Source organism: Ruegeria sp. HKCCD6426 (assembly GCF_057221115.1).
This window is the reverse complement of record NZ_JBWVBF010000002.1, coordinates 677,951-853,694: the sequence shown is the minus strand read 5'-3', so window position 1 is coordinate 853,694 and position 175,744 is coordinate 677,951. Positions and strand designations below refer to the sequence as shown.

Below are 175,744 nucleotides of genomic sequence, written 5' to 3'. Positions count from 1 at the left end.
CCAACTCAACATGCAAGTCATACAACGGCGTGCGCTTCGGTGAACTCATATCGGCTACCTTTTCATTTTGGATGGTCAAAGGAATGAGCGTCAGTTTGAAGGATGCCGAGCATATTGCAATGGGCCCGTGACCCAGCACCCGCGCAGCGGTGAGGAATTCCTGGTTTTCGCAGCTCGACGGCGGTCATCGGCACTCACAAAATTGTCCCGGATCGGCTTGTATACGGATGCATGCATCAGAATAATTCCTATAGGAAACATTTTTCCGTTACGCAACATCTATGGGCCGGCCACTTGTTCTGACAGCATCGCACTACATGATGCTTTGCACACCACTTCGTGGTAGCAACCGATATTGCCTTTTCAAATCTGTATTTTGCCTGAACGTTTATCCGTCCGATCCGGATAACTTACCCACAGCATGATCCAACGCGCGCAATCCTGCGACCAGATCGGCCTCGGCAGTATCCTCGGCGAAGTCATGGCTGATTCCACCGATTGAAGGCACAAACAACATTGCCACCGGCATTAACCGAGAGACGTTGGTCGCATCATGCAGCGCCCCAGATGGCATCAGCCGCCATTTGCCAGGGGCGACCATTTCTGCCCCGACTTCCAACGCGTGACGCAAGGTGGAGTCCATCGAAACCGGCTCTAATCCCAACATCCTTCCAAAGTGCAGCTCTATGTCAATTTGCTCGGCCACTTCCCGTGCTGTAGTGCGGATGATGTCTTCCATACGCTCAAGACGCCCGGCATCGCCGTCGCGCCATTGCATCGAGAACCGAACCCGACCCGGCACGATGGACGACGCGTTTGGATGCAAGTCGACCCGGCCTATTGTCCATACGGTCTGCGGCGTGACGACATTCCGAAACCTGTCATTAATCTTTGTATTGAATAGCGACATGGCCTGAAGCGCGTCGCGACGAAGGTGCATAGGCGTCGTGCCCGCATGGTTTTGCTGGCCGTCAAATTCAATGACCATATCCCGGATGCCCACGATATCTGTCACGACACCAAGTTGTTCACCTTGCACATCCAGCGAAGGGCCCTGTTCGATGTGCATTTCGACAAATCCACTGAACTGGGCAGGATCGACAAAACCTTGTGCCAAGTCTGCCATGGATGACCGCGCGGTGGCAAAGCTGACGCCTGTGGCATCCGTCAACACGTCTGCCTTCTCCAGGGGCAAACCGCCGGACCAGACGGCCGATCCGGTTGTGACTCCAAACCGGCCTTCTTCGTCCTGGAAACTCACGACCGAGATTGGGCGGTCGCTGGAACGGGCGACCTCAAGCGCGGCAATGACCCCCAGCGCACCGTCCAGCCACCCGCCCTCGGGCTGGCTGTCTGAATGGGAGCCCATCAGAAGAGACGGCCCCGGTGCCAAGCCAAACAGGTTGCCCACGGGATCGAAATGCGGTTGCAGACCGGCCTCTGCCATCTGTTCGGCCAACCAGTGGCGCGACGCGATATCAGCGGCGGAATATGCCGGGCGTACTACGCCTTTTCCTACACCCGAAGCCCCGAACGTGCGCAGCTTGTGCAGGTCAGCCAGAAATCGGTTTTCGTCAATGGCCATTGCATCCCTCATCCCTGATGTTTCGGCTGACCATAGCGTAACGACGCCAGCCGCATACAGTCCTGAAATCAGATTTTTGTGCGACGGCGGCGAAACACCTCTGGCCCAAGCCAGGAACCTGCCCTAAGACTTCGACGCAAGAGGGATCATCATGTCGCATATCACACTGGTGCGTCACGGGCAGGCCAACACGGCCGCGCGGGACGAAGCAAACTATGACAAGCTCAGCGAACTGGGGCATCAGCAGGCGCGCTGGCTGGGCGCCCACCTGCGGGACACGCGCGCCCACCATCCGCGAGTCTATTGCGGTACGCTGACGCGGCACCTGGAAACTGCGGCGAGCATGGGCCTGTCCGATCCGGTCTGTGACGCCCGCCTGAACGAGATCGAGTATTTCACTCTGGCGGAGCTGTTTCAGCAGCAACACGGGGTCGAGATCCCTACAGATCGCGAAGGGTTTGTCGAGCATCTTCCCAGAACCTTTGCCACCTGGGCCGACGGCAAAATAAAGGACACGCCCGAGACTTTTGAGCAATTCGAATCCCGCGTCTCTGACGCGTTACACGACATCGGAACCGAAGGCGGGCCAGCGATCATCGTCACGTCTGGCGGGTTGATCTCGATGGTTGTGCGGCAGGCAATGGGGCTGGACATCCCTTCGATGGCGCGCGTGGCCCTTGCCATCATGAACACGTCGATGCATCGTCTGCACCCGATTGGCACACAGCTGAGTCCGGTTCTGTTCAATGCCGTTCCGCATCTTGAAACCCCTGACCGGCACTTCGCTCAGACCCACTTGTAACCATTCGGAGGCCTCCTGATGCAGCTATATTATGCCCCCCGCACGATTTCGGTCGCTGTTGCGATTGCGTTAGAAGAGGCCGGGCTGGATTACGAGGCGATCCGCCTGGACTTTGCCGAGGGTGAACAGACAAAACCGGCCTATAAACAGATCAATCCAAAAGGTCGGGTCCCGGCGCTGGTAGTAGATGGCGGCATATTGACCGAGACTGGTGCACTGTTGGACTACATCGCAGCAGTTGCTCCGCAAGCCGGGCTTATCCCGGATGATCCGGTCATGGCGGCCCGAATGCGCGAGGTGATGTACTATCTGGCCTCCACCATGCATGTGAATCATGCCCATAAGCTGCGGGGGCATCGCTGGGCTGATAAGAAAACCAGCTGGAAGGATATGTCTGGCAAGGTCCCTCAGACGATGACGGCGTGCTGCGAATACATCATTTCGAATGGCTTGCGTGGTCCGCTTGTGCTGGGCGAGACGTTCTCGCTGGCAGACGCCTATCTCTACGTTGTCTGCAGCTGGTTGGAAGGTGACGGCGTCGATGTCTCGGCCTTTCCAAAAATTCTTGCCTTTCGCGAGGCGATGGAGGCACGCGTCTCGGTTCAGTCGGTCCGTACCGCTGGAATGCTCTGACAAAAGGAAATTCGATGACACATCTCTGGGTCCGGGCAGAACAGCGCCCGAACGAGGAACGGGTCGGCCTGACCCCCAAAGGCGCCGCCGCCCTGATCGAAGCCGGCATTCAAGTGACTGTCGAGGAAAGTTCTGTCCGCGCAATCCCGATCGACGGCTACAGGGATGCAGGCTGCGAAATCGCACCCGAAAACGCGTGGCCGAACGCCCCGGCTGAAGCAATCATCTTCGGGTTAAAGGAACTACCTGAAGACGGAACACCGCTGTCCCACCGCCACATTATGTTTGGACATGCTTACAAAGGGCAACACTCGGGCCGCGCTTTGCTGGAACGTTTCCAGGCCGGAGGCGGCACGCTTTACGATCTGGAATATCTCGTGGATGAGGATGGACGTAGGGTCGCCGCCTTTGGGTATTGGGCGGGTTATGCCGGTGCTGCTGTGACGCTCAAGACATGGGCGGCACAGCAACGCGGCGAAGAATGTCCTCCGGTCGGCGTGTATCCGAGCCAGAATGCACTGAATGCGGAACTGCTGTCAGAACTGGACGACACCGGGGTTGAGCGGCCTCGTGCCATAGTCATAGGCGCATTGGGCCGCGTGGGCACAGGTGCTGCCGATCTGTGCGAAGCGATGGGTATCAATGTTACCAAATGGGATATGGCCGAAACCGCCAGCGGCGGCCCTTTTCCAGAAATCCTGGACCACGACCTGTTCCTGAACTGCATCTTCGCGCGCCCTGGTACCCCGGTTTTTGTCCCACATGAGGCGCTGACTGCGCCCCGCGCGCTGACCGCCATCGGCGATGTCGCCTGCGATCCGGACAGCGACTACAATCCGGTTCCAGTCTACGATCGGGCCACGACCTGGAACCATCCTGCCTTGCGCGTTGCAACCGATCCCGTGATGGATGTGATGGCCATCGACAATCTGCCCTCGATGCTGCCTGTGGAAAGCTCCGAGGATTATGCCGCGCAGCTTTTGCCTTCGCTGCAAACACTCACGGATATCGAACACGGCGTGTGGGGACGTGCGCGGAACGAGTTTCGCAAACATGTTTAGGCAAGGTCACCCATGGAACATCTGATTGGAGGTGCGGCTGCCGTCCTGGGAACCGTCTGCTGGTTGCCGCAGACCCTGAAGACCTGGCGCAGCCGCGAAACCAAGGACCTGTCTTTACCGGCAAATCTGCTGATCCTGACGACACTTACCTTGTGGCTGGTCTATGGGCTGATGATCGCAGCGTGGCCGCTGATCCTTGGAAATGTGATATCGATCCTTCTCGTCGGCGCGATCGTGACTGCAAAACTGAAATTCGGCTGAAGAGCTGGAAAGGAGCAAACGAATGACCATCCATTGGTGCGGAACCGGCTTGTCAGCCATCCCCGGCTTACGCCGGCTTATTGAAAAAGGCCACAAGGTCACCGTTTGGAACCGGACTGTCGAAAAGGCCAAAGCCGAGATCGGCGACCTGACCGACGACATACACGCCTTCGACATCGACGCCCTGGGTGCGGTTCTGGCAAAAGGCGACGTGATCGTTTCGATGTTGCCGGGCGATTGGCACGTGCCGTTGGCTGAACTTGCCATTTCCAAAGAGGCGAATTTCGTTTCGTCTTCATACATCGCGCCAGAGATGCGCGCGCTGGATGACAAGGCCCGCGAAGCTGGCGTGGTGCTGGTCAATGAGGTTGGGTTGGACCCGGGCATTGATCACCTGATGGCCCACGCGTTGATCGACGATTATCGCGCCTCGGACGCATTCGACGCGCAAAACCACCTGAGTTTCATCTCGTACTGCGGGGGCATCCCCAAGCATCCCAATCCGTTCCGCTATAAATTCAGCTGGTCACCGTTGGGCGTACTTAAAGCCCTACGGTCACCGTCGAAGTCCATTCGCGATTATGCTCCGCTGGATGTCGCGCGCCCCTGGGATGCGATCAGCAGTTATGTCGCTCCGTTGCCGGCACCCGAAAGTTTCGAGGTCTATCCAAATCGCGACTCACTGCCCTTCATGCAGCAATACCACTTTGAGCAGCATTGGCCGGTAAAGGAATTCGTCCGGGGGACTCTGCGCCTGAACGGTTGGGCAGACGCATGGTCAGATGTGTTCCGTGAAATCGAAACATTATCCGGCCCCGACGGCGACGCCCGACTGAAAGAGATGTCGGATCAGTTCTGGGACGAGAACGCCTATGACGAGGGCGAGCCCGACCGCGTAGTTCTATGCGTGGGCCTGAAAGCCGAGAAAGAAGGCGTAGAGGTTTGGCACAAAACCTATGTCATGGATGCCTGGGGCGACGCGCGCGGCACCGCCATGGCCCGTCTGGTTTCGATTCCGGTTTCATTGGCGGTTGAGGCGGTCCTGAATCGCGCCATCCCGGCAGGCGTTCACGCAGCACCCAGCGATCCGAAACTGGTGCAGGGCTGGATGGCTGAGATCGACAAGCTGGCGCAGCATTTGCAGATCGTCGATCATACCAACTAAATTAAGTGAAACCGCTCTGTTTGTGAACAAAGCGGCCTCACTTGTTCAAGGTCGCGTATGCCAGATCGATAAGGTTTCGGCGTAACTCCGGGGTAAAGAAAACTTCGTTCGCCATCCTTTTGTCCTCTGGATCGACATCCATTTGAAAGTTGTAGAATTCGCCATCAGCGAAGCAATCGAACACGCGGTCGGTCACTATGATCTCATGAGGGTTCTCTATGGGGTCTCCGACGTCAGCACCACGAACAGCTACAAGATAGTTCGATGCTGCGGTCACAGCACCGTTACGCTCTTCCTGCAAAAAATATTCTAAAGCAGTCTCATAACCATAGCGCTCCCGGTAAAACTCTTTCGCCTTTGGATACAGCTTTTCGGTCTCAGAAACCGCATCTTCACAACTCAATTCCGAGTAATTTTTCCGACGCTCTGGAAACAACGCGGGGCACGCCGGCCCCAGAATCCGACAATTCCAAAGGAACACTCGCTTGGTTTCGTGATCATCCAAATCAGATACCACTCTGTCACGCAACTCTATAGCTTGGTTCACAAATGCCGCGTGCGTTTTCGGGAATCGCTTATCGTTCCGAACCAACTTCAAGGCTTCTTGAAAATGCAACTCCTTAACAACTTCCTCGGGGGTAACTGACTGGGCGGCAATTTCATCGACGGCCTCATACAATTTTAGTGCGAACAATTGTTTGTACTTCGATCGCTTATTTCTCCAAGTGTTTGGCGGACGCTGAAAAGCTTCCACACTCACTTGCATCATGCCAGCTTCATCGCCCGCCTGTTGAAGAACTTTTGCCTTCCAAGACCAAGGCACAAAACTATCAGGCGTCTCTGCGATCGCCAAATCAGCTTCTTCCAGCGCGGCATCCCAATCCTGTTGCATCATATGGATGCGCATCTTGTTGCGGTACATCAATGAACGTCTCTCTGGTGTCCACGCCATCCATGTCAGCAAAGTATCGCAGGCCGACACTGCTTGCTGTGGTGTCTTCACTCCCAAACTGCAGGAAACAACCAGATCTTGATTTTTCTTGCCAAGGAAAACGGCAGGCGCAATCGCCACAACCGCAAGCACAGCCAGCACGCGAACAATTGAAGCACGACGTTTCCCAGCTGTTTCAGAAGAGTGAGCGTTCACCAAATCAACCTAAAGTAATTTCAGGCCAACCTAGCCACAAGCAATCAGGTAAGTCCAGAGTGCTGCGGCGAACAGAAAAGCCACCCTGCTATCGCGGGATGGCTTTCCAATTCATGCAGTTGCGTATTAAGCTGGCACCGAACCTTAGATATACTGCGCGATGATAGCTTCGACGTCAGTGCGATTGATGCCAAGCTCGGACAATTCATGGTCCGATAAACGGTTCAATTCCTGAGCAGCGCACACGATATCCTGACTGATCGCGCGCATGCGCATCGCCCGGTCAAACAACAGCAATGCACTGCTTGTGACGTCTTTTTCGTTCGTGGATATTGTATCGAACATAGTATTAACCTCGCTATCTAACCACAATGAAAGCTCCGCTTGTAGGTGTCAGGCCTGCTGTCGCAAAGGTTGATTGTGATACACACTGTGAAAGGCGCGGCGATGGATTTGGTCGCGCGGGACGCCGATGTCCTCCAACTGCCGGTCAGTCAACCTGTTCAGCCTTTGGACCGTCTGCGAGTAGATCCTGCGGCGAAAATGTTCGACTTTCTTCTCGGCGTAACCAGAGAGCAGGCCCGCAAAAAAGCCGTTCTGGGTATTGGTTGTTTGTACGAGTTCCATGTCATTCTCCCTTTTGTCCGATTTCAGTTGCGTTCTGATATCTGATAAAGGAGCTCCCCATTAACGAATGAGGGACGACATATTAAGATTGATTTATGGTTTTAGTCAGAAATGCAAAGTCACGGAATTGCGGCTATTAAACCAATGGTAGTCGCAGAACACGAGACGGTGGGCACAGGCGTTCGGACGGATTAATCCAACGCCTGAGCAAAGATCACATCAGATCGTTTTCGACATCCTCAGCGGATATGCCCAACGCATCCAAGCCATTCTCAAGATGGTCCGACATATGCGGTGTACCGATCAGATAGTCGGCGCACGGGGTTGAAGCCTCGGACCTGGCGGTGGCGATCGCCTCGGCCAGGTCTTCGGCGAAAAAGCTTTCGCGGCCGATCCACATGACTGCCACCAATTCGGCCTGCTCGTCTTCGCTCATCCGGTCGACAAAGGCGCGCAATTCGCCCTCGGCCCGGTTCAGTTCGCGCCCCATCATGGCGACCTGTGCGATTTTTCTTGCCGAGATTTCCAGCATCTGTCCCAACTCCTGTGTTCGCGGTTCAGATTAAACACAAACACCGTTGGCGACGCCCGTCTTTGATCTTACGCAAGAAATATATGTCAGCGACGCGCGCGTGAAATTGCTTTTTTGGGGACCGGAGCGGTGCGAAACGGTCGAAAAGTTGCCTTTTTGAACCACAGCTTAACCGCCTGATAGTGGATCAATAGTACTGCGCGACGCGCACCGAATGGGCGCCGAAGCAGAGACCACAGGATCGTTCGATTGGTCATCCGCTGGCGCGACCCGGTCAGGGTCGCGATTAAACCGCCCCGCTCGCGGCCATAGTCGATCCACACGCCAACACGCTCTGGGCGGTAATCAAACCGGAACGTGTAGGTGCCCTCGATTTTCTGAAACGGTGAGACATGCAGCAACTTGTCGGCGACAATGCGATCCGTTGGTTCGATCCTGGACATATCCGGCTTGTGGCACAGGTAGCTGTGTCTTGTGCCATAGGTGTTCGTTACTTCGGCCACAACGGCGTAAAGCTGGTCCTGTCCATCAAAGCAAAACCAGAAACTGACCGGATTGAAGACATGTCCCAAAACCCTGGGTTGGGTCAGCAACATCAATCGAACTGGCTGCGGAAACGCGAGGGCATCGAAGCGCTCACGCAACCAAACGGCGCCGCGGCCCAGTTTCGGTTTGCCCCCGTGGTCAATGTCGCGCCAATTGGTCAGGTTTGCGCGGTTGACTGAAAACAGCGTCGGAGTATCCGGCCGTGTCTCGGGGTTTAGAAGAATATAGTCGATGGAATAGCGAAAAGCGTTTTCTACTGAGCCCTTGCGCCCGTGGTACGTATGAGCAGCAATATGATCTACCTCAGTCATTAAACTGCTACTCCCTATCCGCGAGCATACTGTTCATTCACATTCGTTTCCGCATCTTGTTACCTCTCATAATACGGAATCCAGTAGTGTCCGGATCAAAAAACACCGGTCAAAGTGATCCGGCTTGGGTGTCGCCGCGTATTGTTGTTATGTTTACCGAGATCGACACAGTGACTCTGGACGACCCTGCGCCGCTTTCCGGCACGGACAAACCCCGGATCGCAAGGAAACGCATCAAGGGTAAACCGGTGAACGGAGCAAAAAACAGTTGCGGCACCAAAACTGAGTGGGTGAACCACATCAAGCGCATCCGAGATGCGCAAGATCAATCGGCGTTTGCCGAGCTGTTCCAGCACTTCGCACCTCGAATCAAGGCATTCTTGATGAAATCAGGGTCCGACGCAGCACTGGCTGAGGAATGTGCGCAAGAGGTCATGGCGACCTTATGGCACAAAGCACACCTGTTTGACCCTTCGCGCGCGACGGTGGCCACATGGGTGTTCACGATAGCGCGAAACAAGCGTATTGACGTTCTGCGCAAGCAACGCCGCCCCGAACCCGAGGATTTGAGCTGGGGTCCGGAGGCCGAGCCGGATCAGGAAGACGTTGTCGCCTTGCGACAAGAAACCACGCAGCTGCGCAGCGCCTTAAAGGCGTTGCCCGATGCCCAAAGACAACTGATCGAAAAAGCCTATTTCGGGGATCTGAGTCATCGGGAGATTGCGTCTCAAACCGGATTGCCGCTGGGCACGATCAAGTCACGAATAAGATTGGCGCTGGATCGCTTGCGCCACGCGATGAACTGAGATGATAACGATGGAACACAGCATCAGACATCACCTGACGGACGACCTGCTGATGGCCTATGCCGCCGGCAACCTGCCCGAGGCGTTCGACCTGATTGTCGCAACACATATATCCTTGTGCGACCAATGCCGCGCGCAGGCCGAGAGCTTTGATGCCGTGGGCGGGCAGGTTCTTGAGGAACAAGTGGACACGGCGCGCATGGGTCCGGAATCGCTTGCCGCTACCATGGCTCTGATCGCACAGGGCGCTCCGTCAGCGAAATCGCCACGAACTTCCTGTCCTGTACTACCTGGACCGCTGCAGGATTATGTCGGCGGAGACGTGAATGCGATCCGATGGAAACCCGTTGGCATGGGCGTCAAACAGGCCATCCTGCCCACCACGCGCGAGGCGACAGCCCGGTTGCTGTTCATCCCGGCTGGTGCCGCCGTCCCGGATCACGGACATAACGGCATCGAACTGACAATGGTGTTGCAGGGTGCCTTCTCGGATGAGGTTGACCATTTCGCACGCGGTGATGTCGAAATAGCCGATGAAGATCTGGAACATACCCCTATTGCCGATATGACCGAGGATTGCATTTGTCTGGCCGTGACCGACGCGCCGCTGAAATTCACCAAGCTGATGCCGCGATTGTTCCAACCATTTCTACGTATCTGAGTTGGGATCATGTCGTCGGAAACAAACCGTATACTTGGCACACGGAGATCGGCAATGATCAGAAGTTTTATGCTTGGATTTTCCCTGCTGACCGCAAGTACCATGGCCACGGCACAGATGACGGCTGACGTGAAATTCCAACCCGGCAATTTCGGAACGATGGTCAATGGCGCGATCACCGGTGACGAATACTTCGACTATAAGCTGGGTGCGAAAGCCGGTCAGGAGATGTTTGCCGAGCTGCAGGTCAGCGATACCAACGGCAATGGCGTGATCTATTTCAACATCCTGCCGCCTGACAGTGATGGCACCGCGATCTACGTCGGTTCGATCAACGGCAACACAGCGCGTATTGATCTGCCCGAGGACGGAGACTACACGATCCGCGTCTATCTGATGGGTAATGACCGTGATACTGGCAAGACAGTCGGATATTATCTGGACCTGTCGATCCAGTAGGCCTCAGCCTTCGGTCTTGCCCAAAGGGACGACATTGGAATGATCGTCCGGAGCAAGTTCTTCAAAATCGAAATTATCCAGCCGCTGCGCCCTGCGGCCAGCCTTTTCTGCGCTGATTTTGATTTCCGAAATATCCTTGGCCGCCTGCCCGAAATGGCGGTCCAGGTTTCCGACGCGATCCCCAAGGCGTTCGACATCCTTATGCAACAATCCCAATTCCTTGCGGATTGCCCCTGCTTGTTCCCGCATCCGCGCATCTTTGAGAATCGCCCGCATCGTGTTCAACGTCGCCATGCAGGTGGTCGGCGAAACGATCCAGACACGTTTCGAGAAACTCTCTTGCACCAGCTCCGGGAATTTTGCGTGCAGCTCAGCATAAACCGCCTCGGACGGAAGAAACATCAGCGCACCATCGGCGGTTTCGCCGTCCAGGATGTACTTTTCTGAAATATCCGTGATGTGTTTTCGCACGGTGCTGCGGAACATCTGTACGGCCGCTTTCAGTTCCATATCGTTGGTCGATCCGATCAGGGCCTCATAGGCCTCGAGTGGGAATTTGCTATCAATTACGATCGGACCAGGAGGGTTGGGCAGATTGATCAGACAATCCGCGCGACGCCCATTCGACAACGTCGCCTGCAATTGAAAGCTGTCCGACGGCAGCGCCTTGGAAACGATATCATTCAGCTGAATCTCACCGAATGCACCCCGCGTCTGCTTGTTCGACAGGATATCCTGCAACGACAACACATCACCCGACAGTTTGGTGATATTGTCTTGCGCCTTGTCGATGGCGGCCAGTCGTTCCTGCAATTGGGTCAGCGAGGTCGCGGTTTGTTTCGAAGAGCCGTGCAGCGATTCCTTCATCCGTTCCTGCATCTCAGCCAGCGCCCGTGCGGACTTCATCGCATTGTCTGCCAGCCGGTCATTCATTTGCTGCTGAACCGATGACAGACGCGATTCCACGGTCTGAATCACTTGCACCTGCGCGTTGGCCTGCGTGTCCGAGACATGCTGCAACCCGCCGCGCAGCTGTTCCTGCCCTTGCCCCAACTGCTGCACATGCTGACCCAGATTGGACATCTGCCGCGCCAGCGGTTCAGCCATCCGGGCCGACCGATTGGCCGCACGCAATGACAGAAACAGCAAGACCAGGATCAGCAGGATTACCCCGCCCCCGATTAGGACCAGGGGGTCATTCAGAGTGTACTGTGTGCCTGCAATCTCGATCATCTTGCCTCGGGTGTTCTTGTTTTATTCTTCATAACCCCGTCGCGCCGCGGGATCAACTGCGCCCGAACAAACGTTCGATATCGCTCAGCTTCAGCTCGACATAGGTAGGCCGTCCATGGTTGCACTGGCCGGAATGGGGAGTTGCCTCCATCTCGCGCAACAGGGCGTTCATTTCTTCAGCGCGCATCCGGCGACCCGACCGGATCGAACCATGGCAGGCAACCCGGCTGAGGATTGCCTCGATCTGGGCTTGTACTGTCTGACTTTCGCCCTGATCGGTCAGTTCATCCAGAATATCCAGGATCATCGCGCGGGCATCGACCTCACCCAATATCGCCGGAGTCTCCCGCACGGCCACGGCACCGCCGCCGAATGCTTCGATGGTCAGACCAAGGCGAGACAGCTCCTCTGAAATTTGCATAAGGCGCGCGCAGTCGCCGTCAGACAGTTCAACGATCTCTGGGATCAATAGGGACTGCGCGGCGACACCAGTCTCGGCCATCTGGCGTTTGAGTTTTTCATAGACCAGACGCTCATGCGCGGCGTGCTGATCGACGATCACCATCCCATCGGCAGTTTGGGCGATGATATAGTTCTCATGCACTTGCCCGCGTGCAGCCCCCAGCGGAAGATCCTGCGGCTCGGGCACGTCGGGGGTAGGCGCGGTGACCGGCACCGGTTCGACAATCCGACCGCTGTAATCCTGTGACAATTCGGAAAAGCCCGGCGCCTGCGCCTGATAGGCTGCTTGGCGCGCTGTCGCAGAGGGGCGATCCATCTGATAAACCCGCGCCGGGCCGGTCGTTGCCGGTTCAGGACGCATCGCGCCCAAGGTGGCGTTGGCTACCGTCGAGGACGCCCGATGCCCTGCCTCGGCCAACACATGACGTAGGCTCGATACGATCAGTCCGCGCGCCACGCCCGGATCACGGAACCGCACCTCGGACTTTGCCGGGTGTACGTTCACATCCACCAGCGTCGGATCACAGTCAATGAACAGGGCTGCGGCCGGATGTCGGTCGCGGCTGAGAAAATCAAAATAGGCCGCCCGCAATGCCCCTGTCAGCATTTTGTCACGTACAGGTCGCCCATTGACGAACAAGTGTTGGGCCACCGCAGCGCCCCGCGAATAGGTCGGCAAGGCGGCGTAACCATACAGCCTGATCCCCTCGCGCGTGGCATCAATCTGCAAGGCGTTTTCGGCAAACTCACGCCCGAGGACACGGGCCAGACGGGCGTGCAGCGCATCAAACAGATCACCATTCTCGCGGTCAGCACGAAAAGTCACCCGCCCATCGCCGCCGCCCGAGACATCGCGGAGGGTGAAAGTAACCGCCGGCTCCGCCATGGCCAACCGCTTAACGGTGTCCGATATCGCCTGCGCCTCGGCACGGTCTGTGCGCATGAATTTGAGCCGCGCAGGCGTCGCAAAGAACAAGTCGCGCAGTTCCACCACCGTGCCAGCGCGCAGCGCCGCTGGTTTCACGGGTTGAACCTTGCCGCCAGCTACGTGGATTGAAGCGGCTTCCTCCCCCGGCACACGACTGGTGATAGTTAACCGCCCCACAGCCCCCAGAGACGGCAATGCTTCGCCTCGAAACCCGAAGGTGTGGATATTCAGAAGGTCGGAGCCGTCGATTTTCGAAGTGGCGTGGCGCGATAAGGCCAGGGCCAGATCGTCCCGGGCAATGCCACAGCCGTCATCGGTGACGCGTATGAGCGTCTTTCCCCCGTCAGAAATATCGATGGCGATCCGCGTAGCGCCTGCGTCAACGGCATTTTCAACCAGTTCCTTGACGGCGGATGCCGGGCGTTCCACAACTTCGCCCGCTGCAATCCGATTGATTGCAGCGTCGTCCAGTTGTCGGATAGCCGGGCGTTCTTGGCTGATATTGCGGTGTGTGTGCGCCATACCGCTAGACCTAGCACAGAACGGCGCGATTCTACCACCGGTTTGAAACGAGTTCTAATGGTCTAAACCAGGCGTCGTCCGGTCCGTCGTACAATATCGCCAAGCAGCGTGTCTTTGAGCACGAGGGACCGGACGGTCCGTGGTGAGTGGTTGTTAATTGATTAACATTTGAAGCAGCATTAGCACATAATCGTAAACAAAATTATGATTATGTCTACGTTGTTTCCAAATAAGCAAGGATTAGCCGATTCCCAATGGTACGGACTGCGGGATAACGCCAAGTCAGGTGGCGACCGGCGCGCCACCGCGGGTTCGGCATGGACCAAACATCGCGCACACCGCGAGAATCAAACCGGACATCGTCGCAATCATGCCTGCCGCACTGACCGCATCGGCCCCGCCCAGCCACAGAGGGCCGTACCCGGCCAGCACGTAGCCGGAAACTGCTGAAAGTATTGCGAACACTACGCTCCAGGCAATCTGCGCTTCAAGCCGATTGGTCATCATGCGTGCAGCGGCAGGTGGACAGATGAACATAGCAATCACAATGATCGAGCCCACCGCATCAAAAGCTGCAACCGCGGCAATAGCGGCGGTAATCACCAACGCCATGCCCAAAACACCTGTGCGAATTCCGATCGTACGAGCAAAACCTTCGTCAAAAGTCGAAATTTTGAGTGGTCGCCAAAATAGCCAGGTGAACAGGGTCACCCCGGCCAAGGTCAAGGCAATACGCGGTAGCTCGTTTGGCAGACCAGCCAGAGCCTGCGGATCCAGAAGCGAGGACCACCCTGTCGCGTCCAACCAGATCAGACTCTCTAGATTGCCATAGAGCGCATGCTCCACGTCAAGATGCACAGTCGAAGTATCGGTCTGCTCAAGCAGCAATACGCCCGCCGCGAACATTGCGGTAAAGACCACGCCCATTGCGGCACCCGGCTCGATCTGCCCAAGGCGTCGGATTGCTTCGATCAGCACGACAGCGACGACGGCGGCCCCGGCCGCACCCAGCATCATCGGCCAGGTGGAAATAGCTCCGGTCAGCAGGAAAGCCACCACGATGCCGGGCAGTACCACGTGGCTGATCGCATCGCCGATCAGAGCCTGTTTGCGCAGCACCAGAAAGTTACCGGGCAAAGCGCAGGCAATGGCTGCGAACGTTCCGATCAACAGAGGTGTCAGCGACAGCGGAACGAATTCTTCACCACTCATGTCGGAACTCCTTGAGGTCCACCGATCCGGCGGTCAATCTCGGCGATCTGGTCGCGGGTCAGAACGGTCTCGATATCGCGCAAACCGTCATAAAGCGCGGCAGTAGCCTCATGTGCCAGATCGGCGCGTACGACTTCCCAACGCCTTTCATCGCGCAGCGCTTTGGCGGCGCGTGCCTTGCCTGCCTCGGTCGCCACCCCGTCCGCGCGCACCATATCTGCGCGGCGCAATAGTCGCAGTGTCAGCGGTTCATAGATCTTTTGCCCCTGCGCGAGCGCCAGTAGCCCCTGCCGGATGTGAACTCTGCGCTGGAACTTCAGATGGTGCAGCAGGGCAGCCAAGACGCCCCGTACAGGTGCAAGAAAAATGGAAATCGCGAAGAAGGCAAAACTCACCAGAACGATAATTGGGCCAGTCGGAAGGTTCGGAGCCGAAGCCGAAAGGGACGCGCCAAGAAAGCCCGCCAGTCCGCCGGCCAAACCAGCCAGCAGAACGACACGGTCTGATCGATCCGACCAGAACCGGGCTGTAACAGGTGGAATGATCAGCAGAGCGACAATCAGGATCAGACCAACAATCTTCAGCCCCACTACGGTCACGGCCATGACCAATCCCATCATTGCAAGGTCGACCCGATGCACCGGCAATCCTCTTGCAGCAGCATATTCAGTATCAAAGGCAACCATTATCATCGGTCGACGCAGAATCATGACCAACAGCAAGGTTGCCGCCCCGCCGATGGCAATAATCATCGCGTCGGCCCAAAGCATCCCAGCGGTCGAACCCAACAGAAACCCTTCAAGCCCCGCCTGACGTCCGACACCCATAGTCTGGATAATCGTCAGCAGGACGATGCCCAGCCCGAAGAACACGGACAGTACAGCTCCGATAGCGGCGTCCTCGGCCAATCGAGTGTGACGGGTCAGCCAATTCATGCACAGCAATCCGATCCAGGCGGACACGGCCGACCCAGCCAGAAGACCAATCAGATTGCGCCCGTCGCCGCCAAAGGCGACCAGCACCATAAACGCAAGGCAAACACCCGGCAGCGTCGCGTGGCTGATGGCATCGCTGACCAAAGCGCGCTTGCGCAGAAACAGGAACGTCCCCGTCACGCCGGCGGACACACCTAATAAGGTCGCACCAATAGCGACCAGCGTGGCGTTATAGCCAAGCTGTAAAGTCAGAGCTTCCCAAAGCATGAGTTACCCCAGCGCGCGCGAAATCTGGTCGATCTGCGCCGTAGCCAAACGTCCGCCATACGCGGATTGCAGAGTTTCAGCGGTGAAAGCTTCCGAAACCGGACCTTCTGCCACTTTACGGGTGTTGATGAGAAAGACATGGTCGAAATAGTCCGTCACAGTGGCCAGGTCGTGATGGACAACGACGACTGTTTTACCGGCCTGTTTCAACGACTTCAGAACCGCGATGATTGCCTTTTCTGTGGCCGCATCGACCCCCGCGAACGGTTCATCCAACAAATACAGATCAGCATCCTGAGCCAAGGCGCGAGCCAAAAAGACCCTCTGTTGCTGACCACCCGAAAGCTGACCGATCTGGCGATCCGCAAAATCGCGCATCCCAACCCGGTGCAGGCAGTCCATCGTGCGAGAGATATGACGAGCACGAATACGCCCCAACAGACCGAGTTCGCGCGAAAGCCCCATCATCACCACGTCCAGCACACGCGTCGGGAAATCCCAATCCACGCTGGAGCGCTGAGGGACATATGCGATCCGTGCACGCTGTTGCTCTAACGGTTTGCCGTAGACTGTCACTTGCCCGGAAAGCGGCTTCAAGATACCCAGCGCCGCCTTGAGCAGCGTCGATTTACCTGCCCCGTTCGGCCCGATGATCGCCGTCATCGCTCCGGGCTGAGCGGTCATGTCCACAGAAAACACTGCCGGTTTTTGCCCGTAGGACACTGTCAGTCCGCGAATAGCCAGCGGGCTGCTCTCAATCCCCTTGTCTTCAACCGGGGATCCCTGAACGGACGCAAGCTCGAGTGTCATTTAAAACCCCGCAGACAATTTGCTGTTCATGCCGCGCGGCGGGGCATCCGCCCCCAAAGCCCGCGCAATCACGGTGATGTTGTGATCCAGCATCCCGATATAGGTGCCTTCGTAAGTGCCTGGCTCGCCCATGGCATCTGAATACAACTCACCACCCACGCTGACATCGTGCCCTTTGGCCGCAGCGCCTTCGATCAAAGCGCGCATGGATCGGTCTGATACCGAGCTTTCAACAAATACAGCGGTCAGTTGACGATCTACCAACGTGTCGACCAAATCTCCGACCCGGTTTAATCCCGCTTCGGACTGGGTCGAGATACCCTGAATCCCCAGCACCTCGTATCCGTATTCCTCACCGAAATAACCAAATGCGTCATGCGCGGTCACGAGTACGCGGTTATTTTCCGGCACTCCGGAAAGAACCTTTTTGCCATACGAGTCCAACTGGTCAATCTGGGCCAGAAACGTCTTGGCATTGTCCTCAAAATCATCGGCGGCCTCGGGCCGGGCTTCGATCAGAGCCTCTTGCACCTGAACCACAACGTCGCGCCAAAGAACCGGGCTCATCCACAGATGGGGATCAAACTTGTCTGCATAGTCGTCATGAGCACGCAGTTTGGACTTGTCCACACCGTCCGCCACTGCGACGACATTCCGCTTGCGGCTGAGGTCATGAAAGAAATCCTCCATCTGCGCTTCCAGATAAAGCCCATGCCACAAGATCACGTCAGCGCGGGTCATCGCCACAATATCACTGCGTGTCTGTCGGTAAGCGTGCGGGTCGACGCCGGGCCCCATCAGGCCCTTAACCTCGACCTGATCGCCTCCGATCTGACGTGCTGCATCGGCGATCATGCCCGTTGTGGCAACCACTTTCAATGGTTCTTGCGCCCAAACGGCGCAAGGCAATGCTGCGGCGAATGCCAACACGGCAAGAAAGCTGCGGCGAATCATCTCTGACCTCATTTCGGTGTCCTCTTGAGAATGAATATGCGAACCATTCGCAACTAAGTCAACGCAATTGAGAATTATTCGCAAGAAAATGTTATTTTTGTCCATTTGGTCAAAAAATATCACACTACAACCTCCAGACATCTTCCATTTGGTCGCGTCCCATGCGACTTTGGCGCAAATCTCCCAAAGGACGCGATGATGGAAACGCAGAGCACAGAAAGCCCCGTGCGCACCGCGCATCTGCCGCAAGTGACCGAACCCCGGAACCCCGGCATGGAACTTGATCTGGACTGGGTGCGGGCCGTACAGGCAAATACCTCGGCGATCGAACGACGCGCCGCGACCCTGCCCGGTCGCCGGTCGGTAAAAAAGGACTATCAGGCCGCATGGTTGCTGAAGGCGATCACGATGATCGACCTGACCACCTTGTCCGGCGACGATACGGTAGGTCGCGTACGCCGCCTGTGCGCCAAGGCCCGGCAGCCCGTTGCGCCTTCGGTTCTGCAAGCGCTGGATATGCCGCCCATCACAACTGGCGCCGTTTGCGTTTATCACGACATGATCGAAACCGCTGTGAACGCGCTGCAGGGTACCGGTATTCCAGTTGCCGCGGTCTCCACGGGCTTCCCCGCCGGTCTTTCCCCCTTTCATCTGCGCGTAGCGGAGATCGAAGAAAGCGTGAAGGCCGGTGCCGAAGAGATCGACATTGTGATCTCTCGCCGCCATGTGCTCTCGGGTGACTGGCAGGCCCTTTATGACGAGATGAAAGCCTTCCGCGTAGCCTGTGGCGATGCACATGTGAAAGCTATCCTTGCCACGGGCGAATTGGGCAGCTTGCGCAACGTCGCGCGCGCTTCACTGGTTTGCATGATGGCCGGGGCGGATTTCATCAAAACCTCGACTGGCAAGGAAAGCGTCAACGCAACCCTGCCCGTTTCGCTGGTGATGATCCGGGCGATCCGCGACTACTATGACCGCACCGGATATCGGGTCGGGTACAAACCTGCGGGTGGCATTTCAAAGGCCAAAGATGCGTTGGTATACCTGTCGCTCATCAAGGACGAGCTGGGCGACCGCTGGCTGGAACCTGACCTGTTTCGCTTTGGCGCATCATCCCTGCTGGGCGATATCGAACGGCAATTGGAACACTTCGTCACCGGGTCCTACTCGGCTGGCTACCGTCACTCCATGGGCTGAGGACAAGAACAATGACAGTCAAAGAGATTTTCGAAACCATGGATTACGGCCCAGCCCCCGAAAGCGCCGCCGAAGCGTTGGCCTGGCTGGTCGATCAGGGCGACAAGTTCGGCCATTACATCGAAGGTGCCTTCACCAAACCAGGCAAAGGCTTCGACAGCCGTAACCCGGCGACCGGCGAGGTTCTGGCCAAGCTGACACAGGCAAAACAGGCCGATGTGGATTCCGCCGTTGCGGCCGCCCGCAAGGCGCAGCCGAAATGGGAAAAGTTGGGCGGCGCAGGCCGTGCCCGGTACCTCTACGCCATCGCGCGCCTGTTGCAGAAGCATTCACGCCTGTTTGCCGTGCTGGAAAGCCTCGACAACGGTAAACCGATCCGTGAATCGCGTGATATCGACATCCCGCTGGTGCAACGCCACTTCTACTACCACGCCGGTATGGCGCAGCTGATGGAAAGTGAATTGCCCGATGCCGAGGCTCTGGGTGTTTGTGGACAAATCGTTCCGTGGAATTTCCCGCTCCTGATGCTGGCGTGGAAAATCGCGCCCGCGATTGCCATGGGCAACACTGTCGTCCTGAAACCGGCCGAATACACCTCTCTCACCGCTCTGCTGTTCGCGGATATCTGCACGCAGGCCGGGCTGCCAAAAGGCGTGGTCAACATCGTCACCGGCGACGGCGCGGTCGGCGAGATGATCGTGGCCTCGGACGTGGACAAGATCGCCTTTACCGGCTCGACCGTTGTGGGTCGGCGTATCCGCGAGGCGACGGCTGGTTCGGGAAAAGAACTGACATTGGAGCTGGGTGGCAAGTCGGCCTACATCGTATTTGACGACGCCGATATCGACAGCGCTATCGAAGGTCTGGTCGACGCAATCTGGTTCAATCAGGGACAGGTCTGCTGTGCTGGCTCGCGCTTGCTCGTGCAGGAGGGTATCGCCGACCGCTTCCATGACAAGCTGCGTGCGCGCATGGACAAGCTGCGCGTCGGTGATCCGCTGGACAAGTGCATCGACGTGGGCGCCGTTGTCGACCCGGTCCAATTGCAAACCATCAAAGGTATGGTCGAAAGTAACACCGTTGGTCACGTGCATCAGGCAGCTTGCGAGCTGCCCGCGAATGGCTGCTACTACCCCCCGACACTGATCTCGGGCCTCGAAACGTCTGATCCGCTGATGCAGGAAGAGATCTTTGGCCCGGTTCTGGTCTCGTCGACCTTCCGTACCCCGGAAGAAGCGGTCGAACTTGCCAACAACACCCGCTACGGGCTGGCCGCGACGGTCTGGACAGAGAATGTGAACCTCGCGCTGGATATCGCGCCCAAACTGGTCGCGGGTGTGGTCTGGGTGAACGCTACCAACCTGTTCGACGCTGCTGCCGGATTTGGCGGTGTGCGTGACAGCGGCTTTGGCCGTGAAGGTGGTTGGGAAGGTCTGTCGGCCTATACCAAACCCAAGGGCAAGGCCAAGCCGTTGGCGCAGGTCGAAGCCATCGTTGGCGAAGGCGCTCCGGTCGATCCGATTGACCGCACCGCCAAGATGTATATCGGCGGTAAGCAGGCGCGGCCTGACAGCGGGTATTCGAAACCGATTTGGGGCAAATCCGGCCTTCTGGGTCATGTGGGACTTGCCAACCGCAAAGACGTCCGCAATGCGGTTGAGGCCGCGGCTGGCGCGAAAGGCTGGTCCAAGACCACCGGCCATCTGCGCGCGCAAATCCTGTATTACATCGGCGAGAACCTCTCGGCCCGAGCCGATGAGTTCGCAGCCCGCATCGATGCCATGACCGGCAGGAAAGACGGCGCGAAAGAAGTCGAAGCCTCGATCCAGCGCCTGTTCACAGCTGCCGCCTGGGCCGACAAGTATGACGGTCAGGTGCACGGTGTGCCGATCCGAGGCGTGGCAATTGCGATGAAAGAACCGGTTGGCGTGATCGGAGCACTCTGCGCAGATGAAGCGCCGTTGTTGGGTCTCGTCTCGGCCATGGCACCCGCGATCGCGATGGGTAACCGAGTGGTTCTGGCCGCGAGCGAACCCTATCCGCTGGCAGCAACCGATTTCTACCAGATCCTTGAAACCTCGGACGTGCCTGCCGGTGTGGTCAACATCCTGACCGGCAGTCATGCGGAGCTGGCGAAGCCGCTGGCCTCGCACCTGAACGTAGATGCGGTCTGGTCGTTCTCGTCCACCGACCTGTCAGCCGAGATCGAGGTCGTTTCTGCCGGGAACCTGAAACGGACCTGGGTCAATAACGCGACGGCATTCGATTGGAGCATGGACCATTCGCGCCGCTTCCTTCAGGCTGCAACCGAAATCAAGAACATCTGGGTGCCCTACGGCGAGTAGGGCTCCCTTTTAAGGGAGGCCTACATGGACTTTTCAGGAAAGACCGTAATCGTCATCGGCGGCACCAGCGGTATCAACCGGGGCATTGCCGAAGCCTTCGCAGCCTCGGGTGCCAAACTGGCGGTGGCGAGCCGGTCTCAAGAAAAGGTCGATAATACTGTTGCAGCGTTGATGACGGCCGGTGCGGCAGATGCCATCGGCGCAGCCTTTGACGTGCGCGACCCCGAGGCAGTGACCGCAGGCCTGAAAGAGTTCCACGAAGCGTTCGGAGATTTCGACGTTCTGGTTTCCGGCGCGGCGGGCAACTTCCCAGCGCTGGCGGCCGAGATGTCGGTCAACGCGTTCAAGACCGTGATCGATATCGATCTGATGGGCACGATCCACGTGATGAAAGGTGCGTACCCTTACCTAAAACGCCCCGGAGCCAGCATCATCAACATTTCAGCCCCGCAGTCCTATCTGCCTTACGAAGGTCAGTCCCATGTCTGCGCTGCGAAGGCAGGGGTCGATCAAATTACGCGCACCCTGTCGATGGAATGGGGGGTCGAAGGCATCCGTGTAAACTCGGTCGTTCCCGGTTTCATAGAAGGTACCGAAGGCGCAAAACGGCTGGCTCCTACCCCGGATGCAGGGGAGCAGTTGCGCAAGGATGTCCCGCTGGGGCGCTGGGGGCAGCCGCAAGACGTTGCCAATGCGTGCCTGTTTCTAAGTTCGGACATGGCAAGCTATATAAGCGGGACGGTTCTGGCCGTAGACGGCGCGTTGTATCAGCGTGGATCAGGGAAGTTTGGTCAGATGATGGGGCAAATGCTGCGCGCACAGGCAAAGGCCTGAACATCCGCGTCGACACCGCGCGAACTCGTTCGTATGTCGGTCGACAGGTCTTCTTCTGCAAACAGCCCACTCCAGCCCCACATGGAGGACCCAAGTTGAACCTAACGCGAGGGCGGTCATATATTGATTGGCCCAATCGTTGATCAGTGAAATCGGGGCGATGCTTCTGTGACTGCCTATTTCCTGCCGCAGCCTTCGTTCAACAGGGTTTTGGCTCCGTGGCCTGCATTTGACAACCGCAACACGAGCAAAGGATTTTGCGCCAATCGTTACGCTGTCGTGTCCCAAAGCAAGTTTCAATTCTGGTTCTGTAGTTCGAAAATATTCCGACCAAAACCTGCAACCCAAGTTCTTTTCCGCGAGAAGTGAGAACCCGGAATTAAAATGTAATACAGATTGCCTGAGAGCAGCGAACCAGCCGGATCAGTAGCTTGGTTGTGTACCCGGTGCGCGTTTGAATACGCACCTTACGTAAACGGCCAAACCGACGAGAAGTGACGACAACATACCTACGGTTACGTAGAGAACAGCTGCGCCTAACAGGGATTGACCAAGTATCAATGCGGTAACAAAGGTCATCAGGCCAGCAATCGTCCCTAATCCCATTACCACAACCAACATGACACCCATCTCCGTCCTAAGCCGTGCCGGAGGGTCTGGCGATACGAGGTAGCCTCGCAGCTGTACCCTTCCAAGGCAGTTTCCTCATCATTTCTGGCTAAAGTGTGGCCAAGATGTGTTGAATATTGCTTAAGCGAATTTTCAGGGGTCTCAGTTGACAGTGGAACAAAGCGCGATTCACCAACTGAATTGCTCCAACCGCACGTGGATCGTGGATATTCTGCCGGACTGCACTGCCTCATAAGTATAATAGCGTCTCTGATAGGACTCTTGACTGTAAAGTGGCGTCACTTTGCACCGACTCCATCGTAAATTGAATCCGTGATCTGGAATACAGCGATTTTGGGCGGTGTTTTGCCTATTTATTGGTCACTATCATGATCGCGCGTTAAACGAGTACCGAACTTGCGGCGTGTTTGGCGCAGGTTGTCAAAAAACCTGTTGGATGGACGCGAGGCTTCTACGATGGCTTGATCCCGGTCTGCGATATCCTCCGCAGTCAGAATTGGCGCTGCTGCCAGCGGCTTAGAGTGATCCGGATCATAACCAAAACGGTCAAAGTCGATGTGATATAGTTCGGTTATGAGGCGAATTTCGACCTGAGTCGGCTCGACTTTTGCAGTGGAAACCCGCCGATAATCACCACGCTTGTTCACATGAGCCAAAAATCGCGGGCCAGCTTTTTGACCCGTCACATGATCGAACCAAGGGATTAGCGCGTCCAGGCCGTGCTCCAGATAGAATATCTCGGCCTCCGGCGGGACAATCTCATCCATGGGCCGCAAGTGATTGTCGTAGGCGTAAGGAGGCAGGTCCATGAGTGTTTCAAGCCAGGCCCCAAAAGTTGTATCGGCAGATATCTTACGCTCAACTTCCATCTGGAAATGGTAGGCGCTGACGACCCGAGACACTGGGTGGCGTACAATCGCAAAAGACTGGTCGAAAAAATGTTCCGGAAACAGGCGGTCCAATGCAGACAAATTGATATGCTGCGGTGACGTTTTCGACCAACGCTCTTTTTCGTCGATCATGTAGAAGCGCGGATCCGAAAATGCGAGACCACCAAATCGATTGGTAACGTAATCGGCCACTGCAGAGCCACCACATTTGGGAACGTGCGCGTAGTAGATAAGCTGAGTTCCGGCTCGGAAAAATGGCATGGTTCAACCTTTGACAACTAATACTAACTTTACACATTCCCAAGTATAGCGAGAATATCTGCGTGTTAATCCATCCTGCGTTATCCGTCTACGGAGATGTGCAAGAAGCGGAATGTTGGTCCCAATATCGCAACTGATTTGCACCAAACGCGGCTATTGTTCAGGTTGCGGTGCCTATTGCGAGTTTCCAAAATCGAAGCGCGTGCTGCCGTTTTCTTGCATGGCCCTGGCGATTTCTTCCGCCAGAAGGGCAGTCAACTCCTCGCGCCTGGATGCATCCACGTGAGAGTAATCCGGCAAGTCGATAGCTTCTACCCCTGAGATATCCTCAAAATGCAGGCTGATCGCGGGCAAGTCTGCGACCATTGGGTCCCAGAATTCTTTGCGGGGGAAAGCTTCGTAGCCGATCTCGCGTACAGGGCCAGATGATGGCATTCGCAACAGCACAACTTCGCCCCCCCGTTTGTTGATCCTATCTATTAGCTCTCCAAGTTCATCATAGTAACCTTGCCAAACCTCGTCCGATATGGACTGGAGAGCTATGTCCTCGCCCTGCTTTCGAGCCGAAGCTACGACACTTTCCCGAAGGCGATCGACATCTGAATAGGCAAAGTTTATATATTGCTGCCGCTCACGATCCGTAACGACGTGATCTGGCATTTCCATAGGCCGACCGAACCGAAACAGGTTTCGGGCCATTCTCGCAAAGGAATAGTGCACATCTCTGAACGCCGAGAATGAGGCGACAGTATCCTTGAGCCGCGTTTCAACCTCGCGGGCCCAATTCCATTGTCGATTGTAAAAAGTCGTAAACTCGGTTTGTTCGTCACGCCCCAAGCCGGGAACCAGCCAATGCGGCAATAGTGACAGGATCACCAGGCCGCTGAAATTCTCATCATTGGCCAGTTCTTCGAGCGTGGCAAAAGGCGCGGTACCAGCATACGATAAATTGTAAATCTCTGCGCCAGGCAAAGCTTCGCGCAGGACGTCATGAGACATGTTCGACTGCATACGCGACGCCCCTAACAAAGCTACGGCCTGATGAGATGGATCCTTCGACAGCTGATCACGAACCAACGACCAGCGCGACACTGTGTTATCGAAACTGGGAACCGCACCCAAACTGCGGATCCAAATTTCGACGACAGCAATAACTCCAACACCCAGAAGAATTGACATGAACAAGGTGCGAATCGGGAGCCAGCGCTTAGAACTGGAAATAGATGAATGTGTCATATGCTCCTCCCCCCGTCAGACCAATCATCGCCACCATGAATCCACCAGCCAGTACCCGGCACCAGTTTGGCATCGCCCTGACCATATCTTCGAACCGGCGCCCTCGCATGGTCCAGTGAACGGCGACCAGGGAAAAGAAGCAAACTAATACCAGAATTTTGTCTGTCGAGGACAGGATCAAGTCAGTTTGGGGCGGCATCAGGAAACTGGCAAACATATCCTGAACTTGATGAAAATCGCGGGACCGGAATATAATCACAAGCAAGGTCAATATCGAGAGCGTGAGCGCCGAAATACACATTGTCGCCAGACGCGTACTCCAAATCTTCCAGGTTCCAACCACGCGTTGTAATGCAATTTCCGTGACCAGCACTACACCGTTCAGAAACCCCCAAAGGATGAAGGTAACGCCCGCCCCATGCCACAATCCGATAACCGTCATGGTCAAAAGCTGAGCCCACAGTTTGTACACGAAACTGGCCTTCTTTCCACGGATCGAGGCATAAAGGTAATCGCGAAACCAACTGGACATCGAGATATGCCAGCGTTGCCAAAAATCCTGCATGCCAAGCGCGGAAAGCGGCGCGCGAAAATTCTCTGGCAGGCTGAACCCCATCATCATGGCCAAGCCAATTGCAATAAGAGAATAGCCAGCGAAATCACAGAAGATTTGTACATCAAAGGCAACCGCGCCGAGAAGAACAGTCTCGCTTGGCAGAGTGCCTGATTGTGCAAAGACTCGGTCAACCACCGGAGCCATCAAGCCGTCCGCGATGGCAACCTTCTCGAACAACCCTATCAACACAAGGGTCGCGCCCCAGCCAAACCGTTCCAATGTGACAACGGGTGGCTTGAGTAATTGCGGCAGAAAAAACCGGGCGCGAACGATCGGACCGGCCACAAGCTGCGGGAAAAACGTGACAAACAACGCAAAATCCAGAAAAGAACGCGTCGGTTTGGTGCGGCCGCGATAGAGATCAATCGTGTAGCTGAGGGTCTGGAACGTGTAGAATGAAATCCCGACCGGTAATAAAATTGTCCAGGGTGCCGGTTCGTATGTAATGCCCACCAATCCAACGAGGTTGACAAATCCGTCCAGCAAAAAACTTCCGTATTTGAAATAGCTTAGCACACCCAGATTACCGATCAGGCTGATAATTAGCCAAAACCGCTTTTGTTTGACCGAAATGGCCTTGGCGATCCGATAGCCGCTGACAAAGTCCAGAATCGTAGAAAGCAGAATCAGCAGTAAATAAGGCGCGCTCCAGGCGGCATAAAACAGATAGCTCATCAACAGCAGGATCAGCTTCTTACTTCGCCAGCTGAAATTCAGAAAATAGACAGAGAAGAGAACAATCGCAAAACAAGCAAACAGGTAACTGTTGAAAACCATATCAGATCGTACCCTCAGGCAAGATCTGCGGGTACTCGATAGGCGTGATGGGTATTATGATCTGCATTGGTTCTTACAAAACTGGGTCCTTGTGCCTGACCTGAATTTTTCCAAACGGGTCAAAGAAGTTATTTGTCACAGTAGAGAATCGAAATATGTGATCGTGGCCTTCAGGCCCGCATCCAATTCGACCTCCGGCTTCCACCCCAGAATTTCGTTTGCGCGTTTTATGATCGGCCGCCTCTGTGTCGGATCATCGGGCGGCAGGGACAAATAGGTCAGTTTTGACTTTGACCCGGTAAGTTCAAGAATGGTTTCAGCGAGTTGCGTCATGGAAATCTCAACCGGATTACCAAGATTTATTGGCCCCGTGACGTCATCGCCGGTTTCCATCAAGCGGCATAGCCCATCGACAAGGTCAGTTACAAAGCAAAAACACCGGGTCTGGCGGCCGTCACCATAGATGGTGATTTCCTCACCTTTAAGTGCCTGGACAATGAAATTCGAAACGACCCTTCCGTCGTCAGGATGCATGTGCGGCCCATAAGTATTGAAAATACGAGCGATTTTGATTCGGACCTGATGTTGCCGGTGATAATCAAAGAACAATGTTTCGGCACAGCGCTTGCCTTCGTCATAGCATCCGCGCAACCCGATCGGGTTAACATTGCCCCTGTATTCCTCGGGTTGAGGATGCACCAAAGGGTCGCCGTAAATTTCAGAGGTCGACGCCTGCAGGACTTTGGAATTGGTCCGCTTGGCCAGTCCCAGAATATTCATGGCACCGTTAACCGTCGTTTTGATGGTTTGCACAGGATCATTCTGGTAGTGGATCGGGCTGGCCGGGCAGGCCATGTTGTAAATTTTGTCCACCTCGAGATACAGCGGGAATGACACGTCGTGACGAACAAGCTCGAACCGGGGATTGTCCATCAAAGGGGTTATGTGCCGCCTGCGACCGGTCGAGAAATTGTCGACGCAGATGACCTCGTCGCCGCCATCAAGAATTCTGCGGCAAAGATGCGACCCCAGAAATCCGGCGCCGCCAGTTATCAAAACTCGTTGAGGTGATATTTTTTCCTGAAATTTCTGAGGCACGATGATAAAACTTCGTTTCTAACTACATACAGGTCGACTTATTCGAAAAAATCATCTTTGCCTGAGCAAGGCGAGCGATTTCTGCGCCTGCCTTCGAATACGTCTAGCTACTGAGACAAAGCGATATACTATCATCAATTGTTTCCGTTCAGGCAATCTTTGAGGCGCATTCGACGAAAAGAAGTGCTATTCAGGCAAAACTAGGCGATTTTCTCTTAAGGAGTCTAGCACCCTTGCTTTGTTCAGGTGGCGGGTGGAAGGGTTAGGATATTGGTAAAAGTGATCAGGATTTAACGAATATGACCGTTTCCGATAAGCAGACAGCAGTGATTATTGGCGGAGGGCCGGCTGGCCTGACAAATGCATTTGAGTTGCAGCGCATCGGTTCAAACTGCAAGCCGATCGTTCTGGAAGGCGCTGCTCTGGTTGGGGGAATTGCCCGTACGGAAAGCTACAATGGCTTCCGCTTCGACATCGGTGGGCACAGATTCTTCACCAAGATTCGCGAGATTGAGGACATATGGCATCAGATCTGCGGCAAGGAATTCATTACCGTTCCACGTCAAAGTCGCATCTTCTATCAGGGCAAGTTTTACGATTACCCCCTGAAACTGACCAATGCGCTTTATAATCTGGGGCTCTACGAATCCTTCCGCGTCATGGCCAGCTTTGCCAAGTGGCGCTTGTTTCCGAGCAAGCAGGAAGACACGTTCGACCAATGGGTGACCAACCGGTTCGGTGGGCGCTTATACCATCACTTTTTTCGTTCCTACACGGAAAAGGTCTGGGGGGTGCCCTGCTCGGAGATTCGCGCGGACTGGGCCGCCCAGCGCATCAAGGACCTGTCATTGACCAAGGTCGTATGGAACGCAATTTCCGGTGCCAACGATTCGTCCAGCCTGATCGAAGAGTTTCAATATCCCCGCCTTGGCCCTGGTCAGATGTGGGAGCTTATGGCCGAGCACATTGAAAACCTGGGCGGCGAAGTGCGCATGCAATCCTACGTAAAACGGGTCATTCGCGATGGCATGCGAGTGACGGGCGTCGAAGTCGAAGCCCTTGATCCCGAAACAGGTAAAACGCGCACTTATACCCAGGAGGGCAACACTTTCTTCAACTCGATGGCGTTGCGCGATCTCATCCGTACGATGGACCCACCGCCCCCTGCAGAGGTTGTTGAGGCGGCAAACCGGCTGAAATACCGCGACTTCATGATCGTCACCCTCGTGCTGGATCATTCGGACCCATTCCCTGACAACTGGATTTATGTTCACGAACCAGAAGTTCGCGTCGGGCGCATTCAGAATTTCCGGGCTTGGTCGCAAGACATGATGGCCGACAAGTCCAAAGCGTCGATCGGAATGGAGTATTTCCTCAACGATGATGAGGAAATGTGGCGTATGGACGACAAAGACCTCATTGCTATGGCCGCTCGAGAATTGGAGCGCGTGGGCTTGGCGCCCGCGACGACCGTCATTGACGGCGCGATAATCCGGCAGCCTAAGGCCTATCCGGTTTACGATGCGGAATACATGGAAGCATTGGAAGTCGTGCGCATCTGGTTGCAGCAACTCGAGAACTTTGAAACCGCAGGCCGCAACGGTCTGCACCGTTACAACAATCAGGACCATTCCATGCTGTCGGCAATGTATGCGGCGCGCAACATGATGGGGGCCGATTACGACGTATGGAACGTCAATGTTGAGCGGTCCTATCACGAAGAATTTCAAACCAAACCATACGAACGGGGTGAGAAAGCCAGCGCCGCCTAATGGTGGACGGGAATGTTGCCCAGTGTTTGATCACCGGGAATAACGATATGAGTATTAAAACATCAGGACCTTTTCGATACGGCGGTTTATGGCTGCTGGCGGCTCTCGCTATGGGCATTTCCGTCTATGCGTTGAATGGCGGGCTGCTGTTTTACTTTGATACTGCGGGTTATCTCACTCAGGGTCTTTCTGCCCTTGAGGGAATGAAGCTTTTGCCAACCTCGGCAGAAGAGGTTCAAGCTGGAGCCCAAGGCGGCGGCGTCCCTGAGACCGGGCAGACTGTGAATGGATCACGGTCTCTGTTTTATGGGCTGGTTGTCGCAACATTGACCAGTTTCGCCCGGCTGGATCTGATCCTGTTGTTGGACGCATTGGTCGTTTTTCTTGCGGTCTGGCTTGTGTCGCGGGTGGCGCAACGGGCCGACCAGGCCATGCTGTCCCCGTTCGCCATCGCAGGAGCCGCCCTGTTCTTTGCTTCTTTCGGCGCACTGCCTTTTTATCTGGCTTATGTGATGCCGGACATTCTGGCTCCGGTTCTTATTCTGATCCTCGCGCTTCTTTCGGGTTATGCGAACCGGATGCGTTGGTGGGAAATCACGCTGGCATTGATGTTGGGTATTGCAGCAGTGCTGTCGCATCCCTCGCATCTTGCAATGGCAGTGTTGAGCTTACCTTTGGTCGCGCTTGTGGCTATGAGTGTTCAGCGTCCCGGCTTTTGGATTGCACCGGTACTTGTTGGGTTGATGATCGCTGGCGGTGTGGGCGAACGGATGTTCTTTCGCATGCAAGTGACCGAGCGCACCGGATCAGAGGTCTCATACAATCCCTATCTTACCGCACGTCTGATCCAGGATGGGCCGGGATACGCCTATCTTGAAGAATATTGTCCCGACCCGACGATAGCGACTTGCGCCCTTTATGACGCGTTACAAATGTCGGACGATCCAATGCGTTTGACCGCAACGCACATCATCTTCGAAAAAACGGCTGAACTTGGGTCACTCAGGCACCTGGACGAGTTGACTCAAAAATCCATCGGCGATGCCCAATACCAGTTTTTCATGGACGTTTTCTTCGACAGACCGCTTCACACCATTGGCGCACTGCTCAAAAACACGATGGCACAGGCCACTCTGTTCAGCATTCAGCAAACAATCCCTAACGACAACGCACGTACCAGTGTCCTGAGCGATCCAGAAATACCTGCCGGCACATTCACGGACGGGCGCCTAAGGCGTGATCAGGGGTGGAACTCTCCGCTTCATGTTATTCAGTCAGGCCTTTACGCCGTTTCCCTAGTCGCGATTTTCGTGCTTCTGATCAAACCTTCGCCAATCTCCGGGCGAATGAAGGCGCTGGCAGCAATGGTGTTGCTTGGCATTCTGGTTAACGCATTCGTCTGTGGTGGCCTGTCACAACCTGCGGCACGCTACGGGGCGCGCGTTATCTGGCTGTTACCAGTGCTGGCGGTAATTTTATTGGGATTTGCACGAGCGGACTACTTCAAAGAAACGGTTGGGGGCGGCCAGCATGGGTGACGTAAAGATTAGTGTAATTATGCCAGCCTACAAAGCAGTGCATCTGTTGCCGCGTGTACTGCCGCCTCTTTTGGGCATGCGTGACCGCGGCGAAGTGGCCGAAGTAATTGTCGTCGATGATGCATCCCCCGATAACACCGCGGTTATGGCCCGCCAGATGGGGGCCGACGTCTACGTGATGAGCCAAAATGGCGGGCCGGGGGCCGCTCGGAACTTTGCTGCGACCAAGGCCGCCGGAGACGTATTGTGGTTTGTCGATTCAGACGTGATTGCAAAAGACAATGGCGCGCGGCGCTTACAGGACATCTTTGGGGCCGGCGACGTTGCAGCAGCGTTTGGATCTTATGATGATAGTCCCGAAGGTCCGTGGTTTTCGCGCTACAAGAACCTGATGCACCGCTTCTATCATCAAAGCGCCCGACGTCAGGCGCGCACCTGGTGGGCGGGATGCGGCGCCATCTCGGCGAACATGTTCAAGCGCGTTGGTGGTTTCGATGTGGACACTTACCGCATCCCTTCGATCGAAGATATCGAGCTCGGCTATCGCATTCACGCAGCCGGGGGTGATATCGTCGTTGATCCCGGATTGCAGGGCAAACACCTCAAGATCTGGTCCGTCCGAAACTCCGTCCACACGGATATCTTTTGCCGGGCCTTGCCTTGGGCGCGCCTTATTATCAACCGCGAAGGCTTGAGCGATGACCTGAACACTGGATGGATGGAGAGAATTCGCGCCGGGTTGGCAGGGCTTGCGGCGATTTCTCTGATTGCAACAGTCGTTCAACCTGCGTCGTGGCCGCTGCTGGCATTCCTGCTATTGCTGATTTTTGCAACAAACGCCGCACTCTTTCAGTTCATGTGGAAAGCGGGTGGCCTGATATTTGCCATCAAGGCGCTGCTTTATCACCAGTTTTACTATCTATACTCGGCCTGCGCCTTCGTTTGGTGCCTGTTCGAGTACCATATCCTTGGTCGAAGGAACCGTTTGCATGTGCCATGAGTTTCTCAGGATCACCTTCAGTGACGGAGGTCCGCAATGGCGCGGTTTCTGATCACCGGTGGCGCCGGGTTCATCGGCATGCATCTGACGCGCGCTCTTTTGGAACAAGGGCACGAGTTGCATATCCTTGACAACCTATCGACCGGACGAAGGGCAAACCTGGCGCCTGGCGTGCAGTTTCACGAGAGCGACATCAATTGCCCCGAACTTTTGCGGCAACTTATGCGCAAAATGGATGGAGTGTTTCATCTTGCGGCCGTTTCTTCGGTTCAGGCTTATGTCAGCAACTGGATCGAATCTGCACAAGTCAATTTGGGCGGCACGCTGGCCGTTTTTGCTGCCGCTGCCCAAGAAAATGTACCGGTTGTCTATGCCAGTTCCGCTGCCATCTATGGCGCGGCCAAAGACCTGCCGATCAATGAGGCTACCCAACCCCGGCCAATCTCGGGATATGGGGCCGACAAGCTGTCAGGTGAATACCACGCGCGCGCCATGGCAGAGGCCATTGACCTCAGATCCGTTGGGCTGCGGTTTTTCAATGTTTATGGACCCGGTCAGTCTCGTGCCTCGGCTTATACAGGTGTGATCACCGTCTTTTTGGACCGCTGGCTGCGCGGTGACAGCGTAGTGATTTTCGGCGACGGCACTCAGACACGGGATTTTGTGTATGTCGAGGATGTGGTGCGCGCCTTGATGCTGGCCATGAAACGCGCGCAGGCCGGAACATGCGACGTTTTCAACATCTGTTCGGGCAGCGCTGTTTCAGTGAATGATCTGGCCGATAGCATTGGCCGCATCACCGGGACCCCTCTGTCCTACGAATACGCCCCAATCCGCCCTGGCGAAATCCATTCGTCATGTGGCTGCCCCCGAAAAGCCGAGCGTGAAATGAATTTTCGCGCGGAAACGAAATTTGAAACAGGCCTTGCCCAGTTGATCGACTGGTTCAGGCTTCAGGATCGCGCAGTTGCCGAATGAATTAGCAAGGCAGGAGCTGAAACAAGAAATGACCAAGAGTGTTGTACAAAACGACAACAAAGATGCATCGAAGGCTGCCAGCCGATCCAAAGCTGAGCGGGCCAAGGCACCTCAGTCCTTAAGCGTCGTTATCCCTGCCTATAACGAAGAAAAGGCCGTTCGCGCGACGGTGGACGATGTTCGCAATCATCTGGACCCGCTCGACATTGATTATGAAATCATCGTTGTGGATGACGGATCAGAGGACAATACCCGCGCCGAGGCCGAGGCAACAGGCGTGATTGTCGAATGCAATCAGGTCAATTCCGGGTATGGAGCCTCCCTGAAACGAGGCGTTCGCAAGGCACAATACGAATACGTAGCGATTCTGGATGCCGACGGAACCTACCCCGCGCGCTACCTTCCGGAAATGCTGGAGTTGTGTCGCGACCAGGACATGGTAGTGGGCGACCGGGGCGCGGCAATGAAGAACGTGCCTCTGTTGCGCAGGCCGGCGAAAAAGTTTCTGTTTGCATTCGCGTCGTTTTTGGCGGAGCGCAAGATCAATGACCTGAATTCGGGATTGCGGGTATTTCGACGCTCGGAACTGGTCCCGTTCCTGCCGTTGCTACCGCAGAATTTCTCGTTCACGACCACGATCACGCTGTGCATGACATCGAACGGCAAGCGAATGATTTACACGCCCATCGAGTATGGAAAACGGGTGGGGAAATCAAAGATCCGGCCGATCGACTTCATCAATTTCATTATCCTGATCCTGCGCATCTCGACGCTGTTCAACCCGCTGCGTGTGTTTATCCCATTGGGATTGGCCTTAATGGCGCTGGGTCTCGTTAAACTGATCTATGACATCTATATCGGAAACCTGTCGGAAACTGCAGTGTTTGCATTTCTGGCAGCGATCATGGTCTGGTCGCTAGGATTGATCGCCGATATGATTTCGAGACTGCACCTGAGGCCCTGAGATGGTGCAGGACCATCATAACCCGCGCATAAGCCGCAAATGGATGATCCGGGCTGCGGGATCAGCCCTGTTGTTGATCATTCTGTTTTGGCTACTGCCTTGGGATGCAGTCATAGCTGGGTTCAAATCCACACCTCCGACAGTCTTTGCTTCGGTCTTCGTGGCATTCTTGCTGGCCCATCTAGGCGCTGCGCTGAAATGGCGTCTGCTTTTGGGGCGGGACATGCCAGCAGGCGCTGCAATTCGTGCTCATTTTGCCGGGCTTGCAGCCAATTTGTGCTTACCGGGCGCAATCGGAGGAGACGCCGTGCGCGCAGGCCTCGCCCAAGCAACTTTGAAAGATGGACCCCGAGTGGTTGCAGTCGCGCTCGTGGATCGCGTGATCGACATGCTGGCGCTTTTGACCTTGTCGGCTATCGGGATCATTCTGGCCCGTGGCGCAGGTACGAATTTTGCGATCATCCTGCAAACACTGGCGTTTCTGGTGATAGCCGTCGCCGGTTTTTTGGCCTTACCCAGGCTTTTGCCCATCCTTTGGAACGCGATCCCGGCACTTCCAGGGCGCGGATTTGCCGAGAGGCTGGGCAACAGTTTCCGACTGTTGGCTGGACGCCCCACCCTGTTGGCCAGCGTCTTCCTGGCGTCATGCGCAGTGCAGTTGGTTCTGGTTTCAATCGCCTGGTGGCTAGCCGTTGCTGCAGGCGCCGGGGTGGCATTTGGCCCATGGTTATTCGCCTGGCCACTGGCAAAGCTCGTAGCGGTTCTTCCGGTATCCCTGAACGGTCTTGGTTTGCGCGAAGCAACATTGGCAAGCTTCCTGCTTCCTTTCGGGGCAAACGCCGCTGCAGTCGTTGCGGCGGGTCTCATGTGGCAAGCGGTTTTGTTTACAGCCGGCGCGTGTGGCGCATTGGTTTTGGCAATGACGGGGAAGGGTCTGTCCTTCAACGGAAAAAAGGATGTGGTGAGTGGTGAGTAACAAGACCAAAAACAAGACGGCATACACAATTCTGGGCGGTGGGCCGGCTGGCATCATGACCGCGCATCTGCTGGCGCGCGACACGGATGCGGATGTTTCGTTGATTGATCGCGCGCCGCGGCTTGGCGGTAATGCGGGGTCATTTCAGGTCGAAGGCATCACGACTGATTTTGGTTCGCACCGGTTTCACCCGGCAGCCGATCCCGAGATTTTGGCCGAGGTCAAAGGGTTGCTCGGGGACGAGCTGCTACTCAGGCCGCGCCATGGGCGTATCCGACTGGGCGGACGATGGATTCATTTCCCGCTGAAGCTTGGCAACGCCCTGATATCGTTGCCCGTGCCTTTCGCGGCATCTCTTATTCGGGACATGATCACCGGCCCGCTTCGCCCCGCTCACAATGGAACGGCAACGTTTTCCAGCGTTCTTCTTAAGGGGCTGGGCCCGACCATTTCGAAGAATTTCTACTTTCCATATGTACGCAAACTATGGGGACTTGACCCGGATCATCTGGCGGTCACTTTGGCAGAGCGCCGAGTGTCCGGATCGTCTGTGACAAAAATCCTGATGAAGATGGCGCGCATGCTGCCGGGGCTGCGCAGTGAAACTACGGGGCGGTTTTATTATCCCCTCAAAGGTTTCGGTCAGATTTGCAGCTCGATGGAGGACAGCGCGCGCCAGCACGGAGCCAATATCCGGTTAGAAAACAGCATCGAACGGATCGAGCGCAACGGAATGAACGTCACGGCCGTGATCACCAAAGATAAGGACGGTGCCGAAACACGCCACGAAAGTGACCAGATCCTGTCGACCATCCCTCTGACGGCGCTTCTGGGCGCCATGGATCCGCCGCCGCCGCCCGAGGTAATCGAGGCTGCAAAGGCCGTTCGGTATCGCGGCATGATCCTGATCTACATGGTTCTGGAGACCGGCCAGTTCACGGAATACGACGCACATTATTTCCCAGAACTGTCCATCCCGATCAGCCGCATGTCGGAAACCAAGAACTACAACAATGTCACAACACCCGAGGGTCGGACCGTGCTTTGCGCAGAACTTCCCTGCGATCCAGGCGAAGAGTGGTGGGACATGTCCGATGACGATCTGGGCAAAGCTTTTTGTACCTGGTTGGAACACGTCGATTTGCCCGTGAAAATTCCGGTCAGATCGGTCGTGACCCGCCGTTTGTCCCACGCCTATCCCGTCTATGACATCGATTACTCGGACCGATTTGAGGCTGTCGACAACTGGCTGGAATCGCTGGATGGCCTGGTCAATTACGGGCGTCAGGGGCTATTTGCGCATGACAATACTCACCATGCTTTCGCAATGTCATTCGGGGTTGCCGATTGCCTGTCTTCCACAGGTGATTTCGACCGCGAAAAGTGGACGCAATACCGCGAAAAGTTCTCTCACCACGTTGTAGAGGATTAGGCATGTGACCGGGCCCGTTGTTGATATCCTCATGTATCACTCGATTTCCGACGCTGGTGGACCAACGTCGATCGCGCCCGACATTTTTGCGGCGCAAATGAAGATATTGGCAGCTTCAGACGTGGCTCTGATTACCTTGGACGACTTGGCGAGCAGGAAAGACCTGCCCGCGCGATCCTGCATCGTTACATTTGATGACGGGTTCATGGATTTCGCCAGAACAGCCTGGCCAATCATGGCGCCGCTCGGCATCCCGGCCATGGTCTATTTGCCTTCGGGCTGTATGGGCAGCATTGAAAACTGGCGCGGCGCGAACACCCCCGCTCGCCAGTTGATGAGCTGGGATGTGGTTCGAAACCTTGCTGCAGAAGGCGTTCAGTTTGGTAGCCATACGGTAACTCACCCTGACCTTGTGGTGATGGACGACGCTGTACTGACATCGGAACTGACGCGGTCACGAGAGGCCATCGAGCAGGAAACCGGACAATCCGTTCGACACTTTGCTCCGCCTTACGGCCGCTCCAGCCGTCGGGTCCGCGCGATAATCGCCCGCCATTATTCAACTTCGGTCGAAACAAAGTTGGAGCAGGCAAACGTGGATAGCGACCTGTACAGTCTGCCCCGACTGGAGATGTACTATTACCGCAACCCTGAGCGTCTGCGAACACATCTTAAGGGAAAAGGACGCCCCTATCTGAATTTGCGCCGGGGCTTGCGCGCCGCCCGGGATCTCAGCTCCAAACCGTGGGAGCGATCCCAATGAAACGCTCACTGACCTTGGCCCTAAATGTCCATCCGGAACGCGACCGATGCTGGGTTTTGAAGCAGTGGCAAGTGCAGTCGCTGCATTGGCCGACCATCACATTTGAAACCCTTCCCGGAAGGATTAATTCGGGTGATGGGGCGCGGCATCAAAAGGAGGGCGCATGGCGGATATCATCCTGACGCCCGAGCAGATGCGCGGTGTGCATGCGTATTTAGGTGGCGATACGACGCCGCTGGATAGCTTGTTACGCAATCCCAAAGCTGGTCAGGTCGTAAAATTACCGGTCACGCCAGAAACTGTTTTCAATCTTGAAGGCATTTGGCAGCTTCTTGCGGAAAAAGGGTTGAAACCTGAACTGCTGCCCTCTGAGGGCCTGGACGCGCGCGAAGCGGAATTCGTCAATGAGTTCCGCCAATCATTTCTGAATTCCACGCCACGTGTCGAAAATAAACCATCTTCAGCACTACAAGATGGCTTATCCCTGTTGCGACATGGAACGATGGCTTTCTTCGGGTTCGGACCGGGGCCAACACTTGATATCGGGCCACTGCCTTCCGTCGTCCTTATCGGCGCCTGTGGCGGAGAACATGCTGGTGACGCGGCCACTTTGGGCGGCATACTCTTGGGTCTCAACCAAGATTTCGGCACAACGCGCGCCACAATACTGAGCACCCGACCGAAACACACCAAACGCATGGCTGACAGTCTTGAAACTCCGGTTGAAGTGACCGTCGCTCCTTACGGACATCGGGAAATTCGGGACGAAATCTCTCGCACCGACGGGTTGGTTTTGGCTGGGGGGCAATTAAAAGACGTGCCCCGAACGCTGGCGATGCATCTCAAGGCGGCACGCTTGGCAACTGTTCAGGGAAAGCCATTCATAGGTCGCGACGTAGATGTTGGATCATACAAGCGCAGGCTTTCACGTTGGATGGCACGTCAGATCGCGTTACACGCTTCTGTTTTCTCGGTGCGCACAAACCAATCGGCAAAGGCGCCGGTGCTTAGTGGCATTAACGTGAGCATCAGAGACGAATCTGCCTTCGAATATCTCGGTAGCCGGCCAGCGGAACTCGGCAAACTAGCAGCATCCGAGCAGCAGTTTGTTGACCGAATGTTGGCCGGTACCGAAGGGCGACATCTGGTTGGCATAAACATTCACCCCGTTCGACAACAATGGGCCGAGCTGGCGCAAGACGTTTTCCGGAAAACAGAAGATCGATTTATTGAAGAATGCAGCCAAGCGATGATCCGGCTGGCCCAGTCCAGTGCCCAACCCATCACGTTTGTCTTTTTCTCAGTGAACCTGGTTCCATCTGGAGCATCAGATCTGGAAGCCGCCTATCGGTTACATCGACACGTTGGCGCGGAAGCCGACCTGCGGGTTTTGGAAGCCCCTCTGAATGTAGACGGCATACTGTATTTGATGCGCCGCCTAAACGCGGTTGTCGCAATGCGCTTCCATGGATGCCTTATGGGGTTGTCGCAGAAAATCCCAACGTTTGGGATTGAATTCTGTCCCGCACAAAATGGAAAATTGGAGCAGTTGTTTGCTAGCCTGGACCAAGGCGCGCGCGTACTCAGTATGGATGAGGTGCAGGCGGAATGGCTTGTAGACAATCTCAACTACGTTCTTTTACCCGAACAACAAAGCGCAGCATGGAAAGACATAAACCGAAGCGCTTGAGATTTACCCCGCACTCAAATCACATGTGAAATCAAATAGTCTCCCGGTCATCAATTGGGGCCAGTGTTGCCCCTCATTTCATCAAAAGACGGGGCGGCCCAGATACCAGGTCAAAACCGTTCCGTCCGGCAATGTGATTGTCACAGGATTGTCGCTGTCACTGGCCGCCATTTCAAAATGGGCCTCTTGCCATTCCGAGTTTGACTCCAGCCGCAATGGCGTCGGACTTTGCCCCGCAAGTGTCACGTCAACTTCGGCAACGTCGGCGGATTTGACACGCAGGCGAAGCGGAAGAATCTGGCCCGCCCGCAACTTCCCGCGCGCGAAAAGTCGAACAGTGCCGTCTGCCTGCAAAGCTTGTTCATACGCGGGGACACGTTTCCAGCGATCCGTTTTGGTAACGTACAGGTAAGTTCCAGCGCCTAGCCCCATGATCAAGCCCAATGGCAACAGCCATTTCAACGAAAACATCCCACGCCACACAACGCGCAACGCGCCAGGGTTTGTTTCATTGATCGCACCGGTCACGCGGCGGGCGTACACCATGACGCCAAAAAAGCACAAACCGGTCACCATGACGCCGAACAGGAACCACAGCACCCGGGTCAAAGTACCGCCCCAGGTCCCGTAATGCAGGGTGTCGGCCGCTTCGCGGATACGGGTCAATCCGCTTAAATCTTCCGCACGGTATGAACCGAGAATCGAAAAATCTGTGGGGTCAAGTGTCACTGTATCGACCTGGTCCACAAGCCAGGCACTGCCTTGCCCCCGAACGATCAGGCTTTGGTCGGGAAAGGCTGGCAGTTCGATGCCCTCAGGCACAAGCCCGGGGATTTCGCCCTTTGCGATCGTGACAGCTCTTTGCAAATCCGCGCCAGTGAAACCGTCCGGCAATGGCTGACTGCGGACCGCTGGCTCGGCGGGTTTGGGATAGGAGTAAGACGTCAATCCCAGCACGCCCAAGAAAAAATACAGGCCGGTTGCGGCCGTCAACACCAGAAATGGCAGCGACCAAAGCGCTACCAAACGGTGCATCCCGCCCCAAAATGCGCGCGCGTTGAGGTCGCGAGACGGAAGTCGGAGAAATCCGCGCCAGAACCGGCGGTAGCTGACCAGGCCTGTGATGATCAACACGATTAATATTGGCGCGCTTATGGTAACAAGCAGAGTTCCGATCCAATGCTGGGTCAGCAAGCTGTCGTGAAAAATCCGCAAGATTTCCTTGAAGCTAAGCGTGCCGGTCAGCCCCGTGATCGCTCCGGTTTGAGGGTCTGTCCAAACCTCGGCAAGCTCTCCCCACGGCGTCAGCAGAGTTGTGTAATCCGCCACAAAACCGGATTCTCCGCGCTCGATACGCACAAAGCGCGCTTCCGGCCATTCGGCTCGAATATTGTCGTAGATAGCTGCAACCGGAAGTGGGCCACGGGGGCCTTCTGCCTGACGATTGCCGTCAAATACGGCTTCAAGCTCCGGAGTTAATGTCAAAAGGGTGCCGGATAAGAACAGGAAGCCCAGATAGAGCGCTATGTTGAGCCCGCACCACGTGTGCAACCAGAACACAAAATTACGGATGGACTTTTTCGACTTCATCAAAATTCACGGCAACACAGCTTGGAGCGAAACCAAGTATAAGAAGATCCAAGCCGAAATCCATGCATACCAGCCACCTTGAATGCACAAAATCGCAATTCCTTGGTCTACGGGACTAGCGGATCTCTCAACTCGCGCGGCCGACCTGAGGTTTCGAATAAGCCAGCCGAATGATATCCGCGGCAAGGACTTTTCTTCGTGCAAGGGCCATCGCCAAAAAGAAAGACAGCCCTGCAAAACCGGCACTGGGTTCCATTCCGCTGATGATCCATAGTACGACAGCTACCAATGCTGCGGTAAGGGGCATCAGACATGGCAAAATAATGTAAAGCGGCCCAACGCGACGATTAATGGCAACTTGCGTCAGGCATGCACTGGTTAGATTGGCGGCGAAAAAACTCAGGGCCGCGCCTACAGCCCCCAAATGGGGGATGATCAGAATACCCGTAACAACCAGCGCCACTGCTCCGGACAATTCAGCGCGCAGTAGGTAGTTCTGCTCATTCTTTGCGATCAACGACCAACGGGCATGGCCACTCAGCAATCGCAACGGAAACACCCAAGCCAGACAGATCAGAGCAGGAGTCGCAGTTTCATATGCACCTCCGAATACCAAGACCATGATCTGGCGCCCGAACAGAGTCAGAACCAGTGCCACAAAAATTCCGCCCCAAGCGATGACATGCACAGACGCGCGCATCACCCGGTCCCACAAGGCCAAATCAGTGTGCAAGCTGCGTGTGATCGCAGGATAAAGGTTGAAGTGATAGATGAACCCTAGCGCAAGCAGTGAAATGACCAGTCGCTGGGCCGCTCCCAACCACGCGGACTGTGTCGGGTCGGCCAGAACCGCAAGCATCATCATCGGAGCATAAAGCATGAAAGCCCAGAGCATGTTTGAAAGCCCGACTGCTGCTCCTTCCCGCAGGAATCGCAGGGCATCGCGCATTGGCCATCCACCCCGAAAGGGCAACCGCAAATGATATTGCGCACCGACATAGTAGATCGACACCAGCAGTAGTGTGGCGCATTCTATCCACCCCACTGTCACCAGAGAACTGCCCGGTCGCACCAGTAGAATAACCCCTAAGGTAAATCCCAGCGAACGGATCGGGCGAGCCAGCGCCGCAAGAGTCATATGCTCGAGCCCTTGCAGCAGCCACTCCTGTTTCAGTGGAGCAAAAACCAGGCTGGCTATGTAGACCCACAAAAGGGCCTTTCCGGCAGGGGTCAAATTAGCAAATTGCGACAGCAGCATCGCGACCGGCAGGACGAAAAGCACCATGATGAAACGTGCGGCTGCCACCTGGCTGGCAATCTTCTGCGCATCGCCCGGACGCGTCGCCAACGCTTTGACACCAATTGTTCCCGCACCGCATTCAATGACGATCATCGCAAATGCTGCAACCGAAATGGCCAGTTCGATCATTCCGTAGGCTGCGGGCTCCATCTGCCGCGCCAGATAGGCAAAAGTGATGAACCCCAACAGCATGCTTAGGGCCTGGCCTCCGGCCAGAGAAAACAGATCGCGCAGGAACTTTGGGCCCGATTGCGAAAAGAAACGGGCGAGCCTGGCTTTGACCCGGTTTTCGCCAGCGTCAGAGGTCATTGGATCTTAAAACGACGATACCCCCGCCGGAAAGCGTGCCAGGGAAGAATGCAGCCTTGGTGAATCCATCCTGTATTCCATCCAGGATATCTGCATGGCGCCGTTTCGTAACAGCTGGAAAGGTATAGACAATCCAGGTTTCGCGGTCCGGGTTATACACCGACCGGAACTCGGTCAGATTGTCGGCCCCATCCCATTGTGGGGCATAGTAATCCCTATATGGCAAAACGGTTAAGCCAAGGGCGATCACGCTCGCATCCGCACTGCGGTTTTTTTCGACAAAATCTCTGGCGCCGGTGAAATCCTGTTTCGGGTAAATGTAGTTTTTGGGCAGAAGCACAAGGGTTGAAAGTATTCCCAGAATGGCCAAACCCTGCCCCAGTCGCAGGCCTTCAAGACCAAGACGTTTGCTGATCCAATCCCCTATTCCGGTCGCGCCATAGATCAGAAAAAGACAGATCAGTCCAAGATCACTCAGGAAATACCGCGGCCAGACCCGGAAGGACAGTGCGACCAACAGGGCGATGGTCAGCGCGACATGCAACAACAAAACCAACGGCAGAACTGGCGTAGAGCGGTACATTCGAAACATAGCCACGCCAATGACAAGCGCCGCTACCGGCATCACCGGACCAAGAATTGGGCCGAGGCCGCGTATGATTTCAGTCAGGGTCCATAGAGGGTTTTTCCACTGCGCTATGGATTGCTGGCGCACCACATCCTCGGGCCCGGACTGAACTGCCGAAAACGTCGTGATCATCGCCTCATACATCGGCAGATAGAGCAGCGCCGTGACTCCGATACCCAATGCGGCACCGGTCAGCGGCATTATGATCGAACCCTTGGGATTAATCTGGCCACGCATTCGGGACAAAACCAGACACAGAGCCCAAGACAGACCGATCGCCGCGTAGAAGAACGCAGCTGACAAATGCGTGTACATCGCGAAGGCGAACGTCAGACCAAAACCCAGCCAGACCCGCCATGTTGGTCTGCGCATGCCGTCTACGACCAGAACCAATGCGACAAGCCCTATAAACAACAATCCGGTATAGCCGCGTGCATTCTGGGAAAACCAGACATGGTGATAGGATACCGCCATAAGTGCTGCAGCCATTAGCGCTTCGTGTCTGGATGCCACACGGCGGCCCAGCAGCCAAAGGGCCCACAGGCTGGCAACTCCCAATAGTACAGCAGGAAGGCGCAAGGCCCAGGCGCTTTCACCAAAAAGGGAAACAGCACCCTTGCTCTGGAGACTGAAGAAAACATGATTGTTCAGGCTATCGTACGTCGTCAAAAGCTCGCCCAGCGGCAGCCTGACATAAGCCGTCAAAGTGTTGATCTCGTCGTACCACAGCGACTCGTTCAGGCTGACCACACGCAAGATCAGGCCGAGTAGCAAGATCACGCCAAGCGTCAGGAATTCCGCGCGCGTGACCGGGGGAACAGGTGGATGATCGAACGAGACTGATCTGCGCATATCACCGAATTATCTTAAACTATCCTGAACCGGACTAGCGGAAATCCAGTTGCAAGGCCAGAAAATCCAAATACCGCCGGGCACTTGCGATCAGTTTGTTGGAAGTCGTGGGATTGTTTCCAGCTACTCGAATTCCAAAGATCGGACTAATCTGAAGATGTATTGATAGATTCTGTTACCGAGAGAGTGGCTTATGTTCAAACTGTTCAAGTGCGTTTCTTTCTTGCTGGCTCTTGGTGGCATGGCCTCGGCTCAAAATGCGACAATCAAGATCCACAATGACGTGCGCTTTCAGACCATGAACGGTTGGGAGGTATTGGCGCGCGGCTGGGAATACGCAAAGAGCTTGGATCGTTTCGACGGCAGTTGGTACCAGGACACACAGCTTCATGACCGTATCTTGGACGCTTTGGTCGAGGACGCCGGAATTAACCGTGTGCGGATCGAAATCCGGTCCGGCATGGAAAATCCGATAGACTACTGGTCGCAGTTCGAGCGTGGAGAAATTGGATACCGCGCGATGAAAGCCCATTTCTATCATAAAATTAACGATAATTCAGACCCCTTCGTGGCCAGTCCCGAAGGGTTTCATTTCTCGTTTCTCGACTTTCAAATGCAAAACGTTGTCCTCCCTCTGCAAGAACGCCTGCGTGCTCGCGGCGAGGATCTTTATGTCAATCTGTGCGTCGTCGATTTCCGATCCGACAGCGAAAGTTTGAGTAATTTTAGCCTGGCGCATAACCCCGAGGAGTATGCCGAACTGGTCAGCCAGGCTGTGTTCCATCTACAGGACCGCTATGGAATGGTGCCGGACGCGCTTGAGGTCATTCTTGAACCGGAAAACACCAATGGCTGGCGCGGCAGGCAGATCGGGCGGGCCGGCGCAGCAGCAGCAGATCGTCTGCAACCTCACAGCATAGCTCCTGAACTGATATTGCCGTCTGTGGTGAACGCTTCAAATGCAGTTCGCTATTTCCAATCCGCCTTGAGTATTCCCCGCGTTGCGCCGCGCACCGCAGCGCTGTCCTATCATCGCTATGCGGGGCGGCGTCCTAAAATCTTGGGTGAAATCCGCAACACGGCCCTGGCTAACGGAGTTCGGGTCGAGATGCTGGAATATACAAACGGGCAAGTCGACGATCTGATACAGGACCTGACCGTCGCACAAGCCAGCGCCTGGCAGCTCTATTCGATCATTGCTCGGTATCCGCCGGATTCCCCTGACCCTGCCAACAGCGTTCTGTTGTACGGAACGCCTGAAGACGGTCAAGTGGGGCTATCCCATCAGGGGCGCGAATTGGCTCAGTATTTCCGGTATGTGCGACGCGGGGCGCAGCGGATCGGGGCAGTTACGGACAACGCGGACTATCTTGGTCTGGCATTCGAAAACCCCGAAGACGGGCTTTACCCGGGGACCGTTCTGGTCATTCGCACCAAACGCGCCGGACAGATTGAACTCTGGAATCTGCCTGCCGGACGCTACGGTGTCACCTACACGGACAAGAGCGTGATATCTGGCGATCTGCCTCCATTGACCATTGGAACGGATCCGGTGTCGTTGGACGCTCCGGGTCAGGCCGTTGTTTCGATCTTTCCACTTCCCTCAGAATAACGGGCTCAAGGGGCGTCCAGTGCCACGGCTTTATAGCTTTGGTTTTCGTACAGAACCGCCCTGTCCCAAGGCGTGTCTTTGTAAAGAACAGCATGGGTGGCCCCCATGCTTCGCGCGGCGGTTGTCCAGTCCGTGTTGGCCCTATGCGCTGCGCGCATTTCCCTGAGCGCACCAAACCCCTGCTTGCTGAATGGGCCATAAAGCGCCTCAATACGGCGGCGCCAGTCCGCGAGACCGGCGTCATTGAAGGGGATGGCCGTAAAAGTAACGATGACGCCACGATCCGACAGCAACCCAAATCTCTCGTGATCCGGTGGAACGGCCCAGATAGAGCCTTCGGCACTGACAACCCCCGCCTGACGGGCAATATCCGCTTCTGCGTCGGTGTGGTCGGACCAGGTGTAAATCGATCCCGCCAGAGGACCCAACGCCGGATGCCCGCGCGCCCAATAGGCCAGTACCGGCAGACCGACACCGACAATCACAGCCAGCGTCACGCCTATGCGACGTGAAGGTAGGAGGATAAGCGCAATGAGAACAAAAGCCACCGCGCCGCGCAGCGACTGCACAAGAATCCCGTAACGCCAGGCCAACGCCACGCTCAGGCCAATGCAAAAGCCTAGCCCCAGCCAGACGATGACCCCTGACCATTGGTCGGCAAACAGGTGACGCACGAGCTGCGTTGCAACTATGGCAACCATAACAACCACAATCGCGTAGGATTGTCCGTCGGCGCTGGCCAACAACAGCATTAAGGCGCACGCCAATGCCAGAACCCGATCCTTGCCGTAAAGGTCACCAACCAGCTTTCCGAACAACAAAAATCCAACCCATTTCACAACCATAAGCATACGAAACACCTGAGCGGTTGCCCAAATTCGGCTGTGTTGAACATCCGTAAACCACAGACTGGCTGCGCAGGCAGTCAGAACAATCACACAGATCAGCCCAAGCAACAGGGTGGAACTTTGCGGCAATGTCCCTTGTTTTGCGAACCAAAACAAAAACAGTCCCGTCGTCAGAACAAACAATCCGGCCTCGATCCACGAGCGGCGATAAAACTCAAATGCCAGGTAATGATGGGGCGCGCGAAAACCGATCAGAATGTCGAAAAACTCGGTATCGGAAAGAGGCGCGTCTGCGTGCCCGCCGGCAGGCCAGGCCCAGAACGCCCACATAAGGACACCAAATACCAGCCCGGCACCTACTATCGGAGTCAATGCCTGCAGCCGAGACCGATGCCCGGGGTATACAAGTTTGGTTCCAGCCACGGCAGCAAAAGCGATCGCGGCGATCTCGGTTCCGATCAATGGGTGCATCAAGGCAGCTGCCGCAAAAGCAACGACCGCCAACCACGGGCGTTCAAGGAGCATCAGGACCAGCCCGCCCAGCGCCAGGGCGATCGCCACATTGGCAGGTTGAAAACTGTCAAATCTCAGATAGCCGGCCAGCCCTAGGGAAAAACTGCCATTTGCAATGGCCAGCGCTGCCGCCAACAAGCTGCCCGTCACGCTTGCCTGAACGATAAGGCGCGCGCCCAGATAGGTCACGCCTCCCAGCAGGAACGCAAACAAACACATCACCGAATGGATGATAAACGGCATCGGCAGAAACGTGTGCAAGAAGGCCAAAGTGCGTGCGTAGTAAATGCGCGGGCCAAAACCGGCGGCATGATCGGTATAGAAATCGCCTGCCATGGAAGACGGGTCCAAAAGCCGCGCAACGATTGGCAATTGTTCGACCTGGTTGCCATGACCAAACAAGGCGCCGATCATGGGCAGTAGCGACATCAGTATCAGAATAAGCACGATCTGGGCAGGGCCTGGATCAGAATATGAATGTTTTTCGGTCATCGAACCCATTAATACACGTCCCTACAAATTGGATGCCGGGGGCAAATAACTCTTAGCCCAGCTTGCCGAACCGACCCAGAAGTCCTGAAATAATGCGAAAAATTTCAAGACAATCCAGGATTCTGCACGTTTTTGTTTCTCAAAATCCACTATTTGACCCTATTCTTGGTGCTAGGTGCCATTGTCGTCTATGTTGCCGGATAATTCAGCGAGCCAATCAACGAGCAAGCCAATTGATATGAAGACCATTTCACTGGTGTCTCCCGCCTACAATGAGGAAGACAATGTTCAGCGTTGCTATGAAGTGGTCCGCGAGCTGTTCGAAAACGAACTGCCCGGATACAAGCGCGAACACATCTTTGTCGACAACGCCTCGAACGATCGCACGGTCGAGATTTTACGCGAACTTGCGGACAAGGACTCTGCTGTCAAAGTCGTCGTCAACGCGCGCAACTTTGGCGTTTTCAGGTCCGTCTTCAACGGGTTGAAGTATACCACAGGCGATGCCGTTCTGGTCATGCTGCCGGTTGATCTTCAGGACCCGCCGGAATTGATACCTGAATTCGTCAATTTGTGGGAGCAAGGGTACGAGGTTGTGGCGGGCGCACGCACGGTGCGCGAAGAAAGCTTTACCATGCGGTCGCTACGCAAAGCCTTTTACTGGATCGTCAACAAGCTGTCGGATTTTGAGATCACTCAGAATGTAGGTGAATTTCAGCTACTTGATCGCAAGGTCATGGATGCGCTCATGGCGCATGAGGATCAGTATCCTTATATCCGCGGGATGATCGCGTCATTGGGGTTCAAGCGCATCATCGTTCCCTACGTGTGGAAGGAACGCAAACGCGGGCTGTCCAAACACAATTTTCCGATGCTGATTGATCAGGCCCTGAATGGGATTTTCTCGTTCACACGTGCGCCTATGCGTTTTTGCACGATTGTCGGTCTGTTCATTTCAGTTTTCTGTATCGGTTTTGCGTTGCTGAACGTTCTGTTGTTTTTGCTGAACCCGGAAATGGCACCGCGCGGTGTGACCACGATCATCACGGCCCTGTTCTTTTTGTCTGGCATTCAGATGTTCTTTATCGGCATGCTCGGCGAATACGTGACTTCAATCCATAACCAGGTTCGACGCGGTCCAATCGTTGTGGAGCGCGAGCGAATAAACATTGATGAAGAGCCCGGATAGCGCACTACGCTTTTGTAAACGGGAAGCGCCCTGTAAGCGCCTTGCCGATCAGCAGAAAGGAAAGAACCGCTGCGACCGGGGCCAGAATTGCCTGCGCAACGTAGGGTGACAGGTTGGCTTTCAACGCGAATTCAAGACAAAACGCATTGAATGCGTAGATCAACACATAACAAAATACGTACCCAGGCAAACGGCGCAGTCCGGTGTCTGAGTCAAAGAACACTAATCTGGCATGGGTAAAAAAATTCCAAAGCACTCCCAAGAAGAACGCTAGCGCCAGCGCTGGCTGGGGTGGAATTTTCAGATAAACAAGGGCAACATATATCAGGTAGCCAACAAGCGTGTTGAGCATTCCCACCAACACAAAGTCGACAAATCTCCGCCTGTCGGAGCGCATCAGCCCCCCCCTTCAAGGTTATCTGGGTCCTTGGCAAGCAGCTCTCGCTGTATGCAATCACGCAGGCCGTCCTCCAGCGAATATCGAGGCGTCCAGCCGATGCTGTTTAACCTTCTGGTATCCGCGCAAATAATTGGTGGGTCCGTGTCTGGACGTGATCGCGCGCCCAAATCGATCAGATCCGGCCGCCCCAATAGTTCGGCGGCGCCCATTATCAAATCACAGACAAGGGATGCGGATCCGCTGCCGATGTTCACTGGACCAATTAATTCGCTGGTCAATACCGCCGCCAGCGCATCCCCCAAGTCGGGCGTATAGAGGAAATCGCGCCGTTGCAGGCCATCTGTGCAAGCCACGCGCTCTCCGTTCAGGATACCCTGCGTGATATCGCTCAGAAGCCGACCCGGTGCTTCCCCGGGACCGTAGCAAAAGAAAATTCGGCCCCAGCATAAGGACAATCCAAGTTCAGCCTGCGCTTTGATCAAAAGCTCCCCTGTCATTGCCTTGGCCCGTCCATAAAGGCTGCTGGGGCCAATAGGGCTATATTCGCTGAGAACACCCATGGGGCTCAGGGCGTCTTGTGACCAACTGTATTCCGCGCAGCTGCCGGCACACAATGCGCGTTCTCCACCAGCGGACGAGAACTCACGCAAAAGGTTAATCGTAGCCGCTGCCCAATCCAGGTTTTCTGGCGCAAACCAACGATTGCGTGGGTCATCTAGCCAAGCCAGATGCAAAAGATGCGAGGCTTGCGCCGCTTGAATGGCGTCGCGCCGAGATTGGTCATCCAGCAGATCAGCAACGATATCACACTGCGCGCTTCGACCAACAGTGACGACTTCAAATCCCCTGACCTTTAGCGCACGACAGGCATGGGGCCCGATCAGGCCACCTGAACCAGTCACGAGAATCCGCAGGCTCATGGGGTGAAAATTTCCAGAGATGGAATGGGGACGACAAATTGTGTTCCCTTCCGCGCCAGTTCTATCAATTGCCCGGCGATTTCATCGCGAAGGTTCCATGGCAGGATCAATACGAAATCCGGTCGCTCCTGAAAAAGCCGTTCAACCGGGCTGACGGGGATATGCGACCCCGGAAGCAGCTTGTTTTGCTTGGCGGGATTGCGGTCCACGCAATAGGCAATGTCTTCAGCAGTGAGGCCGCAGTAATTCAACAGGGTGTTGCCTTTGGCTGCAGCGCCATAGGCAGCGACACTGCGATTACCCTCCTTGGCCGCGCGCAGAAAAGACAAAAGCCCCTGCCGAACGGATCGAACCTGAGCATCAAACCCTTCATATCCCCTGGCACTATTCAGGCCGACCTGATGTTCGCGCTTGCGCATATTCTCAACATTTTGCCGCTCCGGGCGGCTTGACTCGGTGCGGCAAACAAACAGCCGGAGAGAACCGCCGTGGGTCGGCATCGCCTCGACGTCGAACACCCGCAAGCCTGCAGACGCAAAGACCGTCTCCAGTGTGCCAAGCGACAGATAGGTATAGTGTTCGTGATAAATCGTATCGAACTGAACCTTTTCGATAAGATTCAGAAGGTGAGGAAATTCCACCGTCCAAACTGCGTCCCCGTCCAGCAGAGTTGCGATACCGGAGACGAAGTCGTTGATATCCGGCACATGTGCCAGCACATTTGCTGAAACGATCAGGGACGGCCTCAGACCCTCGGACAGCATTGAACGGGCCAGCGCGTTGTCGAAATAGGCAATGCGCGTTGGCACCCCTTTTTCGATAGCGGCATTGGCGACACCTGCCGCAGGTTCGACCCCAAGAACGGGAATGTCACGCTCGACAAAATACTGCAAAAGATACCCGTCATTCGATGCGATCTCGATTACCAGATCATCGTTGCCCAGCTTCAATCGAGCCGAGATCAAGTCGACATAGGCACGGCAATGTGCCAGCCAGCTTTCAGAGAAACTAGAGAAATACGCGTAGTCTGCGGAAAAAATCGTATCAGCAGGAACTGCATCTTCGACCTGCACCAGAAAGCATTTGTCACACACCCGCGCGTGCAGCTCATATTCCGGACAAGGAACGTCCGCGCAATCTAAGGGCACATAGGAATTGGCCAGCGGCGACATGCCCAAATCAACCAAGGTTCTGGTCAGAGGCGCAGCGCAGTGACGGCATGTCGGTGTGTCTTGCATTACGAATTCGAACCTTTGCTTTCATACTCAGCAATCTGAGCCAGACAAAGATCCCTTGCATCTTCGCCTCGTGCCCAGGCAGCATACCAGTTTGCAACCATCTCTATCGTATCATCGAAGCTCAGCTTGGGGGCCCACCCGATCTTACGGGCGCGATTACTGTTCAGCCTTAGCGTCGTCGCTTCGTGCGGTGCATCGTCCGGTGCATCGATCTCGATCCGCCCCTGTCCCAGTGCTCCGACAAGCGCTTGCGCAACTTCGATCACCGGGCGCTCATCCGCCATGTCCGGCCCGAAATTCCACCCGCTGTCGACCCCATCCGTTCCATTGCAAAGTTTCTGTGCCAGCATCAGGTATCCCCGCAAAGGCTCCAGCACGTGTTGCCAGGGTCTCAGGGCTTTCGGTGAGCGGATTTCGACGTGACCTTCGGCCCCGAGGCAACCGCGAATGATATCAGGTACAAGGCGATCATCCGACCAATCTCCCCCGCCGATCACATTGCCTGCGCGCGCTGAGGCAATACGGCAATGGTGGCCGCCTGGCGCATAAGGCGCAAAGAAACTGTGTCGCAACGCATTCGTGGCCAGCTCGGTGCACCCCTTGGACCCGGAATAGGGATCAAGCCCGCCCATGGGATCTGTTTCGGAAAAACTACGCCCGTCTTCCGCGTTTTCGTAACATTTGTCCGAGCTTACAACGACGCAGGCCTGCACCGATTGCGTCAACGCAATCGCCTCGAGCAGGTGCACGGTTCCCATAACATTTGTGGCGAACGTTCCCGCAGGGTCGTGATACGACCGACGCACCAGCGATTGCGCTGCCAGATGCAGGACGATTTCCGGCCTAGTGTCGCGCACCAGATCGATCAGAGCCTGCCGATCGCGAATATCCACATGATGATGGTCAACTTCTGTCTGCGTGCTCAGGTCCCACAGGTTCGGAGAACTGTCCGGTGCCAGACCAATACCCGTTACTTTCGCCCCCATCTGAGTGAGCCAAAGCGTAAGCCATGCACCTTTGAACCCGGTGTTCCCGGTAACAAGGACGCGCTGACCTTCCCAGAAGTTGTGGCTTACATCTTTTGGGCTCATCATTTGTCCCAGGTCTTCCAGGGTGCCCGACCGGAGGCCCAGAGCTCTTCAAGCTCTTCCCGTTCGCGGATCGTGTCCATCGGCTGCCAGAATCCGGGATGGGCGTAAGATCGTAGGTGATCGTCGGCTGCGAGGCGTTGCAAAGGCCCCTGCTCCCAAATTGTCTTATCATCCTCCAGATAGGCTTCGACTTCAGGAGACAGAACAAAAAAACCGCCATTGATCAGGCCACCATCTCCCAGAGGTTTTTCCGAGAAATCCACTACCCTGTCCTGTTGCGTGACCAATTGGCCGAAACGACGCGGCGGCGGTACAGCCGTCACGGTGGCGCGACGGCCATGGGATTTGTGGTACTCAACCAACGAGGTGACATCGACATCACCGACCCCGTCTCCATAGGTCAGACAAAATGCTTCTTCGTTTCTCAGATGCGGCATGACTCGACGCAGGCGTCCCCCGGTCATGCTGTTCGCACCGGTATCAATCATCGTCACGCGCCAGGGTTCGGACGCACAATGGCTCAGCTCAACTTCACCTGTTGCCAGGTCAACAGATACGTCGGACATGTGCAACACGTAATTCGCGAAATATTCTTTGATTACATAGCCTTTGTAACCCAGGCAGACAATGAAATCGGTGATGCCATGCGCGGCGTAAATCTTCATGATATGCCATAAGATCGGCCGCCCGCCGATCTCGACCATAGGCTTGGGAATGCGCACGGTTTCTTCGGCAAGGCGCGTGCCAAGACCACCGGCAAGAATGACGCATTTCATGAATAACCTTCCTCAATCTCTAAAACCGGGAAAACAATCCGGCAGCACAATGTCGAAACATTAACCCAAGGTGTGAGTTGGGGAAACGGTGAGATGCTTTGACCACAGCATTGATGCTGCATTTTTGACAATCACAACGCAGCGGCAAATTTGTCGCCATTTCATAAATTCAGTCCGTAAACGCATTCTCGCTTTTAACCCGGATTACTTCCAAGCTCTCCGGGGCTCGCATTGCTCATGTGTTTTCTTGGCTAAGGCCCCACGACCTCACGTCGGAAATCCCGCGCAAACATTGTCCGAGTGAACCTGCCCAAACCAGTTGGGTGTTCGCCAAACGTGTCCAGTCGTGCAAGCAGAACAGACTTGACGCGCGGGTCGACCCGAGTCGCAAAATCGCGCGGTCTGGTAAATCGAAACGTCTCCAGAGAAACGCTGAAATCTCCGTCCCGCCATGCCTCGATATCATACCATGTTGTCCAAACCGGTGCATCCTCTAGACTGTCCGCAAAGGGTGTGCTGAGCATGATGGAACGATAGTAAGCGATGATGCTGGTCAATTGCGCATGCGCTTTGTAGTCATCCGGCGGGAGCAGTTCCTTAATGGCTTGTTCCAGGAACTCCAGTGCTTCATCCACGATGATAAAACGACCGATCATCGCGTATTTCGACAGAAGATTGCCACCCAGATCTCCGGATATCAGTGCGTCATAATTCTCATCCGCCCAGGCAACGCAGTCCTCGCGCGTCTCAAACAGCTCAGCCTGGTTTTCCTCAAGATAGTCCGCAATAGCTTTCTGAAACCTCGCAGGGGCCTGCAACAGGTTTTCCTGCATTTTCCGAACGACCAGATAGGGCCGAATGCCCTGGTCACGACTGAAATGAAACGCCTCTTCGAAATTTCCCTCGTAATAAAAGATTGTCAGCAGCAGATGAAATACCCGAGTGTCGAGATAATCCTGGAACGAAAAGCTTTCGCTTTCGACGACCATCTCCTCGGTTTCAACCACCGTATTGCCGGTATAGCGACCGAGACATCGGGCCACGACCCGGTGCCGGGTCTTGAACCCAAATTTCTCTCGCGAGTCCGGGTTCGACAGCGGTGCCCCGTGCAACAACATCAATTGATGCGCAGCAACCCTGCTGACACCGGTTTCTATCAACTGATCGACCGCATCCATAAAGCTGGCCTTGGTTTCCCCTGGCATGCACAGGATCAGTTCCCCGTAAGACTGCATGCCTTTGGCGTGCAGTTCCTGCTGGATCTCGGCATAGGTCTCCAGCTTGATGTTGTCCCGCTGGATATTCTTCAGGACCGTTGGATTCAGCGACTGTACGGATGACGTCATCGGCAGTCGTCCGCGTGCTTTATTCATAACCTTGATAATGCGGTCGCCGCGGTTCTTTCCCGTTGTGGTACGGATATATTTCGGCCAGTCAAACCGATCCATCAACGCGCCCAGGTAATCGGCGACCTCCTCGTCCTGCAGGTACATCCCGAAATTGTCGTCGGCAAAACACAGCGGGCTAGAACGGTCGATACGGCTGACCACGTAATCCAGATCCGCTTTGGTCCGCTCAAAGGAATGGCGAAACACTTTGGAATTGGATTTCACGGCTGAATTGCAGAAGGCGCAGGTAAACGGGCACCCGCGTGCCAACTGCATCAGCGCGAACAGCCCGGTGTTGAAGAACTTGTCCATGTAACCCGCCAAATAGGGTGACGGGATTTCATCCAGATCCCGAATGCGCGGCACTTCCCCTCCGCGTATCACCGCGTCAGAACTGCGATCCACCCAAAGGGCGCCGTCAATAGGTTCCGAACAGGTAGTCTCGATGGAACAGTCGCTGTCGACATAACGCTGTAAGGCATTGAGGAAGGCGCGTTCTCCTTCATAGGTCGGACCGCGCACGTGGATATCAATCTGCGGCATTGTCCGGATCCAGTTATCCTGCTCTTCCTCTGTCAGAGGAAAGTTTGGACCTCCCATCAAAGTCAAAGTTTCAGGCGAGCGGTCTTTAACATAGACGCCAAATTCTTCGGCCAGACGATGGTTCCATGAATAGCTGGAGAAGCCGACAACTTCTGGAATCCCTCTGTCCAGTGCCGCCTTGAACTCCATGGGGTCTCGGAAAATCTCGATTTCAATTGGGGTCGGAGATTTGACATACGCCTGCGCGTAGGTCGCTAGGTTACCGACACCCAGCGGATAGGTGTCGGAAGTTTCAGTAACCAGATTGTGGCCGAGATCGGCCAAGAAAATTCGCATTAGCATTCCTCCCGAAGGGCGGAAGCAACGAACAACTCTTACTATTGATTATGTCTTCTTTTTGGGTTCCTTACGAGTTGGCCGCAGCCTCGGTAAATTGCTCAACTTCGCTATCCTCTTTGGTGTTAATTTGCGTCTTTGGGTCAATGACAATTATTTCACCGTCGATCTCACATGCCACGCGTTTAAGCATAGGCAGGGATTGGCAGGCGGACTTACCAGATTTTGCGTCAAAGGGCAGATTGTGCCACGGGCACACGACGGTATCGCCTTCCACCCAACCGTTAGCCAGGTCGCCGCCCTGATGTGGGCACCGCCGAGTCAGCGCGACCACGTTGCCCTCGGACAGGTGTGCGACGCAAATTGCGGGCGAGACACCACGCACAGTACCGGGCGGTACGTCTTTTAATGCGACCTCGAACCCTCGGTCGGTTTTGGTACCAATCATTTCTGCCGGATTCGGTTCCGGATCACCGGGCGCCAGAGAAGGGATCAGCTTATTCCGCGCACGTAGTGCAAGGCTGGTCACATAACTGGGCTGCAGTTTTGCAGGCCATTCCGCCAGCGGGCGCAAGGTCGCCGATCCGCTCCAACCTGAATAGACATAGTTGTGGTGGTGCAGTTGCGGAAACACCGGGCGGTCCACCGACAGACGGCAGGATATGGCAAAGCGTGTTTCATCCGTGCGGTTCAGTTCCGAGCCATGCACGTGATCGGTATGAAACATCACTACGTCGCCGGGATGCAGGTCGAACGTCATGGTCTTGTGCAGCTTTTCGCCGTCGGAAATGTTCCCCGAGCGCACATAATTGTATTCACCCACATAGTCATCCGGGTACACAGTCAGCCCGTTGCCGGGACGAATGCGCCCCATCGCAAACCACAGATTTATGCCGTTCGATGGGCAATCCAGCCAGCTGTCGCGGTGTGGTCCATGTGCAGCGATTTTCCCCTGCCCGTAAGACTCAGCGAACTTGTTGAACTCTTTCTTGTAGCCTTGGGCGATATCAAAGGGGATGTGGAAGCGAACGTTTGGTGCCCTCTCGTAAAAGAACGTGTCAACGTCCGGAAAAGCGCCCTTCATGAACCGATCCAAAAAATCATGGGTCAAAGGCTCAATTTCAGCATAAACAGCATCAGTCACTTTGGGGATGTCGGTCGCCGATACCCACTCGTGAATACGATGATAACCATCGCGTTCCGCCCGTTCTGCAGCCTCTTTCCCAACCGCTGCCGATATGCCCCGGATCGTGGCCTGATGCCACATATCGTAAAGATCGAAGGCTTGCAGGGCCTGACGAAAAACGTAGACCTCACCATCCAGAATATTTCGTTCCAGACCGGACCGGTTCTGCCCGTCCCCCTGATCAAAACGCAGGTCGTGGTATCCCATAATTTTCCACCTCTTAAATCGATACACACCAGGCAGCCTCAATAAATGCTGACCGGCAAGGGAATCCTGAATTCTGTTTTTATCCTATCACGCTATAATTTGATGTGGCGCACATTCCGCGGATAATACCGCAGAGATCACCTACAATCCTAGTAGTTTTAAGCGCCAAATACTCCGCATTCACAATTTTGTTGCTGACAGGGAAACAATTCCCGCCGAGGATTACTGGGCGATAGCAATGAGTTTCTGAACAAATTATGGTTTGTCGCTAATAGCATTGCGTTTAAAGTTTAAAGATTTCGGCTTTGAAACACAGGACAACACATGACTCAGATTGGTGAAATCAGTCCTGAGAACACGGCACAAAAGACAGCTTATGGTCAACTTGGTCGTGAAAACCTTGTTTCCCTGATCCTTGTCTGCGAGGGCAATATCTCGCACGACGAACAGGGTCTGATGCAGATGTCCCGGTTTGCCAAATCCCGCTTCGACTATCATGAGTTACTTGTCATCGTCGCCGATCCGCCGCCGGAATGGGATAGCCGGCTGCGCCAGATCGGCCAGGACGTCGAACATTTGCGCGTCCTGAGTGTCGACCGTCAAAGTGATTACGAAGACATGGTTGTACAGGCGATGCATCAAGCAATCGGCGACTACATCATGTGCATGGCGCCGGATTCTGCGTCTGAAAGTGAGCTCGACCAGTTGATCGAGAATATTGCCGGGGGGCAGTATGATATCGTAAAGGCCGTATTTGATCCCTCGCTTGTCCGACGTAGAGATCGGGCCATGGCCAGCGTTTTGAGCTCAGCCATGCGGCTGATGACCGGGCAGCAGATGGAAGCATTTCAGGCGCGTGCTTTTGTACTGACGCGCACCGCCATGTCCCGCCTGGAACAGATGGGCGGTATTCTGAAGTTCTTCCGCATCCTCGACCTGTCCGCGCATCTCTCGCAGAAACGTATTTTTGTCAGCCGCCGCCCTCGCCGTCCATTCATGTCAGGATTTGTAGACAAGGCGCGCCTAAGTGCCGAGCTGGTCTCTTTGTCCTCCGAGCGGCTCGTCCGCAGTTTTGCGCTGTTATGCCTGTGTCTTTCTTTTCTCAGCTTGCTGGCAACAGTTGGGGCCGTTGTGACACGGCTTGTGCTGCAGGATGTTGCACCGGGCTGGGCATCGCTTGCCGTCCTGTTTTCTGCACTGTTTGCTGCCAATTTCGGAGTTCTTGCCGCAATCTGCCTGGGCTTGCTGCAGCTGCTGCGTCAGGGACGAAGAGATCGCGATACGGTTTTAGTTTCCGAAATCAGCGGCGGTGATCTGTATCACGCGGGCGCCGAACTCAACGTTGAAGGGGCGGATGAGGACAAATGACAAACGCATTGATCGGGCACACTGGTTTTGTCGGCTCAACTCTGTGGGGCACCGGTTCTTATGACATTGGGTTCAATTCCAAGAATTTCCACGACATGGCGGGGCAGGAATTTGACACCGTAACCTGCGCCGGCATTCAGGCCGTTAAGTGGTGGGCCAATCAAAACCCGGATGCCGACTGGGCCGGAATTGCGCCCCTGCTTCAAGTTTTAGAGTCGGTCAAAACTCGCCGCCTAATATTGATTTCAACCGTGGATGTTTACAAATCCCCGGTTGGCGTCGACGAAACCAGCCCAACGCCTGTCAAAGGCTTGCATGCCTACGGGTTGCATAGGTTGCGCGTAGAAAACACGCTGAAAACACATTTCGAAGACTGCCGCGTTCTACGGCTGCCCGGGCTTTACGGAATCGGGTTGAAGAAAAACCTGATCTTCGACGCCCTCACTGGTGGGGACTTGTCCGGCTTCGATGCTCGGTCGCAATTTCAGTTCTACCATTTGAATCGCCTCAAGACCGATATTGATCGGATCTGCCAAACTGATCTTTCGCTGGTAAATCTGGCCACAGAACCGGTTTCCGTAAGGGACATAGTGCAAAACCTGACCGGGCAGACACACGTGGTTGAGCTTCCCGCTCCGCCAGTTCGGTACGACATGCAAACCCGCCACGGCGACGTATGGGGCCAGGGTGGATCTTATCTTGAAACCGCATCAAACTGCCTGAAAGACATAGGCAGTTTCGCAGATCAATGGCGCAGAGATCATCCATGAAGCTGGCGGTTTCGAACATTGGATGGGCTGCGGACCACGACGCAGAGATTGCCCAGCACCTGATCGAAGCCGGGGCCGAGGCATTGGAGGTGGCACCTGGTAGATTGTTCGCCAATGTCGCGACTGCGACCGCAGAGGACGCGATTGCTGTGCGCCGAAACTGGGCCGCGCAACACTTGCCCGTTGTTTCCATGCAAGCGTTACTATTCGGGCAACCCGAACTGCGTATGTTTGGCCAGCCGGATCAGGTGAAAGCGTTTGAAGATTACCTGACTCACGTCATGACACTGGCTGAGGCCTTGGGTTGTGGCCCTCTGGTCTTTGGCTCCCCCGGCAACCGAAAACGCGGCAATCTGGATCTGATCGCTGCCTATAGCGCGGCTGTCCCGATCTTTCGCCGGATCGGCGACATAGCCCAGACAACAGGAACGTGTTTCTGCCTTGAGGCCAACGCGACAGGTTATGGTTGCGACTTTCTGACTCGTCTGGATGAAGCGGCCGCCATGGTGCGGCAAGTCGATCACCCTGGCGTGGGCATGGTTCTGGATACCGGCAACATGATGATGGCTGAAGAAGACCCTTCTGCACTCAAATCAGCGCTGCCATTCATACGCCACGTCCATTTCAGCGCCCCACATTTGAGGCCGATCATACACCATTCCGACTTCATCCAAGCTGTCTTCGACACTTTGAACAACGCCGGCTACAAAGGGTACGTCACGCTTGAGATGCGTGCAGATGAAACACTTGAGCCCTTGTTTGAAAGCCTGAGGTTCCTGCGTCGTCTCCTGGATGGGGTAGACGCATGAACGACCATCCCGAAAAGGCCGATGTCGTAATAATCGGTGGCGGGTTTTATGGCACTTGTCTTGCCTTATTTTATCGTTCGGTCGCCGATCATGTGGTGGTTCTGGAGGAACGCAGCGGGCTGCTTGAACGCGCGTCATATGTCAACCAGGCCCGGATACATAGCGGATTTCACTATCCGCGAAACTTCAAAACAGCACGGCGCTCCTTGTCCTTGTATCCGCGATTCATTTCGGATTTCCCGGATGCCGTCGTAGGGGATTTCTCAATGCTGTACGGCGTTGCGCGCTATGGCTCGCGCATCACGCCGCAGCGCTTTGAAAAGATGTTCGCGGACCTCGGGGCGCCCATAGAGGCGGCAAGCCCGGCAGAAATGGCGCTTTTCAACCAGGTCGAAGTTGCCAAGATCTGGCGTTGCAACGAATATGCTTTTGACGCCAATGCGCTTCGCAAAGATTTGCAACAGCGCCTGAACCGGGCTGGCGTAACCGTCAGGACCAATGCGAAAGTTGTCGCTGTCCATCCCGGGCAAGAACCCGACCCGATCAGAGTTGCCGTCGAAGGGCACGGCGAAGTCTCTGCACCAATCGTGATCGACGCCACATATGGCCTCCTGGCCGGTGAAAGCGATCTTGGGAAACGGCTGGGCTTTAAATACGAGATCGCCGAGGTCGCACTGATTGATCCGCCAACGGCCCTGTCTGGGTACGGCATCACGATGATGGATGGCCCGTTTTTTTCAACCATGCCCTTTCCGGCCGAGAACACCTATTCGCTGACCCACGTCCGATATACACCGCATCGTGCCTGGCTGGCCGGGCAGCCCAAATCCACCGACAAGCTTCAAAGCCATTGGCTGCATATGCTTCGCGACGCCAGCCGGTACGTGCCGGCACTGTCGGATGCGCATTGGCAAAAGTCCTTGTACGAAACAAAGACGGTACTGTTGCGCAACGAGCGCGATGACGGCCGGCCAATCCTTCTGGAACGGGATGCGCGCCACTCGGGCTTGATGGTGGTCATGGGGGGCAAGATCGACAATATCTATGACCTTTTCGAGCGGCTCCAAAGCGATGGAGGTCTTGCGGCGACAGCCGACACAAGGTTTATCGACAAGGGATGCGCCGCATGATCCGATTGTCGGAATTTGGCCAGATGATCCGATTCTTCATAACCGCCTGCGGCGGGTTAGTATTGGATCTGGCAGTGGCAAGCGCTCTGATCATCGTGTGGGGGATTCGCGATCCTGTGGCAGCTCTTGTCGGCCTCGGGTTCGGGATGGTCTTCAACTACTTCGTTCATACGTTCTGGACCTTTCGCGATCAAAACCAACGCGCCTCCTTTGGTCATTTCATACGATTTGCTATCGGAGTCGCAGTGGTGCTTGTGGTACGCGTTACCGTTCTTTGGTGGTTGGAAACACAAGGATTGCAGGCATACCTGCACCCAACGGTGCGATTGGGAATCGCGGCCGGTCTTTCCTTTGCGCTCAGTTATCTGATTTGCAGCAGGTTGATCTTCAGAAACCGGCCTTCTGATACTGGCACAGGGGGAGTATTCTGATGAATTGGAAAGCCCAGATCGCCGTTACCGTTCTAGCCCTGCTCGTATTGGTACCGGTGCTGGCATCGGTACCCACATTATTTCCGCCTGACCCCAACCTGCCAAATGTCGCGGCCATACTTGGCTATAATATTGGACTGGTATGGGTGCTTGTATTTCTTTGGGCTGCGTCAACCATTCTCGCGTCAAGTCTGATCAGTACGCCATCAGGCATCCTACCCGTCACCCCCGCTCGCCCAGCCGCCATCTCAGCATTGCAGCGTTGGACCGAGCGGTTGGTGGTGACACTGCCTCCGCTGCTTCTCAACTGGCCTTCAGCAATCGCTCGCTTCGGCCCTCATGTAGAGGATTCCTATTTTCTCGCACCCCTGTACCGCATGTTTTGCGGGCAGGTGCCGTATCAGGATTTTGAGTTTCTTTACGGCCCTTTGATGATTGCCCCTGCATATTTTCTTATGGGGGCCGAGTACTCGCCTCTGACTTATTACGGGCTTTATACAGGCCTGCAGGCCTTGCTGTTGCTCATCATCATGGCCCTGCTGCAGCGCCTGATCCCACAAACCGGAAAACGCTGGCTGGTCTTCTTTCTGCTCTTGCCGTTCTGGATGGACGTGCTGCTGGGGCTCAACTGGATTGCCTGGCGATACCTGGCTGCTTTGCTCGCGATCGTATTTCTTGCCCGTAACCCACGGGACACGAAAACACTCGTATTGGTGGCGGTCATATTAGGGCTAGGCGCCGGGTATTCGCATGAATATGCGATCGCCGGGCTGGTATCCGCAATTGCGATCATTGCCCTTGATGGCTGGATGTCCCCCCGTTCTATGCTGCTCAGAATGGCTACGGTGACCCCTGTGGCTCTGGCAAGCTGGTTTGGTGTTTCTCTATGGGCTTTGGGTGGCGACATTTCCGCTTACCTTGAACTGACGGCTCAGGTGATGTCCCGCGCCAGCCAGAATGGGCTTGGGCAATTCGCCTTTTACTGGAGCCTGCACACACTGGCATTGTTCGCCGTATTGGCAGCGGCGTGTGTAGCGACAGGATCGGGGCTCAGGGACATACCTAGAAAAGCGGCACAGGAAGGCGACTTGTTACTGCTTGGTTCTGGGGTCTTTGCTGTGGTCACACTGAAGATCGCAACGCAAAGAGCCGACTTTCTGCATATGGCTGTGCCGTTTGTCCCCCTGATATTGGTCTGGCTTGCCGCCCGTCCTGCATCCTTGTTTTTGATCACACCAGCACTTCGGCGATTTGGATTCGCGATGATCATTTTAGCGGCCTTCGCGCAAACAGTCAGTCACATACCTTTGGGCCGCTGGATCATCCCAAGCAACTTGCGGGGATTGTATCACGAGATCACCAACCGCGCCCAAGTCGGTACAATCGTGGCACGGGGGCCGACAACCCAGAGCTTGCGCAGCCATGCGCGCCCCGACCGGGTAGCACTGGCCGCACGGCTTGCCTCTTCTGACATCGCAACCAGACCCGTAATCCTTTATGGGAAAATCTGGACCATGGCACCCGAAATTGGCATCTGTCCCGTCGGGTTTTCCTTTTACGATGTTCTGTACTCTGATGCCCTCAATCCCTTGGCTGCGACGGCCGAAATGAACGGTTTGATTGTGGTTATCAACGTCGATGATTACGCTGACCTGCAAGACGGTTGGCAAGCCGAAATGCCATCAGACGACAAATGGCGGCGCGTGGTCAGCTGGATCAGCGGCAACACAGCACAGCAGACAGCGCTGGAAAACGGTATTGAGTATCGGATGTGGAAACAGGCATTGGGTGAAATTTTGTTGAAGGACTTCGTTGTCCTGGAAGAGCTCGATACCTTCATTTTGATGGAGCGCGGATCATGACCGACGCCTTGCTGTTTTCCGTCATAATGCCCGCCTACAATGAAGAGGACGTCATCGAAACGACGATCCGTGATCTGTGCCAACATCTGAACGATACAGAGTTCCGCTACGAACTGATCGTTGTTGACGATGCCAGCCAGGACGGCACGGCAGAGATTTTGAAGAAGCTTGTTTGGGAATTTCCCAACCTGCGCGCGGTGCATAACTCCGGCCCCAACGGATATGGGTTTGCGATCCGAAAAGGAATTGAAGTCTACAACGGTGACGCATTGGTTGTCGTCACTTCGGATGGTGCAGATTCCCCCGCTGATGTCGCGGCGTATTTCACATGTATTGCAGACGGAGCCGACTGCGCCTTTGGCGCACGGTTCGGCCCGGGCAGCACTGTGACCGGTTATCCACCCATAAAACGCGTGATCAATCGCGTCGCGAATACTGTAATCGGCTGGCTGGTAAGGGCTAAATACCGAGACTTTACAAACGGCTTCAAATGTTACCGGCGTGCCGTTGTCGATGATATGCAACCCCTGGTCGCCGGGCAGTTCAATATAACCATCGAGATGTCCCTAAAAGCAGTTCTGGGGGGCTGGCAATATGCGGTCGTACCAAACGATTGGCGCCAGAGAGACGGAGGTGAGTCCAGTTTCAGCATCCTGAAATTGATCCGACCATATGGGGCTACTTTGTTTTACTGTCTTCTTCGCAATTATCTTATGTCTGTCCGCAGGTGAGCATCATGGACCCTCTTCGCATTGCCATGGTGACCACTTTCTACCCGCCATTCAATTTTGGCGGGGATGGGATTTACGTTCAACGCCTGGCGCGGGCGTTGGCACTGCGCGGTCATCATGTCGAAGTGATCCACGATACGGATGCTTACAAACAATTGTCTGGACATACGCCAGAGCTGCCAGAAGATGATGGCATAATTGTTCATCGACTGGGTTCGCGGTTTCCATTGTTGGGGTCGCTGGCCGTGCAGCAGACCGGGCTACCCCTGTCGCACAAGCGCGAACTGGAGGAGCTGCTGACAGACCGGTTCGACGTCATTCACTTTCACAACATTTCCCTGATTGGCGGACCTGGAATCTGGAAAATCGGAACGGGCGTCAAATTGCACACAGCTCATGAACATTGGATGGTATGCCCATCGCACATACTGTGGCGCGACAATCGTGAGATCTGCGACGAACGCCGGTGTCTGCGGTGCGTCCTGCGGCACGGGCGCCCTCCGCAGCTGTGGCGCGCGACGAATCTGGTCTCGAATGCGGCCCGGAATGTGGATGCGTTTTTGATGCTCAGCCAGTCCTGCCTGGACAATCATCGCCGGTTCGGTTTCACCGCCCCGGCACAGGTCATACCCTCGTTTCTGCCAGACGCACCCGACCTGCCTGACCTGCCCTCGATCCATTCACGCCCATTTTTCTTTTTCGCCGGACGGCTCGAAGTGATCAAAGGTTTGCAGGATGTCATCCCCGCGTTCGATGATAGCCTGCCGGCAGATTTGCTGATTGCCGGCGACGGCGACTACGCAGACGAATTGCGGCGCCTTGCTAAAGGTCGGCCCAACGTGCATTTTCTAGGCCGCCTGCCCCCCGACGATCTGCGCCGCTATTACCGTGATGCACTGGCTGCAATCACGCCATCGCGCTGCTATGAGGTCTTCCCACTGGTCGTTTTGGAGGCATTCCGGGACGGTACTCCCATAATAGCCCGAGATCTGGGCCCGTATCCCGAGATCGTAAATGCCACGGGAGGAGGGGTTCTGTTCCAATCCACGGAAGACCTCAGGACTCAACTTGAGGAATTTGTAGAAAGCCCCGAGAAGTCGGCCACGCTTGGCAAAAATGCCCAAGCGGGGTTTGAAAAAAACTGGCGCGAGGATGTCGTATTGGCATCGTATTTCGAAATCATACATCGTCTTCGAAGCAATCAGATGTAGATTCCAGAAAACCTCTTGGGATGAGAAAGCAAGGAAGAATATGACGCCAAAAAAATGCTTGAACTCCAAGTGAAATCCAGCTGCGCTTGCCCGATACGCTTGTTCAGAAAACAAGCCAAATACTGGTTATCATCTCCCTATTGTTGACAAATTTTTCGGACATATTCCCCATACACCCGAGTCGAACAAAATCGGCTTTTGAAAAGAGAGCGAGGGCATCGTGAGGGCCATATTCTGTGGCAATGAAGCATTGCTGTTGCAGTGCGCCCAAATCTTCCTGGACCAGGGCGGCGAAATCGTCGGTGTTGTTACCCGGGACTTAAAGGTCGTGAATTGGGTCCGGGAACGCGGTTTGCCGGTATTGGGTAACCCTCAGGATCAGATAGCCGACAATATTGAATGTGATTACCTTTTCAGCATAGCCAATACCGAAATTTTGCCTGCGAACCTGACCGAAAGACCCAAATATTCGGCAATCAATTTACATGACGGACCGTTGCCTGCTCGGGCAGGACTGAATGTGCCTGTATGGTCGATCTACGAAGGCCAACCGCGCCACGCGATCACCTGGCACAAAATGAGCTCGAGCCTGACGGCTGAACGGGCATTTCTGATCCGCGAATTCGATATCACACCAGATGAAACCGCGTTCAGCCTGAATGCCCGGTGCTACGAAACCGCACTTGAGACATTCCCGGAATTGTTGTCACAACTGAAGGAACAGAGCGAACCTTCGATCATACTGGCCGGAGCAGGACAGCTCTATTCCAGAAAAACACGGCCCACAAACGAAGGTCTGCTCGATTTTCGGAAACCGGCGGCCGACCTGATGCGGGTGATACGGGCGCTTGACCATGGCTCTTACAAGAACCCGATCGCCTTACCCAAGATTTGGACCGGGCAGCAAATATTGGCCATACAGGGTGCTGAAATCACTGGTGCCGCCAGCGGCGTTCCGGGGCAGGTCGCGGCCGCCGGTGAAGGCACGCTGACCGTCTCATCCATGGATGGTGATCTCCTTCTGCGCGAGGTTCAGGACCTGACCGGACAGCGCTTTGACAGCATCGAAATTGGTCAAGTTTTGCCGCCCCCGATCAAAGCCGACGAAAATACCACGTCAGATGTTGTCGAAGCCGAGCGGCGTTGGGCCAAGGAACTTCTGGCAGCGCGCGCCGCTGTGCCTCCGTATCCGCGTCACACGGCCCGCGCGGAAACGACGGTTGCGCAAGACGCGCTGACAGCTGACCTTCTGGCAAGCAAAACTGATCTCACCGCTGAACAATTGGCAGCAGGCTGGATAGCATGGAATACTGGTCTGAGCGGTTTGGACAGCGCGTCGCTGACACTTTGCATTGAACCTTCATCGCGTTTTCAGTCGCCCTATCGCCCGCTGCACCTGCGAGTTGATCCAAAGAACAGTCCAGCAAAAGTTCTGGGCGACATGCGTACCGTTTGGAACGACACTCTCCGCACCTCACCCATGGCCGCAGACCTTCCGCTTCGGATGGGCGCCCAGCGCAGCACTGCATTGCAGGCCCTGTCGGTTGTTTTGGATCTGCGAACCAACACCCCAATCAATTCAACCGAACCCGTCGACCTGGCCCTGTACCCGCCGCATGGGAGTCAATCCGCGAAGCTCGTGGCTCGCCCAGGTCTGTTCTCACCCGATGTGCTGGCTGCAATCGCGCGAGATTTCAGTCAGTTCCTGCATGCGTTCCTGACTTCGCAAGAAAGGGCATTGGATAGTTTGCCTTTGGGCTTTGTAACGCGAGCCAACCGACAGGGAGAAAACATCAATGGCCCTGCCTGCGTTCACGAAGCGTTTTGCCAGCAGGCCGAGGCAAATCCGGACGCAATCGCTCTCGAGGTCCAGGACCGCCGGTTAAGCTACAAAGAGCTTGAGCAGGAAGCCAACGCTCTGGCCGCTGTACTGGTCGCTCGCGGTGCGCGGCAAGGTAAAATCATCGGTCTGTGCCTTGAACGTAGCGCAGATCTGGTTATCGCCATGCTGGCTATTCTCAAAACCGGCGCTGCGTACCTACCCCTTGATCCGTCTTATCCCGAAGACCGGATCGCTTATATGGTTGAAGACAGCGAAGCGGCATTGATTGTCACCAGCCCTTCGGCGGCTGCGCGACTTGCGCTGGATTCTGAACGATCAGTCTTGGCATCCGAGCGGGACTATGCGTCTGCACCTCTGCATGTCGGGGTGCGTGCTGACGACCTGGTGAACCTGATCTATACCTCCGGGTCTACCGGGCGCCCCAAAGGCGTGATGATTCCGCATCGCACGGTAATGAATTTCATGGCCGGCATGGATGAAATGGTTCCCCTGTCTCCCGGTGCACGTTTGTTTGGCGTGACCTCCGTTTCCTTCGATATATCGGTGCTCGAGATTTTCTGGATTCTGTCGCGCGGCGCAACGCTGGTATTGCAATGCGATGGCGCCAGCGAGACAGTCTTGCCAGACTTTTCGCTGTTCTACTTCGCCTCCGAGGCATCCGGCACCGGACACCACGCCTATCGCTTACTGTTTGAGGGAGCCAAGTTCGCCGACAAGAACGGCTTCAAGGCGATCTGGACTCCGGAACGACATTTTCACGCCTTTGGCGGGCTTTACCCCAACCCGGCGATTGCCGCTGCCACATTGGCGGGAATAACCGAAAACGTCGAATTGCGGGCCGGTTCAGCCGTATTGCCCCTGCACCACCCAGTTCAGGTAGCCGAAGACTGGGCGTTGGTCGATAACCTGTCCAACGGTCGAGCAGGTGTCGCGCTGGCCTCCGGTTGGCAACCGAATGATTTCATCCTCAACCCCAGTTCTTTTGCCAACCGAAAGGACGAAATGGTCAAGGGGATCGATACTTTACGTTCGCTCTGGAAGGGTGAAACGCTGAGTTTTCCTGGACATGACGGCGGGGACGTCGAGCTGGAAATCCACCCCCGCCCGGTTCGCGGCGAAATCCCTCTGTGGCTGACAGCTGCGGGCAATCCCCAAACTTTTGCCGAGGCCGCCAAAGCCGGATGCGGAGTGTTGACGCATCTTCTGGGACAAAGCTTCGAGGAGGTTGCAGAGAAAATCCGCGCCTATCGCGTCGCCTGGCGTGCTGCGGGCCATCCGGGAAACGGCCACGTTGTTTTGATGTTGCACACCTTTGTCTCGAAAGATGAGGACAATGTGCGCGAGCTGGCCCGGAAACCGATGAAGCAATATCTGCGTTCATCCGTAGACCTTTTGAAGAAAGCCTCGTGGACGTCCCCTCTGTTGGCGGAACGATCTCGGGACTCGGGCATGAACCCGCAAGAGATGTTCGAGAAGGAAGAGCTCAGCGAAGACGAATTGGACGCCCTGCTGGACCATGCTTTCGAACGTTATTACCGAAGTTCCGGCCTGTTTGGCACACCGGATTCTGCCGGGGAAATGGTGCGTCAGCTGGCACAGGTCGGTGTCGATGAAATCGCCTGCCTGATCGACTTTGGCATCGACACAGATGTCGTCCTGAAGAACCTGCCGCACATCAAAGCCTTGATGACGAAGCTCGAGGAAGAAGGTGGCGTTGACCGAAAGGCAACCGTCGCCGAAGAGATCACAGCCGGTAAAATCACACATCTGCAATGCACGCCGCCAATGGCCTCGCTTCTGGCGGCAGACGATCCGGGACGCGCCGCGCTGCGGCAGCTGGATGTGATGATGGTGGGAGGCGAAGCCTTCCCACCCGATTTGGCCCGCAGCATCAGGGACGCCATGGCCCCGGACGGTGTGCTTTTGAACATGTATGGGCCGACCGAGACTACAATCTGGTCTTCTGTGGCCCGGCTGGACGATCCGGGACCTGTGATCCCGCTCGGCGATCCCATTACCAATACAACGCTGACCATTCGATCAGCCCAAGGTCGGGAGCTGCCTGATCTGGTCGAAGGTGAGTTGTGGATCGGCGGTGGCGGCGTTGCCGAAGGCTACTGGAAGCGGCCCAACCTGACCGCTGAGCGCTTTACAGAAACCGGCGACGGGCGGTTTTACCGAACCGGTGATCTGGTACGGCGCTCCGCGTCCGGGCAGTTGGAATTCCTTGGTCGGATGGACCATCAAGTGAAGATCCGCGGTTACCGGATGGAATTGGGCGAGATTGAAACTGCGCTGGGTTCCCTTGCGGGCATAAGGCAGGCCGTGGTCAACGCCGTCGAATTCGGACCCGGCGACGCGCGCCTGATCGGCTATGTAACGCCCTCAGGGCCGCAGCCGGATACTGCCGGGTTGCTGACCGAACTGGCCAGGAACCTGCCCGAGTTTATGTTGCCGTCCCAGATCGTTGCCCTTGAGGCCATGCCGCTGACGCCGAACGGCAAAATCGACCGCAAGGCGCTGCCGAAACCCATGACCGGTCTGGTGGAAGAAGGCGCCGCAGCCGCTACAGACTTCGAGGCCGGTATTGCCGCCATCTGGGCCGAGGCTCTGGACGTGTCCAATGTGCCGGTGAATGTGAACTTCTTCGATCTGGGCGGGCATTCCCTTTTGGTCGTGCAGCTGCGGCGACGTCTGAAGAACAAGCTGGGGCTCGACGTCGCAGTGACCGACATCTTCAGATTCCCGACAGTGCGCAGGCTGGCCGAGCATCTGGGGAAATCCGAAAGCGTTGCAGCCAATCAACCCAGCCGGGCCGCCAGCCGAGGGGCGGCGCGCGCGCAGGCAAGGCTTGCACGCACGAAACAACGTTGAAACAGTAGGCGACATCCGGGGATGGAGCGCGTGAGTAACGAGAATACAGGTAGTTTCGACAATCGCATTGCGATCATTGGCCGTGCTGGTCGTTTTTCCGGCGCGCCCGATATCCGCGCTTTTTGGAAAATGCTGTCCGAGGGACGTTCGGGTGCAACATATCTGTCAGATGCAGATCTTCTGGCACAAGGTGTCAGCCGCAAACGTCTGGCCGATCCAAATTACGTAAAAGTCGCACATATTCTGCCCGATATGGAGATGTTCGATGCGGGATTTTTCGGCTTCTCCCCGCGCGAAGCCGCCATTCTTGACCCGCAACACCGTCACTTCCTGCAATGTGGCTGGGAAGCACTGGAAGATGCCGGCTGGATACCCGAAAAATTTGATGGTCGCATTGGGGTCTATGCAGGATCGGGCATGCAAAGCTATTTGCCCTTAAATTTGCTCAGCAACCCTGACCTGGTCGAAGAGATCGGCATGTTTTTGTTGCGCCATACCGGCAACGACAAAGACTTTTTGACCACGCGTCTTTCGTATCTGTTGAATTTGACTGGACCGTCCGTCGCCGTTCAAACGGCCTGCTCGACGTCGCTAGTTGCCGTGCATCTGGCGGCCAGCGCATTGTTGAACATGGAATGCGACATGGCCTTGGCGGGCGGCGTGACGATCGAGTTACCACATCGCGTTGGGTATGGATTTTCACAGGGCGAGATTCTTTCCCCTGACGGTATCTGCCGCGCCTTCGACGAAGAAAGCCAGGGTACAGTTTTCGGCTCGGGCGCTGCGGTATTGACACTGCGGCGCTATGCCGATGCCGTGAAAGACGGAGATGACATCAAGGCAGTCATTCTTGGAACTGCGATCAACAATGACGGGATCAGCAAGGCCAGCTATTTGGCGCCCTCTGTCGATGGTCAGGCAGAAGCCGCCGCCGAAGCACTGGCAGTGGCCGGGCTTGAGGCGAGCGATATCGATTATATCGAAACCCACGGCACTGGCACGCCAATCGGTGACCCCATCGAGCTGAGTGCGCTGCAAGAGGTCTATGGCGCCGCAGATATCGGCGGGATTGGCATAGGCTCAGTCAAGACCAATATCGGGCACACCGACACGGCAGCGGGCGCGGCAAGTCTGATAAAGGTTGTCGAAAGCCTGACCCATGAACGCCTGCCGGCCAGTCTGAATTTCAAGACCCCCAACAGCCGGTTCAATTTCTCGCGCAGCCCGTTTCAAGTCCAGGCGCGCGGGCGTGATTGGTCAAGAACGCCCCGCATTCGCCGCGCGGCTGTCAACTCACTGGGCGTGGGCGGCACAAATGCCCATGTGATCGTCGAGGAAGCCCCACATGTGCCCCCGGCGGCGGAAGATAACCAATGGCGTCTCTTCCCGATTTCGGCCCGCAACGACACGGCGCTGGGCAACCTGCGCGGCAAATGGGACGATTTCCTATCTGAATCTGCACCCGCCAGCGCCGACGTTTCAAAGACGCTGCGCGAAGGTCGCCGTGAATTTCCGGAACGGTTCGTTGCGGCCGCGCGCAACCCGAAGCACTTGCAAACGCTGATCAAGGCGAAATCTCACCCCCTGATCGCACAAGGCCGGGCAGAGTCCGACACGGATACGTCGCCTGAAATCGTGTTTCTTTTCCCTGGCGGCGGCGCACAATACCCAGGCGCAGGCAGCGAGATGCGTCGTGACGCTCCGGTCTTCGACGCTGCGGTCAAAGACTGTTTCAGCGCGCTACCAGAATCCGCTCCAGCGGACCTGGAAGAGATGATGTTTGCCCGCGATCTCTCAGACCGCGAGGCGACCGATAAGTTATCTCATTCGGACTATGCCATTCCGGCACTGTTCATCCTGGAATACGCATATTCGCAACTTTGGCAAAGCTGGGGTGTCGAACCTGACCTGATCTTTGCCCACAGTGTCGGCGAATACACGGGTGCCGTCGTGGCTGGGGTGATGTCCCTGGCCGACGCACTGAAAATTGTCACCTTGCGCGGGCAAGTCATGGAGGCCGCTCCCGAAGGCGCGATGACAACCGTGCCGTTCAATGAAGCCGAGACTCAGGAGCTGATCCAAAGGACCGGGTCTGAACTGGATATTGCAGCGTTGAACCTGCCGGACAGTACGGTTGTTTCCGGCCCGCTCGGGGCGGTTGAAACGCTTGAGGCAGAGCTTTCGAACCAAGGGCATGACGTGCGCCGCATTCACATCGCGGTAGCAGCGCACTCGCGACAACTGGACCAACAGCTTGACCGTTTTCGCGCCGGGTTCGAGGGAATGACCTTTGCACCGGCACGGATCCCGATCATATCGTCCTTACGAGGGGCTACTGCTCAAGGGGACGATCTGGCCTCGCCCGAATACTGGGTCCGCCATCTGCGGCACACGGTTCGGTTCACCGGCGCTACCAGACAGGCGCTCGATGCGCCCGGCCGTATCGTGATCGAGGTTGGCCCCGGACAAAGTCTGGGACCGCTGGTTGGTGCGATGGAATTACCGCATCCGCCACAAGCCATGTTGTATTCCGCCCCATCAGTTCGCGAGCCGCGCGACGAGATTGGCGTGATGCTAACGGCCTTTGGTGCGCTGTGGGCGAATGGATGTAACATCGATTGGAACAAAGCCCTGCCCGCGGGCGGGCGCCGAATTTCACTGCCAACCTATGCATTTGACAAGACTCGGCACTGGATCGAACCGGGGCAAGGCAAGGAGAAAGAAGAAGATCTTGATCCGCTAACCCTGCCACGCATTACCCCGATTGAGAATTGGTTCGAGACAATACACTGGCCCGAGATGGCCTTGGCTTCGCATAACCCGACATCGTTGGCGGCCGAACCCTGGTTGGTTTTGGCAGGTTCCGACACCCTGTCCAATGCTGTCCTGGATTCACTGACTAAGAACAACGCTGACGTAACTGTTGTCACCAAAGGCACCAGATTTGAAGAAACAGCAGCTGGCTATTGCCTGAGGCCCGAAGATACGGACGATTTTGAAGCCCTGTTCCAAAAGATCGGGAACAGCCTGCCCCCACGCATCCTGTCCCTTTGGCCGCTGTCGGAAGATGGCGATTCCGCCTTTGACAGCACCTACCTTTTGGCCCGTTTGATCCAACAGGCAGATTGTGGGCCGAACCGGCTTGTACTGGCCACACGAGGCGCCATCGGGCCTGGTTCCGTCAATCCCGAATTCGCTACGTTGACCGGGATCATACGCTCGGCCCCACGCGAGATACCCGGGCTTGAGGCCACGCAGGTCGATCTCGACCCCGAGCAAAATGCAATAGCCGGCGCGGGCAATGCCCTGGGCGCAGCCCGGCAGCTTTTCGACGAAATGCTCCAGCCAAGCGCGGAGGATAACGTTGCCTGGCGCAATGGGAACCGCCATGTGAACAAGCGAATTGCCGATCATTCGAAGACCGGCGCTCAGCCAACCCGTATTCAGGTTGGTGGCACATGGCTGATTACCGGTGGAACCGGCGGCATCGGGCGCCAATTGGGACGATGGCTTGGCGAAACCTATCATGCCAAGGTTGGGTTATTGTCCCGCTCTGGCCACGAAGACGAAGCCCTTGCCTCTCGTATCAGGGAAGCTGGCGGTGACGTCATGTTCCTGAAAGCGGATGTCACGGACAAAAATGCAATGTCCGCTGCGCTGACATATCTGCGAAGCAGCTTCGGCAAGATCAGCGGGGTGATCCACGCGGCGGGGCAGCTGGATGACGGGCCGATATCCCTGAAAACGCTGGATGACGTCCGCGCGGTCATGGCGCCAAAACTAAAAGGTGCTCAAATCCTGGACCAATTGCTTCCAGAAGGCGAGTTGGATGCTTTTGCAGTCATATCATCAAGTTCCGTGGAAACAGGACCCGCAGGCCAGGTGGCTTATGTCGCGGCCAACGCCGGACTGGAAGCATTGGCTAAAAACCGGAACGATGGTTTGTCGATTGCGTGGGGCGCATGGCGTGACAGCGGAATGGCGGCGCGAGTCTTTGGTCATGGGCAACACAAACCGGGACCAGAGGATCATCCTCTTCTAGGACGTCGGCGTGACGAGGCAGACGGCGAAGTCATCTTCGAACGGCTCATGCACCCTCAGGAAGATTGGGAGATATCCGGTCACGTCGTGGCGGGCCTTCCGGTTCTGCCAGGGACGGCCTATATCGAACTGGTTCAAGTCGCGGCACGCGAAGTCCTGAAATCTTTGACGTTTGAGATTTCTGCGTTGTCGTTCAATCAACCCATGGGATTTGCCGAAGACCTGCCGCGGTTGATGCACATTTCGCTGATGCCACAAAAAGATGGTTATGAGCTTAAAATCAGCAGCCGATTGGGGGCGGGCGATTCTCTGGTGGATCACGTGCAAGTGCAAATCCAGGCAATACGCAAAATGGATAAGCAAATACCACGCGATCTGGTCTCTTTGCCCCCAATGGACCTCATCGCTCCAAACGAGCAGGTCAAGCAGGATGAACTGATAGACTTTGGCCCGCGCTGGAACACATCCGGCCCCGCCCGCCGCTCTGGCAATTGGTGCGAAGGTCAGTTCACGCTGCCGGAGGAATACATATCTGACCTGAGTAACCATCCCCTGCATCCCGGCCTGCTGGACATGGCGGCCACTGTCGGCCTGAACATTCTGGACAGAGATCAAGCCGCACCACTTTATGCGCCAATGTCCGTCTCCCGAATTCGAGTGTTTGGCCCGCTCAGCCGGGAAATAACGGCGCAATCTGTCAAAGTGGCCGAAACCAAAGGGCAGTTCGCAGCCTTCGACGTGGTTATTCGCGACGCGTCTGGAACCGTGGTCATGATCCTGGAACATCTGGCGCTGCGGGCCCTATCACGTGAGGCGCTGGCAACTGCCCCTGAACCGGCCCGATTGGGCGACCAGTTGCTTGCCACCGGCATAAGGGACACCGAGGCAGATGCCTTGTTCAACCTCATCTTTTCCCATCCCAGTCGACATCAGATTATCTCGCCTGTCTCCCTGGATCTCGTGAAACTTGCGCTTGTCGAGGCACGGCCCAAACCAAAAGCACGGCCAGAGCGAGGCCAGAGCGCCGCGCCTCAGATGGGCCCGCACAGCGCGCGGATCGCGGGCATTTGGGAAGACATTCTGGGTGTTGATAACATACAGCCTGAAGACGACTTTTTTGAGCTTGGAGGGCATTCGCTGAACGCCGTACGTTTGTTCACGCGTGTCCGGCAGGAATTTGACGTCGGCCTGCCTCTGGCCACGTTGTTCGAAGCCCCGACATTGGGTGCGTTGACTGAACTCGTTCTTAGGACAGCAGGTCTGACCGAGGGTTCACCGACACAGCCCGTGGCGACCCGGTGGAGCCCGTTGGTTCAAATCACTAAAGGCGACGAAGACACGCAACCACTGTTCTGTATCCACGGTGCGGGTGGAAATGTCCTGAACTTCCGCCCTCTCGCCGGTTTCCTGGACCCGTCCATTCCGTTTTCCGGGCTGCGCGCATTGGGGTCAGACGGCGGCCTCAGCGTGGATATGACGATCGAAGATATGGCCGCTCGATACATCGAAGCCGTTCAAAAATCGTATGCACACGGACCTTACCGGCTAGCCGGGTATTCGGGCGGTGGTGTTGTCGCGTTCGAAATGGTCCGGCAGTTGCGTGCAGTGGGTGAAGAAGTGGATGAGCTGATCTTTTTCGATACGATCGCGCCACATATGTCGCAACGACCATTGAGCTTGGGACAAAAACTCTGGGCAGCGCGCAAATGGGATCTCGACTACGCGCTGGATTGGATCAACAGGCGCAAAACGGGACGTGAAGGCCGGGAAAAGCTGGTCCAAATCAAAGAGCTTTTGGCCGAAGGCAAACCATTGCCCGACGAGTTGATCGGCCCGCGAATGACCGATTCATTCGTGCAAGCACAGAACCGCTATGATACGCCTCTGCTTGATGTGGACATAACATTGTTCAAGGCTCGCCGGGCCAGTGCTCTGTTTATTGCAGCAGGTAAGGATCTGGGTTGGGGTCGGTACACCAACGGACGGGTTGATATACGAGAGTTTGACTGCGATCACTTCACGATGATGGCAGAACCGACCATCGCTGTGATTGGTTCCGAACTTAACCAAAAGCTGCTTTCAGCGGATGAAGACCGGTCGGATGACGAAGAACATGCCGCGTGATCCGAAACACGGTTAACTTTTCTGATCATCCAGAAAGTCCGAAACTTCAAAGCTCAGCCCCTGTTCCATGAGATTGGTATGTGTGCCATCAGGAAAGGTCACAAGACGTTTTGGTTCCGACAGCGCATTGAACAATGCTTCGGCCCAGGATTGCGGAACGTCTGCGTCTTTCGTTCCATGGGCTACCAATACCGGAATGGAAATCTGACTGGCGTGTTTGATTACATCGTGGCGTTCTTTCCACATAAGCAAACACATCGGTACACCACGCAAACGCGTTTCCTGAAACCGGCACATTTTGTCATAACCTGCCTCGATGATTAAACCGGCGGCTGGGCGTTGGCTGGCCAGCGCCATGGCAGGGCTGACGCCCAGACTGTAACCATGGATAAAGCGTTGCTCAGGCGGGATTACCCTGTCTGTCAGTTCTTCGAGCTGATCGTACAGCGCCAATGCATCGGAATTGAATGCCAGCTCCGCGGGTGTTCCCGGGGCGTCTCCAGACCCGCGGTATTCCAGCATCACGATCCCGACGCCTTGGTCCATCAAAGGTTGCAGGCGCTGCAGGGAAGGGATCACACCACTGAAATTTCCATAAAAACTTATCAAAACCGGTGCATTCGGAGTGATCTCAGAAACAAACGCACGCAGTTCGGTTCCGTCCGTCGCTTGGAAAAAGACGCGGGTAATCCCGGCTATGTTTTCGGCTCGTGCCGGGTCAGAGGAGAAACGGTAAATCTTGTAGGTAGACCAATACCAGACACCGGAAAAAACAATAAAGGCGAGTAATAGAGTGAACCCAAAGAGGATCATCAGGATATGGGATACGCTCATGGCGGCTTTCTCATCGCGTTTTGCTGTCGTTCACGGCATGATAAAGGAATAAAATACACCCTGAGAGCTCATCGTGAGTCAGGCGTGTTGTGATGTCTTCATTGCGATCATCTCGATCCAGGTCACGGCGCCGCTTGTCGTATTCCGATTCAATAGAATGTCGAAACCAGCCTGTTCCAGCAAGTGCCAGTGATTATGTGAAAACGAATGCTCGACACCATGGTTATAGCTTTGGGTGGTATTTTCCAGATCGTGGGCCGGGTCTATCGGCTCAACAAGCGCAACTGCAGTACCGGGCTGCGTCGCCAGCAACGCATATATGGAAGCCAGATCAGTTTGGGTGAAATACTCCAGCACGCCTCCGTAAAACAGCACCAACATACCAGGCTCCATATGCTGTTTAAGCCATACCTGGGCATCTGCACATGTGAATTTCAGGTTGGGATTGTCCGCGAAGGCATTCTTGTTGCGCTCGATTATGTCGTCGTTGATGTCGATTCCGCTAAAACGTTCGATCAAGGGCATCTGCGCCCCGCAGAATTGCAACACCTTGCCATCCCCACACCCTATTTCAATCAAGTGCTGAAATGGATGGGAAACTGCAAACTCCTGTAAATCGTCGAAGAAACCCTTGTGAGTTGTTTGGAACCAGGTCTCGAACCGGTCAGAGTACTTGTCGTAGTATTGTGTACCGATGCCTTGTTTCCACATGCTGGCGAATGCCGACTGCAATGCAGCTTCGTCGCCGCCCTTCGAGGAACGCTCGACCCGCGCCCAGGCAATCAACTGACGGGCTCGACTTCCATGCTCGCTCTCCAGTCGCGCTACCCAAGGCAGGCAGAACTCCAGAATTGTACCGGCGTAGATGCGCAAACGTTTTCGCAACCCGTTCACCATGCGTCCCCTTGTTTTTGCCGGGCCAGGCAACACGTCACCTTCCCGGGTAGGTCGACAAACCCGAGCTCGCACGGTGGCAAATGTGGAAACTGTATCCCGACGGGCCATCCATCGACCAGATCGAGCACAATGGACTTCGGAGCAAGCGACATCCCCTCACCCGTCAGTTTCATTCTGGCTTCCTTTGCCGTCCAATACGCGAAAAACCGTTCTTGCCAGGCAGTGCCGGTCAGCCCATCCAGAATTGCGCATTCCTGATCAGTAAAGCACTCGCGGGCAATTTCGGGGCTTGAGAGTTTTCGGTCATTGAATTCCAGATCAACGCCGACCGGTCCATGATTTGATATTGCAAAAACCGCCCGGTTACGGCTGTGGCTCACGTTGAATTCGGGCCCGAAGTCCAATGCCGGTTTGCCATTTCCGACCTCTGAAAACTGCAGGTCCGTCGGATTGTGTCCCGTGAACTCCGCCAACACGTGCCGCAGAAAGCCCCTGCACCGGATGAACCGATCCCGATCACGCGGAAATACAAAGCGATTGGCGCGGTTCAACTCTGCTTCAGTCAGGTACCCGCTTGCCGTGCCCAACGAAATCGTGGTGTCATCGCCAATTGCAGCAGTCCAAATTTGCACGCCGGTCAAAACGTCAGAATTTTCACCCGGCGCCAACACAGCTAGCCCTCTGCGCCATGAGAACTGCCCCGAATATGGGCTTCCATGTGCTGAACAAGGTTCTCGGCCTCTTCTCCTTTGACCATGCCAAGATGAGAGCCAGTGACAAACGTTCTGATGAAATTCCCTTCATTCAGGAAGTTGGCCCACCCCAGCATAGGATCCATCTCAAAGGCCAACCGTTCTTTCAAACATACAGGCTCGACGAAAATTACACTGGCTTGCCCCTGATAAGGACCGCCGCGGTAGCTTCGAGCCGCTTCCATCCATCCCCGCTCGACTTCGCGCATACGGGCGAGGTCAGGTTGATCCGGGAACATGCGCGTCAGCAGTTTGCGACCGGCACCGTGACGCCAGCGGGCGTGCAGCCGTTCTTGGAAATAGCTCAGGCCTCGGGCTCGCATCAGTTCAACCTCGTTTTGAACCCATTGCCATGCGCCCAACTTGATCGGAGACTGGAAATCAACTGCAAACCGCGGCGCATAGGTGTCCAGCACGAACAACCGCTTGACCTCTTCTCCCATGGCTTCAAGTTGCCGGGCCATCTCGAACGCAGTTAAGGCACCACCCGAGTACCCGGCCAACAGATAAGGGCCTTTCGGCTGGTGACCGCGCAGGTGGCGAATATTGTCCTTGGCCATCGCCTCGATAGTCCGGTGCATGTGGTGGCCGAGAATGCCCCGGGTCTGCAACCCGATCACCGCGCGATACTGCCCGACAACAGAGCCGAACTCGACAAGGTTGTTGACGTTTCCACCAACTCCGCCCACCACAAACAGTGGTTGTCCACCACCCGCAGGACCCGGATGAATCACGGTGCTTGGGTCCCAATCGCCTGCCGGGTCAAAGGTCGTGGGGCTGTCCTGCGTTTCCAGCAGCTCGGCCAAATCACGAACTGTCGGATTCTGGAACAAAGTTGAGATCGGCAAATCAACCCCGAACTCGTCACGAATACGTGCAAAAAGACGCACGGCCAGCAGCGAGTGTCCGCCCAACTCGAAGAAGTCATCCTCGACCGCCACGTTCCGGCTGCCCAGAACTTCGCACCATAAGCCAAGCAAGGTCGTTTCTTCCGGGCTTTCAGGGCGAAGGCGATCGCAGGTTTTGCGTTGCAAATCGGGTTCGGGCAGTTTGGCTCGGTCAACTTTTCCGTTGTGGTTTAGTGGCAGTGTTTCCATTTCCACAATATGCGCGGGACGCGCGTATTCGGGCAGCTGCGTGCGCATGAATGAGTCGAGCTCGCGTCGTGTCAATGTACCGCTTTTCGGGACGAAATAGGCGACGATGACTTTGTCGCTCTGCCGGTTCGGAACGCGGGTCACAACGACCGATTGTTGAATGCCAGGGTGCTTTGCCAACACCGACTCGACCTCGTCCAATTCAACCCGGAATCCCCGGATTTTTACCTGACTGTCGATACGGCCAAAGAACCGGAAAACGCCTTCGGAGTCACATTCGACCAGATCTCCGGACCGATAGAGTGTTTGACGGTCGTCCCAAGGCGCCGGCACAAATTTTTCCGATGTCAGTTCCGGACGGTTCCAGTAGCCAAGCGCCAACCCGCGGCCACCGATATACAACTCACCTTTCTGCCCCGGCTGACAGCGTTGCAGATCTTCATCCAGTGCAAAAAGATCCGTCCCCTTGATAGCGGCACCAATTGGGATGGATTGCCCCTCTTTAATATCGTCGTCTGTAATGAGATGGGCACTGACGACATTGCTTTCAGTTGGGCCGTACCCGTTAATGACACGCAAATCCGGACACAGCGCACGTACTTTCGCGACATGCGCCGGCGACACCACGTCGCCTCCGACGATCAACTGATCCACCTTGGCAAAACAGTCGGGCTTCAGATCTGCCACGGCATGGAACAGCCCGGACGTCAGCCACAGAGTGTTCACGTTGTGGCTTTCAACTGCCTTGGTCAGATCTGAAATAGACAGTCGCCCGTCAGGTGGTATCACCACGGTTCCCCCATTTAGGAGGGGCGCGAAGAAATCGATAATCGAAGTATCAAACGCGAACGCCGAGGAATGTAGCGTCACGGTCCGCGGGCCAAGATCCAACCAATCCGCATCGCATAGCATCCGGATGACCGACCGATGTGGAACAACGACCCCCTTGGGTTTGCCCGTCGTCCCGGACGTAAACATCACGTATGCAATGCTCTCTTCGGTGATTTCAGCACAGGGCGGCGTGGAATTTTCCAACGGGAACGCATTGGTCGGCAAAATCCTGAGCCCTGTATCCTCAAGATCAGAGCAATTACCTAGCAGGACGGAAATGCCAGTGTCTTTCGCCATGAATTTCAGACGATCAGCCGGTAGAGACACGTCAAAAGGCACGTACCCAGCGCCGGCCTTGAGTACGGCCAACACCGCGACCGGCAACAACACAGACCGATGAGATGTGATCCCAACCAAATCGCCTGGCATTACACCCTGATCAATCAACCAGTTGGCCAAGGCATTAGACCGCTGATCCAGTTCCGCGTATGTCAGCGTGTTGCCCTGAAAGGACACAGCCGTATTGGTGGAATATGAGGAAACGGCTGCTTCAAACCCATCGACAATACCCTTTTCGAAACGTGCACCCGATGCCCCTGAATCGTCAGGACCGGACTCTTTCAGGGTTTGCTTCGGCGCCTTTCGCCCCAGATCTCTCAATAGACCGTCAGGATGGTTGACGATGTCGTCCAGCATTGCGGAAAACCCGCGCATATGCCGCTTTATCGTCTCGGGTTCGAAAAGATCGCGGTTGTAGCTCCACTCCGTCGCCACGTTATCCGCATCGTCAATCACGTTTAGATAAAGCTCGAAGTTCTCATAAGCGCGGGGGTTGGATACAAACTTACCGGCCTCTGATCCTATCGAAACCTCACTCAGATCGATCCCGTTATCGATATTGAATACGACAGAGATCAGTCCCGGGCGCGACGCATCCCGTTTAAATTTCAGGGCCCGTGTCAGAGCGCCATAGGTGTAATGCTGGTGTTCCGATCCGTTCAACAGGCCATCGCGAACCTGCCCAATATAGTCATTAAAGCGCATTGCCTTTCGGGGCTGAGTACGGACGGACAGCAGATTAACACAGTGACCAACCAGACCGTCCATTCCTCGGGCCGCCTGACCAGAGGACGGCACACCGATCACCAAGTCTTCGCAATCGGAAATCCGCGCCATATAGGCTTTGAACGCCGCCAGCATAAGCGTCACGAAACTGGCATTGTGTTTACCCGCCACTTTGCGCAACCCAGCCACCAATTGAGGGTCCAATATCTCGTCAATTCGAGCACCCCTGACGCTGCGAACAGCCGGGCGCGGATGGTCCAGCGGCAAATCCAGAACTGGCGCTTCACCTTCGAATTGGCCCAGCCAGTAAGCCTCGGCCTTTTTGGCGTCTTCCGAACGCGCCCATTCCACTTCGGCGCGCGCATAGTCGATAATACTTCGCGGCGCATCGAGCACAGGTACGTCGCCCGAGGCGATCTTACGGTAAAGCAAGGAAATATCCCGCATTATCACATCGATAGACCAGCCGTCGCAGATTATGTGGTGCGCTGTGATCACCAGATGGTGCAGCGCAACACCGCCCTGTCGGCCAAGATCTACAATGTCCGTGCGTAGGAAAGGTCCCTTCTCCAGATCAAAAGGCGTTTCCACGTGGGTCGTCAGCAGCGCCTTTAGTCGCCCGGCGCGGGTTACGTCATCCAGCGAAGCAAGATCGATAATTCCGATTTCATGCGCCATTTCCGGATGGATGCACATGGTCATCCCATCGTTGGAGAATGTCGCGCGCAGGGCATCATGGCGTGCATAACACTGCTGAATAGCCTCAACCAAAGCCTCGCGGTTCAGTTCACCACGGATTTCAAGTGTTACGCTTTCATTATAGGCTGCAGCCACTTCGGGCGTAACGACAAGTGCGGCGAATATCTCGCGCTGCGCTTCGAGAGCCGGAACATGTAGCGGCTCGAGCGGTGCTGCCATATCGCGCGCAATCCGTTCTTCGCCGCCAGGCAAGCTTAGCCGCGGCGGCACGGCCGAAATCTGAGCATCATACGGATCGCGGTCCTCACGACCACCCAGCATGCCGTCTGCTCGCATTTCAAGGGCGCTGTCTTTAATCGCCTCGATGACATGGTCCATGTCCTCGTCATCATGGGCCGCGGTCATGTAGGACGGGAACCCTTCCAGCAGGAAGACACCGCGATCCCTCAGGTGTGATCCTATTAGGCTGCCAAACTGCGCATCCTTGTCGATGCGCAAGTACATGAGTGACCCGCAATTGGGCATCTCGAACGGCATGTCGTTTTCTTCAAACCAGCGATCCACCGTTCCAGCGACTTTGTCCCCTTTAACGTTGACTGTTTTCCAGAAGAAGTCCGGCTGAGACTTGAAGAACCGCAGCATTTCGCAGGTCGCGGCCATAACCAGCGGGTGGCGTACGAATGTTCCGGCAAAGAACGTCACCGGCGCTTCGGGGAAACTGTCATCCCCATAGGACCACTGGCCGCCGTCAAAGGTATCCATGTAGCGCGCCTTGCCCGCGACAACACCAACCGGCATGCCGCCGCCAATGACCTTTCCGTAGGTCACAAGATCGGCTTCGATATTGTAATAGCCCTGTGCGCCGCGCGGGCCAAAACGGAACCCGGTCACGACCTCGTCAAAAATGAACAATGCGCCATTGCGCTCGGTAATCCGGCGAACTTCACGTATAAACTCATGCGGTCGGAATTCGGGCCGCCGGCTTTGCACCGGCTCGACCATGACAGCCGCCAAACTGGCCGCGTTTTTGCGGATGTAATCAAGCGCCTGCGGAGAACCATAAGGCAGAACGACAACGTTTTTAACCGCGTCGCGCGGAACGCCAGGTGCCATCGGAATACTGCGTGGGCCGTCCTTACCATCAATGCCACGCACGAGAACTTCGTCGAAATTGCCGTGGTAGTCGCGAGCGAACATGACGATCTTATCCCGCCCGGTGACAGTCCGTGCCAGTCGCATGGCTGCATAGACGGCCTCGGAGCCGGTACAGACAAAACTGACACGGTCATTACCAGTCACCTCGCAGAACAGCTCGGCGGCTTCCATCGCCAGCGCGCTCTGCGGTCCAACTTCGAATCCGTCATCGATTTGTGTGTGAAGGGCCTTAATGACTCCATCGGGTGAATGCCCCAGAAAACCGGGGCCAAACCCGTTGAGGATATCGATATATTCATTGCCATCGGCATCCAAAAGACGCGAGCCTTTGGATTTCACAGTGACGATCTGATAGACGAGGTCCTTCCACAACCGATTGAAACCCGAAGCTGTACGGGGATCGGCGTGGGTTCGGCGGTGTTTCTCGGTCAACGCCTTAGAGCGTGGTGTCTTGGCATTGAAACGCGCCACCAAACGATCAATATGCGCTTTCTGACGGGCGGTCAGCACATCATCCTTGCTGACAATCTGGGTCATCGGCGCCGAGACCGGCATAGTCTCACTGGTGTTTGCGGACGTCGGTTCGGGGAATTCAATAGCCTGATCCGAAGGCCCCGCGCCGCCGACATCCCCGTGTGCCTTTATGTGATCGGCTAACGCGGCCACAGTTGGGAACCCGTCAATAAGTTCACGCAATGTGACAGATATTCCGAACAGATCGCTCAGCTCCCGCGTCGCCTGAGTCAGCAACAACGAATCAAAGCCAAGCTCCATGAAGCCCGCGTCTGAAAGGATCTCGTCAGGCTCCAACCCAGACAGATCCGCCATCAAGTTCTGCAGGGCGCTTAGTGCATCAAAGTCACCCGTGGGCGCGTCCGGTTCAGGTGAAACCTCTGCCACATCACTCGCTTCGAATGAGACATCCGCGGGTTCGATCCAGAACTGTTTCCTGATGAATGGATAGGTGGGCATCCCGTGCTGTCGAGGCGCGTTTGTATCAGCACCAATCCCTGTCCAGTCGAGCGGGTAACCACACGCCCACAAGCCGCCAAAAGCTGCATGCATAGCTCGGTAAGAATCTGCGTCTTCGGATTGTGCATGTGGCAGCGACGCCAGCGAAGGGGATGCTTTTGCCCGATCCGGATTCTGCGCGGCCAATACCGATAAAGTCTGCCCCGGACCGGATTCCACAAAGATGTATTTCTCTTCGGCCCACAGCATCTGCATGGCGTCAAAAAACCGAACCGGCTTACGCATGTGCATCGCCCAGTAATTCGGGTCTGTTGCTTCGGCCTCTGTCATCCAATCGCCGGTGACGGTCGACAGGATCGGCGTTGACGGCGCGCCAAGTGTCAGTTTCTCAAGTTCCTGCCTGAACGGTGCCAGCGCAGGGTCCATCATGGGAGAATGGAAAGCGTGACTTGTGTGCAGCTCGGAGGTCGCAAAACCGGCCTCTTCCAATACCGGAATGATTGCCGCGATCGCGTCATCCGATCCGGCCAGTACACAGGCCTTCGCCCCGTTGACGGCGGCCAGATCGACGCCGTCACCCAAATGGTCCTGAAGCTCCGCTTCGGACGCGCGCACCGACAGCATCTTGCCGCGCGGCAGGTCCGCCATCAGACGACCGCGCAGGACGATCAACCCCAAAGCGTCCTCCAACCGGAAGACACCTGCCAATGTCGCGGCGACGAATTCACCAATGGAGTGGCCAACCATAACGTCCGGTCGAACACCGCGGCTTTCCCACAGTTTCGCCAGCGCATAGCTGGTCGCGAAAATAGCAGGCTGAGCGAAGTCCGTACTCTTCAGCTTTTCGCGTGCATCCGCCACCTGATCGCCGGTCGCATGAATAACAGCACGCAAATCGAGTCCCATTTCGCGCTCAAGCTGATCCATGCACACGTCGTAGGCGTTACGGAAAACAGGCTCGTGTTTGTACAGATCGCGAGCCATACCCACATGCTGGGCCCCTTGCCCGGCAAACATGAACGCCAGCTGATCGCGCGTTCCTGCCTTCTGTCCGGCACCTGAAAACTCCAGTGCGGACTGGGCCAGCCCGGTCATATCCCGGCCTGTCAGAACCGCACGAGCCTGATAGGCATGCCGATGGTCGCGCAATGTGGCAGACACGGAGTCTGGGTTGGCGTCGGGATGCAATTCGGCCCACTGCCCCAACTCTTTTACGGCCTTGGTCAATGCTTCGGGGCTGGAGGCGGAAACCGGGAACAGACGCAGCTTTTGATCAGCCGGTTTGTCAGCGGGTGCTGCCTGCGGTCCTTCGCCCAGGACCAAATGTACGTTCGTGCCACCTACGCCAAAAGCTGACACCCCGGCATAGCGCGGCTTCTCACCTGCGGGCCAGTCCGTCAATTCCGTGGCAGGCCGGAAGGGCGAGTTGTCAAAGTCGATGCGTGGGTTAGGTGCCGTGTAGTTTAGCAATGGCGGAATCTGCCCGTGCTTCAGACACAGTGCGGTTTTGATAAGCCCTGTTACGCCTGCCGCCGCATCCAAATGCCCGACATTTGTTTTGACCGAACCGACGGCGCAATACCCTTGGGTCTCTGTGTCGCCGAAGGCTTCGCACAACGCGGTGAACTCGATCGGATCACCCAATGGGGTCGCCGTTCCGTGGGCCTCGACGTAACCGATATCCTGGGGCTCGACCTTCGCTGCTGCTTGCGCAAGACGAATTGCCTCGGACTGTGCCGTGACAGAGGGTGCTGCATAGCCCGCTTTGTGCGAACCATCGTTGTTGATGCCATGCCCTCGGATCACGGCAATGATATTGTCACCATCAGCTTCGGCGTCTTCCAACCGTCGCAACACAACCAATCCGGCTCCATCGCCAAACACTGTACCCGTCGCCTGAGCATCGAAGGTACGGCAATGCCCATCCGCCGAGGCCATCCCATCCGGCAAGTACATATACGGTCGTTTCGTTGGAAAGGTCACCGCCACGCCACCGGCCAGCACCATGTCAGAGCGTCCCATGCGCAGGCTGTCGCAAGCTTGGGCAACGGCAAGTAGAGAGGTGGAGCACGCGGATTGCACATTGACCGCAGGGCCTGTCAGGCCCAGCTTGTACGCCACACGTGTCGCAAGGAAGTCCTTGTCGTTTCCAAACAGCTCGGAGAAGTTCTTGAGCGGATAGCTGGCCGCAAACTGCCGGGACGCCCCCGGAGCGGACAGCACGTTGTTCAGAAGATACGAATTCTGGGACGAGCCCGCGAAAACTCCGATCCGCCCATTGAAACGGGCCGGGTCATGACCCGCGTTGTCCAATGCCGTTTGCGCCAGCTCCAGCAAAATCCGATGTTGCGGGTCCAGAGCTTTGGCATCGTGCGGTGGGATTCCAAAGTGGCGGGCATCGAAAAGATCCGCGCCCTCGATGATACCGCGAGCTGGCACATAGGTGCCATCAGGGTCGGCGGAACCGGGGTCATCCTCAAGCTCTTCCGGGCTGAAATGAGTAATCAGTTCCTCGCCGGCAACCAATTTCTGCCAGAGCGTTTCGACATCCGCTGCGCCCGGAAAACGGCCTGCCATACCAACGATGGCGATCAGGCCTGATCCAACTTGCCCAACCATCTCGGGAATTCGGACCGCCTTGCTGTGTCCGCTGTCGTCCAGCCAACTCGACAGGGCGTTAACGCTGGCTTGGTCAAACAGGGCTGTAATCGGAAAACGCCGATTCAACGCCGTCTCGAGCTGGTTATGCAGCCGGGTCAGATGCAGGGACGAGGCGCCCAGATCGAAAAAGTTCGCCTGCCGGTCAAGCTCCTCGTAATCCAGGATATCCTGCAAGAAGCCCGCTATCAGATCAGCAATGCCTCTCTCGATTTTATGCGCTTTAGGCGCTTTACCCACGGCCTGTGATTTCAAACCATTTAGTAACGCCCTGCGATCCACCTTGCCGTTCTGATTTAGCGGCAGCTGATCGACGACCTCAAGGCGCGACGGGCAGGCGTAGATCGGCAGTTTTTCCTGTAGCCGGGTCTTAATGGCCTGGGCATCAAACGCGACACCGTCCTGCACGACGCAGAAACCGATCAGTGTCTTGTCGGCTTCGTCAGCGCCGGGCTGGGCGACTACAGCTGCCCGAGCAACAGACGGATGGGCCTCCAGCGCGATCTCAACCTCATCCAGTTCGACCCGGAACCCCCGGATTTTGACCTGGCTGTCGATGCGACCGAAGAACCGGAAGACGCCGTTGACGTCTTCCTCGACAAGATCACCGGACCGATAGAGAATTTGAGTGTCGTCCCAGGGTGCCGGCACAAATTTTTCCGCCGTAAGATCCGGGCGGTTCCAATACCCATGCGCCAATCCGCGACCGCCGATATACAATTCGCCTTTCTGACCGGGCATACATAGCTGCTGATCATCATCCAGAACAAAAAGGTCGGTACCTCTTAGGGCAGATCCGATTGGAAGGGCCTGACCTTTATTCAAATCCTCATCCGTGATGAGGTGGGTCGTCACCAACACGCTGCCTTCGGTTGGGCCATACCCGTTGATGACACGCAGCCCCGGACACAGCGCGCGCACTTTTGCGACATGCGACGGTGAAACCACATCGCCGCCAACCAGCAACTGATCCACATTGGCGAAGCAATCGGATTGCAGATCGGCCACGGCGTGAAACAGCCCGGACGTTAACCACAGGGTATTCACATCGTGGCATTTGATCGCTTCGGCCAGATCGGAAATGGAAAGACGCTCGCCCCTCGGGATAACCACAGTACCTCCGTTGAGAAGAGGCGCGAAAAAATCAATGATGGATGAGTCGAACGCAAATGCCGATGATTGCAGCGTCACGATCTGCGGACCCGCATCCAACCAATTCGATTCACATACCAAGCGTATGACTGCCCGGTGAGGGACAACCACCCCCTTTGGTGTGCCAGTTGTCCCGGACGTATACATCACATAGGCGATGCTCTCTTCGGTGATTTCCGCAAGTGGCGGTGTGGAACTCTCCTTCGGAAACGCATCGGTCGGCAGAATCCTGAGTTCAGAGCCTTCAAGGTCGGGGCAATCTCCCAACAGAATGGAAATGCCGGTGTTTTCCGCTATGAATTTTACACGCTCTGCAGGTAGCGCCATATCGATGGGTACGTACCCTGCCCCAGCTTTGAGCACCCCCAAAATCGCCACCGGCAACATCAAACACCGATGCGACGTGATGCCTACCAAATCGCCAGGCATTACACCCTGATCAATCAACCAACTGGCCAAGGCGTCAGAACGCATGTCCAGTGCCGCATAGTCCAAAACTTCGTCACCGAAACGTACCGCGATTTGGGGGCCCATTTCGCGAGAGATTTTTTTGAACCGCAAAACGATGTCTTCAGGCGTCGACCCTGCATCGCCCTTGCAAGTCGGAAGCACAGTTTGATCGTCGACAATTTTATTGAGGATATGCTTATTCATTTGAACACAAAATCATACCTAGACAACTCGGAACTCGTCACTACCAGCTTTTGGATTTCCTCTGTTCCCATCTGAGTTCAGCATACAACGCGCCTCAGAAAAGGGTAGAATCCCGGCACCACCTGTTCAGGAATCCTACCGCGGCTCTCTTGGAAACCGTAGGGAAAATCTCACATATCATGTTTATTGCGGATTACACTTAAGTATCAGATCGATAATAGCAACACTGACTCGGAATATCGGTCAATTGTTTCCCCTTCGCCCCACCCCTCGTTCACCCCTGAAGCGATACTAAAGGAATAAGAACCGGCTGGCAGTTTTCGACGATTACCGGATACCGCAGTTATCACCAAATTTGGAGAACGCGGTCAGCTTGGGCACCCTGACAAATGAATGCTCCAAGCCGCCTTTTTTAAGCTTTGGTAACATGGTCCCCGGAAAGGTCTCTGCGGGCAATGGCATTGCGTGTGTCGATGATGGGCAATCCCATTGCTACCAACGCGTCGTAATCCACGTCATCATGATCAGTCGAAATCAAGATCGCGTCGAAATCTTCCGCTCGGATGTTCTCAAATTCGAGCGATTTCCACCCCAAGAATTCCGGATATTCCCGCATTTTCGGAATGGCTGGCACATGGGGATCATGAAACGCGACCTGAGATCCAGCTTGATTCAGCAAAGACATCAAACGCACCGACGGGCTTTCGCGCATGTCCGAGACATTCTTCTTATACGCGATACCAATGATCAAAACCCTTGCCCGAGACAACCCAATTCCCAGTTTGCGATCCAGCGTTTCACGCAATCGGGCCACAACATAGTTCGGCATGTTCGAGTTTATCTCGCCCGCCAATTCGATAAATCGCGTCGATAATTCGTATTCGCGTGCTTTCCATGTCAGGTAGAACGGATCAATCGGGATGCAGTGCCCCCCCAATCCTGGACCCGGGAAAAATGGCATAAAGCCGAAAGGTTTGGTCGCCGCGCCGTCGATCACCTCCCATACGTCGATACCCATCGCGTCGAAGATCACTTTCAATTCGTTGACCAGTGCAATGTTCACCGCCCGAAAGATGTTCTCGGTAATTTTGACCGCTTCCGCTGTTTGTGTTGTCGAAACGGGAACCACTGCATCGACGACATTTTCGTAGAACAGCTTGACCAGTTTTCCTGCCTCTTCACCATCCCCGGCAACAATCTTCGGGATTGTGGCAGTGCGGTAATTCTGGTTGCCGGGATCTTCACGCTCGGGCGAGAAACCGACAAAGATGTCCTGCCCCGGGACGTGACCGGATTTCTCAAGGATCGGCGTCAGAACTTCGGCCGTCGTCCCCGGGTATGTCGTCGATTCCAGAACAACCAAAGTACCTGCACTGATGTATTTTGCGATCTGTTCCGTTGTTGCTGTGACATAGGAAAGGTCCGGATCACGATATTCCGTCAAGGGCGTTGGAACGCAGATGACGATCACATCCATATTGCTAAGGCGTGCGAAATCCGCCGTCCACGCGACCGTGCCAGCGGTCAACAGAGACGCGAGATCTTCGCTGGCCACGGCTTCGATGTAACTTTCTGACACGTTCAGAGCGTCGATTTTTGCCGGATCAATGTCGAAACCTGTAACAGGCATACCCCGTTTGGCCGCTGTCACGGCCAGGGGAAGTCCGACATATCCAAGCCCAATGATGCCGACATGGGCGCTTTGGTTTTCCAGCTTCTCCCAAAGGCCCCGGAAACTATCATGCTTCAAAAGATTCTTCCCCATTTTGTCCCCGGGACAAATCATTCCGGGCAAAGGTGTTGGTCAACAGATACTCGCGAAGCGCAGCTGTAAACTGAGGTTGGGCCACTTGCGATACTGGTGCGTTTTGATGCTGCCCAAGTGTCGCGAGTGTTCGGTCCATCACATCTGCCAGCTGCGTCTCGTCTTCGGCAACAAACACACCTGGGCGGTCCCCCAGATGCTTTGCTGTCGTAAACTGATGATCGTTGCGCGTCTCGCGCAGATGCCCCCGACGCGGCATGACCACAATTGGCTTGCCTTTGCTGAGCGCCGTCAGGATCGATCCCATGCCGGCATGCGAAACGATTAGGTCGGCCTTCGAGAATTTTTCCTCATAGTCCTGAGGTGATATCTTTCCCACAGCTTCAAAGTGTTGCGGAGGATGGTCAGCAATGCCCCGATCGGTGATCTGGCCGAATACCTCTGGCGCGCCGCCGTTCCGAGCACACCAGTCATCCATTGCCTTGATCAGCCTTTCGAAGGGCTCGTGCGATCCGATCGTCAAGAAAATCACAGCACCGATCCCAGATAAAAAGGCCCCTCGGGGCGTGCGAGATGTTCCCACTGTGTCAGCCAGAGATCTACATGTTTGCCGATTTTCTGACCGGAAAGGGACAACTCTTCTGCATTCGCCATGCTATCAATCCAGACGGTGCGCGCGCCCAGAAGTCGCCCGATCCGCAATGCAAAATACCCCGGTGCGGCACCTGTGCTGACCACGACATCCGGGCGATAACGAACAAGCAAGAACACGATTTGTGATAGCTGCCTGAAAAGCCGGAGCTTCTGCCAGCGGTTCGCCTCGATCACCGTTGCAAAATCTGGCGGCGTATCCCCGGCTTGCACGGCTTCTCGGCGAAGGACCACCTCGGACCCGGGATCCGTGGTCACATAAGTAACCTGCATACCGCTCCAGGCGGGGCGCAACCGCATGAGCTGCACCCAGTGCCCCCCGGCCGACGAAATTGCCATAACATGCGGCATCTTACTCATTCACTTCTCCGCAACGCGGTCTCTAAACCGACAAACCAACGGCCTGCTTCAGCATCCAGAACATACGCAAAAACCTAAGCCGAAATAACGTGATCACTGTAGCCAAATGCTCGTTCGCGCCCCGAAGACGCGACGAACGTAAAACCTTTGGGGTATGCGCAACGGCACTGGCAGGCATCAGGCAAGCACGTGCGAACCACCGTGCGCGACCAAGCAGGCCGGGCCAGCTTTGCTGAGACAAAACAAAGCTTTCACGGGTCAGGCGTTGCCACTTGCCGCGCAGTGACGGCCAATCAGCGCGACTGGGATGAGAGACCGCCAAATCATCGGCATAAATCAGGCTGAAGCCTTTTTCCCGCGCCCTTATGCACCAGTCATTGTCCTCTGACATTCCGGATCGAAATGGACCGACGGCTTCGAATACCTCCCGTCGGGTGACCAGATTGGCAGTGACCGAGAACCCTTTTTCTTCGACATACGATTTACAGTTGAAGGCAAAAACCGTCTCAAACCCTTCTGCTCCCGTTCGCGGCGGAGGGGTTTCGTCAAAGACATCCACGCGTCCGCCGACAAGGTCGGCTTTCGGGGCAACCCGGCGCGCAATGGCGACCCAATCTTCGGCAACAACGCAGTCTGCATCAAGAAACAGCAAAAGAGGCGCAGAGGTTTCAGCAACTCCGCGATTGCGCGCTGTCGCCGCGCCTTTTTCGGCCTCAACAACAAAACGAACGTCCGGGAATTGAGTTTCAACTTGTTGCAGCGGCTGGTCCGAGCCGTTGTCGACGACGACAACCTCAACGTTACGCAGATCGTTTGCCAGTAAGGACTCCAGACACCGGGTCAAACGCGCCACGTCGTTGTAATGCGGTATGATGACCGCCAGATCTATTTCGGCCCAATCAGTATCCATATGGGCTTTCGCTATAATGACATTTGTTCAAAATAACGCCCATTACATTGGTCAATTCCGCCAAATGGCGTTCCGTCACATCTACCTGCTTAACCGTTGTTTTCCCCGCTTCAACCAGCAGCAAGGCGCAATCCACATTTTTCAAAAAGGCGAAATTGTCGTCACTTACCAAAAGCGGCGGCATATCGAACAGCATAATGTCCGGTTTATAGGTCTTCTCGATTTCATCCAGAACCTTGGTCGTAAGCTGGGACTGCAGAACTTCCGCCGAGTTTCCGACAGGCCCGTCATTGATCCCGATGGCCACATTATCACCGATGCGCAGCCCATGTTCGGCAAAGTTCACTTTACCCTCAAAGACGGACTTCATGTTGTGATCGACCTGTAACCCGAGGTGTTTGCCCAGGCTGGTACGACGTAAATCGCAGTCCAGAACCATGGTCCGCAAATCCTGCTGCCGCCCAAAGCTGAAAATCAGGTTGGCCGCAGTCGTGGACTTTCCGCACCCACTGTGAGGAGACACAAGCGCCACCCGCTTCCAACCATGGTTTTGGGCCTGTTGCAAAATGCGTGTACGCAACATGTCGTAGGGCCCCGCATCCTTTCCGCCGGAATACGAAACCATTCTGTTTTTGCGCAAAATCCTGGGGTTGAGATCTGCTTCCGCCAACAGATCCCAGGCCGACTCGCTGTTCTCAAGCAAAGCTGCGACAGGCTTATTGGCCGATTGCGGAACCTCTTCCTTGCCGGTGACGGGGGCCTGATTTTCCTGGCGCTGTATCCGGGCCTTCTCAATGGCGGCTTGTAGCTTTTCCATCTATCCGTCCTTTCGCACCAATACCCAAATTACACCCATCACGCGAAACCCATCTTTTCGATGAACGGAAGGAACATTTCGTCAAGCGGTTGATAATAAACATGAACTGCATAGACCAATGCTGATACCACGATTACTACTGCCGTAAACCAGGCCATCCCGCGTATCCGTGCGCGAACGCGATCCGCTGCCGTCACGATGTTGGGGATGGTCGCTAAAGGTGTTACATTCAGGCGGGTTACCAAATCCTGCGGACGGTGAATGGACTGATCGACGATCATCAACAGGACAACCATGGCAAACCCGGTCATTATGCCCATAAGTGTTCCACCAGCCGCAATGATCAGCCGGTTGGGCTTGCTGGGGTAATCCGGTATCGAAGGTGGCTCGATCACGACCACACGCTGCCCCTGATTGCCTGCGATGATCTCTTTACTGGCTGCAGCGTCGGCAAGCTTGGCCCGCACATCGGAATACTGAGCCTGAATATTGTCCCGTTCCAGCGTCAATTCTTCCAGTTTGATCGCGTTAATGGGAGTTTGCTCAATTGTTGTAGTCACGGTTGCAAGCTGAATCTGGGCATCCGACTTTTGACGCTCGATGTCGGCGACGCGCGCATCAATGTCAGCCAACTGGGAGTCCAGCAGCGGGTTTCCGGTCGTACCGGGTTTCGTCTGCGGAGTCGGCTGTAGCCGAACCACTTGTTCCAGCTGCCTGATCTTGGCTTCCAGAACTTTCACCTGGGGATGTTCGCTGGAATACAGCGCCATGGCGTCGTTAAGCTGAGACCGCAAGAGTCGTAGCTGTTGCTGCTCGGGTGTCAGATTTGGCCCGGCGGGTGTCCCGGCGACTTGCCCCGTAGATTCAAATATCTGGATCAAGCGCACGCGCTGATCTAACAGCACTGACTGATCGCGATCGTATTGCGCCAGCCGATCCTGCAGATTGCGCTGTTGATTCAGCCTTGTATCAAGGCTTTCCGGCAGGGCTTCCAGATTGTTGCTTTTGAAGTCCAGTATACGCGCATTCTGATCCGCCAGCTTTTGACGCAGATCTGCTTCAAGACGCTCGTAGAACTGAAGCTTTTGTGCGGCGTTTTGAATGCCTTCGTCGGCCCCGATCTGCGCAAGGATTTCCAGATATTCCTCAAGCACCCATGCCGCGTGCTCCGGGTCGCGAGCTTCGAAGCTTATGTCCAGGAATGTTGCTTCGCCCCGACGCGCCCGGCTCCAAAGTGTTGTATGGCTGCGCATCCAGTCTTCGATTTCATCCGGGCTTTTTACGTCCTGATCAGGCATCGGACGAACGACATCGGCAATCGTCAGCAGATTGGCCCGAGTCATCAGCTTGCCCTGCGCAATCTGTAGTTGCGCCAGTTCTGGCGCCAACTGCGCAGACGGATCGTCAATTTTAGGACGTTCCACTGCAAGGCGGGCAGCCGATACGTAGGACGGCGGCAAGGTCTGAGCTAGTGTGATCGCCACAGCGGAAATCAGTACCGCCACAATCAGAAAAATCGGCAGCCGCCGCAAAAACAGAGATAAATAGTACCGCACGTCCAACACTTGTCTCAGAACCTCTTACTCAGTAATTTCGGTAACACCCAAATGTGGCATTAACCTGTCCTGCCCTCCGGCATCACGCGATCGCTCGAGTGAAGAAACAGCAGGTCGCTGTTGTCTTTGCCTTGCTCCAACGACAGCCCGCCAAAAAAGACACCGTCCTTGAGAACGGATTTGACTACTCTCAGCGACACGACCTTGGCCTCATCGCTCCAGGCATACATCATCGCGAACTCGCAGAGCTGATTTACAAGCCGGGGCACACCCTGCGTTGCCTGATAGATGGCCTTGCACGCACCAGAAGTGAACTCTTTGCCAGTGCCGCCAGCCGCGACAAGGCGATGCGAGATGTATCCAATCACCGTTTTCTCATCCATACGATCCAGATGGAAGCTGGCGGCGACACGCTGAGCCAGCTGGCGCATGGACGGTGACAAGACCATATCCCTGAGTTCGGGCTGACCCACCAGAATCAATTGAATGAGCTCATCTTTGTTGCTGTTAATATTGGTTAGCATCCGCAGTTCTTCCAGCCCCTCGGCAGAAAGATTCTGTGCCTCGTCAATGATAAGAACGACGCGCCGTCCGGCTGCGTATTCGCTGATCATGAACTCCTGAAAGCGCTGAAACATCGCTACATAGCTTTCTTCGGCATCGAACGGCAAAGAAAGCGCATTCAGCACCCATTGCAACAACTCTCCACGCCCACCTTGGGCGTTGGAAATCAGGCCGATCGTTACCTGTTCGTCATCCACTCGCGAAAGAAGTTTCTGCACCAATGTCGTTTTTCCGGCGCCGATTTCCCCGGTCACAAGCGTGATCGGCGACCGCGACATAATTCCGAACTCCAGAACCGAAAACGCTCGTTTGTGCTGCGCGGACCAATACAGAAAGCTCGGATCCGGAACCAGCGTAAAGGGCCGCTCATTCAGTCCGAAAAACCTTGTATACAACTCATCGGAACTCATCTTGTGATGTCGACTTTCTCCGAACACAACCAAACCTACAGAAAAACATAGCATGAATGTCTAACAAGCATAACCAAAGACCCGCTGGAACCGTGCCCTAGATCAGCTTTCTGGCTGATTCAGTTTATTGATGCAAATTGTCAGGCGGTTGATGCTCGATTTCCGTTCAATACCTAGGCATTGACTGAAATATAGTCAGAAATGGAAACAATACCAGAGCGGGCATTTTTTCAACTCAAGATTCACCGAGCGAGTGGAAACCCTGCCAAAAAGAGATTTCAGTTGAAGCCAGGTTTCGCCTTTGCGGTTTCACCTGAGAATTTTGCACGCATTTAGACAACATGCGCGTCAAAGATCGTCGACCGATGGCTCACGGCCCTGAGTCCACGTCGCTCATGCCACAGCTGGCGCGGCCCTCTGCAACAAGATTTGAGAAGGCCCGCAACTTTCTGGCACCCAATTCTTCCACGCGTGAGCCAGCAAGCTCACATCACCCGCTTGAGGTCAAATTGCTGGGCGCCTTCTTTCACGATCCCTCACCAATGAGCCAGAGTCGTTAATTTTCTGTTGCCAAGTGCCGTTAAACCAATTGCGTGGACAGAATGGACTCAACCTCGGCCTCACTCGGAGATCTTGGGGAAAATCTGAAGGTTAAACAGCGGACATGGCACGACAGATATCGGCGAAAAGTATCCAAGGATGCGATCACGATAGATTCAGCCCTTACTTCGAAACGGGCCCTGAGTCCCCTCCCGGCGCATCAATGATCAGCGCCGAACACAATTACATTCAGCCGAGAAACAATCTCGACTTGAAGACACCTGCATTTTGCGGTAACAATACCTTATTTATCAGCTGCTTAATGAGGTTCCGGAAATTTTTTTTAGAAATGGGTGAAAATTATGGCGACATTCTTGCGGAAAAGCGGACAATACAAAGCAAGATCAGTTTGGTACTTTTTTGAGAGTGATCGTTTGTCGATCAAGTAACGAGTAAAGCCTGAGCGTGCTGTGTGCTCAAGTGCTTGGAGTAAAGTTGGTAATGGCAACACATATGCAAAACTTCGACGCTGCCAAGGATATTGCCTCTCATCGGCATGTTCGCGCGAAGCAGGTCCGCCCACGCACATCCGCGCGATTCTATCGAGACTACCTCAAGCGAGCGCTGGATATCGCATTCATCCTTCTGACAATTCCGATCGCGGTTCCGTTGATCGCCGTTCTGGCGCTGATCGCGTCGCGTGACGGGGCTGCGCCGTTCTACAGGCAGTCCAGAGTCGGCCGTAACGGCGTCACCTTCACCATGTTCAAAATCCGTACAATGGTTAACGACGCCGATGATCGGCTGGAGCGTTACCTGGCAGATAACCCTTCTGCCAGCGTGGAGTGGGATAGCACGCAGAAACTGAAGGACGATCCGCGCATTACGTCCATTGGACACTTCATGCGCCGGTCTTCGCTGGATGAGTTGCCCCAGCTGTGGAACGTTCTGCGAGGAGATATGTCGCTGATTGGCCCGCGCCCGATGATGGTCAGCCAAAAGGCTCTGTATCCCGATCGCGCATATTACGAGATGCGTCCTGGCATAACCGGCCTGTGGCAAGTTTCAGATCGAAATGAAACGACTTTTGCCGACAGAGCAAACTTTGACACGCGCTACTGCGAAACGTTGTCCTTCAAGAATGACCTGCTGATACTGTTCAAAACCGTTGGTGCTGTCTTGCGATGCACCGGGCACTGACCGGGCAAGTCGCCCGTCATGTCGCCTCTGAAAAGAAAGCCAGCCAGTCTGGATGCCGACAAAGGGAGGGTCGGCGAAACACGCAAGGACGACGTAGCACGCTAAACAACGAGCCGTATTTTTGCCTCATGTCTCGTCTAGACTACGAAAATATTCTTCACATAGCCCAACTTAGGGTTAAGCTTACAAAACCTTCAACACCCGGGGGAGACGTTATGAAAAAACTCCTTTGCAGCCTTGTCATCACTATGTTGATGGCCACAGGCCTGATGACATCTGACGCTTCTGCGCAAGGATACCGGATCAAGCCCGGCGACATTTTGCAGATCGAAGTTCTCGAGGATGCCAGCCTCAACCGCCAAGCCTTGGTATTGCCTGATGGGTCGATCAACCTTCCGATTGTCGGATCCATTCCAGCTGCCGGGGCTTCCGTCGGCGAACTGCGTGGCACTCTGACCAGTCGTCTGGCGCCAAACTTTGCAGCACCGCCAACGGTATTCGTTTCCGTAGGCGCTCTGGCGACGCCAACTTTGCAAACGGGCATTGTGAACGGTCGGGACATTTTCATTACTGGTGAAGTCACCATTCCCGGCAAGATTCTCGTATCCAGCAACGCAACAATTCTGCAGGCCATTGCCGAAGCAGGCGGTTTGACCCGGTTTGCAGCAGGGAAACGCATCCAACTGCGTCGTGGAAGCAACGTCTATAACTACAATTACTATACCAATACCGGTAATGTTGCACTTCAGGCAGGTGACGTTATCGTGATCCCGCAACGTAAACTCTTCGAATAACCATTGCCCAAGAGCAGGGGGCCAAGGTGAACAAAAAACAGTATCTGACTGCGGTGCTGGCAGCAACGACTGCACTTGCATCGGCAACTACAGCAACAGGCCAGTCAGCTCCAGGTACACAGTCAGCCCCCGGTGGGCTGACTTTGACGTATGGGATTAGCTCGGCACTACGCGCAAATGACAACTTCGGTCTGGACACGACCCCCCCGGGGGACACGATCATACTGGATACCACTCTGTCTTTCGGGCTTTTGAAAGAAACGCAGATCGACACTCTGCAATTGGATCTGTCCGGCATTCTTCGACTGGGTGAAGTTCCCGGCCGCACAGAAACCGTCGAATTCGACGATCCGAATGCTTTCCTTGCTTATACCCGTGACGTCGGGAACAGCCGCTTCTCCGGCGATCTCCGCGTTCGTCAGGTTGACCTGAACTTCGACGACCCACTTCGCGAACTGGACCAAATCAACTCGCAAAGCTTGATCATCGACGACGGTACACGCACGACCAGCACCGCAAATATCTTGTATGAAACGGGTATCAACGATCCTTTCGGCTTTGGTTTCGACCTGCAGTATTTTGATGAACAGTACAAAGACACCACCGATCCTGGTCTGTTCGACAACAATACGTTCCGCTCAAATATCTTTGCGACTTTTGTCTTTTCTCCGGTTACCAACGGTCGGCTGGGCTATGTGTACCTAGACTACGATGGTGACCAGTCCATTCAGGAAGAGCGCGAAGAAAACACAGTTATCTTTGACCTGACCCATGAGATTGACGCGGCCACCAGCTTGGCGGCTTTCCTTGGGTACAAGGAAGTCAATGAAACTGAAGCAATTTTGCCTGCGCGAAGGGAAGATGGGGCGGTTTATGGGGCAACACTCACCCGGTTTCTGAATAACGGGTCTGCCGCGATCGGTTTCGATTCTGATTTGGCAATCACAGGCCGCCGGACAAATGCGGTTGTTTCGCGCTCAATGCTCCTTCCCCGCGGTTCACTTGACGTGTCCCTGGGTGCGTCAAAAGGGGCGACAGGGGACGTCGATCCTATTTACTCGCTTGCTTACACTTACGCCCTCCCCAGGCACGTGTTTAATGCTTCGCTATCACGAGACTTCCGGAACGACTCGCAAGGTGATGATATCCGCGTGACCAGAGCGTCATTAGGGTATTTGGCAACTATCAACTCGATTTCGTTCCTCGACTTCACGGTTGCCTACGCCGCGGTAGACAATGCTGGACCGCCAACACAAGCGGTGACAAATACTGACAACACCACGTTCCGCGCCGCCTATACGCGGTCTCTGACCGAGGATTGGAGCATTTCAGCTGGCTACGAGTACAGACATCGCTTCGAAGAAGGTGTCGGCACCGCCCAGTCCAACGAAATCTTCGTGACCCTGGACCGGCTTTTCGTCGTTCAGCGCTGACGCGGGGTATTGATCACAGGTCGGCGGGAGTTTGGGGCTCGCCCAGGGTCAACACACAATTATGATCGCCTAAAAAATGGCGATCATATAGAGTATAGACGACTGAAGGAGCGGTTTATCGTTTTTTGGTTATAGAGTAGCGCGACTTTCTGGAATTCCGCGACATGTTCAAATCCGCTCTGTTGATACTGTCCGGAAACGCGTTCGGCTCTGCGATGACTTTCGCGCGCAACCTTTTGGTCGCTCGGCTCGTCAGCGTTGAAGACTACGGTATTGCAGCTACTTTCGCGATCAGCATGGCCATTGTCGAGCTTGCATCCAATCTAGGGCTCCAGCAGCTGATCATTCAGGACAAAGACGGCAACGACGAGGACTTGCAGGCAGGCCTACAGGGCTTTCAAGCCCTGCGAGCCGTTATTTCCGCCGCGTTGCTATTCGTTCTCGCTCATCCCATTGCGCAATTTCTCGGTATTCCTGAAGTTGCGTGGGCTTATCAAGTTCTGGCACTCATTCCCCTGCTGAATGGCTTCACTCATTTCGATATTTACAGGTTGCAGCGCCGTCAGATCTTCAAGCCACTGGTACTAAGCACGTCGCTTCCAGCCTTTCTGTCTGTTTTGATTGTGTGGCCTTTGTTTAAGCAACTCGGCGACTATCGCGTGATGCTGTATGCTGTGCTTTTGCAGGGTGTAACTACGGTTGCTCTTTCGCATTTGATGGCCGAACGCCGCTACAAGCTTCGACTTGAAGGGCAAAGAATTCGCCATGCCCTAAATTTTGGGTGGCCATTGCTGATCAACAACGTCCTTCTCGTTCTTGTATTTGAAGGTGAGAAAGTGGTCGTCGGTCGAGAGATGGGGATGGCGGATCTGGCTATCTTTGCGATGGGCTTCACTCTGACAATTACGCCCACTCTGATCCTGGCGAAAAGTACGCAGAGCTTTTTCCTACCTCAACTGTCTGCTGTAAAAAGTGAAGATGACAAATTTGGCCACTTGGCTTATGCGACCATGCAGGCCAGCCTTATGAACGGTCTGCTGCCTGCAGGCATCATTCTGGTATTGGGGGCGGTCTTTGTCACATTTGTCTTGGGCGACAAGTACACCCCGTTGATCCCTTACCTCGTCCCGCTCGCGATCCTGCAAGCCGTACGCGTTTTCAAAACCGGAAGCGCCACAGTTGCCCTGGCCAAAGGGCGGACGACCAACGCCATGTTTGCCAATGCATTCCGGGCGCTATCCTTGCCTCTGTCCTGGTACGCGGCTATTCAGGGCGCCGATCTGTTGGTGATCATTGTAATCGCCACAACCGGAGAGGTGCTGGGCTTCACGACGTCGCTGATTTTGGTGCGCAACCGGCTTGATTTACCTCTGCGGCCAATGGCGGTACCTATTTGCGCTGCTTTCCTGCTACTGGCAGCGACGCCAGTGTTGGAAGCAACTCTCAGCGGATTCTCTTTGTTCTGGACATTTGCGGGCGCCAGTATTTTGCTGGTCTGTTGCTGGGCAACCATGAAGGACTTGCGGAACTATGTCGCACGACGAGTGTTTACCCAATACTCCGAATGATCAGATGATCGTCCGCCTCGCCTGAGGAAACGCGCGCACCCCAGTTTTATGACGGGCATTTGGATTCAGGATCATGCCAGCGTAAAGATGTTTTTCTCAGATAACGACCGCACGGGTATCGAGGGAAATCTCACATCCAATCCGCGCAAACGCGGCAACAATATGCAGCAGTGGCATTACTCTGACGGCTGGGATCGGCGGCCGGATCTGACAGGGAATCTGGTGTAGTGAAGCCTGCGCTTTTGGCCATCTGCCCCTGCAGCGTCAGAATTATCCTCCTTCGGCTGATAGCTAAGGAACCATCCACCAGTCCCGAGCAGGAAGCAAAACAGCACGAATGGGACTTTCCAGAAATGGACCATCCAACCCGCCATAAATAGGCCAAACATCGTAACCAGCCAACCCATCCGGTATTGACGTATGCGTACGTCGGTGAAAGGGCGCCGGATTACCGAAATTACCATGGCCAAAAAGGATCCCAGAAGGAAAACGCCCGCTGGCAATCCGCTCACCATCGCGTAATAAATCCAGAACATGTCAACGCTGTCCGTCATCCAGGCAGGACGCACCCAGTCATTGAAACCAATTCCGAAGATGGGATTGGCAAAGGCGTTTTGCATTCCATATTGAAGGATCAGGATGCGCCCATAGCCGGTCTGAGCGTTTAGTGCGAAGTAACTGATGAATACTTCGACCGGGGTCCGGTTCGAGAGGATGTCGATTGCGATGTACATTATGGTAACCAGTGCGGCCAACCACCACCAACGGTTCTTATGGCGTTTCAGGACAACGTCCCAGCCAATGAGACACATTTGAGCTGTCATCGCCGCCAGCGGTCCTGAGGACAACGAAAAGAAGGCGGTGCCGCTGACCAACGCCGTTCTCCAGATGCGTCCCCAAACACTGGTGCCGTATGAGACGACATAATAGGTCATACCGATCAGAGCGCCGCCATAAACGCCAAAGTGTATTGGATGTTCGAACGGGCCTTGGACACGATCAAATCCCAAACGTTGTTCATGATCGACATCTGGAAATGCCTGGCCGACGTAGCTCCACAGTCGCAGCAGAACATTCTCGGAAGTCAGAGCTTCGATAAGGGCAAAGGGCAACAGCAGAATAAACCCGAAAGCAAGTATTTTCGTGACTTTCTTGAATTGCTCCGGGGTTCTTATGAAGGCCCGGCCAAGCATATAGGAACCCAGAAGTTCGGCCGTGTGAATGCCTGCCCCCTGCCAAACTACGCCTATGCCATGAACAGCAATAATCGCGATGGCCACCCATATGGCCAGCAAGATCATGAGATAGTCAGCCAGAGTACGTCGCCCGGCGTCCCCCCTGGCCCAGGCCCAGATCGCCGGTATAAACAGAAGCAGCACTGCGACCCGGTAGGCCAATAGTTTGAATTGCCCCAACTCGATCGTGAGGGGGACAAGCAGGCTGGCCAGAAAGACAATGATCAGAAAGTTGAGGCGGTTCCCGGCCTTCGCTTTCTCTGGCCTCAGATAGGATCTTTCAAGGTGCGTTACAGACATCTATCAAATGATCTTTTTTCTGCGCGTCAGTATCCGTCCTGCCATTCCCGGCGCCTATGCCAGATTTCGCGCCAGACATCAGCGGCCTCCGGCCGTCGCAAAATACTTAACCCGACCATACGCGACCACGGCCAAAGGCGAAATACGGCTTGGCCAATTTTCCGCTGCCATTTCGGGAAATGATGCATGATAAGCGTCATTTTGGCACGCAAGAGCCTCACCATTTTGTCCGAACGCACCTTTTCAGATGCCCCGGCATAGTGGATTATCTTGGCATCTGGCGTAATTCGCGGCCGCGCTCCTTTCGCACGGGCGCGCAGGCACAGATCGGCCTCTTCTCCGTACATGAAGTATGCCTTGTCAAAGCCGCCCAACTCTTCCCAGAAAGCGCGTTTGATAAGGAAGAAGCACCCCGTTACGATATCGACTTCGTACTCGCTGTCGCGATCCCAGCCCGGAATCGCTTCGGGATTGAACAGGCTGCTTTTTCGAAACAGACTTGAAAAGCCCAGCGCCTGACTAATGACGCCCCAAAGCGTCATACGGTTCCAGGCATTAGTCGGGTTGAGAGACAAATCGCCATAAAATGTTTTACCACCCCAGATTCTGGCTTCCGGGCGTTCGTCTGCAAACTCCAGCAAGTGGTTGATCGCATGGTCCAAAACAACCGTATCTGGATTGAGCAACAGCAGGTACTCGCCATTCGCCTTCATCGCGGCAAGATTGTTGGCCAGCGCAAATCCGTGATTGTCGGACTCAGCCATCAACTGGATATCCGGAAACTCGTCGGCAATAGCTTGTGCCGATCCATCTGTTGAAGCGTTATCAACGACAATCAACTCGTACGGAACCTGCGTTTGTTCCCGAACAGAGCGCAGACATTCCAATGTCATTTCGCGGGTATTGTAGCTGATGACAATAATGGAAACCCGAGGGGATCCGCTGTGATCCGACTGTGTCACTGTTGCACTCATCCAAATTTACTAACACAAGATAACCAACCCTTATATGCAGGTTTTCAGCGTGCTTGTCAGGATTTCCCGCACCTAGTCTGTAAGATTGTAAAATCGCTTAAACATTGATGAGTGGTTGGAAATAATTTCCGCGAATGCCGCCCTATCGTTCTGCATCCTGAAAAAGAAAAAGAGCGCTGGAAAACCAGCGCTCTTTGCAATCAACCGAACACGGCCATGGTATCGTCAACGATAACCGGTGGGTCATAGAAATCGGCTTCGTCGTCGATGCGGAAATCATGTATTTCCCCATCAAATCCATCGCCCCACATTGGACCCACGGACCATCCCCATTCGCGACCGCCTGCACCGACGATGTCCAGATCAAGGCTCTGATCGTCCAGCACCATTCGACCGTCGACGAAGACCTGCAGTCGATCCGTATCGGCATCGATAATCACGGTCAGTTGATGCTGATCCGTGTCATTCAGGCCAAGATCCTCCAGAATAAATCCGTCGTGGAACTTTTTGTCGTTGTTCCCAACCTGGATTTCCAGGCCGTCACCAACCAGCGAGACGCCAATTTTCTTGTGGTTCCAGAGAAGTTTTTCCGTTGCGCCATCCGCTGAGTCGCGCTGGAAGTCGATCGAGAACGACAGCTGATCGGAGTTTTCGAACTCTTTTAGTCGTCCCAAATACGCCTTGTCTTTCGAACCATCAAGATACAGCGCCTGATCACCAGATGCCGTCGTGATAACACTGGCATCACCTTTCAAGGCATTCGACGCCGCCAACGCATCAAAGTCCATGACGAAAGTATCGATCTTGGTAACGTCGATTCCGGCAGTACCGGAAGGCGGCGTCGCAGGATCAACCGGCGTTGGGTCCGGATCCGTCGGAACCGGGTCGGTCGTCGCCGTGTCCGTTGGATCTGGATCCGTTGGTGTCGGGTCAGTCGGTGTCGGGTCCGTCACCGGGTCAGTGGGTGTTGTTGGCGGAATTGGTGTCGGCGTAGGCGTCGTGTTTGACGCCTGACTATCCTCGGGGTGAGCCAACGACGCACCAGCGTTCAACTGATCGATGATGCTGCCCGGCTCCACAACATAGTCGTGATACGGTGTCGAAGCGTTCAACGATTGGTCCGTGAACACATCCCCGTAATAGCCCGCGCCATTCGGATTGGTGTTTTGAACAAGCGCATTGTTTTGAACGTTCCAACTAGATTGACCACCGTACCCGTTGATCTTGGACGTGACGTTCTGATCGATGGTCACATTCGTAGATCCAGAGGCGATGTTGATCTGTGGTGGCGCAATAGCAGCCCTTGCATCCACAAAGCTGGTATCCCCATCCGCGAATGCCAGAGTGTTGTTGCTGACAACAAGACCGTTGGTTTCCCCGACAGTGATCCCATGGGGGTGCGAATTGTAGATCACGTTGTTTTCAATAGTAACATTTTGGTAGTAAAGGGCCGTATTCCCCTTTTCCGCTTCAATGTTCCGCATGAAAATTGTCTGGGTCCAGGCGCTTTGCCCAACATCGAATGTATTGTCCCGAATGATCACATCCGAGGTCGCCTCGGTTGTGTTGTTGGTCCAGAACTGAATCATATCGCGGTGATCGCCCGAGGTGGGGGATGCCTCGAAATCGTGGATATAGTTCTTTTCGATCAGAACGCCTTGTACATCGACAAAGTTCATGCCGTCAGAGCGCAGTGAATGCAGCTCGTTGTTCTGAATGTTAAGGTTCTTACTGTCCGTGAAATGGACACCCTTCCAGAAATCGAAAATTTCGTTTCCGGCCAAGGTGATACCGTTCGAACCATTGACAGTTAAGCCCTTGGCAGCACCGTACCCATTGTCCTCTGCAGTCAAACCGCTTGCGACATCCCCATCGAATGTCGAGTTCACTATGGCAATGTTAGAGCTGTTGTTGATCTGAAAGGGTGTATCCCAGATCTTGTCGCCCTGATTAAAGGTATAGTCGAAAGTCACCCCATCAAAGGTGAGGTTCGACGCTCCATTTAGGTTCATTGATGAAAAGCTCGCGGGTTTGCTCGGATCATCTGATACGATCCGAACCTCGGAGTTGAACTGAGTGTTCAAGTTCAAACTCCCGTAGTCTCCGCTAGCCAGGCGGATTTCATCCCCGCCGCTTGCACTTCCTAACGCAGCAGTGAGTTCTGCCGCGGTACTTACGTTATAAACAGTCATCCGTCCTTAGCTCCTGCTCGGATTTCCAGCCCCACTGAATGGTTATGCGGCTTGGAAACAAAGTGCATCATGGGTGATGATTATTCGGCGGATTACGGCAGAAAGGAGCCGATATTGTGAATGATCGGTGGCTAGTTGCTTATCGTAACCGCTTATTTTAACAAAATAGAGACCAATCGGCAGGGTTCCGCCACAAGATTGGCCCCACGACAAGAAACAATCCCACGAATCTTCCTAAGGTGGAATCAGCCTGGCGCGCTGCAACCAAACATTCTTTATCCGGCTCGCTGATCGATTCCATTTCTGGCAGTCCAGAGGAATCGGCATGGCACCCATGACAGAGGTTCTTTTAATTCGAACTGCCGTTTTATTGGCCCAGCAATCGCACAGAACTCCTGCTACGGGGCATGGTCCGCTTCATGCGATCAGTCCCCGGTCATATCAACCGTTCGCATGGATAATGGCTGCGCAGGTACACCCCTTTTGGTTTTCACAGTAGCGCCGGCTTTCGATCTGGAATGCGCCCCTCCGAGAACATCAACCTTGTTGCCCATCCGCACCATCCGGCCTTCATGCAACAGAAGAACCTTGTTCGCGGCTTCAATGACGTTTGGGCGATGCGCCATGATGACTACGACACATCCACGGGCGCGCAGTTTCCTTATCGCCGCGACAAGGGCATCATTACCATCGGCATCCAAATTCGAATTCGGTTCGTCCAGTACAACGAGTTTTGGCATACCGTAAACGGCGCGCGCCAATCCCAACCCTTGGATTTGCCCGCCTGACAGCGGTTGCGCAGAGGTTCCGATATGGGTTGCAAAGCCATCCGCCATTTCCAGGACAAGGTCATGCACCCCGGCAATACGGGCCGCCTCTGTAATGTCTTCTTCGTTCGCGTTCGTACGAAAGCCCGAGATGTTCTGAGCAATTGTTCCCGGCAACATATCCACCTGTTGCGGCAAATACCCGATATGGTGCCCCAACGCACTGGATTGCCATTTGTCGACTGCCTGCCCATCCATCTGTATGTCGCCAGTATCCGGTTGCCATACTCCAACCAGCAATTTCGCCAAACTGGACTTTCCCGCACCGCTCTTACCAATCACGACCAAACCGTCGCCGGGACCGAGGGAAAACTCGATCTGATCCAGGATACGAGGTCTCGTTGAGTGCGGGCAGCCTTCAGGCGCGGTCTTGCTCAGGTTCTGCACAACGATCCTGGCCTCAGGTATCCCTAGATCTGTCGCCGATGGTTGCTCTACGAACCGATCAAGCGTGTCACACAAGCGTTTATGAGCCTCTGTCGCCCGTCCGATCGAGCGCCATTGACCTATGACCTGATCCATCGGAGCCAACGCTCGCCCGGCCAGGATCGAGGCAGCAATTATCGTGCCAAGCGAAATCTCTTGAATGATCGCCAAATACGCGCCGACCGTTAAAAGCGCCGATTGCAGCAGCAACCTGAAGGACTTCGAAAACGCTGCAAAATACTCTGACCTTTCAGCCCCCGCGCGCACATGGAAAAGACTGGCCTTGCGCAAAGTTGACCAATGCCGAACTACGCTTTGCTTTATTCCCAAGCCCGTAACCATATCGGCGTTGCGCCACGTGCGTTGAAGAAATGCCCTTTCGACTTCGTCAGATTGGGCAGCCCCTTTAATGGAATCTCGGGTAGAGAAACGATTGAAAAGCGCCGCGGCAACCACGATCAGGGCGCCAAGAACGGTCAGCATGCCCAGCCAGGGGTGTATCCAAAAGACTACCACCAGGAAGATGGGAATCCAGGGTAGATCGAACAAACCCAGGATCGCCGGACCGCTGACAAAGCTTCGAACGATCTCGAGATCGCGCAGCGGGCTGTTCGGAAAGGTCTTCTCGTCAATGGCGCTCACGAGCCAGAAATCGCATATCTTTTCACGCAGGTTTTCATCAAGTTTGAAGCTGGCTCGCGACAACAGCCTGGACCGCAGCAATTCGTATAGGCCCAGTAAGGTGAAAAGGATCACCACAATCAGAAAGAGCTGTTTCAGGGTCGAAACTGACCCGCTGGGCAAAACACGATCATAAACCAGAACCAAATAAACCGGGCCCGTTAACATCAGGATGTTGATAAGGGCGCTGAGCAAGCCCACAAGACCCAATGTAGGGCGCATCGCTCTTATGGCCTGACGATAAGGGTTTTGCTGCGGGTCCGCAAAATCCTGATCCACACTTTGCTCGGTCCGAGCCCTATCTTTCACCAACAAACCCACCATCAATACAACAATTCCGGACCAGTCCGTTTCACGGTGCTGACCCTGCTCAAAGAAAATAATGTAAATTATGTACCAAACAGAAACCGGGCGCTACCCAGTGTGTCCGCTCGCGTCATTTCGCGCGAAAATCCGACGGCCTGGGACAAGGGCAAGCCATGAACTTTTGCTTGCGGTTAAGAGGTGCGTTCAGGTCGCTGAGCCAGTGCAATGCAAACAGGTCGATTGGCCAGTTCTCTAGTTCAGAAGACCAGTCAAATAGGCCCCGTACCCATTCTTTGCAAACTTCTCGGCTTCTTGGCTCAACGCTTCGCGGCTGATCCATCCCTGTTGGTACGCGATCTCTTCCGGGCAGCCAGTCTGAAGCCCCTGGCGTTCTTCCAGAGTACGGACAAAGTTGCCGGCATCCAAAAGCGAAGCATGGGTGCCAGTGTCCAGCCACGCATATCCCCGTCCCATGGTTTCTACCTGCAACAACCCTTCCTGAAGATATGATTGCAGCAACTCGGTAATCTCAAGCTCTCCACGCGCCGAAGGTTCTACAGCGCGCGCCCGTTCCGAAGCCGTAGCATCCAGAAAATAGAGACCGGTCACTGCATATCTGGAGGGCGGCACAGCAGGTTTTTCGATGATCTCCCGCGCCCTGCCCTCTTCGTCGAAAGCGACCACGCCATAGCGTTCAGGGTCGGCAACGTGATACCCGAAAACGGTTCCCCCAGTGGGTTTCTCATCCGCTGCCGACATCAGCTGCGGTAACCCGTGACCGAAGAAGATGTTGTCTCCAAGGATCATCGCCGATGGCGCACCGTCCAGAAACTCTTCGGCCAGAATATAGGCCTGTGCCAGACCATCCGGGCTGGGTTGCACCTGATAGCTGAGCTCGACCCCCCATTGCGATCCGTTCCCCAGTGTTTGCTGGAACTGATACTGATCCTGCGGCGTCGTGATGATGCAGATCTCGCGAATCCCTGCCAGCATCAGCACGCTCAGCGGGTAATAGATCATTGGCTTGTCGTAAATCGGAAGCAGCTGTTTGGACAGCCCCATGGTGATCGGGTACAAACGTGTCCCGCTGCCGCCGGCCAGAATGATCCCCTTGCGATCTGTCATCAGATCTCTCCCAAATCTCTTAAAATACTCGTTAAACCAGGCCGCCAATCCGGGCGGTCCAAACCAAAAACCTTTTCGGAGGAACTGCAATCCAAACGTGAATTCAGCGGCCGCCGGGCTGACGTCGGATAGTCACGTGTCAGAATGTCCGTAACACGACAGTCCATTCCGGTTCGCAAAAAAATCTCACGCGCGAAATCGGCCCAACTGATCTCCGGTGTACCGGAATAGTGGTAGATGCCTGTTTTCCCGGGGTCCGCGACAAGTTGGTTCGCGATTGCCACACAGGCCATTGCAATATCCCTCGCCGGGGTGGGTCCGCCGATCTGATCGGACACTACTGTCAGCTCATCCCGCTCTTTGCTCAACCGCAGCATCGTTTTGATGAAGTTCTTCCCATGAGACGAAACAACCCAGGAGGTCCGCAATATCGCGTAACACCCACCTTGTTCCAACACAGCCTGCTCGCCTTTCAGTTTAGAGCGGCCATAGGCCCCCAAGGGCGCGGTTGCATCTCCGGGCAGCCACCCAGTGTTTTCGCTGCCATCAAACACGTAGTCGGTGGAAATCTGAACCATCGGGATGCCCAGTTCAGCGCAGGTGCTGGCCATGGCACCAGGTGCATCACCGTTTGTAACGGTAGCTTCTGCTTCTTGGTCCTCGGCCCGATCCACGGCTGTGAAAGCAGCGGCGTTGATCACTGCGGTAGGCCGATGCCGTTGAATAGCCTCCGCGCAGGTCGAGGGTCGCGACAAGTCCGCCGCTGCCCGATCCAGACACAAGACGCCGGGATGGTCTGCCAACTCTTGCCCCACCTGGCCTGTCTTGCCGAATACAAGTATCACGCCCTCACTCCCAACCGCTCTCCAACACCATGCCGGTTTTGTAGGGTGCGCCACCAGCTTTCATTGTCCAGATACCACTGTACTGTCTTTTCCAAGCCTTCTTCCAGCGTAACAGACGGGCGCCATCCAAGCTCGGTGCGAATGCGCGTCGGGTCGATCGCGTAACGCAGATCGTGGCCCGGGCGGTCAGCTACGAACGTGATTTGCTCGGAATACGGTCGATCCTTAGGGCGTTTATCGTCGAGAATTGCACAGATCGTCCGCACAAGGTCGATATTGCGGGCCTCATTCTCGCCGCCGATATTATAGGACCTTCCAACCTGACCCTTCCGCAATACTGTCAGCAGCGCGTCCGCGTGATCCTCGACATACAGCCAGTCGCGAACATTCTCGCCCTTGCCGTAGACAGGGATCGGCTGACCGGCCAACGCATTCAGGATTACAACGGGGATGAGTTTTTCCGGGAAGTGGTAAGGTCCATAGTTATTCGAACAATTGGACAGCACAACCGGCAACCCATAAGTCTCGTGCCAGGCGCGCACCAGATGGTCGCTAGCTGCTTTGGACGCGGAATAGGGCGAGCGCGGATCGTATGGTGTTTCCTCGGTGAACACGCCGTTTTCGGCAAGCGAGCCGAACACCTCATCAGTGGATATGTGGTGAAAACGGAAGTCATCAGGCTGTCCCTGAGACCGCCAATACGCGCGCGCCGCTTCAAGTAGTGTATAGGTGCCGGTGACGTTGGTCTCGACAAATGCCCCGGGTCCGTCGATTGAACGGTCTACATGAGATTCCGCGGCAAGATGCATCACCGCGTCCGGCTGATGCTGAGCAAAGGCACGGTCCATTGCGGGACGATCACGGATATCAGCCTCGACAAACGTATAGCCCGGAGAACCCGAAACACTTGCCACGTTGTCCAAGCAGGCGGCATAGGTCAGTGCGTCCAGATTGATGACCTGATGCCCTTCGCCAATGGCCTGACGCACCACGGCTGACCCTATGAATCCAGCCCCTCCGGTCACCAGAAGCTTCACGTCGGGCCCTCCCAGACGAAGGGGCTGTCAAACTCAGCGAAAACCGGGGCGTTGACATCCTTTTCGGACAGGATCGGGTTACCTGTCAGACCCCAATCAACACCGCAACTGTCCCAGCGCACCACGCTGTCACACTCAGGCGCATAATAATCGGAACATTTATAGCAGAGCTCAGTGTTCGGTTCCTGCGTCAGGAACCCGTGCAGGAAGCCTTTTGGCACCAGTAGCTGACGCCCGTTTTCCGCGGATAATTCAACACTGACCCATTTCCCGAAAGTAGGTGAGCCCTTTCGGACGTCCACGGCCACATCCAGTAACCGCCCACGCCCGCAGCGCAACAGTTTATCCTGAGCATGCGGCGGAGCCTGAAAATGTAGTCCGCGCAAGGTGCCCTTCTCTACCGACAATGAGTGGTTGTCCTGTAGAAAATCCAATTCAATTCCTAAATCGGCCAGCGTTTTCTTGTTCCAGCTTTCGCTGAAAAAACCCCGTGCGTCAGAAAACCGCTTCGGCGTGAGAACGATAACGCCCGGTAATGCGGTTTCTTCAATTTTCATTAATTAGGTCCCTTTTCAAAAGTGATTTCAGTCTTAGCAATGGCAAATTCATATGTCACTAGGCCCGACACCCACTGAATTGCCGCTTTGAGGGCATATCCCTTGAAGAACAATAGATTCAGGCGAATTGGGCGATTCTCTCGGATAATTTACGTGAACAGCAGCACTCAGCTTGTCGACAATGAGAGCCAGACTGAGGGAATTGTTTACTGGCAAACTGCAAAGGTAATTAGGGCAAAAACGGTAACATGACTAAAGGCCAGTTCCTGGGCTGATTTCAGAACACAGCGAGTAACGCCTGAAATTGCCAAATCTGCGCGTTTTACCTGGGCAGGCATCGGCCCGCCCGCCGGGCGGGGCCGTGTTTGGTGTTATCGCTCAATAACGATCAACCGTCTAATCCAACGGGTTTCCCGACGACGGTGAAATGCAGACCGTCGGGGTCCAGCAGTTCGGATGCAACGCGGTTCACATCTTCCAGGGTCACAGCATTCACCTGATCGTTGCGCGTGGCGATATAGTCAATCGGCAAATCCTCCATCTGCATCCCGACCATTATCCCGGCGATCTGCCCATTCCCATCAAAGCGCAGCGGGTAGGCGCCGGTCAGATAGGTTTTGGCGTCGTCCAGCTCTTTCTGGGTCACACCTTCGGTTGCCGCGCGGGCCCATTCATCGCGGATCACATCCACCGCATCGGCAATCCGGTCGTTGGCCGAAGACACCGAGCCCAAATAAATCGAGGCCAGATCCTTGGGCACAAGATAGGTCGATACACCGTAGGTAAGGCCACGCTTCTCACGCACTTCCTGCATCAGGCGGCTTTCGAAGCCACCACCACCAAGAATGTGATTCAGAAGGTAGGCGGCAAAGAAGTCGGGATCGTCCCGATCAATGCCTTTCTGGGCAAACAGGGCAACCGATTGCGGAGTGTCGAACTCCACCACGCTGACGCCACCGGGAATGTTCACCTCCGCCCTTTCGGGCGTTGGTTTTCCGGTCTCGGGTAGATCCGCCAGCAGCTTATCCAGCAACGCGCCAAGTTCTTCAGCGGTGATGTCACCCACGGCACCCACATACAGGCGATCTTTGGCAAAGACGCCGTCATAGGCGGCTATGATTTCCTCCCGGGTCAGCGCCGAAACGCTTTCGATCGTTCCCTTGCCTTCGGACCCGTATGGGTGGTCACCGTAGGCCATCTCAGCAAAGCTGCGCCCTGCTATATCGTTCGGATCGGTCTGATCCGAACGCAAACCCGACAGAATCTGCGCGCGCACCCGGTCGATCGCATCCTGATCAAAGCGTGGCTCGTGGATCGTGGTCCGCAACAGGTCAATCACATCATCACGGTTTTCGGTCAGAAACTGCGCAGAAATGGCGACCGAGTCATCGGTGGCACGGTATTTGAACGATGCTGCCAGAGATTCCAGCTCGCGCGCATAGGTGCGCGCATCCATGTCCCCAGCACCTTCCTCGATCAGACCGCTCATCAGATAAATGGCACCACGGCTGTCCGGATCGTCCAGCGAAGTGCCACCGCGGAACCGCAACTCCAGCGCAGTGAAGGGGATCGAGTGATCCTCGACCAACCAAGCCGTAATGCCGCCAGGTGAAGTGACCTCTTCGATTTTTATCTCTGCCCAAGCAGGCAGAGCGATGAGACAGACGATCAGAGATGCGAAAAACCGTTTCATTGCGTCACCTCATCGTCGCGCATCAACCACCCGGTTACAGATGCTTCGGGTTGCAGGACATCACGCGCCGCAGCAATGATCTCATCGCCGGTCACGGCCTGCAGAATATCAGGCCAGGCTTGCACGTCCTCGACCGTAAGCCCGCTGGTCAGCGCCCGCCCATAGCGATTGCCGATCCCGTCCACATTGTCGCGCGCATAGGTCTGGGCTGCACGCAGCTGCATCTTGATCCGGTCCAGGTCTTCCTCGTTCACACCTTCGGCAATGAAATCGGCAACGGCCTGATCCATTGCCTCCTCGGCCTCCTGCAGGGACACGCCCTCTGCCGGAACCACGATCAGGTCAAAGGTCGTATCGTCCAGCGAGACACCACGGTAGAACGAGCCGGCATAGACAGCCTTCTGCTGCTCAAGCTGCAGTTTTTCGTTCAGGTAGGACGTCGTGCTGCCGCCGAGCAATTCGGCCAGCAAATACAACGCGGCGGCCTTTTCCTGTGCACCCGCGTCGCGTTCCGGCGCCAGATAGCTGCGCTGAACATAGGGCTGCGCGACCCGAGGGTCTTTGAAAGTCAGACGGCGCTCGGCGGTTTGCGGCGGTTCTTGCGACCGCACCCGTTCCGGCAAATCTGGGTTGGCCGGGATCACACCGTAATACTGATCGGCCAGTGCGCGAACCTCTTCGGGGTCGACATCGCCGGTGACAACCAGAATGGCATTGTTTGGGGAATAATGGATTTGATAGAACGACAGCGCGTCCTCCATATCCAGCTCTTCCATCTCATGCTTCCAGCCGATGATCGGGACGCCGTAGCGATGATTGAGATACTGCGACGCGCTCATTTGTTCGCCGAACAGGGCACGTGGGTTGTTTTCGGTGCGCTGGTTACGCTCTTCCAGGATTACGTCCCGTTCGGTGGCGATATCCTCTTCGGACAGGCGGATATTGCGCATCCGATCTGCCTCCATCCGCATCATCAGTTCAAGCCGGTCGGCGGCGACGCGCTGGAAATAGGCAGTGTAGTCATAAGAGGTGAACGCGTTGTCGTTGCCGCCATTGGCCGCAACAGTGGCGGAAAACTCGCCGGGCGCCAGTGTGTCTGTGCCCTTGAACAACAGGTGTTCCAGGAAATGCGCCACTCCGGACGACCCGATGGGTTCATCCGCCGAGCCCGCCCGGTACCAGACCATGTGCTGCACAACGGGCGCACGATGATCTTCGACCACAACGACATCCATGCCGTTATCCAATGTGAACGTCGTAACCGCCTCGTGCCCTTCACTGGCCAAGAGAGGGGTGGCAGCAAATAGGGCAGCCGAAAATGCAAGGGCCCGAACCATGGGGCGTCCTCCGTTTCGTTTTATGGTGTTCAAACTACGGTGGCGCCGCGCGGGTTCAAGACCGATGACGGAAAGTTAAGAAGAATTCATTCCACCGGCGGTGCCGAAGGTGTCTCGAGCCCTTGCCTGCGCGCCGCTTCGTTCTGTAGGTTGGCATTGAGCGCCTCGCCCTTGTAAGCCTGCGAATAACGGTCGACTGGGAACAGGCGCAGACGGGTGAAGCGCTGCTTGCGTTTGCGGAATTCCGCATCTTCCTGCGCGGTCACCTGCCGAGTATTAGCCGGCACGCCATAGCGGCTGGATGCCGTCACAAGAGCCGCATCAGAAGAGGGAATCGCCGAATTTGGGTTCAGCGCAGAGGCATTGCCACCCAAAGCAACGACAGCATCGGCCTGCGGGTTGGGATCGGTCAGGTTTCCACCGCCCGGTGTTGGTGCGGGCAGAAAGGCATAATCCTTGGGTTGGGTCAGCGGCTTGACCGGCAGAACCGAAAACTCATCAGGTCCTGGCCCCGGCGGCTGAAGATTGCGCAAACCGATGTCAGAGCAGCCAGCAACCGCGGCAGCAAGTGTCAGGGCAAGTATGGCGCGCGGCATCCGCATTATGGTCTCCAGCCAGTTTCAGGCGCTTTTATCGCATATCATCCGGCGCGTCACGAGTGCTTTTTGCCGTCGAACAGCACTAGGCCCAGGGCGCCCGCAAATATGAACACGTCGGCCAGATTGAACACGAACGGGTTGTCGATACCGCAGCAAGACATGTTGAGGAAATCCAAAACATAACCGTAAAGAACCCGGTCTACCACGTTTCCCAGTGCACCGCCGATCAGTAGCCCACCGCAGAACAGCATGAATTTACTAGGTACCGTACGGCCAAGCCAAATCAGCACACCGATACAGATGGCAACAGATATCCCAATCAACACCCAACGGGCGGCCTCGGTATTACCCTGAAAAAGGCCGAAATTGATGCCGCGATTCTCTCCGTATTTGAAAACAACCAAGGGCGGCAGTATGTCGATTCCTCCGGGATGATCGGCCACACGCATAACATGGACGGTCAGGTACTTGCTGATCTGGTCGATCAGCAATGCCGCCAGACCGGCCCACAGGAGCATGCGATACCGCATCAGTGCCGGAAGTGCCGCATGCCGGTGAAGACCATGGCCAACCCTGCTTCGTCGGCGGCCGCAATCACTTCGTCGTCACGCATCGAACCACCGGGCTGGATCACGCAGGTGGCACCGGCTTCGGCAGCCTCCATCAACCCGTCGGGGAAAGGGAAGAACGCATCAGAAGCTACTGCCGAGCCAATCGTCAACGGTTGCGGCAGGCCGAGTACGTCAGCCATACGTTCAGCTTTCTTCGCGGCAATCAGAGCCGAGTCAACACGGCTCATCTGGCCTGCGCCCACACCCACAGTCGCGCCGTCCTTGACGTAGACGATGGCATTGGATTTGACGTGCTTGGCAACTTTCCAGGCGAACAGCAGATCGCGCATCTGTTCATCGGATGGAGCCTTTTTGGTCACGACCTTCAGGTCATCCATACCGACAAAGCCGTTATCTTTGTCTTGAACCAGCAGACCACCTGCAACCTGGCGCACGGTCTTGCCGCCCGCGGTGACATCAGGCAGTCCTTCAGTCGTCAGCAGGCGCAGGTTCTTCTTGGCGGCAAATATCGCTTTGGCCTCATCCGACGCGCCGGGGGCGATCACAACCTCGGTGAAGATACCTGTAATCTCCTGCGCGGTTTCAGCGTCAAGCGGCTGGTTCAACGCCACGATCCCCCCAAAGGCCGAAGTGCGATCACAATCGAACGCGGCCTTGTAGGCCTCGAGCAGAGTTGCACCTTTGGCCACGCCGCACGGGTTGGCGTGCTTGATAATTACACAGGCGGCACCATCGGTGGGATCGAACTCGGCGGCCAGTTCAAAGGCCGCATCGGTGTCGTTGATATTGTTGTAGCTCAGTTCCTTGCCCTGATGCTGCACAGCGGTCGCCACGCCCGGACGGTTGGTACCATCAGTGTAGAATGCTGCCTGCTGATGGCTGTTTTCGCCATAGCGCAGGGTCTGCTTCAGCTCGCCGGCGAAGGCGCGGCGCTTGGGCGCTGCAAGCTCCAGCGCATCGGCCAGCCAGTTCGACACGGCGGTGTCATAGGCGGCGGTGCGAGCATAGGCTTTTTGCGCCAGCTTACGACGGAATTTAGGACAGGTCGCGCCGCCATGCTGATCCATATCGCCCAGCAGCTTGTCGTAATCTTCAACATCCACGACCACGTTGACGAAGGCATGGTTCTTGGCCGCAGCCCGGATCATCGCAGGGCCGCCGATGTCGATATTCTCGACACATTCGTCATAATCCGCACCTTTGGCCACGGTGGCCTCAAATGGGTAGAGATTCACGACCAGCAGGTCGATCGCGCCGATGCCATGCTCGGTCATCGCGGCCACGTGTGTATCGTTGTCGCGCAGAGCCAGCAGGCCCCCGTGAACCATCGGGTGCAGCGTCTTGACCCGACCATCCATCATTTCGGGAAAGCCAGTCACTTCACTGACATCCTTTACGCCCAGACCCGCATCGCGCAGCGTCCTGGCAGTACCACCGGTGGACAACAGCTCGACCCCGCGCTCGGCCAGCGCCTTTCCCAGCTCGATCAGCCCGGTCTTGTCGGAAACGGAAAGCAACGCGCGGCGCACGGGGTGAAGGTCGGTCATGGGTCCAAAGGTCCTTTTGGCGTCAGTCGAAATCGGGCTCGTCCCGGTGCAGGTCGCGCACGGCATAGGCTGTATCCTGTGCCTTGCTCAGCGTCCACCGGATGCGCGTCGCATACTCCATTGCGCGGCCAGATAGAACGATCTGTTTTGTCGCGCGTGGCTTTAAACGCCCTTTTTCCAGATAAACGCTTGGCTCAACTGACAATTTTCCCACGTTATCATGACGGAACACCCAGATTTCTCCGCTTTTGAGCGCCATGGACACCGCCGTACCGCCCAAATCCAACGCGGCGTCCACGTCCGGATGCAAGTGGAACCGGATGTCAAAGGGGATGCCATTCAGGCTTGCAGCATCCATGGCGCGATCAAATTGCTTTTTGGACTTGTCGGTCGTGGTCAGCAGAATGTCCTCGCCCACCAGTTCACGACCGTCAAAGCGCAGCTCGAATGTGCGGGCGTGGGTCAGGCCGAACACTCGGACATAGCCGTCGTGACCGACCATCAACCGTTCTCCCTCGAATGCCTGCTCGGATTCGACCGGGACGTTTTTCGGGGCATCAACCATAGCCTCGTAAGAGGTGCCTTTGATGGGTCCGGTCAGACGAGCGCTGGAATAACCATCCACGCACAGGGTGGAATGCGACGGCGTCGCCCGTCCTGCGCGTCGCCAGTCCTGTCCAAAACTGACCCCCGATCCACAGTTCACGATCAGCGGTCGCCGCCCCGAAGTCAGCTCGAACGCCAGCGTCGAGGCATGCGCGTTGTACGAAGCCGCGCCGGTAGGCGGCGCGCTTGCATCCACGATCACCGTGGTGCGCGCGGCGGCCAAACGCGCAAACCCCATGGACAGGCCAGTGGTTGGATGCGGTTTGACGCCGCTTTGCGCCAGAGCCTGATCCAGACGCCCTTCGAGGCCGCGCCCTCCACCATGGAACCGGGCCAAAGCACCATCCGCGTGACGGAGTTTTCGCAGAGTCGGAGCAATGCGTTTGATCGCCTCGGTCTGCGCGGCAGGTGTCCCACGGCCAATTTCGCTGAGCGCGGCAGAAGTCCATGACAACAAGGTAAAGACTTCTAGCAACTCTTCAGGGTTGCGCGTGGGAATGCCACCCTGAGCGTCAACATGCCGAACGCATTCACGCGCCAGCGCACGTAAGGCTGGCTCGGCCATCCGCTCCAACCCCTCCAGAGCCAGTCCGGCCTGCACAAGACCGGCCAACGCTTCAAACCTTGGCAGACCCGGCGTCGCCGCAGACCAGCGCTTGGACAGAAACCACGTCTGTTGTGCCAGAGAGCGGAAGAATGCCTCGCTTTGCGCCTCGTCCGCGCCGCGCAGCAGAAATAGTGCGTGATTGGTCCAGCGCATGACCCTTCGACCTGTCAGGTCCGGCGCCCAGCCAGGGCCCTGACCCCGTCCATGCGCCTCGATCCACCCCCAGACCCAGCGCTGCGCCTTCTCCCGCGCGCGCATGTCACCAACTGCGGCCAGATCGTCCAGCCATGCAAATCCGTGGCGTTCGTCGTCAAAATCTGCACTGGGGGCGGTCACATCCCAAAGGGCGGTGTCTTCAGCCTCGACCAGATAACCGGCAAACAGCAAGTTTCCGGCCACCAGCTGCCGTCCACGCGCGAACGAACCAACGGTGCGCGGTTCCGGCTGACCAACAAACCCGGCCACCGCCTTGCGCCGCTGAGCAAGCCGCACATAAAGACGATTTTGAAACCGCACCCACCGGTTTGCCATGGTGTCTGACTGTGACATGACGCTCGTTACTCTGCCCCCGACGCTCTGTCGGCGCCTGAACCAACGATAGACAGGTCTGAACGTCAAGTCATCGAAAAGAGTACCCTTAGGCGGATTTGTTCAGGCAGGCGATATAGAACCCGTCCATTCCACCCCGTTCCGGCCAGTAATCCGGTCGTAGGCGAAGGCCGCCTTCCTCGGATATCCACTCGGGCTCGACACCTGCAACCATCGCGGCATCCCGGTCCACGTGCATGTCCGGGTACAAGGCCAGAGCCTCATCGATCTGTACTTCGCCTTCATCCGGCAAAAGCGAGCAGGTGCAATAGACCAGCCGCCCACCGGGCTTCAGCAAGGACCATGCGTGGCCTAGCATACGGGTCTGTAACTCGATCAATTCGCCAAATTCGGACCCGTCCTTGGCAAAAGGCAGATCGGAGTGGCGCCGAATGGTCCCGGTGGCGGAACAGGGTGCATCCAGCAAGATCGCGTCATACTGACCCTGATGCTCCAGCGCATCGCCCACGATCACCTCCGCAGATAATCCGGTACGGGCGAGGTTTTCGCGGACGCGCTCAATACGCCCTTCAGATATGTCCAATGCCGTGACTTTGGCCCCGGCGGCGGCCAGTTGCAGCGTCTTACCGCCGGGAGCTGCACACAGGTCCAGTACATTTTCACCGGCTTTGGGCGCCAGTATGCGCACGGGCAATGCCGCCGCGGCGTCCTGCACCCACCATGCGCCTTCCTTATAGCCGGGAAGGGCCGAGACCTGGCCTGCGCCGTGCATCCGAACCGATCCGGTTGGCAACAGGTCTCCGCCGGGCGCGACGGAATCCGTCTTTACAGTCAAATCCAACGGCGCCCCGGCGAAATGCGCCAGTTCCATGCCCTTGACGGCTTCATCGCCCCAGGCCATGACAAGCGGTTCGCGCAGCCATTCCGGCAGGCGCGGCACGCGCATTTTGGACCAGGCATCTGGGCCTTCCGCGGCCACTTTGCGCAACACAGCGTTGACCAGACCCTTCAACCGCCCGTGCTTGCGTGACCGCCCGACAATCTCGACCATTGCATTAACCACACCATGCGCCGCTGCACCATGGCACAGCTCGACCGCCCCCAGACGTAATGCGTTGTGCACCGTCAGGGCGGGAGTGCGGTTCAGGTGATTGCCAACCAGTCGATCTGCCCGCTCCAACCCGCGCAACGTTTCAAGCGTCAATCGCTGCGCCCGCGCGCGATCCTCGGGGTCCAGCCGGTCCAATGCCCCTGCGGCAAGGCATTCGGACAGCAAACGCCCCTCGCCCAATATCTGATCCAGCAGATAGATGGCGCTGCGCCGCGCAGATGTTGGGTTCTCCGACATTGTATTGCCTTTGTGTGACCTCTGCCCGCATTGTCATTGGCGGACGGGGGCGTATATCAAGCACCTGCACGGAAAGGAACCCGAAGTCATGAGCGATACACGCAAAGACCTGCCTCCCGCGGCCCAGCGCGCTTTGGCCGAGGCGGAAGAGCGCCGCCGCAAAGCCGAAGCCGAGGCTAAAGAAATGCCCAAGGAACTGGGTGGGCGTGATGGCCCTGATCCGGCGCGTTATGGCGATTGGGAGAAAAAAGGGATCGCGATAGACTTTTGATTTCGTCATCCTCGGACGCTCAGCCCGGTTGAACAAGTGTTCCTTGATGCGTGCACCTGCGCATGCCGATCCAGATCTGGGCAATCAGAAGATACGGCACAAAGAACGCAAAATTCTGAACCAGATCAAACGCTCCTGTAAATTCCGGGTTCGACCAAAGGCCGCCGGTCAATATGTACCAGAGCGTATAGTGAACCCGATACAGCCACGAACCGAGCGCCAGCCAGAACAACCGCAGGCCCCAAGCCCAGTGTCCCTCTCGGTCTTTTGAGATGGCCATCCGCGCGACCATCAGCGCAGACCAGAACAACAGAACGCCGTACAAGAAAAATGCCGCCGACATGACCGGCCCACCGATCGTTCCGCGCAGCGGTATATAAGTCATCCCCGCCAACCCGGTGATCAGCGCCAATGCGATCAGCATCCTGCCGAGTGCCCTGTGAAAACGAATATATTTCAGCCGGAGCCTTCGAACCAGTTGCAGAGGCACCAGCGCGACCAGTACCGATCCGGCGAGAATGTGAAGCACCATCGCCCAATTCCCGACGGTTTCGCCTTTCACAAACAGGTAACTCGGGTGTGCTGTATCGGTGTCCAGACCCACGCCAATCATGTGAAACGCGTTCAGCATGAATGGCAGTAGGGTCAGGTAAAACAGTACCAGAAGAAGCGATGTCAGAATGCCCGATTTCGATTTCCACATGGCGGAATCTTAACGCCAATGAGGAGGACGTCCATCATTCGCACACATCAAAGGCCGAGGACGTCCACCATATCATACTGCCCCGGCGCCTTGCCCTGCCCCCACAACGCTGCCTTCAGCGCCCCGCGGGCAAAGATTGCACGGTCCGAGGCCAGATGGCGCAGCACGATCCGCTCGCCAGGAGCGGCGAACAGCACGTCATGCTCACCGACAACGTCTCCGCCGCGCACCGCATGGAATCCGATGTCACCGCGTTTACGCGCACCAGTGATACCGTCGCGACCCCGATCAGAGGCGTCCGCCAGCTTGACGCCCCGCCCTTCGGCGGCAGCCTCACCCAACATCAGCGCCGTGCCCGAGGGTGCGTCGACTTTGTGGTGATGGTGCGTCTCGATCACTTCGATATCAAAATCCTCGTCCAGCGCGGCGGCAACCTTTTTGGTCAATTGCACAAGCAGGTTCACGCCGAGGCTCATATTGCCGGCGCGGACAATCACCGCATGGCGCGCGGCCGGTTCCAGCGCTGCGATTTGCTCATCCGTCATTCCGGTCGTGCCGATCACGTGCACACAGCGTGCCTGCGCGGCCAGGGCGGCAAATTCCAACGTTGCCTCGGGCGCAGTGAAATCGATCACCGCCTGCGCCTGAGCAAACGCCTCCAACGGGTCATCGGTGACTTTGACCCCAAGCGCCTGACCGCCCATCGCTTCGCCAACGTCCTGACCGATCCAATCGTGACCTTTGCGCTCGACCACACCAACCAGACGCGCCTGATCGCTGTCGGTGACGGTCTTGATCAGCATCTGCCCCATACGGCCCGAAGCCCCTGTAATCACGATCCCCGGAATATGGGTCATTGCGTCGGTCCTTTTCCTCAATTCGGCTCAAAGCCTCCTACCCGGTTCGCGCCCGCTTGGCAAAGCCCTGCTTTGCCCTTAGATCGGGGTTTATGGCAAAGAACAAATTCCACGATGGCCCCGGCCCGTCCCAACGACAGCTGCGCGTCGGCGAACTGATCCGCCGCACTCTGTCCGAAGTTCTGGCGCGCGGAGATGTCCACGACCCCGACCTGAACCGCATGTCGATCACTGTGGGCGAGGTGCGCACCTCACCCGATCTGAAGATCGCGACTGCCTATGTGCTGCCTTTGGGCGGCAAGGGGCAAGAGGATGTGATCGCACTGCTGGCCCGCAACAAGGGCGAGTTGCGGCGCATGGTCGGCAAGAAGGTCGGCCTGAAATTCTCACCAGATCTGCGGTTCCGTCTGGATGACACGTTCGACCGTCTGGATGATACCCGCCGGATGTTCGGTCAGGACGCGGTGCGCCGCGATCTGGACGAGTGATCCGTACGCTTGTCATTCTGGGCGCGGTTCTTTGGGCCGCGCAGGCCACTGCGGTCACATGTGAAAAACTGACCCATGCGGATAAGCGGTACACCATCTGCGAAGTGGACGCTGCCGAAGAAGACCTGCGTCTGTTCCTGAATGACGAGAGTGGTGAGGTTCTGGGCCACTTCTCCTCAGTGAATGAGAGTTTGGCCCCGGACGGCAAACAGCTGTCCTTTGCCATGAATGGCGGCATGTACCATGACGACCGCTCGCCCGTCGGCCACTATGTCGAAGAGGGCGAGGAGGTCATGCGCGTGATCCCCAATGCCGGCCCCGGCAACTTTGGTCTGCTGCCCAACGGTGTGTTCTGCATCCGTGACGGGCGTGCCGATGTGTTCGAAACTCTGGACTATGTCGATCAGGGCCCCGATTGCCGTTTCGCCACGCAATCCGGCCCGATGTTGGTGGTCGATGGAGAGTTGCACCCACGCTTCCTGCCCGATTCGACCTCGCTTTATATCCGCAACGGAGTTGGGACCAGCGACGACGGAACGCGCGCCGTGTTCGCGATCTCGGAAGATTACGTCACCTTTCACGAATTCGGCAGCCTGTTCCGGGACGTGCTGAATACCCCGAACGCACTGTTCTTCGACGGTAACATCTCTCGCATGTATGACCGGGCGAGCAATCGGTCAGATGTGGGGTTTTCTCTCGGGCCGATCGTGGGCGTGGTGCAGGATATTCCCTGACAACAGACCTCTACATGCTAAATTGACAGCGCCCGACCGATCCGTTAGGTCGCGCGCCTCGACAAGATTCAAGGTGCAGTATGGGACGCAAACGCAAGGGTCGCGACATTTCCGGTTGGCTGGTGGTGGACAAGCCGGCGGGCATGACCTCGACTGCTGTGGTCAACAAAGTGCGTTGGGCGATGGACGCCAAAAAGGCCGGCCATGCAGGCACGCTGGATCCCGAGGCGACTGGCGTTCTGGCTGTGGCTTTGGGTGAGGCGACGAAAACCGTTCCCTACATCACTGATGCACTCAAGGCCTATACCTTCACTGTCCGGCTGGGTCAGGCCACCAATACTGACGACGCTGAAGGCGAAGTGATCGCCGAAAGCGCAGCGCGCCCAGCCGACGACGACATAAAACACGCCCTGACGCCCTTCATTGGCGAAATCATGCAGGTGCCCCCGAAGTTCTCGGCAGTGAAGATCGACGGCCAGCGCGCCTATAAGCTGGCCCGTGACGGCGAAGATGTAGAACTGTCCGCGCGCCCGCTTTGGGTTGAGGAACTGGTTCTGGTCGACCGCCCCGACGAGGATCACGTCGTGCTGGAGATGACGTGTGGCAAGGGTGGCTATGTCCGCTCTATCGCCCGCGATTTGGGTGCGGCGTTGGGATGCCATGGCCACGTGAAAGAACTCCGCCGCATCTGGTCGGGCCCGTTCGAGGTCGAAGACGGGCTGAGCATCGAACAGATCGATGAGATGGCCAAAACAACTGCCTTGGATGAGTATCTGAATCCGTTGGAAACTGGTCTGAACGACCTGCCCGAACTAAAATGCACACCTGAAGGCGCCACCCGCCTGCGCAACGGCAACCCTGGCATGGTTCTGGCGTCGGACGTCGAATACGGGGATGAAGCCTGGGCATCGCTGAATGGCAGGGCCGTGGCCGTGGGTATCTATAAATCCGGCGAATTGCACCCCAGCCGGGTGTTCGTCGACTGAGAGCCGTGCTAGGCGATGGGCATGATCACCCGTTCCCATACCAAGGGCGACGCGCCCTCGACCGCCGTTTATTCCGATTGCGAGAAGTATCGCTATAGCTTGACCCGCATCTGGGACTCTGACGGGCGCAAGGCCCTGTTCGTGATGCTGAACCCGTCGACGGCGACCGAGGTGCAGAACGACCCGACCGTCGAACGCTGCGAACGTCGTGCGCGGACACTGGGGTTCGGGGCATTTCAGGTGACCAACATCTTTGCCTGGCGCGACACCGATCCGCGCAAGATGCGCGCCGCCGCCGATCCGGTGGGGCCGGAAAACGACGCTACCATCCTGTCAGGTGTCGATTGGGCCGATCAGGTCATCGCGGGCTGGGGCACCCACGGTGCACATCTGGAACGCGGGCCAGCCGTGGAGCAGTTGTTGCGCGGGACCGGTCACCCCCTGTACCATCTGGGGCTGACCAAGGACGGACATCCAAAACACCCGCTATACATCGCGTATACGCAACAGCCCAAACCCTGGTCCGGGTGACAAAGGGTTAACCACGTCCTCAGCTTGGCTTTGACCAACCCTCTGAATGCATGGGATATTTCAAACTCGGAGCGGTGTGCTTTCGGAGGACTCCCATGTTTCTGGTTGGATTGTTTGGATTGGCCGCCATCGGTGGCGCCGCTTACGCGATGGGCGACGTTTTCTTTTCCGACGAGGAGGAGGAGGAGGACCAGATCAACGAAACCGGGGCCGAGGACATCCCGCAGGGCAACCTGCTGGATGATGGCGAAAATGTCGACGAACCAACTCAGGTCGACACCAAATCTCCTGGCTCTGGCGAAGTCATTTCGGAATTTGACGGGCACCTGGTCATCGCTGGGGACGACGGCTCTGATGAAATCACAGGTCAGGACGGAAACGATCAGATCAACGGATTTGGCGGCGATGACCGTATCGATGGCGGCTTCGGAGACGACGTGCTTCACGGCGGTGACGGGTCAGACGATATTTCGGGCGACGCAGGGGCGGATATACTGCATGGCGAGGACGGCGATGATACCTTGGACGGCGGAACCGGAGACGATTCCTTGTATGGGCATTTCGGTGAAGACGAACTGATTGGCGGGACCGGCGACGACGAGCTTTACGGCGGTCAGGATGACGACGTTTTGCTTGGTGGAGAAGGGGATGATGCCTTGCAGGGCGGCGATGGTGCGGACCGACTGGCTGGAGGCGCAGGGACAGACTCTCTGTTTGGCGGGGATGGGGATGACATCCTTTTCGGCACCGATGAAACGGGAGGGTCGTCCGCCGACTTTCTAAATGGGGGCGCCGGGAACGATGTCTTGCTGGCCGATGGTCCGGATATTCTGACCGGCGGGGATGGTGCGGATGAATTTGTCCTGAGCTCCTCGGACGCAGAGCAAAGCGTGACAATAATGGATTTTCAGGTCGGCCAGGATAAACTGCTGGTCACGTGGGACAATCAGGATGACCCAGAGATAACCATCGAAACCGACCCGGACAACGAGGACCTGACACGGGTCAAGATCAATGGTCAAGACGTCGCGCAACTCTACCGCGCCGAAGGGTTGGCGGAGCAGGACATCCAGCTTGTGACCGAAGCACATCTGACACAATTCGCTGCGACCGTCTGAACCGCCAGAAACCTTTTGCCATTTCCTGTGAAAGCGCTTATACGCGCCCATCCGCGTCGGAATCGGTGCGGATTTCTCCATGGGCCTGTGCTGGACGACATCCCGGCCTGCGCCATTAACTCTAACCTTCGAAGGAGACCCCGATGTCGATTACTGCCGCTGATAAAGCACAAGTCATGAAAGAATTCGCAACCAAAGAAGGCGACACCGGTTCGCCTGAAGTCCAGGTTGCAATCCTGACCTCGCGCATCAACACCCTGACCGAGCACTTCAAGACCCACAAGAAAGACAACCACGGTCGTCGCGGTCTGCTGAAGATGGTTGCCCAGCGCCGCAAGCTGCTGGACTACCTGAAAGGCAAAGAAGAAGCGCGTTACCAGGACCTGATCAAAAAGCTGGGGATCCGCCGCTAAGCGACCTTTGGTCGTTTTTCGGATTTTCGATCCAGCTTAGCTTGATTATCACGCCCGCCATTTTGGCGGGCGTATCTGTTTTCCCGTCTCTGAACGCAGCGGTCTTCGTGTCGCTACCAGAATTGAACGCTCGTAAGATTGGGCGGACAAGCCGGCTTGCATTCTACTAGGCACGATTCCGACCTGCCTCAGTCGTTTTAGTGGCAGATTCTCGCATATTGAACCGTCAGATGGGGGTGTCACAGGAGTGCGCAGCCCCATGGTTCACAACAGTCTTTTTCAGAAAATGCGGCAGGCAATATCAGCCGTATACGAAGCCGAGGATGATCCGATGGGTCCACATGCGGCCAGGACCCTTCTGAAAACACCACCAAGCGGCACATTCGACACGATCTGCCCATGCCTCATGGATGATGGTATTCGTGCCGTCCTTGCCAACAGCCGCCATCCCGCCGCAGCCGCAGTTCTTGGCGCACAAACTATGCTGCCCTGGGGCTCTAACCCTGTGGAAGGCAATACCGAGGCAGGCGTTGCCGCGATGATCAGTGTCGCGACCCTGATGGGGCCGGAAGGCCCAATTCCGGCACCCGATGTTCGGCTTGGATTGGTGTATATGCGCCCCAACAGCTATTATCCGCTTCACCTTCATGATGCTGATGAAACCTATGCTCTCATCGCAGGCCGCGCACTCTGGACCGCAGGAGACGACATCCGGATGCGCGAGCCGGGCGACATGATCCACCATCCCAGCCTGATGCCTCATGCCTTTCGCACAGGTCCAGAGGGCTTTGTGGCACTCTGGCGTTGGAGCGGCGATATAAATACGCATTCCTACGCGTTTATTGAGGATTCAGAAGCAGAGTTACTGGCCTGATCGCCCCTTCGAATAAAACGCCCGCCATTCGGCGGGCGTTTCGTGTTATTGGGACGTTCGACTACATCTTCGACCGTTCAGATTTCAGCGCCAGCCACAGGCAATAGCACATGATCAGAACAACCAGTGTGAACGGGATGCCGGTGGACACAGCCGCCCCCTGTAGTGCGCTCAGCCCGCCGCCAAGCAGCAATGCGATGGCGACAAGACCTTCAAGCGTACACCAGAACACGCGCTGGACTACCGGCGCGTCCATCTTGCCGCCTGCGGTAATCGTGTCGATCACAAGCGAACCCGAGTCGGACGAAGTGACAAAGAACACCACGATCAGGACCAACGCGATCGGAGCCACGATACCGTAGAGAGGCAGCTCTTTCAGGAAGCCAAACAACGCGCCTTCGGGGGCGTAACTATCGATTACCGTGGCGCGGACACCTTCAGCTCCGCCTGCGTTCAGCATGTCGATTGCGGCACCACCAAAAGTCGACATCCACAGGGCGCAGACCGCTGTGGGGGCCAGTAGCGCACAGATGACGAATTCGCGTACCGTACGACCCTTGGAGATGCGGGCGATGAACATGCCCACAAAGGGCGACCACGCGATCCACCAGGCCCAGTAGAAGGTCGTCCAGCCATGGAAGTAGCTGGTGTCTTCACGTCCGAATGGGTTCGAGAGCGCCGGCAGGTGCAGTACATAATCGGTCATCACGTTAAAATACCGCGATATGGCGGTGCCGACACCAGTAACCGCTATCACAAACAGAAACAGCCCCACGGCCATGATCATGTTGATCTCACTTAGCCGTTTGACGCCCGCATCCATGCCAAGCAGGACCGAGCCCAAGGCGATCAGGGTGATACCGATGATCAACAATACGACAACAGTCGGGCTGGATTCGATGCCGAACACCTCGTTCAGCCCCGCCGCAACCTGTTGCGCGCCCAGACCCAGCGATGTGGTCAGGCCAAACAACGTGGCAAAAACGGCCAGCGTGTCGATGATATGGCCCCACCAACCCCAGACGCGTTCACCCAGTATCGGGTAGAAAGCGGATCGCAGAGTCAGCGGCAAGCCAAGGTTATAGCTGAAGATCGCAAGGCTGAGGCCCACTGCGGCATAAACCGCCCAACCCTCAAGCCCCCAATGATGGATGGTGCCGACAACACCGGCATATTCATTGCCTGGCACCGCGATATCAATGCCCAGCGGGACTGCGTTACCGTCTTCAGCAAAGTTGTAATAGACCGGCTCCATCACGCCAAAGAACAGCAGCCCGATGCCAATACCGGCGGCGAACATCATCGCAATCCACCCAGCATAGGAATAGTCCGGCTGGGCATCTTTGCCACCGATCCGGACCTTGCCGACAGGCAGGATGATCAGGACCAGACAAAACAAGGTGATTGCATCTACGGAAAGGACCAAAAACCAGTCAAATGTGCTGGTAAGCCAAGGTCTTAGCCAGCCAAACAGGGTTGCGGCAGCCTCTTGGTTTGCAAGTGCCAAAAGGACGAACGCAAAGATCACAATGCTCGAGATCAGAAAGACAGGATTGTGAATATCCAAACCAAATGGCCGGACGTTATCCTGCCCCAGCTCATATTCAGTCTCAAAATCATAAATCCGGGGATCCGGATCCAGCATTTTCTTGGATTGTGCCATTCGACTTTCCCTCAGTTTGCTGCGTGCAAACGCCAAGGTCTTCGGTCGGTGGACGGCAAAATATTCGGTTATCCCTTGGCGCGTTTCCCGTCAATTCGACCGTTTGTCTTGTCCTAAGAGCTTACACCGCAACCAAAAATTCGCAAAATTCATTCATCTTTTGGAATTTAACAGCCCTCGGACGCCGGCATCAGCCCGTCGATCACGATCAAACCATGACCCGAGGGATCAATGGCCAGCTGCCCGGCCGGGTGCACAGGTTCGTGAGCATACCTGGGTGTCCATTTACCGTTGAGCTTCACCGGGATCATCTGGTTCGGCGCGGGCGGTGGCAGATGGCTGCACATGCTGCCCGCCCGGTGCGGTTTCGCTTTCCTTTGGACCCAAACTCCTGTATGCGCGCGATATCTGAGACGTTGTGCCAAGACCCCGGCACTCGAACGGAAGATAAATGGGGTCGGCGGCAATGGGGCCGCCATGCAAACGGGAGACCCGCAGGGGCGGGAGTGCTCCCATCTAGGATACGCATATGTTTGATGTAACAAAGAAATCTATGCAGTGGGGCGAAGAAACGCTCACACTGGAAACCGGCAAGGTTGCCCGTCAGGCCGACGGCAGCGTGATTGCCACGCTGGGTGAGACCAGCGTCATGGCAAACGTGACCTTTGCACGGGCGCAAAAACCGGGTCAGGACTTTTTCCCGCTGACCGTCCACTATCAGGAAAAATACTATGCCGCCGGTAAGGTTCCGGGTGGCTTCTTCAAGCGCGAGGCGCGCCCGACTGAGAAAGAGACGCTGACCGCGCGTCTGATCGACCGTCCGATCCGCCCGCTGTTCGTTGACGGCTTCAAGAATGAAGTTCTGGTGATGTGCACCGTGCTGTCCCACGATCTGGTCAACGACCCCGACATCGTGGCGATGATCGCGGCCTCTGCTGCTCTGACCATTTCCGGCGCGCCGTTCCGCGGCCCGATCGCCGGTGCCCGCGTTGGTTTCGAAGACGGTGAATATGTTCTGAACCCGACCGTCGACGACATGCAGGACCTGCGCCTGAACCCTGAACAGCGTCTGGACCTGGTTGTTGCTGGCACCAAAGACGCCGTGATGATGGTTGAATCGGAAGCCTACGAGCTGTCCGAAGCGGAAATGCTGGGCGCGGTCAACTTCGCGCATGAGCAGATTCAGCCGGTCATCGACCTGATCATCTCGCTGGCCGAAGAAGCCGCGAAAGAGCCGTTTGACTTCCAGGCGCCGGATTACTCCGAGCTGTCCGCTGCCGTTAAGGCCGCTGGCGAAGAGCAGATGCGCGCCGCCTTCGCGATCACCGACAAGCAAGAGCGCACCGCCGCTGTTGCCGCTGCCCGTGAAGCGATCAAGGAAGCGCTGACCGAGGAGCAGCTGGAAGACGGCAACCTCGGTTCCGCAATGAAAAAGCTCGAAGCAGGCATTCTGCGCGGCGACGTCGTCAAAGGCGGCAAGCGGATCGACGGTCGTTCGACCACCGACATCCGTTCGATCGTTGCGGAAACCTCGATGCTGCCGCGGACCCACGGTTCCGCCCTGTTCACCCGTGGTGAGACTCAGGCGCTGGCCGTGACCACGCTGGGCACCGGTGACGATGAGCAGTTCATCGACGCGCTGCATGGCAACTTCAAATCGAACTTCCTGCTGCATTACAACTTCCCTCCGTATTCGGTTGGTGAAGTTGGCCGCGTTGGTGGCCCCGGCCGTCGTGAGATCGGCCACGGCAAGCTGGCATGGCGCGCGCTTCAGGCGGTTCTGCCTGCGGCAACCGACTTCCCCTACACGATCCGCATCGTGTCGGAGATCACCGAATCCAACGGCTCGTCCTCGATGGCGTCGGTCTGCGGCGGTTCGCTGTCGATGATGGATGCAGGTGTTCCGCTGAAAGCACCGGTTGCCGGTGTGGCCATGGGTCTGATCCTGGAAGATGACGGCGACTATGCGATCCTGTCGGACATTCTGGGTGACGAAGACCACCTGGGCGACATGGATTTCAAGGTTGCGGGTACCGAAAACGGCATCACCTCGCTGCAGATGGACATCAAGGTTGCGGGCATCACGCCCGAGATCATGGAGAAAGCCCTGGCGCAAGCCAAGGACGGCCGGATGCACATCCTGGGTGAGATGGGCAAAGCCCTATCCGAGACCAACGAATTCTCGGTCCACGCGCCGCGCATCGAAACCATGAACATCCCCACCGACAAGATCCGCGAAGTGATCGGCTCGGGCGGTAAGGTCATCCGCGAAATCGTTGAGGTTTCGGGTGCCAAGGTCGACATCAACGACGATGGCGTCATCAAGATCGCCTCGCCCGATGGTGAATCGATCAAGAAGGCATACGAGATGATCCACTCGATCGTCGCTGAGCCGGAAGAAGGTCAGATCTACACCGGTAAAGTGGTCAAGATCGTCGACTTCGGTGCCTTTGTGAACTTCTTTGGCAAGCGCGACGGTCTGGTTCACGTGTCCCAGATCGAAAATCGCCGCCTGAACCACCCTTCGGACGTTCTGAAGGAAGGTCAGGAAGTGAAGGTCAAGCTGCTGGGCTTTGATGACCGCGGCAAGGTCCGCCTGTCGATGAAAGTCGTCGATCAGGAAACCGGCGAAGAGATCGTTCCCGAGAAGAAAGAAAAGAAAGAGGAAAGCGCAGAATAATCTGCCTTACCGACTTTCCAACAAAGAAAAACCCCGGTTCAGGCCGGGGTTTTTTTGTTTTTTGGTAACAGCTTAAACCTGTCCGATCTGCGACTTACCCGCTACGCGCATATGTGTGCGACTTCACATTCAACTTAACTGCAATGTGCAAATGTGCCTCCGAGCGCTGAAATGCGCGAATTGATTTATTTTGAACCATTTCCTCGGCGCCGATTGAAGAACGGCTTTTTCCTATCCGATATTTTCCAGGGTTTGCATATGGCGGTAAGGTCACTCAAGGAACGTGTTATCCAAACCGGTAGTTTCGAGTTGATTGGTATAGCCTTTGTTTCCCCTCTTTATGTCTATGTAACAGGCACTTCGATGTCTCATGGTTTGGCAACAATCACGTTGCTGTCTATTGTGATCCTGATTTGGTCGCCAATTTTCAACACCTTATTTGACGTAATAGAAAAGGTGAAAACCTGCCGCTTGGCCTGCAAGCGCCCACATAGGCTTCGCCTTGTTCACGCCACTCTGCACGAGGTCACAGCTGTCCTGATCACCTGCCCATTGCTGATGTATGTGGGCGGTCATTCTCTTGGGTCGGCCTTGGCCTTAAACGTCGGCCTGACCCTGACCTACACGATTTACACCTATGTGTTTCATGTAGCTTACGATAGGGTCCGGCCGGTGAAACCAAGGTCACGCCTGCAGGAAGCGGAGCAGTTCCCTAAGCCCATCCCCGCACGCTGAACGTCACTGATTGCTTCAATTCTGACGGTCTGAATTATTCACTCACAACAGTCAAAAGACCTGTTACGCGAAGTGAAGTTCCGGTGCCTTCCCTTTGCTCTCCGCTCGACCACATGTTCGCCATGCATCTTGCGGAACAAAGGACCTGATCATGATTACCCGTCTCATTCTCACCTCTACTGCCCTGACCCTAAGCGCCTCAGCATTGGCCGCGCAAAGTCTGACTGACGGGGCTTATATCCAGGGTTTTCTCGGATACAGCCAACTGCAGGACACCGATTTCTCGGGCAGTATCGGCGGAGCGACCCAAACGGTCGATACCGATTTTGATGCGGGCTTCGGTCTGAGTGTAGCCGTGGGCAGGGAAATCCCTCAATGGTCCAGCGACGCGATCGGCACGCGGCTCGAACTGGAACTGTCCTATCGTGACAACGATGTGGATAGCGTGAACTTCGGCGGCAACGGGCCGGGCTCCGAGGGCAATGTCTCGGGTGATGTCAGCCAGACCTCGCTGTTTGCCAATGTGCTGTTCGACTTCAAAGGCAACGGCGCCTTTACCCCCTATGCCGGGTTTGGCCTGGGCGCGACATATTCGGATCTCGACTTCGTTTATGGCCCGGGTGTCGCGTTGGATGACAGTGATACCAATTTCGCGGCTCAGCTGATCGCCGGGGTTGCCTATGACATCAATTCAACCACCGCGTTCACCGTCGACGCACGCTATTCACGCGCATTCGACGTCTCGAGCCAACGTTTTGCGCCAAACGGCGCCTCTACCGGAACGGTCGAAGATGATCTGGACACGTTCAGCCTGAATTTCGGCCTGCGCTACAGCTTCTGACCCTTAAGGGGTGGGTGTTTTCTCCGGTTTCGCCGCCCCTCTGCATGTCCCCGCGCCATGGCCGCGGGGACATGCCCCAACCCTGCCGACAATCCCGCCTGCCTCAGCTGGCGGAACAATCAATTAGAGAATTAGATCGGTGACACACCAGGGGGCAGACAGCCCCCTGGCAGCGCAAGGTCTTACGAGGGTGCCTTGGTCTTACGCAAATAGGGAAAGATCGTCTCGAACTCACCAAACTTGGCCTTGGCGTCTTCGTTAGAGACGGTCGGCGGGATAATCACATCCTCGCCCGGCACCCAGTTGGCTGGAGTTGCCACGCCCTTGGCGCTCATCTGCAAGCCGTCCAGCGCACGCAGGATTTCTGCGAAATTCCGCCCTACTGTCATCGGGTAAGTCATCGACAGCTTTAACTGTTTGTCCGGCCCGATGATAAAGACCGACCGTACGGTGGCGCTGTCGGCGGGGGTGCGGCCATCGGGCATATACGCCTCGGCCGGCAACATGTCGAAAGCCTTGGATACCGCCAGACCATCGTCTGCGATAATCGGGAAGCCCGGGTTGGCATTGCCATAAGCTTCGATGTCTTTCTTCCACTTCTTGTGGTCTTCAACGCCATCCACAGAAACACCCATCACCTTGGTGTTGCGTGCAGCCCATTCGTCGTTCAGCTGTGCAACCGCCGAAAATTCGGTGGTGCAGACCGGGGTGAAATCCTTGGGGTGCGAGAACAGGATGGCCCAGCTGTCGCCGATCCAGTCGTGAAACTGGACGGTTCCCTGATCCGTTTCGGCAGTGAAATTCGGGACGGTGTCATTGATGCGCAAACCCATGGGGCATCTCCTCTCCTGTGTTTGAACCGAGTCGGTTGCCATAAACCTAAACACTTTGCGCTCAGGTTAAACTATTCAAGTGGAAGTAGCCGATATTTTGGTTGCTTCAATAATTTGATCAAATTATTAATTGTGCTTGCCCCACTGGCCTCGGGGTGACAGAGTGCCCTTAAAACCGACCGACCGGTCGAATAAATTCTGATCCGGAGGAAACCATGATCGAAAAACGCAATTTCTATATCAACGGCGAATGGGTCGCCCCGTCGGCGACTAACGATTTCGATGTGATCAACCCGTCGACCGAAGAACCGTGCGCCATCATTTCCCTTGGGTCCGAAGCAGACACTAACGCCGCTGTGGCCGCAGCCAAAGCTGCCTTGCCCGGCTGGATGGCGACACCGGTAGAAGAGCGCATTGCACTGGTCGAAAAGCTGGTCGACATCTACAAAAGCCGTGGAGAGGATCTGGCGCAGGCCATGTCATTGGAAATGGGCGCGCCCATCGACATGTCCCGTACCCAGCAAGTCGGTGCAGGAATCTGGCATCTCAAGAGTTTCATCCAGGCAGCGAAGAGCTTTCAGTTCGAACGTCCCTTGGGCGAGCACGCGCCAAATGATCGGATCATCTATGAGGCCGTCGGCGTTGCTGCTCTGATCACCCCATGGAACTGGCCGATGAACCAGGTCACGCTCAAGGTCGGTGCGGCAGCAATTGCCGGATGCACCATGGTGCTGAAACCTTCGGAGCAGAGCCCACTGAACGCGATGATCTTTGCCGAGATGATGGACGAAGCAGGTTTTCCTGCAGGCGTATTCAATCTGGTGAACGGTGATGGTGCCGGTGTCGGCTCTCAATTGTCCTGCCACCCGGATGTGGATATGGTCAGCTTCACCGGCTCGACCCGCGCCGGGACTGCGATCTCTAAAAACGCAGCAGACACACTGAAAAAAGTGCATCTGGAGTTGGGTGGCAAGGGTGCAAATGTGGTCTTTGCGGATGCGGATGAAAAGGCGGTTAAACGCGGCATTCTGCACATGATGAACAACACAGGCCAAAGCTGTAATGCCCCCAGCCGCATGCTGGTGCAGCGGCCGATTTATGACCAGGCGGTTGAGACTGCAGCCGAGGTGGCGGGCAAACTTACCGTTGGCGGCGCGCTGGATGAAGGCCGTCACATCGGGCCCGTTGTGAACGAGGTGCAGTGGACCAAGATTCAGGAGCTGATCCAAAAAGGTATTGATGAGGGCGCCCGTCTGGTTGCAGGCGGCACCGGACGACCTGAAGGTCTGAACAAAGGCTATTACGTCCGCCCGACGATCTTCGCAGATGCCAACAACCAGATGACAATCGCGCGCGAGGAGATCTTTGGGCCCGTCCTGACCATGATCCCTTTCGATACCGAAGAAGAGGCCGTCGAGATCGCCAATGACACGCCCTACGGCCTGACCAATTATGTCCAGACACAGGATGGCGACCGCGCTAACCGCTTGGCGCGGGTATTGCGGTCGGGCATGGTTGAAATGAACGGCCAGTCCCGCAGCGCGGGTTCACCCTTTGGTGGGATGAAACAGTCTGGAAACGGGCGCGAAGGTGGCGTGTGGGGTCTGGAGGATTTCCTTGAAGTCAAAGCCGTGGGAGGCTGGGCCCCGGAATAACCCCGACGGCTCGTACAGTTTGGGCGAAGCAATACCGATGCCTCGCCCTTTTTTGCTTAGTCAGGTCGGACTATCAACTGCGGCACTCCATCTGAAGTGTGCCTCCGAGATCGGCCATCCCAGCCAATATCGCCGGTGACGCGGCGACGGAATGAGGAAAAGCTGTCGAATTGGACCACGTCGACCGCTGTGTCGAATTGAAGGGTGATCCGGCGCTGTGCACCGTCACCCAGCGTGGTCAAACCACGGATTTCCGCCCTAAAGGGCTGGCCCAAGTACCGCCCTTCAACCCGATCCCCGACACGCAATTGCATCCGGCTTCCAGCCATCGCGTGCAGCGTATTCCAGTCTCGCACGCCATGCTGACGGGCCAGCATCTCCAATGCGGCGCTGTGCGTTAGCGCGACACCGGTTCCTTGCAAGTGTTCCCGCAGACGCCTGGCTTGTGCTTTCAGCTCTTCAACCGGAGCTACGGTTTTGGATCGTGTCATACTGTTCCTCGTTTCCTTCAACGAGCGCGAGATCAGGACGGAGTTCGCATTGCCATCCGCGCGCCGGAAAAGGGCAACAGATGTTCAATCTACCGGGTTTCACCAAGACCTGAGGCCGCGAACGGCAGGAGACCCGAACCTGCCGTCTTAATGGGCTCTAGCAACAAGCGCTGTCAATCAGGCGTCTGCCTGCGCCGCCTCATAAGCCAGCATTGCGCGCTTGACCGGCAGGCCCCAATGATAGCCGCCCAACCCTCCGGACTTGCGCAGAGCGCGGTGGCACGGGATCAGCCAACTGACCGGGTTGCGCCCTACCGCAGTGCCCACAGCTCTTACCGCTTGCGGGGCATCCACGCGTTGCGCGATTTCGGAATAGGTAGTGACCTGACCCGAAGGGATATGCATCAACGCCTCCCACACTTTGATCTGCAAAGGTGAGCCAATCAGATAAAGCGGCGTAGGATTCAGCCGGTCGCTGGCCGCGCCAAAAGCGCTGAGGACCCACGGGCGCAGGCGCATCGGGTCTTCGACGAAATCAGCCTTGGGCCAACGCGAAAGCATATCCTCCATCGCCTCTTCCTCGCCGGTTTCGGCGCCAAAAGCCATGCCGCAGATGCCTTTGCCGGTACCCATGACCAGCGCTGGGCCAAAGGGGCTTTCGAACCAACCCCAGTAAACCGTCAGGCCTTCGCCTTTGCGGGCATATTCGCCGGGGCTCATGGATTCCCATTTCAGGAACAGATCGTGCAGGCGACCGCTGCCGGACAGGCCGACATTATGGGCGGTTTCCAATGTGGTGAAACGCTCCCGCAGCAGCGACTTGGCGTGGCCAAGCGTCAGATACTGCTGGTAGCGCTTCGGCGACACGCCGGTCCAGCGCGAAAAAAGACGCTGAAAATGCGCCGGACTCATATCCATCTGGCGGGCCAACTCATCCAGGCTGAGGGTCTCGCCGCCTTGATCAATAAGCTCTATCGCGCGTCGCATGACGTTGTAATGATAACCGGTCTCTGGGTTCTGGACATTCATGTCGCACCTCATTCGATGTTGATTTGATCATAGCCGGTCAAGGCGCATCAGAGCGACCCGAAACTTGCGCATCCGCATTCACTTCGTGATCCTTCTGACCTACGTTCGGACCGGCAGTCGAACAAGTCAGGACCGAACGTGATTGTTTCCGCAGCTATGGATCGCACAGGCACATTACTTCTGGACGAAGGCGGTCAGTCCTTGTTCCCTTGGTGGAGCTTCACCAAAACCGCCATAGCTGCACTGGTATTGCAGGCAGAAGAACAGCACCTTTGCGACCCGGACGCGCCTTACGAAGACTACCCGTTTTCGTTGCGCCAATTGATGCAGCATCGTGCCGGGCTATGGGACTACGGCCCGCTTCCGTCCTACAGTGAGGCCGTCGCGGCGGGTGAAGAGCCCTGGTCCGTAAAAAGGTTGCTGGCTGAGACCAATTACCGGAAGCTCGCCTATACACCCGGAGAGAACTGGTTGTATTCGAACATTGGTTATCTGCTTCTGCGCCAGTTCCTGGAACGTCTGCACGGCGCCTCGCTACCCGAAATTATGCAACGCCAAATTTGCGCTCCTTTGGGATTACAAGCGCACATAGCAGAGACGCACGAGGATTTTGATCGGTTAGAATGGGATGCGCGCGGTTACCATCCGGGTTGGGTCTATCACGGCTGCCTGATGGGCACTGCATCGGATGCGTTGCGACTGTTGCAGGCAGTGTTAGCGGGCGAAGTTCTGTCCGAGGCGAGTAGGCTTCAAATGCAGACGCTGTCGATGGAAGGACCGGCAATTCCCGACCGAATCTGGAGCAAGACCGGATATGGATCGGGTTTGATGATTGGTCGCGCAGAGCATGTGGGACGGATCGTCGGCCACGCTGGGTGCGGCCCGTTCTCAGCCAATCTTGTCGCCCATTTTCCGGACACCGCAAATGGGTTGTATGTGGCAAGCCTTATCGCAAAAGGTAACGAGGCCCCTGCAGAAATTGCCGCAGTAGAGCTTGCGAAACAGTATCGAAAGGAACACTCCTGATGTTTTGCATGCCGTTTTCAATTGCGGCCTGCACCACTGCACGGCATTAAGGCCCGGATGGCAAAACAACTCGATTATCACACGATCCGCGAGATCTTTAACCGCTTTCACGAGGCTGACCCGGAACCCAAGGGCGAACTGGAGCATGTGAACGTCTATACCCTCGTCGTTGCAGTCGCTCTGTCAGCGCAAGCGACAGATGCGGGGGTGAACAAGGCCACGCGCGCATTGTTCAAGATCGCCGACACGCCGCAAAAGATGTTGGATTTGGGCGAAGAGGGCCTGATCGGACATATCAAGACCATCGGTCTGTTCCGCCAGAAGGCCAAGAACGTGATCAAGCTAAGCCGTATTCTGGTTGAAGACTACGGCGGCGAAGTGCCGAACTCACGCGCGGCGCTGCAATCGCTGCCCGGGGTGGGGCGCAAAACCGCGAATGTCGTTCTGAACATGTGGTGGCGCTACCCGGCGCAGGCTGTGGATACCCACATCTTTCGCGTCGGCAACCGCTCGGGTATTTGCCCCGGAAAGAACGTCGACGCAGTTGAGCGCGCCATCGAAGACAACATTCCAACCGACTTTCAGCTGCATGCACATCACTGGCTGATCCTGCATGGCCGCTATCACTGCAAAGCGCGAAAACCGCTGTGCGGAACCTGTATCATCCGCGATCTCTGCGAATTTGAGGACAAGAACCTATGAAAACCTACCAGCTTGTCGGCATCGGAAATGCCGTTGTGGATGTCATCTCGCAAGCCGACGACAACTTTCTGGAACTGATGGGCATCGAAAAAGGCATCATGCAGCTGATCGAGCGGGATCGGGGCGAAGTGTTGTACGGGGCGATGGAAGGCCGCGTTCAAACTCCCGGTGGTTCAGTCGCAAACACGATTGCCGGCGCAGGTGCGCTGGGGCTGGACGCGGCCTTTATCGGTCGTGTGCATGACGACGCTCTGGGGCGCTTCTATGCCGACGCCATGAACGAAGACGGTGTGGATTTCGTCAACCCGCCAGTCCCCGGCGGCGAGTTGCCCACCTCGCGTTCGATGATCTTCGTCTCACCAGATGGTGAGCGGTCGATGAACACCTATCTGGGGATTTCCTCGGAACTGTCGTCCGCCGACGTATCCAGCGACGTGGCGGGCAACAGCCAGATCATGTTCCTTGAGGGCTATCTGTTCGACAAAGAGAAGGGAAAGGCCGCGTTCCTTGAGGCCGCACGCGACTGCCACAAGGGCGGCGGCAAAACAGGTATCGCTATTTCCGATCCGTTCTGCGTTGAACGGCATCGCGTCGACTTTCTGTTGCTGATCGAGAACGAACTGGATTTCGTCATTGGCAATGAGGCGGAAATCAAATCGCTGTTCGAGACCGACAATCTGGAAGAGGCGCTGGCCAAGACTGCCGCAATCTGCCCTCTGGTTGTTTGCACGCGGTCGGGCGATGGCGTGACCGTATTGAACGAAGGCACCCGCATCGACGTACCGGTCGAAAAGGTCGTGCCGGTCGATGCGACAGGTGCGGGCGATCAGTTCGCTGCCGGGTTCCTGTTCGGGATGGCCACTGGCCGCGATTACGAAACGTGCGCACGTATAGGTAATGTCTGCGCCCGCGAGGTCATCAGCCATATCGGCCCGAGGCCCGAAGCGAATATGCTGGAGTTGCTGCGGGCCGAAGGGTTGCTTTGACCGCCGGACATTGAAGTCTGTGGGGCGGGTCAGCCTGCCCCCGTCAGGTCCTGAGCCAACATCAGCGCGTTGCCATCCGGATCATAGAAGGTCGCGGTGCTGACCATCCCTTCGATGGTTTCGGTTGCGCCATCGAACCGGACACCTGCCGTTTCAAGTGCGCCGCGAGCGGTTTCGATATCCGCTATACCGAATACCGGAACGGTATTGCCCGGCGCCGGTTCCGCCTGTTCACCAAGTCCAAGGGTTACGCCCGCAGTCTTAGTGTGCATCTCGCTCCAACCGGCTTCATCAATGTGGTGGATAAGTTCGAACCCGAGTTTGTCGGTATACCAATCGGCACTGGCGTGGCGATCGCGCACAGAGATTGCTAGCGTAATGGTGTTTTCCAATGAAACAAGTGGCATGCGCTTTCCTTTAGTTTTAAAATATAGTAACTATACTTTATGGACATTAAGACACTTGTCAAGCTCACCTCCCGTGCTTGGTCTCTGAGTATACTTGCGGCGCTGCATGCGCGTGTTCCAGGGCGGCAAGCCCCGTTGCTTGCGGCGACCGGTGCAAGCCGGACAGCCTTTGCATCAAGCTTGGAACACCTTGTCGATCTTGGGCTTCTTGAGCGGAACCCGGGTCACGGCCATCCGCTACGTCCGGAATTTCGGCTGACCCGTGACGGGATCGAAGCAGCCGAACTGGCCAGCAGGATTGTCCGTGCAGTTCCGGATGTCTCTGAGTTCACCTTGGTACGACGCAATTGGACTCTGCCGATTCTCGCACTGACAGAAACGCCCCGGCGATTCTCAACCCTCAAATCGGACCTGATTACGATCACCGATCGTGCGCTGTCAAAATCGCTGCACCAGTTAGAGGAGCAGGCGTGGCTGCGCCGCGACATTGATATGTCAGGCCGCGCGCCGTTTCCCACCTACCATGCGATAAATAAGGGCATTGAGATCAATCAGGCGATTGGTTTGACGCTGTAGAGGGAATTGGGCCTCAGGCGACCTACGCCTTCAGATATGCTGAAAATGCCTCGACCACCTGCTCATAGACCTCTCGCTTGAAAGGAACGATTTCGTCAACCAACCGCGTCTGGTCCTGCCATTTCCACTGAACAAACTCCGGGTGGTCTGTCTGGATGTTGATCTGATCATCCCGCCCGCTGAACCGCATAAGGTACCATTTCTGTTCCTGCCCGCGATAGCGGCCTTTCCAGATCTTCGGCACGATATCATGCGGCAGATCATAGGGCAGCCAGCCCTCGGTCTCGGCAACAATCTCAATCAGATCCGAAGTCACCCCGGTCTCTTCCCACAACTCGCGCAGGGCCGCATCGCGTGCGTCTTCGCCCTTGTCGACACCACCCTGAGGCATCTGCCACGCATCTTTGGGGCCGTCATTGCGCATGCCGACAAAAATCTTGCCGTCGGGATTCATCAGCATCAACCCGACGCAAGGGCGATAGGGCAGTTTGGCGATCTCTTCAGGGGTCATGCGCGGCCTCGTGAACATGCTTTGCAGCGTCTGTAGCAAGCGTTGCGCGGAACGCAAAGGGGATGACGTTAGGTTTCGCGTGACAATGTTGACGCGAACGTCAATCTAACACCCAAATTCGGGAGGGAGAGTTCCGCCATGACTGCGTACCCAAAAATGCTGGCCCCGCTGGACCTGGGCTTTACCACTTTGAAGAACCGCGTCTTGATGGGTTCGATGCATACCGGGCTGGAAGAAACCGGTGACTGGAACCGGGTGGCCGAATTCTATGCTGACCGGGCGCGCGGTGGCGTCGCGCTGATGGTGACGGGCGGCATCGGGCCGAACCTTGAAGGCTCGGTTTTGCCGGGGGCGGCGATGATGACAACAGAAAAGGACGTGGCGAACCATTCCATCGTGACCGACCGGGTGCACAACGCGGGCGGCAAGATCGCCATGCAGATCCTGCACGCAGGACGCTATGCCTACGGCCCGAAATGCGTCGCACCCAGCCCGGTAAAATCGCCGATCTCTCCCTTCCCACCGAATGAGCTGGACGAAGAGGGCATTGAAAAACAGATCAGCGATATCGTGAATGCCGCAGTTCTGGCGCAGAATGCGGGATATGACGGGGTTGAGATCATGGGGTCCGAGGGGTACTTCCTCAACCAGTTCCTTGTGACCCATACCAACAAGCGCACCGATCACTGGGGCGGGTCTTACGAAAACCGCATGCGTCTGCCCATTGAGGTCGTGCGCCGCACACGTGAAGCCGTGGGCAACGACTTCATCATCATCTACCGCCTGTCGATGATTGACCTCGTGCCAAATGGATCGACGCATGACGAGGTTGTTGAACTGGCTCAACGGATAGAAAAAGCGGGTGCGACCATTATCAACACCGGCATCGGGTGGCACGAGGCGCGGATTCCGACCATTGCCACCAGCGTGCCGCGCGCAGCCTTTGCCTGGGTGACCAAGAAACTGATGGGCAAGGTGTCTATTCCGATCATCACTTCGAATCGTATCAACGCGCCTGAAGTCGCCGAAGAGGTCTTGTCGACCGGCTGCGCCGACATGGTGTCGCTGGCACGGCCGATGTTGGCGGATGCAGACTTCGTGGCAAAGGCCGAGGCGGACGAGGCCGCAAAAATAGCGCCCTGTATTGCCTGCAATCAGGCCTGCCTGGATCACACATTCAGCGGCAAGCTGACGACGTGCCTGGTGAACCCGCGCGCCTGCAACGAGACCGAATTGGTGATCGCTAAGGCTGAGATCGCCAAGAAAATTGCCATAGTTGGCGCTGGCCCTGCCGGTTTGTCGACCGCCATGACGGCCGCTCAGCGCGGTCACGACGTGACACTTTTCGACCGTGCCAGTGATATCGGTGGGCAGCTGAACATGGCCAAACAAATCCCTGGAAAGGAAGAGTTCTGGGGGCTGGTCGACTGGTATCGCACAATGATCGTCGATCTTGGCGTCAAACTTGAGCTAAACCGGAACGTCAACGCAGATGACTTGGCGGGCTTTGACGAGGTTGTCATTGCCACTGGCGTGAGCCCACGCAACCCGGAAATTCCGGGGCAGGATCGGGACAATGTGCTCAGCTATATCGATGTGCTTCGCGACAAGGTCGAGGTTGGCGAGTCCGTTGCCGTGATCGGAGCCGGGGGTATCGGGTTCGACGTGTCAGAATACCTGCTGGAAAACGGGCACAGCGCGACAACCGATTTGCCGCTTTGGATGAAGGAATGGGGCGTGACTGATCCCGAAGAACATCGATCCGGCCTGGCCCCCGAAGGCCCGCAACCTGCCGCCCCTGCCCGTCAAGTCACGCTGCTACAACGCAAGAAACAGGCGCACGGCAAGGGGCTGGGCAAGACCACGGGCTGGATTCACCGTGCTACGCTGAAGATGAAGAACGTCAATTTCGTTGGCGGAGTGAATTACGAGCGTATCGACGACGAAGGTCTGCATATCAGCTTTGGAGAAGAGCGCGCAGACCCGACTATGATCGCGGCAGATTCGATAGTGCTGTGCTCTGGTCAAGTGTCTGAACGCAGCCTTGCGGATGCCCTGATCGAACGCGGGGTCACGCCGCACGTGATTGGCGGCGCGGATATTGCTGCTGAGCTGGACGCGAAAAGGGCGATCGATCAAGGGACGCGGCTGGCTGCAGACCTATGAAACGCACAATTTGGCGTGTTCGAGTGAGGGTTAATCTGACAACGCCAGCTTGACGCCCAGCGCTCCGAAAACCGTAGCAAAGCAACGCTTGATCCACGCCATGACGGATGGGCGATGAATGACGTAGTCCCGGGCAAGGGCAGCGCACGCGCCGTACCCGATGAAAACAACAAAGGTCATGGCCATGAAAGCAAGGGCAAGTTTTACCAGCTCGAGCCCTGCATGCATCGTGTCAGCGGGCAAAAACTGGGGCAGGAAAGCCAGAAAGAACAACGAAAGTTTCGGGTTCAGGACGTTGATCAAAGTTCCGGTCACTGCGATTCTGAAATACCCCTTGCTCGTTTTCTCGGCGTTGACCTCCATCGCCCCGCCATCCTTTACAATGCCCCAGGCCATATAAAACAGGTAGAGCACGCCAAGATACTTGATGAACTGAAAGGCGAGCGCGCTGGTATGCAGCAACGCTGCGAGGCCGACGATGCTGGCGACAGCAGCGGGCACGATCCCAAGTGTACACCCGGCGGCGGCAGCAAGACTTGCCCGGAACCCACGCCCGAGGCCGACGGCCAAAGTGTAAATCACGCCGGTACCTGGCAACAGCACGACAATCAACGATGTGAGAAAGAACTCCAGCGACATGCACGCCCCTCAAAAAAACAGTTGCCTGCAAGGTTCCCCATCCACCGGGGAATGTAAACACTGTCGGAATGTTGGGGCTTGGGCAACAATCGCCCGCTGGGCACCTATTCCACAGTAATCGTGATCACCTCGGACACAATCGGCGTCGCATGCGGCACGTGTCCGGCGTCGCCCAGAACCAGCTGCAATGTGTGCTCGCCGGGCGGCAGGTCCAATATCACCTCGGTCTGGCCACCGCCGAAATGCAGATGATTGTCATCTGATGGCAAGCCATAGGCCAGCTCATCGGCGCCATCTTCACCCTCGCCCAGAGGCGGGCGGTCGACCAGCAGATGGTGGTGGCCGGTGTTTTCCTTTTCAGTTCCCGCAGGCGCGACGCCCATTCCGCTGAGTCCAAAGATCACAGTAACCGGCGAGGTTACGGTATCCCCGTCCGACAGATTCGCGAAATAGACCTTTGCGTCGGGGTTTGACGGTGTTTCACCGCCGGCCAAGACAAAAGTGGCGGTCAGACTAAAAAAGACGGCTAATAAAAAGGCTTTCATGATCTCCTCCCAGGTCACAAATTTGCCATTCTCAGCATAGCACAGTTGAACAGAAAACCGGAAAACCGTGCCTCACAAGGTCGATAGGCGTTTTGGAAACCACCGTTTCCACGTTTCCCAGTTGAAGACGATCCAAATCAAAACCCTGATATTATCCCATGTCTGCCCCGTTCTCGCCCAGATTGAGCGCAATAGTGAGACAACCAATAGAAGACCTGGGGTACGAGAATGGATCGACTAACCGAAATGGAGGCCTTTTCCAACGTGGTGGACCAGGGGGGGTTCACCGACGCGGCCAAAAAAATGGGCATTTCCAAATCGGCAGTGTCGAAGCACGTATCGAGCCTTGAGGCACGATTGGGTGCACGGCTGCTGAACCGGACGACGCGCCGGGTTTCACCAACCGAGATTGGCTTGGCCTATTATGATCGCGCCCGACGCGTTCTCAATGACGCAGGCGAAGCGGACGCGTTGGTGACTTCGATGCAATCTGCACCGTCGGGTTTGTTGCGGATCAGTGTCGCGACGGATTTTGGCGTAAACCACTTGTCTCCGGTTCTCTCAGAGTTTCTGACGTCTTACCCCGACATTACAGTGAACATGGTGCTGAATAACCGCTACGTGGAGCTGATTTCCGAAGGATTTGACGTTGCCGTCCGTATTGGCGAGCTGGAAGACAGCACCCTACGCGCGCGCAAACTGACCGAGACCGTAAAACGCATGGTCGCGGCGCCGAAATATATCGAGCAATTCGGCCGCCCTCAGAAGATCGATGATCTGAATGAGCATAAGCTGCTGCATTATTCCAGCCAGTCTTCGGGCAGTGTCTGGAAGCTGACCGCGCCGTCTGGTGAAAAGCGCCAAGTGCGCACCGCCGGCTGGCTGAGTGTCAATGACGGGCAGTCGTTGCTGAATGCAGCTATCTCGGGCCTGGGGATCGCACATCTGCCAAGCTATCTTTATGCAGACGCGTTGAAATCCGGGCTGGTCGTGGACGCAATGCCGTCGCTGCCGGATGAGGTTCAGGGCATTTACGCCGTGTACCCGCCGGGCCGCTTTACGCAACCCAAGGTACGGGCATTCATTGATTTTCTTGTCGAGTCCTTTGCTGAAAAAGGCACGATGGACTGGTAATAATCTCCCTGTGGCAACTGTAAGCCCGCGCCGGTTTGCGCGGGCTTTTTTATTCGTTGATGACTGATAGCCCCATTGCCTTGGCGACCGCACGCAACGAGTTCGTCAGAACCGCCTGACCCGGCAAGGGACTTTCTGTTCGACGAGCGAGCAACGCAATATCGCGATTGGCGTTAGTTATGCTCAAAGGACGCAGACGCACCTCATCCCGGTAGAAACCCTGCCTGCGCGCATAGAGATCGGGCAGTACAGCCACCCCCACGCCCGAGGCCGCCATCAAAACAATGGAATCCAGAGTTGTGCCTTCATATTCGTCCGAAACCACACCGCCGCATTCCGCAGCAAGCGCATATACGATACGGGACAGGCGGTGGCTCTGGTCCAGTGTCAGGAACAATCGGTTTTTGAGATCGGCAGCCGTAGCCCCCTGCAGATCGCTTGCCAGTATGTCATCCACGGCCACGGCAACCCAAAGGGTTTCGTTAAACAGCCGCTGTTGCATCGTGTTAGGGTGATCCTCGGGAGTCGACAGGATCAAGTCAAAGCGGCCTGACTTCAGGCCCAGCTCCAGATCGCGGGTGTTTTCTTCCCGAACGATGATGCGGAGGCCGGGGCGCATCCGGTGCACCTCTTTGATCACTTGCGGAAGCAAATAGGGTCCGATTGAGGGCAATACACCCAAACGAAGGCGCCCGCCGACCGGTGTCTCGCTGGTCATGGCATGGCGCAGGTCTTTCACGTCCGCCAGGATTTTTTGCGCACGCGCGATGAAGTCCTCACCTCTCGCCGTCACGTGAACGCCGCCCCGGTTGCGATCGAATATTCGGACGCCAAGCTCTTGTTCCACGGTCGCAATCTGGGCTGACAGGCTGGGCTGGCTGACATTCAGCACCTCTGCGGCCAGGCTAAAGCGTCCAAGGCGGCTGACAGTGACGATGTATTCCAACTGACGCAGAGTGGGCCGCATATCTATAGTTTCAACCTAACCAAATCTTAGCAAGATAGTATTTGTTGAGTTCGATTTTGCAAGGCACCTAGCCCGGAACGAGGGAACAGGAGCCTGTAATGCCAGGGGTTATCGAGACGCTTTCCAGTAATCTGCTGGTGCCGACTATATTGTTTTTTGCTCTTGGGCTGCTAGCAGCCTTTGCGCGTAGCGATCTGTCGATTCCCGGTGGAGCGGCGAAATTCTTGTCGTTGTACTTGTTGCTGGCCATCGGTTTCAAAGGCGGCAGTAGTCTGGCCGCGCACGGCATTCATCAGGACCTGTTTCTGACGCTATTGGGCGGTGTGGCATTGTCATTTGCTATTCCATTCGTGGGCTTTGGTCTGCTGCGGGTGATGACGCGACTGGATACGCTGAACGCGGCGGCTGTTGCCGGACATTACGGCTCGATCTCAATTGTGACCTTTGTCACCGCCACCAGTTTGCTGGATCTGACAGGGCTGGACCATGACGGGTTCATGGTCGCCGTCGCCGCAGCGATGGAGGTACCCGCGATCCTGTCAGCACTGTTGCTGGCGCATAAAACAGGCGGCAACAGAGTTAAAGATGACAAAATCTGGCAGGACCTGCTGGCCAACGGGTCAATCGTGCTGCTGACAGGGTCGTTCCTGATCGGAGCCATCACAGGCGGTAAAGGAATGCAGATGATTGCGCCTTTCATCGTGACGCCCTTCACTGGCATTCTGTGTCTATTCCTGTTGGATATGGGCCTGTCGGCGGGCCGCAGCCTGATCCGGAACCGTGACAAGCTGTCGGTTGGGCTATTTGCCTTCGGCATGCTGATGCCGCTGATCGGCGCAATGATGGCGTGGGCCATGGGTATGATAATCGGATTGCCCCAAGGCAGCCTTTTCCTGTTCATGGTGCTGGCGGCTTCGGCCTCTTACATCGCCGTGCCAGCTGCCATGAAGATCGCACTGCCCAAGGCCGAGTCCGGAATTTACCTAACCCTGTCCTTGGGCGTGTCCTTTCCGTTCAACATCACGGTTGGCCTGCCACTGTATCTGTGGTGGGTCAGTTGACCAGCAAAACCGCCTCGACCCGGCGATTGATGTCGCGGCCCGCAGGTGTCGCGTTCGAGGTAATCGGCGCCAGGTACCCGGCCCCTTGCGCCTCGACGCGGTCGGCGGCAACACCGTGAGCTTCGATCAGACGGGTGCGAACGGCCTCGGCGCGCCGGGTGCTGACTGCAATATTGGCCTGCAGTGCACCGGTATCATCGGTGTGCCCCACCAGAGCCAGCCGGGTGCCGGGATTATCAGTCAGATAGGCGGACAACAAAGCCAGCGAAGCAAACGGTCCTTCGCCCAGCGCCACTTCTCCCGTCCGGAAGTGCAAATCATCCAGAATTACATGCCCGTCTCGGCGCAGATCGGACAACAACCCACCCGATCCGTCAACCGTTTCTTCGATCACCAGAGGCGGCGTGGGTTTCGTGCCAACTGGCGTGACCCGGATCATCTGAACATACCCAGCTGGTGGATTGCGGCTGATCAGCAGAGTCAGAACCTCATCCCCGCGTGTCGCGGACAGGAAACGGTAGTCATGTATGGCCACATACATGTCGGGCGTCGGCACAACTTCTGTACCAAAGCGAAAATCGAAGCCGCCACAGGTCCGAGCCTCACATTCGAATTCAATCTCATACCCTTGCGCCTGAAGCTGGTCTCGCAAGGGGGCCAGAATTTGCAGTGTCGTGCTGGAACCCGCCTGCAATCGCCACGTGATCCGTTCGACCCGTCCTTCGACCGTGCGGGTGGGAACAGTGTCATCCGCAAAGGTCCCGACGGGCAAGTCGTAGCTGTCCAACGCGCTGGTGCGCTCGCTTACCTGGCGCGCACTGGCTGGCAGAGTCAGGTCTTGCGCGATAACAGGGTCGGCAAGCAGAACCATACACAAAGACAGAACTCGGATCATCGGGCCTGCGCGTGGTATTCGGGGTTTGGAACCATGGCAGTGGCGCTGGCGACGCGGTTGGTCATATTGAAGAACCCCGCCACATTCGCGATGTCCCAGATGTCGCGATCTTCGAAGCCTACTTCGCGCAGACGCTGACGGTCGGGCTCCTCAACCTCGGCGCTAGACGTGGTCATTTTGGCTGCGAAGTCCAGCATGGCGCGCTGGCGGTCATCCAGAGGTGCGACCCGATAATTCATAACCAGCATTTCTCCCAATTGCGGATCGCCGGAAAGTTGGCGAACGGCCGCGCCATGGGCGACGAGGCAATAGAAACACTTATTGATGGACGAGACGACCACAGCGATCATCTCGCGTTCCAGTTTGGATAACGCGCTGTCGGCCAGCATCAGATCGTTATACATCGCGGTAAACGTGTTCAGCTTTTCGATGTCAAAAGCATTGGCGCGCAGCACATTGGGGATCATGCCCAGCTTTTCGACGCAGATATCAAAGTACTTCTGCGTCTCGGGCGGCAGCGGGTCTACCATCGGTAAATTCAGCGCGGTGGGCATTTCCTGATCGGTCAATTCGGTCTCCTCAGACGCGTTGCCGGTAGTGGTATTCTCCGACGATCTCCATCCCAAGCGAGTGGTAGAGGCCGTTGGCCCCGGCATTCGCTTTGGTACAGATCACGCTAAGGGTCTGGGCCCCGTTGTCCAGCGCCCAAATGGCCGCGGCACGCATGGCCCATTGCCCCAGCCCCTGACGGCGATGTTCGGGCAGGATTTCCACCGCATGCACCATGGCTATTCCGTTGTGAATCGCGACAAAGCCCGCGCCCGCCGGCTGATCCTTGCGCCGCATCAAAAGCCCGGTCTTTGTTCCCTGCACCCGATCCATGACCGCCAGACGTTCCGGACCGATGCCCCCCTGTGCCCAGATCTCGTGCATGATCGCAAGAGAGGGCCAGATGTTGAATATCGTCACACGCGGGATCGGCAGGTCTGTCAGGTGATCAACCGGACAAGAATAAATGTTCACAGGATCCAGGATATCATACCCACGATCTGCCAGCTGACCGTCCAGCACCTCGTCACCGGGGCGCAGGCAGAACAGGCGTTTCTGCCCGATGGCCAGCATCGCAGCCTCGGCCGTATCAATGTCGGCGCTGCTTACATCGCCCAATCGGCTGGCTGCTGACACGCGGGATCCGCCGCCTTGACCATGACGCAACTGCAGTGGGCCCAGCTGCTCGAACCGCGCAGCGGGCCAAGTGGCGTCGACGATTTCAGCCCAACTGACGCTCACAGTTCAAGCTCTTTGGCAAGGCGGGTCATGGCGGCGTCAACGCGCGCGCCTTCGGCTCCCCGGACCACCACGTTGGCGCCAAAAACGCCGTTCATCTGGAACGGATAGCATCCAATAGACAGATCCGAGAACTCCTCAGCAAGAACCGTCAGTGTGGCGGCGATATCGCCCTCTCCACGATCGACACGCAGGGTTTGGGACAACAGGGGGCTTCCCCCCGTCAGACCAGGCAAGACACTTGCCACCATGGCCTGGAAGATCACCGGAATACCGGCCATCACATGCACATTTCCGATGCTGAAACCCGGCGCGGTCGACACTGGGTTGTCGATCAGCTCCGCCCCGTCCGGAATGCGCGCCATGCGCAGACGGGCTTCATTCAGTTCCAGACCTGACTTCTCATAATGTATCTCAAGCAAGGCCCGCGCATCCGCACGGACATCAATTGTCGCGCCAAACGCCCGCGCCATACAATCTGCGGTTATGTCATCATGGGTCGGACCGATGCCTCCACTGGTAAAGACATGGTCGTACAGCTGAGACAGAGCCTTGATCGCAGGTTCTATCGCCTGGGCATCATCGCTTACAATGCGCACTTCCTTCAGGTCGATCCCATGTTTGGTCAATTCCTGCGCCAGAAAATGCATGTTTGCGTCGCGGGTGCTGCCCGACAGAATCTCATCCCCGATCACAAGCATCGCGGCAGTTGGATTGGCCATGGAACCCTCTCCTCTTGATCGACTGTCAGGGCAGGTATAGGCCCTTGGCCATGCGATTTGAAACCCCCCTTGTGCCCGCCCGCCTGATCCGACGCTACAAACGCTTTCTGGCTGATTGCAGATTGGAAGACGGGCGTGAGGTAACAGCGCATTGTGCCAATCCCGGCTCGATGATGGGACTGGCCGAGCCGGGCGAGAAAATCTGGCTGGAACCAAATGACGATCCGAAGAAGAAGCTGAAGTACGGCTGGAGGCTGGTCGATCATGAGAATGGGCACTTCACCGGGGTTGACACCTCGGTGCCCAACAAAGCTCTGCGCGCAGCGTTGGAGGCTGGTGAGATACCCGAATTGGCAGCATATGAATCCGTGCGGGCCGAGGTGAAATACGGCGAAAACAGCCGCATCGACTTCCTGTTGACCCAACCCGGATTGCCCGATGCCTATGTCGAGGTCAAAAGCGTCACCCTCTCACGCCAACCCGGACTGGCGGAATTCCCCGACAGCGTCACCGCTCGAGGAACCAAACATCTGGGTGAACTGGCGGCAATGGTGGCACTGGGGCACCGGTCAATCATGCTTTATCTGGTACAGCGCACAGATTGCGACCGATTTGCGCTGGCGTCAGATATCGACCCGACCTATGCCGCCGCATTTGAGGTAGCACAGGCCAAGGGCGTCGAGCGGCTGGTCTACGGGACGCGCATTTCGCCCAAAGGAGTTTGGGTGGACATACATCGAATGAGTGCCATCGCTTTGAACGGTACTCACTAGAGCTGCTCAGAATTGTCGCGGGCCAACCGTAAAGCTAACTGCGAATTATGTTTCTTCGCTTAGGTCCGGCCACAACTCTGTATCCAGACCCTGAATAAACGGTTCAAGCTGATCCGCGACTGTCCGCCAGCGCCCGACTGAAGACGCGCTGACCGGTTTACGAACCTGCAAACTGCTGGCCGTTTTGACGGCATCCGACGATTTTTGCGGCGACAGCATGCTGTCTTCGAAGGGCAGATCGCACATCTGTGCAAGCTCAGCGGCGGCGGCGTTCAGATTGTCGACCAGATATTCGTATTGAATGTTGTGAATGCGGCCCGGCAGTTGGTTTTGCCAATGCAGCATGTAGCGGCGATAGCGATTGGCCTCGGCCGCCATCCATTTGAAGTCATGGGTGAAATAGAGACCTGCAGCGCCAAAATGCGTGCGCCACATAGAAAGCGCGACATCTCGCGGATCCCTCTGAACATTCAGAATGACCGCGTTCGGGAAAGCCTGTGCCATAGCGCCAAGGAACGCATAGTTGCCCGGCGCCTTGTCCACAAATGCCACTGTGTTTTCCGCAAGCTTCGGAATGTAATCGATATAGAAATCCGCCAGTTTCTGCGCCTGCTGCCCCTCGGATGACTGGGCTTCGGCTTTCCTGGCCCATTGATGAACACTGGCGAGCTCTCCCAGCCCCTGAACACCGGAATGCGCCGCCAGAATGCGCTCGACAAGCGTTGTGCCGGATCTGGGCAAGCCGACAACGAAGATCGGGCGCGGTGCATCTGGACGCGGATCAGCCGAGGCGACGGGCAGAGGCGCAGCCAGCCGTTTCCGGCAATCCTTCGCACTGCGCTCTTCCCATTCTTGGAAGCCCTCTTTCAGCAACGTGTGGGCCTCGGTCAGGTGATGCATCTCCTGCGCAATGTCTTTATCCTGCTTCGCTAGGCCAGCAGCCGCGAAGTGAGCCATCGACGCTGCTTCCCTGTTGGGCAGTTCAGCGCCGAGCACTTTTGATATCTGGGTTTTCAACGCCGAATAGTCGTCCGGCGATAGGTTCGGAAGCGTTGCCATGAACTCAAGAGCCTCGGGAAAGCCGGGGGCAAGCGCAAACGCCGCGCGCGCATGTTTCAGCGCTTCATCCAGCTGCCCCACCCCAACCTGAGCCTTGGCCAGACGCAATTGACCATAGTGGAACTTTGGATGCTGCCTGACAAGCGCCGTCAGCACGCCGATGGCCCGGTCCCACTGATGCATTTCGTCCAGTATGTCCGCCTTCAGACAATGCGCCTGCAAGTTTCCCGGCTGGCGTTTCAGTACCAGTTCAATTGCGGACAGAGCTTTTTCCGTCTCACGCTCCCGCAGCAATGCCATTGCCCGTATGAACTGCTGAGGCGGTGTCAAAGGTGCCTTCGCCCCAATCTTTGCGAAGAACCGCAATGCTGCGTCTGCATCCCCGCCCTGAACCAGACTCAGCCCGTAGTTTTGAATCAATTCAGGATTTCCCGGGTCCAGCCGCCAGGCTTGTTCGAGATGCGTCTGAGCCAGCTTGAATTTTTGTTGCTGGACAGCACACAACCCCGCAAGCCTTGGCAATGCCGGCACGTTTGGCCACTTTTTGGCAGCCTTGGTTGCCCGCTTGAAAGCACGTTCCGGCCGGCCGTTTTTGAGCAGATCAGCAATGCTGGAAATCTCGGCCCTCAACTGGTCAGCTTTTTGCATTGCTTTGCCCTTCTGTCGTTTGCGCAACCTGCAACAGTTCGCCTCGTGCTAGTTCATTCTGTCCGCAGGGTCCACCTGCGATGACGCGTTTGGCCGCCGCGGCCTTTACATTGTGACCCTGCACCCTCTGGTACTTTCTGCACAAGCAGCGTAAAAGGAGTGCTGCGCGAAACATTTGGAGCCTAGCGTCGATGAAAGAACATCGTGGCCGTCTGACCAAGGACGGTATCCGCATCTATGAACAGGGTGACTTTGCCGGGATGCACACGGCAGGGGCCTTGGCCGCGCGGATTCTTGACGATATTGCGGAACACGTCTTTCCCGGCCAAAGCACGGGCGAGATCGACCGGACCATCACACAGATGGTCGAGGATGCCGACGCAAAATCGGCGACTATTGGCTACAAAGGCTACCAACACGCCAGCTGTATTTCGGTCAACCATGTGGTCTGCCACGGAATTCCGGGCGACAAGAAGCTGAAGGATGGCGATATCCTGAATATCGACGTCACCGTCATCGTCGACGGCTGGTTCGGCGATACTTCGCGCATGTATGTTGCCGGGAAACTGCCGCGCAAGGCCGAGCGGCTGATCCAGGTGACCCATGACGCGCTGTTCAAAGGCATCGAAATGGTCAAACCGGGCAATACGTTCGGCGATATTGGCCACGCTATCCAGGCCTATGTCGAATCACATCGGATGAGCGTGGTGCGCGATTTCTGTGGTCACGGGCTGGGCCGTGTGTTCCACGCGCCGCCCAACGTTCTGCATTACGGTCGTCCGGGCACTGGCGCCAAGCTGGAAGAAGGTATGTTCTTCACCATCGAGCCGATGGTGAATCTGGGCCGCCCCGAGACCAAGACATTGGCCGACGACTGGACCGCTGTGACCCGCGACAAGTCACTGTCGGCGCAGTTCGAGCATTCGGTGGGGGTAACCGCTGATGGGGTCGAGATTTTTACCCTGTCACCGGGCGGCAAATTCCACCCGACCTATTCGTCCTGATCCGCGGCCTGCTCGCGCAGTACTTTCAATAACAGAGTTTCACTGCCCCACGGCGTAATCGCATCGTGAATGAATACTGGCGCGCGCATGGGCTTGGGGTCCGGCCCGGTCTCGGTTTCGGCGTCCTGTGAAAAGGCCCACAGCGGAGGGGTCAGCGTGCGATCCATACGCCGGATATTAGCACGAAGGGGTCAAATTCCCAAAAGCGCCGGAACCTCGGCCATGTCAGTAAACAGCTCGGCCCCGAGGTCCGCCAGCTTTGTGCCATCTCCGTGCGGAGCATAGGCCAGACAGCGCATATTGGCGCGGATTGCGGCGGTAACTCCGTTCTGACTGTCTTCGATGACGACCGCGGAAGAGGCGCCGAACCTTTCTGCCGCCTTCTCAAACATCGTCGGGTCCGGCTTTGCAGTTCCAAGCTCATGCGCCGAATACATGACGTCGCTGAACCGGTCCCACAGGCCGTTCTGGCCCAGTGTGATTTTCATCTTGTCCGGGCTTCCGTTCGACGCGACGCAGAACGGAATGCCCTGCTGATCCAACGTTTCTATCAAATCGGGAATGCCCGACACCAAAGACACACCGGCCCGCAGGCGGTCATAGGTTTCCGCGTATACCTGATCAACCCAGTCATCAGGCAACTCTGCGCCCAGCGCCCGCGCCTTGTCGCGAACTCCGGTCATGGTGCCACCGAGGAAAAAACCAACGCTGTCCTCGAAGGTCAGGTTCAACCCATATCGCGCCAGGTTCTCGACCAATACCTGATTGGACAAGGGCTCGCTATCCACCAGGACGCCGTCGCAATCAAATATGACCAGATCATGCATGTGGACCTCCGCCTGCTTCAGGGTTTGACGTAGCCGAGGGATCGGTCACATGCAAATCGGCAATCGGCACCAACCCGCCCGACTTGTTTCAACCTGAAACAGTCCTCCACATCAAAGAGATATGCGTATCACCGTATTTCCGCGCGTCCTGCAGGTCGAACCCGGTGGGGGCAGCCATCGGGGCGTTTTCTTCCCAGACCAACAGGGCGTCATCACTAAGCCAACCTCCGGCAATCGCAGCGGCAATCGCCTTCTGGCCCAAGGATTTGCCATAAGGTGGATCAAGAAAAATCAGGTCATATGGCGCACCGGGATTATCAGCCAGACGCGTTGCATCCCGCCGGATCAGATCTGTTCGATCGGCGCTGTGGGTGAGGTCGATATTCTTGCGGATCAGACCCTGCGCCACACGTCCGTCGTCTACGAATGTCACGTGGTCCGCACCGCGCGACAACGCCTCCAGGCCCAGCGCGCCAGTACCGGCAAACAGATCGAGCACACGCAGGCCTTCGAAATCGATCTGGTGGGTCAGCACATTGAACAGGCTTTCGCGAACCCGGTCGGTGGTAGGGCGCAGATGCGCACCCGCGTCGCCTTTGCCGACCGAGGCCAAGGCACGGCCCCGGAAATCCCCGGCAATGATCCTCACGCCTTGAGCAGCGGCTTCAAGTCCGCATCCGGGTCAGCCACGATTGCCGGATCGGCGGTCTTACCGGAATCAATCAGGCGTTTGCCGACCATGTAGGCGCGCGGGTCGTTCATTGCATCCACCGCGATCAGTTGATCACCCTTGTAATACCAGAAAGACACGGTCTGCCCCTCGCCCTTGCGAGTGACGACACGGTCATAGCCCGTGTTCAGACCCGCAATCTGCAATTTGATGTCATACTGGTCCGACCAGAACCACGGTGTAGCCACATAGTCTTTGGCCGCACCCAGCATGTTCTGCGCCACGACTTCGGCTTGATCGATCGCGTTTGGTACGCTTTCCAGGCGAATGCGGTCACCTTGATGTGGGAAGGACGCGCAATCGCCCGCCGCCCAGATCGACGGGTCGGAGGTGCGGCCATGGGCATCGGTCTTGATGCCGTTGTCCAGCTCGAGCCCTGCCATTTCGGCCAGTTGGGTCGAGGGCGCGATGCCCACACCGACGACAACGAAATCGACGTCCAGCTCGGTGCCGTCTGTCAGCGCTGCCCCGGTGACTTTGCCGTTTTCGCCCAGCAGGCGGTCGAGTCCGACCCCTTCGCGAATGTCGGCACCGTATTCGCTGTGAAGGGTGCGGAAATAGTCGCTGGTTTCAGGTGCAGCGACCCGCTGCAGGATGCGGTCAGCCATCTCGACCAGAGTCACCCGGACCCCGCGCTTGGCGCAGACCGCTGCGGCCTCGAGCCCGATATAGCCACCGCCGACAATCAGCGCACGTGCACCTTCGGTCACATAGGGGCCCATATCGTCGACATGCGCCAGATCACGCACCACGTGGACGCCCTCCAGATCGCCACCGATGGCGGCGGGTAAGCGGCGCGGGTCCGATCCGGTCGTCAGGGCCAGTTCGTCATAGGAAATCACCTCATCGCCCAGCGTCACAGTCTTGGCCTGCGCGTCGATCCCAGTCACCGGCTGACCCAGTTTCAGGGTGATGTTGTTTTCAGCATAAAAACTTTCGGGCCGTAGATACAGGCGCTCCAGCTCCATCTCGCCCAGCAGATAGGCTTTGGAAAGCGGCGGGCGCTGGTAGGGCAGATGCGGTTCGGCCCCGATCAGGGTGATGTCACCTTCGAACCCGTCCTTGCGCAACCTGGCGACAAGCGATGCCCCCGCCTGTCCGGCACCTATCACTACTATATGGCTCATATTCCTCCCGCCCTGTCTTCTTTATGTGGTCTCGTTCCCTTGCCCACCTATATTGCGGCGGGGACCGACTCTGCAAATCCAAATAACAGGAGCTTCTAAATGATTTCAGCCGGCGATACTCTGCCCGATGCGACATTGATCCAGAATGGAAACGACGGCCCGGAAGAGGTTCGGGTTTCGGAAAAGACCAAAGGACGCAAAGTGGTGATCTTTGCCTTGCCGGGTGCGTTTACAGGCACGTGTCATTCGAAACACGTTCCCAGTTTTATCCGCACGAAGGATCAGTTCGATGCAAAGGGCGTGGATGAAATCATCTGTGTCTCGGTCAATGATCCCTTTGTCATGAAAGCCTGGGGCGAAGCCACCGGAGCAACCGAAGGAGGCCTGACCATGATGGCCGATGCGGCATCCGAATTCACCAGGGCGGTCGGCATGGAATTTGATGCGCCGCAAGTCGGCCTGTTCTCTCGTTCCAAGCGCTATGCGATGTTGGTCGAGGACGGTAAGGTCGTGGCCTTGAATCTTGAAGATGACCTGGGGGCATGCGAGATTTCGTCTGGTGAAGGGTTGCTGGAGAGGATCTGAGCTCGGTGGCTCCTGGCGCTGACCGGACGGCATGATTCCTATTTAACTTGATACAACGCCCCGATGCGCGAATACTTGGCGCATTCAATCAAGGAGTTCGTTGATGAGGCTTAAGGCGATTACGTTTATTCTCGGTTGCTCGGGCGCATTGGCAGCCTGCGGACCGGCCCCGACACCGCAACAACAGGCTGCGCGTCAGCACGAGATTGCATGTCTCAGCGGAACTCTGGGCGGTGCTTTGATCGGTGGTGCCATCGGCAACCAATTCGGCGGCGGGTCGGGTAAAACCATCCTGACGGCTGCCGGCGCGGCCGCCGGTGGTTTCGAAGGTCAGAGATACGCGTGCTGAGGAGAATTGAGATGAAAACCGTAACTCCAGTGATCCTGACCCTGATGATGACCAGCGCAGCCATGGCCGAGAGCGTCGCGGAACTGCACGAAGCCGAGTTGAAAGCGATCGACACCAACAATGACGGGTTTCTTTCCAAGGAAGAGTTCAACGCGTTCTCGGACTACGCGTTTCAGGAAATGGACGATGACAAGAACGGCACTCTGGGTCAGAGCGAAGCCAAGCCCTTTCTGGATATCAAACAGTTTCAGTCTGTTGACCGCGACGGCGACAGCCTTATTTCCAGGGCTGAGTATGACGCGCAGATGAACGATGACTTCAACGCGGCCGATCAGGATGGCAATGGCCGTTTGGACTAGCGGCAGGAGCATGAAATGAACAAATGGATCGGATTGGGCGCAGTTGCCTTGTTGGCGGCCTGCGACGCACCGCAGGCACCTGTAGTGACGGGGCCGGACGGGCAGGTAGGCATCCAGATCAATACCAGTGGATTGACGTGTTACAATACGCGTTGTCTGGACATCAATCCCGCCGCGCGCAGTGTCCGGTCCGTCGGCAACCGTACGACCGGCATTCCCGGCAACATCGACGTCAGCGATGGCACCGTAACCCCGGCCGAGTTCGAACAAATGGGTGTAGCCGCGATGCTGGCGGGCGGCATGGGATCAGGCGGTGATCGATAACAGGCTGTCCATCTTACGCGCCAATTTGGCGTCCAGAGACGACAAACCGCCTACATCGTGGGTAGAAAGCACCACCTCGACCGTTCGATAGACATTGGACCATTCAGGGTGGTGATTCCATTTCTCGGCAAAGATCGCCACCTGGGTCATCCAGCCGAATGCGTGGACAAAGTCTTCGAAAATGAAGGTCTTGGTAATCGCGTCACGGTCTTCGACCATGGTCCAGCCATTTCTGAACAGCGGGTCCAGCAGCGGGCCGCGGGTCTCGGTCGACAATAGTTCGGTCATTGCTGTTCCTCCGGGTTCGATTTCCTGAACGGACCGTAATCCGTTAGAATCTCGATCTCTTCTCCCACTGCATGGGCCTCGGTGTCCAGATATTTCGCAACGGCGTCCGCAAAGCCCGGATCGCCGATCCAGTGCAGGCTGTGCGTTTGCGTAGGAAGGTAACCACGCGACAGCTTGTGTTCGCCCTGCGCACCGGCTTCGACACGGGTAAGACCGTGGGCAATGGCAAAGTCGATCGCCCTATAATAGCACAGTTCGAAATGCAGGCAGGCGTGATGCTCGACACAGCCCCAGTATCGGCCATAGAGCACTTCGCGCCCGATGAAGTTCAACGCGCCCGCGATAGGGTATCCGTTTCGCTCGGCCAGAACCAAGGCCATGTCATCGGCCATGGTTTCCTGCACGATATCAAAGAATTGCCGGGTCAGGTACGGTGCGCCCCATTTGCGGGATCCGGTATCCTGATAAAAGCGCCAGAAGGCATCCCAATGCTCGGGCCGAAGATCAGCACCGCTCAGAGTACGAATGTCCCCGCCAAACCCACAGGCCAGCGCTCGCTCCTTTCGGATATTCTTGCGTTTGCGCGAAGACAGGGCGGACAGAAATCCATCAAAATCCGAATAGCTGTCATTCAACCAGTGAAATTGCTGCGAGGTTCGGGTCATCAGGCCCATCTGCCCACCCGCCAGCGCCTCGGCCTCGGTGCAAAACGTGGTGTGCAGGGACGACACCTGGTTTTCGGCAGCCAGTTGAACAGCACCCTGCACCAGTGCGGACATGCCCACAGCGTCGTACCCGGGTCGGACAAGAAACCGCCGCCCCGTGGCCGGGGTAAACGGAACCGCGATCTGCAGTTTCGGGTAATACCGCCCGCCAGCGCTTTCATAGGCATGGGCCCAGCTGTGATCGAAGATGTATTCGCCTTGGCTGTGGGATTTGACGTACATCGGCGCCGCACCGATCAGCATCCCGTCCATATAGGCAGTCAGGTACTGTGGCTGCCAGCCGGTGCCGCGCCCTACCGAACCGCTCTCCTCAAGCGCGGACAGAAATCGATGGGTGGTAAAGGGATCAAGCGGGCGTCCGCCATCCGCGGCTTCGGGGCAGGCGCAATTGTCCCACTCGGTCGCAGAAATCTGCGAAAGCGAGCCCAGAACCCGTACTTCGATTTGTGCCTGATCCATGTCCCCTCCGCGCCTGATCATTATTTGTGACAGCGCGGGGTGGGTTCAAGCAGGATGTGCCGCCAAATACCCTTCGAAGGTCACATTGTCGGCAACCTTGCGCGCTTCGGCCTCTTGTTCCGGCGAGCGAACAGTCCAGCACAGGATCGGGACGCCCTGCGATTTCAGCTCCGCCACGCGAGGACGGGAAAGGTCTGCGGCCTCGTGGCTGATGAAACTTGCACCGACACGAGTGAAATCCGGAATGTCACGCAAGTGGTCGCACACGTGCGAAGGCAGACGCTCAACCTTGGGCTGGTAAGCACACGTTACAATACCGCGCGGCAATTGCGGTGCCAGACGCGCCAGTTCCGCGACGGAGTTGGGATTGAAGGACATCAACGCCACAGGTCCGTCATAGCCCTGCAATGCGCGAACCGCATCGGCCTCGAGCGCACCGATATTCGTGCCCATCGCGCCATCCTGATCTTTGAATTCAATCAACAGGGGAACACGGCCGGCAACCAGTTCCAGCACCTCATCCAGAGTCGGAATACCTTCGCCATCCGAATGCAATAGCGAATGCGAATGCGCCTGCGTTGCCGTGATCTGCTGGATCGGACCCGACTGCCCTGTCAGGCGTGTCAGGTCGTAGTCATGAAACACCATTGCCTGACCATCAGCGGTCAGTTGCAGGTCGATCTCGATTCCGTAGCCTTCGTCGACCGCGGCGCGAATGGCCGCCCGGCTGTTTTCCGGGCGGTTGTCAGAAACGTCGTGCAATGCCCGATGCGCGATCGGGTGGCGCAGAAATTCTGCTGGAAGTGATGGCGTCATTGAACTTCGAAAATCCCTTCGATTTCGACCGCCACACCCAGCGGCAGGGATGCGGCACTGACGGCCGAGCGCGAGTGATGCCCGGCCTCGCCCAGCGCTTCGACCAGAAAATCAGAGGCGCCGTTGATCACCTGCGGCTGCGCCGTAAAATCGGGGGTCGAGTTCACAAACCCGGTCAATTTGATCACACGCACCAGTTTTTCAATGTCGCCGCCACAGGCCGCCTTGACCTGGGCCAGCAGGTTTATGGCACAGACTTTCGCCGCCGCTGCGCCTGCCTCAACATCCATGTCATCACCCAACCTGCCGGTGATCAGATTGTCGTCCTTGGAAATCTGACCCGAGACATAAACGATGTTGCCCACGCGCACGAAGGGTACATAGTTCGCTGCAGGTGCTGGCCCGTCCGGCAGATTTACGCCCAGGCTGTCCAATTTGGCCGCGATGCTCATGAGTTTTTCCTCACCTAAAATTCGACTCGCGCGGACGCTAACCGGGATGAGGCGACTGGGAAAGCCAGAAACCTGAAATTTTGCCGACTGCCACGGTCTGAGCGTAACTTCTCTTATTCCGATGATCGTTCTTTCTGTCACTTTACCGAAATGTATTGGTCGGGTTAAAGGCTAGGTGTTTCCATTCGAGCTTGAAACTTTTATGTGTCAGCAACTTGAGGCCCCGAAGACCAGCCATAGCACTAGTGATTGAAAGCCTGGTGATTCCGAACCGGCGATCTGGAGTAACAAAGACCGTGTCGAGCAGAGTCCGTTTGAAGCACTTTTTTATTCTGTCCGTCATCGCCATGCTGAGCGCATGCGCATCGCAACCGGCCGAGCAAGCGGCGCGTGGCGAGATATTCGATCCCTACGAAAATGCAAACCGGGGTATTCACAAATTTAATTTGGGCCTGGACCGGTTTCTGTTTCGCCCGGCGTCAAAAGGATATGTAAAGATTGTGCCCGACCCGATGGTCACAAGCTTTAACACGTTTGCGGAAAACATCTCGCTGCCCGGTCAGGCAGTGGATTACCTGTTGCAGGGCAACCCGAAACAAATGGGCAATGCGTTAGTTCGGTTCTTGATCAACATGACTGTTGGCGGTGTCGGATTATCATCCCCTGCAGATGAACTGAACCTGCCGCCTGTCGACACGGACTTCGGCGAGACCCTGCATGTCTGGGGTTTTAGCGAGGGTGCGTATGTCGAGCTACCGTTCTATGGCCCGTCGACTACGCGCGATGCGGTCGGGGTTGTGGTCAATCTATTCTCGAATCCGATCAATTTCAGCCCAACGCGCCCGGCAGACAACCTGGGTGTTTATGCCGAGATCGTGCGCCGCATGGGTGACCGCGGGCGGTTCTCGGATACTGTCGATTCGATACTGTATGAAAGTGCGGACAGTTACGCCCAGGCGCGCACGATCTACCTACAAAATCGACGCTTTGAACTGGCAAGGGACGACGAAGAGGCCTATCTGGGACTCTATGACGACCCTTATGCCACAACCGGGACCGACCCAGTCAGGGACCCCTATCTCGACCCCTACGAGGACCCCTATGCCGAATAACCTGTTGAACCGCCGCCGCTTTGTCGCAACTGCCCTGACCGGGCTGACGGTCGCAGCTTTGCCGCTGCCCGCTTTTGCACTTACCGAAGCCGGAGCCAAGCAACTGGTCGATAGCGTGGTGGCCGACATCACCCGTGTCATCGAGTCCGGTAAATCCGAAAATGCCATGCTGCGCGATTTTCAGAAGATTTTTGTGCAATATGGCGATGTGCCGATCATGGCCCGTTATGCGCTAGGTGCTGATGCGCGCACGGCCAGCCCGGCCCAGCTGCGTCAATTCACCAAGGCGTTTCAGGGCTATATTTCCCGCAAATACGGTCGCCGTTTCCGTGAGTTCATCGGCGGTGAAGTGACGGTTCGCAACGCACGAAAAATCAAAACCGGTTACGAGGTCAGAACTTCGGTCAAACTGCGCGGCTCATCCCCGTTCGAAGTGACTTTTCTGGTGTCGGACAAATCCGGCAGCGGCAAGTTCTACAATATGTTCATTGAAGGCGTGAACCTGCTGCTGACCGAACGCACAGAAATTGGCGCAATGCTGGATGCACGCAAAGGTAATCTGGATCAACTGATCAAGGATCTGAAAAAGGTCGGCTAAGCCTGCCGTAGCTTTCCAAAAGGCCGCCGCGCGATCATTTCGCGCGGCGTTTGTTTTTAATTCAGCCGTTCACCGGTTTCCTTGGCAAAGTACGAGACTTTGCTCATGTCGAAGGCGAGGTTCAACATCTGACCCGCCTGTGCACTGGTTTCTGCATGCAGCCGGGCCGTGACCTGTTTGCCGCCCAGTTCTGAGACGACGTAGGTGTCCGCTCCGGCCGGTTCGACCATGTCGACCATACAAGCGGCCTCTTGCACGCCGGCACCTGCGCGGAATCCGGCTTCGGCAATGTCTTCTGGGCGCAGACCCAGGATCACGTCATTTGGCAGGGACAGGTCGCGGGCATCGTTCAGCACCAGAGTTTCGCCCGCATCACGCGCGATCGATATCTGCGTGCCCGATCCGCTACTCGTCGCCTGCGCCGGGATTAGGTTCATCGCGGGTGAGCCCATGAAGTCGGCCACAAACAGATTGGCGGGGTTGTTGTAAATCTCCGCGGGGCTGCCGATCTGCTGTACGATGCCGCCTTTCAGAACCACAATCTTGGTGGCCAGCGTCATCGCCTCGATCTGGTCGTGCGTTACATAGACAATCGAGGCATCCAGCGTCTGGTGCAGTTTCTTGATCTCGGTCCGCATTTCGACCCGCAGTTTCGCGTCGAGGTTCGACAGCGGCTCGTCAAACAGGAACAGCTTGGGATCACGCACCAGCGCCCGACCCATCGCCACTCGCTGACGTTGACCGCCCGACAACTGGCTGGGGCGGCGATTCAGCAGCGGTTCGATCTGAAGTAACGAGGCCACATCTTTTAGCTTGGCGTCCTGCGTGGGCTGATCGACGCCGCGCACCTTCATGCCAAAGGTGATGTTCTTGGCCACCGACATGGTTGGATACAGCGCGTAAGATTGGAACACCATCGCGATGTCGCGGTCCTTGGGACTGACATGGGTCATGTCCTTACCACCGATGGCCAGCGTGCCGCCGGTGATCGGCTCCAGCCCTGCAATACAGTTCAGCAGAGTGGACTTGCCGCAGCCCGATGGTCCGACCAGCACCAGGAAATCGCCCGGCTCGATCGAGATATTGATGTCCTTCAGAATCTCGGTCGCGCCGTAATTCTTATAGAGATTGTTGATGTCGAGAATGGGAGCCATGAGTCTATCCCTTCACAGAACCGGCGGTCAGGCCGCGGATGAAATACTTACCGGCAACGACATAGACGAGCAGCGTCGGCAGCCCCGCGATAATCGCGGCGGCCATGTCGACATTGTACTCTTTGACGCCGGTGGTGGAGTTTACGATGTTGTTGAGCGCCACGGTCACGGGCTGCGTTCCCGCCTGGCTGAACGACACGCCGAACAGGAAGTCGTTCCAGATCTGCGTGAACTGCCAGATCACGGTCACCACGATGATTGGCAGCGACAGTGGCAGGAAGATCGACCAGAAAATCCGCAGGAACCCGGCCCCATCTACGCGGGCTGCCTTGGTCAGCTCGGACGGAATGGTGACATAGTAGTTGCGGAAAAACAGCGTGGTGAAGCCCAGCCCGTAGATGACGTGGACAAAGATCAGGCCCGGAATGGTTCCGGCAATCCCCATCATGCCCAGCAGACGCGCCATGGGCAGCAGAACAACCTGAAACGGGATAAAGCAACCAAACAGCATCAGCGAGAAGATGATGTTGGCGCCTTTGAACCGCCACTGCGCCACGACGTAGCCGTTCAGCGCACCTAGCAGGGTCGAGATGGCAACTGCAGGGACCGCGATCAGGACCGAGTTCCAGAAGTAAGGCCGCAGGCCTTCACATTGGATACCAGTACAGGCGCCGGACCATGCGGTTTTCCAGGCGTCAAAGCTGACCTCGCGGGGCAGTGAAATCAGGGACCCGGTGCGGATTTCCTCAAGGCTCTTCAGCGATGTGGTCAACATCACGAACAGCGGCATCAAGTAATACAGCGCGAACAGGCCCAGCAGGACATACAGCAGCCAACGCAGGGCAATCTTGCCGGTGGCGCTTTGGGTGCGGGTTTCGGTATGGGGCATCGACAGATCAGTCATTTTTCGCCCTCAGTTCTGAGTAAAGGTAAGGAACCACGATGGCAAAGACGACCAGCATCATGATCATCGCGGAGGAAGCCGCCTGACCAATGTCGCCGCGCGAGAAGGCCATTGCGTACATGTAGGTTGCTGGCAGATCGGTCGCGTAACCCGGACCGCCACCCGTAAGGGCGATGACAAGGTCAAAGCTCTTGATCGCAAGGTGGGCCAGCACGATGAAGGCGGACAGGAAGATCGGGGCCATCGAGGGGATGATGATCGCCGTATAGATACGCCATGTGGGGATACCATCGACCTGCGCGGCCTTGATGATTTCACCATCCACCGACCGCAGACCGGCCAGGAACAGTGCCATCACGAAGCCCGAGCTTTGCCAGATGGCAGCCATCACAATGGTGTAGATGGCGTAATCCGGGTTCACCAGCCAATCAAACTTGAAGTTTGTGAACCCCCAGCCCTGCACCATGGACTCAATGCCCAGACCCGGGTTCAGAATCCACTTCCACGCGGTACCAGTCACGATCATCGACAGCGCCATCGGGTACAGATAGATCGTCCGGATGGCCCCTTCGACGCGGATTTTCTGATCCAGCAGGATCGCCAGCAACAGGCCCAGCACCATCGCAATCACGATGAACAGCGCGCCAAAGATATACAGGTTGTTGATTGCCGTATCCCAGCGGGGTGAGTCGAACAGGCGTTCATACTGGATGAATCCCTTGATCTCGTATTTCGGCAGTAGTTTCGATCGGGTTAGCGACACCCATGCGGTCCATCCGATAAATCCGTAGACAAAGATCAATACGGCGATGAACGACGGTGCCAGCACCACCTTGGGCAGGTGGTTTTCCAGCCATTCGGACATTTTAGCCTCCGGGGAAAGGTGCTCTGCCCCTCAGTATAGGGGGCAGAGCGTATTGGATCAGTAGCTGTTTGCCACTGCGTCCGCCAGTTGCTGAACTGCGTCAGCCGAGGACATATCCGAGTTGAAATGCGCGGTCACAACATCCGTGATCGCACCGGCCTGCGAACCGCGCAGCGCCATGCCATGGGCATAGGACGGCAGCAGCGAGCCACCCGCCGAGGTCGAACCCATGTCTTCGGCCGAGATCTTGGCGCAGATGTCGAACGCATCCAGTGCAACATCGGTCCGTGCCGGGATCGAACCCTTGTTGAGGTTGAACACTTCCTGGAAGTTCGGCGCAACGATCAGCTTGGCCAGAAGTTCCTGACCGGCGCGGTTGTCGTCACCTTCCACTTCGAACATGGCAAAGCTGTCGACGTTGTACAGATATCCGTCGCCGGGGGTCGAGGCGCACAGGAAATCTTCGCCGGGGGTTTTGCCAGCGGCCAGGAATTCGCCCTTGGCCCAGTCACCCATGATCTGGAACGCCGCTTCGCCATTCATCACCATAGCGGTGGCAAGGTTCCAGTCGCGACCCGAGAAGTTCTCGTCCACGTAACCGCGCATTGTGCGCATCTGATCAAAGACCTGTACCATGGTGTCCGAAGTCAGCGTTTCGGGATCCAGGTCCACAAATGCTTTCTGATAGAACTCGGGACCACCGAGACCCAGCGCGACCGCCTCAAAAACGGTGGCGTCCTGCCATGCCTGACCGCCGTGGGCCAGCGGGATCACACCAGCAGCCTGCAGTTTTTCCGCAGCGGCGTTGAACTCATCCCAGGTTGTGGGCATTTCGATGTCATTGGCGGCCAAGATGTCGGCGTTCGCCCAGATCCAGTCGATACGGTGCACGTTTACCGGCGCCGCGCACCATGTGCCTTCACACTGCATATGTCCCGCGATCGATGCAGGAAGAACATCAGCCCAGCCTTCAGCTTCGGCTACGCTGGAAATGTCGGCCAGAACGCCTTCTTCGTACCATTCCTGAATGGCCGGGCCTTTCAGCTGAACAGCCGTCGGCGCGTTGCCAGCCAGAACACGGGCGCGCAACGCGGTCATCGCCGCATCTCCGCCACCGCCAGCAACCGGCATGTCAGTCCAGGTGCCGCCGTTCGAGGCGAACTCTTCCTGCAATACGGCAACCGATTTGGCTTCCCCACCCGAAGTCCACCAATGCAGGACTTCAGCCTGCGGTTCGGCCACAACGGACGACCCAGCCGCAACGGCCAAAGTCGAAACGGTGGCAAATGCAAAACGCTTCATTTTTGTCTCCTCCCTGAGAATCCCTTGCCGCCGAGACGGCAGCCATGTGCGTAATACTGCGACCAGAATGACGTCTGGCAACGGATAATCCGGGCCAAAGCCCTGACGGATGGGAATTTTCCACCGCTTTTGTTACAGCATGTTACGTTGACCTTGAATCTGTTGCAGATCGTTACAATTGGCGGCAACACCGGAGGACAGATTGGGAGGACAGACAACGTGAGCATTCCGCGACTCTTGGTGGTGGATGACGATCCGGAGATGCGATCAATGATGACCCAGTTCTTTCAGCAGAACGGATTTATCGCCCTGCCCGCCAGTTCGGAAAAGGATGTACGATCGCACCTGACCTCGGGGCGGATCGACCTGATCCTATTGGACGTGATGCTGGGAGACGAGAACGGAGTTGAAATCTGCGCTCGGCTGCGACGCGAACAGGATGTGCCGATCATTCTTGTCTCGGCTCTTTCGGCGGATCATCAACGTATGGCGGGATATGAGGTCGGTGCTGATGATTACATCGCCAAACCGTTCAACCCTCAACTGCTGCTGGCTCGCGTCCGGGCGGTGATGCAACGGGCGCGGCGAACCTCGTCACTGGCCTATCGCCGCCGCACACGTACGTTTCACTTTGGGGGCTGGACCTATGACGGCAAACGGGACGAAGTACACTCTCCTGAAGGGTACCTGGTGTCCCTGTCGCAGCGCGAGACCGCATTGCTTAAGGTTTTGTTGGCCAATCCGCACATTCCGTTGACCCGGGACGAAATCGCCGCTGCCCTTGATGTCACCGGTGAAACCGACAAGCCCGAGGCGCAGGGACGCGCCATCGACATGCTGGTGGGGCGCCTGAGATCCAAGATCGAGACCAACCCGAAGGACCCGCAAATGCTGCGGACCGAACGCGGTGTGGGATATGTCTTTGCTGCTGAGGTCACGGTGGAAGAGGACGCATGACCCTGCGCCTGCGCAGTCTGGGCTGGATCTGGTCTTTAGGGGGATTTGCCTCGGGGTTGCTGGCGGCTGGGCTGTGGTTTGCTTCCTCGCAAGCCTGGGACAGGTACCTGACGCGATCCTTCGTGGCGGGGTTTTCGGTCTATGAAGAGTTGCGCACGGGCATCGCGCCGACGACCGCCATTTCCATAACACCTTTGCCCCCAGAGGCTGCCGCCCTCGCCGAAGCTGGCATGTTCGAACAAATGCCCGGGTTCTCTGGCCGCCGTTTTGTCACCAACCTGTCTATTCTGACGGATAGCTCCTCGCCGCTAAGCGGACGCGAACTGACGCTTGCGGTGATGTCGGACCGGCTGGTTTATCCGATTTCGGGCATCGTTTCCGAAAGCGACCAGACCGGACCAGAGAAACTGGGCAACCTGACACGCCTTCTTGCCACTTATTGCAGTGAACCGATTCTGATAGCGCAATTCGGACGCGGCCCTTGGCAACAGGTGGACGGGACCGGTATCTGGGGATGCAAGGCGGCTCCTGCGGACCTTCGCTTACCTGCCATTCTCGCTGCCGTCGTAACTTTGGCCGTCATTCTGACATCAGTCGGAAATGTCTCTGACACATTCACCCGCTTCTCACAGGCTCTGCGAGACCGCAGGCGGCGCGGTGGGCCTGACAGCTATGACGCAGACGGGCCGGAAGAGCTGCGCGAGATGGTTTCTGCCGTAAACGATCATCTGGATGACGAGCGCTCACAGCTGGAAAAACGTGCCATCGTTTTGTCAGGCGTCAGCCATGACCTGGGCACGCCCGCGACTCGCGTCCGCCTGCGCGCCGCACTGATCCCCGACGCCGAATTGCGCGAAAAGCTCGAAGCCGACGTGGACCAGATGACCGGCATGATAGAAAGCGTTCTAACTTATACGCGCTCCGAGCTGAGCGTCGAGGAACCGCGTCAGATTTCACTTACCTCTCTCGTCGAGTCGATGGTCGCCGATTACCAAGACATGGGACAGCCCGTGACCCTGAAAGAAGTGGCTCCGGTTACAGTCGAAGGCGCTCCGTCTGTCTTCATGTCCCGCAGGGGCCGGGGATCCCTGACCGAAACCCGGCGCATTCTGGTCACGGCGCGCCCGATCACATTGAAACGCGCATTGACGAACCTGATCGACAACGCCCTGAAATATGGACGCCATGCCGAGGTCGCGCTGGAAACCGACGCGCAAACCGCCACCATCATCGTCGAGGACAAGGGTACCGATCTGTCTGTCGAGGATATCGAAGCGTTGCTGACGCCATTTCGGCGCGGCTCGAATATCGGGTCGTCTGACGGGTTCGGGTTGGGCCTGACGATCGCCACAACCGTTGCCGAGCAGCACGGTGGTACGCTGCAATTCGAAGCCGGGGAACAAGGCCTGCGTGCGCGGTTATTGATCACCCGGCAATAGGCGTTACGGCGCGTAACTGCGAACCAGTGCCCCAGCTATCAGTGCCCAACCATCGGCAATCACGAAAAAAGCGAGCTTGAACGGCAACGATACCGTTGCTGGCGGCACCATCATCATGCCCATCGACATCAGGACGGCCGCCACAACCAGGTCGATGATCAGAAAAGGCAGGAAGATCAGGAATCCGATCTGAAAAGCCCGAGCAATTTCGGACAGCATGAATGAAGGCATCAGTACGGACAAAGGTGCCTGAGGCGACAATCGCATCGCCTCGCCATCCGGGCGCAGTGACGCCATGGCCTGAAACGTCTCTGTATCCAGACGAGCTGCCATGAATTCGCGAAATGGGATCAGGGCCCTTTCAAGTGCAGGCTCAACATCCAGGGTTTCGTCGACCAAGGGTTTAATGCCAGTGACCCAGGCCTCTGAAAACACGGGCTCCATGATGAAATACGTCAGAAACAGAGCGAGGCTGACGATCAGCATGTTGGGCGGTGACTGCTGTAACCCGATACCCTGCCGTAAGATCGCCAGCACCGTAATAAGGAATGGAAAACAGGTGATCATGATCGCAATCCCCGGTGCCAGGCTCAGCACTGTGATCAGCAAGATCAGCTGAATAGTCCGGGAGGAAATCGACCCCCCTTCACCCAGAGATAGCGACAACTCCTGCGCGGCTGCCACCGAAGGCAGCAAGAGCAGCGCCGCTGCCAACCAGGACAGATGGCGCATCATCCGATCCCGTTCTGCAAATCCGAAATCTCGGTCAAGCGCACTGCAAGCTGCCCTGCCTGGTCTCCTTCCAGTTCTTCCAGTAGGCCGCGAGCGACAAGTTGATCGCCGACATACAGATCCACCGGGTCCTCGATCCGCTTATCGAGCGTCAGAACGGCGTTTTCACCCATGTTCAGCAAATCGCGGATCAACGGACGAGCGCGGCCAACCGAGACGGTCACCTCAATCGGAACAGTCTCGAACGGGTTGGATTTCTCAGACTTGGGAGCTTGGGGATCACTCATTTGACAAAGCCTCTTTTGCTTCAAAAACATGGGCGTCGAATGCGCCGGAAATGGCGGTCAGCAACGCCTCGCAATCCACCTCAGACCTGGCGGTGCCGACCTGCAGCCTGGCCTGACCAGGCTGCAGTGCAGGATCTTCAACAACCCGAGCTTGCGCTGAAAAGTCATGCGGTATCAGTGGTTCAACCTGTTCTGCGGTTCCTGTGGGCACCAGTAAGAGCATCGGCTGCCCGATCTGGTCTTTTGCCATCTCGCACAGCTGAGCGACCAAACGCGGTCCAAAGCTCTGGTCCAAAATCTCAGGCAGGACGGTCTGAACGAGGCTCTGAAACATCGGCTCCAACGAGAGCGTCATGCGGGTTAGCGCCTCATGATAGGTAAAGGACAGGTCTGACAGCGTGCTGGACAGTTCGGCGCTTATTTGTCCACGCGCTTGTTCCTGCGCCTGAACGGCATCTTCCCAGCCGGCACCGTAACCGGCCTCGAATGCAGCAAGGCGCTGTTCCTCGAGCGCGTCATCATCCAACAGATGTATCGCTACGGCGCCAACCTGTACCGTGAAATCCTCGAGCAGGTGAGCAATGGACATCACACCTTCTCCTCGCTTTCTTCAAGCCAACTGCGCAGGATTTCGACGGTTTCCTCCTGTTTGTCGCCGATCATGGCGCGCAGGCGATCGACTGCATCTTCGCTTTGACGAGCCGTCACTGCAGGGACGTTCTGCTGGCTTTGGTTGGGTAGGGGCGTGAATTCCTGCGGGTCATCTGTGGCGATTTCCCCCACCAAAACGGACGAAGCGTCCGCCTGAGGTTGAGCGCCCGCAGGCAACAATGCGGGCATCGTTGCCGAATTCGTCAAGATAGGTCGGATCACAAACAGACCCAAAACAAGGGAAACAAGAGCCAATACTGTCATCTGGATCAACGCCATGGCGTCGAAATGGATCTTTTGCCACAGCGACGCAGCTACCAATGTGCCTTTCGGCTCAACCAGAGGCAGGTCCAGAGACTTCAGCGTAATCACATCTCCACGCTCAGCATCATAGCCAACGGCCGACGCCACGAGCTCCTCCAGCGCATCAAGCTCGGGCTGAGGTATCGGTTCAAAGACCTCCGCCCCGTCGACACCAACCGTACGCGTGCCGTTTACAAGAACAGCCACCGTCAGGCGTTTGATCGCTCCGGGTGCGCGATGCACCTCCAGCTCCGTTTCGGAAACTTCGTAATTTACCCGCTCACGGGTTTGAGTGGCAGTTGAGTTGGATTCATCACCTCCGGCGCCATCGCCATCTGGGAGGTTGGACGCAACAGTCACATCTGCAGACTGATTGCGCGCGCTGTCCGACCGTTCCTCGACATCCGTACTGATGGCAACGCGCCCCTTGGGATCAAAGCGCCGCTCCCGGATAGACTCAGTCTCGGTCACGGTATCCACGCTGACCTCAACAACCGCATTGCCCGCACCGACCCGCGCCTCGACTAGACGTAGCACGCGTTCGCGCAACTGTTTCGCCTTGTCATCCGACGTATCGGCAGCAACCGCGGTATCCTGCACGCCGATAACGGCGCCATTCGAATCGATGACCGTGACATTTTCGGGGGCCAGTCCACTGACCGCCGAGGCAACCAGGAACCGGATCGCCTTGGCCTGATCTCCGGTAATCTGAGCCCCCGAAGGCACCAGATAAACAGACGCCGTCGGGGCCACACTGCGCTGGAACGGATTCGACGATCCGTTAGCGATGTGTACGCGCGTCTGACTGATATGGTGACTGCCGACAATTGTACGTGCCAGCTCTCCTTCTTTTGCGCGCCAATAAGCTGCGTCAAACATCTGCGACGTGGTTCCGAAACCGCTTAGCGAATCCAGCAGCTCATATCCCCGGTTGCCATTCGCCGGCAGCCCTTCACTGGCCAACGTCATGCGCAGCTCGTCCCGCTGCCCGCCGGGTACATAGATAGACCCACCTTTGATCTCGTAAGGAACGCCACGCTGATCCAGCGAACGCACGATGTCCCCGGCAGCACCGCTTTCCAACCCTGCATAAAGCAGCGTCATCGAGGGCGCCGTCGCGATCCGCGACATGGCGAGAACGCCCAGAAACACCAGCGCAACGGCACCAGCCACTATGATTTGTTTGCGCCTGTCCAAACTTGCCCAGACAGCTCCGATCTGCTGCACGCTCACCTCCGACTCGCCGACTTTCTGTGCGGCTCATCCTTTGTTTGAACGATTGCCCTTAACAATCGGTTAGTCCCTGCGGGGTTATGACATTTGTCGAACGCAAGGATGAGGACGTCATGACCGACGCAACAGTCGAAGAGGCAGAAGCCCCTAAGAAATCAGGGAAAAAGGGTATAATCATTGCGATGATTCTGGCCATCGCAGGCGCGGCGATCGGGTTTTTCCTTACCAGCTCTGGCCTATTGCCAATCGGAGGCAAAGCCATGTCGAAAGAGGCTGCGGAAATGGACCAGAGCATATCTCCAGACGCCTTGCCCAATGTCGGATTCGTCGACCTGCCGCCGGTAATCATCTCGGTCAATGCCGGTGATTCTCGCCATCTGAAGTTCCATGCCCAGCTTGAGGTGAATACTGACTATGTCGCGGACATTGAAAAGCTGCTGCCGAGAATCATGGATGTTCTGAACGGCTACCTCCGCGCGGTTGAACTGAGCGATCTTGAGGATTCGCTGGCTCTGGTCCGCATCCGGGGGCACCTGCTGCGGCGTATTGGAATTGTGGTCGGCGAGGGGCGCGTACGTGACGTCTTGGTTATGGAATTCGTGTTGAACTAGGAGGCGAAGTTGGAACTGATAGCCGATATTCTGCTGGTCGCCGGCGCACTTGGCGCAGGTCTCTATTGTTTTGTTCTGGCAAGGCGCTTGAAGCGGTTTACCGACCTTGAAAGAGGCGTAGGCGGGGCTGTTTCGGTCCTCTCTGCGCAGGCGGATGAGCTGAAAGGTTCGTTGGAATCCGCTCGCGCAGCGTCCGATCAATCCGGGAAGTCACTGCTGGACCTAACCGAGCATGCGGAAAAGGTTGCGCAGAAGCTGGAACTGATGATGGCGTCGATGCATGACGTCATCCCCGATGAGCAAGCACAAAAGAGCACATCGCAAGAGCCCGTGGAGGACCTGAAGGAAAAGGTCGAAGAGCCAGATGGAGAGGAACCCGCTACGGTCGAGATTGCCACAGAGCATGGTGCAGACAAGGGTTCTGCGTCGGAGGAAGCCAAAGCACCGGAAGGGATCATGTTTTTCCGCCACGCGCGTGTGCAAGGCGGAGCGGCACAATGATCAAAGCCCCCTCACGCACAAGGCCAAAACGGCCACGTGGCGGCGTTCTGACAGTGATATCTCTGCTCATGATTGGATCGGCAGCCATTCGTCTGGGAGTGGAAGCAGGTCCGGCACTGGCCCGCAGCGCCGAGCCCATTGCAGCCCCGACCCGAAAGCCCTCTGCGGAAGGGACCACACCGGCAGAATTGCAGGTGCTGTTGACTGCCCTACTCCGTCGTGAGGAGGACTTGAACCGCCGCGAAGCAACTCTTTTGGACCAGGAGAAGGCGCAGGAGATCGCAAAGCGCGCCATCGAAAGCCGCCTGACCGCGTTGCTGGAAGCGGAAGAGTCGCTGCGCGAAACACTGGCAATTGCCGACAAAGCCGCAGAATCCGACCTGACCCGGCTCACGGATGTTTATCAGAATATGAAGCCCAAGGATGCTGCGGATTTGTTCGAGACGATGGACCCCGTGTTCGCAGCCGGTTTCTTGTCACGTATGCCACCCGATGCAGCCGCGGGCGTGATGGCCGGGCTCAGCCCCGAAGCGGCCTATACGATTAGCGTTGTGATGGCCGGGCGCAATGCCCTGGCACCTGAGGAGTAGCTCAGATGCTCCGCCAATCCATTCTTCGAAACGCTGGAGATCTCCCATGATCGGAATCATTGGAATTGCCTTTATCTTCGTCATGGTCTTCGGCGGTTACCTCGCCGCTGGGGGAAAGATGGCGATCATCATGAAATCGTTGCCTTTTGAGATGATGATGATCGGCGGTGCGGCTATTGGCGCCTTCCTGATCAGCAATGACATGAGTGCTGTTAAACACACCGCCAAAGACATGGGCAAAGTGTTCAAAGGCCCGAAATGGAAACCTGAAGATTATCGGGATCTGCTGTGCCTGCTGTTTTCGCTGATCCGTATAGCGCGCACTAACCCTGTTGAGGTGGAACAGCATGTCGAAGATCCTCAATCCTCGGCCCTGTTTTCGGCTTACCCCAAAATTCAGGCCGACAAAGAGGCAGTGGACCTGATCTGCGACACCCTGCGTTCGGCCTCGATGAATTACGATGATCCTCACCAGGTCGAAGAGGTTCTGGAAAAACGGATGGACGCGAATTTCCATCACGCCATGCATTCCAGCCATGCGTTGCAAACTGTAGCAGACGGGTTGCCGGCACTTGGAATTGTGGCGGCCGTGTTGGGGGTCATCAAGACGATGGGTTCGATTGATCAGCCTCCGGAAGTTTTGGGGAAACTCATTGGCGGTGCCTTGGTCGGTACATTCCTCGGCGTGTTTCTGGCCTATGGTCTGGTTGGACCTTTCGCGGGAAAGCTCAAGGCCGTGGTAGAGGAGGACAACCATTTTTATCAATTGATCAAAGAGGTTCTGGTCGCAAATCTCCACAACCATAATGCTGCAATGTGCATTGAGGTAGGCCGCCAGAACACCCCTACCCACAATCGCCCTAGATTCTCGGAACTTGAGGATGCACTAAAAGAACTGAAGCAGGCGGCCGCATGACACGCGTCTTCCTCCTGACCTTAGTCCTGATTGTTCTGGCATCGGGCACTATGGCGCAATCCGTCAGCGTGCGGTCCGGCGAACATGACGGATTCACGCGTCTTGTGGTTCAGGTTCCCCCGGGCACTGGTTGGGATTTGACGCCGCAGCCCAACGGTGCGCGCCTGTCGTTGGCCATTGAAGGCGCAGAGTTCGAAACCCGTTCTGTCTTTAACCGTCTGTCCGAGGGGCGGCTGACGTCTTTGTCTCAGTCCGAACCCGGCGCGGCGCTTGAAATGGTCTTTGGGTGTGAGTGTATCGCCAAGGCCTTTTT

General features: G+C 56.3%; 156 protein-coding genes (1 of these 156 only partly in view). 70 read left to right on the top strand and 86 right to left on the bottom strand.

Annotation, left to right across the window (positions count from 1 at the left end; all coding sequences use genetic code 11):
- Positions 1–388: 388 nt before the first annotated feature.
- Positions 389–1,585, bottom strand: coding sequence for a Zn-dependent hydrolase (locus tag AC2TDA_RS08785; protein WP_480877241.1), 1,197 nt, complete (start codon positions 1,583–1,585; stop codon positions 389–391).
- Positions 1,586–1,736: 151 nt separating this feature from the next.
- On the opposite strand from AC2TDA_RS08785, the gene AC2TDA_RS08780 reads away from it, so the two are divergent.
- From AC2TDA_RS08780 to AC2TDA_RS08760, 5 genes are read left to right on the top strand one after another with little or no spacing between them, the layout of a single operon-like run.
- The gene (locus tag AC2TDA_RS08780; RefSeq protein WP_480877244.1) at positions 1,737–2,387 is read left to right on the top strand and encodes a histidine phosphatase family protein; all 651 of its coding nucleotides are present in this window, start codon (positions 1,737–1,739) and stop codon (positions 2,385–2,387) included.
- Positions 2,388–2,405: 18 nt separating this feature from the next.
- Positions 2,406–3,020: a glutathione S-transferase family protein gene (locus AC2TDA_RS08775; protein WP_480877247.1), complete on the top strand. Its 615-nt coding sequence runs from the start codon at positions 2,406–2,408 to the stop codon at positions 3,018–3,020.
- A 14-nt stretch (positions 3,021–3,034) separates the two neighbouring features.
- Positions 3,035–4,081 (top strand): saccharopine dehydrogenase, encoded by a 1,047-nt coding sequence (locus AC2TDA_RS08770; RefSeq protein ID WP_480877250.1) that lies wholly within the window; start codon positions 3,035–3,037, stop codon positions 4,079–4,081.
- Positions 4,082–4,093: 12 nt separating this feature from the next.
- A complete protein-coding gene (locus AC2TDA_RS08765) occupies positions 4,094–4,342 on the top strand; it encodes a SemiSWEET family sugar transporter (protein ID WP_480845463.1) in 249 nt (82 codons plus the stop codon).
- A gap of 22 nt (positions 4,343–4,364) precedes the next feature.
- Positions 4,365–5,507, top strand: a complete 1,143-nt coding sequence (locus tag AC2TDA_RS08760) for a saccharopine dehydrogenase family protein (protein ID WP_480877253.1) — start codon at positions 4,365–4,367, stop codon at positions 5,505–5,507.
- Between the two features lie 37 nt (positions 5,508–5,544).
- Here the strand turns inward: AC2TDA_RS08760 and AC2TDA_RS08755 are convergent, their stop codons facing one another.
- The 5 genes from AC2TDA_RS08755 to AC2TDA_RS08735 form a co-directional block, all read right to left on the bottom strand.
- Positions 5,545–6,654 carry a hypothetical protein gene (locus AC2TDA_RS08755; protein WP_480877256.1) on the bottom strand — a complete coding sequence of 370 codons (1,110 nt, stop codon included), beginning with the start codon at positions 6,652–6,654 and terminating at the stop codon, positions 5,545–5,547.
- A gap of 144 nt (positions 6,655–6,798) precedes the next feature.
- Positions 6,799–6,999, bottom strand: coding sequence for a DUF1127 domain-containing protein (locus AC2TDA_RS08750; RefSeq protein WP_480845460.1), 201 nt, complete (start codon positions 6,997–6,999; stop codon positions 6,799–6,801).
- A 48-nt stretch (positions 7,000–7,047) separates the two neighbouring features.
- Positions 7,048–7,281 carry a DUF1127 domain-containing protein gene (locus AC2TDA_RS08745; protein ID WP_480845458.1) on the bottom strand — a complete coding sequence of 78 codons (234 nt, stop codon included), beginning with the start codon at positions 7,279–7,281 and terminating at the stop codon, positions 7,048–7,050.
- Between the two features lie 214 nt (positions 7,282–7,495).
- A complete protein-coding gene (locus AC2TDA_RS08740) occupies positions 7,496–7,813 on the bottom strand; it encodes a DUF3775 domain-containing protein (RefSeq protein ID WP_480845456.1) in 318 nt (105 codons plus the stop codon).
- 86 nt (positions 7,814–7,899) lie between these two features.
- Positions 7,900–8,670 carry a DUF1365 domain-containing protein gene (locus AC2TDA_RS08735; protein WP_480845455.1) on the bottom strand — a complete coding sequence of 257 codons (771 nt, stop codon included), beginning with the start codon at positions 8,668–8,670 and terminating at the stop codon, positions 7,900–7,902.
- A 149-nt stretch (positions 8,671–8,819) separates the two neighbouring features.
- On the opposite strand from AC2TDA_RS08735, the gene AC2TDA_RS08730 reads away from it, so the two are divergent.
- Genes AC2TDA_RS08730 through AC2TDA_RS08720 form a run of 3 tightly spaced genes read left to right on the top strand, consistent with a single transcriptional unit; the run spans position 8,820 to position 10,596 of the window.
- Positions 8,820–9,476 (top strand): sigma-70 family RNA polymerase sigma factor, encoded by a 657-nt coding sequence (locus AC2TDA_RS08730; RefSeq protein WP_480878093.1) that lies wholly within the window; start codon positions 8,820–8,822, stop codon positions 9,474–9,476.
- Between the two features lie 10 nt (positions 9,477–9,486).
- Positions 9,487–10,137 (top strand): ChrR family anti-sigma-E factor, encoded by a 651-nt coding sequence (locus AC2TDA_RS08725; protein WP_480877259.1) that lies wholly within the window; start codon positions 9,487–9,489, stop codon positions 10,135–10,137.
- Between the two features lie 54 nt (positions 10,138–10,191).
- Positions 10,192–10,596, top strand: coding sequence for a hypothetical protein (locus AC2TDA_RS08720; protein ID WP_480877262.1), 405 nt, complete (start codon positions 10,192–10,194; stop codon positions 10,594–10,596).
- A 3-nt stretch (positions 10,597–10,599) separates the two neighbouring features.
- Here AC2TDA_RS08720 and AC2TDA_RS08715 read toward each other — a convergent pair whose 3' ends face one another.
- The 6 genes from AC2TDA_RS08715 to AC2TDA_RS08690 form a co-directional block, all read right to left on the bottom strand.
- The gene (locus AC2TDA_RS08715) at positions 10,600–11,829 is read right to left on the bottom strand and encodes a DNA recombination protein RmuC (protein WP_480877265.1); all 1,230 of its coding nucleotides are present in this window, start codon (positions 11,827–11,829) and stop codon (positions 10,600–10,602) included.
- A gap of 52 nt (positions 11,830–11,881) precedes the next feature.
- Positions 11,882–13,741, bottom strand: a complete 1,860-nt coding sequence (gene mutL / locus AC2TDA_RS08710; protein ID WP_480877266.1) for a DNA mismatch repair endonuclease MutL — start codon at positions 13,739–13,741, stop codon at positions 11,882–11,884.
- A 282-nt stretch (positions 13,742–14,023) separates the two neighbouring features.
- Positions 14,024–14,953, bottom strand: a complete 930-nt coding sequence (locus AC2TDA_RS08705; protein WP_480845448.1) for a metal ABC transporter permease — start codon at positions 14,951–14,953, stop codon at positions 14,024–14,026.
- Positions 14,950–16,155 (bottom strand): metal ABC transporter permease, encoded by a 1,206-nt coding sequence (locus AC2TDA_RS08700; RefSeq protein ID WP_480877269.1) that lies wholly within the window; start codon positions 16,153–16,155, stop codon positions 14,950–14,952. Before AC2TDA_RS08700 ends, AC2TDA_RS08705 begins: the two co-directional genes overlap by 4 nt.
- A gap of 3 nt (positions 16,156–16,158) precedes the next feature.
- Positions 16,159–16,965 (bottom strand): metal ABC transporter ATP-binding protein, encoded by an 807-nt coding sequence (locus AC2TDA_RS08695; protein WP_480845445.1) that lies wholly within the window; start codon positions 16,963–16,965, stop codon positions 16,159–16,161.
- Positions 16,966–17,919, bottom strand: a complete 954-nt coding sequence (locus AC2TDA_RS08690; protein WP_480845498.1) for a metal ABC transporter solute-binding protein, Zn/Mn family — start codon at positions 17,917–17,919, stop codon at positions 16,966–16,968.
- A gap of 198 nt (positions 17,920–18,117) precedes the next feature.
- On the opposite strand from AC2TDA_RS08690, the gene deoC reads away from it, so the two are divergent.
- The 3 genes from deoC to AC2TDA_RS08675 are packed head-to-tail and all read left to right on the top strand — an operon-like array spanning position 18,118 to position 22,295.
- Positions 18,118–19,116, top strand: coding sequence for a deoxyribose-phosphate aldolase (gene deoC / locus AC2TDA_RS08685; RefSeq protein ID WP_480877272.1), 999 nt, complete (start codon positions 18,118–18,120; stop codon positions 19,114–19,116).
- An 11-nt stretch (positions 19,117–19,127) separates the two neighbouring features.
- Positions 19,128–21,461, top strand: coding sequence for an aldehyde dehydrogenase family protein (locus tag AC2TDA_RS08680; RefSeq protein WP_480877275.1), 2,334 nt, complete (start codon positions 19,128–19,130; stop codon positions 21,459–21,461).
- A 24-nt stretch (positions 21,462–21,485) separates the two neighbouring features.
- Complete coding sequence (locus AC2TDA_RS08675; RefSeq protein WP_480877278.1) at positions 21,486–22,295, top strand: SDR family oxidoreductase; 810 nt, start codon at positions 21,486–21,488, stop codon at positions 22,293–22,295.
- Positions 22,296–23,278: 983 nt separating this feature from the next.
- Here AC2TDA_RS08675 and AC2TDA_RS08670 read toward each other — a convergent pair.
- The 4 genes from AC2TDA_RS08670 to AC2TDA_RS08655 form a co-directional block, all read right to left on the bottom strand.
- Positions 23,279–24,076 (bottom strand): sulfotransferase family 2 domain-containing protein, encoded by a 798-nt coding sequence (locus AC2TDA_RS08670; protein WP_480845441.1) that lies wholly within the window; start codon positions 24,074–24,076, stop codon positions 23,279–23,281.
- Positions 24,077–24,250: 174 nt separating this feature from the next.
- Positions 24,251–25,312 carry a hypothetical protein gene (locus AC2TDA_RS08665; protein ID WP_480845440.1) on the bottom strand — a complete coding sequence of 354 codons (1,062 nt, stop codon included), beginning with the start codon at positions 25,310–25,312 and terminating at the stop codon, positions 24,251–24,253.
- On the bottom strand, positions 25,284–26,705 hold the full coding sequence (locus tag AC2TDA_RS08660; protein WP_480877279.1) for an MBOAT family O-acyltransferase: 1,422 nt from the start codon (positions 26,703–26,705) through the stop codon (positions 25,284–25,286). The genes AC2TDA_RS08665 and AC2TDA_RS08660 overlap by 29 nt, the downstream gene beginning before the upstream one ends.
- Positions 26,706–26,840: 135 nt before the next feature.
- On the bottom strand, positions 26,841–27,806 hold the full coding sequence (locus tag AC2TDA_RS08655; RefSeq protein ID WP_480845497.1) for a UDP-glucuronic acid decarboxylase family protein: 966 nt from the start codon (positions 27,804–27,806) through the stop codon (positions 26,841–26,843).
- A 296-nt stretch (positions 27,807–28,102) separates the two neighbouring features.
- Here AC2TDA_RS08655 and AC2TDA_RS08650 point away from each other — a divergent pair, with 296 nt between their 5' ends.
- The 9 genes from AC2TDA_RS08650 (at position 28,103) to AC2TDA_RS08610 (ending at position 38,916) form a co-directional block, all read left to right on the top strand.
- On the top strand, positions 28,103–29,575 hold the full coding sequence (locus AC2TDA_RS08650; RefSeq protein ID WP_480877281.1) for an NAD(P)/FAD-dependent oxidoreductase: 1,473 nt from the start codon (positions 28,103–28,105) through the stop codon (positions 29,573–29,575).
- A gap of 47 nt (positions 29,576–29,622) precedes the next feature.
- Positions 29,623–31,113: a hypothetical protein gene (locus AC2TDA_RS08645; protein ID WP_480877284.1), complete on the top strand. Its 1,491-nt coding sequence runs from the start codon at positions 29,623–29,625 to the stop codon at positions 31,111–31,113.
- Positions 31,106–32,113 (top strand): glycosyltransferase family 2 protein, encoded by a 1,008-nt coding sequence (locus AC2TDA_RS08640; protein WP_480877287.1) that lies wholly within the window; start codon positions 31,106–31,108, stop codon positions 32,111–32,113. The genes AC2TDA_RS08645 and AC2TDA_RS08640 overlap by 8 nt, the downstream gene beginning before the upstream one ends.
- 36 nt (positions 32,114–32,149) lie before the next feature.
- Positions 32,150–33,091, top strand: coding sequence for an NAD-dependent epimerase/dehydratase family protein (locus AC2TDA_RS08635; RefSeq protein ID WP_480877289.1), 942 nt, complete (start codon positions 32,150–32,152; stop codon positions 33,089–33,091).
- A gap of 28 nt (positions 33,092–33,119) precedes the next feature.
- Complete coding sequence (locus AC2TDA_RS08630; protein ID WP_480845433.1) at positions 33,120–34,055, top strand: glycosyltransferase family 2 protein; 936 nt, start codon at positions 33,120–33,122, stop codon at positions 34,053–34,055.
- Between the two features lies 1 nt (position 34,056).
- Positions 34,057–35,031: a lysylphosphatidylglycerol synthase transmembrane domain-containing protein gene (locus AC2TDA_RS08625; RefSeq protein ID WP_480877292.1), complete on the top strand. Its 975-nt coding sequence runs from the start codon at positions 34,057–34,059 to the stop codon at positions 35,029–35,031.
- Positions 35,024–36,463, top strand: coding sequence for a protoporphyrinogen/coproporphyrinogen oxidase (locus tag AC2TDA_RS08620; RefSeq protein ID WP_480877295.1), 1,440 nt, complete (start codon positions 35,024–35,026; stop codon positions 36,461–36,463). Before AC2TDA_RS08625 ends, AC2TDA_RS08620 begins: the two co-directional genes overlap by 8 nt.
- A gap of 4 nt (positions 36,464–36,467) precedes the next feature.
- On the top strand, positions 36,468–37,226 hold the full coding sequence (locus AC2TDA_RS08615) for a polysaccharide deacetylase family protein (RefSeq protein WP_480877298.1): 759 nt from the start codon (positions 36,468–36,470) through the stop codon (positions 37,224–37,226).
- Positions 37,227–37,389: 163 nt separating this feature from the next.
- Positions 37,390–38,916, top strand: coding sequence for a polysaccharide pyruvyl transferase family protein (locus AC2TDA_RS08610; protein ID WP_480877301.1), 1,527 nt, complete (start codon positions 37,390–37,392; stop codon positions 38,914–38,916).
- 81 nt (positions 38,917–38,997) lie between these two features.
- Here the strand turns inward: AC2TDA_RS08610 and AC2TDA_RS08605 are convergent, their stop codons facing one another.
- From AC2TDA_RS08605 to AC2TDA_RS08595, 3 genes are all read right to left on the bottom strand, one after another.
- Positions 38,998–40,506 carry a PepSY-associated TM helix domain-containing protein gene (locus AC2TDA_RS08605; RefSeq protein WP_480877304.1) on the bottom strand — a complete coding sequence of 503 codons (1,509 nt, stop codon included), beginning with the start codon at positions 40,504–40,506 and terminating at the stop codon, positions 38,998–39,000.
- A 127-nt stretch (positions 40,507–40,633) separates the two neighbouring features.
- Positions 40,634–42,115, bottom strand: coding sequence for an oligosaccharide flippase family protein (locus AC2TDA_RS08600; protein WP_480877307.1), 1,482 nt, complete (start codon positions 42,113–42,115; stop codon positions 40,634–40,636).
- Complete coding sequence (locus AC2TDA_RS08595; RefSeq protein ID WP_480877310.1) at positions 42,105–43,595, bottom strand: glycosyltransferase family 39 protein; 1,491 nt, start codon at positions 43,593–43,595, stop codon at positions 42,105–42,107. The genes AC2TDA_RS08600 and AC2TDA_RS08595 overlap by 11 nt, the downstream gene beginning before the upstream one ends.
- Positions 43,596–43,788: 193 nt before the next feature.
- Between AC2TDA_RS08595 and AC2TDA_RS08590 the strand changes: the two genes are divergently transcribed.
- The gene (locus AC2TDA_RS08590) at positions 43,789–45,207 is read left to right on the top strand and encodes a hypothetical protein (RefSeq protein ID WP_480877312.1); all 1,419 of its coding nucleotides are present in this window, start codon (positions 43,789–43,791) and stop codon (positions 45,205–45,207) included.
- Positions 45,208–45,212: 5 nt separating this feature from the next.
- Here AC2TDA_RS08590 and AC2TDA_RS08585 read toward each other — a convergent pair whose 3' ends face one another.
- On the bottom strand, positions 45,213–47,069 hold the full coding sequence (locus tag AC2TDA_RS08585) for a DUF6798 domain-containing protein (protein WP_480877314.1): 1,857 nt from the start codon (positions 47,067–47,069) through the stop codon (positions 45,213–45,215).
- Between the two features lie 229 nt (positions 47,070–47,298).
- Here AC2TDA_RS08585 and AC2TDA_RS08580 point away from each other — a divergent pair, with 229 nt between their 5' ends.
- On the top strand, positions 47,299–48,249 hold the full coding sequence (locus tag AC2TDA_RS08580) for a glycosyltransferase family 2 protein (protein WP_480877317.1): 951 nt from the start codon (positions 47,299–47,301) through the stop codon (positions 48,247–48,249).
- 4 nt (positions 48,250–48,253) lie between these two features.
- Here AC2TDA_RS08580 and AC2TDA_RS08575 read toward each other — a convergent pair whose 3' ends face one another.
- The 7 genes from AC2TDA_RS08575 to AC2TDA_RS08545 form a co-directional block, all read right to left on the bottom strand.
- Entirely contained in the window at positions 48,254–48,646 is a 393-nt protein-coding gene (locus tag AC2TDA_RS08575) for a GtrA family protein (protein WP_480877320.1), read from the bottom strand.
- Positions 48,646–49,569 (bottom strand): NAD-dependent epimerase/dehydratase family protein, encoded by a 924-nt coding sequence (locus AC2TDA_RS08570; protein WP_480877322.1) that lies wholly within the window; start codon positions 49,567–49,569, stop codon positions 48,646–48,648. The genes AC2TDA_RS08575 and AC2TDA_RS08570 overlap by 1 nt, the downstream gene beginning before the upstream one ends.
- A complete protein-coding gene (locus AC2TDA_RS08565; protein WP_480877325.1) occupies positions 49,566–50,807 on the bottom strand; it encodes a methyltransferase domain-containing protein in 1,242 nt (413 codons plus the stop codon). Before AC2TDA_RS08565 ends, AC2TDA_RS08570 begins: the two co-directional genes overlap by 4 nt.
- Positions 50,807–51,898, bottom strand: coding sequence for a CDP-glucose 4,6-dehydratase (gene rfbG / locus AC2TDA_RS08560; protein ID WP_480877328.1), 1,092 nt, complete (start codon positions 51,896–51,898; stop codon positions 50,807–50,809). The genes AC2TDA_RS08565 and rfbG overlap by 1 nt, the downstream gene beginning before the upstream one ends.
- Positions 51,898–52,674, bottom strand: a complete 777-nt coding sequence (rfbF, locus tag AC2TDA_RS08555) for a glucose-1-phosphate cytidylyltransferase (protein WP_480845415.1) — start codon at positions 52,672–52,674, stop codon at positions 51,898–51,900. Before rfbF ends, rfbG begins: the two co-directional genes overlap by 1 nt.
- Before the next feature lie 251 nt (positions 52,675–52,925).
- Positions 52,926–54,941, bottom strand: a complete 2,016-nt coding sequence (locus AC2TDA_RS08550; RefSeq protein WP_480877330.1) for a B12-binding domain-containing radical SAM protein — start codon at positions 54,939–54,941, stop codon at positions 52,926–52,928.
- A gap of 70 nt (positions 54,942–55,011) precedes the next feature.
- The gene (locus AC2TDA_RS08545) at positions 55,012–56,334 is read right to left on the bottom strand and encodes a Rieske 2Fe-2S domain-containing protein (protein ID WP_480845412.1); all 1,323 of its coding nucleotides are present in this window, start codon (positions 56,332–56,334) and stop codon (positions 55,012–55,014) included.
- 324 nt (positions 56,335–56,658) lie between these two features.
- Here AC2TDA_RS08545 and AC2TDA_RS08540 point away from each other — a divergent pair, with 324 nt between their 5' ends.
- The 10 genes from AC2TDA_RS08540 (at position 56,659) to AC2TDA_RS08495 (ending at position 75,528) form a co-directional block, all read left to right on the top strand.
- Positions 56,659–57,702 (top strand): hypothetical protein, encoded by a 1,044-nt coding sequence (locus AC2TDA_RS08540; protein WP_480845411.1) that lies wholly within the window; start codon positions 56,659–56,661, stop codon positions 57,700–57,702.
- Positions 57,699–58,472, top strand: a complete 774-nt coding sequence (locus tag AC2TDA_RS08535) for an NAD-dependent epimerase/dehydratase family protein (RefSeq protein WP_480877333.1) — start codon at positions 57,699–57,701, stop codon at positions 58,470–58,472. The genes AC2TDA_RS08540 and AC2TDA_RS08535 overlap by 4 nt, the downstream gene beginning before the upstream one ends.
- Positions 58,469–59,281 (top strand): sugar phosphate isomerase/epimerase family protein, encoded by an 813-nt coding sequence (locus tag AC2TDA_RS08530; protein WP_480877335.1) that lies wholly within the window; start codon positions 58,469–58,471, stop codon positions 59,279–59,281. Before AC2TDA_RS08535 ends, AC2TDA_RS08530 begins: the two co-directional genes overlap by 4 nt.
- Positions 59,278–60,411 carry an NAD(P)/FAD-dependent oxidoreductase gene (locus tag AC2TDA_RS08525; protein WP_480877336.1) on the top strand — a complete coding sequence of 378 codons (1,134 nt, stop codon included), beginning with the start codon at positions 59,278–59,280 and terminating at the stop codon, positions 60,409–60,411. Before AC2TDA_RS08530 ends, AC2TDA_RS08525 begins: the two co-directional genes overlap by 4 nt.
- On the top strand, positions 60,408–60,842 hold the full coding sequence (locus AC2TDA_RS08520; protein ID WP_480877338.1) for a GtrA family protein: 435 nt from the start codon (positions 60,408–60,410) through the stop codon (positions 60,840–60,842). Before AC2TDA_RS08525 ends, AC2TDA_RS08520 begins: the two co-directional genes overlap by 4 nt.
- Positions 60,842–62,704, top strand: a complete 1,863-nt coding sequence (locus AC2TDA_RS08515) for a hypothetical protein (RefSeq protein WP_480877340.1) — start codon at positions 60,842–60,844, stop codon at positions 62,702–62,704. The genes AC2TDA_RS08520 and AC2TDA_RS08515 overlap by 1 nt, the downstream gene beginning before the upstream one ends.
- A complete protein-coding gene (locus AC2TDA_RS08510; protein WP_480877342.1) occupies positions 62,701–63,435 on the top strand; it encodes a glycosyltransferase family 2 protein in 735 nt (244 codons plus the stop codon). Before AC2TDA_RS08515 ends, AC2TDA_RS08510 begins: the two co-directional genes overlap by 4 nt.
- Positions 63,436–63,440: 5 nt before the next feature.
- Positions 63,441–64,646 carry a glycosyltransferase family 4 protein gene (locus tag AC2TDA_RS08505; protein ID WP_480877344.1) on the top strand — a complete coding sequence of 402 codons (1,206 nt, stop codon included), beginning with the start codon at positions 63,441–63,443 and terminating at the stop codon, positions 64,644–64,646.
- A 220-nt stretch (positions 64,647–64,866) separates the two neighbouring features.
- Positions 64,867–69,363 carry a MupA/Atu3671 family FMN-dependent luciferase-like monooxygenase gene (locus tag AC2TDA_RS08500; RefSeq protein WP_480877346.1) on the top strand — a complete coding sequence of 1,499 codons (4,497 nt, stop codon included), beginning with the start codon at positions 64,867–64,869 and terminating at the stop codon, positions 69,361–69,363.
- Positions 69,364–69,393: 30 nt separating this feature from the next.
- Positions 69,394–75,528: an SDR family NAD(P)-dependent oxidoreductase gene (locus tag AC2TDA_RS08495; RefSeq protein WP_480877348.1), complete on the top strand. Its 6,135-nt coding sequence runs from the start codon at positions 69,394–69,396 to the stop codon at positions 75,526–75,528.
- A gap of 12 nt (positions 75,529–75,540) precedes the next feature.
- Here the strand turns inward: AC2TDA_RS08495 and AC2TDA_RS08490 are convergent, their stop codons facing one another.
- The 11 genes from AC2TDA_RS08490 to AC2TDA_RS08440 all read right to left on the bottom strand — a co-directional run bounded on the left by AC2TDA_RS08490 (position 75,541) and on the right by AC2TDA_RS08440 (position 95,195).
- A complete protein-coding gene (locus AC2TDA_RS08490; RefSeq protein ID WP_480877350.1) occupies positions 75,541–76,362 on the bottom strand; it encodes an alpha/beta hydrolase in 822 nt (273 codons plus the stop codon).
- 78 nt (positions 76,363–76,440) lie between these two features.
- The gene (locus AC2TDA_RS08485; RefSeq protein ID WP_480877351.1) at positions 76,441–77,259 is read right to left on the bottom strand and encodes a methyltransferase domain-containing protein; all 819 of its coding nucleotides are present in this window, start codon (positions 77,257–77,259) and stop codon (positions 76,441–76,443) included.
- Positions 77,253–77,891 carry a 4'-phosphopantetheinyl transferase family protein gene (locus AC2TDA_RS08480; RefSeq protein WP_480877353.1) on the bottom strand — a complete coding sequence of 213 codons (639 nt, stop codon included), beginning with the start codon at positions 77,889–77,891 and terminating at the stop codon, positions 77,253–77,255. Before AC2TDA_RS08480 ends, AC2TDA_RS08485 begins: the two co-directional genes overlap by 7 nt.
- A 41-nt stretch (positions 77,892–77,932) precedes the next feature.
- Positions 77,933–88,294, bottom strand: a complete 10,362-nt coding sequence (locus AC2TDA_RS08475; RefSeq protein WP_480877355.1) for an amino acid adenylation domain-containing protein — start codon at positions 88,292–88,294, stop codon at positions 77,933–77,935.
- A 412-nt stretch (positions 88,295–88,706) separates the two neighbouring features.
- Positions 88,707–90,059, bottom strand: a complete 1,353-nt coding sequence (locus AC2TDA_RS08470; protein ID WP_480877356.1) for a nucleotide sugar dehydrogenase — start codon at positions 90,057–90,059, stop codon at positions 88,707–88,709.
- A complete protein-coding gene (locus tag AC2TDA_RS08465) occupies positions 90,034–90,591 on the bottom strand; it encodes a glycosyltransferase (RefSeq protein WP_480877358.1) in 558 nt (185 codons plus the stop codon). Before AC2TDA_RS08465 ends, AC2TDA_RS08470 begins: the two co-directional genes overlap by 26 nt.
- The gene (locus AC2TDA_RS08460) at positions 90,588–91,070 is read right to left on the bottom strand and encodes a UDP-N-acetylglucosamine--LPS N-acetylglucosamine transferase (protein ID WP_480845389.1); all 483 of its coding nucleotides are present in this window, start codon (positions 91,068–91,070) and stop codon (positions 90,588–90,590) included. The genes AC2TDA_RS08465 and AC2TDA_RS08460 overlap by 4 nt, the downstream gene beginning before the upstream one ends.
- Positions 91,071–91,092: 22 nt before the next feature.
- Positions 91,093–91,980: a glycosyltransferase family 2 protein gene (locus AC2TDA_RS08455; protein ID WP_480877360.1), complete on the bottom strand. Its 888-nt coding sequence runs from the start codon at positions 91,978–91,980 to the stop codon at positions 91,093–91,095.
- Positions 91,970–92,797: a CpsD/CapB family tyrosine-protein kinase gene (locus tag AC2TDA_RS08450; RefSeq protein WP_480845387.1), complete on the bottom strand. Its 828-nt coding sequence runs from the start codon at positions 92,795–92,797 to the stop codon at positions 91,970–91,972. The genes AC2TDA_RS08455 and AC2TDA_RS08450 overlap by 11 nt, the downstream gene beginning before the upstream one ends.
- Before the next feature lie 38 nt (positions 92,798–92,835).
- Complete coding sequence (locus AC2TDA_RS08445) at positions 92,836–94,353, bottom strand: GumC family protein (RefSeq protein ID WP_480877362.1); 1,518 nt, start codon at positions 94,351–94,353, stop codon at positions 92,836–92,838.
- Positions 94,354–94,412: 59 nt separating this feature from the next.
- Positions 94,413–95,195, bottom strand: coding sequence for an ExeA family protein (locus tag AC2TDA_RS08440; RefSeq protein WP_480845384.1), 783 nt, complete (start codon positions 95,193–95,195; stop codon positions 94,413–94,415).
- A 1,173-nt stretch (positions 95,196–96,368) separates the two neighbouring features.
- Here AC2TDA_RS08440 and AC2TDA_RS08435 point away from each other — a divergent pair.
- The 4 genes from AC2TDA_RS08435 (at position 96,369) to AC2TDA_RS08420 (ending at position 100,862) form a co-directional block, all read left to right on the top strand.
- Positions 96,369–97,067: a sugar transferase gene (locus AC2TDA_RS08435; protein WP_480845383.1), complete on the top strand. Its 699-nt coding sequence runs from the start codon at positions 96,369–96,371 to the stop codon at positions 97,065–97,067.
- Between the two features lie 215 nt (positions 97,068–97,282).
- The gene (locus AC2TDA_RS08430) at positions 97,283–97,861 is read left to right on the top strand and encodes a polysaccharide biosynthesis/export family protein (RefSeq protein WP_480845382.1); all 579 of its coding nucleotides are present in this window, start codon (positions 97,283–97,285) and stop codon (positions 97,859–97,861) included.
- Between the two features lie 26 nt (positions 97,862–97,887).
- On the top strand, positions 97,888–99,294 hold the full coding sequence (locus AC2TDA_RS08425) for a hypothetical protein (protein WP_480877364.1): 1,407 nt from the start codon (positions 97,888–97,890) through the stop codon (positions 99,292–99,294).
- A 164-nt stretch (positions 99,295–99,458) separates the two neighbouring features.
- Positions 99,459–100,862, top strand: a complete 1,404-nt coding sequence (locus AC2TDA_RS08420; protein WP_480877366.1) for an oligosaccharide flippase family protein — start codon at positions 99,459–99,461, stop codon at positions 100,860–100,862.
- 176 nt (positions 100,863–101,038) lie between these two features.
- On the opposite strand, the gene AC2TDA_RS08415 is transcribed toward AC2TDA_RS08420, so the two are convergent.
- From AC2TDA_RS08415 to AC2TDA_RS08345, 15 genes are all read right to left on the bottom strand, one after another.
- On the bottom strand, positions 101,039–102,397 hold the full coding sequence (locus AC2TDA_RS08415; protein WP_480877368.1) for an O-antigen ligase family protein: 1,359 nt from the start codon (positions 102,395–102,397) through the stop codon (positions 101,039–101,041).
- Positions 102,398–102,423: 26 nt separating this feature from the next.
- Complete coding sequence (locus AC2TDA_RS08410) at positions 102,424–103,359, bottom strand: glycosyltransferase family 2 protein (protein ID WP_480877370.1); 936 nt, start codon at positions 103,357–103,359, stop codon at positions 102,424–102,426.
- A 212-nt stretch (positions 103,360–103,571) separates the two neighbouring features.
- A complete protein-coding gene (locus AC2TDA_RS08405) occupies positions 103,572–105,563 on the bottom strand; it encodes a right-handed parallel beta-helix repeat-containing protein (RefSeq protein WP_480877372.1) in 1,992 nt (663 codons plus the stop codon).
- Between the two features lie 425 nt (positions 105,564–105,988).
- Entirely contained in the window at positions 105,989–107,821 is a 1,833-nt protein-coding gene (locus tag AC2TDA_RS08400; RefSeq protein ID WP_480877374.1) for a type I secretion system permease/ATPase, read from the bottom strand.
- Between the two features lie 234 nt (positions 107,822–108,055).
- Positions 108,056–108,928 (bottom strand): glucose-1-phosphate thymidylyltransferase RfbA, encoded by an 873-nt coding sequence (gene rfbA, locus AC2TDA_RS08395; protein WP_480877375.1) that lies wholly within the window; start codon positions 108,926–108,928, stop codon positions 108,056–108,058.
- Positions 108,928–109,773 (bottom strand): dTDP-4-dehydrorhamnose reductase, encoded by an 846-nt coding sequence (rfbD, locus tag AC2TDA_RS08390; RefSeq protein WP_480877377.1) that lies wholly within the window; start codon positions 109,771–109,773, stop codon positions 108,928–108,930. Before rfbD ends, rfbA begins: the two co-directional genes overlap by 1 nt.
- Positions 109,770–110,810 carry a dTDP-glucose 4,6-dehydratase gene (rfbB, locus tag AC2TDA_RS08385; protein ID WP_480877379.1) on the bottom strand — a complete coding sequence of 347 codons (1,041 nt, stop codon included), beginning with the start codon at positions 110,808–110,810 and terminating at the stop codon, positions 109,770–109,772. Before rfbB ends, rfbD begins: the two co-directional genes overlap by 4 nt.
- Positions 110,807–111,367: a dTDP-4-dehydrorhamnose 3,5-epimerase gene (rfbC, locus tag AC2TDA_RS08380; RefSeq protein WP_480845370.1), complete on the bottom strand. Its 561-nt coding sequence runs from the start codon at positions 111,365–111,367 to the stop codon at positions 110,807–110,809. Before rfbC ends, rfbB begins: the two co-directional genes overlap by 4 nt.
- 388 nt (positions 111,368–111,755) lie before the next feature.
- Positions 111,756–113,060, bottom strand: a complete 1,305-nt coding sequence (locus AC2TDA_RS08375; RefSeq protein ID WP_480877381.1) for a M16 family metallopeptidase — start codon at positions 113,058–113,060, stop codon at positions 111,756–111,758.
- A complete protein-coding gene (locus AC2TDA_RS08370) occupies positions 113,057–114,397 on the bottom strand; it encodes a M16 family metallopeptidase (protein WP_480877382.1) in 1,341 nt (446 codons plus the stop codon). The genes AC2TDA_RS08375 and AC2TDA_RS08370 overlap by 4 nt, the downstream gene beginning before the upstream one ends.
- Positions 114,398–114,483: 86 nt before the next feature.
- Positions 114,484–114,999 (bottom strand): DUF3035 domain-containing protein, encoded by a 516-nt coding sequence (locus tag AC2TDA_RS08365; RefSeq protein ID WP_480845366.1) that lies wholly within the window; start codon positions 114,997–114,999, stop codon positions 114,484–114,486.
- Positions 115,000–115,049: 50 nt separating this feature from the next.
- Positions 115,050–115,526, bottom strand: a complete 477-nt coding sequence (gene lspA, locus AC2TDA_RS08360; RefSeq protein WP_480845365.1) for a signal peptidase II — start codon at positions 115,524–115,526, stop codon at positions 115,050–115,052.
- The gene (gene purH / locus AC2TDA_RS08355; RefSeq protein WP_480845363.1) at positions 115,526–117,115 is read right to left on the bottom strand and encodes a bifunctional phosphoribosylaminoimidazolecarboxamide formyltransferase/IMP cyclohydrolase; all 1,590 of its coding nucleotides are present in this window, start codon (positions 117,113–117,115) and stop codon (positions 115,526–115,528) included. Before purH ends, lspA begins: the two co-directional genes overlap by 1 nt.
- Before the next feature lie 22 nt (positions 117,116–117,137).
- Entirely contained in the window at positions 117,138–118,877 is a 1,740-nt protein-coding gene (locus AC2TDA_RS08350) for a heparinase II/III family protein (protein ID WP_480877383.1), read from the bottom strand.
- Positions 118,878–118,965: 88 nt separating this feature from the next.
- Entirely contained in the window at positions 118,966–120,225 is a 1,260-nt protein-coding gene (locus AC2TDA_RS08345) for an RsmB/NOP family class I SAM-dependent RNA methyltransferase (protein ID WP_480877384.1), read from the bottom strand.
- Positions 120,226–120,313: 88 nt separating this feature from the next.
- On the opposite strand from AC2TDA_RS08345, the gene AC2TDA_RS08340 reads away from it, so the two are divergent.
- Positions 120,314–120,496, top strand: a complete 183-nt coding sequence (locus AC2TDA_RS08340) for a DUF1674 domain-containing protein (RefSeq protein ID WP_480838152.1) — start codon at positions 120,314–120,316, stop codon at positions 120,494–120,496.
- A gap of 19 nt (positions 120,497–120,515) precedes the next feature.
- On the opposite strand, the gene AC2TDA_RS08335 is transcribed toward AC2TDA_RS08340, so the two are convergent.
- Entirely contained in the window at positions 120,516–121,199 is a 684-nt protein-coding gene (locus AC2TDA_RS08335; protein ID WP_480877385.1) for a DUF2306 domain-containing protein, read from the bottom strand.
- 47 nt (positions 121,200–121,246) lie between these two features.
- Positions 121,247–122,056: a 4-hydroxy-tetrahydrodipicolinate reductase gene (gene dapB, locus AC2TDA_RS08330; protein ID WP_480845355.1), complete on the bottom strand. Its 810-nt coding sequence runs from the start codon at positions 122,054–122,056 to the stop codon at positions 121,247–121,249.
- Between the two features lie 92 nt (positions 122,057–122,148).
- On the opposite strand from dapB, the gene rbfA reads away from it, so the two are divergent.
- The 7 genes from rbfA to AC2TDA_RS08295 all read left to right on the top strand — a co-directional run bounded on the left by rbfA (position 122,149) and on the right by AC2TDA_RS08295 (position 127,200).
- The gene (gene rbfA, locus AC2TDA_RS08325; RefSeq protein ID WP_480845354.1) at positions 122,149–122,544 is read left to right on the top strand and encodes a 30S ribosome-binding factor RbfA; all 396 of its coding nucleotides are present in this window, start codon (positions 122,149–122,151) and stop codon (positions 122,542–122,544) included.
- A complete protein-coding gene (locus tag AC2TDA_RS08320; RefSeq protein ID WP_480877387.1) occupies positions 122,541–123,278 on the top strand; it encodes a phosphodiester glycosidase family protein in 738 nt (245 codons plus the stop codon). Before rbfA ends, AC2TDA_RS08320 begins: the two co-directional genes overlap by 4 nt.
- Positions 123,279–123,358: 80 nt before the next feature.
- Positions 123,359–124,264, top strand: a complete 906-nt coding sequence (gene truB / locus AC2TDA_RS08315; protein WP_480877389.1) for a tRNA pseudouridine(55) synthase TruB — start codon at positions 123,359–123,361, stop codon at positions 124,262–124,264.
- 21 nt (positions 124,265–124,285) lie between these two features.
- Positions 124,286–124,795, top strand: a complete 510-nt coding sequence (locus tag AC2TDA_RS08310) for a DUF1643 domain-containing protein (protein WP_480877391.1) — start codon at positions 124,286–124,288, stop codon at positions 124,793–124,795.
- A gap of 95 nt (positions 124,796–124,890) precedes the next feature.
- On the top strand, positions 124,891–125,913 hold the full coding sequence (locus AC2TDA_RS08305) for a calcium-binding protein (protein ID WP_480877392.1): 1,023 nt from the start codon (positions 124,891–124,893) through the stop codon (positions 125,911–125,913).
- 143 nt (positions 125,914–126,056) lie between these two features.
- Positions 126,057–126,326, top strand: a complete 270-nt coding sequence (gene rpsO, locus AC2TDA_RS08300; RefSeq protein ID WP_480845347.1) for a 30S ribosomal protein S15 — start codon at positions 126,057–126,059, stop codon at positions 126,324–126,326.
- Between the two features lie 259 nt (positions 126,327–126,585).
- Positions 126,586–127,200 carry a dimethylsulfonioproprionate lyase family protein gene (locus AC2TDA_RS08295; RefSeq protein ID WP_480877394.1) on the top strand — a complete coding sequence of 205 codons (615 nt, stop codon included), beginning with the start codon at positions 126,586–126,588 and terminating at the stop codon, positions 127,198–127,200.
- 61 nt (positions 127,201–127,261) lie between these two features.
- Here the strand turns inward: AC2TDA_RS08295 and AC2TDA_RS08290 are convergent, their stop codons facing one another.
- Positions 127,262–128,863, bottom strand: a complete 1,602-nt coding sequence (locus AC2TDA_RS08290) for a BCCT family transporter (protein WP_480877395.1) — start codon at positions 128,861–128,863, stop codon at positions 127,262–127,264.
- 167 nt (positions 128,864–129,030) lie between these two features.
- Positions 129,031–129,210: a DUF3299 domain-containing protein gene (locus AC2TDA_RS08285; RefSeq protein WP_480877397.1), complete on the bottom strand. Its 180-nt coding sequence runs from the start codon at positions 129,208–129,210 to the stop codon at positions 129,031–129,033.
- A gap of 182 nt (positions 129,211–129,392) precedes the next feature.
- Between AC2TDA_RS08285 and pnp the strand changes: the two genes are divergently transcribed.
- From pnp to AC2TDA_RS08270, 3 genes are all read left to right on the top strand, one after another.
- The gene (gene pnp, locus AC2TDA_RS08280; protein WP_170410729.1) at positions 129,393–131,543 is read left to right on the top strand and encodes a polyribonucleotide nucleotidyltransferase; all 2,151 of its coding nucleotides are present in this window, start codon (positions 129,393–129,395) and stop codon (positions 131,541–131,543) included.
- Positions 131,544–131,714: 171 nt separating this feature from the next.
- Positions 131,715–132,278: a PACE efflux transporter gene (locus tag AC2TDA_RS08275; protein ID WP_480877398.1), complete on the top strand. Its 564-nt coding sequence runs from the start codon at positions 131,715–131,717 to the stop codon at positions 132,276–132,278.
- A 151-nt stretch (positions 132,279–132,429) separates the two neighbouring features.
- Positions 132,430–133,119, top strand: a complete 690-nt coding sequence (locus tag AC2TDA_RS08270) for an outer membrane protein (RefSeq protein WP_480877400.1) — start codon at positions 132,430–132,432, stop codon at positions 133,117–133,119.
- A gap of 182 nt (positions 133,120–133,301) precedes the next feature.
- Here the strand turns inward: AC2TDA_RS08270 and AC2TDA_RS08265 are convergent, their stop codons facing one another.
- Positions 133,302–133,952 carry a peroxiredoxin gene (locus AC2TDA_RS08265; protein WP_480845339.1) on the bottom strand — a complete coding sequence of 217 codons (651 nt, stop codon included), beginning with the start codon at positions 133,950–133,952 and terminating at the stop codon, positions 133,302–133,304.
- A gap of 215 nt (positions 133,953–134,167) precedes the next feature.
- Here AC2TDA_RS08265 and AC2TDA_RS08260 point away from each other — a divergent pair, with 215 nt between their 5' ends.
- Positions 134,168–135,607 (top strand): aldehyde dehydrogenase family protein, encoded by a 1,440-nt coding sequence (locus tag AC2TDA_RS08260; protein WP_480877401.1) that lies wholly within the window; start codon positions 134,168–134,170, stop codon positions 135,605–135,607.
- 56 nt (positions 135,608–135,663) lie between these two features.
- Here AC2TDA_RS08260 and AC2TDA_RS08255 read toward each other — a convergent pair whose 3' ends face one another.
- Both AC2TDA_RS08255 and AC2TDA_RS08250 read right to left on the bottom strand, forming a co-directional pair.
- Entirely contained in the window at positions 135,664–136,098 is a 435-nt protein-coding gene (locus AC2TDA_RS08255) for a glyoxalase superfamily protein (protein WP_480845336.1), read from the bottom strand.
- Positions 136,099–136,275: 177 nt separating this feature from the next.
- Entirely contained in the window at positions 136,276–137,127 is an 852-nt protein-coding gene (locus tag AC2TDA_RS08250; protein WP_480877402.1) for a bifunctional helix-turn-helix domain-containing protein/methylated-DNA--[protein]-cysteine S-methyltransferase, read from the bottom strand.
- 138 nt (positions 137,128–137,265) lie between these two features.
- Here AC2TDA_RS08250 and AC2TDA_RS08245 point away from each other — a divergent pair, with 138 nt between their 5' ends.
- Genes AC2TDA_RS08245 through AC2TDA_RS08235 form a run of 3 tightly spaced genes read left to right on the top strand, consistent with a single transcriptional unit; the run spans position 137,266 to position 139,841 of the window.
- Positions 137,266–138,153 carry a serine hydrolase domain-containing protein gene (locus AC2TDA_RS08245; RefSeq protein WP_480877404.1) on the top strand — a complete coding sequence of 296 codons (888 nt, stop codon included), beginning with the start codon at positions 137,266–137,268 and terminating at the stop codon, positions 138,151–138,153.
- A 57-nt stretch (positions 138,154–138,210) separates the two neighbouring features.
- Entirely contained in the window at positions 138,211–138,855 is a 645-nt protein-coding gene (gene nth, locus AC2TDA_RS08240) for an endonuclease III (RefSeq protein ID WP_480877406.1), read from the top strand.
- A complete protein-coding gene (locus tag AC2TDA_RS08235) occupies positions 138,852–139,841 on the top strand; it encodes an adenosine kinase (protein WP_480845330.1) in 990 nt (329 codons plus the stop codon). The genes nth and AC2TDA_RS08235 overlap by 4 nt, the downstream gene beginning before the upstream one ends.
- A 29-nt stretch (positions 139,842–139,870) precedes the next feature.
- On the opposite strand, the gene AC2TDA_RS08230 is transcribed toward AC2TDA_RS08235, so the two are convergent.
- A complete protein-coding gene (locus AC2TDA_RS08230) occupies positions 139,871–140,248 on the bottom strand; it encodes a VOC family protein (protein ID WP_480877408.1) in 378 nt (125 codons plus the stop codon).
- 39 nt (positions 140,249–140,287) lie between these two features.
- On the opposite strand from AC2TDA_RS08230, the gene AC2TDA_RS08225 reads away from it, so the two are divergent.
- Positions 140,288–140,824 carry a winged helix-turn-helix transcriptional regulator gene (locus tag AC2TDA_RS08225; protein WP_480877410.1) on the top strand — a complete coding sequence of 179 codons (537 nt, stop codon included), beginning with the start codon at positions 140,288–140,290 and terminating at the stop codon, positions 140,822–140,824.
- A gap of 22 nt (positions 140,825–140,846) precedes the next feature.
- On the opposite strand, the gene AC2TDA_RS08220 is transcribed toward AC2TDA_RS08225, so the two are convergent.
- Entirely contained in the window at positions 140,847–141,335 is a 489-nt protein-coding gene (locus AC2TDA_RS08220) for an RNA pyrophosphohydrolase (protein WP_480877411.1), read from the bottom strand.
- 138 nt (positions 141,336–141,473) lie between these two features.
- Here AC2TDA_RS08220 and AC2TDA_RS08215 point away from each other — a divergent pair, with 138 nt between their 5' ends.
- A complete protein-coding gene (locus tag AC2TDA_RS08215) occupies positions 141,474–143,501 on the top strand; it encodes an FAD-dependent oxidoreductase (RefSeq protein WP_480877413.1) in 2,028 nt (675 codons plus the stop codon).
- 30 nt (positions 143,502–143,531) lie between these two features.
- Here the strand turns inward: AC2TDA_RS08215 and AC2TDA_RS08210 are convergent, their stop codons facing one another.
- Together AC2TDA_RS08210 and AC2TDA_RS08205 are read right to left on the bottom strand one after the other, a co-directional pair.
- Positions 143,532–144,140, bottom strand: coding sequence for a LysE family translocator (locus AC2TDA_RS08210; protein ID WP_480845324.1), 609 nt, complete (start codon positions 144,138–144,140; stop codon positions 143,532–143,534).
- Between the two features lie 104 nt (positions 144,141–144,244).
- Positions 144,245–144,685: a DUF4399 domain-containing protein gene (locus tag AC2TDA_RS08205; protein WP_480877414.1), complete on the bottom strand. Its 441-nt coding sequence runs from the start codon at positions 144,683–144,685 to the stop codon at positions 144,245–144,247.
- Between the two features lie 228 nt (positions 144,686–144,913).
- Here AC2TDA_RS08205 and AC2TDA_RS08200 point away from each other — a divergent pair, with 228 nt between their 5' ends.
- Positions 144,914–145,819 carry a LysR family transcriptional regulator gene (locus tag AC2TDA_RS08200; protein ID WP_480845322.1) on the top strand — a complete coding sequence of 302 codons (906 nt, stop codon included), beginning with the start codon at positions 144,914–144,916 and terminating at the stop codon, positions 145,817–145,819.
- 49 nt (positions 145,820–145,868) lie between these two features.
- On the opposite strand, the gene AC2TDA_RS08195 is transcribed toward AC2TDA_RS08200, so the two are convergent.
- The gene (locus AC2TDA_RS08195) at positions 145,869–146,786 is read right to left on the bottom strand and encodes a hydrogen peroxide-inducible genes activator (protein ID WP_480877416.1); all 918 of its coding nucleotides are present in this window, start codon (positions 146,784–146,786) and stop codon (positions 145,869–145,871) included.
- A 98-nt stretch (positions 146,787–146,884) separates the two neighbouring features.
- Between AC2TDA_RS08195 and AC2TDA_RS08190 the strand changes: the two genes are divergently transcribed.
- Positions 146,885–147,847, top strand: coding sequence for a sodium-dependent bicarbonate transport family permease (locus AC2TDA_RS08190; RefSeq protein WP_480877418.1), 963 nt, complete (start codon positions 146,885–146,887; stop codon positions 147,845–147,847).
- Here AC2TDA_RS08190 and AC2TDA_RS08185 read toward each other — a convergent pair.
- Genes AC2TDA_RS08185 through AC2TDA_RS08170 form a run of 4 tightly spaced genes read right to left on the bottom strand, consistent with a single transcriptional unit; the run spans position 147,840 to position 150,751 of the window.
- A complete protein-coding gene (locus AC2TDA_RS08185) occupies positions 147,840–148,742 on the bottom strand; it encodes an OmpA family protein (RefSeq protein WP_480877420.1) in 903 nt (300 codons plus the stop codon). The genes AC2TDA_RS08190 and AC2TDA_RS08185 overlap by 8 nt on opposite strands.
- Complete coding sequence (locus tag AC2TDA_RS08180) at positions 148,739–149,311, bottom strand: peroxidase-related enzyme (protein ID WP_480877421.1); 573 nt, start codon at positions 149,309–149,311, stop codon at positions 148,739–148,741. Before AC2TDA_RS08180 ends, AC2TDA_RS08185 begins: the two co-directional genes overlap by 4 nt.
- Positions 149,312–149,321: 10 nt before the next feature.
- The gene (locus AC2TDA_RS08175) at positions 149,322–150,032 is read right to left on the bottom strand and encodes a GNAT family N-acetyltransferase (RefSeq protein WP_480877423.1); all 711 of its coding nucleotides are present in this window, start codon (positions 150,030–150,032) and stop codon (positions 149,322–149,324) included.
- Complete coding sequence (locus AC2TDA_RS08170) at positions 150,029–150,751, bottom strand: competence/damage-inducible protein A (protein ID WP_480877425.1); 723 nt, start codon at positions 150,749–150,751, stop codon at positions 150,029–150,031. Before AC2TDA_RS08170 ends, AC2TDA_RS08175 begins: the two co-directional genes overlap by 4 nt.
- A gap of 50 nt (positions 150,752–150,801) precedes the next feature.
- Between AC2TDA_RS08170 and sfsA the strand changes: the two genes are divergently transcribed.
- Complete coding sequence (gene sfsA / locus AC2TDA_RS08165) at positions 150,802–151,524, top strand: DNA/RNA nuclease SfsA (protein WP_480877426.1); 723 nt, start codon at positions 150,802–150,804, stop codon at positions 151,522–151,524.
- Positions 151,525–151,569: 45 nt separating this feature from the next.
- On the opposite strand, the gene AC2TDA_RS08160 is transcribed toward sfsA, so the two are convergent.
- The gene (locus AC2TDA_RS08160) at positions 151,570–153,231 is read right to left on the bottom strand and encodes a tetratricopeptide repeat-containing sulfotransferase family protein (RefSeq protein ID WP_480877428.1); all 1,662 of its coding nucleotides are present in this window, start codon (positions 153,229–153,231) and stop codon (positions 151,570–151,572) included.
- Positions 153,232–153,422: 191 nt separating this feature from the next.
- Here AC2TDA_RS08160 and map point away from each other — a divergent pair, with 191 nt between their 5' ends.
- The gene (gene map, locus AC2TDA_RS08155) at positions 153,423–154,235 is read left to right on the top strand and encodes a type I methionyl aminopeptidase (RefSeq protein WP_480877430.1); all 813 of its coding nucleotides are present in this window, start codon (positions 153,423–153,425) and stop codon (positions 154,233–154,235) included.
- On the opposite strand, the gene AC2TDA_RS08150 is transcribed toward map, so the two are convergent.
- The 4 genes from AC2TDA_RS08150 to AC2TDA_RS08135 all read right to left on the bottom strand — a co-directional run bounded on the left by AC2TDA_RS08150 (position 154,223) and on the right by AC2TDA_RS08135 (position 156,919).
- On the bottom strand, positions 154,223–154,402 hold the full coding sequence (locus AC2TDA_RS08150) for a hypothetical protein (RefSeq protein ID WP_480845309.1): 180 nt from the start codon (positions 154,400–154,402) through the stop codon (positions 154,223–154,225). The genes map and AC2TDA_RS08150 overlap by 13 nt on opposite strands.
- A 24-nt stretch (positions 154,403–154,426) precedes the next feature.
- Positions 154,427–155,062, bottom strand: a complete 636-nt coding sequence (locus AC2TDA_RS08145; protein WP_480845308.1) for an HAD family hydrolase — start codon at positions 155,060–155,062, stop codon at positions 154,427–154,429.
- Between the two features lie 88 nt (positions 155,063–155,150).
- Complete coding sequence (rsmD, locus tag AC2TDA_RS08140) at positions 155,151–155,711, bottom strand: 16S rRNA (guanine(966)-N(2))-methyltransferase RsmD (protein ID WP_480845307.1); 561 nt, start codon at positions 155,709–155,711, stop codon at positions 155,151–155,153.
- Positions 155,708–156,919 carry an NAD(P)/FAD-dependent oxidoreductase gene (locus AC2TDA_RS08135; protein ID WP_480877432.1) on the bottom strand — a complete coding sequence of 404 codons (1,212 nt, stop codon included), beginning with the start codon at positions 156,917–156,919 and terminating at the stop codon, positions 155,708–155,710. The genes rsmD and AC2TDA_RS08135 overlap by 4 nt, the downstream gene beginning before the upstream one ends.
- Before the next feature lie 99 nt (positions 156,920–157,018).
- Here AC2TDA_RS08135 and AC2TDA_RS08130 point away from each other — a divergent pair, with 99 nt between their 5' ends.
- The 4 genes from AC2TDA_RS08130 to AC2TDA_RS08115 all read left to right on the top strand — a co-directional run bounded on the left by AC2TDA_RS08130 (position 157,019) and on the right by AC2TDA_RS08115 (position 158,536).
- On the top strand, positions 157,019–157,504 hold the full coding sequence (locus AC2TDA_RS08130) for a redoxin family protein (protein WP_480877434.1): 486 nt from the start codon (positions 157,019–157,021) through the stop codon (positions 157,502–157,504).
- Between the two features lie 103 nt (positions 157,505–157,607).
- Positions 157,608–157,853, top strand: coding sequence for a glycine zipper 2TM domain-containing protein (locus AC2TDA_RS08125; RefSeq protein ID WP_480877436.1), 246 nt, complete (start codon positions 157,608–157,610; stop codon positions 157,851–157,853).
- Positions 157,854–157,864: 11 nt separating this feature from the next.
- Positions 157,865–158,212 carry an EF-hand domain-containing protein gene (locus AC2TDA_RS08120; protein ID WP_480877438.1) on the top strand — a complete coding sequence of 116 codons (348 nt, stop codon included), beginning with the start codon at positions 157,865–157,867 and terminating at the stop codon, positions 158,210–158,212.
- Between the two features lie 15 nt (positions 158,213–158,227).
- Complete coding sequence (locus tag AC2TDA_RS08115; RefSeq protein ID WP_480877440.1) at positions 158,228–158,536, top strand: hypothetical protein; 309 nt, start codon at positions 158,228–158,230, stop codon at positions 158,534–158,536.
- On the opposite strand, the gene AC2TDA_RS08110 is transcribed toward AC2TDA_RS08115, so the two are convergent.
- Genes AC2TDA_RS08110 through AC2TDA_RS08095 form a run of 4 tightly spaced genes read right to left on the bottom strand, consistent with a single transcriptional unit; the run spans position 158,519 to position 161,276 of the window.
- Positions 158,519–158,824 carry a 4a-hydroxytetrahydrobiopterin dehydratase gene (locus tag AC2TDA_RS08110; protein WP_480845298.1) on the bottom strand — a complete coding sequence of 102 codons (306 nt, stop codon included), beginning with the start codon at positions 158,822–158,824 and terminating at the stop codon, positions 158,519–158,521. The genes AC2TDA_RS08115 and AC2TDA_RS08110 overlap by 18 nt on opposite strands.
- Entirely contained in the window at positions 158,821–160,008 is a 1,188-nt protein-coding gene (locus AC2TDA_RS08105; protein WP_480877442.1) for a GNAT family N-acetyltransferase, read from the bottom strand. The genes AC2TDA_RS08110 and AC2TDA_RS08105 overlap by 4 nt, the downstream gene beginning before the upstream one ends.
- 45 nt (positions 160,009–160,053) lie before the next feature.
- Positions 160,054–160,824, bottom strand: coding sequence for a glycerophosphodiester phosphodiesterase family protein (locus tag AC2TDA_RS08100; protein WP_480877444.1), 771 nt, complete (start codon positions 160,822–160,824; stop codon positions 160,054–160,056).
- Entirely contained in the window at positions 160,821–161,276 is a 456-nt protein-coding gene (locus AC2TDA_RS08095) for a RidA family protein (RefSeq protein ID WP_480845294.1), read from the bottom strand. Before AC2TDA_RS08095 ends, AC2TDA_RS08100 begins: the two co-directional genes overlap by 4 nt.
- A gap of 347 nt (positions 161,277–161,623) precedes the next feature.
- On the opposite strand from AC2TDA_RS08095, the gene AC2TDA_RS08090 reads away from it, so the two are divergent.
- Both AC2TDA_RS08090 and AC2TDA_RS08085 read left to right on the top strand, forming a co-directional pair.
- The gene (locus AC2TDA_RS08090; RefSeq protein ID WP_480845495.1) at positions 161,624–162,388 is read left to right on the top strand and encodes an MlaA family lipoprotein; all 765 of its coding nucleotides are present in this window, start codon (positions 161,624–161,626) and stop codon (positions 162,386–162,388) included.
- Positions 162,378–162,986 (top strand): MlaC/ttg2D family ABC transporter substrate-binding protein, encoded by a 609-nt coding sequence (locus tag AC2TDA_RS08085; protein WP_480845293.1) that lies wholly within the window; start codon positions 162,378–162,380, stop codon positions 162,984–162,986. The genes AC2TDA_RS08090 and AC2TDA_RS08085 overlap by 11 nt, the downstream gene beginning before the upstream one ends.
- Before the next feature lie 56 nt (positions 162,987–163,042).
- Here AC2TDA_RS08085 and AC2TDA_RS08080 read toward each other — a convergent pair whose 3' ends face one another.
- The 4 genes from AC2TDA_RS08080 to AC2TDA_RS08065 are packed head-to-tail and all read right to left on the bottom strand — an operon-like array spanning position 163,043 to position 167,211.
- Entirely contained in the window at positions 163,043–164,140 is a 1,098-nt protein-coding gene (locus tag AC2TDA_RS08080) for an ABC transporter ATP-binding protein (RefSeq protein ID WP_480877446.1), read from the bottom strand.
- 4 nt (positions 164,141–164,144) lie between these two features.
- The gene (locus AC2TDA_RS08075; protein ID WP_480877448.1) at positions 164,145–165,044 is read right to left on the bottom strand and encodes a carbohydrate ABC transporter permease; all 900 of its coding nucleotides are present in this window, start codon (positions 165,042–165,044) and stop codon (positions 164,145–164,147) included.
- Positions 165,037–165,909 carry a carbohydrate ABC transporter permease gene (locus AC2TDA_RS08070; protein ID WP_170545878.1) on the bottom strand — a complete coding sequence of 291 codons (873 nt, stop codon included), beginning with the start codon at positions 165,907–165,909 and terminating at the stop codon, positions 165,037–165,039. The genes AC2TDA_RS08075 and AC2TDA_RS08070 overlap by 8 nt, the downstream gene beginning before the upstream one ends.
- Before the next feature lie 57 nt (positions 165,910–165,966).
- A complete protein-coding gene (locus AC2TDA_RS08065) occupies positions 165,967–167,211 on the bottom strand; it encodes an ABC transporter substrate-binding protein (protein ID WP_480845288.1) in 1,245 nt (414 codons plus the stop codon).
- Between the two features lie 219 nt (positions 167,212–167,430).
- Between AC2TDA_RS08065 and AC2TDA_RS08060 the strand changes: the two genes are divergently transcribed.
- Positions 167,431–168,168 carry a response regulator transcription factor gene (locus AC2TDA_RS08060; protein WP_480845287.1) on the top strand — a complete coding sequence of 246 codons (738 nt, stop codon included), beginning with the start codon at positions 167,431–167,433 and terminating at the stop codon, positions 168,166–168,168.
- A complete protein-coding gene (locus tag AC2TDA_RS08055) occupies positions 168,165–169,607 on the top strand; it encodes a sensor histidine kinase (RefSeq protein WP_480877450.1) in 1,443 nt (480 codons plus the stop codon). Before AC2TDA_RS08060 ends, AC2TDA_RS08055 begins: the two co-directional genes overlap by 4 nt.
- A gap of 3 nt (positions 169,608–169,610) precedes the next feature.
- Here AC2TDA_RS08055 and fliP read toward each other — a convergent pair whose 3' ends face one another.
- From fliP to fliF, 4 genes are read right to left on the bottom strand one after another with little or no spacing between them, the layout of a single operon-like run.
- Positions 169,611–170,342, bottom strand: a complete 732-nt coding sequence (gene fliP / locus AC2TDA_RS08050) for a flagellar type III secretion system pore protein FliP (protein ID WP_480877452.1) — start codon at positions 170,340–170,342, stop codon at positions 169,611–169,613.
- Entirely contained in the window at positions 170,339–170,626 is a 288-nt protein-coding gene (locus AC2TDA_RS08045; protein WP_480845283.1) for a FliM/FliN family flagellar motor switch protein, read from the bottom strand. The genes fliP and AC2TDA_RS08045 overlap by 4 nt, the downstream gene beginning before the upstream one ends.
- The gene (locus AC2TDA_RS08040) at positions 170,619–171,215 is read right to left on the bottom strand and encodes a FliH/SctL family protein (RefSeq protein WP_480877453.1); all 597 of its coding nucleotides are present in this window, start codon (positions 171,213–171,215) and stop codon (positions 170,619–170,621) included. The genes AC2TDA_RS08045 and AC2TDA_RS08040 overlap by 8 nt, the downstream gene beginning before the upstream one ends.
- Positions 171,215–172,807 carry a flagellar basal-body MS-ring/collar protein FliF gene (gene fliF / locus AC2TDA_RS08035; protein WP_480877455.1) on the bottom strand — a complete coding sequence of 531 codons (1,593 nt, stop codon included), beginning with the start codon at positions 172,805–172,807 and terminating at the stop codon, positions 171,215–171,217. The genes AC2TDA_RS08040 and fliF overlap by 1 nt, the downstream gene beginning before the upstream one ends.
- A gap of 119 nt (positions 172,808–172,926) precedes the next feature.
- On the opposite strand from fliF, the gene AC2TDA_RS08030 reads away from it, so the two are divergent.
- The 5 genes in view from AC2TDA_RS08030 to AC2TDA_RS08010 are tightly spaced (at most 46 nt apart) and all read left to right on the top strand, a layout consistent with a single transcriptional unit that may run on beyond the window.
- Positions 172,927–173,424 (top strand): flagellar basal body-associated FliL family protein, encoded by a 498-nt coding sequence (locus AC2TDA_RS08030; protein ID WP_480877457.1) that lies wholly within the window; start codon positions 172,927–172,929, stop codon positions 173,422–173,424.
- Positions 173,425–173,433: 9 nt separating this feature from the next.
- On the top strand, positions 173,434–173,925 hold the full coding sequence (locus AC2TDA_RS08025) for a hypothetical protein (protein ID WP_480877459.1): 492 nt from the start codon (positions 173,434–173,436) through the stop codon (positions 173,923–173,925).
- Positions 173,922–174,515 carry a MotE family protein gene (locus AC2TDA_RS08020; RefSeq protein ID WP_480877461.1) on the top strand — a complete coding sequence of 198 codons (594 nt, stop codon included), beginning with the start codon at positions 173,922–173,924 and terminating at the stop codon, positions 174,513–174,515. Before AC2TDA_RS08025 ends, AC2TDA_RS08020 begins: the two co-directional genes overlap by 4 nt.
- Before the next feature lie 46 nt (positions 174,516–174,561).
- The gene (gene motA / locus AC2TDA_RS08015) at positions 174,562–175,431 is read left to right on the top strand and encodes a flagellar motor stator protein MotA (RefSeq protein ID WP_480877463.1); all 870 of its coding nucleotides are present in this window, start codon (positions 174,562–174,564) and stop codon (positions 175,429–175,431) included.
- On the top strand, positions 175,428–175,744 hold the 5' end (the start) of the coding sequence (locus AC2TDA_RS08010; RefSeq protein ID WP_480877465.1) for a hypothetical protein. 1,840 nt of this gene lie beyond the right edge of the window; 317 of the gene's 2,157 nt are visible here — the first part of the coding sequence; the start codon lies at positions 175,428–175,430; the stop codon falls past the right edge of the window. Before motA ends, AC2TDA_RS08010 begins: the two co-directional genes overlap by 4 nt.

Bases quoted from the DNA above. Each gene is read 5' to 3' on its own strand.
- AC2TDA_RS08785 (WP_480877241.1), bottom strand. From the start codon at position 1,585: ATGGCCATTGACGAAAACCGATTTCTGGCTGACCTGCACAAGCTGCGC.
- AC2TDA_RS08780 (WP_480877244.1), top strand. From the start codon at position 1,737: ATGTCGCATATCACACTGGTGCGTCACGGGCAGGCCAACACGGCCGCG.
- AC2TDA_RS08775 (WP_480877247.1), top strand. From the start codon at position 2,406: ATGCAGCTATATTATGCCCCCCGCACGATTTCGGTCGCTGTTGCGATT.
- AC2TDA_RS08770 (WP_480877250.1), top strand. From the start codon at position 3,035: ATGACACATCTCTGGGTCCGGGCAGAACAGCGCCCGAACGAGGAACGG.
- AC2TDA_RS08765 (WP_480845463.1), top strand. From the start codon at position 4,094: ATGGAACATCTGATTGGAGGTGCGGCTGCCGTCCTGGGAACCGTCTGC.
- AC2TDA_RS08760 (WP_480877253.1), top strand. From the start codon at position 4,365: ATGACCATCCATTGGTGCGGAACCGGCTTGTCAGCCATCCCCGGCTTA.
- AC2TDA_RS08750 (WP_480845460.1), bottom strand. From the start codon at position 6,999: ATGTTCGATACAATATCCACGAACGAAAAAGACGTCACAAGCAGTGCA.
- AC2TDA_RS08745 (WP_480845458.1), bottom strand. From the start codon at position 7,281: ATGGAACTCGTACAAACAACCAATACCCAGAACGGCTTTTTTGCGGGC.
- AC2TDA_RS08740 (WP_480845456.1), bottom strand. From the start codon at position 7,813: ATGCTGGAAATCTCGGCAAGAAAAATCGCACAGGTCGCCATGATGGGG.
- AC2TDA_RS08735 (WP_480845455.1), bottom strand. From the start codon at position 8,670: ATGACTGAGGTAGATCATATTGCTGCTCATACGTACCACGGGCGCAAG.
- AC2TDA_RS08730 (WP_480878093.1), top strand. From the start codon at position 8,820: ATGTTTACCGAGATCGACACAGTGACTCTGGACGACCCTGCGCCGCTT.
- AC2TDA_RS08725 (WP_480877259.1), top strand. From the start codon at position 9,487: ATGGAACACAGCATCAGACATCACCTGACGGACGACCTGCTGATGGCC.
- AC2TDA_RS08720 (WP_480877262.1), top strand. From the start codon at position 10,192: ATGATCAGAAGTTTTATGCTTGGATTTTCCCTGCTGACCGCAAGTACC.
- AC2TDA_RS08715 (WP_480877265.1), bottom strand. From the start codon at position 11,829: ATGATCGAGATTGCAGGCACACAGTACACTCTGAATGACCCCCTGGTC.
- mutL (WP_480877266.1), bottom strand. From the start codon at position 13,741: ATGGCGCACACACACCGCAATATCAGCCAAGAACGCCCGGCTATCCGA.
- AC2TDA_RS08705 (WP_480845448.1), bottom strand. From the start codon at position 14,953: ATGAGTGGTGAAGAATTCGTTCCGCTGTCGCTGACACCTCTGTTGATC.
- AC2TDA_RS08700 (WP_480877269.1), bottom strand. From the start codon at position 16,155: ATGCTTTGGGAAGCTCTGACTTTACAGCTTGGCTATAACGCCACGCTG.
- AC2TDA_RS08695 (WP_480845445.1), bottom strand. From the start codon at position 16,965: ATGACACTCGAGCTTGCGTCCGTTCAGGGATCCCCGGTTGAAGACAAG.
- AC2TDA_RS08690 (WP_480845498.1), bottom strand. From the start codon at position 17,919: ATGATTCGCCGCAGCTTTCTTGCCGTGTTGGCATTCGCCGCAGCATTG.
- deoC (WP_480877272.1), top strand. From the start codon at position 18,118: ATGGAAACGCAGAGCACAGAAAGCCCCGTGCGCACCGCGCATCTGCCG.
- AC2TDA_RS08680 (WP_480877275.1), top strand. From the start codon at position 19,128: ATGACAGTCAAAGAGATTTTCGAAACCATGGATTACGGCCCAGCCCCC.
- AC2TDA_RS08675 (WP_480877278.1), top strand. From the start codon at position 21,486: ATGGACTTTTCAGGAAAGACCGTAATCGTCATCGGCGGCACCAGCGGT.
- AC2TDA_RS08670 (WP_480845441.1), bottom strand. From the start codon at position 24,076: ATGCCATTTTTCCGAGCCGGAACTCAGCTTATCTACTACGCGCACGTT.
- AC2TDA_RS08665 (WP_480845440.1), bottom strand. From the start codon at position 25,312: ATGACACATTCATCTATTTCCAGTTCTAAGCGCTGGCTCCCGATTCGC.
- AC2TDA_RS08660 (WP_480877279.1), bottom strand. From the start codon at position 26,705: ATGGTTTTCAACAGTTACCTGTTTGCTTGTTTTGCGATTGTTCTCTTC.
- AC2TDA_RS08650 (WP_480877281.1), top strand. From the start codon at position 28,103: ATGACCGTTTCCGATAAGCAGACAGCAGTGATTATTGGCGGAGGGCCG.
- AC2TDA_RS08645 (WP_480877284.1), top strand. From the start codon at position 29,623: ATGAGTATTAAAACATCAGGACCTTTTCGATACGGCGGTTTATGGCTG.
- AC2TDA_RS08640 (WP_480877287.1), top strand. From the start codon at position 31,106: ATGGGTGACGTAAAGATTAGTGTAATTATGCCAGCCTACAAAGCAGTG.
- AC2TDA_RS08635 (WP_480877289.1), top strand. From the start codon at position 32,150: ATGGCGCGGTTTCTGATCACCGGTGGCGCCGGGTTCATCGGCATGCAT.
- AC2TDA_RS08630 (WP_480845433.1), top strand. From the start codon at position 33,120: ATGACCAAGAGTGTTGTACAAAACGACAACAAAGATGCATCGAAGGCT.
- AC2TDA_RS08625 (WP_480877292.1), top strand. From the start codon at position 34,057: ATGGTGCAGGACCATCATAACCCGCGCATAAGCCGCAAATGGATGATC.
- AC2TDA_RS08610 (WP_480877301.1), top strand. From the start codon at position 37,390: ATGGCGGATATCATCCTGACGCCCGAGCAGATGCGCGGTGTGCATGCG.
- AC2TDA_RS08605 (WP_480877304.1), bottom strand. From the start codon at position 40,506: ATGAAGTCGAAAAAGTCCATCCGTAATTTTGTGTTCTGGTTGCACACG.
- AC2TDA_RS08600 (WP_480877307.1), bottom strand. From the start codon at position 42,115: ATGACCTCTGACGCTGGCGAAAACCGGGTCAAAGCCAGGCTCGCCCGT.
- AC2TDA_RS08595 (WP_480877310.1), bottom strand. From the start codon at position 43,595: ATGCGCAGATCAGTCTCGTTCGATCATCCACCTGTTCCCCCGGTCACG.
- AC2TDA_RS08590 (WP_480877312.1), top strand. From the start codon at position 43,789: ATGTTCAAACTGTTCAAGTGCGTTTCTTTCTTGCTGGCTCTTGGTGGC.
- AC2TDA_RS08585 (WP_480877314.1), bottom strand. From the start codon at position 47,069: ATGGGTTCGATGACCGAAAAACATTCATATTCTGATCCAGGCCCTGCC.
- AC2TDA_RS08580 (WP_480877317.1), top strand. From the start codon at position 47,299: ATGAAGACCATTTCACTGGTGTCTCCCGCCTACAATGAGGAAGACAAT.
- AC2TDA_RS08575 (WP_480877320.1), bottom strand. From the start codon at position 48,646: ATGCGCTCCGACAGGCGGAGATTTGTCGACTTTGTGTTGGTGGGAATG.
- AC2TDA_RS08570 (WP_480877322.1), bottom strand. From the start codon at position 49,569: ATGAGCCTGCGGATTCTCGTGACTGGTTCAGGTGGCCTGATCGGGCCC.
- AC2TDA_RS08565 (WP_480877325.1), bottom strand. From the start codon at position 50,807: ATGCAAGACACACCGACATGCCGTCACTGCGCTGCGCCTCTGACCAGA.
- rfbG (WP_480877328.1), bottom strand. From the start codon at position 51,898: ATGAGCCCAAAAGATGTAAGCCACAACTTCTGGGAAGGTCAGCGCGTC.
- rfbF (WP_480845415.1), bottom strand. From the start codon at position 52,674: ATGAAATGCGTCATTCTTGCCGGTGGTCTTGGCACGCGCCTTGCCGAA.
- AC2TDA_RS08550 (WP_480877330.1), bottom strand. From the start codon at position 54,941: ATGCGAATTTTCTTGGCCGATCTCGGCCACAATCTGGTTACTGAAACT.
- AC2TDA_RS08545 (WP_480845412.1), bottom strand. From the start codon at position 56,334: ATGGGATACCACGACCTGCGTTTTGATCAGGGGGACGGGCAGAACCGG.
- AC2TDA_RS08540 (WP_480845411.1), top strand. From the start codon at position 56,659: ATGACTCAGATTGGTGAAATCAGTCCTGAGAACACGGCACAAAAGACA.
- AC2TDA_RS08535 (WP_480877333.1), top strand. From the start codon at position 57,699: ATGACAAACGCATTGATCGGGCACACTGGTTTTGTCGGCTCAACTCTG.
- AC2TDA_RS08530 (WP_480877335.1), top strand. From the start codon at position 58,469: ATGAAGCTGGCGGTTTCGAACATTGGATGGGCTGCGGACCACGACGCA.
- AC2TDA_RS08525 (WP_480877336.1), top strand. From the start codon at position 59,278: ATGAACGACCATCCCGAAAAGGCCGATGTCGTAATAATCGGTGGCGGG.
- AC2TDA_RS08520 (WP_480877338.1), top strand. From the start codon at position 60,408: ATGATCCGATTGTCGGAATTTGGCCAGATGATCCGATTCTTCATAACC.
- AC2TDA_RS08515 (WP_480877340.1), top strand. From the start codon at position 60,842: ATGAATTGGAAAGCCCAGATCGCCGTTACCGTTCTAGCCCTGCTCGTA.
- AC2TDA_RS08510 (WP_480877342.1), top strand. From the start codon at position 62,701: ATGACCGACGCCTTGCTGTTTTCCGTCATAATGCCCGCCTACAATGAA.
- AC2TDA_RS08505 (WP_480877344.1), top strand. From the start codon at position 63,441: ATGGACCCTCTTCGCATTGCCATGGTGACCACTTTCTACCCGCCATTC.
- AC2TDA_RS08490 (WP_480877350.1), bottom strand. From the start codon at position 76,362: ATGAGCGTATCCCATATCCTGATGATCCTCTTTGGGTTCACTCTATTA.
- AC2TDA_RS08485 (WP_480877351.1), bottom strand. From the start codon at position 77,259: ATGGTGAACGGGTTGCGAAAACGTTTGCGCATCTACGCCGGTACAATT.
- AC2TDA_RS08475 (WP_480877355.1), bottom strand. From the start codon at position 88,294: ATGAATAAGCATATCCTCAATAAAATTGTCGACGATCAAACTGTGCTT.
- AC2TDA_RS08470 (WP_480877356.1), bottom strand. From the start codon at position 90,059: ATGGGGAAGAATCTTTTGAAGCATGATAGTTTCCGGGGCCTTTGGGAG.
- AC2TDA_RS08460 (WP_480845389.1), bottom strand. From the start codon at position 91,070: ATGAGTAAGATGCCGCATGTTATGGCAATTTCGTCGGCCGGGGGGCAC.
- AC2TDA_RS08455 (WP_480877360.1), bottom strand. From the start codon at position 91,980: ATGGATACTGATTGGGCCGAAATAGATCTGGCGGTCATCATACCGCAT.
- AC2TDA_RS08450 (WP_480845387.1), bottom strand. From the start codon at position 92,797: ATGGAAAAGCTACAAGCCGCCATTGAGAAGGCCCGGATACAGCGCCAG.
- AC2TDA_RS08440 (WP_480845384.1), bottom strand. From the start codon at position 95,195: ATGTCGCGGTCGCCGATCACGCTTGTGACCGGGGAAATCGGCGCCGGA.
- AC2TDA_RS08435 (WP_480845383.1), top strand. From the start codon at position 96,369: ATGGCAACACATATGCAAAACTTCGACGCTGCCAAGGATATTGCCTCT.
- AC2TDA_RS08430 (WP_480845382.1), top strand. From the start codon at position 97,283: ATGAAAAAACTCCTTTGCAGCCTTGTCATCACTATGTTGATGGCCACA.
- AC2TDA_RS08420 (WP_480877366.1), top strand. From the start codon at position 99,459: ATGTTCAAATCCGCTCTGTTGATACTGTCCGGAAACGCGTTCGGCTCT.
- AC2TDA_RS08415 (WP_480877368.1), bottom strand. From the start codon at position 102,397: ATGTCTGTAACGCACCTTGAAAGATCCTATCTGAGGCCAGAGAAAGCG.
- AC2TDA_RS08405 (WP_480877372.1), bottom strand. From the start codon at position 105,563: ATGACTGTTTATAACGTAAGTACCGCGGCAGAACTCACTGCTGCGTTA.
- AC2TDA_RS08400 (WP_480877374.1), bottom strand. From the start codon at position 107,821: ATGGTGGGTTTGTTGGTGAAAGATAGGGCTCGGACCGAGCAAAGTGTG.
- rfbA (WP_480877375.1), bottom strand. From the start codon at position 108,928: ATGACAGATCGCAAGGGGATCATTCTGGCCGGCGGCAGCGGGACACGT.
- rfbC (WP_480845370.1), bottom strand. From the start codon at position 111,367: ATGAAAATTGAAGAAACCGCATTACCGGGCGTTATCGTTCTCACGCCG.
- AC2TDA_RS08375 (WP_480877381.1), bottom strand. From the start codon at position 113,060: ATGAAACGGTTTTTCGCATCTCTGATCGTCTGTCTCATCGCTCTGCCT.
- AC2TDA_RS08370 (WP_480877382.1), bottom strand. From the start codon at position 114,397: ATGGTTCGGGCCCTTGCATTTTCGGCTGCCCTATTTGCTGCCACCCCT.
- AC2TDA_RS08365 (WP_480845366.1), bottom strand. From the start codon at position 114,999: ATGCGGATGCCGCGCGCCATACTTGCCCTGACACTTGCTGCCGCGGTT.
- lspA (WP_480845365.1), bottom strand. From the start codon at position 115,526: ATGCGGTATCGCATGCTCCTGTGGGCCGGTCTGGCGGCATTGCTGATC.
- purH (WP_480845363.1), bottom strand. From the start codon at position 117,115: ATGACCGACCTTCACCCCGTGCGCCGCGCGTTGCTTTCCGTTTCCGAC.
- AC2TDA_RS08350 (WP_480877383.1), bottom strand. From the start codon at position 118,877: ATGTCACAGTCAGACACCATGGCAAACCGGTGGGTGCGGTTTCAAAAT.
- AC2TDA_RS08345 (WP_480877384.1), bottom strand. From the start codon at position 120,225: ATGTCGGAGAACCCAACATCTGCGCGGCGCAGCGCCATCTATCTGCTG.
- AC2TDA_RS08340 (WP_480838152.1), top strand. From the start codon at position 120,314: ATGAGCGATACACGCAAAGACCTGCCTCCCGCGGCCCAGCGCGCTTTG.
- AC2TDA_RS08335 (WP_480877385.1), bottom strand. From the start codon at position 121,199: ATGTGGAAATCGAAATCGGGCATTCTGACATCGCTTCTTCTGGTACTG.
- dapB (WP_480845355.1), bottom strand. From the start codon at position 122,056: ATGACCCATATTCCGGGGATCGTGATTACAGGGGCTTCGGGCCGTATG.
- rbfA (WP_480845354.1), top strand. From the start codon at position 122,149: ATGGCAAAGAACAAATTCCACGATGGCCCCGGCCCGTCCCAACGACAG.
- truB (WP_480877389.1), top strand. From the start codon at position 123,359: ATGGGACGCAAACGCAAGGGTCGCGACATTTCCGGTTGGCTGGTGGTG.
- AC2TDA_RS08310 (WP_480877391.1), top strand. From the start codon at position 124,286: ATGATCACCCGTTCCCATACCAAGGGCGACGCGCCCTCGACCGCCGTT.
- AC2TDA_RS08305 (WP_480877392.1), top strand. From the start codon at position 124,891: ATGTTTCTGGTTGGATTGTTTGGATTGGCCGCCATCGGTGGCGCCGCT.
- rpsO (WP_480845347.1), top strand. From the start codon at position 126,057: ATGTCGATTACTGCCGCTGATAAAGCACAAGTCATGAAAGAATTCGCA.
- AC2TDA_RS08295 (WP_480877394.1), top strand. From the start codon at position 126,586: ATGGTTCACAACAGTCTTTTTCAGAAAATGCGGCAGGCAATATCAGCC.
- AC2TDA_RS08290 (WP_480877395.1), bottom strand. From the start codon at position 128,863: ATGGCACAATCCAAGAAAATGCTGGATCCGGATCCCCGGATTTATGAT.
- AC2TDA_RS08285 (WP_480877397.1), bottom strand. From the start codon at position 129,210: ATGTGCAGCCATCTGCCACCGCCCGCGCCGAACCAGATGATCCCGGTG.
- pnp (WP_170410729.1), top strand. From the start codon at position 129,393: ATGTTTGATGTAACAAAGAAATCTATGCAGTGGGGCGAAGAAACGCTC.
- AC2TDA_RS08275 (WP_480877398.1), top strand. From the start codon at position 131,715: ATGCGCGAATTGATTTATTTTGAACCATTTCCTCGGCGCCGATTGAAG.
- AC2TDA_RS08270 (WP_480877400.1), top strand. From the start codon at position 132,430: ATGATTACCCGTCTCATTCTCACCTCTACTGCCCTGACCCTAAGCGCC.
- AC2TDA_RS08265 (WP_480845339.1), bottom strand. From the start codon at position 133,952: ATGGGTTTGCGCATCAATGACACCGTCCCGAATTTCACTGCCGAAACG.
- AC2TDA_RS08260 (WP_480877401.1), top strand. From the start codon at position 134,168: ATGATCGAAAAACGCAATTTCTATATCAACGGCGAATGGGTCGCCCCG.
- AC2TDA_RS08255 (WP_480845336.1), bottom strand. From the start codon at position 136,098: ATGACACGATCCAAAACCGTAGCTCCGGTTGAAGAGCTGAAAGCACAA.
- AC2TDA_RS08250 (WP_480877402.1), bottom strand. From the start codon at position 137,127: ATGAATGTCCAGAACCCAGAGACCGGTTATCATTACAACGTCATGCGA.
- nth (WP_480877406.1), top strand. From the start codon at position 138,211: ATGGCAAAACAACTCGATTATCACACGATCCGCGAGATCTTTAACCGC.
- AC2TDA_RS08235 (WP_480845330.1), top strand. From the start codon at position 138,852: ATGAAAACCTACCAGCTTGTCGGCATCGGAAATGCCGTTGTGGATGTC.
- AC2TDA_RS08230 (WP_480877408.1), bottom strand. From the start codon at position 140,248: ATGCCACTTGTTTCATTGGAAAACACCATTACGCTAGCAATCTCTGTG.
- AC2TDA_RS08225 (WP_480877410.1), top strand. From the start codon at position 140,288: ATGGACATTAAGACACTTGTCAAGCTCACCTCCCGTGCTTGGTCTCTG.
- AC2TDA_RS08220 (WP_480877411.1), bottom strand. From the start codon at position 141,335: ATGACCCCTGAAGAGATCGCCAAACTGCCCTATCGCCCTTGCGTCGGG.
- AC2TDA_RS08215 (WP_480877413.1), top strand. From the start codon at position 141,474: ATGACTGCGTACCCAAAAATGCTGGCCCCGCTGGACCTGGGCTTTACC.
- AC2TDA_RS08210 (WP_480845324.1), bottom strand. From the start codon at position 144,140: ATGTCGCTGGAGTTCTTTCTCACATCGTTGATTGTCGTGCTGTTGCCA.
- AC2TDA_RS08205 (WP_480877414.1), bottom strand. From the start codon at position 144,685: ATGAAAGCCTTTTTATTAGCCGTCTTTTTTAGTCTGACCGCCACTTTT.
- AC2TDA_RS08200 (WP_480845322.1), top strand. From the start codon at position 144,914: ATGGATCGACTAACCGAAATGGAGGCCTTTTCCAACGTGGTGGACCAG.
- AC2TDA_RS08195 (WP_480877416.1), bottom strand. From the start codon at position 146,786: ATGCGGCCCACTCTGCGTCAGTTGGAATACATCGTCACTGTCAGCCGC.
- AC2TDA_RS08190 (WP_480877418.1), top strand. From the start codon at position 146,885: ATGCCAGGGGTTATCGAGACGCTTTCCAGTAATCTGCTGGTGCCGACT.
- AC2TDA_RS08185 (WP_480877420.1), bottom strand. From the start codon at position 148,742: ATGATCCGAGTTCTGTCTTTGTGTATGGTTCTGCTTGCCGACCCTGTT.
- AC2TDA_RS08170 (WP_480877425.1), bottom strand. From the start codon at position 150,751: ATGGCCAATCCAACTGCCGCGATGCTTGTGATCGGGGATGAGATTCTG.
- sfsA (WP_480877426.1), top strand. From the start codon at position 150,802: ATGCGATTTGAAACCCCCCTTGTGCCCGCCCGCCTGATCCGACGCTAC.
- AC2TDA_RS08160 (WP_480877428.1), bottom strand. From the start codon at position 153,231: ATGCAAAAAGCTGACCAGTTGAGGGCCGAGATTTCCAGCATTGCTGAT.
- map (WP_480877430.1), top strand. From the start codon at position 153,423: ATGAAAGAACATCGTGGCCGTCTGACCAAGGACGGTATCCGCATCTAT.
- AC2TDA_RS08150 (WP_480845309.1), bottom strand. From the start codon at position 154,402: ATGGATCGCACGCTGACCCCTCCGCTGTGGGCCTTTTCACAGGACGCC.
- AC2TDA_RS08145 (WP_480845308.1), bottom strand. From the start codon at position 155,062: ATGCATGATCTGGTCATATTTGATTGCGACGGCGTCCTGGTGGATAGC.
- AC2TDA_RS08135 (WP_480877432.1), bottom strand. From the start codon at position 156,919: ATGAGCCATATAGTAGTGATAGGTGCCGGACAGGCGGGGGCATCGCTT.
- AC2TDA_RS08130 (WP_480877434.1), top strand. From the start codon at position 157,019: ATGATTTCAGCCGGCGATACTCTGCCCGATGCGACATTGATCCAGAAT.
- AC2TDA_RS08125 (WP_480877436.1), top strand. From the start codon at position 157,608: ATGAGGCTTAAGGCGATTACGTTTATTCTCGGTTGCTCGGGCGCATTG.
- AC2TDA_RS08120 (WP_480877438.1), top strand. From the start codon at position 157,865: ATGAAAACCGTAACTCCAGTGATCCTGACCCTGATGATGACCAGCGCA.
- AC2TDA_RS08115 (WP_480877440.1), top strand. From the start codon at position 158,228: ATGAACAAATGGATCGGATTGGGCGCAGTTGCCTTGTTGGCGGCCTGC.
- AC2TDA_RS08110 (WP_480845298.1), bottom strand. From the start codon at position 158,824: ATGACCGAACTATTGTCGACCGAGACCCGCGGCCCGCTGCTGGACCCG.
- AC2TDA_RS08105 (WP_480877442.1), bottom strand. From the start codon at position 160,008: ATGGATCAGGCACAAATCGAAGTACGGGTTCTGGGCTCGCTTTCGCAG.
- AC2TDA_RS08100 (WP_480877444.1), bottom strand. From the start codon at position 160,824: ATGACGCCATCACTTCCAGCAGAATTTCTGCGCCACCCGATCGCGCAT.
- AC2TDA_RS08095 (WP_480845294.1), bottom strand. From the start codon at position 161,276: ATGAGCATCGCGGCCAAATTGGACAGCCTGGGCGTAAATCTGCCGGAC.
- AC2TDA_RS08090 (WP_480845495.1), top strand. From the start codon at position 161,624: ATGCTGAGCGCATGCGCATCGCAACCGGCCGAGCAAGCGGCGCGTGGC.
- AC2TDA_RS08085 (WP_480845293.1), top strand. From the start codon at position 162,378: ATGCCGAATAACCTGTTGAACCGCCGCCGCTTTGTCGCAACTGCCCTG.
- AC2TDA_RS08080 (WP_480877446.1), bottom strand. From the start codon at position 164,140: ATGGCTCCCATTCTCGACATCAACAATCTCTATAAGAATTACGGCGCG.
- AC2TDA_RS08075 (WP_480877448.1), bottom strand. From the start codon at position 165,044: ATGACTGATCTGTCGATGCCCCATACCGAAACCCGCACCCAAAGCGCC.
- AC2TDA_RS08070 (WP_170545878.1), bottom strand. From the start codon at position 165,909: ATGTCCGAATGGCTGGAAAACCACCTGCCCAAGGTGGTGCTGGCACCG.
- AC2TDA_RS08065 (WP_480845288.1), bottom strand. From the start codon at position 167,211: ATGAAGCGTTTTGCATTTGCCACCGTTTCGACTTTGGCCGTTGCGGCT.
- AC2TDA_RS08055 (WP_480877450.1), top strand. From the start codon at position 168,165: ATGACCCTGCGCCTGCGCAGTCTGGGCTGGATCTGGTCTTTAGGGGGA.
- fliP (WP_480877452.1), bottom strand. From the start codon at position 170,342: ATGATGCGCCATCTGTCCTGGTTGGCAGCGGCGCTGCTCTTGCTGCCT.
- AC2TDA_RS08045 (WP_480845283.1), bottom strand. From the start codon at position 170,626: ATGAGTGATCCCCAAGCTCCCAAGTCTGAGAAATCCAACCCGTTCGAG.
- AC2TDA_RS08040 (WP_480877453.1), bottom strand. From the start codon at position 171,215: ATGTCCATTGCTCACCTGCTCGAGGATTTCACGGTACAGGTTGGCGCC.
- AC2TDA_RS08030 (WP_480877457.1), top strand. From the start codon at position 172,927: ATGACCGACGCAACAGTCGAAGAGGCAGAAGCCCCTAAGAAATCAGGG.
- AC2TDA_RS08020 (WP_480877461.1), top strand. From the start codon at position 173,922: ATGATCAAAGCCCCCTCACGCACAAGGCCAAAACGGCCACGTGGCGGC.
- motA (WP_480877463.1), top strand. From the start codon at position 174,562: ATGATCGGAATCATTGGAATTGCCTTTATCTTCGTCATGGTCTTCGGC.